215 protein-coding genes, 2 tRNA genes and 1 pseudogene (2 of these 218 cut by a window edge) are annotated in these 224,418 nt (G+C 69.5%); 121 read left to right on the forward strand and 97 right to left on the reverse strand.

Annotated elements, in window-relative coordinates; genetic code table 11:
- The 7 genes from lnt to Q0599_RS24285 form a co-directional block, all read left to right on the forward strand.
- Positions 1-1,349, forward strand: partial view of an apolipoprotein N-acyltransferase gene (gene lnt, locus Q0599_RS24255; RefSeq protein ID WP_298835271.1) — the 3' portion only. 160 nt of this gene lie to the left of the window's left edge; only the last 1,349 of its 1,509 coding nucleotides appear in the window; its start codon lies beyond the left edge, outside the window; it ends in the stop codon at positions 1,347-1,349.
- A 28-nt stretch (positions 1,350-1,377) separates the two neighbouring features.
- Entirely contained in the window at positions 1,378-2,298 is a 921-nt protein-coding gene (gene glyQ, locus Q0599_RS24260) for a glycine--tRNA ligase subunit alpha (protein WP_298835272.1), read from the forward strand.
- Positions 2,299-2,303: 5 nt separating this feature from the next.
- Positions 2,304-4,409: a glycine--tRNA ligase subunit beta gene (gene glyS / locus Q0599_RS24265; RefSeq protein WP_298835273.1), complete on the forward strand. Its 2,106-nt coding sequence runs from the start codon at positions 2,304-2,306 to the stop codon at positions 4,407-4,409.
- 25 nt (positions 4,410-4,434) lie between these two features.
- Positions 4,435-5,031 carry a D-glycero-beta-D-manno-heptose 1,7-bisphosphate 7-phosphatase gene (gmhB, locus tag Q0599_RS24270; RefSeq protein ID WP_298835274.1) on the forward strand — a complete coding sequence of 199 codons (597 nt, stop codon included), beginning with the start codon at positions 4,435-4,437 and terminating at the stop codon, positions 5,029-5,031.
- On the forward strand, positions 5,028-5,780 hold the full coding sequence (locus Q0599_RS24275) for a 1-acyl-sn-glycerol-3-phosphate acyltransferase (protein WP_298835275.1): 753 nt from the start codon (positions 5,028-5,030) through the stop codon (positions 5,778-5,780). The genes gmhB and Q0599_RS24275 overlap by 4 nt, the downstream gene beginning before the upstream one ends.
- Positions 5,781-5,791: 11 nt before the next feature.
- Positions 5,792-6,703, forward strand: a complete 912-nt coding sequence (locus Q0599_RS24280) for a M48 family metallopeptidase (protein ID WP_298835276.1) — start codon at positions 5,792-5,794, stop codon at positions 6,701-6,703.
- Between the two features lie 84 nt (positions 6,704-6,787).
- Positions 6,788-7,336, forward strand: coding sequence for a DUF456 domain-containing protein (locus Q0599_RS24285; protein WP_298835277.1), 549 nt, complete (start codon positions 6,788-6,790; stop codon positions 7,334-7,336).
- Positions 7,337-7,340: 4 nt separating this feature from the next.
- Here Q0599_RS24285 and Q0599_RS24290 read toward each other — a convergent pair whose 3' ends face one another.
- Positions 7,341-8,399, reverse strand: coding sequence for an MBL fold metallo-hydrolase (locus Q0599_RS24290; protein ID WP_298835278.1), 1,059 nt, complete (start codon positions 8,397-8,399; stop codon positions 7,341-7,343).
- Between the two features lie 57 nt (positions 8,400-8,456).
- Here Q0599_RS24290 and Q0599_RS24295 point away from each other — a divergent pair, with 57 nt between their 5' ends.
- On the forward strand, positions 8,457-8,885 hold the full coding sequence (locus Q0599_RS24295) for a MerR family DNA-binding transcriptional regulator (protein WP_298835279.1): 429 nt from the start codon (positions 8,457-8,459) through the stop codon (positions 8,883-8,885).
- An 18-nt stretch (positions 8,886-8,903) separates the two neighbouring features.
- On the opposite strand, the gene Q0599_RS24300 is transcribed toward Q0599_RS24295, so the two are convergent.
- Positions 8,904-10,184 (reverse strand): solute carrier family 23 protein, encoded by a 1,281-nt coding sequence (locus tag Q0599_RS24300; protein ID WP_298835280.1) that lies wholly within the window; start codon positions 10,182-10,184, stop codon positions 8,904-8,906.
- 157 nt (positions 10,185-10,341) lie between these two features.
- Between Q0599_RS24300 and Q0599_RS24305 the strand changes: the two genes are divergently transcribed.
- From Q0599_RS24305 to Q0599_RS24350, 10 genes are all read left to right on the forward strand, one after another.
- A complete protein-coding gene (locus Q0599_RS24305; protein WP_298835281.1) occupies positions 10,342-10,794 on the forward strand; it encodes a PaaI family thioesterase in 453 nt (150 codons plus the stop codon).
- A 13-nt stretch (positions 10,795-10,807) separates the two neighbouring features.
- Positions 10,808-11,986 (forward strand): isovaleryl-CoA dehydrogenase, encoded by a 1,179-nt coding sequence (locus tag Q0599_RS24310; RefSeq protein WP_298835282.1) that lies wholly within the window; start codon positions 10,808-10,810, stop codon positions 11,984-11,986.
- Between the two features lie 26 nt (positions 11,987-12,012).
- Complete coding sequence (can, locus tag Q0599_RS24315; protein ID WP_298835283.1) at positions 12,013-12,696, forward strand: carbonate dehydratase; 684 nt, start codon at positions 12,013-12,015, stop codon at positions 12,694-12,696.
- A gap of 12 nt (positions 12,697-12,708) precedes the next feature.
- Positions 12,709-14,493, forward strand: coding sequence for a bifunctional isocitrate dehydrogenase kinase/phosphatase (gene aceK / locus Q0599_RS24320; RefSeq protein ID WP_298835284.1), 1,785 nt, complete (start codon positions 12,709-12,711; stop codon positions 14,491-14,493).
- 83 nt (positions 14,494-14,576) lie between these two features.
- The gene (locus tag Q0599_RS24325) at positions 14,577-15,065 is read left to right on the forward strand and encodes a hypothetical protein (protein WP_298835285.1); all 489 of its coding nucleotides are present in this window, start codon (positions 14,577-14,579) and stop codon (positions 15,063-15,065) included.
- 17 nt (positions 15,066-15,082) lie between these two features.
- Positions 15,083-16,261: an acetyl-CoA C-acyltransferase gene (locus tag Q0599_RS24330; RefSeq protein ID WP_298835286.1), complete on the forward strand. Its 1,179-nt coding sequence runs from the start codon at positions 15,083-15,085 to the stop codon at positions 16,259-16,261.
- 18 nt (positions 16,262-16,279) lie between these two features.
- A complete protein-coding gene (locus Q0599_RS24335; RefSeq protein ID WP_298835287.1) occupies positions 16,280-16,948 on the forward strand; it encodes an SDR family oxidoreductase in 669 nt (222 codons plus the stop codon).
- Between the two features lie 10 nt (positions 16,949-16,958).
- Complete coding sequence (locus tag Q0599_RS24340; protein ID WP_298835288.1) at positions 16,959-18,089, forward strand: acyl-CoA dehydrogenase family protein; 1,131 nt, start codon at positions 16,959-16,961, stop codon at positions 18,087-18,089.
- Positions 18,090-18,116: 27 nt separating this feature from the next.
- Positions 18,117-19,532, forward strand: coding sequence for a Trk system potassium transporter TrkA (gene trkA / locus Q0599_RS24345; protein ID WP_298835289.1), 1,416 nt, complete (start codon positions 18,117-18,119; stop codon positions 19,530-19,532).
- The gene (locus tag Q0599_RS24350) at positions 19,532-20,989 is read left to right on the forward strand and encodes a TrkH family potassium uptake protein (protein WP_298835290.1); all 1,458 of its coding nucleotides are present in this window, start codon (positions 19,532-19,534) and stop codon (positions 20,987-20,989) included. Before trkA ends, Q0599_RS24350 begins: the two co-directional genes overlap by 1 nt.
- Before the next feature lie 3 nt (positions 20,990-20,992).
- On the opposite strand, the gene Q0599_RS24355 is transcribed toward Q0599_RS24350, so the two are convergent.
- Entirely contained in the window at positions 20,993-21,610 is a 618-nt protein-coding gene (locus Q0599_RS24355; protein WP_298835291.1) for a hypothetical protein, read from the reverse strand.
- A gap of 130 nt (positions 21,611-21,740) precedes the next feature.
- Between Q0599_RS24355 and Q0599_RS24360 the strand changes: the two genes are divergently transcribed.
- The 7 genes from Q0599_RS24360 to Q0599_RS24390 all read left to right on the forward strand — a co-directional run bounded on the left by Q0599_RS24360 (position 21,741) and on the right by Q0599_RS24390 (position 29,213).
- The gene (locus Q0599_RS24360; RefSeq protein WP_298835292.1) at positions 21,741-22,343 is read left to right on the forward strand and encodes a 2-hydroxychromene-2-carboxylate isomerase; all 603 of its coding nucleotides are present in this window, start codon (positions 21,741-21,743) and stop codon (positions 22,341-22,343) included.
- Positions 22,343-22,900: a DinB family protein gene (locus tag Q0599_RS24365; protein ID WP_298835293.1), complete on the forward strand. Its 558-nt coding sequence runs from the start codon at positions 22,343-22,345 to the stop codon at positions 22,898-22,900. Before Q0599_RS24360 ends, Q0599_RS24365 begins: the two co-directional genes overlap by 1 nt.
- Before the next feature lie 108 nt (positions 22,901-23,008).
- Positions 23,009-24,631: a carboxyl transferase domain-containing protein gene (locus Q0599_RS24370; protein WP_298835294.1), complete on the forward strand. Its 1,623-nt coding sequence runs from the start codon at positions 23,009-23,011 to the stop codon at positions 24,629-24,631.
- 11 nt (positions 24,632-24,642) lie between these two features.
- Positions 24,643-25,776, forward strand: coding sequence for an acyl-CoA dehydrogenase family protein (locus tag Q0599_RS24375; protein WP_298835295.1), 1,134 nt, complete (start codon positions 24,643-24,645; stop codon positions 25,774-25,776).
- Positions 25,777-25,785: 9 nt separating this feature from the next.
- On the forward strand, positions 25,786-26,568 hold the full coding sequence (locus Q0599_RS24380) for an enoyl-CoA hydratase/isomerase family protein (protein WP_298835296.1): 783 nt from the start codon (positions 25,786-25,788) through the stop codon (positions 26,566-26,568).
- A gap of 5 nt (positions 26,569-26,573) precedes the next feature.
- Positions 26,574-27,194 (forward strand): DUF4126 domain-containing protein, encoded by a 621-nt coding sequence (locus Q0599_RS24385; protein WP_298835297.1) that lies wholly within the window; start codon positions 26,574-26,576, stop codon positions 27,192-27,194.
- A gap of 18 nt (positions 27,195-27,212) precedes the next feature.
- Positions 27,213-29,213 carry an acetyl/propionyl/methylcrotonyl-CoA carboxylase subunit alpha gene (locus Q0599_RS24390; protein ID WP_298835298.1) on the forward strand — a complete coding sequence of 667 codons (2,001 nt, stop codon included), beginning with the start codon at positions 27,213-27,215 and terminating at the stop codon, positions 29,211-29,213.
- A 4-nt stretch (positions 29,214-29,217) separates the two neighbouring features.
- Here the strand turns inward: Q0599_RS24390 and Q0599_RS24395 are convergent, their stop codons facing one another.
- The gene (locus Q0599_RS24395; RefSeq protein ID WP_298835299.1) at positions 29,218-29,571 is read right to left on the reverse strand and encodes a hypothetical protein; all 354 of its coding nucleotides are present in this window, start codon (positions 29,569-29,571) and stop codon (positions 29,218-29,220) included.
- Between the two features lie 107 nt (positions 29,572-29,678).
- Here Q0599_RS24395 and Q0599_RS24400 point away from each other — a divergent pair, with 107 nt between their 5' ends.
- From Q0599_RS24400 to Q0599_RS24435, 8 genes are all read left to right on the forward strand, one after another.
- Positions 29,679-30,593, forward strand: coding sequence for a hydroxymethylglutaryl-CoA lyase (locus tag Q0599_RS24400; protein ID WP_298835300.1), 915 nt, complete (start codon positions 29,679-29,681; stop codon positions 30,591-30,593).
- Positions 30,590-31,081: a YbaK/EbsC family protein gene (locus Q0599_RS24405; RefSeq protein ID WP_298835301.1), complete on the forward strand. Its 492-nt coding sequence runs from the start codon at positions 30,590-30,592 to the stop codon at positions 31,079-31,081. The genes Q0599_RS24400 and Q0599_RS24405 overlap by 4 nt, the downstream gene beginning before the upstream one ends.
- Entirely contained in the window at positions 31,078-31,284 is a 207-nt protein-coding gene (locus tag Q0599_RS24410; RefSeq protein ID WP_298835302.1) for a DUF1289 domain-containing protein, read from the forward strand. The genes Q0599_RS24405 and Q0599_RS24410 overlap by 4 nt, the downstream gene beginning before the upstream one ends.
- On the forward strand, positions 31,281-31,922 hold the full coding sequence (locus Q0599_RS24415) for a 2-hydroxychromene-2-carboxylate isomerase (protein ID WP_298835303.1): 642 nt from the start codon (positions 31,281-31,283) through the stop codon (positions 31,920-31,922). The genes Q0599_RS24410 and Q0599_RS24415 overlap by 4 nt, the downstream gene beginning before the upstream one ends.
- 127 nt (positions 31,923-32,049) lie before the next feature.
- On the forward strand, positions 32,050-32,358 hold the full coding sequence (locus tag Q0599_RS24420) for a DUF485 domain-containing protein (protein WP_298835304.1): 309 nt from the start codon (positions 32,050-32,052) through the stop codon (positions 32,356-32,358).
- On the forward strand, positions 32,355-34,082 hold the full coding sequence (locus tag Q0599_RS24425) for a cation acetate symporter (protein ID WP_298835305.1): 1,728 nt from the start codon (positions 32,355-32,357) through the stop codon (positions 34,080-34,082). The genes Q0599_RS24420 and Q0599_RS24425 overlap by 4 nt, the downstream gene beginning before the upstream one ends.
- 87 nt (positions 34,083-34,169) lie before the next feature.
- Positions 34,170-35,600, forward strand: a complete 1,431-nt coding sequence (locus tag Q0599_RS24430; RefSeq protein WP_298835306.1) for a putative nucleotidyltransferase substrate binding domain-containing protein — start codon at positions 34,170-34,172, stop codon at positions 35,598-35,600.
- Between the two features lie 136 nt (positions 35,601-35,736).
- On the forward strand, positions 35,737-37,584 hold the full coding sequence (locus Q0599_RS24435) for a DUF294 nucleotidyltransferase-like domain-containing protein (RefSeq protein WP_298835307.1): 1,848 nt from the start codon (positions 35,737-35,739) through the stop codon (positions 37,582-37,584).
- Positions 37,585-37,596: 12 nt separating this feature from the next.
- Here Q0599_RS24435 and Q0599_RS24440 read toward each other — a convergent pair whose 3' ends face one another.
- The 8 genes from Q0599_RS24440 to Q0599_RS24475 all read right to left on the reverse strand — a co-directional run bounded on the left by Q0599_RS24440 (position 37,597) and on the right by Q0599_RS24475 (position 46,791).
- Entirely contained in the window at positions 37,597-39,786 is a 2,190-nt protein-coding gene (locus tag Q0599_RS24440) for an exonuclease domain-containing protein (protein ID WP_298835308.1), read from the reverse strand.
- On the reverse strand, positions 39,783-40,166 hold the full coding sequence (locus Q0599_RS24445) for a response regulator (protein WP_298835309.1): 384 nt from the start codon (positions 40,164-40,166) through the stop codon (positions 39,783-39,785). Before Q0599_RS24445 ends, Q0599_RS24440 begins: the two co-directional genes overlap by 4 nt.
- Complete coding sequence (locus Q0599_RS24450) at positions 40,163-42,913, reverse strand: sensor histidine kinase (RefSeq protein ID WP_298835310.1); 2,751 nt, start codon at positions 42,911-42,913, stop codon at positions 40,163-40,165. Before Q0599_RS24450 ends, Q0599_RS24445 begins: the two co-directional genes overlap by 4 nt.
- A gap of 83 nt (positions 42,914-42,996) precedes the next feature.
- Positions 42,997-43,194 (reverse strand): hypothetical protein, encoded by a 198-nt coding sequence (locus Q0599_RS24455; protein ID WP_298835311.1) that lies wholly within the window; start codon positions 43,192-43,194, stop codon positions 42,997-42,999.
- A 10-nt stretch (positions 43,195-43,204) separates the two neighbouring features.
- The gene (locus Q0599_RS24460; RefSeq protein ID WP_298835312.1) at positions 43,205-43,558 is read right to left on the reverse strand and encodes a hypothetical protein; all 354 of its coding nucleotides are present in this window, start codon (positions 43,556-43,558) and stop codon (positions 43,205-43,207) included.
- Positions 43,559-43,676: 118 nt separating this feature from the next.
- Positions 43,677-45,485, reverse strand: a complete 1,809-nt coding sequence (locus Q0599_RS24465; RefSeq protein WP_298835313.1) for a sodium:solute symporter family protein — start codon at positions 45,483-45,485, stop codon at positions 43,677-43,679.
- Positions 45,486-45,492: 7 nt separating this feature from the next.
- Entirely contained in the window at positions 45,493-45,747 is a 255-nt protein-coding gene (locus Q0599_RS24470) for a DUF4212 domain-containing protein (protein ID WP_298835314.1), read from the reverse strand.
- A 189-nt stretch (positions 45,748-45,936) separates the two neighbouring features.
- Complete coding sequence (locus tag Q0599_RS24475; RefSeq protein ID WP_298835315.1) at positions 45,937-46,791, reverse strand: MipA/OmpV family protein; 855 nt, start codon at positions 46,789-46,791, stop codon at positions 45,937-45,939.
- Positions 46,792-46,875: 84 nt separating this feature from the next.
- Between Q0599_RS24475 and Q0599_RS24480 the strand changes: the two genes are divergently transcribed.
- Positions 46,876-47,763: a hypothetical protein gene (locus Q0599_RS24480; protein ID WP_298835316.1), complete on the forward strand. Its 888-nt coding sequence runs from the start codon at positions 46,876-46,878 to the stop codon at positions 47,761-47,763.
- Between the two features lie 112 nt (positions 47,764-47,875).
- Positions 47,876-49,558 (forward strand): MFS transporter, encoded by a 1,683-nt coding sequence (locus Q0599_RS24485; RefSeq protein ID WP_298835317.1) that lies wholly within the window; start codon positions 47,876-47,878, stop codon positions 49,556-49,558.
- A gap of 18 nt (positions 49,559-49,576) precedes the next feature.
- On the opposite strand, the gene Q0599_RS24490 is transcribed toward Q0599_RS24485, so the two are convergent.
- The 8 genes from Q0599_RS24490 to Q0599_RS24525 all read right to left on the reverse strand — a co-directional run bounded on the left by Q0599_RS24490 (position 49,577) and on the right by Q0599_RS24525 (position 57,508).
- Entirely contained in the window at positions 49,577-50,230 is a 654-nt protein-coding gene (locus Q0599_RS24490) for a general secretion pathway protein GspB (protein WP_298835318.1), read from the reverse strand.
- Positions 50,231-50,233: 3 nt separating this feature from the next.
- The gene (locus Q0599_RS24495; protein WP_298835319.1) at positions 50,234-51,877 is read right to left on the reverse strand and encodes an ExeA family protein; all 1,644 of its coding nucleotides are present in this window, start codon (positions 51,875-51,877) and stop codon (positions 50,234-50,236) included.
- Positions 51,853-52,086, reverse strand: a complete 234-nt coding sequence (locus Q0599_RS24500; RefSeq protein WP_298835320.1) for a cysteine-rich CWC family protein — start codon at positions 52,084-52,086, stop codon at positions 51,853-51,855. The genes Q0599_RS24495 and Q0599_RS24500 overlap by 25 nt, the downstream gene beginning before the upstream one ends.
- Positions 52,079-53,623, reverse strand: coding sequence for a malonyl-CoA synthase (locus Q0599_RS24505; protein ID WP_298835321.1), 1,545 nt, complete (start codon positions 53,621-53,623; stop codon positions 52,079-52,081). Before Q0599_RS24505 ends, Q0599_RS24500 begins: the two co-directional genes overlap by 8 nt.
- A 17-nt stretch (positions 53,624-53,640) precedes the next feature.
- Positions 53,641-54,432, reverse strand: coding sequence for an enoyl-CoA hydratase/isomerase family protein (locus Q0599_RS24510; RefSeq protein ID WP_298835322.1), 792 nt, complete (start codon positions 54,430-54,432; stop codon positions 53,641-53,643).
- 82 nt (positions 54,433-54,514) lie between these two features.
- Positions 54,515-55,501: a tripartite tricarboxylate transporter substrate binding protein gene (locus tag Q0599_RS24515; RefSeq protein ID WP_298835323.1), complete on the reverse strand. Its 987-nt coding sequence runs from the start codon at positions 55,499-55,501 to the stop codon at positions 54,515-54,517.
- A 29-nt stretch (positions 55,502-55,530) separates the two neighbouring features.
- The gene (locus Q0599_RS24520; RefSeq protein WP_298835324.1) at positions 55,531-56,829 is read right to left on the reverse strand and encodes a malonyl-CoA decarboxylase; all 1,299 of its coding nucleotides are present in this window, start codon (positions 56,827-56,829) and stop codon (positions 55,531-55,533) included.
- Entirely contained in the window at positions 56,819-57,508 is a 690-nt protein-coding gene (locus Q0599_RS24525; protein ID WP_298835325.1) for a GntR family transcriptional regulator, read from the reverse strand. Before Q0599_RS24525 ends, Q0599_RS24520 begins: the two co-directional genes overlap by 11 nt.
- 152 nt (positions 57,509-57,660) lie before the next feature.
- On the opposite strand from Q0599_RS24525, the gene Q0599_RS24530 reads away from it, so the two are divergent.
- The 10 genes from Q0599_RS24530 (at position 57,661) to Q0599_RS24575 (ending at position 68,454) form a co-directional block, all read left to right on the forward strand.
- Positions 57,661-59,130: a sigma 54-interacting transcriptional regulator gene (locus Q0599_RS24530; RefSeq protein WP_298835326.1), complete on the forward strand. Its 1,470-nt coding sequence runs from the start codon at positions 57,661-57,663 to the stop codon at positions 59,128-59,130.
- Positions 59,131-59,201: 71 nt separating this feature from the next.
- Entirely contained in the window at positions 59,202-60,116 is a 915-nt protein-coding gene (locus Q0599_RS24535; protein WP_298835327.1) for a transglycosylase SLT domain-containing protein, read from the forward strand.
- A 102-nt stretch (positions 60,117-60,218) separates the two neighbouring features.
- On the forward strand, positions 60,219-61,418 hold the full coding sequence (locus Q0599_RS24540; RefSeq protein WP_298835328.1) for a substrate-binding domain-containing protein: 1,200 nt from the start codon (positions 60,219-60,221) through the stop codon (positions 61,416-61,418).
- An 87-nt stretch (positions 61,419-61,505) separates the two neighbouring features.
- Positions 61,506-62,264 carry an ABC transporter ATP-binding protein gene (locus tag Q0599_RS24545; RefSeq protein ID WP_298835329.1) on the forward strand — a complete coding sequence of 253 codons (759 nt, stop codon included), beginning with the start codon at positions 61,506-61,508 and terminating at the stop codon, positions 62,262-62,264.
- Positions 62,261-62,998: an ABC transporter ATP-binding protein gene (locus Q0599_RS24550; protein WP_298835330.1), complete on the forward strand. Its 738-nt coding sequence runs from the start codon at positions 62,261-62,263 to the stop codon at positions 62,996-62,998. Before Q0599_RS24545 ends, Q0599_RS24550 begins: the two co-directional genes overlap by 4 nt.
- On the forward strand, positions 62,995-64,017 hold the full coding sequence (locus Q0599_RS24555; RefSeq protein WP_298835331.1) for a branched-chain amino acid ABC transporter permease: 1,023 nt from the start codon (positions 62,995-62,997) through the stop codon (positions 64,015-64,017). The genes Q0599_RS24550 and Q0599_RS24555 overlap by 4 nt, the downstream gene beginning before the upstream one ends.
- 5 nt (positions 64,018-64,022) lie before the next feature.
- Complete coding sequence (locus tag Q0599_RS24560; protein ID WP_298835332.1) at positions 64,023-65,108, forward strand: branched-chain amino acid ABC transporter permease; 1,086 nt, start codon at positions 64,023-64,025, stop codon at positions 65,106-65,108.
- On the forward strand, positions 65,105-67,300 hold the full coding sequence (locus tag Q0599_RS24565) for a 3-hydroxybutyrate oligomer hydrolase family protein (RefSeq protein WP_298835333.1): 2,196 nt from the start codon (positions 65,105-65,107) through the stop codon (positions 67,298-67,300). The genes Q0599_RS24560 and Q0599_RS24565 overlap by 4 nt, the downstream gene beginning before the upstream one ends.
- 13 nt (positions 67,301-67,313) lie before the next feature.
- Positions 67,314-68,150: an alpha/beta hydrolase gene (locus Q0599_RS24570; protein ID WP_298835334.1), complete on the forward strand. Its 837-nt coding sequence runs from the start codon at positions 67,314-67,316 to the stop codon at positions 68,148-68,150.
- 109 nt (positions 68,151-68,259) lie between these two features.
- Positions 68,260-68,454 (forward strand): hypothetical protein, encoded by a 195-nt coding sequence (locus Q0599_RS24575; RefSeq protein WP_298835335.1) that lies wholly within the window; start codon positions 68,260-68,262, stop codon positions 68,452-68,454.
- Between the two features lie 34 nt (positions 68,455-68,488).
- Here the strand turns inward: Q0599_RS24575 and Q0599_RS24580 are convergent, their stop codons facing one another.
- Both Q0599_RS24580 and Q0599_RS24585 read right to left on the reverse strand, forming a co-directional pair.
- Complete coding sequence (locus Q0599_RS24580) at positions 68,489-70,105, reverse strand: PQQ-binding-like beta-propeller repeat protein (RefSeq protein WP_298835336.1); 1,617 nt, start codon at positions 70,103-70,105, stop codon at positions 68,489-68,491.
- 522 nt (positions 70,106-70,627) lie between these two features.
- Positions 70,628-71,854: a YncE family protein gene (locus tag Q0599_RS24585; RefSeq protein ID WP_298835337.1), complete on the reverse strand. Its 1,227-nt coding sequence runs from the start codon at positions 71,852-71,854 to the stop codon at positions 70,628-70,630.
- 314 nt (positions 71,855-72,168) lie between these two features.
- Here Q0599_RS24585 and uvrA point away from each other — a divergent pair, with 314 nt between their 5' ends.
- Positions 72,169-77,904 (forward strand): excinuclease ABC subunit UvrA, encoded by a 5,736-nt coding sequence (gene uvrA / locus Q0599_RS24590; RefSeq protein WP_298835338.1) that lies wholly within the window; start codon positions 72,169-72,171, stop codon positions 77,902-77,904.
- Here uvrA and Q0599_RS24595 read toward each other — a convergent pair.
- Together Q0599_RS24595 and zwf are read right to left on the reverse strand one after the other, a co-directional pair.
- Positions 77,861-78,730, reverse strand: a complete 870-nt coding sequence (locus tag Q0599_RS24595) for a MurR/RpiR family transcriptional regulator (RefSeq protein WP_298835339.1) — start codon at positions 78,728-78,730, stop codon at positions 77,861-77,863. The two genes, uvrA and Q0599_RS24595, sit on opposite strands and share 44 nt — an antisense overlap.
- 5 nt (positions 78,731-78,735) lie before the next feature.
- Positions 78,736-80,181, reverse strand: coding sequence for a glucose-6-phosphate dehydrogenase (zwf, locus tag Q0599_RS24600; protein ID WP_298835340.1), 1,446 nt, complete (start codon positions 80,179-80,181; stop codon positions 78,736-78,738).
- Positions 80,182-80,445: 264 nt separating this feature from the next.
- On the opposite strand from zwf, the gene Q0599_RS24605 reads away from it, so the two are divergent.
- From Q0599_RS24605 to Q0599_RS24655, 11 genes are all read left to right on the forward strand, one after another.
- A complete protein-coding gene (locus Q0599_RS24605) occupies positions 80,446-81,744 on the forward strand; it encodes a sugar ABC transporter substrate-binding protein (RefSeq protein ID WP_298835502.1) in 1,299 nt (432 codons plus the stop codon).
- Positions 81,745-81,843: 99 nt separating this feature from the next.
- Complete coding sequence (locus tag Q0599_RS24610) at positions 81,844-82,701, forward strand: carbohydrate ABC transporter permease (RefSeq protein ID WP_298835341.1); 858 nt, start codon at positions 81,844-81,846, stop codon at positions 82,699-82,701.
- Positions 82,702-82,711: 10 nt separating this feature from the next.
- Positions 82,712-83,527, forward strand: a complete 816-nt coding sequence (locus tag Q0599_RS24615; RefSeq protein ID WP_298835342.1) for a carbohydrate ABC transporter permease — start codon at positions 82,712-82,714, stop codon at positions 83,525-83,527.
- Positions 83,528-83,538: 11 nt separating this feature from the next.
- Positions 83,539-84,600 carry an ABC transporter ATP-binding protein gene (locus Q0599_RS24620; protein ID WP_298835343.1) on the forward strand — a complete coding sequence of 354 codons (1,062 nt, stop codon included), beginning with the start codon at positions 83,539-83,541 and terminating at the stop codon, positions 84,598-84,600.
- Positions 84,601-84,602: 2 nt separating this feature from the next.
- A complete protein-coding gene (locus tag Q0599_RS24625; RefSeq protein WP_298835344.1) occupies positions 84,603-85,331 on the forward strand; it encodes an SDR family oxidoreductase in 729 nt (242 codons plus the stop codon).
- Positions 85,332-85,340: 9 nt separating this feature from the next.
- The gene (dalD, locus tag Q0599_RS24630) at positions 85,341-86,738 is read left to right on the forward strand and encodes a D-arabinitol 4-dehydrogenase (RefSeq protein ID WP_298835345.1); all 1,398 of its coding nucleotides are present in this window, start codon (positions 85,341-85,343) and stop codon (positions 86,736-86,738) included.
- A gap of 24 nt (positions 86,739-86,762) precedes the next feature.
- Positions 86,763-87,683 (forward strand): AraC family transcriptional regulator, encoded by a 921-nt coding sequence (locus Q0599_RS24635; protein WP_298835346.1) that lies wholly within the window; start codon positions 86,763-86,765, stop codon positions 87,681-87,683.
- 5 nt (positions 87,684-87,688) lie between these two features.
- Positions 87,689-89,188: a xylulokinase gene (gene xylB, locus Q0599_RS24640; RefSeq protein ID WP_298835347.1), complete on the forward strand. Its 1,500-nt coding sequence runs from the start codon at positions 87,689-87,691 to the stop codon at positions 89,186-89,188.
- A 38-nt stretch (positions 89,189-89,226) separates the two neighbouring features.
- Positions 89,227-90,174 (forward strand): transaldolase, encoded by a 948-nt coding sequence (gene tal, locus Q0599_RS24645; protein WP_298835348.1) that lies wholly within the window; start codon positions 89,227-89,229, stop codon positions 90,172-90,174.
- A complete protein-coding gene (pgi, locus tag Q0599_RS24650; protein WP_298835349.1) occupies positions 90,174-91,769 on the forward strand; it encodes a glucose-6-phosphate isomerase in 1,596 nt (531 codons plus the stop codon). The genes tal and pgi overlap by 1 nt, the downstream gene beginning before the upstream one ends.
- The gene (locus Q0599_RS24655; protein WP_298835350.1) at positions 91,766-92,380 is read left to right on the forward strand and encodes an HAD family phosphatase; all 615 of its coding nucleotides are present in this window, start codon (positions 91,766-91,768) and stop codon (positions 92,378-92,380) included. Before pgi ends, Q0599_RS24655 begins: the two co-directional genes overlap by 4 nt.
- Here the strand turns inward: Q0599_RS24655 and Q0599_RS24660 are convergent.
- The 4 genes from Q0599_RS24660 to Q0599_RS24675 all read right to left on the reverse strand — a co-directional run bounded on the left by Q0599_RS24660 (position 92,377) and on the right by Q0599_RS24675 (position 97,038).
- A complete protein-coding gene (locus tag Q0599_RS24660) occupies positions 92,377-93,459 on the reverse strand; it encodes a M14 family metallopeptidase (protein ID WP_298835351.1) in 1,083 nt (360 codons plus the stop codon). The genes Q0599_RS24655 and Q0599_RS24660 overlap by 4 nt on opposite strands.
- The gene (locus Q0599_RS24665) at positions 93,456-94,652 is read right to left on the reverse strand and encodes a M20 aminoacylase family protein (protein ID WP_298835352.1); all 1,197 of its coding nucleotides are present in this window, start codon (positions 94,650-94,652) and stop codon (positions 93,456-93,458) included. The genes Q0599_RS24660 and Q0599_RS24665 overlap by 4 nt, the downstream gene beginning before the upstream one ends.
- A 93-nt stretch (positions 94,653-94,745) precedes the next feature.
- Positions 94,746-95,879: an ABC transporter substrate-binding protein gene (locus Q0599_RS24670; RefSeq protein ID WP_298835353.1), complete on the reverse strand. Its 1,134-nt coding sequence runs from the start codon at positions 95,877-95,879 to the stop codon at positions 94,746-94,748.
- A 34-nt stretch (positions 95,880-95,913) separates the two neighbouring features.
- Positions 95,914-97,038: an ABC transporter substrate-binding protein gene (locus Q0599_RS24675; RefSeq protein ID WP_298835354.1), complete on the reverse strand. Its 1,125-nt coding sequence runs from the start codon at positions 97,036-97,038 to the stop codon at positions 95,914-95,916.
- A 181-nt stretch (positions 97,039-97,219) separates the two neighbouring features.
- Here Q0599_RS24675 and Q0599_RS24680 point away from each other — a divergent pair, with 181 nt between their 5' ends.
- Genes Q0599_RS24680 through Q0599_RS24690 form a run of 3 tightly spaced genes read left to right on the forward strand, consistent with a single transcriptional unit; the run spans position 97,220 to position 100,707 of the window.
- Positions 97,220-99,268, forward strand: a complete 2,049-nt coding sequence (locus Q0599_RS24680; RefSeq protein WP_298835355.1) for a molybdopterin oxidoreductase family protein — start codon at positions 97,220-97,222, stop codon at positions 99,266-99,268.
- Between the two features lie 14 nt (positions 99,269-99,282).
- Entirely contained in the window at positions 99,283-100,356 is a 1,074-nt protein-coding gene (locus Q0599_RS24685) for an aminopeptidase (protein ID WP_298835356.1), read from the forward strand.
- A gap of 3 nt (positions 100,357-100,359) precedes the next feature.
- Positions 100,360-100,707, forward strand: a complete 348-nt coding sequence (locus tag Q0599_RS24690; protein ID WP_298835357.1) for a polyhydroxyalkanoic acid system family protein — start codon at positions 100,360-100,362, stop codon at positions 100,705-100,707.
- Between the two features lie 81 nt (positions 100,708-100,788).
- Here the strand turns inward: Q0599_RS24690 and Q0599_RS24695 are convergent, their stop codons facing one another.
- Entirely contained in the window at positions 100,789-101,046 is a 258-nt protein-coding gene (locus Q0599_RS24695; RefSeq protein ID WP_298835358.1) for an acyl-CoA-binding protein, read from the reverse strand.
- Between the two features lie 93 nt (positions 101,047-101,139).
- On the opposite strand from Q0599_RS24695, the gene Q0599_RS24700 reads away from it, so the two are divergent.
- Complete coding sequence (locus Q0599_RS24700; RefSeq protein WP_298835359.1) at positions 101,140-102,573, forward strand: wax ester/triacylglycerol synthase family O-acyltransferase; 1,434 nt, start codon at positions 101,140-101,142, stop codon at positions 102,571-102,573.
- Positions 102,574-102,636: 63 nt separating this feature from the next.
- On the opposite strand, the gene Q0599_RS24705 is transcribed toward Q0599_RS24700, so the two are convergent.
- Together Q0599_RS24705 and Q0599_RS24710 are read right to left on the reverse strand one after the other, a co-directional pair.
- The gene (locus tag Q0599_RS24705) at positions 102,637-103,344 is read right to left on the reverse strand and encodes a response regulator transcription factor (RefSeq protein WP_298835360.1); all 708 of its coding nucleotides are present in this window, start codon (positions 103,342-103,344) and stop codon (positions 102,637-102,639) included.
- Between the two features lie 288 nt (positions 103,345-103,632).
- On the reverse strand, positions 103,633-104,412 hold the full coding sequence (locus tag Q0599_RS24710; RefSeq protein ID WP_298835361.1) for a DeoR/GlpR family DNA-binding transcription regulator: 780 nt from the start codon (positions 104,410-104,412) through the stop codon (positions 103,633-103,635).
- 53 nt (positions 104,413-104,465) lie between these two features.
- Here Q0599_RS24710 and Q0599_RS24715 point away from each other — a divergent pair, with 53 nt between their 5' ends.
- Positions 104,466-105,644: an MFS transporter gene (locus Q0599_RS24715; protein WP_298835362.1), complete on the forward strand. Its 1,179-nt coding sequence runs from the start codon at positions 104,466-104,468 to the stop codon at positions 105,642-105,644.
- Positions 105,645-105,659: 15 nt separating this feature from the next.
- Here the strand turns inward: Q0599_RS24715 and Q0599_RS24720 are convergent, their stop codons facing one another.
- Positions 105,660-106,433 (reverse strand): hypothetical protein, encoded by a 774-nt coding sequence (locus Q0599_RS24720; protein ID WP_298835363.1) that lies wholly within the window; start codon positions 106,431-106,433, stop codon positions 105,660-105,662.
- Between the two features lie 33 nt (positions 106,434-106,466).
- Entirely contained in the window at positions 106,467-107,129 is a 663-nt protein-coding gene (locus tag Q0599_RS24725) for a TetR/AcrR family transcriptional regulator (protein WP_298835364.1), read from the reverse strand.
- Between the two features lie 117 nt (positions 107,130-107,246).
- On the opposite strand from Q0599_RS24725, the gene Q0599_RS24730 reads away from it, so the two are divergent.
- Both Q0599_RS24730 and Q0599_RS24735 read left to right on the forward strand, forming a co-directional pair.
- Positions 107,247-108,167: an ABC transporter ATP-binding protein gene (locus tag Q0599_RS24730; RefSeq protein WP_298835365.1), complete on the forward strand. Its 921-nt coding sequence runs from the start codon at positions 107,247-107,249 to the stop codon at positions 108,165-108,167.
- Entirely contained in the window at positions 108,164-108,931 is a 768-nt protein-coding gene (locus Q0599_RS24735; protein ID WP_298835366.1) for an ABC transporter permease, read from the forward strand. The genes Q0599_RS24730 and Q0599_RS24735 overlap by 4 nt, the downstream gene beginning before the upstream one ends.
- Before the next feature lie 12 nt (positions 108,932-108,943).
- Here Q0599_RS24735 and Q0599_RS24740 read toward each other — a convergent pair whose 3' ends face one another.
- Entirely contained in the window at positions 108,944-109,435 is a 492-nt protein-coding gene (locus Q0599_RS24740; protein WP_298835367.1) for a LapA family protein, read from the reverse strand.
- Positions 109,432-110,664, reverse strand: coding sequence for a cation:proton antiporter (locus Q0599_RS24745; protein WP_298835368.1), 1,233 nt, complete (start codon positions 110,662-110,664; stop codon positions 109,432-109,434). Before Q0599_RS24745 ends, Q0599_RS24740 begins: the two co-directional genes overlap by 4 nt.
- A 67-nt stretch (positions 110,665-110,731) precedes the next feature.
- Between Q0599_RS24745 and Q0599_RS24750 the strand changes: the two genes are divergently transcribed.
- The 12 genes from Q0599_RS24750 to Q0599_RS24805 all read left to right on the forward strand — a co-directional run bounded on the left by Q0599_RS24750 (position 110,732) and on the right by Q0599_RS24805 (position 119,675).
- Positions 110,732-111,004, forward strand: coding sequence for a BolA family protein (locus Q0599_RS24750; protein ID WP_298835369.1), 273 nt, complete (start codon positions 110,732-110,734; stop codon positions 111,002-111,004).
- Positions 111,005-111,094: 90 nt separating this feature from the next.
- Positions 111,095-112,354: a UDP-N-acetylglucosamine 1-carboxyvinyltransferase gene (gene murA / locus Q0599_RS24755; protein WP_298835370.1), complete on the forward strand. Its 1,260-nt coding sequence runs from the start codon at positions 111,095-111,097 to the stop codon at positions 112,352-112,354.
- On the forward strand, positions 112,351-112,995 hold the full coding sequence (gene hisG / locus Q0599_RS24760; RefSeq protein WP_298835371.1) for an ATP phosphoribosyltransferase: 645 nt from the start codon (positions 112,351-112,353) through the stop codon (positions 112,993-112,995). The genes murA and hisG overlap by 4 nt, the downstream gene beginning before the upstream one ends.
- Complete coding sequence (gene hisD / locus Q0599_RS24765) at positions 112,992-114,314, forward strand: histidinol dehydrogenase (protein WP_298835372.1); 1,323 nt, start codon at positions 112,992-112,994, stop codon at positions 114,312-114,314. Before hisG ends, hisD begins: the two co-directional genes overlap by 4 nt.
- Positions 114,311-115,393: a histidinol-phosphate transaminase gene (gene hisC / locus Q0599_RS24770; protein WP_298835373.1), complete on the forward strand. Its 1,083-nt coding sequence runs from the start codon at positions 114,311-114,313 to the stop codon at positions 115,391-115,393. The genes hisD and hisC overlap by 4 nt, the downstream gene beginning before the upstream one ends.
- A gap of 1 nt (position 115,394) precedes the next feature.
- Positions 115,395-115,991, forward strand: a complete 597-nt coding sequence (gene hisB / locus Q0599_RS24775) for an imidazoleglycerol-phosphate dehydratase HisB (protein ID WP_298835374.1) — start codon at positions 115,395-115,397, stop codon at positions 115,989-115,991.
- A 1-nt stretch (position 115,992) separates the two neighbouring features.
- Positions 115,993-116,640 (forward strand): imidazole glycerol phosphate synthase subunit HisH, encoded by a 648-nt coding sequence (gene hisH / locus Q0599_RS24780; RefSeq protein ID WP_298835375.1) that lies wholly within the window; start codon positions 115,993-115,995, stop codon positions 116,638-116,640.
- 68 nt (positions 116,641-116,708) lie between these two features.
- A complete protein-coding gene (hisA, locus tag Q0599_RS24785; RefSeq protein ID WP_298835376.1) occupies positions 116,709-117,455 on the forward strand; it encodes a 1-(5-phosphoribosyl)-5-[(5-phosphoribosylamino)methylideneamino]imidazole-4-carboxamide isomerase in 747 nt (248 codons plus the stop codon).
- A 2-nt stretch (positions 117,456-117,457) separates the two neighbouring features.
- Positions 117,458-118,237 carry an imidazole glycerol phosphate synthase subunit HisF gene (gene hisF / locus Q0599_RS24790; RefSeq protein WP_298835377.1) on the forward strand — a complete coding sequence of 260 codons (780 nt, stop codon included), beginning with the start codon at positions 117,458-117,460 and terminating at the stop codon, positions 118,235-118,237.
- Complete coding sequence (gene rsmD / locus Q0599_RS24795) at positions 118,234-118,827, forward strand: 16S rRNA (guanine(966)-N(2))-methyltransferase RsmD (protein WP_298835378.1); 594 nt, start codon at positions 118,234-118,236, stop codon at positions 118,825-118,827. Before hisF ends, rsmD begins: the two co-directional genes overlap by 4 nt.
- Before the next feature lie 46 nt (positions 118,828-118,873).
- The gene (gene coaD / locus Q0599_RS24800) at positions 118,874-119,377 is read left to right on the forward strand and encodes a pantetheine-phosphate adenylyltransferase (protein WP_298835379.1); all 504 of its coding nucleotides are present in this window, start codon (positions 118,874-118,876) and stop codon (positions 119,375-119,377) included.
- 22 nt (positions 119,378-119,399) lie between these two features.
- Positions 119,400-119,675, forward strand: a complete 276-nt coding sequence (locus Q0599_RS24805; protein WP_298835380.1) for a YfhL family 4Fe-4S dicluster ferredoxin — start codon at positions 119,400-119,402, stop codon at positions 119,673-119,675.
- Between the two features lie 4 nt (positions 119,676-119,679).
- Here the strand turns inward: Q0599_RS24805 and Q0599_RS24810 are convergent, their stop codons facing one another.
- The 8 genes from Q0599_RS24810 to Q0599_RS24845 all read right to left on the reverse strand — a co-directional run bounded on the left by Q0599_RS24810 (position 119,680) and on the right by Q0599_RS24845 (position 125,868).
- Complete coding sequence (locus tag Q0599_RS24810) at positions 119,680-120,090, reverse strand: hypothetical protein (RefSeq protein WP_298835381.1); 411 nt, start codon at positions 120,088-120,090, stop codon at positions 119,680-119,682.
- Positions 120,087-120,722 carry an aminoacyl-tRNA hydrolase gene (gene pth, locus Q0599_RS24815; protein WP_298835382.1) on the reverse strand — a complete coding sequence of 212 codons (636 nt, stop codon included), beginning with the start codon at positions 120,720-120,722 and terminating at the stop codon, positions 120,087-120,089. Before pth ends, Q0599_RS24810 begins: the two co-directional genes overlap by 4 nt.
- A gap of 96 nt (positions 120,723-120,818) precedes the next feature.
- Entirely contained in the window at positions 120,819-121,463 is a 645-nt protein-coding gene (locus Q0599_RS24820) for a 50S ribosomal protein L25/general stress protein Ctc (protein WP_298835383.1), read from the reverse strand.
- 42 nt (positions 121,464-121,505) lie between these two features.
- Positions 121,506-122,468, reverse strand: a complete 963-nt coding sequence (locus Q0599_RS24825) for a ribose-phosphate pyrophosphokinase (RefSeq protein WP_298835384.1) — start codon at positions 122,466-122,468, stop codon at positions 121,506-121,508.
- 70 nt (positions 122,469-122,538) lie between these two features.
- Positions 122,539-122,615 (reverse strand) — tRNA-Gln (locus Q0599_RS24830).
- A 40-nt stretch (positions 122,616-122,655) separates the two neighbouring features.
- On the reverse strand, positions 122,656-123,540 hold the full coding sequence (gene ispE, locus Q0599_RS24835; RefSeq protein ID WP_298835385.1) for a 4-(cytidine 5'-diphospho)-2-C-methyl-D-erythritol kinase: 885 nt from the start codon (positions 123,538-123,540) through the stop codon (positions 122,656-122,658).
- A 7-nt stretch (positions 123,541-123,547) separates the two neighbouring features.
- The gene (locus Q0599_RS24840; protein ID WP_298835386.1) at positions 123,548-124,078 is read right to left on the reverse strand and encodes an outer membrane lipoprotein LolB; all 531 of its coding nucleotides are present in this window, start codon (positions 124,076-124,078) and stop codon (positions 123,548-123,550) included.
- Positions 124,075-125,868 carry a tetratricopeptide repeat protein gene (locus Q0599_RS24845; RefSeq protein ID WP_298835387.1) on the reverse strand — a complete coding sequence of 598 codons (1,794 nt, stop codon included), beginning with the start codon at positions 125,866-125,868 and terminating at the stop codon, positions 124,075-124,077. The genes Q0599_RS24840 and Q0599_RS24845 overlap by 4 nt, the downstream gene beginning before the upstream one ends.
- A gap of 81 nt (positions 125,869-125,949) precedes the next feature.
- Between Q0599_RS24845 and mutM the strand changes: the two genes are divergently transcribed.
- The 7 genes from mutM to Q0599_RS24880 all read left to right on the forward strand — a co-directional run bounded on the left by mutM (position 125,950) and on the right by Q0599_RS24880 (position 130,815).
- Positions 125,950-126,765, forward strand: a complete 816-nt coding sequence (gene mutM, locus Q0599_RS24850) for a bifunctional DNA-formamidopyrimidine glycosylase/DNA-(apurinic or apyrimidinic site) lyase (protein ID WP_298835388.1) — start codon at positions 125,950-125,952, stop codon at positions 126,763-126,765.
- 129 nt (positions 126,766-126,894) lie between these two features.
- Entirely contained in the window at positions 126,895-127,737 is an 843-nt protein-coding gene (locus tag Q0599_RS24855) for an ABC transporter ATP-binding protein (RefSeq protein WP_298835389.1), read from the forward strand.
- A complete protein-coding gene (gene mlaE, locus Q0599_RS24860; protein WP_298835390.1) occupies positions 127,734-128,513 on the forward strand; it encodes a lipid asymmetry maintenance ABC transporter permease subunit MlaE in 780 nt (259 codons plus the stop codon). Before Q0599_RS24855 ends, mlaE begins: the two co-directional genes overlap by 4 nt.
- A gap of 20 nt (positions 128,514-128,533) precedes the next feature.
- A complete protein-coding gene (mlaD, locus tag Q0599_RS24865; protein ID WP_298835391.1) occupies positions 128,534-129,019 on the forward strand; it encodes an outer membrane lipid asymmetry maintenance protein MlaD in 486 nt (161 codons plus the stop codon).
- Positions 129,016-129,774 (forward strand): VacJ family lipoprotein, encoded by a 759-nt coding sequence (locus Q0599_RS24870; RefSeq protein WP_298835392.1) that lies wholly within the window; start codon positions 129,016-129,018, stop codon positions 129,772-129,774. The genes mlaD and Q0599_RS24870 overlap by 4 nt, the downstream gene beginning before the upstream one ends.
- 109 nt (positions 129,775-129,883) lie before the next feature.
- Entirely contained in the window at positions 129,884-130,519 is a 636-nt protein-coding gene (locus tag Q0599_RS24875; protein ID WP_298835393.1) for a phospholipid-binding protein MlaC, read from the forward strand.
- An 11-nt stretch (positions 130,520-130,530) separates the two neighbouring features.
- Entirely contained in the window at positions 130,531-130,815 is a 285-nt protein-coding gene (locus Q0599_RS24880; protein WP_298835394.1) for an STAS domain-containing protein, read from the forward strand.
- On the opposite strand, the gene Q0599_RS24885 is transcribed toward Q0599_RS24880, so the two are convergent.
- The 4 genes from Q0599_RS24885 to Q0599_RS24900 form a co-directional block, all read right to left on the reverse strand.
- On the reverse strand, positions 130,790-131,446 hold the full coding sequence (locus Q0599_RS24885; RefSeq protein WP_298835395.1) for a sulfite oxidase heme-binding subunit YedZ: 657 nt from the start codon (positions 131,444-131,446) through the stop codon (positions 130,790-130,792). The two genes, Q0599_RS24880 and Q0599_RS24885, sit on opposite strands and share 26 nt — an antisense overlap.
- A gap of 4 nt (positions 131,447-131,450) precedes the next feature.
- The gene (gene msrP / locus Q0599_RS24890) at positions 131,451-132,443 is read right to left on the reverse strand and encodes a protein-methionine-sulfoxide reductase catalytic subunit MsrP (protein ID WP_298835396.1); all 993 of its coding nucleotides are present in this window, start codon (positions 132,441-132,443) and stop codon (positions 131,451-131,453) included.
- An 81-nt stretch (positions 132,444-132,524) separates the two neighbouring features.
- Positions 132,525-132,860 carry a hypothetical protein gene (locus Q0599_RS24895; RefSeq protein ID WP_298835397.1) on the reverse strand — a complete coding sequence of 112 codons (336 nt, stop codon included), beginning with the start codon at positions 132,858-132,860 and terminating at the stop codon, positions 132,525-132,527.
- A 110-nt stretch (positions 132,861-132,970) separates the two neighbouring features.
- Positions 132,971-133,609: a c-type cytochrome gene (locus Q0599_RS24900; protein WP_298835398.1), complete on the reverse strand. Its 639-nt coding sequence runs from the start codon at positions 133,607-133,609 to the stop codon at positions 132,971-132,973.
- 126 nt (positions 133,610-133,735) lie between these two features.
- On the opposite strand from Q0599_RS24900, the gene yihA reads away from it, so the two are divergent.
- A complete protein-coding gene (yihA, locus tag Q0599_RS24905; protein WP_298835399.1) occupies positions 133,736-134,362 on the forward strand; it encodes a ribosome biogenesis GTP-binding protein YihA/YsxC in 627 nt (208 codons plus the stop codon).
- A complete protein-coding gene (locus tag Q0599_RS24910) occupies positions 134,359-135,261 on the forward strand; it encodes an alpha/beta fold hydrolase (protein WP_298835400.1) in 903 nt (300 codons plus the stop codon). Before yihA ends, Q0599_RS24910 begins: the two co-directional genes overlap by 4 nt.
- 5 nt (positions 135,262-135,266) lie before the next feature.
- On the opposite strand, the gene Q0599_RS24915 is transcribed toward Q0599_RS24910, so the two are convergent.
- The 12 genes and pseudogenes from Q0599_RS24915 to Q0599_RS24965 form a co-directional block, all read right to left on the reverse strand.
- Positions 135,267-137,426, reverse strand: a complete 2,160-nt coding sequence (locus tag Q0599_RS24915) for a patatin-like phospholipase family protein (protein WP_298835401.1) — start codon at positions 137,424-137,426, stop codon at positions 135,267-135,269.
- 432 nt (positions 137,427-137,858) lie between these two features.
- Complete coding sequence (gene groL / locus Q0599_RS24920) at positions 137,859-139,505, reverse strand: chaperonin GroEL (protein WP_298835402.1); 1,647 nt, start codon at positions 139,503-139,505, stop codon at positions 137,859-137,861.
- Between the two features lie 33 nt (positions 139,506-139,538).
- Complete coding sequence (gene groES, locus Q0599_RS24925; protein WP_054018942.1) at positions 139,539-139,829, reverse strand: co-chaperone GroES; 291 nt, start codon at positions 139,827-139,829, stop codon at positions 139,539-139,541.
- A gap of 529 nt (positions 139,830-140,358) precedes the next feature.
- The gene (locus Q0599_RS24930; protein WP_298835412.1) at positions 140,359-141,492 is read right to left on the reverse strand and encodes a hypothetical protein; all 1,134 of its coding nucleotides are present in this window, start codon (positions 141,490-141,492) and stop codon (positions 140,359-140,361) included.
- The gene (locus tag Q0599_RS24935) at positions 141,485-143,986 is read right to left on the reverse strand and encodes an ABC transporter permease (RefSeq protein WP_298835414.1); all 2,502 of its coding nucleotides are present in this window, start codon (positions 143,984-143,986) and stop codon (positions 141,485-141,487) included. The genes Q0599_RS24930 and Q0599_RS24935 overlap by 8 nt, the downstream gene beginning before the upstream one ends.
- Positions 143,986-144,687 (reverse strand): ABC transporter ATP-binding protein, encoded by a 702-nt coding sequence (locus tag Q0599_RS24940; RefSeq protein WP_298835416.1) that lies wholly within the window; start codon positions 144,685-144,687, stop codon positions 143,986-143,988. Before Q0599_RS24940 ends, Q0599_RS24935 begins: the two co-directional genes overlap by 1 nt.
- Positions 144,684-145,439, reverse strand: coding sequence for an outer membrane lipoprotein-sorting protein (locus tag Q0599_RS24945; RefSeq protein ID WP_298835418.1), 756 nt, complete (start codon positions 145,437-145,439; stop codon positions 144,684-144,686). Before Q0599_RS24945 ends, Q0599_RS24940 begins: the two co-directional genes overlap by 4 nt.
- Positions 145,436-145,687, reverse strand: a complete 252-nt coding sequence (locus Q0599_RS24950; protein ID WP_298835420.1) for a hypothetical protein — start codon at positions 145,685-145,687, stop codon at positions 145,436-145,438. Before Q0599_RS24950 ends, Q0599_RS24945 begins: the two co-directional genes overlap by 4 nt.
- A gap of 461 nt (positions 145,688-146,148) precedes the next feature.
- A complete protein-coding gene (locus tag Q0599_RS24955) occupies positions 146,149-146,721 on the reverse strand; it encodes a hypothetical protein (RefSeq protein ID WP_298835422.1) in 573 nt (190 codons plus the stop codon).
- A 15-nt stretch (positions 146,722-146,736) separates the two neighbouring features.
- On the reverse strand, positions 146,737-148,632 hold the full coding sequence (locus Q0599_RS24960; protein ID WP_367180991.1) for a copper-translocating P-type ATPase: 1,896 nt from the start codon (positions 148,630-148,632) through the stop codon (positions 146,737-146,739).
- Positions 148,630-148,686, reverse strand: a pseudogene (locus tag Q0599_RS26240) (heavy metal-binding domain-containing protein); the annotation flags it as partial. The pseudogene Q0599_RS26240 and the gene Q0599_RS24960, both read right to left, overlap by 3 nt.
- 93 nt (positions 148,687-148,779) lie before the next feature.
- Entirely contained in the window at positions 148,780-149,007 is a 228-nt protein-coding gene (locus tag Q0599_RS24965) for a DUF2933 domain-containing protein (protein ID WP_298835504.1), read from the reverse strand.
- Between the two features lie 554 nt (positions 149,008-149,561).
- Here Q0599_RS24965 and Q0599_RS24970 point away from each other — a divergent pair.
- The 3 genes from Q0599_RS24970 to Q0599_RS24980 all read left to right on the forward strand — a co-directional run bounded on the left by Q0599_RS24970 (position 149,562) and on the right by Q0599_RS24980 (position 151,889).
- On the forward strand, positions 149,562-149,807 hold the full coding sequence (locus Q0599_RS24970) for a hypothetical protein (RefSeq protein ID WP_298835427.1): 246 nt from the start codon (positions 149,562-149,564) through the stop codon (positions 149,805-149,807).
- Between the two features lie 45 nt (positions 149,808-149,852).
- Entirely contained in the window at positions 149,853-150,329 is a 477-nt protein-coding gene (locus Q0599_RS24975; RefSeq protein ID WP_298835428.1) for a cytochrome c, read from the forward strand.
- Between the two features lie 1,119 nt (positions 150,330-151,448).
- A complete protein-coding gene (locus Q0599_RS24980; protein ID WP_298835431.1) occupies positions 151,449-151,889 on the forward strand; it encodes a CBS domain-containing protein in 441 nt (146 codons plus the stop codon).
- A 393-nt stretch (positions 151,890-152,282) separates the two neighbouring features.
- On the opposite strand, the gene Q0599_RS24985 is transcribed toward Q0599_RS24980, so the two are convergent.
- The 9 genes from Q0599_RS24985 to ispB all read right to left on the reverse strand — a co-directional run bounded on the left by Q0599_RS24985 (position 152,283) and on the right by ispB (position 159,809).
- Entirely contained in the window at positions 152,283-152,672 is a 390-nt protein-coding gene (locus tag Q0599_RS24985) for a thioredoxin family protein (protein WP_298835433.1), read from the reverse strand.
- A gap of 413 nt (positions 152,673-153,085) precedes the next feature.
- Positions 153,086-153,295: a DNA gyrase inhibitor YacG gene (locus tag Q0599_RS24990; protein WP_298835435.1), complete on the reverse strand. Its 210-nt coding sequence runs from the start codon at positions 153,293-153,295 to the stop codon at positions 153,086-153,088.
- A complete protein-coding gene (gene zapD, locus Q0599_RS24995) occupies positions 153,292-154,047 on the reverse strand; it encodes a cell division protein ZapD (RefSeq protein WP_298835437.1) in 756 nt (251 codons plus the stop codon). Before zapD ends, Q0599_RS24990 begins: the two co-directional genes overlap by 4 nt.
- Before the next feature lie 50 nt (positions 154,048-154,097).
- Positions 154,098-154,709, reverse strand: coding sequence for a dephospho-CoA kinase (coaE, locus tag Q0599_RS25000; protein ID WP_298835438.1), 612 nt, complete (start codon positions 154,707-154,709; stop codon positions 154,098-154,100).
- A gap of 13 nt (positions 154,710-154,722) precedes the next feature.
- Positions 154,723-155,574 (reverse strand): A24 family peptidase, encoded by an 852-nt coding sequence (locus Q0599_RS25005; protein ID WP_298835440.1) that lies wholly within the window; start codon positions 155,572-155,574, stop codon positions 154,723-154,725.
- Positions 155,575-155,584: 10 nt separating this feature from the next.
- Entirely contained in the window at positions 155,585-156,805 is a 1,221-nt protein-coding gene (locus tag Q0599_RS25010; RefSeq protein WP_298835442.1) for a type II secretion system F family protein, read from the reverse strand.
- A gap of 42 nt (positions 156,806-156,847) precedes the next feature.
- On the reverse strand, positions 156,848-158,563 hold the full coding sequence (pilB, locus tag Q0599_RS25015) for a type IV-A pilus assembly ATPase PilB (RefSeq protein WP_298835444.1): 1,716 nt from the start codon (positions 158,561-158,563) through the stop codon (positions 156,848-156,850).
- A 158-nt stretch (positions 158,564-158,721) separates the two neighbouring features.
- Positions 158,722-158,798, reverse strand: a tRNA-Pro gene (locus Q0599_RS25020).
- Between the two features lie 42 nt (positions 158,799-158,840).
- Entirely contained in the window at positions 158,841-159,809 is a 969-nt protein-coding gene (gene ispB, locus Q0599_RS25025; protein ID WP_298835506.1) for an octaprenyl diphosphate synthase, read from the reverse strand.
- Positions 159,810-159,995: 186 nt separating this feature from the next.
- Between ispB and rplU the strand changes: the two genes are divergently transcribed.
- From rplU to proB, 4 genes are all read left to right on the forward strand, one after another.
- Complete coding sequence (gene rplU / locus Q0599_RS25030) at positions 159,996-160,307, forward strand: 50S ribosomal protein L21 (RefSeq protein WP_298835446.1); 312 nt, start codon at positions 159,996-159,998, stop codon at positions 160,305-160,307.
- A 32-nt stretch (positions 160,308-160,339) separates the two neighbouring features.
- Complete coding sequence (rpmA, locus tag Q0599_RS25035) at positions 160,340-160,597, forward strand: 50S ribosomal protein L27 (protein ID WP_298835448.1); 258 nt, start codon at positions 160,340-160,342, stop codon at positions 160,595-160,597.
- 102 nt (positions 160,598-160,699) lie between these two features.
- Complete coding sequence (gene cgtA, locus Q0599_RS25040) at positions 160,700-161,773, forward strand: Obg family GTPase CgtA (RefSeq protein WP_298835450.1); 1,074 nt, start codon at positions 160,700-160,702, stop codon at positions 161,771-161,773.
- On the forward strand, positions 161,770-162,888 hold the full coding sequence (gene proB, locus Q0599_RS25045) for a glutamate 5-kinase (protein ID WP_298835452.1): 1,119 nt from the start codon (positions 161,770-161,772) through the stop codon (positions 162,886-162,888). The genes cgtA and proB overlap by 4 nt, the downstream gene beginning before the upstream one ends.
- Positions 162,889-162,903: 15 nt before the next feature.
- On the opposite strand, the gene Q0599_RS25050 is transcribed toward proB, so the two are convergent.
- A complete protein-coding gene (locus tag Q0599_RS25050) occupies positions 162,904-163,488 on the reverse strand; it encodes an RNA pyrophosphohydrolase (RefSeq protein WP_298835508.1) in 585 nt (194 codons plus the stop codon).
- A 97-nt stretch (positions 163,489-163,585) separates the two neighbouring features.
- Between Q0599_RS25050 and Q0599_RS25055 the strand changes: the two genes are divergently transcribed.
- Positions 163,586-165,331, forward strand: coding sequence for a proline--tRNA ligase (locus Q0599_RS25055; protein ID WP_298835454.1), 1,746 nt, complete (start codon positions 163,586-163,588; stop codon positions 165,329-165,331).
- 53 nt (positions 165,332-165,384) lie between these two features.
- Positions 165,385-165,972, forward strand: a complete 588-nt coding sequence (locus Q0599_RS25060; RefSeq protein ID WP_298835510.1) for a lytic transglycosylase domain-containing protein — start codon at positions 165,385-165,387, stop codon at positions 165,970-165,972.
- Between the two features lies 1 nt (position 165,973).
- On the opposite strand, the gene Q0599_RS25065 is transcribed toward Q0599_RS25060, so the two are convergent.
- The 6 genes from Q0599_RS25065 to hemA form a co-directional block, all read right to left on the reverse strand.
- A complete protein-coding gene (locus Q0599_RS25065; RefSeq protein ID WP_298835455.1) occupies positions 165,974-166,552 on the reverse strand; it encodes a UbiX family flavin prenyltransferase in 579 nt (192 codons plus the stop codon).
- Complete coding sequence (grxD, locus tag Q0599_RS25070) at positions 166,549-166,860, reverse strand: Grx4 family monothiol glutaredoxin (protein ID WP_298835457.1); 312 nt, start codon at positions 166,858-166,860, stop codon at positions 166,549-166,551. Before grxD ends, Q0599_RS25065 begins: the two co-directional genes overlap by 4 nt.
- Positions 166,861-166,960: 100 nt before the next feature.
- On the reverse strand, positions 166,961-167,353 hold the full coding sequence (locus Q0599_RS25075; RefSeq protein WP_298835459.1) for a hypothetical protein: 393 nt from the start codon (positions 167,351-167,353) through the stop codon (positions 166,961-166,963).
- A 316-nt stretch (positions 167,354-167,669) separates the two neighbouring features.
- Positions 167,670-168,533 (reverse strand): peptide chain release factor N(5)-glutamine methyltransferase, encoded by an 864-nt coding sequence (gene prmC, locus Q0599_RS25080; RefSeq protein ID WP_298835461.1) that lies wholly within the window; start codon positions 168,531-168,533, stop codon positions 167,670-167,672.
- Positions 168,530-169,612 carry a peptide chain release factor 1 gene (gene prfA, locus Q0599_RS25085; protein ID WP_298835463.1) on the reverse strand — a complete coding sequence of 361 codons (1,083 nt, stop codon included), beginning with the start codon at positions 169,610-169,612 and terminating at the stop codon, positions 168,530-168,532. Before prfA ends, prmC begins: the two co-directional genes overlap by 4 nt.
- Before the next feature lie 84 nt (positions 169,613-169,696).
- Positions 169,697-170,980, reverse strand: a complete 1,284-nt coding sequence (gene hemA / locus Q0599_RS25090) for a glutamyl-tRNA reductase (protein ID WP_298835465.1) — start codon at positions 170,978-170,980, stop codon at positions 169,697-169,699.
- 103 nt (positions 170,981-171,083) lie between these two features.
- Here hemA and Q0599_RS25095 point away from each other — a divergent pair, with 103 nt between their 5' ends.
- Positions 171,084-171,377, forward strand: coding sequence for a hypothetical protein (locus Q0599_RS25095; RefSeq protein ID WP_298835467.1), 294 nt, complete (start codon positions 171,084-171,086; stop codon positions 171,375-171,377).
- Between the two features lie 7 nt (positions 171,378-171,384).
- On the opposite strand, the gene miaB is transcribed toward Q0599_RS25095, so the two are convergent.
- The 4 genes from miaB to Q0599_RS25115 form a co-directional block, all read right to left on the reverse strand.
- A complete protein-coding gene (miaB, locus tag Q0599_RS25100) occupies positions 171,385-172,737 on the reverse strand; it encodes a tRNA (N6-isopentenyl adenosine(37)-C2)-methylthiotransferase MiaB (RefSeq protein ID WP_298835469.1) in 1,353 nt (450 codons plus the stop codon).
- 11 nt (positions 172,738-172,748) lie between these two features.
- Positions 172,749-173,129: a hypothetical protein gene (locus tag Q0599_RS25105; RefSeq protein ID WP_298835471.1), complete on the reverse strand. Its 381-nt coding sequence runs from the start codon at positions 173,127-173,129 to the stop codon at positions 172,749-172,751.
- Between the two features lie 183 nt (positions 173,130-173,312).
- Positions 173,313-173,543 carry a hypothetical protein gene (locus Q0599_RS25110; protein WP_298835473.1) on the reverse strand — a complete coding sequence of 77 codons (231 nt, stop codon included), beginning with the start codon at positions 173,541-173,543 and terminating at the stop codon, positions 173,313-173,315.
- Between the two features lie 135 nt (positions 173,544-173,678).
- Positions 173,679-178,913 carry an AAA family ATPase gene (locus tag Q0599_RS25115; RefSeq protein ID WP_298835475.1) on the reverse strand — a complete coding sequence of 1,745 codons (5,235 nt, stop codon included), beginning with the start codon at positions 178,911-178,913 and terminating at the stop codon, positions 173,679-173,681.
- Between the two features lie 214 nt (positions 178,914-179,127).
- On the opposite strand from Q0599_RS25115, the gene Q0599_RS25120 reads away from it, so the two are divergent.
- The 14 genes from Q0599_RS25120 (at position 179,128) to Q0599_RS25185 (ending at position 191,697) form a co-directional block, all read left to right on the forward strand.
- Positions 179,128-179,637, forward strand: coding sequence for a cupin domain-containing protein (locus Q0599_RS25120; RefSeq protein WP_298835477.1), 510 nt, complete (start codon positions 179,128-179,130; stop codon positions 179,635-179,637).
- A 23-nt stretch (positions 179,638-179,660) separates the two neighbouring features.
- Positions 179,661-180,146 (forward strand): DUF302 domain-containing protein, encoded by a 486-nt coding sequence (locus tag Q0599_RS25125; RefSeq protein WP_298835479.1) that lies wholly within the window; start codon positions 179,661-179,663, stop codon positions 180,144-180,146.
- 64 nt (positions 180,147-180,210) lie between these two features.
- On the forward strand, positions 180,211-181,599 hold the full coding sequence (locus Q0599_RS25130; protein WP_298835481.1) for an FAD-containing oxidoreductase: 1,389 nt from the start codon (positions 180,211-180,213) through the stop codon (positions 181,597-181,599).
- The gene (locus Q0599_RS25135) at positions 181,596-182,714 is read left to right on the forward strand and encodes an SUMF1/EgtB/PvdO family nonheme iron enzyme (protein ID WP_298835483.1); all 1,119 of its coding nucleotides are present in this window, start codon (positions 181,596-181,598) and stop codon (positions 182,712-182,714) included. Before Q0599_RS25130 ends, Q0599_RS25135 begins: the two co-directional genes overlap by 4 nt.
- Positions 182,711-183,748, forward strand: a complete 1,038-nt coding sequence (gene egtD, locus Q0599_RS25140; protein ID WP_298835486.1) for an L-histidine N(alpha)-methyltransferase — start codon at positions 182,711-182,713, stop codon at positions 183,746-183,748. The genes Q0599_RS25135 and egtD overlap by 4 nt, the downstream gene beginning before the upstream one ends.
- Positions 183,749-183,783: 35 nt before the next feature.
- The gene (locus Q0599_RS25145) at positions 183,784-185,139 is read left to right on the forward strand and encodes an FAD-dependent oxidoreductase (protein WP_298835488.1); all 1,356 of its coding nucleotides are present in this window, start codon (positions 183,784-183,786) and stop codon (positions 185,137-185,139) included.
- A gap of 10 nt (positions 185,140-185,149) precedes the next feature.
- Positions 185,150-185,932: a 3-hydroxybutyrate dehydrogenase gene (locus Q0599_RS25150; protein ID WP_298835490.1), complete on the forward strand. Its 783-nt coding sequence runs from the start codon at positions 185,150-185,152 to the stop codon at positions 185,930-185,932.
- Between the two features lie 23 nt (positions 185,933-185,955).
- The gene (locus Q0599_RS25155; protein WP_298835492.1) at positions 185,956-186,534 is read left to right on the forward strand and encodes a sigma-70 family RNA polymerase sigma factor; all 579 of its coding nucleotides are present in this window, start codon (positions 185,956-185,958) and stop codon (positions 186,532-186,534) included.
- 19 nt (positions 186,535-186,553) lie between these two features.
- Positions 186,554-187,708 (forward strand): patatin-like phospholipase family protein, encoded by a 1,155-nt coding sequence (locus Q0599_RS25160; protein WP_298835494.1) that lies wholly within the window; start codon positions 186,554-186,556, stop codon positions 187,706-187,708.
- Positions 187,709-187,715: 7 nt separating this feature from the next.
- Positions 187,716-187,988 carry a carbonic anhydrase gene (locus Q0599_RS25165; protein WP_298826675.1) on the forward strand — a complete coding sequence of 91 codons (273 nt, stop codon included), beginning with the start codon at positions 187,716-187,718 and terminating at the stop codon, positions 187,986-187,988.
- A gap of 13 nt (positions 187,989-188,001) precedes the next feature.
- Positions 188,002-188,976 (forward strand): YeeE/YedE thiosulfate transporter family protein, encoded by a 975-nt coding sequence (locus Q0599_RS25170; RefSeq protein WP_298826672.1) that lies wholly within the window; start codon positions 188,002-188,004, stop codon positions 188,974-188,976.
- A 9-nt stretch (positions 188,977-188,985) separates the two neighbouring features.
- The gene (locus tag Q0599_RS25175) at positions 188,986-189,738 is read left to right on the forward strand and encodes a response regulator transcription factor (RefSeq protein WP_298826670.1); all 753 of its coding nucleotides are present in this window, start codon (positions 188,986-188,988) and stop codon (positions 189,736-189,738) included.
- Between the two features lie 10 nt (positions 189,739-189,748).
- Positions 189,749-190,618 (forward strand): HAMP domain-containing sensor histidine kinase, encoded by an 870-nt coding sequence (locus Q0599_RS25180; protein WP_298826667.1) that lies wholly within the window; start codon positions 189,749-189,751, stop codon positions 190,616-190,618.
- Between the two features lie 41 nt (positions 190,619-190,659).
- The gene (locus Q0599_RS25185) at positions 190,660-191,697 is read left to right on the forward strand and encodes a PAS domain-containing protein (RefSeq protein ID WP_298826665.1); all 1,038 of its coding nucleotides are present in this window, start codon (positions 190,660-190,662) and stop codon (positions 191,695-191,697) included.
- A gap of 10 nt (positions 191,698-191,707) precedes the next feature.
- On the opposite strand, the gene Q0599_RS25190 is transcribed toward Q0599_RS25185, so the two are convergent.
- The 8 genes from Q0599_RS25190 to Q0599_RS25225 form a co-directional block, all read right to left on the reverse strand.
- A complete protein-coding gene (locus tag Q0599_RS25190) occupies positions 191,708-192,178 on the reverse strand; it encodes a hypothetical protein (protein WP_298826663.1) in 471 nt (156 codons plus the stop codon).
- A 233-nt stretch (positions 192,179-192,411) separates the two neighbouring features.
- Complete coding sequence (locus tag Q0599_RS25195) at positions 192,412-192,699, reverse strand: hypothetical protein (protein ID WP_298826660.1); 288 nt, start codon at positions 192,697-192,699, stop codon at positions 192,412-192,414.
- An 87-nt stretch (positions 192,700-192,786) separates the two neighbouring features.
- Complete coding sequence (locus Q0599_RS25200; RefSeq protein WP_298826657.1) at positions 192,787-193,962, reverse strand: ATP-grasp domain-containing protein; 1,176 nt, start codon at positions 193,960-193,962, stop codon at positions 192,787-192,789.
- The gene (locus Q0599_RS25205) at positions 193,959-194,564 is read right to left on the reverse strand and encodes a VTT domain-containing protein (RefSeq protein WP_298826654.1); all 606 of its coding nucleotides are present in this window, start codon (positions 194,562-194,564) and stop codon (positions 193,959-193,961) included. Before Q0599_RS25205 ends, Q0599_RS25200 begins: the two co-directional genes overlap by 4 nt.
- Positions 194,558-195,379 (reverse strand): alpha/beta hydrolase, encoded by an 822-nt coding sequence (locus Q0599_RS25210; RefSeq protein ID WP_298826651.1) that lies wholly within the window; start codon positions 195,377-195,379, stop codon positions 194,558-194,560. The genes Q0599_RS25205 and Q0599_RS25210 overlap by 7 nt, the downstream gene beginning before the upstream one ends.
- A complete protein-coding gene (locus Q0599_RS25215) occupies positions 195,376-196,569 on the reverse strand; it encodes a tetratricopeptide repeat protein (protein ID WP_298826648.1) in 1,194 nt (397 codons plus the stop codon). The genes Q0599_RS25210 and Q0599_RS25215 overlap by 4 nt, the downstream gene beginning before the upstream one ends.
- A gap of 9 nt (positions 196,570-196,578) precedes the next feature.
- The gene (locus Q0599_RS25220; RefSeq protein ID WP_298826643.1) at positions 196,579-197,070 is read right to left on the reverse strand and encodes a hypothetical protein; all 492 of its coding nucleotides are present in this window, start codon (positions 197,068-197,070) and stop codon (positions 196,579-196,581) included.
- Between the two features lie 10 nt (positions 197,071-197,080).
- Positions 197,081-197,542 (reverse strand): YHS domain-containing (seleno)protein, encoded by a 462-nt coding sequence (locus Q0599_RS25225; RefSeq protein ID WP_298826640.1) that lies wholly within the window; start codon positions 197,540-197,542, stop codon positions 197,081-197,083.
- 133 nt (positions 197,543-197,675) lie between these two features.
- Here Q0599_RS25225 and Q0599_RS25230 point away from each other — a divergent pair, with 133 nt between their 5' ends.
- Positions 197,676-198,461, forward strand: a complete 786-nt coding sequence (locus Q0599_RS25230; RefSeq protein WP_298826637.1) for a GNAT family N-acetyltransferase — start codon at positions 197,676-197,678, stop codon at positions 198,459-198,461.
- A 77-nt stretch (positions 198,462-198,538) separates the two neighbouring features.
- Here Q0599_RS25230 and Q0599_RS25235 read toward each other — a convergent pair whose 3' ends face one another.
- The 4 genes from Q0599_RS25235 to Q0599_RS25250 all read right to left on the reverse strand — a co-directional run bounded on the left by Q0599_RS25235 (position 198,539) and on the right by Q0599_RS25250 (position 201,642).
- A complete protein-coding gene (locus Q0599_RS25235; RefSeq protein ID WP_298826635.1) occupies positions 198,539-198,817 on the reverse strand; it encodes a DUF4148 domain-containing protein in 279 nt (92 codons plus the stop codon).
- A gap of 150 nt (positions 198,818-198,967) precedes the next feature.
- Complete coding sequence (locus Q0599_RS25240) at positions 198,968-199,255, reverse strand: hypothetical protein (RefSeq protein WP_298826633.1); 288 nt, start codon at positions 199,253-199,255, stop codon at positions 198,968-198,970.
- Between the two features lie 161 nt (positions 199,256-199,416).
- Positions 199,417-201,267 (reverse strand): bifunctional acetyl-CoA hydrolase/transferase family protein/GNAT family N-acetyltransferase, encoded by a 1,851-nt coding sequence (locus Q0599_RS25245; RefSeq protein WP_298826631.1) that lies wholly within the window; start codon positions 201,265-201,267, stop codon positions 199,417-199,419.
- A 60-nt stretch (positions 201,268-201,327) separates the two neighbouring features.
- Positions 201,328-201,642, reverse strand: a complete 315-nt coding sequence (locus Q0599_RS25250; protein WP_298826628.1) for a hypothetical protein — start codon at positions 201,640-201,642, stop codon at positions 201,328-201,330.
- A 215-nt stretch (positions 201,643-201,857) separates the two neighbouring features.
- Between Q0599_RS25250 and Q0599_RS25255 the strand changes: the two genes are divergently transcribed.
- Positions 201,858-205,961 carry an AAA family ATPase gene (locus Q0599_RS25255; protein WP_298826625.1) on the forward strand — a complete coding sequence of 1,368 codons (4,104 nt, stop codon included), beginning with the start codon at positions 201,858-201,860 and terminating at the stop codon, positions 205,959-205,961.
- A gap of 102 nt (positions 205,962-206,063) precedes the next feature.
- Here Q0599_RS25255 and Q0599_RS25260 read toward each other — a convergent pair whose 3' ends face one another.
- Positions 206,064-206,561 (reverse strand): Crp/Fnr family transcriptional regulator, encoded by a 498-nt coding sequence (locus tag Q0599_RS25260; protein ID WP_298826623.1) that lies wholly within the window; start codon positions 206,559-206,561, stop codon positions 206,064-206,066.
- A gap of 128 nt (positions 206,562-206,689) precedes the next feature.
- On the opposite strand from Q0599_RS25260, the gene Q0599_RS25265 reads away from it, so the two are divergent.
- Both Q0599_RS25265 and Q0599_RS25270 read left to right on the forward strand, forming a co-directional pair.
- The gene (locus tag Q0599_RS25265) at positions 206,690-207,610 is read left to right on the forward strand and encodes an AEC family transporter (protein ID WP_298826620.1); all 921 of its coding nucleotides are present in this window, start codon (positions 206,690-206,692) and stop codon (positions 207,608-207,610) included.
- Positions 207,611-207,777: 167 nt separating this feature from the next.
- Positions 207,778-209,034, forward strand: a complete 1,257-nt coding sequence (locus Q0599_RS25270) for a Zn-dependent hydrolase (RefSeq protein WP_298826618.1) — start codon at positions 207,778-207,780, stop codon at positions 209,032-209,034.
- A gap of 13 nt (positions 209,035-209,047) precedes the next feature.
- Here the strand turns inward: Q0599_RS25270 and Q0599_RS25275 are convergent, their stop codons facing one another.
- From Q0599_RS25275 to Q0599_RS25290, 4 genes are read right to left on the reverse strand one after another with little or no spacing between them, the layout of a single operon-like run.
- Positions 209,048-210,334, reverse strand: coding sequence for an amidase (locus tag Q0599_RS25275; protein ID WP_298826615.1), 1,287 nt, complete (start codon positions 210,332-210,334; stop codon positions 209,048-209,050).
- Positions 210,331-211,473 carry a M20 family metallopeptidase gene (locus Q0599_RS25280; RefSeq protein ID WP_298826613.1) on the reverse strand — a complete coding sequence of 381 codons (1,143 nt, stop codon included), beginning with the start codon at positions 211,471-211,473 and terminating at the stop codon, positions 210,331-210,333. The genes Q0599_RS25275 and Q0599_RS25280 overlap by 4 nt, the downstream gene beginning before the upstream one ends.
- A complete protein-coding gene (locus tag Q0599_RS25285) occupies positions 211,470-212,969 on the reverse strand; it encodes a M81 family metallopeptidase (protein ID WP_298826611.1) in 1,500 nt (499 codons plus the stop codon). The genes Q0599_RS25280 and Q0599_RS25285 overlap by 4 nt, the downstream gene beginning before the upstream one ends.
- On the reverse strand, positions 212,966-214,417 hold the full coding sequence (locus tag Q0599_RS25290) for an amidohydrolase family protein (protein WP_298826609.1): 1,452 nt from the start codon (positions 214,415-214,417) through the stop codon (positions 212,966-212,968). Before Q0599_RS25290 ends, Q0599_RS25285 begins: the two co-directional genes overlap by 4 nt.
- A 314-nt stretch (positions 214,418-214,731) precedes the next feature.
- Between Q0599_RS25290 and Q0599_RS25295 the strand changes: the two genes are divergently transcribed.
- The 8 genes from Q0599_RS25295 to Q0599_RS25330 are packed head-to-tail and all read left to right on the forward strand — an operon-like array spanning position 214,732 to position 223,636.
- On the forward strand, positions 214,732-216,264 hold the full coding sequence (locus tag Q0599_RS25295) for an ABC transporter substrate-binding protein (RefSeq protein ID WP_298826607.1): 1,533 nt from the start codon (positions 214,732-214,734) through the stop codon (positions 216,262-216,264).
- 55 nt (positions 216,265-216,319) lie between these two features.
- Positions 216,320-217,261 carry an ABC transporter permease gene (locus Q0599_RS25300; protein ID WP_298826606.1) on the forward strand — a complete coding sequence of 314 codons (942 nt, stop codon included), beginning with the start codon at positions 216,320-216,322 and terminating at the stop codon, positions 217,259-217,261.
- Between the two features lie 10 nt (positions 217,262-217,271).
- The gene (locus tag Q0599_RS25305; protein ID WP_298826604.1) at positions 217,272-218,159 is read left to right on the forward strand and encodes an ABC transporter permease; all 888 of its coding nucleotides are present in this window, start codon (positions 217,272-217,274) and stop codon (positions 218,157-218,159) included.
- 2 nt (positions 218,160-218,161) lie between these two features.
- Positions 218,162-219,199: an ABC transporter ATP-binding protein gene (locus tag Q0599_RS25310; protein WP_298826602.1), complete on the forward strand. Its 1,038-nt coding sequence runs from the start codon at positions 218,162-218,164 to the stop codon at positions 219,197-219,199.
- Positions 219,200-219,201: 2 nt separating this feature from the next.
- Positions 219,202-220,218 carry an ABC transporter ATP-binding protein gene (locus Q0599_RS25315; RefSeq protein ID WP_298826599.1) on the forward strand — a complete coding sequence of 339 codons (1,017 nt, stop codon included), beginning with the start codon at positions 219,202-219,204 and terminating at the stop codon, positions 220,216-220,218.
- Positions 220,215-221,441: a diaminopropionate ammonia-lyase gene (locus Q0599_RS25320; protein ID WP_298826597.1), complete on the forward strand. Its 1,227-nt coding sequence runs from the start codon at positions 220,215-220,217 to the stop codon at positions 221,439-221,441. The genes Q0599_RS25315 and Q0599_RS25320 overlap by 4 nt, the downstream gene beginning before the upstream one ends.
- Entirely contained in the window at positions 221,438-222,670 is a 1,233-nt protein-coding gene (locus Q0599_RS25325; RefSeq protein ID WP_298826593.1) for a Zn-dependent hydrolase, read from the forward strand. The genes Q0599_RS25320 and Q0599_RS25325 overlap by 4 nt, the downstream gene beginning before the upstream one ends.
- Positions 222,671-222,679: 9 nt before the next feature.
- The gene (locus Q0599_RS25330) at positions 222,680-223,636 is read left to right on the forward strand and encodes an N-carbamoyl-D-amino-acid hydrolase (protein WP_298826590.1); all 957 of its coding nucleotides are present in this window, start codon (positions 222,680-222,682) and stop codon (positions 223,634-223,636) included.
- 57 nt (positions 223,637-223,693) lie between these two features.
- Here the strand turns inward: Q0599_RS25330 and Q0599_RS25335 are convergent, their stop codons facing one another.
- Positions 223,694-224,418, reverse strand: the 3' portion of a protein-coding gene (locus tag Q0599_RS25335; protein WP_298826587.1) for a class II aldolase/adducin family protein. It continues 145 nt past the right edge of the window; only the last 725 of its 870 coding nucleotides appear in the window; the start codon falls outside the window, past its right edge; it ends in the stop codon at positions 223,694-223,696.

Below are 224,418 nucleotides of genomic sequence, written 5' to 3' on the forward strand. Positions count from 1 at the left end.
CCGCGCTGCTCGGTGCGGCCTACGGCACGGCCTGGGTGGCGGCTGGCACCTGGTGGTTGTTCATCAGCATGCACCGCTACGGCGGGCTGCCGGCCTGGATGGCGGCGGCGGCGGTGCTCGCCTTGGCGGCCTTCCTGTCGCTCTACCTGGCCGCCGCGCTGGCCGCGTTCGCACGCTGGCGGCGCGGCCGCCCGATCGGCGACGCCTCGATCTTCGCCGCCGTCTGGCTGCTCGCCGAGCTGGCGCGCGGCGTGCTCTTCACCGGCTTCCCCTGGGTGGCCGCAGGCTATGCCCATGTCGACGGGCCCCTGGCGGCCTGGGCGCCGTGGATCGGCGTGTACGGCATGGGGGCGGTGGCGGCGTTCGTCGCCGCGCTCGCGGCGCTGCAGCCGGACCGCTCGGCCGCCTCCTGGTTGCGCGGCGTCGGCCTGCCACTCGTTCTGCTGGCCGGCCCGGCGCTGCTGGGCGTGCCCGAGTTCACGCGGCCCAGCGGCACGCTCTCGGTCACGTTGCTGCAGGGCAACATCCCGCAGGACCAGAAGTTCGAGAGCACCCACCAGGCTGCTGCCCTGGAATGGCACCTCGGCGCGCTTGCCGCGGCACGCGGCGACCTGGTGATGGCGCCCGAGACGGCCATCCCCTTCCTGCCGCAGCAGATGCCCGAGGGCCTTTGGGAAGGCCTGCAGGCCCGCTTTGCCCAAGGCGGGACAGCGGCGCTGGTGGGCGTGCCGCTGGGCGACGAGCGCACGGGCTACACCAACTCCGCCGCCGGCTTTGCGCCGGGTCAGCCGCTCTACCGCTACGACAAGCAGCACCTCGTGCCCTTCGGCGAGTTCATCCCGCGCCTGTTCCGCTGGTTCACCGAGATGATGAACATCCCGCTGGGCGACTTCAACCGCGGGCCGCTGGTGGCGGCGTCCTTTGCCGTGAAGGGCGAGCGCGTGGCGCCCAACATCTGCTACGAGGACCTGTTCGGCGAGGAGCTCGCGGCGCGCTTCCGTGACCCCGACGCCGCGCCGACGATCCTCGCCAACCTGAGCAACATCGGCTGGTTCGGCCGGACCATCGCCGTCGATCAGCACCTGCACATCTCTCGGTTGCGCAGCCTGGAGCTGCAGCGGCCGATGCTGCGCGCCACGAACACCGGCGCGACGGTGGTGATCGACCACCACGGCGCGGTACGCCACGGGCTCGAACCCCACACCCGCGGCGTGCTGGAAGGGCGGGTGCAGGGGCGCGAGGGCAGCACGCCGTTCGCGCTCTGGGCATCGCGCTTCGGCCTGTGGCCGGCCCTCCTGCTAGCGCTCGCGGTGCTGGGCGGGGCCGCGCGCCGCAGGGCCGCCCCGTAAAATCGCGGGTCGACCTCCGCGGCCCGCCATGCTCACCTTCCAGCAACTCATCCTCCGTCTGCAAGACTACTGGGCAGCCCAGGGCTGCGCCTTGCTGCAGCCCTACGACATGGAAGTCGGCGCCGGCACCAGCCACACGGCGACCTTTCTGCGCGCCATCGGCCCCGAGCCGTGGAAGGCCGCCTACGTGCAGCCCAGCCGCCGCCCCAAGGACGGCCGCTACGGCCAGAACCCGAACCGGCTGCAGCACTACTACCAGTACCAGGTGGTGCTCAAGCCGGCACCGGCGAACATCCTCGAGCTCTACCTCGGTTCGCTGGAGGCGCTGGGATTCGACCTCAAGGTCAACGACATCCGCTTCGTCGAGGACGACTGGGAGAATCCCACGCTGGGCTGCTGGGGCCTGGGCTGGGAGGTCTGGCTCAACGGCATGGAGGTGACGCAGTTCACCTATTTCCAGCAGGTCGGCGGCATCGACTGCAAGCCGATCACCGGCGAGATCACCTATGGCCTGGAGCGGCTGGCGATGTACCTGCAGGGGGTGGACAACGTCTACGACCTGCAGTGGACGGCAGACCTGAAGTACGGCGACGTGTACCACCAGAACGAGGTCGAGCAGAGCACCTACAACTTCGAACACAGCGACGTCGACTTCCTGCTCACCGCCTTCGGCGCGCACGAAGGACAGTCGAAGTACCTGATGGAGCGCCAGCTCGCGCTGCCCGCCTACGAGCAGCTGCTCAAGGCGGCGCACACCTTCAACCTGCTCGACGCGCGCGGCGCGATCAGCGTCACCGAGCGCGCCGCCTACATCGGCCGCATCCGCAACCTCGCCCGCGCGGTGGCGCAAAGCTACCTCGACAGCCGCGCGCGCCTGGGCTTTCCGATGGCGCCGAAGGCCTGGGCCGACGAAGTCGCCGCCCAGCTCGAACAGAAGAAGGCGGCCTGAGCACCATGTCGAACACGAAGAACCTGCTCGTCGAACTGTTCGTCGAGGAACTGCCGCCGAAGTCGCTGAAAAAGCTGGGCGAGTCCTTCGCGGCCGATCTGGCCAAGAGCTTGCGTGCGCAGGGCCTGGCGGGCGAGCACTCCGCAGTGACCCCGTTTGCCTCGCCGCGCCGGCTGGCGGTGCATGTCTCGTCCGTGCTGGCCCATGCGGCCGACCGCAGCGTGTCGCAGAAGCTGATGCCGGTGGCCGTGGCCCTCTCGGCGGATGGCCAGGCCACGCCGGCACTGCTGAAGAAGCTCGCCGCATTGGGAGCCGACGCCGCGGTGGTGCCGAAGCTCAAGCGCCAGCTCGACGGCAAGTCCGAGGCGCTGTTCCTCGACAGCACCGTCAAGGGCGCGACGCTCGCCGAAGGCCTGCAGAAGGCGCTCGACGACGCGCTCGCCGCGCTGCCCATCCCCAAGGTGATGCAATACCAGCTCGCCGACGGCTGGACCAGCGTGAACTTCGTGCGCCCGGCCCATGGGCTGGTCGCGCTGCATGGCGCCGACGTCGTGCCGGTGAAGGCGCTGGGCCTGGAAGCCGGCCGGCAGACGCGCGGCCACCGTTTCGAGGCACAGATGGACCCCGTCGCGCTGCTGGACGCGGACCACTACGCGCGCCAGCTGGAAGAGCAGGGCGGCGTGATCCCCGGCTTCGCCGATCGCCATGGCGAGCTGCTGCGCCAGCTCAACGTCGCGGCGGCGAAGGAGGGCCTCAGGCCGATCGAGGATGAGGCGCTGCTCGACGAAGTCACCGCGCTGGTCGAGCGGCCCAATGTGTTGCTGTGTCAGTTCGAGCCGGACTTCCTCGCGGTGCCGCAGGAATGCCTGATCCTGACGATGAAGGCGAACCAGAAATACTTCCCGCTGCTCGGTGCCGACGGCCGCCTGACCAGCAAGTTCCTCGTCGTCAGCAACATCCGGCCCGCGGACGCCAGCCGCGTGATCGGCGGCAACGAGCGCGTGGTGCGACCGCGCCTGGCCGATGCAAAGTTCTTCTTCGACCAGGACCGGCGGCGCACGCTCGCCTCGCGTGTCGACGGCCTCGCCAAGGTGGTCTACCACGCGAAGCTGGGCAGCATGGGCGAGCGTGTCGAGCGGGTGCGCCGCGTCGCCGCCGAGATCGGCCGGGCGCTGGGCGGCGAAGTGATGGCGCGGCAGGCCGATCAGGCCGCGCAACTCGCCAAGGCCGACCTGCTCACCGACATGGTGGGCGAGTTTCCCGAGCTGCAGGGCATCATGGGCGGCTACTACGCACGCCACGACGGCCTGGCCGAGGACATCGCGTTCGCCATCGAGGACCACTACAAGCCGCGCTTCGCCGGCGATGACCTGCCGCGCAATGCCGTCGGCCTGGCCGTCGCGCTGGCCGACAAGCTGGAGACGCTGGCCGGCCTGTTCGGCATCGGTCAGGTGCCCACCGGCGACAAGGACCCGTTCGCGCTGCGTCGCCACGCGCTCGGCCTGATCCGCATGCTGATCGAACGCGAGCTGCCGCTGGAGCTGGCGCATCTGGTCTCGATCGCCTTCGCCGCCTTCCCTGCCGGGCACGGCCAGGCCCATGCCGAGCTGAACTACTTCCTGCGCGAGCGGCTGGTCGGCTACCTTCGCGAGGCGGGCTACCAGGTGCAGGACGTCGAGGCGGTGGTCGAGGCGCGCCCGCCGCGCTGGGCCGAGTTCCCCAGGCGGCTCGATGCGGTGCGCGCCTTCAAGGCACTGCCGGAATCGCAGCCGCTTGCCGCCGCAAACAAGCGCGTCGGCAACATCCTCAAGAAGAGCGAGGAGAAGGTCGCGCCGGTGACCGACGCCACGCTGTTCGCCGAGCCCGCCGAGCGGACCCTCGCCGATGCGCTGGAGGCGGTGGCGCCGCGCTCCGAGCGTGCCTTCGAGGCCGGCGACTACACCGCCTCGCTGCAGGCACTGGCCGCGCTGAAGGCGCCGGTCGATGCCTTCTTCGACACGGTGATGGTCAACGTCGACGACCCGCGGCTGCGTGCCAACCGGCTCGGCCTGCTGGCCCGGCTGCACGCCGCGATGAACCGCGTCGCCGACCTCTCCAAGCTGGCGGCCTGACATGGCGGCACACCACGCCCACGCGATGAAGCTCGTCATCCTCGACCGAGACGGCACCATCAACGAGGACCGCGACGACTACGTCAAGTCGCCCGAGGAATGGGTGCCCATCCCCGGCGCGCTGGAGGCGATCGCGCGGCTGAATCACAACGGCTGGCACACCGTGGTGGCGACCAACCAGTCCGGCATCGGCCGTGGGCTGTTCGACATGGCAACGCTCAACGCGATGCATCTGAAGATGCACCAGATGCTCGCCAAGCATGGCGGCCGCATCGATGCGGTGTTCTTCTGTCCGCACACGCCCGAAGACCACTGCGACTGCCGCAAGCCGCAGCCCGGCCTGTTCCGCCAGATCGGCGAGCGCTTCGCGGTCGACCTGACCGAGGTGCAGGTGGTCGGCGACGTGCTGCGCGACCTGCAGGCCGGCGTCGAGGTGGGCTGCGAACCGCACCTGGTGCGCACCGGCAAGGCCGCTCCCGAGCGCATGGGAGATGCCCAACTGGCAGCGCTGTGCGCGCAGATCCCGGGCACGCGTGTGCATGCCAGCCTGGACGCCTTCGCCGAGTGGCTGATCGCGCGCGATCGCGCGTCGCGCCCGGTCACCGGCACGCTCGACTCATGAGCGTGCTGCGTTCGGCCCTCTACGTGGTCTGGCTCGCGCTGACGGTGGTGCCGTGGGCCCTCCTGGTGCTGGTCTACTCGATCTTCGTGCGCGGCGATCGCCTCTACTGGTTCACCATGATCTGGCTGCGCATGGCGATCTGGGGCGCGCGCGTGATCTGCGGTGTGCGCCATCGCATCCTGGGCTGGGAGAACCTGCCCGACGGAGCGGTGGTCCTCTGCCCGAAGCACCAGTCGACCTGGGAGACCTTCGCTTTCCCGACGCTGATGCCCAGGCCGCTGTGCTACGTGTTCAAGCGCGAGCTGCTGATGATCCCCTTCTTCGGCTGGGCGATGGGCCGGCTGGACATGATCCACATCGACCGCAGTCGCCGCACCGAGGCGTGGAACAAGGTGGCCGAGCAGGGCCGGCGCTTCATGGCCGACGGCCACTGGGTGATCATGTTCCCCGAAGGCACGCGCACGCCGCGCGGCAGCCAGGGCCCCTACAAGAGCGGTGCCACGCGGCTGGCGGTGACGACCGGCGTGCCCGTGGTGCCGATCGCCGTGACCTCGGCGCGTTGCTGGCCGCGCAAGAGCTTCGTGCTGCGTCCAGGCGTCATCGACGTCTCGATCGGCAGGCCGATTCCCGCCGAGGGCCGCGAGCCCGACGAGCTGATGCGCGAAGTGGAGCGCTGGATCGAGGCCGAGATGCGCCGCCTCGACCCCGAGGCGTACGTGCACGAGGCGAAGCCGGCGCCGGCACCGTAAACTTCGCGCTCATGCCGCGCCGCGCCGCACCCGCCTCAGCCCAGCAGCTCTCGCTGTTCGACGTGGCGGTGCCGGAGCTCTCCGCCCCCGCGACGCCGCCGTCGCCGTCGCCGTCGCCGGCGCCTGCCGCGCCGGCGGCCGCGCCCGTCACGGCGCCGGCCGCGGCGATCTTCCGCCACCCGCAGGCCGAGCGCGAGATCCGCTTGCGCGAGCACCTCGTGGCCTACGCGCTGCGGCGGGCGCGGCGCCGCACCATCGGCTTCGTCGTCGGCGCCGAGGGGCTGGCGGTGAACGCACCGCGCTGGGTCGGCATCGGCGACATCGAGGCGGCGCTCCGGGAGAAGGCCGACTGGATCCTGCGCAAGCTGCGCGAGCAGCAGGATCGCGCACAGCGCCAGTTGCAGGCGCGCATCGACTGGCGCGACGGCGCCGCCGTGCCCTTCCTCGGCGAGACGGTGATCGTGGTGCTCGACCCGCGCGCCACCGGTGCGCTGCTCAATGCCGATGCGCAGTCGCTGCCGGGCGTGCCGCGACTGACGCTGCATGTCGGTCTGCCGCACACCGCACTGCCCGAGCAGATCCGCGACGCGGTGCAGAGCTGGCTGCAGCGCCAGGCCCGCCGAGTCTTCGAGGAGCGCGTGCGCCACTTCGCCGACAGGCTCGGCGTGCGCTGCACGCGGCTCGCGCTGTCGTCGGCGCAGACGCGCTGGGGCAGCGCCAGCGCCGACGGCTCGATCCGCCTCAACTGGCGGCTGGTGCACTTCGCGCTGCCGACGATCGACTACGTCGTCACCCACGAGCTCGCCCACCTGCGCGAGATGAACCACAGCCCGCGCTTCTGGGACGTGGTGCGCTCGGTGATGCCCGACTACGAGCAGGCGCGCGGCCAGCTCAAGGACGACGTGCTGCCGGCGTTCGACTGAGCGCATGGCGCGCGGCGCTTGAGATGCGCCTCGCGGCCTCCATCTGCAGGCCTCCCGGGTCGGTGCCCGGCAGGAGTCGATGCGATGGTGGAAACGGTCACGCTGGTCTCGGCCAATCCCTGGTGGTGGGTCCTGGCGATCGCACTGATGGTGGTGGGCGTGGCGGGGGTGATCCTGCCGGTGCTGCCCGGTGCGATCCTCGTGCTCGCCGGCGTGGTGCTGGGCGCCTGGATCGACGGCTTCGCCAAGGTGTCGGGATGGACGGTGGGCTTCGTCGCGCTGCTCGCCGTGCTCGCCTGGGCGACCGACTTCGTCGCCGCGCTGCTCGGCGCGAAGAAGGCTGGCGCCAGCCCCGCGGCGGTGGCGGGCGCGGCGATCGGCACGGTGCTGGGCATCCTGATGGGCTTCGTCGGCCTGCTGTTCATGCCGCTGGCCGGCGCGATGGCCGGCGAATACTGGCACCAGCACCGCCGCAACGGCGGCTTCGCCAGCCCGGCCGAGCACGCGACGGCGGGCCGCCAGGCGGCGCGTGTCGGCGTAGCCACCTGGATCGGCCAGCTGCTCGGCACCGTGGTGAAGGTGGTGCTGGTCTTCCTGATGATCGGCGTGTTCGCCGTGGCCTGGCTGGTGTGAGGCTTCAGGCCGGCGAGAAGCGGTAGACGCCGTCCGCCCCGAGTTCGCGCCGCAGCTGCCCGCGCAGCCACAGCGCGTGCAGGTGGGCAATCGATTCACCCATCGCGAAGGTCGTCTGGTGCAGGTCGAGCGGGCGCCTGAAGAGCACCGGCAGCAGGCTCGCTGCCGTCTGTGGCGCCTGGACGCAGGCGGCGCGCAGGTCGGCGAAGCGCTCGTCGTGGTGCGCCACCAGCTGGCCGATGCGCGCGTGCAGGCCGCGGAAGGGCCTGCCGTGCGACGGCAGCACCAGCGTGCCGGCCGGCAGGGCGCGCATGCGCTCGATCGACGCGAGGTACAGCGGCAGCGGATTCGCCTCCGGCTCGAGGTCGATCACGCTGACGTTGGTGGAGATGCGCGGCAGCACCATGTCGCCGCTGATCAGCACCCCCAGCGCCTCGCAGTGCAGCGAGATGTGCTCCGGCGCATGGCCATAGCCGGCGTGGCAGCGCCACGCATGATCGCCGATGCGCAGCACGTCGCCGTCCATCAGCCGGCGAAAGCGCGACGGCACCTGCGGCACCATGCTGGCGTAGTAGTTGCTGCGCCTGCGCACCTTCTCCACCGCATCGGGGTCGGTCAGTCCGTGGCTGGCCATGAAGGCCGCCGCGCTCTCTCCGCCGAAGCCGGTGGTCGACTGGCTGGCCAGGCGTGCGGCGTTGAAGTCGGTGGCGCTGATCCACAGACGCACGCCCCAGCGCTCGGTGAGCCAGTGGGCGAGGCCGATGTGGTCGGGGTGCATGTGGGTGACGATCACGCGCAGCACCGGCAGGCCCTGCAGCTCGTTCGCGAACACCTGCTCCCAGGCGGCGCGCGTGCTGTCGCTGCTGATGCCGCAGTCGACGATCGACCAGCCCTCGTGGCCGGCCTCGTCGCGGTCGCGCAGCAGCCACAGGTTGATGTGGTCCAGTGCGAACGGCAGCGGCATGCGCAGCCAGCGCACGCCGGGCGCCACTTCCCGCGCCGTGCCGGGCTGAGGCAGGGCGTCGCCGAAGGGGTAGTCGAGTTGTCGTTCGTCAGGGTTCATGGGCGGCCGGCTTCGCTACACTTGACGTAAACGTCAATCGAGCCAGTGTAAGTCGCCATGCCGCCCCCCGCTGTCGCCCAAGCGTCGTCGAACGCCGGCGTGACCTACACCATCGGCGAGCTGGCGCGCGAGTTCGACCTGACCACGCGCGCGATCCGCTTCTACGAGGACTGCGGGCTGATCACGCCGCAGCGCAGCGGGCGCAACCGCGTCTACACGGCGCGCGACCGCACCCGGCTCAAGCTCACGCTGCGCGGCAAGCGCCTCGGCTTGACGCTGGCCGAGGTGAAGGAACTCGTCGACATGTACGAGTCGCCGCGCGACACCCAGCCGCAGCTGAAGAAATTCCTTGTCGTGCTGACGGCGCATCGCGCGCAGCTCGAGCAGCAGATGGCCGACCTCAACGCCACGCTCGACGAAGTGCGCGCGCACGAGAAGGAAGCGCGACGGCTGCTCGCCGAGGGCGAGCGCCGCCGATCCGGCTGAACCGCGCCGCAACCCGCTTCAGCCGCGCCGTCGCAGGATGGCGTGCAGCAGGATCGCGCCGAAGGTGGCGGTGCCGATGCCGCCGAGGGCGAAGCCGCCGAACTTCAGCGTGAAGTCGCCCGTGCCCAGCACCAGCGTGACGGCGGCGACGATCAGGTTGGTGTTGTTCGAGAAGTCGACCTTGTTGTCGACCCAGATCTTCGCGCCGGCCACGGCGATCAGGCCGAACACGACGATCGACACGCCGCCCATCACCGCCAGCGGGATGGCCTGGATCAGCGCGCCGAACTTCGGGCTGAAGCCGAGCAGAACGGCGATCAGCGCGGCGACGACGAACATCGCCGTCGAGTAGATCTTGGTGGCCGCCATCACGCCGATGTTCTCGGCATAGGTGGTGACGCCGGTGCCGCCCGAGGCGCCCGAGACCATCGTCGCCACGCCGTCGCCGACGAAGGCGCGGCCCATGTACCGGTCGAGGTCGCGGCCGGTCATCGCGCTGACCGCCTTGATGTGGCCGAGGTTTTCCGCGACGAGGATGATCGCCACCGGTGCGATCAGCAGCATCGCCTTGCCGTCGAACACCGGTGCGGCGAAGTCCGGCGCGCCGAACCAGGCCGCGCTGGCCACGCCGCTCAGGTCGATCGGCTTGCCCAGCCCCAGGCCGTTGGTGAGGATCGCGTAGACGACGCTCGCCGCGATCAGGCCGACGAGGATCAGCAGGCGTTGCGTCATGCCGCTGGTGTAGACCGCCACGAGGCCGACGCTGAGGAAGGTGACCGCCTGCATCCAGGCATCGAAGCCCGTCGGCGCCATGTTCTTCACCGGGATGCCGGCGAGGTTCAGGCCGATCACCGCGACCACCGCACCGGTGACCACAGGCGGCATCAGAGATTCGATCCACTTCGTGCCGATGCCCATCACCAGCAGCCCGATGAGCGTGTACAGCATGCCGCAGGCGACGATGCCGCCGAGCGCCACGCCGAGGTTGGCGTTCGCCCCCGGGCCGGCATAGCCGGTGGCAGCGATGACCACGCCGATGAAGGCGAAGCTCGAACCCAGGTAGCTGGGCACCTGGCCGCCGACGAGCACGAAGAAGATCAGCGTGCCGATGCCGCTCATCAGGATGGCGACGTTGGGGTCGAAGCCCATCAGGATGGGTGCCAGCACGGTGGCGCCGAACATCGCGATGACGTGCTGCACGCCCAGCGCCGCGGTCTGCGGCCAGGGAAGGCGTTCGTCGGGCGCGACCACGGCGCCGGGGGTGGCGGCGACTTCTCGCCATTGCGGAAACAGGCTCATGGGTTCTCCTCGAGACGATTGGACTTCTTGTGCACCGCCGGTGGGCGGCGGCGGAAGTGTAGGCATGCACAGCAAGAAGCGTGCATCCGCTATGATTGACGTTTACGTAAACGTAAATCGCGCAGCGGCGGTACCCGTCCGTGCGCGGGAGAGTCCGATGAAGCCCCACGACGACGGCTACGCGCAGCGCACGCGCGACTCCTTCGCCCGCCAGGCCGCGATGGCCACGCTGGGCGCGACGCTCGAGTCGGTGCAGCCCGGCCGCGTGGTGCTGGCGATGGCGCACCAGGAGGCGCTGACGCAGCAGCACGGCTTCATCCACGCTGGCATGGTGTCGGCCGTGCTCGATTCGGCCTGTGGCTATGCGGCGTTTTCACTGATGCCCGACGACGCCGCGGTGCTCACCATCGAGTTCAAGATCAACCTGCTGGCGCCAGCGCGCGGGCCGCGCTTCCGCTTCGAGGGCGCCGTCATCAAGCCGGGCCGCACGATCAGCGTGGTCGATGGCCGCGCGACGCAGCATGACGAGGACGGCGGCAACGAGAAGCTGATCGCCACCATGACCGCGACCGTGATGACGGTGCGCGGCCGCGAAGCGCTGAAACACTGAGGAGACACGCCCCATGAACCTGCCCGGACTCAACTTCCAGCTCGGCGAGGACATCGACGCGCTGCGCGATGCGGTGCGCGCCTTCGCCGACGCCGAGATCGCGCCGCGCGCTGCCGAGATCGACGCCACCGACCAGTTCCCCATGGACCTGTGGCGCAAGATGGGCGAGCTCGGCGTACTCGGCATCACCGTGCCCGAGGAATACGGCGGCGCCGGCATGGGTTACCTCGCGCACATGATCGCCATGGAGGAGATCAGCCGCGCCAGCGCCTCGGTCGGCCTGTCCTACGGCGCGCACAGCAACCTGTGCGTCAACCAGATCAAGCGCAACGGCAACGAAGTGCAGAAGCGCAAGTACCTGCCCCGGCTGATCAGCGGCGAGCATGTCGGCGCGCTGGCGATGAGCGAACCGGGCGCCGGCTCCGACGTCATCAGCATGAAGCTGAAGGCGCAGGACAAGGGCGGCTACTACCTGCTCAACGGCACGAAGATGTGGATCACCAACGGTCCGGACGCCGACACCATGGTCGTCTACGCGAAGACCGAGCCGGAGATGGGCGCGCGCGGCGTGACCGCCTTCATCGTCGAGAAGGGCATGAAGGGGTTCTCGACGGCGCAGAAGCTCGACAAGCTCGGCATGCGCGGCAGCCACACCGGCGAGATGGTGTTCGACAACGTCGAAGTGCCGGCGGGCAACGTGCTGGGCGCGGTCAACGGCGGCGCCAAGGTGCTGATGTCGGGGCTGGACTACGAGCGCGCGGTGCTCGCCGCCGGGCCGATCGGCCTGATGCAGTCGGTGATGGACAACGTGGTGCCCTATATCCACGACCGCAAGCAGTTCGGCCAGAGCATCGGCGAGTTCCAGCTCATTCAGGGCAAGGTGGCCGACATGTACACCGTGCTGCAGGCGGCACGGGCCTTCTGCTACACGGTGGGCAAGAATCTCGACCTGCTCGGTGCCGAGCACGTGCGCCAGGTCCGCAAGGACTGCGCCAGCGTCATCCTCTGGTGCGCCGAGAAGGCCACCTGGATGGCTGGCGAAGGCATCCAGATCTTCGGCGGCAACGGCTACATCAACGAGTACCCGCTCGGCCGCCTGTGGCGCGACGCCAAGCTGTACGAAATCGGGGCCGGGACCTCGGAGATCCGCCGCATGCTGATCGGACGAGAATTGTTCGCCGAGACGATGTGAAGCGGCCGGCTGCGTAAACTGCCCGCATGAGCACCCATCTCGACGAACTCTTCGAAAGCAACCGCCGCTGGGCGGCCGAGACCGAACGCCGCAGCCCCGGCTTCTTCACGAGGCTGCTCGCCCAGCAGGCGCCGCAGTACCTGTGGATCGGCTGCGCCGACAGCCGCGTGCCGGCCAACGAGATCCTCGGCCTGCTGCCGGGCGACGTGTTCGTGCACCGCAACGTCGCCAACGTCGTCGTGCACTCCGACCTCAACGCGCTGTCGGTGATCCAGTTCGCCATCGACATGCTGAAGGTGCAGCACATCATGGTCGTCGGCCATTACGGCTGCGGCGGCGTGCTGGCGGCACTGCGCAACCAGCGCATCGGCCTGGCCGACAACTGGATCCGCCACGTGCAGGACGTGCGCCACAAGCACCGCACCTGGCTGGACGGCATCGGCGACGAGGCGCTGGCGCACAAGGCGCTGTGCGAGCTGAACGTGCTCGAGCAGTCGCTCAACGTGTGCGAGACGACGGTGATGCAGGACGCCTGGGCGCGCGGCCAGTCGGTGGTGGTGCACGGCTGGGTCTACGGCCTGCACAACGGTCTGATCGACGACCTGAAGATGACGGTGGCCGATGCCGCCGATGTCGCCGCCGCCTACGGCCTCGCGCTCGGCGCGATCAAGACGCGCTACGACGCGATCCGCAAGAACGGCCGACCCTGACGAGGCGCCGCGATGTTTCCCACACGCCTGACCGATTCGCGCGGCTTCGACATCGCCCAGGCGCTGCTCGAGGGCTTTAACCGCCACTACCGGCTGTTCCGCGAGACCAGCGCGGCGGCCAAGAAGCGCTTCGAACAGGCCGACTGGCATGGCCAGCAGCGCGCGCAGCGCGAGCGCATCGAGTTCTACGACAAGCGCGTGGAGGAGGCGGCGGAGCGGCTGCAGACCGAGTTCCAGGTGAGCAGCCTCTCGATGGACGTGTGGCACCAGGTCAAGCTCCACTACATCGGCCTGCTCACCAATCACCACCAGCCCGAGCTCGCCGAGACCTTCTTCAACTCGGTGACGACGAAGATCCTGCACCGCAGCTACTTCAACAACGACTTCATCTTCGTGCGGCCGGCGGTCAGCACCGAGTACATCGAGAACGACGAGCCGGCCTCGCTGCCGACCTACCGTGCCTACTACCCGAGCAAGGACACGCTGCGCGACACGCTGCTGCGCGTGATCGACAACTTCCAGCTCGAGCGCGAGTTCGAGGACCTCGGACGCGACGTCGACCACGTGCTTGCCGCGGTGATCTCGCGCCTGGGCGAGTTCCGCATGCGCGCGAACTTCCAGCTGCAGGTGCTGTCCTCGCTGTTCTATCGCAACAAGGGCGCGTACGCGGTCGGCAAGATCATCAACGGCTTCAACGAGATGCCGTTCGCGCTGCCCATCCTGCACACGCCGCACGGGCAGCTCGCCATCGACGCGGCGCTGTTCGGCGAGGACGACCTGCTGATGCTGTTCAGCTTCGCGCGCGCCTACTTCATGGTCGACATGGAGGTGCCCTCGGCCTGCGTGCAGTTCCTGCGCTCGATGATGCCGCGCAAGCCGAAGAGCGAGCTGTACAACGCCATCGGCCTGCAGAAGCAGGGCAAGAACATCTTCTATCGCGACTTCCTCTACCACCTGCGCCACAGCAGCGACCACTTCCGCATCGCGCCGGGCATCAAGGGCATGGTGATGCTGGTGTTCGACTTGCCGAGCTATCCCTACGTCTTCAAGGTCATCAAGGACTTCTTCCCGCCGCCGAAGGAGACCTCGCGCGAGATCATCCAGAGCAAGTACCTGCTGGTGAAGACGCACGACCGCGGCGGCCGCATGGCCGACACGCTCGAGTACAGCAACGTCGCCTTCCCCATGGCACGCTTCGAGCCCGAGCTGATCGCCGAGCTGAAGCACTATTGCCCAAGCCTGATCGAGGAGGACGGCGACACGCTGGTGATCCGCCACCTCTACATCGAGCGGCGCATGATCCCGCTGAACATCTACCTGCAGGAGGCCAACGCCCATCAGCTCGAACATGCGGTGGTCGAGTACGGCAACGCCATCAAGGACCTGGTGCGCGCCAACATCTTCCCCGGCGACATGCTGTGGAAAAACTTCGGCGTCACGCGCCACGGCAAAGTGGTGTTCTACGACTACGACGAGATCGAGTACCTCACCGACTGCAGCTTCCGCCGCGTGCCCGAGCCGCGCAACGAGGAGGAGGAGATGTCCGGCGAGGTGTGGTACCACGTCGGCCCACGCGACGTCTTTCCCGAGACCTTCGGCCCCTTCCTGCTCGGCAACGCGGCGGTGCGCGAGGTGTTCATGAAGCACCATGCCGACCTGCTCGACGTGGCGTTCTGGCAGGGCCACAAGGATCGCATCCTCGCCGGGCACGTGCACGACGTGTTCCCCTACGAGCAGGGCAAGCGCTTCCGCCGCCACCGCCACAGCGAGGCCGAGGCGGTGGAGGCCGGAATCTGAAGAAATGAAGCCCCCAAGCTCACTTCGTTCGCTCCCCCCCGAAGAGGAGTTCGGTGGCTTCGGAGCGGCCGGGCGCCACTGAGATGGACTGGCGCGAAACCTTCGAGATCGCCAGCTACGCGGTGACCGTGGTGGCGCTGCCGTTCGCGGTCTGGGTGTTCCTCGTCGAACAGCGCAAGGAGCGCGAGAACGAGGAGGAGGAGGCGTACCAGCACCTTTCCGACGCCTACAACGAGTTCCTGCGCATCGTGCTCGACAACGCCGACTTGCAGCTGCGCACCAACACCGCGCTGCCCGACCCGACGCCCGAGCAGAATGAGCGCATGCTGGTGATCTTCGATATGCTGATCTCGCTGTTCGAGCGCGCCCACCTCGTGGCGCACAAGGAGCAGATGTCGCCCACCGAGCAGCGACGCTGGAACTCGTGGGACGATTACATGCGCGAGTGGTGCCGCCGCGACGACTTCTTCAATGCCTTGCCGCTGCTGTTGCGCGGCGAGGATCCGGAGTTCCAGACTTACATCAAGCGTGTCGCGCAGGAGGAGCGCGGCATATCCCTCTTCACGACCTGACCCGCAAGGAGCCTGCCATGTCCGACCCCATCGTCATCGTTTCCGCTGCCCGCACGCCGATCGGCGGCCTGCTGGGCGATTTCTCCAATCTCGCCGCCTGGGAACTGGGCGCCGTCGCGATCAAGGCGGCCGTCGAGCGCGCCGGCGTGCCCGGCGATGCCGTCGACGAGGTGTTGTTCGGCAACTGCCTGATGGCCGGCCAGGGCCAGGCGCCGGCGCGACAGGCGATGCGCAAGGCCGGCCTGCCCGATTCGAGCGGCGCCGTGACGCTCAGCAAGATGTGCGGCTCCGGCATGCGCGCGATGATGTTCGCGCACGACATGCTCGCCGCGGGCAGCGCCAACGTGATGGTCGCCGGCGGCATGGAGAGCATGACCAACGCGCCGCACCTGATGTTCGCGCGCAAGGGCATCAAGTACGGCGCCAGCGCGGTCTACGACCACATGGCGCTGGACGGCCTGGAGGACGCCTACGAGCGCGGCAAGGCGATGGGCGTGTTCGCCGAGCAGTGCGTGGGCAAGTACAGCTTCACGCGCGAGGCGATGGACCAGTTCGCGATCTCTTCCACCCAGCGCAGCAAGAAGGCCAACGAGGATGGCAGCTTCGACTGGGAGATGGCGCCGGTCACGCTGCCCGGCAAGGCCGGCGACACGGTGGTCAAGTTCGACGAGCAGCCCTTCAAGGCCAAGCTCGACAAGATCCCCGGGCTGAAGCCTGCCTTCAAGAAGGACGGCGCGATCACCGCCGCCACCTCGTCGAGCATCTCCGACGGTGCGGCCGCGCTGGTGATGATGCGCGAGTCGACGGCGAAGCAGCTGGGCGTCAAGCCGGTCGCGCGCATCGTCTCGCACGCCGTGCATGCGCAGGCGCCGGAGTGGTTCACCACCGCGCCGGTGGGCGCGATCCAGAAGGTCCTCGCCAAGGCCGGCTGGGCGGCCAAGGACGTCGATCTGTGGGAAGTCAACGAGGCGTTCGCCGCGGTGACCATGGCGGCGATGGCCGAGTTCAAGCTGCCGCACGAGATCGTCAACGTGCACGGCGGCGCCTGTGCGCTCGGCCACCCGATCGGTGCCTCGGGCGCACGCATCGTCGTCACGCTGCTCGGTGCCTTGCGCAAGCAGGGCAAGAAGAGGGGCGTGGCGGCGCTGTGCATCGGCGGAGGCGAGGCGACGGCGCTGGCCGTCGAACTGCTGTGACGAGCCCGAACGGCTGACATGAGCCATGCGCTGATCGTCGGCGCCTCGCGCGGCATCGGCGCCGAGTTCGTGCGCCAGTGCCTTGCCGACGGCTGGCAGGTCACCGCCACCGCGCGCAGCGAGGAGGCGCTGGCGCACCTGCGCAGGCAGGGCGCCAGGGCCATCGCGCTGGACGTCGCCAGCGCCGCAAGCGCATCGCACCTGGCCTGCCAGATCGACGGCACGGCCTTCGACCTGGTGCTGCTCAACGCCGGCGTCTACGGCCCGCGCACGCAGGGGATGCAGCCGCCGAGCGTCGCCGACTTCGATGCGGTGATGCACACCAACGTGTTCGGCGCGATGTGCGTGCTGCCGCAGATCGCCGAGGCACTGGCCCCGGGCGCGACGCTGGCGGTGGTCTCCTCGCGCATGGGCTCGATCGGCCAACGTGCCGGCGGCAGCGGCTGGCTCTACCGTGCCTCGAAGGCGGCGCTGAACTCGGTGCTGAAGGACGCCTCGCTGGCACTGGCCGGCAAGGCGGTGTGCGTCAGCTTCCACCCGGGATGGGTGCGCACCGACATGGGCGGTGCCGGCGCCGACCTCGACGTGGCCGACAGCGTGCGCAACATGCGCCGTACGCTTGCCGGCCTGACCGCGGCCGACAAAGGCCGCTTCCTGAATCACGATGGCACGCCCATCGACTGGTGAGCAGACGACCATGCTGTTGAGCGACGACCACCGTGCCGTGCAGGAGGCCGTGCGCGCCTTCGTGCAGGAGCAGATCGCCCCGAACGCGGCGCGCTGGGACAAGCAGCACCACTTCCCCGCCGAAGAACTGCGCGGCCTGGCGGCACTCGGCTGCTACGGCGTGGCCGTGCCCGAAGCCTGGGGCGGCGCGGGGCTGGACTACCTGGCGCTGGCGATCATCCTCGAGGAGGTCGCCGCCGGGGACGGCGGAACCTCCACCGTGGTGAGCGTCAACAACTGCCCGGTCTGCTCGATCCTGATGGCCTGGGCCGACGACGTTCAGAAGGAGCGCTGGCTGAAGCCCCTGGCGCGCGGCGAGATGCTCGGCGCGTTCTGCCTGACCGAGCCGCATGTGGGCTCGCAGGCCGACGGACTGAAGACCACCGCCGTGCGCGACGGCGGCGACTACGTGCTCAGCGGCGTCAAGCAGTTCATCACCAGCGGCAAGCATGGCGACGTGGCCATCGTCATGGCCGTGACCGACAAGGCCGCCGGCAAGAAGGGTATCAGCGCCTTCATCGTGCCGACCGCCACGCCGGGCTACACAGTGGCGCGGCTGGAGGAGAAGATGGGCCAGCACAGCAGCGACACCGCGCAGATCCTGTTCGAGAATTGCCGCGTGCCGGCCGCGAACCTGATCGGCGAGGAAGGCCAGGGCCTGAAGATCGCGCTGTCGGGACTGGAAGGCGGGCGCATCGGCATCGCCGCCCAGAGCCTGGGCATGGCCCGTGCGGCTTTCGAGGCGGCGCTGGCCTATTCGAAGGAGCGCGTCGCTTTCGGCCAGCCGATCTTCGAGCACCAGGCCGTGCAGTTCCGCCTCGCCGACATGGCCACGCAGATCGAGGCGGCGCGGCAGCTCATCCACCACGCCGCCAGCCTGAAGGACGCCGGCCGGCCCTGCCTGAAGGAGGCCGCGATGGCCAAGCTGTTCGCCAGCGAGATGGCCGAACGGGTGTGCAGCGCGGCCATCCAGACGCTGGGCGGCTACGGCTACGTGAGCGATTTCCCCGTCGAACGCATCTACCGCGACGTGCGCGTCTGCCAGATCTACGAAGGCACCTCGGACGTGCAGAAGATCCTCATCGGCCGAGCCCTGGCATAGTTCGCGCTGGCAGTACGGCGCGCACGCATGAACATCATCATCCTCGGGGCCGGCCGCGTGGGGGAGAGCGTGGCCGAGAGCCTGGTGTCGGAGAAGAACGACATCACGGTGATCGACACCAACCCGCAGCGGCTGCGCGAGCTGGAAGACCGTCTCGACCTGCGCGGCGTGCCCGGCAATGGCATCCAGCCCTCGGTACTGGAGGCCGCCGGCGCGAAGGATTGCGACATGCTGATTGCCTGCGCGCCGCTGGACGAGACCAACCTCGTCTGCTGCAAGGTCGCGCACGACATCTTCAACATCCCGACCACCATCGCGCGCATCCGCTCGCCGGAGTTCCCCAACGACAGCCCGCTGATGTCCAAGGAAGGCTTCGCGGTCGACCAGGTGATCTGCCCCGAGCAGTCTCTGACCACCTATATCCGCAAGCTGATCGAGTATCCCGAGGCGCTGCAGGTGCTGGAGTTCGCCGGCGGCGCGGTGAGCCTGATCGCGGTGCGCGCGGTCACCGGCGGGCCGATGGTGCGCCACGTCATCAGCGAGCTGCCGCAACTGGTGCCGAACGTCGAGATGCGCTTCGTGGCCATCTATCGCAGCGACGAGCTCGGCGTGGACCGGCAGGTGGTGTGCGACGGCACCACGCGCATCGAGCCGGGCGACGAAGTCTTCGTGCTGGCCGCCACGCGCGACATCCGCCGCGTGCTCGACGCCCTGCGCCGCCGCGACGAGCCGGTGCGCCGCGTGATGATCGCCGGCGGCGGCCGCGTCGGGCTGCGCCTGGCGCGCGAGATCCAGGACACCTGCCACGTCAAGGTGATCGAGTCCAGCCTGTCGCGCTGCGAGTACCTGACCACGCAGCTCCGCAGCGAGGCACTGGTGCTGCAGGGCGACAGCACCGACGAGGACCTGCTCGAGACCGAGAACGTGCAGGACTCCGACCTCTTCCTCGCGCTGACCAGCGACGACGAGGACAACATCATGGCCTGCCTCCTGGCCAAGCGCATGGGCGCCCGGCGCGTGCTGGGGCTGATCAACCGGCGAGCCTATGCCGACCTCGTGCAGGGCACGCAGATCGACATCGCGCTGTCGCCGGCGCAGACGGTGATCGGCGAGCTGCTCGCCTACGTGCGGCGCGGCGACGTGGAGGCCGTCTACAGCCTGCGCCGCGGCGCCGCCGAGGCGCTGGAGGCGGTGGCGCACGGCGACCGCAAGTCGTCCAAGGTGGTGGGGCGGCGCATCGACGAGCTGCCGCTGCCGGCGGGTGCGCAGATCGGCGCCATCGTGCGCACCATCCACGACGCCGAGGTCTACGAGAAGGTCATCATTCCCCATCACGATACGGTGATCGAGAGCGATGACCACGTCATCGTGTTCGTGCCTCGAAAGCGCATGGTGCGCGAGGTCGAGAAGCTGTTCCAAGTCAGCGCGACTTACCTGTTCTGATGACCTCGCCGCTCGCCGTCGTCGCATTGGTCGGCCGCATGGTCGTGCTGTTCTCGCTGCTGATGCTGGTGCCGATGACTTTCGCACTGGCCGAGCACGATCCTGCCGAAGGCGCGTTCCTGACCGGCACCGCGGTCACCTTCGGATGCGGTGCGCTGATGAGCCTGGCGACGCGGCGCTTCCGCCGCGAACTGCAGCCGCGCGACGGCTTCGTGCTGGTCGGGCTGACCTGGCTGGTGCTGCCGGCCTTCGGCGCCGTGCCGCTGCTGCTGGCGGTGCCGGAGCTGAGCGTGACCGATGCCTACTTCGAGGCCATGTCGGGCTTCACCGCCACCGGCGCGACGGTGATCACCGGGCTGGATGCGCTGCCGCTGTCGGTCAACGTCTGGCGCTGCTTCATGATGCTGATCGGCGGCCTGGGCATCATCGTGCTGGCGGTGGCCATCCTGCCGATGCTGGGCGTGGGCGGCGCGCAGCTCTTGAAGGCCGAGACCGCCGGCCCGATGAAGGACACCAAGCTCACGCCGCGCATCGCCGAGACGGCGCGCGGCCTGTGGGCGGTGTACTTCATCGTCTCGGCGGCCTGCTTCCTTGCCTACCGCTGGGCCGGCATGAGCTGGGCCGACGCCTTCATGCACATGTGCACGACCATGGGGCTGGGCGGTTTCTCGTCGCACGACCTGAGCTTCGGATACTGGAACTCGCCGCTCATCGAGGCGGTGGCGGTGCTGTTCATGATGCTGTCGGGCGTCAGCTTCGCGCTGTACTTCCTCGCCTGGCGACAGCGCTCGCTGCGAGTGCTGTGGGGCAATGTCGAGGTGCGCGCGTTCTACCTCGTCGTGCTGGCGACCGTCGTGCTCATCTCCGTCTACCTCACGGCGTACGGTGTCTACCCGGACTTCCAGCAGTCGATGCGCCACACCGTCTTCCACGTCGTCTCGATCGCCACCACGACGGGCTACGCCTCGCACGACTATGCCCAGTGGCCGCTGTTCGCGCCCCTGCTGATGATCCTGCTCGGCTGCTTCGCCACCTGCGCCGGCTCCACCGGCGGCGGCATCAAGATGGTCCGCATGCTGCTGCTGCTCAAGCAGTCGTATCGCGAGCTGGTGCGCATCGTGCACCCCAACGTGGTCAATCCGGTGGTCATCGGCGGTGCGGCGGTGAGCCCGCGCGTGCTTCAGAGCGTGATCGCCTACATGATGGTCTACGGCGCCTCGCTGGTGGCGCTGACCATGCTGCTGCTGTTCAGCGGCCTCGACGTGGTGACCGCCTTCACCGCCGTGATCGCCTGTGTGAACAACATCGGCCCGGGCCTCGGCGAAGTGGGTCCGGCGGTGAACTACGGCGGACTCACCGATTTCCAGACCTGGGTGTGCACCTTCGGCATGCTGCTGGGCCGGCTGGAACTGCTGGCGGTGCTGGTGCTGTTCACGCCGCAGTTCTGGCGCGGCTGAGGGTCAGTCCTTCGGCAGGTAGCGGGCATCCGACCAGGTGGCCAGCCACTGCGGCTTGAAGGCGACGAAGATGGCCACCAGCATGCCGGTGGAGAAGGCCTCGCCCCAGGCCATCAGCCAGTGGCTCACCAGCAAGGTGGCCAGGTCGGTGCCCTCCGGCGGCGGCTGCACCAGGGCCGACAGCGTGCCCGCGCCCATCATCGCCAGCGCCGTCGTGATGAAGCCGCGACCCAGGATGAACACGAAGGGGTGATGGGGCAGCCATCGTCGCGTGGCCAAGCCGATGGCCAGTGCCAGCGTGGCGGCGACCATGCCGCTCCAGGCGAGGTGGTGCAGCGCCTGAGGCCAGGCGATCCCGCCCAGCCAGGCACCGGCCAGTCCGATCGGCAGCAGGCTCAGCACGGCCAACGGCCAGCCGAGCATCAGCACCATCAGACAGGCCCCGGAAAGCTGCACCGCCATGCCGCCAGGCATCACCCGCTGCGCCGCCCACAGCCATGGCACCAGCACCAGACTGGCCAGCCAGGGGTGCCAGAGTGGCGTGCCGCGCAGCTGCCGCCAAGGCCGCAGCGCGAGCGCGACGGCCACCGCCATGAACACCAATGCGAGCGACAAGCCCATGAGTTCATGCTATCGACCCGCGCCGGCTCGCGCGTGACCTGAGTCAAGCAGCGCCGGCGGTTCGGCACGTGAGGGAAAGCGACCAAGCGCACGCCTGCCTGCAGGCGCTACGCTGTGGTGCATGAGTTCCATGCCTCGCCCCATCGATTTCTACTTCGACTTCTCGTCGCCCTACTCCTACATCGCGTCCGAGTGGATCGACGCGCTGGCGGCGCGTCATGGCCGCACGGTGAACTGGAAGGCCATCCTGCTCGGGGCCACCTTCCAGGCCGCCGAGCTGAAGAGCCCGGTGTCCTACCCGATCAAGCGCGAGTACTCGCTGCACGACTTCGAGCGCTCGGCGCGCTTCGCCGGCGTGCCGCTGAAGAATCCGCCCAAATTCCCCATCGCGACGCAGAACGCGGCGCGCGTGTTCTGGTGGCTGGCCGACCAGGACCGCACGCGCGCGGCGGCATGGGCGCGGCATTGCCTTCGCGCCTTCTTCGCGCGCGGCGTCGATCTCAGCGACGTGGCGCAGCTGCGCGAGCTCGCCGAGGATTTCGGCCTCGGCGCCGATACCGCCGAGGCGGTGTGGAACGACCCGCGGTGGAAGCAGAGGCTGAAGAGCGAGAACGAAGCGGCCATCGCCGCCGGTGTGTTCGGCGCGCCCTTCTTCATCGTCGACGGCGAGCCCTTCTGGGGCAACGACCGCCGCCCGCAGATCGAGCGCTGGCTGGAGAAGGGGCCCTTCTGATGCCGACGCTGGCTGGCCAGCTGCGCATCCAGGCGCACGCCAACCGACTCGCCAACCACCGGTTGCACCGCGTGATGAGCGCATTGTCGGAGGCCGAGTTCCGTGCGCCACGGACGAGCTTCTTCCCCAGTCTGGCGGCCACGCTGAACCACGTCCTCGCGGTCGACGAGTACTACATCGGCGCGCTGCACGGCGAGGCCGGCCTGCCGCAGCGCTACGCCGCCTTCGTGCACGCGCAGACGCTGGCCGCACTCGCCGCCAGGCAGCGGGCCAGCGACGAGCGGCTGATCGTCTGGTGCGCGACGCTCACCGACGCCGGCTGTGACGCGCTGGTCGACATGGACCGCGGCGAGCACGTGCAACGCGACCGCGTCGCGCATGTGCTCGCCCATCTGTTCATGCACCAGACGCACCACCGTGGCCAGGTGCACGCGATGCTGTCGTCGACGCAGACCGCTCCGCCCCAGCTCGACGAATTCCTCATGCCCAGCGACGCGCCGCTGCGCGTCGCCGACATGGCCGAGCTGGGCTGGCACGAAGGCGATGTCTACGGGTAAGCCGCAGGGGCCGGGCGGGTCCGGAGCGCCGATAGAATCCCGACTTGACGTTTACGTAAACGTCAACCGCCGAAGCGGTGCCACAGTCGGCTGCCCCGTGGAGTTCCCATGCCAGTTCTCGCCTCCAACCTCAGCCCCCGCTCCGAGGACTTCAAGGCCAACGCCGCGGCGATGCGCGCGCTGGTCGACGACCTGAACGCGAAGCTCGCGCAGATCGCCCAGGGCGGCGGCGAGGCGGCGCGCGCCAAGCATGTCGCGCGCGGCAAGCTGCTGCCGCGCGAGCGCGTCGAGATGCTGCTCGACCCGGACACACCCTTCCTCGAGGTGGCGCCGCTGGCCGCGCTGCACATGTACAAGGAGAAGGGCGGCAGCGACGCCGCACCTGGCGCGGGGCTGATCGCCGGCATCGGCCGGGTCAGCGGTGTCGAATGCATGATCGTGTGCAACGACGCCACGGTGAAAGGCGGCACCTACTTCCCGATGACGGTGAAGAAGCACCTGCGCGCGCAGGAGATCGCGATGCAGAACCGCCTGCCGTGCATCTACCTCGTCGACAGCGGCGGCGCCAACCTGCCCAACCAGGACGACGTCTTCCCCGACCGCGACCACTTCGGCCGCATCTTCTTCAACCAAGCCAACATGAGCGCCCTGGGCATCCCGCAGATCGCGGTGGTGATGGGCTCGTGCACGGCCGGTGGCGCCTACATGCCGGCGATGAGCGACGAGTCGATCATCGTGAAGAACCAGGGCACCATCTTCCTCGGCGGCCCGCCGCTGGTGAAGGCGGCGATCGGCGAGGTGGTCAGTGCCGAAGACCTGGGCGGCGGCGACGTGCACACCCGGCTGTCCGGCGTGGCCGACCACCTGGCACAGAACGACACCCATGCCCTGGCGATTGCACGCGCCTCGGTGGCCAACCTGAACTGGCGCAAGTCGCACGAGCAGCGCCTGCTGCCGCCCAAGTCGCCCCTGTTCGATCCGAGCGAACTGCACGGCATCATCCCGGTCGACCCGCGCAAGCCCTACGACGTGCACGAAATCATCGCGCGCATCGTCGACGGCTCCGAGTTCGACGAGTTCAAGGCGCGCTACGGCACCACGCTGGTCTGCGGCTTCGCGCACATCGAGGGCATGCCGGTGGGCATCGTCGCCAACAACGGCGTGCTGTTCAGCGAGAGCGCCCTCAAGGGCGCGCACTTCATCGAGCTGTGCGGCCAGCGCAAGATCCCGCTCGTCTTCCTGCAGAACATCACCGGCTTCATGGTCGGCCGCAAGTACGAGAGCGAGGGCATCGCCAAGCACGGCGCGAAGATGGTCACCGCGGTCTCGACCGTGAACGTGCCCAAGTTCACCGTCATCATCGGCGGCAGCTTCGGCGCCGGCAACTACGGCATGTGCGGCCGCGCCTACTCGCCCCGCTTCCTCTGGATGTGGCCGAACGCGCGCATCTCCGTGATGGGCGGCGAGCAGGCCGCCAGCGTGCTCGCGACCGTCAAGCGCGACGGCATCGAGGCCAAGGGCGGCCGCTGGAGCGCCGACGAGGAGAAGGCATTCAAGCAGCCCATCCTCGACCAGTTCGAGCATCAGGCCCATCCGTACTACGCCAGCGCACGGCTGTGGGACGACGGCGTGATCGACCCGGCCGACACGCGCCGCGTTCTCGCGCTGGCGATCAGCGCCAGCCTGAACGCGCCCATCCCGGACGCGAGGTTCGGCGTCTTCCGCATGTGAGGCCGAGGTCGATGGAGAACATCTACCTCACCCCCGAGCACCAGACGCTGCGCGACCAGGTGGCGCGCTTCCTCGCGCGCGAGGTCGAGCCGTTCGCCGAGCAGTGGGAGCGCGACGGCTGCGTGCCGCGCGAGGTGCTGCGCAAGATGGGCGACGCCGGCTTTCTCGGGTTGATGTACGCGTCGCGGCACGGTGGCGCCGAGGCCGACGCGCTGACCAACCTGGTGTTCGCCGAGGCCTTGTCGCAGTCGACCTACGGCGGCTTCATCATCACGGTGCTCGTGCACACCGACATGGCCAGCCCGCACCTGCACCATGCCGGCAACGCCGCGCAGCAGGCGGCCTACATGCCCGGCGTGATCGCCGGCCGCACCATCACCGCGGTGGGCATCACCGAGCCGGGCGCGGGCTCGGACGTGGCCGGCCTGAAGACCACCGCACGGCGCGAGGGCGACGAGTGGGTGCTGAACGGAAGCAAGCTCTTCATCACCAACGGCGTGCACGCCGACCTGTACTTCATCGCCGCGCGCACTGGCACGGCCCGGCACGCGCTCTCGATGTTCATCGTCGAGAAGGGAACGCCTGGCTTCAGCGTCGGCCGCTCTCTGGAGAAGACCGGCTGGCTGTCGTCGGACACGGCGGAACTGGTCTTCGAGGACTGCCGCATTCCGGCCGAGAACCTGCTCGGCGAGCAGGACAAGGGCTTTTACTCGGTGATGAAGAACTTCCAGACCGAGCGCATCGCCCTGGCCGCGATGGCGATCGGGCACTGCACGCGGGCGCTGGAACTGACGCTCGAGTACGTGCGCGACCGCCGCGCCTTCGGTGCCACGCTGTTCGACAAGCAGGTGGTGCGCCAGCGTCTGGCGATGCTCGACGCCAAGGTGCGTGCCGCACGACAGTACCTCTACCACTGCGGCTGGCTGGTCACGCAGGGCCGCGATGTGGTGCAGGACGTGTCGCTGCTCAAGTCGCTCACCGGCGAGCTGGTCAACGAGGTGGTGCAGGCCTGCCAGCAGTTCCACGGCGGCATGGGCTACATGCGCGGCACGGCGATCGAACGGCTGTGGCGCGACGCTCGCATCCTGGCCATTGGCGGCGGCGCCACGGAAGTGATGCTCGACGAAGCCGCCAAGCGCTACTGAGGAACGACGATGACCACCACGCTCGACGTCCAGCGCAGCGGCCCCGTGGCCCGCGTGTACCTGAACCGCCCCGAGGTGCGCAACGCCTTCAACGACGGCGTGATCGCCGAACTGACGCAGGCCTTCGCGGCGCTCGGCGCCGACGCCACGCTGCGCTGCATCGTGCTCGGTGGCCACGGCAAGGCCTTCTGCGCCGGGGCCGACCTGAACTGGATGCGCACCATGGCCGGCTACAGCTGGGAGCAGAACCGCGCCGACGCGCAGGCGCTGGCCGACATGCTGTGGACGATCTACAGCTGTCCGGTGCCGGTGGTTGGCCGCGTGCACGGCGACTGCTACGCGGGCGGGCTGGGCCTCGCGTCGGTGTGCGACGTGCTGGTGGCGGCCGAGGGCGTGCAGTTCTGCCTCAGCGAGGCGAAGCTGGGTCTGCTGCCGGCCACCATCGGGCCCTATGTCGTGAAGGCGATGGGCGAGCAGGCGGCGCGCCGCTGGTTCGTCACCGCCGAGCGCTTCTCGGCGGCGCAAGCGCAGGCCATGGGCTTCGTGCACGAATGCGTGGCGTCCGAAGCGCTGGACGCGAAGGTCGACGAGCTCGTCGCCGCGCTGGTGGCCAACGGCCCGATGGCGGTGCGCGCCTGCAAGAAGCTCGTGCAGGACGTGGCCGGCCGGCCGATCGATGCCGAACTGCGCGCCGATACCGCACGCCGCATCGCCGACATCCGCGCCAGCGACGAGGGCCGTGAAGGCATCCAGTCCTTCCTCGGCAAGCGCGCGCCCGACTGGCTGGGCTGATCGACATGACGGACACGCTGGACACCGCGCAGCTGCTCGCCATTGCCGCTGCCCTCGGCTGGGCGAGCGGCATGCGGCTGTACCTGGTCGTCTTCCTGACCGGCGCGGCCGGCTGGTTCGGCTGGGTCGAGCTGCCGGCCGGCCTGAGGGTGCTGCAACACCCGGCCCTGCTGGGCGCCAGCGGATTCATGCTGCTCGCCGAGTTCTTCGCCGACAAGATCCCAGGCATCGACACGCTGTGGGACCTCGTCCACACGCTGGTGCGCATCCCGGCCGGTGCCGCGCTGGCCGCGTCGGTGTTCGGCGCCGATCAGGGCACCTGGGCGATGGCCGCCGCATTGATGGGGGGCACGCTGGCCGCCACCAGCCATGTGGCCAAGGCCACCACGCGGGCGGCCGTCAACACCTCGCCGGAGCCCTTCTCCAACGTCGGGTTATCGCTGCTCGGCGATGCCTTCGTGCCCGCCGCGCTGTGGCTGTCCTGGACGCACCCGTTGGCGCTGGCCGTCGTGCTGGCGATCGCCATCGTCCTGGCCATCGCGCTCATCGTCGTGTTCTCGAAGTTCCTGCGAGCGCTCGCGCGCCGCGCCACCGTCTGGCTGCGTGGCGGCCAGCCGACCGTCTGAGGTCTGACCGAGGTCCGCATGTTCACCAAGATCCTGATTGCCAACCGCGGCGAGATCGCCTGCCGTGTGGCGGCTACGGCGCGCCGCATGGGCATCCGCACCGTGGCCGTCTATTCCGACGCCGATGCCAGCGCCAGGCATGTCGCCGCCTGCGACGAGGCAGTGCGCATCGGCGGCAACGCTCCGCGCGACAGCTACCTGCGCAGCGAGCGCATCCTCGAGGCGGCGCGAGCCACCGGCGCGCAGGCCGTCCACCCGGGTTACGGCTTCCTCAGCGAGAACGAGGACTTCGCGCAGGCCTGCGTCGACGCCGGGCTGGTCTTCATCGGCCCGCCGCCCGCGGCGATCAAGGCGATGGGCCTGAAGGCCGAGTCCAAGCAGTTGATGGAGCGGGCCGGCGTGCCGCTGGTGCCGGGCTACCACGGCGCCGACCAGGCCCCCGAACTGCTGCGCCGCGAGGCAGACCGCATCGGCTACCCCGTGCTGATCAAGGCCAGCGCGGGCGGCGGCGGCAAGGGCATGCGCATCGTCGCCGCGGCGGAAGAGTTCGACGCGGCGCTGGCCTCGTGCCAGCGCGAGGCGCGCAACAGCTTCGGTGACGATGCGGTGCTGATCGAGCGCTACGTCACGCGGCCGCGCCACATCGAAATCCAGATCTTCGGTGACACGCACGGCCACTGCATCTATCTCTTCGAGCGCGACTGCTCGGTGCAGCGCCGCCACCAGAAGGTGCTGGAGGAGGCGCCCGCACCCAGCCTGAGCGAGGCACGCCGGCGCGAGATGGGGGCGGCGGCGGTGGCTGCCGCCAAGGCGGTGGGCTATGTCGGTGCCGGCACGGTGGAGTTCATCGCCGAGCCCACGGCCGACGGCGACCTGCGCTTCTTCTTCATGGAGATGAACACGCGGCTGCAGGTCGAGCACCCGGTCACCGAGGCGGTCACAGGGCTCGACCTGGTCGAGTGGCAGCTGCGCGTGGCGGCTGGTGAGCCGCTGCCGCTGCGGCAGGAGGAACTGCGCCTGAACGGCCATGCGATCGAGGCGCGCATCTGCGCCGAGAACCCGGACGCCAACTTCCTGCCCGCCACCGGCGCGCTCGACGTCTACCGCACGCCCGCGTGCAGCCACTTCGAGCGCGGCGACGTGCGGGTGGATGCCGGCGTGCGCGAGGGCGATGCCATCTCGCCGCACTACGACTCGATGATCGCCAAGCTGATCGTCTGGGGCGCCGACCGCGCGCAGGCGCTGGCGCGGCTGGACGCGGCGCTGGCGCGCACGCACATCGTCGGCGTGCAGACCAACGTCGCCTTCCTGCGCCGCGTGGTGACAAGCCGATCGTTCGTGCAGGCCGACCTCGACACCGCGTTGATCGAGCGCGAGCGTGCCGCGCTGTTCGACGCCGCCCCGCTGGCGCTGGAGGTCGCGGCGGCCGGCGTGATCGCCCATGCGCTGGCGCACGAGCGCGCGGCCGAGGATGCCGATCCCTGGTCGGCGCGCGACGGCTGGCGCCTGCACGGCGCGGCGGCGCGCCGCTTCGACCTCGAGGCCGACGGCACGCACCATGTCGCCACGCTGACGCGCAGCCACCGTGGCGAGGCCGTGATGGCGATCGGTGGGCAGCAGTGGCCGTTCGCCGCCTCGGCGCGCGGTGGCACGCAACACGACGTCACGCTCGCCGGGCGGCGCTGGCCGCTGGCGGTCTATGCGGTCGGCGAGCGCGTCGCGGTGTTCGCGCCCGAAGCCATGGCGACATTGCACGAGATCGACCCGATCGCCCACGCCGGGGACGCGGCCGGCGAAGGCGGCCGACTCACCGCGCCGATGCCGGGCAAGGTGGTGGCGCTGCTGGCGAAGACCGGCGAGGCGGTGAAGAAGGGCCAGCCGCTTGCGGTGATGGAGGCGATGAAGATGGAGCACACCATCACGGCGCCGCGCGACGGCACGGTGGCCGAACTGCTCTACGCGGTCGGCGACCAGGTGCTGGAGGGCGAGGAACTGCTGCGGCTGGAGGCCGCGGCGTGAGCGCTCAGCCGTGGCGCGGCGCGTTGCCGCGGCGCACCCAGGTGGACGGCTTGAGCCAGCTCGTCGTGGGCTCTGCCTTGACGTCCAGTTCGACGGGGCGCGACACGCCGAAGCCGGAGGTGTCGCCGGCCCAGGCCGTTTCCTGCGGCGCGGCGCCGGTGGACTGTTCCGTGCCCAGGCGCAGCTGCCGGGCCATGGTGGCCAGCTCGGGGTCGCCCGAGGCCTCGCAGACCCAGATCGCTTCGCGGACGTCGCCCGCGCCCTTCATCAGGTCTCCGATCTCCACCTTCTCGCCGTAGTGGCGAAGCAGCGCAAAATGAATGCGGGTGGCGAGGCGGAGGCGGGTGCTGGTGTCCACTGCATGTCCTGATTCGGTGTTTGTATCTTGCTGTATCAATCGCCGGACCGCCATCCCTAGCCAAGGGGTAACGTGGCGTAACGGCGGGTTTGAGTGAGACTTTTTTCATGATTCCATCGACTGTCAGCATCGTCGACGTCGGGCCGCGGGACGGATTGCAGAACGAGAAGCAGCCCGTCGAGACCGCGCACAAGGTCGAGCTGGTGCACCGGCTGCAGGCGGCTGGCCTGCGCGAGATCGAGGTCACCAGCTTCGTCAGCCCGAAGTGGGTGCCGCAGATGGCGGACAACGCGGCGGTGATGGCCGGCATCGCGCGGCGCGCGGACGTTCGCTACTCGGTGCTGACGCCGAACCTGAAGGGCCTGGAAGCGGCCCTGCCGACGAAGCCTGACGAGGTGGTGGTGTTCGGCGCGGCCAGCGAGGCCTTCAGCCAGCGCAACATCAACTGCTCGATCGCCGAGTCGGTGGAGCGCTTCGCGCCGGTGGTGGCGTTGGCTCACGGGCGGGGTCTGAAGGTGCGCGCCGCGGTGTCCTGTGCGCTCGGCTGCCCTTACCAGGGCGAGGTGAGCGCCGACGAGGTCGAGCACGTGGTGAAGCTGATGAAGGCGATCGGCGTGGACCACTGTGGCATCGCAGACACCATCGGCGTGGGCACGCCCAAGCGTGTGCAGGCGGCGATGGAGCGCGCGCTGAAGCATTTCCCGCTCGCCGAGGTCAGTGGCCACTTCCACGACACCTACGGCCAGGCGCTGGCCAACATCTACGCCTGCCTGGAGATGGGCGTCCACGTCTTCGATGCCAGCGTGGCCGGCCTCGGCGGCTGCCCCTACGCCAAGGGAGCCACCGGCAACGTGGCCACCGAGGACGTGGTGTTCATGCTCGACGGGCTGGGCATCGCCACCGGCATCGACCTCGACGCGCTGGTCGATGCCGGTGCCTACATCTCCGGCGTGCTCGGCCGTGCGCCGGCGTCGCGCGCCGCCAAGGCGCTGCTGGCCAAGCGCGACAAGGCTGCCGCGTGAGTGCCGTGCTGAACGACAGGCCGGAGGGCTTCAGGCGCGTCACGCAGGCGCTCGCCGAGCGCGGCCATCCGCATGCGCCGTTGTGGCTGGAGGTGGCGGCACGCACCTCGCAGGAGGCCGCCGATGCGCTCGGTGTGCAGGTCGGCCAGATCGCCAAGAGCGTGGTCTTCCGGCGCAAGTCCGACGAGGCCGCGGTGCTGGTGGTGACCTCGGGCGACAGGCGCGTCGACGAGAAGAAGGTCGCCGCGCAGGTCGGCGCGCTCGGCCGCGCCGATGCGGAGTTCGTCAAGGCGCGCACCGGCTTCACCATCGGTGGGGTTTCGCCGCTGGCGCATGCCACACCGCCGGTGACGCTGATCGACCGCGAGCTGTTCCGCTTCGAGGAGATCTGGGCCGCGGCCGGCCATCCGAACGGCGTGTTCAGGCTCAGCCCGGCGCAGCTGGAGGCGCTGACCGGCGCGCCGGTGGCCGACGTGGTGCAGGCATGACGCCCGCGAGCTCCGGCGTGCCTTCGCCGTGCATCAGCGTGTGCAGGATGGATGCGGACACGGGCTGGTGCGAAGGCTGCCTGCGCACCCTCGACGAGATCGCGAACTGGTCGGTGATGGCCGACGAGGACAAGCGCGCGGTGTGGAAGCTGCTGCCGGCGCGGCGCGAGGCATTCGCGGCGCTGAAGGACGCGGCCCCATGAAGCAGCTGCAGTTCTGGTTCGATCCCGTTTCGCCCTACGCCCATCTCGCCTTCGAGCAATTGCCGCAGGCGCTGGAAGGCCTGTCCTATAGCGTCGACTACCGTCCCATCCTGTTCGCCGGGCTGCTCAAGCAATGGGGCCAGAAGGGCCCGGCCGAGATCGAACCGAAGCGCGCCTGGACCTTCCGCCAGGTCGCATGGCAGGCGCACCGCCTCGGCATCGAGATCGCCACGCCGGCGCAGCACCCGTTCAACCCGCTCGCGCTGCTGCGCCTGCTGCACGCCTGCGCACCCGCGGGCGGCTCGCCCAACCGCTGGCAGTGCGAGCAGGTCTTCCACCATGTCTGGCATGGTGGCGGAGATGCCAACGACGCACGGCGCCTGGCCGATCTGCGCACGACTCTCGCACCGGCGACCGACCCGGACGCCGACGCGATCAAGCAGTCGCTGAAGGACCTCACCGCGCAGGCCATCGCGCGAGGTGTCTTCGGCGTGCCCACCGTCGAGGTCGACGGCCGCTTGTTCTGGGGCCTCGACGGGCTCGACATGCTTGCCGCCTGCCTGCGCGGCGACGCCTGGTTCGACGCGCCCGACTGGAGCGCTGCCGCGCAAACGCGCCCCGGCGTCACGCGCGGTTGACACCGCTGTCAGCCTTGCCTCAGTTCCGCGTCAGCGGGTGTTGGTTCAGCGTCAGAGGTGGGTCAGACGGGCTGCGGATGATGCACGCAGGGCTCCGCCGGAGCCAGGAAAGCGTGAGGAGACCCGCATGGACGACGATCTCGTTCGAAAGATTTCGACCCATCCCAAGTACCTGGAGCTGAAGGCCAAGCGCACCGGCTTCGGGTGGTGGCTGACGCTGGCGATGATGCTCGTGTACTACGGCTTCATCCTGCTGGTGGCCTTCAACAAACCCTTCCTGTCGCAGCGCATGGGCGACGGCGTGATGACGGTGGGCATTCCCATCGGCTTCGGCGTGATCGTCTTCACCGTGGTGATCACGGCCTTCTACGTGCTGCGTGCCAACAAGCAGTACGACGACCTGACCGAGGCCGTGCGCCAGGGAGTGCTGAAATGATCCGCTTGAACGACACCCTGCGCCGCGGGCTCACGCTGGCCGCGTTGATGGGCGCGGCCGGCGCCGCGCTGGCCGCCGGTGCCGACCTCGGCCAGGCGCAGAAGCAGGCGACCAACTGGACCGCCATCGGCATGTTCGGCGTGTTCGTGATCTTCACGCTGTTCATCACCAAGTGGGCGGCCGCGCGCACCAAGAGCGCGGCCGACTTCTACACCGCCGGCGGCGGCATCACCGGCTTCCAGAACGGCCTGGCGATCGCCGGCGACTACATGTCGGCGGCCTCCTTCCTCGGCATCTCGGCGGCGGTGATGGCCTCCGGCTTCGACGGCCTGATCTACTCGATCGGCTTCCTCGTCGGCTGGCCGGTGATCACCTTCCTGATGGCCGAGCGGCTGCGCAACCTCGGCAAGTTCACCTTCGCCGACGTGGCCGCATTCCGCTTCGAGCAGACGCCGGTGCGCATGTTCGCGGCCTCGGGCACGCTGGTCGTGGTGGCCTTCTACCTGATCGCGCAGATGGTCGGCGCGGGCCAGCTCATCAAGCTGCTGTTCGGCCTGGAGTACTGGATCGCGGTGGTCATCGTCGGCGCGCTGATGATGGTCTACGTGCTGTTCGGCGGCATGACGGCCACCACCTGGGTGCAGATCATCAAGGCCTGCCTGCTGCTCGGCGGCGCGACCTTCATGGCCTTCATGGTGATGTGGAACTTCGGCTTCAGCCCCGAGGCGATGTTCGCCAAGGCGGTGCAGATCAAGGCCGACCTCGCCACGGCCGGGGGCAAGACGCCTGACGAGGCGGCCAAGCTCGGCCAGTCGATCATGGGCCCGGGCAACTTCGTGAAGGACCCGATCTCGGCGATCAGCTTCGGCATGGCGCTGATGTTCGGCACCGCCGGCCTGCCGCACATCCTGATGCGCTTCTTCACCGTGCCCTCGGCCAAGGAAGCGCGCAAGAGCGTGATGTGGGCCACCGGCTGGATCGGCTACTTCTACTTGCTGACCTTCATCATCGGCTTCGGCGCGATCACCTTCGTGCTGACCAACCCGCAGTTCCTCGACGCCAAGGGCGGCCTGGTCGGCGGCGGCAACATGGCGGCCATCCACCTGGCCAACGCGGTGGGCGGCAACGTGTTCCTCGGCTTCATCTCGGCGGTGGCGTTCGCGACCATCCTCGCGGTGGTGGCCGGCCTGACGCTGTCGGGCGCATCGGCGGTGTCGCACGACATCTACGCCACGATCGTCAAGAAGGGCCAGGCCGACAGTGCGGCCGAGCTGCGCGTCTCGAAGATCACCACCATCGCCCTGGGCATCGTCGCGGTGGTGCTGGGCATCGCCTTCGAGAAGCAGAACATCGCCTTCATGGTGTCGCTGGCCTTCGCGATCGCCGCCTCGGCCAACTTCCCGGTGCTCTTCATGAGCGTGCTGTGGAAGGACTGCACGACCAAGGGCGCGGTGATCGGCGGCTTCCTCGGGCTGATCTCGTCGGTGGTGCTGACCGTGGTCTCGCCGTCGGTGTGGGAAGCCACGCTGGGCAACCCCAAGGGCTCGGCGCTGTTCCCCTACACCTCGCCGGCGCTGTTCTCCATGACCATCGGCTTCGTCGGCATCTGGCTGTTCTCGGTGCTCGACCGCGGCGCCCGCGCCCGGGAGGACCGCGCGGGCTTCCTCGCCCAGCAGGTGCGTTCGGAGACGGGCATCGGCGCGGCCGGCGCGTCGGGGCATTGAACGGCTGAACCGCCAGACGCACGTCAAGCGACCGGACGGGACTGCAGGCACACTGCCTGCAGTCCCGTTCTCACGTTCGCACGTCCCATGCCGGAGCACCGTGGTCCCGAGTCGCAGCGCGAGATGCTCTCGCTGGTCACCGCACGCGTGCGCGACGCCTATGTACGCAAGCCGTTCTACGTGGACGGCGCGCTCGACCTGGTGTCGGTGTGTCGCCTGCTTTCGGCGCAGGGGCTGACCAGCGCGCTGGTGAGGGACGGCGGCCGGCTCGGCATCTTCACCACCACCGACCTGCGCGACGCGCTGCTGCGCGCGGAGTCGCCCGCGGTGCTGGCCGTGCGCGAGGTGGCGCGCTTCGAACTGGTCGAGATCGAGGCGGACGCTGAGCTGTTCGAGGCTCTGTGGCTGATGGTGCGCCAGCGCGTGCACAGGCTCCTGGTGCGCGACGGCAGCGGGGTGCTGGGCGTGCTCGGGCAGCTCGACCTGGTCAGCTTCGTCGCCAACCACTCGCACATCGTCGCGGTGCAGATCGACGAGGCGACCTCGGTGGCCGAGCTGAAGGCGGCAGCACAGCGCGTCGATGCCATGGCGGTCTGGCTGCACGACGACGGCATCCGCGTCGAACGCATCGCCCGGCTGGTCGGCGAGCTGAACCGCCGCCTGTTCGCGCGGCTGTGGCAGCTGCTCGCGCCACCGGCCCTGGTGGCCGACAGTTGCCTGCTGGTGATGGGCAGCGAAGGGCGTGGCGAGCAGATCCTCAAGACCGATCAGGACAACGCGCTGCTGCTGCGCGACGGCGTGTCGCATCCCGAGCTCGCAGACGTTGCGGCGCGCTTCAACGCCGCGCTGATCGAGTTCGGCTATCCGCCGTGCCCGGGCGGCATCATGTTGACGCGGCCGCCGTGGCAGGCCAGCGAGACGCAGTTCAAGGCGACGCTGCAGGCGTGGCTGTACGGCGCCGACCCGCTGGGCGTGGTCCATCTGGCGATCTTCTTCGACGCCGTGGCGGTGGCCGGCGACGAATCGCTGCTGCGCGGCCTGCGCGAGTACCTCGACGGCATGCTCGCCGGTGGTGACGCCTTCCTCGCGCGCTTCGCGGCTGCGGCCGACCAGTTCGAGGAGCATCAGAGCTGGCTGGCGCGACTGACCTCGCGGGCCGACGATCAGCTGCTCGACCTGAAGAAGCTCGGCACCTTCCCGATCGTGCATGGCGTGCGTGCGCTGTGCCTCAAGCACGGCGTGCGCGAGGCCGGCACCGCCGCGCGGCTCGAGGTTCTGGTGGCGCGCAGACTGCTCGACGCACCGCTCGGGCGCGACCTCGCCGAAGCGCTGCACTTCCTCATGGGTCTGAGGCTGCGCCACCAGTTGCGTGCGCGGGCGGCCGGCGCCGTGCCCGACAACACCGTGCGCCCCTCCGCGCTGTCGACCATGGAGCGCGACCAGCTGCGCGACGCGCTGGCGATCGGCAAACGCTTCCGCACGCTGCTGCGCCAGGTCTTCCGCCTCGACGCGCTCTGAGGCCCCTCGACGCCCGCCCGCGGGGCGGGCTTGCTCGAAATCAAGAAACCGCCCCCTTTGTCGCGGCGACGGCGTTGCGCGGTCGGGTCTTCGGCGAGACTCGGGCTTGTTGCACCCTCCTGTTGCTCGCCGTGCCATGAAAGACGACCCCGCCGCTCCTGCCGCCGACGTTGCCGCGCTGCTCGCCGGGCACGCCGCGTTCGCGGCGCTCGACGATACGGATCGCGCCGGCATCGCCGACGCCATGGCGCGGGCGCGATTCGAGGCCGGTGCCGTCGTTGCAGAGGGCACCGGCCTGCGCGAGCATCTGCATCTCGTGCTGCGTGGCCAGGTCATGCTGATGCTCGGCGACAACGCGACGACCGCCCTTCGGGCGGGCGGATGGTTCGGCGCCGGCGTCGGTCCGCATGGCGCGGTCGGGCCGTGGCGCGCGGTGGCGGGCGATGCCACGGAAGTGGCCCTGTTGCCCGCCGCGGCCGTGCAGCAGCTGCTCGAGCGGCATCCGGCCCTGGCGCTTCACCTCGCCCCTCCGATCGGCGAGGCGGCTTCCGGCGCAGCCGGCGGCGATCCGCACCTGAGCCTGATGACCACGCCGGTGCGCGCGCTGCTCAAGCGCCCGCCCGTGACGCTGCCGCCGACGGCGAGCATCCTCGAGACAGCGCGGACGATGCGCGAGCAGCGTGTCTCCTCCGTGCTGCTGCTCGAACGCGAGCACCTGTTCGGCCTGGTGACCGACCGCGACCTGCGCAACCGCGCGCTGGCCGCCGGGCTCGACACGGCGCTGCCGGTGCTGGAGATCGCCACCGTGGCACCGCTGGCGGTGGACATCGCGCAGCCGGCCTTCGAGGCCCTGCTGCTGATGGCCAGGCACAACATCCACCACGTGCCCGTGCTCGACGGCCAGCGCGTGGCTGGCATGATCACCGCGACCGACCTCACCGAGCAGCACAGCACCTCGGCGGTGTACCTGGCCGGCGAGGTCCACAAGCAGACCACCGTCGAGGGGCTGGCCGAGGCAGCAGGCCGAGTCAAGCAGCTTCAGCGCAGCCTCGCCGCCGCCCAGGCCAGCGCCTACAGCACCGGCCACATCGTCACCGCGATCACCGACGCGATCACCGTGCGGCTGCTCCAGCTGGCCGAGGCCCGTCTCGGCCCGCCGCCGGTCGACTACGCCTGGGTGGCCGCCGGCTCGCAGGCGCGCAGCGAGCAGACGGCGAAGAGTGATCAGGACAACTGCATGATCCTCGACGACCGCTACGACGAGGCGGTGCACGGCGACTACTTCAAGGCACTGGCGAACTTCGTCAACGACGGGCTGGACGCCTGCGGCTATGTCTACTGCCCGGGCGAGATGATGGCGCGCACCGACGAATGGCGCCAGCCGCAGCGTCGCTGGGCGGACTACTTCCACCGCTGGACGAACGAACCCGAGCCGAAGGCGCTGATGCTGACCTGCGTGTTCTTCGACCTGCGCCTGATCTACGGCCGCGCCTCGCTGCTCGACGAACTGCGTGCCGACGTGCTGGCGCGCACGCGCGACAACCGCATCTTCCTTGCCTACATGGTCGGCAACGCACTCGACCACCGCCCGCCGCTGTCACTCTTCGGCGGCATCTCGACGGTCAAGCACGGAGAGCTGCGCGACACCGTGGACCTGAAGCACAGCGGCATCGTGCCGATCGTCGACCTCGCGCGCATCTATGCGCTGGCCGGCGGACACGACGCCGTCAACACGCACGATCGCCTGATGGTGGCGGCGCAGAGCAAGGAGATCAGCGAGCGCAGCGCGCACGATCTGCGCGACGCGCTGGAGTTCATGGCCACGCTGCGCATCCGCCACCAGGCGGGCCAGATCGCGCGCGGCGAGGCGGCGGACAACTTCCTCTCCCTCTCGGAGCTGAGCAACTTCGAGCGCGGCCAGCTCAAGGATGCCTTCGGCGTCGTGCAGACGCTGCAGAGCGTGCTGGCGCAGCGCTACCGCTAGCCGCGGCGCGGCTCAATAGCGCACGCGCGCGAAGTAGCTCTTCTGCGCCGCCTCGCGCGCCTGGCCGAGGGTGTGGATGCCCCGCTCGGCGAGCAAGGGGATCAGCTTCTGGAACACCTCGGCCGTGACCATCGCATCGCCCAGCGCGGTGTGCCGACCGATCACGGTGATGTCGAAGCGCTCGGCGATCGCCTCGAGGCGGTGAGAGTCCTGGTTCGGGTGCACCACCGCCGAGAGCAGCAGCGTGTCCAGCACCGGCTGGTCGAAGCGCACGCCGGTGCGTTCCTCCTTGAGCTGCAGGAAGCGCATGTCGAAGGCGGCGTTGTGCGCCACCAGCACGGTGTCCTGCGCGTAGGCGTGGAAGGCGGGCAGCACCTCGTCGATGGTCGGCTGACCGTCGACCATGTCCTGCGTGATGCCGTGGATCGGGATCGACGCCTCGGGGATGCTGCGGCGGGGATCGACGAGCTGCTCGAAGCACTCGCCGCGCAGCAGCTTGCCGTTGACCACGCGCGCCGCGCCGATCTGGATGATCTCGTCGCCGGCCGAAGGCTGCAGGCCGGTGGTCTCGGTGTCGAACACGGTGTAGGCCAGCTCGACGAGGCGGCGGTCGTCGAGCGCATGGCTGCTCTCGCTGCCGGCGAAGAGGTCGAAGTCGTAGTACTCGGGCCGGCTCTCGCTGCGCAGGAAGGCAGCCTCGCTGGCCTCCTGCGCCGCCGCGCTGGGCGCCAGCGGCAGGAGGAAGCGGAAGAAGGCCTGGTGGCGCACGCGGTCGCGCTCGAACCAGAACTCCCCGCCGTGCCGCTGCACCACGTCGCGCACCGTCAGCGAGCTGCTCTCGCTGCCCGTGACGATCGGGTCCATCTCCCAGCTCATCACCGTCTCGGTGCTCATCGCCTGACCCGACCAGACCAGGTCCAGCCGTGCGCGCTGCGCATCCCCGGCGGCCAGGCGCAGGTGCAGGGCCTTGACCTCGAACTCGTCGCGCAGGCGCTGCGCCAGGTAGCCCAGCGCCTGCAGCAGCGAGAAGCTGTCGAGCTTGAGCCACAGCGCCGCGTCCACCTCGCCCGTGCCGGCCGCCAGGCCGGTCTGGTGCTCGATGCGCCGCCGCGCCGCCTGCACGAAGTCGGCGCCGAGCATCTCCTCCAGCGGCCAGCGAGTGGCCAGCCCCTGAGCGCTGCGCGCGGCGAGCTCGTTGATGCGCCGGCTCATCGTGCGGGCCTCTTCGCGCACGACGCCGAGGAAGCGCTCGCGCATCGCCGGCTCGAGCGCCTCGTCGTCGAGCATCTCGGCCGCCGCCTGCAGGTTGGCCAGCGCGCCGCGGCTGCCCTCGGTGAGGCCATGCAGCAGCCGCTCGCGCTCGCTCTCCTGCTCGTAGTCGCGCGTGATGTTGTCGAGCATGAGCACGAAGCCGGTGATCGCGCCCGCCGATGCATCGCCCTCGGCGGCGCGCACCGGCGCCATCTGGGCCCGCAGCAGCTGCCCCGAGCGCGTGACGGTGACGAACTGCGCGCTCGGGTGCGCGGCGCCGCGCTGGATGCGCTGCGTCACGCTCTCCAGGGCGTGGGCCACCAGCTTGCGCTCGAACACCGTGTAGATGGATCGGCCCAGTCCGATCAGCTCGGCGCCGTCGGCCAGCGTCGGCGCGTCGGACAGGGCGCGGAACTGCATGCGCGCGCGGTTGTTGTAGAGCAGGATGCGACCGTCGAGGTTGCACACGACCACGCTCTGCGTCAGCTCGCTCATCAGCGCGGCCAGGCGGTTGCGTTCCTGCTCGATGCCGCGGCTGGCGCGCGCCACCTCGTCGGCAATGTCGCGGCGCAGCTGGTCGCGCTGGCGGGCCAGCTCGTTGAGGGCCTGCGCCAGCCCCTGCAGGTCGGCGCTGCCGGCCGGCGCTCCGATGTCGCGCCGGACGTCGGTGCTCAGCAGGACGAGCGCCTCCTCGCGCAGCTTCGCCGGCGCGGCAATCCAGCGCCGGAACAGCGGCTGGGCCGCTGCGGCAGCCCCGGCGACCAGGGCCAGCGCCACCATCGCGAGCAGCGCGATGCGGTCGCCGAGCATCGTCTGCAGGGCATCGCGCTGAGCCACGTCCAGCGTCGACCAGACCAGCAGGCCACCACCGAGCGCGAATGCGGCCAGCAGTGCTGCCGCCACGCCGGCGGCGGCCGCCATCGCCAGCAAGAGCGGCCGGTCGCGACTCATGCGCCGGCTGCCCCGCCGGCCAGCATGTCGCGCACCTTCTGCACCAGCTCCTTGGTGGAAAACGGCTTCGTCATGTAGGCGTCCGCGCCCATGGCCAGACCCTTGGCCACATCGGTGTCGCGGCCCTTGGCGGTGAGCATCAGCACCAGCGTGCCCTGCAGGGCTTCGTCGGCGCGCAGCTCCTGGCAGACCTCGAAGCCCGACTTGCCCGGCATCATCACGTCCAGCAGCACCAGCCGAGGGCGCTCGCGGCGCAGCACGTCCAGCGCCTCGACGCCGTCGCGCGCCACGTGAACCTCGTAGCCCTCGCGCTTCATCAGGTACTCGAGCGAGATCAGGATGTTCGGCTCGTCGTCGGCGATGAGAACCTTGCTCGTCATGGCTTGTCTCCTGGCGTGGCCGCTGTCGCGCGCGCGGGCGCCGGCTCTGGGTTCATGGTCCAAGGTAGCGTGAAGGCGAAGCAGGCCCCTTGACCGACATCAGGGCGCAACTCCATGCGCCCGCCGAAGTGCTCGACGATCTGGCGGCTGATCGGCAGGCCCAGCCCGGTGCCCTGCGGCCGCCGCGAGGCGTCGCCGCCCTGACGGAAGCGCTCGAAGATCAGCGCGCGCTGTGCCTGCGGCACGCCGGGGCCGTTGTCCTGCACTTCCACGGTGGCGCCGTGCTCGTCGGCGACGAGGCGCAGTTCGATCCGGCCGCCCGGGGAGGGCACGAACTTCGCCGCGTTGGACAGCAGGTTCATCAGCACCTGCATCAGCCGGTCGGGGTCGGCGCGCAGCGACGGCACACGTTCGGGCAGCGTCAGCACGAGCTCGGCGCCGCGCTCGCGCAGCATCTCGCGCACCGTCTGCGCCGCCTGGCGGATCAGGGCGACGAGGTCGACCTCGGCGTTGTGCCATTCGGCATGACCCGACTCGATCTTCGCCATGTCGAGCACCTGGTTGACCAGCCGCGTCAGGCGCTCCGTCTCGGCGACGACGATGCCGAGGAACTGCTGGCGCTGCGCCTGCGGCATCTGCGCATCGTCGAGCATCATCTCGGCGAGCGCGCGGATCGAGGTCAGCGGCGTGCGCAGCTCGTGGGTGACCGAGGACATGAAGTCGTCCTTCAGCCGGTCCAGGCTCTCCAGTCGTTCGTTGGCGGCGCGCAGTTCGGCCGTCGCCTTCTCCAGCGCCTGCGAGTAGCTGCGCAGCTGGGAGGCCTCGTCGAGGATGCGCAGCACGTCGTCCATGTCCAGCGCTTCCTCCTCCACCACCGAGGCGACCATCACGCGCGCCGAAGCACTGCCGATCGCGCCGGCCAGCTGCGTCTCGACGAAGTGCACCAGGCTGGCGTCCGGCACGATGGACTCGATGCCGGCCGCGCCGCGCGAGCGCGCATAGTCCTCGAACAACCGCGTGGTGCGCCCGACGCCGAGGAAGCGCACCGCCAGCGCCAGCAGGTCCGCGACTTCGGCGCGGCCGCGCCAGAACACGGGCCGCACCGCCGCCTGCTTGCGGTCGAACACGTCGACGAAGAGCAGGGCCTGGCTGGTCTCGTGGGCCGACGGCGTGCGCACCAGCGGCACGGCCACGTACAGACCCAGGTTGGCCAGCAGGCTCCAGAACAGCGAGTGGGTGAGGTTGTCCAGCCCCGCCAGGCCGAACAGCTGCTCGGGCCGCAGCAGTGCGATGCCGAACGCGCCATGGGCGATGAAGTCGGTCTGCCACCAGCCCGACTTGGCGATCGAGGGCAGCATCAACGTGTAGGCCCACACCCCGAAGCCGGCCAGCAGGCCGGCCAGCGCGCCTTCGCGCGTGCCGCCCTTCCAGTACATGCCGCCGAGCAGTGCCGGGGCGAACTGGGCCACGGCGGCGAAGCTGATGAGGCCGATGCTGACCAGCGCATACGCTTCGCCGGCAAGGTGGAAGTAGAGGTAGCCCAGCAGCAGCACGCCGACGATGGCGGCGCGCCGGATGCGCAGCAGCAGTTGCGTCAGGTCGCCGCGCTGCGCGACGCGGGGCAGCTTGAGCAGCAGCGGCATGACGAGGTCGTTGCAGACCATCGTCGAGACCGCGATGGCCTCGACGATCACCATGCCGGTTGCCGCCGACAGGCCCCCCACGAAGGCGGCCAGCGCGAGTCCCTGCTGGCCGGCGTCCAGCGGCAGCGAGAGCACGAAGGTGTCGGCGTTTGCCGCGCTGCCGAAATGCAGCAGGCCACCGAAGGCGATGGGCAGCACGAACACGTTGATCGCCAGCAGGTAGGCCGGGAACACCCAGCTCGCGCGCCGGAGGTGGCGCTCGTCGACGTTCTCCACCACCATCACCTGGAACTGCCGCGGCAGCATCAGCACCGACAGCATCGACAGCAGCGTGAGCGCGAACCACTGCTCGTAGGCGAACGGCCGCCCCTGCGGCGAGAGCGTCATCAGGCTGCGCAGCTCCGGGTCGGCCTGCACGCGCGCGAACAGATCGCCGGCGCCGCCGAACAGCCCCCAGGTGACGAACACGCCGACCGCGATGAACGCCAGCAGCTTGACGACGGACTCGAAGGCGATGGCCGCGACCATGCCCTCGTGCCGCTCGGTGCTGTCGAGGTGGCGCGTGCCGAACACCATCGTGAAGCCAGCCAGCGCCAGCGCCACATACAGCGTGCCGTCGCGCCACCATGCGCCGTCCGCCGCCACCGGGACGCCTGCGGGCGTGGTCAGCAGCGAGTAGCCGCTGGCAATCGCCTTCAGTTGCAGCGCGATGTAGGGAACGATGCCGACGACCGTGATCAGCGTCACCAGGCCCGCGAGCGCGCGGCTCTTGCCGTAGCGGCTGGCGACGAAGTCCGCGATCGACGTGATGCGGTAGGTGTGCGCGATGCGGATCATCTTGCGCACCACCATCCAGGCCAGCAGCATCGCCAGCATCGGGCCGAGGTAGATCGGCAGGAACCACACGCCGCCGGTGGCCGCGCGGCCGACGCTGCCGAAGTAGGTCCAGGCCGTGCAGTACACCGCCATCGACAGCGCGTAGACCCAGGCGTTGCCGATCACCGAGCGGTTGCGCTGTGCCCGCAGGTCTGCCCACCAGGCGACGACGAACAGCAGCAGCAGGTAGAGGAACGACGCGCCGAGGACGAGCGAAGGCGCCAGCATGTCAGTGGCGCCCGGCCGCCCCGAGCGGCCGGCGCGCTTCCTCGTCGGACGGCAGCGGACGAAGCGTGTGCAGGCCTTGCATGCTAATCGGGGGCGCGTTCCATCAGCCAGGCCAGCGCGGCGATGAGCAGGGCCCAGATGAGGAACAGCGCGGCAGGAAAGAGCGGTACGCCCAGCAGCGTGGTGCCGCGGTCCCACAGCGCGAGCAGCGGGAAGTTGAACAGCAGCAGGGCCAGCGCGAACAGCCCGGCCAGGCGCTGGTGCAGCAGGCGGGTCTTCACGATCGTCGCCTCAGGCCTTCGTCTTCGGGCCGAAGCCGTGGGCGTGCCGGCCGAGCGCAAAGCTGGCGAAGAACTTGCACCAGATGGTGCTGCCGGCGATCGCCGTCCAGGTCTCGTAGGGCGTGCCGAAGGCGATCACCGAAACGATCACGAACACCGCCACGATGCCGGCCAGGCCGTTGATCGCCATCTCGTAGGGCGCCCAGCGCTCGGCATCCGGCGGCGGCATGCCGCGCTTGAGCGCCACCTCGGAGAAGTCGCGCCTGACGAGGATGCGCCAGGCGCGGCGCAGCCAGAAGAAGGCCATCGGGAACAAGGCCAGAAAGAGGATCCAGGTCAGCGCGACGCCGACGTCGAAGGCCATGATCGGCTCCTGCAGGTTCGCAAAACACAAAGGGCCTCGCCAGCTCGGCCGGCGAGGCCCCCGTCGGCAGCTGCGACCCTCGCGGGCCGCGCTGCCTCAGGTCACGCGCGGGCGGACCTCAGTGTGCACCATCCACTGCCTTGGATCCGCGCGGGATGCGCACCGCCTCGACCATGTGCTGGATGTGCTCGGGCGGCTCCTTGGTGACCTTGTCGACCGCGAAGGCGACGATGAAGTTCACCAGCGCACCGACCGCACCGAAGGCTTCCGGCGTGATGCCGAAGAAGCTGTTCGCGCCGCCGATCACGCCGAGGAACTCGGTGCCCTTGATGAAGAAGATGCCCTTGTGCGCGAACACGTAGAACAGCGTCACCGCCAGGCCGGCGAGCATGCCCGCCATCGCGCCTTCCTTGTTCATCTTCTTGCTGAAGATGCCCATCATGATGGCGGGGAACAGCGAACTGGCCGCGATACCGAAGGCCAGCGCCACGGTACCGGCCGCGAAGCCAGGCGGGTTCAGTCCCAGCCAGCCGGAGATGACGATGGCGATCGCCATCGAGATCTTGCCGGCGAGCAGCTCGCCCTTTTCGCTGATGTCCGGCTTGAACACGCCCTTGATCAGGTCGTGCGACACCGCGGAGGAGATCGCCATCAACAGGCCCGCCGCCGTCGACAGCGCCGCGGCCAGACCACCGGCCGCGACCAGCGCGATCACCCAGTTGGGCAGCAGCGCGATCTCGGGATTGGCCAGCACGATGATGTCGGCGTTGACGTTCAGCTCGTTGCCCTTCCAGCCGGCCTCCTCGGCCTTCTTCAGGACCTCGGCGTTCTTCGTCTTATCGTTGTAGTACTGGATGCGGCCGTCGCCGTTCTTGTCCTCGAACTTCAGCAGGCCGGTCTTCTCCCAGCGCTTCATCCAGTCCGGACGCTCTTCGTACTTGATCGCGCCTTCCTTGTCGAAGACGCTGGCGTCCTGCAGGACCACGCCCGGGGTCACGGTGCGGATCAGGTTGGTCTTGGCCATCGCGGCCACGGCCGGGGCGGTCGTGTACAGGATGGCGATGAAGACCAGCGCCCAGCCGGCCGAAGAACGCGCGTCGGCGACCTTCGGCACGGTAAAGAATCGCATGATCACGTGCGGCAGGCCCGCCGTGCCGATCATCAGCGACAGCGTGTAGACGAACATGTTCAGCGTGCTGCCCGGCAGCGAGGTCGTGTACTTGCCGAAGCCGAGGTCGGTGACGACCTGGTCGAGCTTCTGCAGCAGCGAGACGTCGTGGCCGGCGAGGTTCGAGCCCAGGCCCAGCTGCGGGATCGGGTTGCCGGTCAGCTGCAGCGAGATGAAGATCGCCGGGATCGTGTACGCCAGGATCAGCACGATGTACTGCGCCACCTGGGTGTAGGTGATGCCCTTCATGCCGCCGAACACCGCGTACAGGAACACGATGCCCATGCCGACGTAGATGCCGACTTCGCTGGAGACGCCGAGGAAGCGCGAGAACGCCACGCCCACGCCGGTCATCTGGCCGATGATGTACGTGATCGAGGCGGTCAGCAGGCAGATCACCGCCACCGTCGAGGCCGACTTCGAGTAGAAGCGGTCGCCGATGAATTGCGGCACGGTGAACTTGCCGAACTTGCGCAGGTACGGAGCCAGCAGCATGGCCAGCAGCACGTAGCCGCCGGTCCAGCCCATCAGGAACAGGCCGCCGCCGTAGCCCATGTTGGAGATCAGGCCGGCCATCGAGATGAACGATGCTGCCGACATCCAGTCGGCGGCGGTGGCCATGCCGTTCATCACGGGGTTGACCTGGCCGCCCGCGGCGTAGAACTCGCTCGTCGAGCCGGCGCGTGCCCAGATCGCGATGCCGATGTACAGCGCGAAGCTCAGGCCGACGACGATATAGATGGTGGTTTGGAGTTCCATGGTGGCCTCAGTCCTCGTGCACGTCGAACTGACGGTCGATGTCGCCCATCTTCTTGGCGTACCAGAAGATCAGCGCGATGAAGATGTAGATCGAGCCTTGGTGCGCGAACCAGAAGCCGAGCGGGTAGCCGCCGAGCTTGATGCCGTTGAGCAGGTCCGCGAACAGGATGCCGGCGCCGAAAGAGCACAGGAACCAGATGACCAGGATCTTGGTCAACAGTCCCAGCGTGGCCTTCCAGTAGCCTTGGGAGTCGTGTTTCATGCGACTGTCTCCTCGCTGATGGGAACAAAGGGATGCGCGACGCACGCTTGTCGCGCCACGACCGGCCGCACTATCGAAGCGGGCTCTGACCTCGTTCTTACATAGCCCCAACAGAGGCTTACGTTCTAGTCACAAACCCGTAGATTTCGTTTCGTCATGTGGGCTGGGCGCCCGACCGAGGGTATGTCCTCAGTCCGCGGCAGGTGCCGAGCTTCGCCAGGGTGTCCACACCAGCCAGGCGCCCACGGCCAGATTGGTGCGCGAGGCGAGCAGCGGGCTGGCCGTGTTCGCCGCGCCGTGCAGCGACATCAGGTTGGCAGCGACGAACCACGACAGCTCGCGGCTCACCCGCTGCCGCAGCGTGGCGCCGAACTCGGTGCCGAAGTAGCCGGCGCGCGCCGTGTAGGCGGGCCGTGTGGGCGTGGCCTGCGACGCGTCGACCTCGTAGAAGTAGCGGTGCAGCGGCCGGCTCGCCCAGGTCGGTTCGATCGACAGCGTCAGGGCGGAGGCCGCTCCGGCGACACCCTGCCAGCGCCAGCGCAGCTCGGGCACGAAGCTCGCGCCGCGCGAGTCGATGCGCTCGAAGTCGGTGGAGCCGAGGGCGCGCAGCTTCAGGTGCAGCGAGGGGCCGCCGGCGGGCGCCAGCCAGCCCTTGTAGACCAGCTGAGGGCCGATGCCGAACATGTAGTCGAGTTCCGGCATGCCGTCGCGCAGGTCGTTGCTGCGCGAATTGAAGGCGGCGGTGCCCGTGAGGTCGAACTCCCAGTCGGCGGTGTCGAGGAAGCGGCTGCGGATGCCGCGTTCGTCGACGCGCAGCACCGGGCCGCGGTAGACGAGGTAGGGCAGCACGAGGCCACGCAGCTGCGACGTGTCGGCACCGGGATAGTCGGGCACGCGGCCGGCGCCCGCCGCGATCCCGGCCTCCCAGCGAGGCAGCTGGCCGCCTCCGGGCGGCGTCGAGGTCTGCGCCGCGGCGCCCGCCGCGAGGCCGAGGAGAAGCGCCAACGGCAACATCGCCAGCAGCGGACGAACGACACGAGCCATGGGGCGGAGTATCGCCGCCGGCCGGCCGATTCGATCTTGCGCATCGACATGCCCGAGCGCGGCGAACGGGTGCATATTCCTGCCATGGCCTGCCCGTCGTCCGCGCTGTTCCGCTTCCTGTGCGCACTGCTGCTCGGCCTCGCGCTGCCGGCGCAGGCGCTGGAGCTGCCGTCCGCCTCCGCGGCCGTGTTGCAGGCGAAGCGCATCGAGTTGCAGCCGCTCCTGCGCAACAGCCCCTTCGGCGAGCCGCTGGCCCTGAGTTCGCGCGAGTTGCCCGACCGCATCGAGGGCGACGTTCACGCCGAGCTGGCGCATGCCTTCGAGACCGTCAGCGGCGCCTTCCGCACGCCCGCCGCGGTCTGCGAGTTGCTGTTCCTGCACCTCAACGTCCATGCCTGCGCGCCGACGGGCGCGAGTGGCGTCGTGCTGGTGGCCGGGCCGAAGAAGGCTGGCGGTGCGGGCATGACGGCGCAGATGCGCTACACGATGCGCACCGAGGCGGATGAACCCGGCTACCTGCGCGTGGTGCTGACGGCGCCGAGCGGGCCGCTGTCGACCTCCGACTACCGCATGGTCTTCGAGGCGGTGCGCATCGACGCGGAACGCAGCTTCGTGCACTTCGGCTATGCGCACAACGTCGGGCTGGTGGCGCGCATGGCGATGCAGGCCTACCTGGCGACGGCCGGGCGCGAGAAGATCGGCTTCACCGTGGTCGGGCAGGAGGCCGACGGCGGGCCGAAGTACGTGCGCGGCGAGCGCGGCTCGCTGGAGCGAAACGTGATGCGCTACTACCTCGCCCTGCTGGCGCACTGCCGGGAGCGCGGCGGCTCGCCGGACGAGCGCATGCAGGCGCGGCTGCGCACCTGGTTCGCGCTCACCGAGCGTCACGCGGCGCAGTTGCACGAGTACGCGCTGGACGACTACCTGCGCGAGAAGCAGCGCGACCTGGCAAGGCAGGACGCGGCGCGATAGGTCTGCGGCGCCTGCATGGCCCGGGCCGGACGGGCGTCAGTCAGCGGTCAGAGCAGGCGAGGACAGTGCGCTTCCGGCCGTCGCAGCGACGGCGTTTCCATCGCCCACGTTCATGCACACGATCACCCGCACGCTCGGCCACGCCGCTGCGGCGCCGGCGCCGATGACGGCGCAGCACAAGAGGGTCATCCTCGCCTCGTCGCTCGGCACGGTGTTCGAGTGGTACGACTTCTATCTCTACGGCGCGCTGGCGGCGATCATCGCCAGGCAGTTCTTCGCCGGCCTCGATGCCGGCTCGGCCTTCGTCTTCGCGCTGCTCGCCTTCGCCGCCGGATTCGTCGTGCGCCCGCTCGGCGCGCTGGTGTTCGGCCGGTTGGGCGACATGATCGGCCGCAAGTACACCTTCCTCGTCACCCTGCTGATCATGGGCCTGTCGACGTTCATGGTCGGCATCCTGCCCGGCTACGCACAGATCGGCGTCGCCGCCCCGGTGCTCCTGATCATGCTGCGACTGCTGCAGGGCCTCGCGCTGGGCGGCGAGTACGGCGGCGCAGCGCTCTACGTGGCCGAGCACGCCCCGCGAGGCCAGCGAGGCGCCTACACCTCCTGGATCCAGACCACGGCCTCGCTGGGCCTGCTGCTGTCGCTGACGGTCATCATCTGCACGCGCGGCCTGCTCGGCGAGCAGGCCTTCGGCGAGTGGGGGTGGCGCGTTCCCTTCCTCGCGTCGATCGTGCTGCTGGGCATCAGCACGTGGGTCCGCCTGGCGATGGGCGAGTCGCCCGCCTTCACGAAGATGAAGGAGGCGGGCCGGACCTCCAGGGCGCCGCTGGCCGAGTCGTTCGGCCGCTGGAAGAACCTGAAGGTGGTCGTCCTGGCGCTGGTCGGGCTGACCGCCGGCCAGGCGGTGGTCTGGTACACGGGCCAGTTCTATGCGCTGTTCTTCCTCACCGAAGCACTGAAGGTCGATGCCGCGACAGCCAGCGTCCTGGTCGCCGTCGCGCTGCTGATCGGCACGCCGTTCTTCGTCGTGTTCGGCACCCTGTCGGACAAGGTCGGTCGCAAGCCGATCATCATGGCCGGTTGCCTGATCGCCGCGCTGGCCTATTTCCCGCTGTTCAAAGCGCTCACCGCGGCGGCCAACCCCGACCTCGCCGCGGCCCAGGCACGCAACCAGGTCGTCGTGACGGCCGATCCGGCGGAGTGCGCCTTCCAGTTCAGCCCGACCGGCACGGCGAAGTTCACCAGCGCCTGCGACGTCGCCAGGCAGGCCTTGGCCGCCGGCGCGGTGAGCTACCGCAGCGCGGATGCAGCGCCGGGAACCCCGGTGACGGTCTCGGTCGGCGAGACGGTGATCCCGGTGCTCGGCGCGAAGGGCCTGCCCGCCGCCGAGGCGAAGTGGCGGGAAATGGAGTTCAGGCGCTCGCTGGCGGACGTGCTCAGGTCTGCCGGCTACCCGGCGCGGGCCGATCCGGCCAAGGTGAACGAGCCGCTGGTCGTGACCATCCTGGTCGCGCTCGTCGTCCTCGTGGCCATGGTCTACGGCCCGATCGCCGCGATGCTGGTGGAGATGTTTCCGACGCGCATCCGCTACACCTCGGTGAGCCTGCCCTACCACCTCGGCAACGGCTGGTTCGGCGGTCTGCTGCCGGCCACTGCCTTTGCCATCGTCGCGCACACCGGCAACATGTACGCGGGCCTGTGGTACCCGGTCGCCGTCGCCGCGGTCACCTTCGTCGTCGGCATGCTGTTCCTGCGCGAGACGAAGGATGTGGACCTCGACACCCGCGGCTGAGCGCCGCGCGTGCGACGCTCAGAACGCCACCTCGAAGCGCTGGCCGCGGATGTTCAGCACCGCGGCCTTCGGCTTGATCTGCTCCAGCGTCGCGCCGGGGCCGAGCGCATCGCCTTCGTGCAGCAGCTGGCCGTTGACGATGAGCAGCCGGTTGGCCGGCGTCGCCGAATAGATCGAGCCGCCGAAGGCCAGCGCCGGCAGGCCCGCGCGCACGTCGGCGGGCAACTCCGCGAGCGAGCCGACGCGCTGCGGCGTGGGTGCCGCGGCGGAGGCCGCAGGAGACGGGCGCACGGTGCCCTGCGCCTCGACCGGATCCTTGGGCGCGACCGGCGGCGGTGAGGCACGCATCGGCGCGATGGCCACCGGGGCGGTGGCTGGCGCCGGCGCGGCCGTGACGGGCGCCGGTGCCGGCATCGCCACCGGGGGCGATGACGGCGGAGGCGGCGACACGGGCGGGGGCGTCGGTTCGGCGGCTGGCCACTGCCAAGCCACCGCCACGGCCAAGCCGCCCAGCAGGCCGATCGCCAGCCAGTGCCAGGGCTTCAGACCGCGCGGGCGCGAACGGCCGTCGTCGTCGCCGAGCTCGGGCATGGCCTGCGTGTGCAGTCCCGGCACGCCGCCTCGCTCGCGCTCGGCATCGGCACGGCGCAGGGCATCGAGGATGTAGGACATCGCTTACCTCTCCGACTGCAGGCGTGGCTCGGCGACGCCGGTGGCACGGTTGATCTGCATGAGCGTCAGCGGACCGGCCAGGCCGTCCGGCTTGAGGCCCTGCGCGACCTGGAAGGCGTTGAGCCGGTTGCGCAGCGCCGCATCGAAGCGTGTCGGCGCCGGAGGAGGGGGGTCGCCCTGGGCAGCGGCGAGCTGTGCCGACAGCCAGTCGACCGGCGCGCCATCGTCGTAGCCCGGCGGGGTTCGCCACAGCGTCGCGAACTCGCCGTGCCACAGCTCGGCCAGTGCGGTCAGCGGCAGGTTCATGGCGCCTTCGCCGGTGGCCAGGGTCGCGCTGCGCATCGTCAGCGCGGTGAGCAGCGCATAGACCGGCTTGCCGCCGGCCGGCTGCAGCGTCAGCAACACGGGCCGATCGAGCTGGCGGATCAGCGCCAGCGTGCTGTTGCTGCTGCGGAAGCATTGCAGCGCCTGGCGCGCCGCCGACGCGCAGGGCTCGCCGTCGCCGAGCGTGACCTGCCACGATTGCGCCAGCGCACGCAGCGCGTCGCCTTCGCTGCGCCAGGCCGCGGCGGCCACTGCCTTCGGATCGGCCGGCGCGGGCGCCGATCCCGCCACAGCCGCCGCGGTCGGCGCCGACGCGGCTTCCGACGCGGCCGGCGCCTGCGCCACCGCCGAGGCCGCCGGCGCGGAGGCGGCGGCGGCCTGCGGGCCCGCGCCGCTGCGGCGCTCGACGACCACACCGGCCCAGATCGCCAGGCCCAGGCTCGCCACGCCTGCCGCGACCAGCATGGCGCGCCGCCAGATCGCGCGTTCGGGCAGCGCGTCCTCGGGCAGGCGTCCGTCGAACACCTCGCGCGCCGCCTTCTCGACGATCTCGGCATCGACCGATGCCTTGTTGCCCGCATAGGCGCCGAGCAGCGCGCGGTCGCACAGCAGGTTGATGCGCCGCGGCACGCCACGCGACAGCTCGTAGACGCGCTTGAGCGCCTCGCGCTCGAAGGGCAATGGCCGGCTCATGCCAGCCACTGCGAGCCGGTGGCGGATGTAGTGCACCGTCTCCTTGGGGGTCAGCGCCGGCAGGTGGAAGCGCGCGATGACGCGCTGCGCCAGCTGTTCCAGCTCGGGCCGCGCGAGCATGGTGCGCAGCTCGGGCTGGCCGATGAGCACGATCTGCAGCAATTTGCGCTCGTGGGTCTCCAGGTTGGTCAGCAGACGCAGCTGCTCGAGCACGTCGGCCGACAGGTTCTGCGCTTCATCGATGATGAGCACGTTGGTCTGGCCGACGGCATGCGTCTGCAGCAGGAACTCGTTGAGTGCGTCGACGTAGTCCTTCACGGTCGCGCCCTCGGGCCGGCGCGGGATGCGGAATTCGTCGCACACCGAGCGCAGCAGCTCGGTGACGGTCTGCTTGGGGTTGAAGATGTAGGCGACGTTGCAGCGCTTCGGGATCTGCTCGAGGAAGCAGCGGCACACCGTGGTCTTGCCCGCGCCGATCTCTCCGGTCAGCAGCACGAAGCCGCCGCCGCCCTTCACGCCGTACAACAAGTGCGCGAGCGCCTCTCGGTGGCGCTCGCTCATGAAGAGGTAGCGCGGATCCGGTGCGATCGAGAAGGGCTGCTGCCTCAGGCCGAAGAAGCGGGCGTACATGGGACGCAGGATACCCGGGACGCTCCGGCCGCCAGTTCACGCAGGCAGTTCAGGCACAGGCAACCGTGGAATCGTTCGCTCAGCTCGGCGCGCAGCGCCGGCGTGAGGCTGAGCGTGGTGCAGGCGCAGGGCCCGGCATCGCTCGCGCCGCAGTGGAACGCGCTGCCGCAGCGCGGGCAGCGCGATTCCGGCGGTGGCAGCTCAGGCACCGAACAGTCCCTTGTGCTGCTCGCGCAGCAGGTTCTTCTGCACCTTGCCCATGGTGTTGCGCGGCAGCGCGTCGACCACGAAGCAGTGTTTGGGCACCTTGAAGTTGGCGATCTTGCCCTTGAGCTCGGCGACCAGCGCGGCCGCGTCTGGCTTCGCGCCGGGCTTGGCGACCACCACCGCCACCACGCCCTCGCCGAAGTCGGGATGCGGCACGCCGATCACCGCGCTCTCGGCCACGCCGTCCATCTCGTTGAGGTAGCCCTCGATCTCGGCCGGGTAGACGTTGTAGCCGCCGGTGATGATCAGGTCCTTGCTGCGGCCGACGATGGTGACGTAGCCGCGTTCGTCGACCTTGCCCACGTCGCCGGTCTTGAACCAGCCGTCGGCGGTGAACTCCTCCTTGGTCTTCTCCGGCATGCGCCAGTAGCCCTTGAAGACGTTCGGGCCCTTCACCTCGATGCCGCCGATCTCGCCGGTCGGGCAGGGCTGGCCCTGCTCGTCGCTGACGCGCAAGGCCACGCCGGGCAGCGGAAAGCCCACCGTGCCGCCGCGGCGCTCGCCGTCCTCCGGATGGTACGGATTCGAGGTGAGCATCGCCGTCTCGCTCATGCCATAGCGCTCGAGGATGGTGTGGCCGCTGCGCTCGCGGAACTCGTTGAAGGTCTCGATGAGCAGTGGCGCCGAGCCGGCGACGAACAGGCGCATGTTCCGGCAGGCCTCGCGACCGAAGCCGGGTTCGGCGAGCAGGCGCACGTACAGCGTCGGCACACCCATGAACACGGTGGCCTCGGGCAGTCGCCGGACCACCGCGGCGGGGTCGAACTTCGCGAACCAGATCATCTTGCTGCCGTTGAGCAGCGCGCCGTGCGAGGCGACGAACAGGCCGTGCACGTGGAAGATCGGCAGCACGTGGATGAGCACGTCGCCGGGCACCCAGCCCCAGTAGTCCTTCAGCACCCGGGCGTTGGACAGCAGGTTGCCGTGCGTGAGCATCGCGCCCTTGCTGCGCCCGGTGGTGCCGCTGGTGTAGAGGATGGCCGCGAGGTCGTCCGCCCACTTGGTCGCCGGCGTGTGGGTGTCGGCATGGTGCGCGGCGCGGTCGAGCAGGGTGCCGGTGCGGTCCTCGTTGAGCGTGAAGACATGCTGGGTGCCCGCCTTGAAGGCGATCTTCGACACCCAGCCGAAGTTCCTGCCCGAGCAGACCACCACGCTGGGCTCGGCATTGCCGATGAAGTACTCGATCTCGGCGGCCTGGTAGGCAGTGTTCAGCGGCAGGTAGACGTAGCCGGCGCGCAGCACGGCGAGGTAGAGCAGCAGCGCCTCGACCGACTTCTCGGTCTGCACCGCCACGCGCGCGCCGGAGGGCAACTGCAGCGACGCCAGCAGGTTGGCCATCATCGCCGTGGCGCGTTCGATGTCGCGCCAGGTGTAGAAGAGCGGCGCGCCGGGTCCGTCGGCCGTCTCGATGGCGGTGGCGTCGAGGTCGTCGGGGAAGGCCTCGCGCAGGGCGACGAACAGGTTCTGGTGGCTGGTCATGGGGGCTCCGGGCCGCGTCATCCCCTCTGGAAGCGCGGCGTTCTCTTTTCGATGAAGGCCATCACGCCTTCGCGGTGCTCGTCGCTGTCCGCATAGGCGTAATGGGCCAGGCGCTCGATCTCGCCCGGGCCGCCGGCCGCGATCTGGCGCAAGGTGCGCTTGTTGATGCGTGCCGCCTGCGGCGACAGCAGCGCCAGCGCCCGGGCGCGCGCGAGCGTGTGTGTGGCGACCTCGGCGTCCGGCACGACGGCGTGCACCAGACCGTGCTGCAGCGCCGCGACCGCGCTCAGCAACCGCGCCTCGAGCAGCATCTCGCGCAGCAGCGCAGCACCGGCCAGGCGCGCGACCACCTGCAGCTCAAGCGGTGCCATCGGGAAGCCCAGCTTCGCGATCGGCGCGCCGAAGCGGCTGCCCTCGCCGCAGACGCGGATGTCGCAGCAGGCGGCGATCTCCAGGCCGCCGCCGATGCAGTGACCCTCGATCTGCGCGAAAAGCGGGATGTCGCAGGCCAGCATGGCGTGCAGCGCCGGCGCGACGACGTTCTCGTGGAAGTCGCGCAGCGACGACTCCTCGAAGCGGAAGCTGGCGAACTCGACGATGTCGCCGCCGGCGGCGAAGTGGCGGTCGGCGCCGCGCACGATGACCGCGTGCGGCGCCTCGTGCGCCGGCAGCTGCTGCAGGTGCAGCATCAACGCGTGGAGTTCGCGCCACATCGCGATGTCAATCGCGTTGAGCTTGTCCGGGTTGGCCAGCGTCAGGTGGGCGACGCCCTCGACGTCGCCGCGCTCCAGCGTGATCGAGCCGGGCATCTCAGTGGCGCCCGGCCGTTCCGAAGCCACTGAGCGCCCCCGCGGGGGGCCGCGAACGAAGTGAGCTTGGGGGCCTCATGGTTCAGTCCAGCTTGGCGCCCGAGGCCTTGACCACCTCGGCCCAGCGCTTCACCTCGCTGGAGACGAACTTGCCGAAGGCCTCGCCGTAGAGATTGGGGGCGTCCGCGCCGAGGTTGGTCCAGGTGGCCTTCAACTCTTCCGAGTTCAGCGCCTTTCGCATCTCCGCCTGCATCGTGTCGACGATCTCCTTGGGCGTGCCCTTCGGCGCCCACAGGCCGTACCAGGTGGCGACCTGGTAGCTGCCCAAGCCGCTCTCCTTGGCGGTGGGCACGTTCGGGAAGCCGGGGTTGCGCGCCTCGCTGGCCACCGCGATGGCCTTGATGCGGCCACCCTTGATGTGCGCGGCCGACGAACCCAGGCCGTCGAACATCATGTCCACCTGCCCCGCGATCAAGTCCTGCAGCGCCGGGCCGGCGCCCCGGTAGGGGATGTGGGTGACGAAGGTCTTCGACTGCAGCTTGAACAGCTCGCCGGCGAGATGGTGCGAGGTGCCGTTGCCCGCCGAGCCGTAGTTCAGCTTGCCCGGGTTCTTGCGGATCTGCTCGAGCAGGCCGGCGAGGTCGTTCGCCGGCACGCGCTGCGGATTGACGACGATCACCTGCGGCACGCTGGAGATGATGCCCACCGGCACGAAGTCGGTCTCGATGTTGTAGTCGAGCTTGGGGTACATCGACGGCGCGATGGTGTGATGCACCGCGCCCATGAAGAAGGTGTAGCCGTCCGCCGCGGCCTTGGCGGCCACGCCCGCACCGACGGTGCCGCCGGCGCCGCCCTTGTTGTCGATGACGAACTGCTTGCCCATGTTCTTCGTCATCTGCGCGAACAGCGGCCGCGCGAACGCATCGGTGCCGCCGCCGGCCGGGAAGGGCACGACGATGGTCACCGGCTTGGTCGGCCAGGCCTGGGCAGCGGCCCAGGGGGAGGCGGCAGCGAGTGCGGCGAGGACGAGGGTGGCGCGTCGCAGGCGGGATGGCAGCGGGCGGTTCATGGGGTGTCTCCTTGCTTGTGGTGTGTGGATCAGAGCAGTGCGGTCAGCAGCCGTGACTGTGCCACTTCTCCGTGGACGAACTTCTCATGGTGCGACTCGACCTTGTCCAGGTCGTACAGGTAGTTGACCATCATGCCGAAGGACTGGCGCAGGCCCTTGGCGGAGAGGTCGCCGAGCGGGTCGAGCCGCTCCAGGCGTGCACCGTTGTCGAGGTGGAAGCGGGCCACTGGATCGCCGCCGGCGCTGGTGGCGTGCCAGCCCAGGTAGTAGGCGGCCAGACGCAGCAGCGCCTGCGTGGCGTCGGGCGGCAGGGCGCGCAGCGTGGTCGCCTGGGTCAGGCGGTCGAACTCGCCGGCGCAGGCCGCGGAGAGGCTGGCCAGGGCCTCGGCCAGGCGTTGCGCGCGCGTCTTGCTCAGCCCCTCGCAAGGCGCGCCGGCACGAACCCAGCGCGCGAAGCCGGGGATCGGCGACAGCGTGCAGAAGGTCTTGAGCTGCGGCAGCTCGCGCTTGAGCGCCTCGGCGACCCGCTTGATGAGGAAGTTGCCCATCGACACGCCCTTGAGGCCCGGCTGGCAATTGCTGATCGAATAGAACGCCGCGACCTTGAACTGATTCTCCGGCAGCGGCGTCGAGGCCTTGTCGATCAGCGGCGCGATCGCCTCGGGCATGGCCGGCAGCAGCGCCACCTCGACGAAGATCAGCGGCTCGTCGGGCAGCTGCGGGTGGAAGAAGGCGAAGCAGCGCCGGTCGGGCTGCAGGCGGCGGCGCAGGTCGTCCCAGCCGTCGATCTGGTGCACCGCCTCGTGGCGGATGATCTGCTCGAGCAGTTGCGCCGGCGAGTTCCAGTCGACCCGCTTCAGCTCCAGGAAGCCGGGGTTGAACCAGCTCGACAGCAGGTGCAGGAAGTCGGCCTCGACGGCTTGCAGCTCGGGCTGCCTGTTCAGTCGCGGCAGCAGCGCGCGGCGCATCGCGACGATGCTCGAGGTGCCGCCGGGCGAACGGTTGATGCGCCGCAGCAGCTCCTGGCGCGGCGGCTCGGCGCTGCGCGTGAGTTGCGCGAGGTTGGCCGCGTTGGGCGCTTCGGCGTAGGCCTGGGCGCGCTTGAGCACCAGCTTCGGATCGGGGCTGAAGTCGCGCGCGAGCCGCTCGAAGAAGCTGCCCTGCTCGTCCTCGGGCAATTCGCGAAAGCGCGCCACCAGCTCGCGCGCAATGGCCACGCTGTTCGCCTCGCCGCGTTCCGAGAGCAATCGGCGGCAGTCGATCAGCAGGCCGCGCAGGTGGTGGGCGCCCTTGACCTTGCGCGCGGCGCTCTTCAGCTCATCCAGCATGGGGCGTCCCTTCGGATTTCTCGTGCTGGCGCAGCGCCTTCAGCGCGGCGAGCTGCGCCAGCAGGTGGTCGTGCATGACCCGCTCGGCGCGCGCGGCGTCGTGCTGCACGATGGCGTCGAGCAGCACGCGGTGCTCGTTGATGGAGGCTTCGATGCGTCCGGGCCAGCTCAGCTGCCGGCCGCGCAGCAGGCGCACGAAGCGGCGCAGGTCGCCGGTGGCACGGTCGAGCCAGCGGTTGCCGGCGAGCGCCTGCACGGCGGTGTGGAACTCGTGGTTGGCGCGGTAGTAGGCCTCGATGTCCTGCGCTGCGGCGTGCTTCTCGAGCTGCTCGTGCAGTCCCTGCAGTCGGCGGACGTCGGCGTCGCTCGCCTTGCGCACCGCCTCGTAGGCGCAGCGCCCTTCCAGCAGCGCCATCACCGGCAGCAGTTCGTCGGCCTCCTCTTCCGCGATCTCGGCCACCCTGCAGCCCTGGCGCGGCACCGGCACCACCAGCCCTTCGGCCGCCAGCACCTTCAGCGCCTCGCGCAGCGGCGTGCGGCTGATCTGCCACTCGCGCGCCAGCGCCAGCTCGTCGACCCACTGGCCGGGGGCGAGCTGGCGCTCGAAGATCATGCTGCGCAGCCGGGTGGCCACTTCTTCGTGCAACGAGGACGGGCGCAGCGGGATCGGATCGACCATGGGTTCTCTGCCGTCGGCGGATGCCTCACTCTACAATTACTAATTCATAATTACAAGCGCATCGATGGCGCCGTGGTGACATCCCCGGCGATCGGGGGTGGTGCCGCTGCGCTGGAGGGCTAAAGTGTCCGCCTTTCCGACACGCCGCCGCGATGCCCGTCAACCCGCACGCCCTGCCGCTCGATGCCGACAGCCTGATCCGCCTGGCCGCGCAGTCGATGTTCGACACCTTCGCGCAGACCGCGATGGGCATGATGGTGGTCGACCGCCAACACCGCATCGTCTGGATCAGCGAGGGCTACAAGCGCTTCCTGCCGGCGCTGGGCCACGCCGAGGAGGACTTCGTCGGCCGCCGCGTCGAGGAGGTCGTGCCCAACACGCTGATGGCGCAGGTCATCGAGAGCGGCCAGCCCATCCTCGTGGACCTGCTCACCAACCAGGCGGGCACCTTCCTCGTCAGCCGGTTGCCGCTGCGCGACGCGGCCGGCCAGGTGATCGGCGCGATGGGCATGGTGCTGCTCGACCACCCCGAGACGACGATGCAGCCGCTGATCGGCAAGTTCAGCCGCCTTCAGCGCGACCTCGACAACGCCCGCCAGCAGCTCGCCGAGCACCTGACGCGCGAGCGCCGGCCCAAGCACACCATCACCAGCTTCATCGGCGCGAGCGCGCCGGCGATGGAGGTCAAGCGCCAAGCGCGGCGGGTGGCGCAGACCGACAGCACGGTGCTGTTGCTCGGCGAGACCGGCACGGGCAAGGAACTGCTCGCCCATGCCATCCATGCGGCCAGTGCACGCGCCGCCAGGCCCTTCGTCGGAGTGAACATCGCCGCGGTGCCCGACACGCTGCTCGAGGCCGAATTCTTCGGCGTGGCCGGCGGCGCCTTCACCGGCGCCGACCGCAAGGGCCGCGACGGCAAGTTCAAGCTGGCCCACGGTGGCACGCTGTTCCTCGACGAGATCGGTGACATGCCGCTGCCGCTGCAGGCCAAGCTGCTGCGTGTGCTGCAGGAGCAGGAGGTCGAGCCGCTGGGCAGCAACCAGGTGCAGCACGTCGACGTGCGCGTCATCGCCGCCACCAGCCGCGACCTCGCGGCCATGGTGCGTGCAGGCAGCTTCCGCGCCGACCTGTTCTACCGTCTCAACGTGCTGCCGATCCGCGTGCCGCCGCTGCGCGAGCGGCTCGCCGACCTGGAGGCGCTCGCCGACGGGCTGGCCGACGACATCGCGCGGCGCAGCGGCATGGCGCACAAGGGGCTGGCCCCCGACGCGCTGGACCTGCTGGCGCGCCAGCCCTGGCCAGGCAACATCCGCGAGCTGCGCAACGTGCTCGAGCAGGCCAGCCTGATGACGGACGACCCGGTGCTGGAGGCGCGGCACTTCGAGGCGGTGCTCGGGGAGCACGAGCCGGTGATGGCAGCGCCGCGCGCTGCCGCACCCGTCGCGCCGCTCGCAGTGGGCGTACCGAAGATCGCCGGTGTGAAGTCGCTGCCGCAGGCGGTGGCGGAACTCGAGGCGCAGGCGATCCGCGAGGCGCTGGCCGCCACCGGCGGCAACAAGCTGGCGGCGTCGCGCCTGCTCGGCATCTCGCGCGCCACGCTGTACGAAAAGCTCGCGCCATGAACCGCGACCGACTAAAAACCAAACACTGTCCGCCTCTCGGACAGTATGTGCCCGGAATCTGTCCAAATCTCGTGCAAAAAGCGGGCACCGTGCTGGTGCTCGGCCTGGCGCTGAACGGCGTGGCGCACGCCGCCGTCCGCTCGCTCGAGAACGACGAGGAGCGCAGCGTGCGGGTGCTGCTGCGCCAGGAGGCGCTGGGCTACGAGAACGGCGAAGGCGTCGAGCGCAACCCCGCCAAGGCCGCCGCGCTGTACTGCAAGGCGGCGCGGCTGGGTGATGCCGATGCGCAATTCAACCTCGGCTGGATGTACGCGAACGGCCGCGGTGTCGAGCGCAGCGACGCCACCGCCGCCTTCTTCTTCCACGCCGCCGCCGAACAGGGGCTGGAGCAGGCGGTGCGCATGCTCGCCACCGTGGGCGGCCCGCCGAACTACGTGCCCGACTGCATGATCGACCACGCCCCGCCGCAGATGGCCGAGCTGCGGCCGAAGGCCGTGCCGCTGGCGGCGCGGCCCGAGGTGATCCCGCCGGACGCGCCGCGGCACATCGTCGAGATCGTCAAGAAGCATGCGCCGCAGTACAAGCTGTCGCCGCAGCTCGTGCTCGCCTTCATCAAGGTCGAGTCCAACTACGACACCATCGCGCTGTCGCCGAAGAACGCGAAGGGGCTGATGCAGCTGATCCCGGAGACGGCCGAGCGCTTCGGCGTGAGCCGGCCGTACGACGCCGAGCAGAACATCCGCGGGGGCATGGCCTACCTGCGCTGGCTGATGGCCTACTTCGAGGGCAACGTGCCGCTGGTGGCCGCGGCCTACAACGCCGGCGAGGGCGCGGTGAACCGTTACCGCGGCGTGCCGCCGTATGCCGAGACGCGCGCCTACGTGCTGCGCATCCTTGCCGGCTTCAGCCGCATCAGCCATCCGTACGACGCGAGCGTGACGGGCCCGTCGCCGCAACTGCCGCAGATGCGCTCGATGGGGCGCTGAGCCTCGGCCCAGGGTTTCCACGGTGCCTCGTGGCACGTGCCTTGCCTCCTCGGTGGGACGGGCCACGAGCCCCTTCCCCAACACGACACGGAGACACACCGCATGCCGCACGCCCGCCGCCGACTCTGGCAAGTCACCCTCGCCGCCGCCGCACTGAGCCTGCCTGCCTTCGCCTTCGCGCAGGCCAAGAGCGAGATCCGCATCGCCCATGTCTACAGCAAGACCGGTCCGCTCGAAGCCTATGGCAAGCAGACCGCCACCGGCTTCATGATGGGCCTGGACTACGCCACTGGCGGCACGATGACCGTGGCGGGCAAGAAGCTCGTCGTCATCGAAAAGGACGACCAGGGCAAGCCCGACGTGGGCAAGAGCCTGCTTGCCGCCGCCTATGGCGACGACAAGGCCGACATTGCCGTGGGCCCGACCTCCAGTGGCGTGGCACTGGCGCTGCTGCCGGTGGCCGAGGAGTACAAGAAGATCCTGCTCGTCGAGCCGGCGGTGGCCGACTCGATCACCGGCGACAAGTGGAACCGCTACGTCTTCCGCACCGGCCGCAACAGCAGCCAGGACGCGATCAGCAACGCCGTCGCGCTCGACAAGGCCGGCACCAGCATCGCCACGCTGGCACAGGACTACGCCTTCGGCCGCGACGGCGTGAAGGCCTTCAAGGACGCGGTGAAGAGCGCGAAGATCGTCCACGAGGAATACCTGCCGACCAACACCACCGACTTCACCGCTGGCGCGCAGCGCCTGATCGACAAGCTGAAGGACCAGCCGGGCCGCAAGGTGATCTTCATCATCTGGGCCGGCGCGGGCAACCCGTTCAAGATCGCCGACCTCGACCTCAAGCGCTACGGCATCGAGATCGCCACCGGCGGCAACATCCTGCCGGCGATGGCCGCGTACAAGAACTTCCCCGGCATGGAAGGCGCCACCTACTACTACTTCGGCATCCCGAAGAACCCGGTCAACGAGTGGCTGGTCGCCAACCACTACAGCCAGTTCAAGAACCCGCCGGACTTCTTCACCGCTGGCGGCATGAGCGCGGCGATCGCGGTGGTCGAGGCGCTGAAGAAGACCGCCGGCGACGCGGGCACCGAGAAGCTCATCAAGACCATGGAGGGTATGAGCTTCGAGACACCCAAGGGCAGGATGACCTTCCGCAAGGAAGACCACCAGGCCATGCAGTCGATGTACCACTTCAAGATCAAGGTGGACCCGGCCTTCGCCTGGGGCGTGCCCGAGCTGGTGCGCGAGATCAAGGCCGAAGAGATGCAGGTGCCCATCCGCAACAAGCGCTGACGCGCTTGCTGCGGCGAACCGCGGGAACACCGCTCTCGCGAGCCGCCTCCGCGAGGGGGCTCCAGTCAGATCGTTGATGGCCGCACCGTGCTGGAAACCAAGGACCTCTCCATCCGCTTCGGCGGCCACGTGGCCGTCGACCGCGTGTCGTGCCGCTTCGAGCCGGGCACGCTGACGGCCATCGTCGGCCCGAACGGCGCGGGCAAGACGACCTACTTCAACCTCATCTCCGGGCAGCTGCGCGCCAGCGCCGGCACGGTGCACCTGGATGGCCGCGACATCACCGCCGACAGCGCCCCGCAGCGCACGCATCGTGGCCTCGGGCGCGCCTTCCAGCTGACGCAACTGTTTCCCAACCTGTCGGTGCTGGAGAACGTGCGGCTGGCCGTGCAGTCGCGCCGGCACGAGGGCCTGAACCTGTGGTCGGTGTGGAGCGACCACCGCGACACGCTGGAGCGCGCCCATCAGCTGGTCGACCGCGTCAAGCTGTCCGACCGGGCCCACGTGCACGCCGCCAGCCTGCCGCACGGCGATCAGCGCAAGCTCGAGGTGGCGATGCTGATGGCGCTGGAGCCGACCGTCTACATGTTCGACGAGCCCACCGCCGGCATGAGCGTCGACGACGTGCCGGTGGTGCTGGACCTGATCCGCGCGCTGAAGGCGCAACGCGACAAGACCATCCTGCTCGTCGAGCACAAGATGGACGTGGTGCGCGAGCTGGCCGACCGCATCATCGTGCTGCACAACGGCCAGCTCGTCGCCGACGGCGAGCCCGAGGCGGTGATCGCCTCGCCCGTCGTTCAAGAAGCCTACCTCGGCACCAGCACGGTGGAGGAGGCTGCATGAGCACCGAGCTGCTGAATCTCACCGGCGTGCACACGCACATCGGCAGCTACCACATCCTGCACGGCGTGGACCTCACCGTGCCAACCGGGCAGGTGACCATGCTGCTCGGCCGCAACGGCGCGGGCAAGACGACCACGCTGCGCACGATCATGGGCCTGTGGCAGGCCTCCGCCGGCACGGTGACGTTCGACGGCCAGCCCATCCACCGCCGCGCCACGCCGGACATCGCGCAGCTCGGCATGGCCTACGTTCCCGAGAGCATGGGCATCTTCGGCGACCTTGCGGTGCGCGAGAACCTGCTGCTGGCCGCGCGCGGCGCCAAGCGGCTGGCGGACATCGACACGCAGCGGCTGGAGTGGATCTTCGGCCTGTTCCCGGCGCTGAAGAAGTTCTGGCTCTATCCGGCCGGCAAGCTCTCCGGCGGGCAGAAGCAGATGCTGGCGATCGCGCGCGCCATCGTCGAGCCGCGCCGGCTGCTGCTCATCGACGAGCCGAGCAAGGGCCTCGCGCCGGCGATCGTCGCCAATCTGATCGCCGCGTTCCGCGAGCTGAAGGCGACGCAGACGACGGTGCTGCTGGTCGAGCAGAACTTCGCCATGGCGCGCGCGCTGGGCGACACGGTGGCGGTGATGGACGACGGCCGCGTGGTACACGCCGGCGCCATGAAGGAACTCGTCGAGGACGACGGCCTGCAGCAGCGTCTGCTCGGACTCTCGCTGGGAGCGCACCAATGAACACCGCCGTCGCCTCCGCACCGGCGAATGCCGCGGTGCCGAAGGCCGCCTTCGACTGGCTGCCTCTGGCCCTCGTGCCGGCACTGGCGCTGCTGGCACTGCCGCTGGTCGGCTCGCCCTCGACCTGGCTGACGCTGACCGTCGCCGGCCTGGCGATGGGCATGATCGTCTTCGTCACCGCTTCCGGCCTGACCCTGGTGTTCGGCCTGATGGACGTGCTGAACTTCGGCCATGGCGTGTTCATCGCGTTCGGCGCCTACGTCGCCACCACGGTATTCGCCGGGATGGCGGACTGGACCTCGGTGGACAGCCTGCTGCGCAACCTGGGTGCCGTGTTCGCGGCGATGCTCGCCGCGATGGCGCTGGCCGGCGCGATCGGCTGGGGCTTCGAGCGTGTGATGGTGCGGCCGGTGTACGGCCAGCACCTCAAGCAGATCCTCATCACCATGGGCGGCATGATCATCGGCGAGGAGCTGATCAAGGTGATCTGGGGCCCGGAGCAGCGCCCGCTGTCGCTGCCCGAGGCGCTGCGCGGCTCGATCCTGATCGGCGACGCGGCGATCGGCAAGTACCGCGTGCTCGCGGTGGTGATCGGCGCCGTGGTGCTCGCGCTGATGCTGTGGGCGCTGAACCGCACCAAGATCGGCCTGCTGGTGCGCGCCGGCGTGCAGGACCGCGAGATGGTCGAGGCGCTGGGCTACCGCATCCGCCGCCTGTTCGTCGGCGTGTTCGTGGTCGGCTCGGCGCTGGCCGGCCTGGGCGGCGTGATGTGGGGGCTGTTCCAGCAGAACGTCATCCCGCAGCTCGGCGCGCAGGTCAACGTGATGATCTTCATCGTCATCATCATCGGCGGCCTGGGCTCGACGCTGGGCTGCTTCGTCGGCGCGCTGCTGGTCGGCCTGCTCGTCAACTACACCGGCTTCGTCGCGCCGGTGTTCACCGCCTTCGCCAGCATCGCGCTGATGGTGGCGGTGCTGCTGTGGCGGCCGCAGGGTCTGTATCCCGTGGCCAACCGGTGAACGCCATGCTGAGCAGACTCCTGTCGCACGACACGCCGCGCAGCCGCTGGCTGGCGCTGATCCTCCTCGCCATCCTGATCGGCCTGGCCGTCACGCCCTTTGTCTTTCCCGGCACCAAGGCGCTCAACGTGGCGGCGAAGATCATCGTCTTCATCGTGCTGGTGGCCAGCTTCGACCTGCTGCTCGGCTACACCGGCATCGTCAGCTTCGCGCACACCATGTTCTTCGGCATCGGCGCCTACGGCATCGCCATCGCCAGCACGCGCATGGGCGAGGGCTGGGCGGCGGTGGCGGCGGGTGTCGGCGCCGCGCTTGCGGTGTCGCTGGGGCTGTCGCTGCTCATCGGACTGGCGTCGCTGCGCGTGAAGGCGATCTTCTTCGCGATGATCACGCTGGCGGTGGCCTCGGCCTTCCTCACGCTGGCCTCGCAGCTGTCGGACTTCACCGGCGGCGAGGACGGGCTGAACTTCAAGGTGCCGGCGGCGCTGCAGCCGGGCACGCAATACCTCGAGGAGCCGCTGCTCGGGGCCTCGATCGACGGCCGTCTGCTCACCTACTATCTGCTGTTCTTCAGCGCGCTGCTGCTCGTGCTGGCGATGCTGCGCATCGTCAACTCGCCCTTCGGCCGCGTGCTGCAGGCGATCCGCGAGAACGACTTCCGCGCCGAGGCGATCGGCTACCGCACGGTGGTGTGGCGCACCATCGCGTCCGTCCTGTCGGCGCTGTTCGCCACGCTCGCCGGCTGCCTGCTCGCGCTGTGGCTGCGCTACCAGGGCCCGGACACCTCGCTGTCCTTCGAGATCATGCTCGACATCCTGCTCATCGTCGTGATCGGCGGCATGGGCACGGTCTATGGCGCGGTGATCGGCTCGGTGCTGTTCGTCATCGCGCAGAACTACCTGCAGGACCTGCTGCGCGTTGGCGCGGGCGTGCTCGAGGGCGTGCCGCTGCTGGCCGCGCTCGTCTCGCCCGACCGCTGGCTGCTCTGGCTGGGTCTGCTGTTCGTGCTCTCGGTCTACCACTTCCCCACCGGCGTGGTGGGGCGACTGCGCGCGCTGCGCGCGCGACCACCAGGAGGAGAGAAGCCATGAAGAAGAATCGCATCCTCATCGCGCCGCTCGCCGCGGCGGCGCTGGCCGCCTGCGGCGGCGGCGGGGACGACGCTGCCACCGGCGACGCGCGCGTCGCCGCGCAGCACGCCGCTGCGCCGGCGCCGGGTGGCGCGCAGGGGCGCGGCCCGCGCAGCCTCTTCAACCACCTGCCCGACTTCGTCGTCGCGGGCAGCGTGCGCACGACCGAGTACGACGGTACGAGCGACGACCTGCTCACCGCCGGCCTGGGCGCGGCCGGACTGGCCGGCGCGCTGCCGCCGTTCGCCAACCCGCTCGCGCCCACCGCGGCCGAGTTGCGCCGTGCCGCCATCTACAACAACTACCGTGCCATCGTCGACATGACGGCGGCCGGCGGCTACGGCACGCTCTACGGCCCGAATGTCGCCGTCGACGGAACCGGCGCCAGCGGCGATGGCCGCATCGCCGGCACCGAGGTGCTGGCCTACAGCCGCGGTGCCGATGGCAGCGCCACGGCACAGAACGTCGTGCTGATGGTGCAGGTGCCGGCACATTTCGATGCGCGCAAGCCCTGCATCGTCACCGCCACCTCCTCGGGCTCGCGGGGTGTCTACGGCGGCATCAGCACCGGCGAGTGGGGCCTCAAGCGCGGCTGCGCGGTGGCCTACACCGACAAGGGCACCGGCGCCGCGCCGCACGACCTGATGAACGACACCGTGCCGCTGATCGACGGCACGCGCGCCACGTCCGCGGCGGCCGGCGACGCGGCGCAGTTCCGCGCGCCGCTCGATGCCGCGCAGCTTGCCGCGTTCAACGCGGCCACGCCGCACCGCTTTGCCTTCAAGCACGCGCATTCGCAGCGCAACCCCGAGAAGGACTGGGGACGCTTCACCCTGCAGGCCATCGAGTTCGCGTACTGGGTGCTCAACGAGCGCCACGGCGTCAAGCTGCCGGAGGGCCGGACGCTGTCCACCATCCACCCGGGGAACACCATCGTCATCGCGTCGAGCGTCAGCAACGGGGGCCACGCGGCGCTGGCTGCGGCGGAGCAGGACCGTGACCGCCTCATCGACGGCGTGGCGGTGTCCGAGCCCTCGGTGGAACTGCCTCCCGATGCCGGCGTCGCGGTGGTGCGCGGCGGCGCCACGCAGTTCAGCGGCAAGGTGCTGCTCGACTACACCACCCAGGCCAACCTGCTGCAGAGCTGCGCGGCGCTGTCGCCGCAGGTGGCCGACGCGCCGGGCAAGGCCTTCGTGGTGGCGGCTTTCGCGGCCAACCGCTGCGCCTCGCTGAAGGCCAAGGGCGTGCTGGGCGCAGACACGCTCACGGCACAGGCCGACGAGGCGCTGGCCAGGCTGGCCGACTACGGCTGGGAGCCCGAGTCGGCGGTGCTGCACGCCTCGCTCGCCGCCTTCGAAGTGGCCAGCGCCGTCAGCGTGACCTACGCCAATGCGCTGTCGCGTTCCAGCGTGGCCGACGCCCTGTGCGGCTACAGCTTCGCGGCTGCACCGGCGCCGAGCTTCACGGTCGCGCCGCTGGACGCGCCCTCGCTCGCTGCCATGGCCGCCACCGGCAACGGCGTGCCGCCGTCGTCGAACGTGCAGCTGGTGAACAACGCCGGAGCCTTCGCGGTGCTGCGCGACCTGGTCTCCTTCTCGCCGTCGACGCTCACGCAGGACCTCAACCTCGACGGCGCGCTGTGCCTGCGCGGCCTGCTCACCGGCAGCGATGCGAAGGCGCTGGCGCTGCAGCAGGGCATCGGCGAAACGCTGCGCAGCGGCAACCTGCAGCGCAAGCCGGCGATCATCGTTCACGGCCGCGCCGACGCGCTGATCCCGGTGAACCACAGCTCGCGGCCCTACACCGCGCTGAACAAGCGCGTCGAAGGCCATCACAGCCGCCTGTCGTACATCGAGGTCACCAACGCTCAGCACTTCGACACCTTCATCGGCCTGCCGACGTTGCTGGGTGGCTACGACACCCGCTACATCCCGCTGCACGTCTACCTGAACCGCGCACTCGACGCGATGTGGGCGCACCTTCGCCACGGCCAGCCGCTGCCGGAGAGCCAGGTGCTGCGCACCGTGCCGCGCGGCGGCACGCCGGGAGCTGCGCCGGCGATCACCGAGGCCAACGTGCCGCCGATCCCGCGCCGTCCGGCGGCGGAAAACGCGATCCGCATGGTCGGGCACACGCTGGTGGTGCCCGACTGAAGGCGAGAACGGCATGAGTTTCACGTCGAACTACCTCCAGTGCGAAGGCCGCGAGCTCCACTACACCGAGTGGGGCGCCGAACATGCCGAGACGGTGATCGCCTGGCACGGCCTGGCGCGCACCGGCCGCGACATGGACGACATTGCGGCACACCTGTCGCACCGCTACCGGGTGATCTGCCCCGACACGATCGGACGCGGCCTCAGTCAATGGAGTCCCCTGCCGGAGCAGGAGTACTGCCTGGCCTTCTACGTGAAGCTCGCCACCGCGCTGGTGGACGCGCTCGGCATCGAGCGCTTCCACTGGCTCGGTACCTCGATGGGGGGAGCGATCGGCACGGTGGCGGCCGCCACCTCGCTGCGCGACCGCGTCCGCCGCCTCGTGCTCAACGACAACGGCCCGCAGCTTGCGGACGCGGCGATCGAGCGCATCCGCAGCTACGCCGGCAGCCCGGCGGCCTTCGCCACGGTGAGCGAACTGGAGCAGTACTTCCGCACCGTCTACAAGCCCTACGGCTGGCTGAGCGACGCGCAGTGGCGGCGCCTGACCGAGACCTCGGTGCGGCGCCTGCCCGACGGCCGTGTCACGCCGCACTACGACCCGGCGATGGTGATGCAGTTCACCCACCACCGCAACGACTACCTGCGCTGGGACGAGTGGGACACGCTGGACATCCCGGTGCTTTGCCTGCGCGGCGAGGACTCCGACCTGCTGCTGCGCGACGCCGCCGAAGCGATGCGCAACCGCGGCCCGCGGGCGGTGGTGGTGGAGATCGCCGGCTGCGGCCATGCACCGGCGCTGAACACGCCGGCGCAGTTCGCGCTGGTGGAGCGGTTTCTGGCGGGCTAGCTGCGACCGCCACAGCATCGGCGCAGACTGTCGATCCGACAGCCTTGCCGGCGTCCGCTGCCCCTCCCACGCCGGCGGCGCCGCGAGCAGTGCACCAGTGACGGCCGCCATGCCCTGGACCCCGATGCGCTATCCCGCCGCGATGCGCCACCTCAGCGAGGCGGCGCGCGAGAAGGCCATCGAGATCGCCAACGCGCTGCTCGACGAGGGCATGGACGAGGGCCTGGCGATCCGCATCGCCATCGCCAGGGCCAAGGACTGGGCGCGCGGCCGCGGGCTGCCGGTGCGCGACAGCGAGGAATGAGGGCGGCGCGCCGCCGCCCTCGTGGGCCGCTGGCTCAGAGCCCGAAGGCGTACACCTTCTTCGGCCCGAAGCCGCTGAAGGTGCCGGTGCCCCAGAACACCATGCCGTCGGCGATCGACGGGCCCGCGTTGCACGGCCCGCCACTGTCGAACGACCACAGCACCGCCCCGGTGCGCGCGTTGAGGGCGTACATCGTGCCGGCGGCAGACATGTTGCAGCCGAACACGACGCCGTCGGTGGCGCTCACGGCCCCCTCGGCGCGACTGCCCAGCGGATCCTTGGTCGTCCACAGTACCTCGCCGGTCCGGCGGTCCAGGGCGGCCCAGCCACCGGCGGTGGTGGTCGTGCCGTCCTTGAGCGTCCACGGCAGCGCTCCGGCTCCGCCGCCGTTGGTCGACGGGCCGCTGTTCGACGCGGCCACGAAGATCCGGTGGCCGTCGGTGGCCGAACCCCACTGCAACCCGCCCGTCACGCCGCCCGGCGTGACCTGGGTCGCCCACGCCAGCGCGCCGGTCTTGTGGTCGAAGGCCCAGAACCGGCCGCTCTTCTGACCGGCGCCGACGAGCCCGCCGCCGAGCCACATCGGGCCCTGCGCGAAGTCGTAGTCCGGTCCCGCGGTGGCCGGATTGGCGTTCGGGCAGTTGTCGTAGACGCCGGGGAAGAACGGTCCCGGCGCGACGACGAAGACGCCGGGCACGTTGAGTCCGCAGGCCACGCTCCAGGTGTCGGAGTCGAGCCCGCGGCTCGCCCAGTTGATTGCCCCGGTGCTCAGGTCGAGCGCGACGATGGAATCGAAGTGGTTTGCGGGCGAACTGCACGACAGCTGGGTACCGCCTGCGCTGATGCAGTCGAGCACCGCTTGAGGGACCATGTAGTTGTTGCCGGTGGCGACGAAGAACTGGTTGCTCTTCAGATCGATCGCGCCGGTGCTGCCCCACACCGCGCCGCCGGAGTAGCCTTCGGGCACCATGTAGCTCTTCCACTTGACCTTGCCGGTGGCCACGTCGAGCGCGCTGACGCTGCCCCGGAACTGCCACTGCCAGTAGAGCTTGGGCACGAACGCCGAGACGAGTTCCTCGTTCGACGCCGTGCCGACGAAGACCGTGCCGTTGGCGACCACCGCGGAGTGGGTGACGAACGACAGCGGCGTATCGTCGATCTGCGTCGTCCAGGCCGGCGCGCCGGTATGCTTGTTCACCGCGAACACCCGCGCCGCCTGCGGATTCGGCTGCCCGAGCGCCGGGCCGAGCAACTTGCCGCTCTGGTTGCCGAGGATCAGCAGATCGCCGGCCACCGCCGGGGTCGCGCGCGCAAAGTCGCCGGTGATGCCGGTGTAGTCGCTGATCGGCTTCTTCCAGGCCACGGCACCGGTGGCCTTGTTCACCTTGTAGAGAAAGCCCGCCGAGTCGGGGAAGTAAAGGAAGTCGCCGTCGACTGCAGGATTGGCGGTCACGTCGCCGTCGGTGGCGAGCGCCCACCTCAGCGTCAAGCCGGCAACCGTTCGCGTCGTGATCGCCGACTCGTCGGCCTGGTAGCGCGAATTGTTCAGGTCACGGCCGGCACTGGGCCAGTCGGCCGCGTACACGGCGGGCGCGGCCAGAAGGGCCAGGGTGAGCGCGCCGAAGCACGCCGAGGTATTTCTCATGGACATACAAAGCCCTCCTCGAGGACGAACAAGGATGTGAAGAACCGCGCGGGGCGCTGCCCCGCCGGCCTCATGCCGTGGTGTACGGGACCGCCGTCGCCGTCAGAGGCGCAGGGGCAGCGCGACGGGCGTCGGCGCCGAGGCGGACCGGGAGCAACACGGTTCACTCGAGGACATGCACCGCAGTAAGGTGATCAGCATGGCCAGCGTCTCCTTTGCTCCTCGGTCAGTGTCAGCCGCGCGGTGTCCGGAACGCCGAGGTCGTTCACGGAAGTCAACGGTGGCCGGGGCCACCTCGCGCCGTGGATCGGCGCGCGCATCGACTTATCAAGTGTTAACTTTGCACATCTGTGCCGCAATGAAGATATACCCGCGGCAGTGCCTGCGGCGCGGCACACGGAGCGGTCGGCTTGGCGCCGGCACCTGCGGTCGGACCCGACGATCGACCGGTCGACGACCTCGACGGGCTTCGCCACGGCGGCGACGCCCAATCCCAGCCCGATGGGGGTCTGAGCGGGCGCCGTGCGGTCAGTGCAGGCGCTTCGCCGCATGGACGTCCCCCTGGTCGCGCTGGAGGTGCTGGCCGGCGGCATCGAGCCGGTCCTGGCCGACCGTCGCGAGCGTGGCCACCCGCTCGGCGGCCAGTCGGCCCTGCTGCTGCAGCGGGCGCAGGTCGTAGACGCCGACGCTGTGCGCCATGAGGTGGTGCACGTACAGCGCCAGGCCGTCGGCAGACAGCGCCAGGCCCTGCGGCGCGAGGCCGGTGTCGATGCGGAACAGCTCGCGGCGGCGGCGCGCGTCGATCACCGCGACCTCACGGCCACGCTCCGGTGCCACGTAGCGGAACAGGCCCCTGGGGTCGAAGGCAATGGAACTGGCCAGGCTGGCGTTGACGTGATCAATGCGGCCGGCGAGCTCCTCGCCGATATCGGCCAGCTCGACGCGGCGCACGATCGACAGCGCAGGCAGGGCGACCTGCAGCAGCTCGCTCCTGCCGGCCCGCTGCGCGGCCGCGGACTCACCGGGCTCGGCTTCGCCGATGGCGCGCGTGACGTAGGCCGAGTCGCCGTCGGCGCTGATCGACACGTGACGCGCGTTCGTGCCGATGGCCAGCGTGCCGGTCGGCGCATAGGTGCTGGTGCTGAAGCGCACCAGCATCCCGTCGGCCTCGAGCACGACGAGGGCGTAGCCGCTGTTCAGCGCGGCCACGCCATGGGGTTGTGAACCGCGCGGCAGCGCGAGTGTGCGGCTGACGGTCAGGGTGGCCGTGTCGATGACGCTCACCGTGTCGTCGGCCTGGTTCGTCACCCAGACCGTGCGGTTGCTCGTCAGCGCCAGCGTGCGCGGGGATTCGCCCACCGGGATCTCGGCGAGGCGCTTGCGCGTGACGGTGTCGAACACCGAGACCGAGTCGGTGTCTGCGTTCACCACCCACAGGCGCGGGTTGGCGCCGCTGCGCGACTCGAAGGCGATCGAGCCGGTGGTACGCGGTGTGCCCGAGAGCGGTGGCACGCGGACGGACTGAAGCGAGGCCAGGCGCGCTTCGACGCCGCTGTCGTCGGTGGCCGTGACGGTCACCGTGTAGAGGCCCGGCCGCGTGTAGATGTGGCTCGCGTGCGGTGACGCGCTCCAGCCTGTCTGCGCCGTGCCGTCGCCGAAATCCCATTGGTAGCGCGGGTTGCGGCCGGCGCCGGTGGCGGCTGCGGTGAAGCCGGTGTGGCTGCCGGCGGCTGCGGGAACCGCGGCGAAGCTCACTGCGAACTGCGTTGCGTCCGCAGGGCCGCCGGTCCGCTCGGAGCTAGGGTCCGGCGGCAGCCTGGCTGCTTCAGTCGGATCGTCTGCTCCGCCGCCTCCGCCCAAGGCTGCCAGCACGATGGCGAGCGCCAAGCAGAGGTGACGCAAGCTCAGGGTGAGCGGCATCGCGGATGGGACGCCGCTTCTTCTCGCGGGCCCCGCATCGGTGGACTTGTTTCAAACAGTGTCCGGCCCGGGCTTGATCTGCGGCAACCCCCGAAGCCCGGGGAGATTGCCGGCATCTCTAGAATGCCTGCCCTTGCCCCTGGAGGCCCATGGACAGCAGCAGCTCGACCGGTGATGGCCGCGGCACGATCCGCATCCGCGGCGCCCGCCAGCACAACCTGAAGAACCTCGACCTCGACATCCGCACCGGCGAGATGACGGTGGTCACCGGACCGAGCGGTTCGGGCAAGTCCAGCCTGGTGTTCGACACGCTGTACGCCGAGGGGCAGCGGCGCTACGTCGAGACCTTCAGCGCCTACGCGCGCCAGTTCCTCGACCGCATGGACCGCCCGGCGGTCGACCGCGTCGATGGCGTGCCGCCCGCGATCGCGATCGACCAGACCAATCCGGTGCGCAGCTCGCGTTCGACGGTCGGCACGATGACCGAGCTGAACGACCACCTGAAGCTGCTGTTCGCGCGCGCCGCCGAACTGTTCGACCGGCAGACCGCGCAGCGGGTGCGCCACGACACGCCGGAGACGATCTACGCCGAGCTGCTGGCGCGCACCAGAGAAGCGGATCCGCGCCTCGTGGTCACCTTTCCCGTCGAACTGCCGGCCGGCACCAGCGCGCAGGACATCGAGCAGTGGCTCGCCGCCAGCGGCTTCACGCGCGTGCAGGCGCAGCGCGAGGTCGCCTCGCCCACCGGGCCGCGCATCCTGCTCGACGTGGTGGCCGACCGCTTCCGCCTGCAGGGCGTCGAGAAGGTCCGTGCCATCGAGGCGATCGAGACGGCGCTCAAGCGCGGCAGCGGGCGCGTCAACGTCTACGCGCTGCGGGAGGAGGGTGAGCCCGACCTGTGGCGCTTCAGCACCGGCCTGCACTGCCCCGACAGCGACATCCGCTACGCCGACCCGCAGCCGGCGCTGTTCAGCTTCAACTCGGCCTACGGCGCCTGCGACACCTGCCGCGGCTTCGGCCGCGTCATCGGCGTGGACTACGGTCTGGTGATTCCCGATCACCGCAAGACGCTGCGCGCCGGCGCCATCAAGCCGATGCAGACGCCGGCCTGGAAAGAGTGCCAGGACGACCTGCTGAAGTACGGCGGCGAGGCCGGCATCCCGCGCGACACGCCGTGGTCCGCGCTCACCGAGGCACAGCGCGACTGGGTGATCAACGGCTCGCCGCACTGGAGCGGCAACTGGAACAAGCAGTGGTACGGCGTGCGGCGCTTCTTCGAGTACCTCGAGTCGAAGGCCTACAAGATGCACATCCGCGTGCTCTTGTCCAAGTACCGCAGTTACACGCCCTGCCATGTCTGCGGCGGTGCCCGGCTGAAGACCGAGGCGCTGCAGTGGCGCCTGGGGTCCAAGGAGGATGCGGATGCGGTGCTGGCGCCGGACCAGCGCTTCCTGCCGCTGGGCGTGCAGTGGTCGCGCACGCAGCTCCAGGACCTGCCCGGCCTGACGGTACACGACCTGATGCTGATCCCGATCGAGCGGCTGCACCGCTTCTTCGATCGCATCTCGCTGCCGAGCTCAATGCTCGACGAGGCGCTCAAGCTGCTGCTCGACGAGATCCGCACGCGGCTGAAGTACCTGTGCGACGTCGGCATCGGCTACCTCACGCTCGACCGCCAGAGCCGCACGCTCTCGGGGGGCGAGGTGCAGCGCATCAACCTGACCACCGCCTTGGGCACCTCGCTGGTCAACACCATGTTCGTGCTCGACGAGCCGAGCATCGGGCTGCACCCACGCGACATGAACCGCATCATCGAGGCGATGCAGCGGCTGCGCGATGCCGGCAACACGCTGGTCGTCGTCGAGCACGATCCGGCCGTGATGGTCTCCGCCGACCGCCTCATCGACATGGGCCCGGGGCCGGGCGAGCGCGGCGGCAGCATCGTGTTCGACGGCACGCCGGAAGCGATCCGCTCGGCCGACACGCTCACCGGCGCCTACCTCGGCGGGCGCAAGCACGTCGGCATGGGCATCAAGCGGCTGGTGTCGGCGTCCACACCCAAGCTGATCGTCGAAGGGGCGCGCGAGCACAACCTGAAGAACGTGACGGTCGAGTTCCCGCTGCAGCATCTCGTCTGCGTGACCGGCGTGTCGGGCTCGGGCAAGAGCACGTTGATGCAGGATGTGCTGTTCCCCGCGCTGCAGCGGCACTTCGGCAAGGCGACGGAGAGCCCCGGCGAGCACGACCGCCTGCTCGGCGCCGACTGGCTGGCCGACGCGGTGTTCGTCGACCAGTCGCCGATCGGCAAGACGGCGCGATCCAACCCGGCCAGCTACGTCGGCGCCTTCGACGAGATCCGCAAGCTGTTCGCGCAGGCGCCGCTGGCGCTGCAGCGCGGCTACGGCGCCGGCATGTTCAGCTTCAACGCCGGCGACGGCCGCTGCCCGACCTGCGGCGGCTCGGGCTTCGAGCATGTGGAGATGCAGTTCCTCTCCGACGTCTACCTGCGCTGCCAGGACTGCGACGGCCGCCGCTACCGCGCCGAGATCCTCGACGTGAGGATCGACCGCCGCGCGCCGGGGGAGGTGATGCGTGACCTGTCGATCGCCGACGTGCTGGAGCTCACCGTCAGCGAGGCGGTGCAGCTGTTCCGCGACGACCGCGAGGTGCTGCGCGTGCTCCAGCCCATCGTCGACGTGGGCCTCGAGTACGTGAAGCTCGGCCAGCCGGTGCCCACGCTGTCCGGCGGCGAGGCGCAGCGCCTCAAACTGGCCGGCTTCCTCGCCGAGGTCCAGGGCGGTCCCGCGCAGGCGGTGGCCAGGAAGGGCACGCTGTACCTGTTCGACGAGCCGACCACCGGCCTGCATTTCGACGACATCGCCAAGCTGATGCGCGCCTTCCGCAAGCTGCTCGAGGCGGGCCACTCGATCGTCCTCATCGAGCACAACCTCGACGTCATCCGCGCCAGCGACTGGCTGATCGACCTCGGACCCGAGGGAGGCGACGCCGGCGGCCTGGTCGTCTGCACCGGCACGCCCGAAGAGGTGAAGCGCCATCCCGCCTCGCACACCGGCAAGGCCCTCGCCGACTACGAGCGCGCCGTCGGCATCGGCGTGCCGGTCGCCCAGGAGGGCCTGCCGCTGCAGAGCCTGCTCAAGCGCTCGCGCGACGAGCGCCGCACGGCGGAGGAAGTGATCCGCATCGTCAATGCGCGCGAGCACAACCTGAAGTCGCTCGATGTCGACATCCCGCGCGGCAGGTTCAGCGTCATCACCGGCGTGTCGGGCTCGGGCAAGAGCACGCTGGCCTTCGACATCCTCTTCAACGAGGGCCAGCGGCGCTACCTCGAGTCGCTCAACGCCTACGCGCGCAGCATCGTGCAGCCTGCGGGCCGGCCCGAGGTCGATGCCGTCTACGGCATCCCGCCGACGGTCGCGATCGAGCAGCGCCTGTCGCGCGGCGGGCGCAAGAGCACGGTGGCCACCACCACCGAGGTCTGGCACTTTCTGCGCCTGCTCTACGTGAAGCTGGGCCTGCAGCACTGCACGCTGGACGGTGCGCCGGTGAAGCCGCAGAGCGCCGAGAGCATCGCGGCCCAGCTGCTGCGGGATCACAAGGGCCAGCACGTCGGCCTGATGGCGCCGCTGGTGGTCAACCGCAAGGGCGTCTACACCGACCTCGCCAAGTGGGCCAAGGCGCGCGGTCACACGCACCTACGCGTCGACGGCGAGTTCGTGCCGGTGGATCCCTGGCCGCGGCTGGACCGCTTCAAGGAGCACACGCTGGAGCTGCCGGTGGGGGACCTGATCGTGTTGCCCGAGAACGAGGCCGAGCTGCGTACGCTGCTCGCCAGGGCGCTGGAGATCGGCAAGGGCGTGATGCACCTGCTCGCGCCGCTGGACGGCCTGAAGGGTGCGATGCTCGCCGGCACGCCGACGTCGCAGATCGGCGCGCTGAAGGTGTTCTCGACCAAGCGAGCCTGCCCGGTCTGCGGCACCAGCTACCCCGAGCTGGACCCGCGCATGTTCAGCTACAACAGCAAGCACGGCTGGTGCACCACCTGCGTCGGCACCGGCCTGGCGCTGACGCGCGAGCAGCGCAAGGCCTACGACGACTCGAGGCGCGACAACGACGACAAGGGCCGCGAGCAGAGCTTCCCGTCCGAGGAGCCCGAGGTCGAAGGCTTGGCCGACGCGCCCTGCCCGGACTGCGCCGGCACCCGATTGAACGCGGCCTCGCGCGGCGTGACCTTCGAAGGGCAGGCGATCACGGCGCTGGCACGAATGAGTGTCTCGGACTGCCGCGTGTGGATCGAAGGGCTGAAGCTGGTGGGCCGCGACGCCGACATCGCGCGCGATGTGGTTGCCGAGATCCGCAGCCGGCTCGAGTTCCTCGAAGAGGTCGGCCTGGGCTACCTGACGCTGGACCGCGCGGCGCCGACGCTCTCCGGCGGCGAGGCGCAGCGCATCCGCCTGGCGGCGCAGCTCGGCAGCAACCTGCAGGGCGTGTGCTACGTGCTCGACGAGCCGACGATCGGCCTGCACCCGCGCGACAACCAGATCCTGCTCGACGCGCTGCACAAGCTGGGCGACAAGGGCAACACGCTGGTGGTCGTCGAGCACGACGAGGACACCATCCGCCGCGCCGACCACATCATCGACATCGGCCCCGGCGCCGGCAAACGCGGCGGACGCCTGGTGGCCGAGGGCGGCACCGCGGCGCTGGCGGCGCATGCCGACTCGGTGACCGGGCGCTTCCTCGCGCACCCGATGCTGCACCCGCTGAATCCGCGGCGCGCGGTGCAGACGAATGGCGAGCAGCTGTTCGTGCGCGGCGCCTCGCTACACAACCTGAAGGGCCTCGACGTGCCGGTCCCTCTGAAGCGTCTCGTCGCGGTGACCGGCGTCAGCGGCTCGGGCAAGTCCACGCTGGCGCGCGACGTGCTGCTGGCCAATCTGCAGTTCGTCAACGTGCGCGGGGCGAAGCCGAACTGGCAGGGCTGCGTGTCGATCGAAGGCTGGCAGCAGATCGACCGCGTGCTGGAAGTCGACCAGACGCCGATCGGCAAGACGCCGCGCTCCTGCCCGGCCACCTACATCGGCTTCTGGGATGTCATCCGCAGGTTGTTCGCCGACACGCTGGAGGCGAAGGCGCGCGGCTACGCGCCGGCGCGATTCAGCTTCAACACCGGCGACGGCCGCTGCCCGGCCTGCGAGGGCCAGGGCATGCGCACCATCGAGATGAGCTTCCTGCCCGACGTGAAGGTGCCCTGCGACGTCTGCCACGGCCAGCGCTTCAATGCCGAGACGCTGGCCGTCACCTGGCGCGGCCGCAACATCGGCGAGGTGCTGACCATGGAGGTCGACGAGGCGGTGGACTTCTTCGCCTCGATGCCGGCGATCAGCCACCCGCTGCAATTGCTGAAGGACGTCGGCCTGGGCTACCTGACGCTGGGCCAGCCCTCGCCGACGCTGTCCGGCGGCGAGGCGCAGCGCATCAAGCTGGTCACCGAGCTGACCAAGGTGCGCGACGACGTCACGCGGCGCGGCAACAAGGCGCCGCACACGCTCTACGTGCTCGACGAGCCGACGGTGGGCCTGCACATGGCCGACGTGGAGAAGCTGATCCGCGTGCTGCACCGGCTGGTCGACGGTGGCCACAGCGTGGTGGTGATCGAGCATGACCTCGACGTGATCGCCGAGGCCGACTGGATCGTCGATCTCGGCCCCGAGGGCGGCGCGCGCGGCGGTGGCGTGGTGGCGTCGTGTCCGCCCGAGGGGCTGGCCAGACTGGCCGCCAGTCACACGGGCGTCGCCCTGCGGCCGGTGCTGGCGCGCGGTCCTACTCCGGCCGCGCGTAGCGTTTCGTCCGCAGGTTCTTCTTGATCTCCTGCAGCATCGGCCGAAGTTCGCCGGGCAGGCGCAGCGCCACGGCGGTGGTGAGGATGTCGATCACCATCAGGTGCAGCAGGCGCGACACCATCGGGCTGTAGCGGTCGTAGTCCTCGGGGTGGTCGACGGCGAGCAGGACCTGCGTCGCGCCGCCCTGGCCCATCTGCGCGAGCGGCGAGCCGCTGGCGGTGATCAGGATGGTGGTGGCGCCCTTGCGCCGCGCGATCTCGGCGACGTCCAGCAGGTCGCGGCTGCGACCCGAGTTGCTGATGATGACGGCACAGTCGCCCGGGCCGAGCATCGTCGCGCTCATCACCTGCACGTGGCCGTCGCTGACCGCCGCGGCGTGGACGCCGAGGCGGAAGAACTTGTGCTGCGCGTCCTGCGCCACGATGCCGGAGTTGCCGACGCCGTAGAACTCGATGCGCTTGCCGGAGCGCCCGGCTTCCGCCAGTGCGGCGATGGCCCGCTCGAAGGCGTGGCTGGCGGCATCGTTGCGGTACTTGAGCAGCGCGCTGACCGCGTTGTCGATGACCTTCACGACGATGTCGCCGGTCTTGTCGTCCTCGTCGACCGCGCGGTGCACGAAGGGCACGCCTTCGTTGACGCTGCCCGCGAGCTTGCGCTTGAAGTCGGCCAGGCCGTCGTAGCCGACGCTGCGGCAGAAGCGCACCACGGTCGGCTTGCTGACATGGGCGCGCTCGGAGAGCTCGGCCACCGGCAGGGTGGCGAACGCGCGCGGGTCGGTGAGCAGCAGCTTGGCGACTCGCTGCTCGGCCGGCGGCAGGGCAGGGATCGACGCCTTGATGCGGTCGAGCATGCCAGTCACTGCTCTTCGGCCCAGGCGAAGCCGTCGCGTGCGACCAGGGCGCTGGCCGCTGCCGGGCCCCAGGTGCCAGCGGCGTAGGGCCGCGGGCCGGTGCTGTCGCGCGACCAGGCACCGAGCACGGGTTCGACCCAGCGCCAGGCCTGTTCCTGCTCGTCGCTGCGCACGAACAGGTTGAGCTTGCCGGCGATGGCGTCGAGCAGCAACCGCTCGTAGGCGCCGACGCGGTTCTCCGCAAAGGCCTTGTCGAAGTCGAGGTCGAGGAACACCGGCGCCAGCGCGTCGCTGGTGCCGGCGCCCTTGGCGGCCATCAGGTGCAGCTCCAGGCCATCCTCCGGCTGCAGCTTGATGACCAGCTTGTTCGGCTGGTTCAGGCCCGGGAAGATGCTGTGCGGCGCGGGGCGGAAGTTGACGACGATCTGCGCGTCGCGCGCCGCCAGCCGCTTGCCGGTGCGCAGGTAGAAGGGCACGCCGGCCCAGCGCCAGTTCTGGATCTCGGTGCGCAGGGCGACGAAGGTCTCGGTGCGGCTGCCCGCCGGCACCTTGATCTCGTCGAGATAGGCCGGCGCGGCCTGGCCGTCGCAGTTGCCGGCGCGGTACTGGCCGCGCACCACGTCGCGTGCCACGCTCTCGTCGGTGAAGGGCTTCAGCGAGCGCAGCACCTTGAGCTTCTCGTCGCGGATCGCGTCGGCGTCGTTGCGGCTGGGCGGCTCCATGGCCACCATGGTGAGCAGCTGCAGCGCGTGGTTCTGGATCATGTCGCGCAGGGCACCGGTGCGGTCGTAGAAGTCGCCGCGCGTGCCCACCCCCAGGCTCTCGGCCAGCGTGATCTGGATGTTGGCGATGCTCTCGCGCCGCCACAGCGGCTCGAACAGGGCGTTGCCGAAGCGCAGCGCCATCAGGTTCTGCACCGCCGGCTTGCCGAGGTAGTGGTCGATGCGCAGCGCCTGGTCCTCGCGGAAGGCGCTGCGCACCACGCGGTTGATCTCCTGCGCGCTGGCCAGGTCGTGGCCGAGCGGCTTCTCCAGCACCACGCGCACGTTCGGCCCGTTCAGCCCGACATTGCCGAGCTGCGCGCAGATCTGCGGGAACAGGTGCGGACTGGTGGCGAGGAACAGCACCACCGTGTCGGCATGCCGCGCATCGACCCATTCCTTCAGCCCGGCGTAGTGCTCGGGCAGCGCCAGGTCCATGCGCCGGTAGTGCAGCAGCTCCGCGAAGCGGGCGAACTCTTCGTCGCTGGGCCGCTTGGCGCTCTCGACCTCGACGAAGCGCTCCTTGATGAAGTGGCGGTAGTCCTCGTCGCTGCGCTCGTCGCGCGCCACCGAGAGGATGCGCCCGCCCTCCGGCAACTTGCCGTGGCGCCAAGCCTGGAACAGGGCGGGCATCAGCTTGCGCCAGGTGAGGTCGCCGGTGCCGCCGAAGAAGACGAGGTCGAAGGACATTTCCGTGCACCGACAGGAGTCGGCGTGTAACTAAGTTTCACTTTCCATGATGCATGAGTTTCTTCCGTCGGTCAAATTCCCACGGCGCGGCGCGGCAGCGACATCTCTTGCAGGGGATGGGGGAAAACACTAGCAAGCAATGCAAATAAGTACAGAGGAGTGCCGATGGAGTATCGATGTCTGCATGGAGCGGCGACTAGATTTCGCAGGCCCCGGCGGTGATCGCCGCCGGCACAGATCAACCAAGGAGACAAGACCATGACCATGAAGGCTTGCGTTTCACTGCTGCTCGGCCTGGGCGCCATGGCGTCCGCCGCCGCCGGCGAGATCGTGGTGGCCACCGTCAACAACGGCCACATGATCGAGATGCAGAAGCTCACCCCCGAGTTCGAGAAGGCCAACCCGGGCATCAAGGTGAAGTGGGTGACGCTGGAAGAGGGCGTGCTGCGCCAGCGCGTCACCACCGACATCGCCACCAAGGGCGGCCAGTTCGACGTGATGACCATCGGCATGTACGAGACGCCGATCTGGGGCAAGAAGGGATGGCTCAACGAGCTGAAGATGGACGCTGCCTACGACGTCGACGACCTGCTGCCGGCGATGCGCAACGGCCTGTCGGTGGAGGGCAAGCTCTACGCCGCGCCCTTCTACGGCGAGAGCTCGATGCTGATGTACCGCAAGGACCTGGCCGGCAAGGCCGGCATCAAGTTCGCCGAGCGCCCGACCTGGAAAGAGGTGCGTGACGCCGCCGCCAAGATGCACGACCCGAAGAGCGGCGTGTACGGCATTTGCCTGCGCGGCAAGCCGGGCTGGGGCGACAACATGGCCTTCCTCACCACCATGGCCAACAGCTTCGGCGCGCAGTGGTTCGACATGAGCTGGAAGCCGCAGCTGGACAGCCAGCCCTGGAAGGATGCCGTGACCTTCTACGTCGACCTGCTGAAGAAGTACGGCCCGCCCGGCTCGAGCGCGAACAGCTTCAACGAGATCCTGGCGCTGTACAACGAGGGCAAGTGCGCGATGTGGATCGACGCCACCATCGCCGCTTCGTTCATCACCGACCCGAAGCAGAGCAAGGTAGCCGACAAGGTGGCCTTCGCGCAGGGCCCCTACCAGGCCACGCAGAAGGGCGCCAACTGGTTGTGGGCCTGGGCGTTGGCGATTCCCGCCGGCACGAAGAACGCCGCCGACGCGCAGAAGTTCATCACCTGGGCGACCTCGAAGGAGTACATCCAGCTGGTCGCGAAGACCAACGGCTGGGGGCATGTGCCGACCGGCACGCGCAAGTCGACCTATGCCAACCCCGAGTTCCTGAAGGCCGCGGTGTTCGCCGAGGCCGAGAAGAAGGCGATCGACAGCGCCAACCCGAACGACAGCACGCTGCCCAAGAGCCCGTACGTGGGCGTGCAGTTCGCGGCCATCCCGGAGTTCCAGGCGATCGGCATCGCCGTGGGCCAGCAGATGAGCGCGGCACTGGCCGGCCGGACCAGCGTGGACGCGGCGCTGAAGGCCGCGCAGCAGGCCGCCGACCGCGAGATGCGCAAGTCGGGCTACTACAAGTGACCCCCCCGTAGCGCCTGCGGCGCTCCCCCAGGGGGGGCGCCGCCAGCGGCCCGGCACAGCCGGTTCCGCGACGGCCGCTTGACGCACTGAGAGCCACTCATGAACAGACTGCTCCCCCGCGCGCTGATGGCGCCCGCAGTGGTCACGCTCTTCCTCTGGATGATCGTGCCGCTGGCGATGACGCTGTACTTCTCGGCCGTGCGCTACAACCTCATGCAGCCCGGCCCGAAGGACTTCATCGGGCTGGCCAACTACGAGTTCTTCGTCACCGATCCGGACTTCCTCGCGTCGGTGCTCAACACGCTGCTGCTGCTCGGCTCGGTGATCGCGATCACCGTGGTGCTCGGCGTGGCGCTGGCGCTGCTGGTCAACCAGGCCTTTCCGGGACGCGGCATCGTGCGCGTGCTGCTGATCTCGCCCTTCTTCGTGATGCCCACGGCGAACGCGCTGCTGTGGAAGCACATGATGATGAACCCGGTGTACGGCGTGCTCGCGCAGGTCAGCGGCTTCTTCGGCACCGCGCCAGTGGACTGGCTCACCGACCACCCGCTGTTCTCGGTGATCCTGATGGTGTCGTGGCAATGGCTGCCCTTCGCCTGCCTGATCTTCATCACCTCGCTGCAGTCGCTGGACACCGACCAGATGGAGGCAGCCGGCATGGACGGCGCCAACGCGTTGCAGAAGTTCTGGTTCCTCACGCTGCCGCACCTGGGCCGGCCGATCGCGGTCGTCGTGATGATCGAGATGATCTTCCTGATGAGCGTGTTCGCCGAGATCTTCACCACCACCGGCGGCGGGCCCGGCAACGCGAGCACCAACGTCGCCTTCCTGATCTTCAAGCAGGCGCTGATGAACTTCGACGTCGGCGTGGCCTCGGCCGGCGCGCTGTTCGCGGTGGTGCTGGCCAACATCGCCGCGGTGTTCCTGATCCGCCTGATCGGCAAGAACCTGGACTGAGAGCCCACCCATGAAGAACCTCGCCCTCATTCTGCGCACCGTGGCCGCCTGGGGCCTCACGCTGCTGGTGGTCTTCCCGCTGATCTGGCTGGTGCTCACCGCCTTCAAGACGGAGCAGCAGGCGATCGCCATCCCGCCGCAGCTGTTCTTCTCGCCCTCGCTGGAGAGCTTCGAGGAAGTGAACCTGCGCAGCGACTACCTGCTGTACGCGCGCAACTCGGTCATCACCAGCGTGATCTCCACGCTGCTCGGACTGGCCATCGCCGCGCCGGCGGCGTACTCGATGGCCTTCTTCCGCACCAAGCGCACGCGCGACATCCTGATGTGGATGCTGTCCACCAAGATGATGCCGGCCGTCGGTGCCTTGGTGCCGGTCTATGTGATGGCGCAGACGGTGGGCATGCTGGACTCGCTCACCGCGCTGATCGTCGTCTTCACGCTGTCGAACCTGCCGATCATGGTGTGGATGCTCTACTCGGGCTTCAAGGACATCCCGCCGGACATCCTCGAGGCAGCGCGCATGGACGGCGCCAGCATCTGGGGCGAGTTCAAGCACGTGATCCGGCCGCTGGCGATGGGCCCGCTGGCCTCGACCGGCCTGCTGTGCCTGGTGCTGAGCTGGAACGAGGCGTTCTGGTCGCTCAACCTCAGCTCGGCCAAGGCCGGCACGCTGGCCACTCTGATCGCCTCGTATTCCAGCCCCGAGGGCCTGTTCTGGGCCAAGTTGTCGGCCGCATCGCTGATGGCCATCGCGCCCATCGTGGTGGTCGGCTGGTTCAGCCAGAAGCAGCTGGTGCAGGGCCTGACCTTCGGCGCCGTCAAGTAAGGAGCAGTCACATGGCATACCTCGAACTCAAGGGCGTCGAGAAGTTCTTCGGCAGCCTGCGCGCCATCAAGGGCGTGAATCTGCAGATCCAGAAGGGCGAGTTCGTCGTCTTCGTCGGGCCTTCCGGCTGCGGCAAGTCGACGCTGCTGCGCATGATCGCCGGCCTGACCGAGATCGACGGCGGCAGCCTCGAGCTCGACGGGCGCGACATCACCAGGCTCTCCTCGTCCAAGCGTGACCTGGCGATGGTGTTCCAGAGCTACGCGCTCTACCCGCACATGAGCGTGTTCGACAACATGTCGTTCGCGCTGCGGCTGGCCAACGTCGACAAGGCGGTGATCAAGGAGAAGGTCGGCCGCGCTGCCGAGATCCTCAACCTCACGCAGTACCTCGACCGCACGCCGCGGGAACTGTCCGGCGGCCAGCGCCAGCGCGTCGCCATCGGCCGCGCCATCGTCCGGGCACCCAAGGTGTTCCTGTTCGACGAGCCGCTGTCCAACCTCGACGCCGCGCTGCGCGGCCAGACGCGCGTGGAGATCGCCAAGCTGCACCGCGACCTGGGTGCGACGACGATCTACGTGACGCACGACCAGGTCGAGGCGATGACGCTGGCCGACCGCGTGGTGGTGTTGCGCGACGGCGCGATCGAGCAGGTCGGCTCGCCGCTGGAGCTCTACGACCGCCCGGCCAACCAGTTCGTCGCGCAGTTCATCGGCACGCCGCAGATGAACGTGGTCGACACCGCCAGGCTGCCGTCGCTGCGCGAGGTGGTCGGCGCGGCCAACGCGCCGGACGGCTTCATCGGCGTGCGGCCGGAGAACGTGCTGGTGCGCGCGGCCGGGGCGGGCAAGCTCAGCGGCCGCGTCGAGCTGGTGGAGTCGCTCGGCGCGGACACGCTGATCTATACCCATGTCGGCAATGGCGACGGGCGCGGCGTGCAGATCGTCTCGCGACAGTCGGAACGCACCGCGCTGCGCCCCGGCGACCCGGTCGGGCTGGACATCGCGCCGGCCTCCTTCCACCTTTTCGATCGCCAGGGCCAGACCGTCGCCGCCCAGGTCGGCAGGGCGTGAGCATGGCCGCGACACTGCAAGGCCAGGTCGCCGTGATCACCGGCGCGGCCTCGGGCATCGGCCTGGCCAGCGCCGAGGCGATGCTGGCCGCCGGCGCGCGCGTCGTGCTGGTCGACCGCGACGCCGCACGGCTGGCGGCGCTGCGCGGGCGGCTCGGCGAGGCGGCGATTCCCCTGGTGCTGGACCTGCTCGATCCGGCGGCCTGCAGGACGCTGCTGCCGCAAGTGCTGGAGCGGGCAGGGCGGCTCGACATCCTGCACGCCAACGCCGGCCTGTACATCGGCGGCGACCTGGTCGACGCCGACGTCGACGCGATCGACCGCATGCTGAACCTCAATGTCAACGTCGTGATGAAGAACGTGCACGACGTGCTGCCGCACATGATCGAGCGTGGCGCGGGCGACATCATCGTCACCAGCTCGCTCGCGGCGCACTTCCCGACGCCGTGGGAGCCGGTCTATGCCGCGTCCAAGTGGGCGGTGAACTGCTTCGTGCAGACGGTGCGTCGACAGGTGTTCAAGCATGGCATCCGCGTCGGCGCGGTCTCCCCCGGGCCCGTCGTGACCTCGCTGCTGTCCGACTGGCCAGCCGAGAAGCTGAAGGAGGCGCGCGAGGCCGGCAGCCTGATCGAAGCCAGCGAGGTGGCCGAGGTGGTGATGTTCATGCTGACGCGGCCGCGCGGCATGACGATCCGCGACGTGGTCCTCATGCCCACCCATTTCGACCTCTAGGTGACTGCGATGAACACGATGCTGCACCTCGGCCTGGGCTCGTTCCACCGCGCTCACCAGGCCGTCTACTTGCACGATCTGATCCAGCGCGGCGATGCGTCCTGGACGCTGGCCGGCGGCAACACGCGTCCCGACATGGCCGAGACGATCGCGGCGCTGGCGGCGCAGGACGGTGCCTACATGCTCGAGACCATCTCGCCGGCCGGCGAGCACCGCTACGAGCGCATCTCCTCGATCCGCCGAGTGATCCCCTACACCGCCGATCTGGCCGGCTTGATCGCCGAGGGCGCGAACCCGGCCACGAGGATCGTCTCCTTCACCGTCACCGAGGCGGGCTACTACCTCGATGCGAAGAACCGGCTCGACCTGAACTTCGCGGACCTGGCCGCCGACCTGCAGGCGGCGAGAGCCGGGCGGCCGGGCGGCACGATCTACGCCGCGCTCACCGCCATCCTGCGCGCGCGCCGGACCGCCGGCGCGGGGCCGGTGACGCTGCTGAACTGCGACAACCTGCGCCACAACGGCGACCGCTCGCGCCGCGGCCTGCTGCAGTTCGTCGAACTGCTCGGCGACACCGGCCTGCGCGACTGGATCGAGGCGAACACGACCAGCCCGAACGCCATGGTCGATCGCATCACGCCACGCCCGACCCCGGACGTGCGCGAACGCGTGCTGGCCGCGACCGGCGTCGACGACCCGACGGCGCTGATGGGCGAGAGCTTCATCCAGTGGGTGATCGAGGATCGCTTCGCCGCCGGCCGCCCGGCCTGGGAGAAGGTCGGCGTCGAGATGGTCGAATCCGTCGCGCCTTACGAGGAGGCCAAGATCCGCCTGCTCAACGCCACCCACAGCTGCATCGCCTGGGCCGGCACGCTGGCCGGCTTTCTCTTCATCCACGAGGGCACGCACGATGCCGAGATCCGCCGGCTGGCGTACGACTACGTCACCGACGACACCATCCCCTGCCTTCACGCGCCCGGACGGCCCAGCCCGATCGACCTGCCGCGCTACCGAGACATCGTGCTCGACCGCTTCGGCAACCCGGCCATCCGCGACACCAACCAGCGCGTGGCGATGGACGGCTTCAGCAAGATCCCCGGCTTCATCGTGCCGACCATCCGCGAGCGGCTGGTGACCAATGCGTCGATCGCCAGCGTGGCCATGCTGCCGGCGCTGTTCCTCGCCTATCTGCAGCGCTGGCATCGCGGGCAGATCCCCTACACCTACCAGGACCAGGCGATGGACCCGGCCGCGGCGCACGCGATCTGCGAGGCCGGCGATCCGGTCGCCGCCTTCGCCGCGGACAAGGTATTGTTCGGCACGCTGGCCGGCGACGCGCGACTGGTGGCCGCGCTGCGCGACGCGAGTGCGCGCGTGGCCGACTTCGCGCGCCGGCGCAGTACCTGACCGCGACGAACCAGGAGATCCGCCATGGCCCTCCAGCGCCCCCGCAGCCCGGAGCTCGAGCACGATGTCGGCCGCACGCCGAATCTCGGCTACGAGCCACCGGGGACCTACGGTCTGGTGCGCTTCCTCGAGCATGGCTTCCCGAATCCGCTGGTGCGCTGGCACTATCACGAGGAGTACGAGCTGCACCTCATCGTGTCCACGCGCGGCAAGGTCTTCGTCGGCGACTACATCGGCCACTTCGAGCCCGGCCACCTCGTGCTGACCGGCCCGCGCCTGCCGCACAACTGGATCTCCACCGACGTCCCCGAGGGCGGCGTGCCGTTGCGCGACATGGTGCTGCAGTTCGGCGATGCGCCGCTGCGCCACGCCGCCGCGCAGATTCCCGAGCTGGCGGAGGCCTTGCCGCTGCTCGAGCGGGCACGCCACGGCGTGGAGTTCTTCGGCCTGAGCGCGAAGGCCCGCGAGCACATCGAGCGCGTGCGCGAGGCGCATGGGTTGCAGCGCCTGGCCGAATTCGCCGCGCTGCTCGACCAGCTGGTGCGCTGCAGCGACTACCGGCTGCTGTCGACCGTGCAGCTGCAGAGCTTCGACGACGACGCCGGGCTGGCGCGCATCAGCGGCATCGTCGACTTTCTCACCGAACACTACGCCGAGAACTTCTCGATGGCCGCGCTGTGCGCGCGGCTGGACATGACGGAGAGCAGCTTCTCGCGCTACTTCCGCCGTGCCACCGGCAACAGCTACACCGACTTCGTCAACCGGCTGCGCATCAACAAGGCCTGCCAGCTGCTGATGGAGACCGACCGCTACATCACCAACGTCTGCTACGACGTCGGCTTCAACAACGTGGCCAACTTCAATCGCCGCTTCCTGCAGATCAAGGGCATGACGCCGAAGGAGTTCCGCCGCCAGGCCGAGGCCCGCTTTGGCCCGGGGGGCTGATCGCCATGTACCTCGGCCTCGATCTCGGCACCTCCGAGCTGAAGGCGCTGCTGCTGTGCCCGCGGCGCGGCCCCGTGGCCACGGCGCGTGCGCCGCTTCGCGTGTCGCGCCCGCGGCCGCTGTGGTCCGAGCAGGACCCGCAGTCCTGGTGGGCCGCGCTCGAGTCGGCGATGGCGCAGCTGGCGGCGCAACACCGGCCGCTGCTTGCGCAGGTTCGCGTGATCGGGCTGTCGGGTCAGATGCACGGCGCGGTGCTGCTCGACGGCGCCGACGCCGTGCTGCGCCCGGCCATCCTGTGGAACGACGGCCGCAGCGCGGCGCAGTGCGGGGCGCTGACGCGCGCGCTGCCGGCGCTGCCCCAGATCACCGGAAACCTCGCCATGCCCGGTTTCACCGCGCCCAAGCTGCTGTGGGTGCGCGAGCACGAACCGGCGGTGTTCGAGCGCACCGCGCGCGTGCTGCTGCCCAAGGACTGGCTGCGCCTGCGCCTGACCGGCGAGCACATCGCCGACCTGTCGGACGCCTCCGGCACGCTGTGGCTGGACGTGGCGCGACGCGACTGGTCCGACGATGTGCTCGCCGCCTGCGGCCTGACGCGCGCGCACATGCCGTCGCTGGTGGAAGGCAGCGCGCCGGCCGGGCGGCTGCGGGGCGAGCTGGCGGCACGCTGGGGCCTGCCGGCCGCCGTGGTGGTGGCCGGCGGCGGCGGCGACAACGCGGCCAGCGCGGTGGGCATCGGCGCCACCGAGCCGGGGCAGGGCTTCGTCTCGCTCGGCACCTCGGGGGTGATCTTCGTCGTCAGTGACGCCTTCCGCCCCAACCCCGCGCACGGCGTGCACGCCTTCTGTCATGCGCTGCCGCAGCGCTGGCACCAGATGTCGGTCATGCTGTCGGCGGCGGCCTGCCTGGACTGGGCCGCGCGCCTGGCCGGTCTGCAGGACGTGGGCGTGCTGCTGGCCCGCGCCGAGGCGCTCGCACCGGCACAGCGCGGGCGCGCGCCGCTGTTCCTGCCCTACCTGAGCGGCGAGCGCACGCCGCACAACGACCCGAGCGCGCAGGGTGTGCTGTTCGGCCTGACGGCGGAGCACGACGCCGCTGCGCTCGCCTGGGCGGTGCTGGAAGGCGTGGCCTTCGGCTTGCGCGACGGTCTGAACAGCCTGGCGCTGCCGCCCGGTCCGGCCACGCTCACGCTGGTCGGTGGCGGCTCGCGCAGCACGCTGTGGGCGAACATGCTGGCCTCGATCCTCGGCGTGGCGCTGGAGCGGCGGCCGGGCGCCGAGGCCGGCGCCGCCCTGGGTGCCGCGCGCCTCGGCTGGCTGGCCGATGGGGGCACGCTCGAGCAGGCCTGCCGCGCCGCGGCGGACCAGGCCGAGCGCTTCGTGCCCGATGCCGACGCGGCGGCACGGTTCGAGCGCCGCTACCGGCGCTTCCGTGCGCTCTACCCGGCGCTTTCGCCCCAGTTCCATGCCAGTGACGAGGATCCCACGGCACCGGCCGGGTTCTAATAGCGCCACCGGCCCGTGCCGGGGGCTCCGACTTCGCCATGAACCAGCTCGACCAGCTCAAGCAGTACACCACCGTCGTTGCCGACACCGGCAACTTCAAGCAGCTCGCGCAATTTGCCCCGCGCGATGCCACCACCAACCCGTCGCTGATCCTCAAGGCGGTGCAGCAGCCCGACTACGCGCCGTTGCTGGCCGACACGGTGGCCGCCCACAAGGGCCAGCCGCTGGAGGAGATCGTCGACCACGTGCTGGTGCGCTTCGGCCGCGAGATCCTCAAGGTGGTGCCGGGCCGGGTGTCGACCGAGGTCGACGCGCGTCTCAGCTTCGACACCGCGGCCACGGTGGCGCGCGCGCGTCGCGTCATGGCGATGTACGAGGACGCCGGCATCGAGCGCGGGCGCGTGCTGATCAAGATCGCCTCCACCTGGGAGGGCATCCAGGCCGCGCGCATCCTCGAGCACCAGGGCATCCACTGCAACCTGACGCTGCTGTTCGCCTTCTGCCAGGCCGTCGCCTGCGGCGAGGCCGGCGTGAAGCTGGTCTCGCCCTTCGTCGGCCGCATCCACGACTGGCACAGGAAGACCGCCGGCGCGGCCTGGGACGAGGCGGCGAACGCCGGCGCCAACGACCCCGGCGTGAAGTCGGTGGCGCAGATCTACACCTACTACAAGAAGTTCGGCATCGACACCGAGGTGATGGGCGCGAGCTTCCGCAACACCGGGCAGATCCTCGCGCTGGCCGGCTGCGACCTGCTGACCATCAGCCCCGAACTGCTCGCACAGCTGCAGTCCGGCGAAGGCAAGGTGGAGCGGGCGCTCGACCCTGCGGCAGCCGCCACGGCGCCCGTGCATGCCGTCACCTACAACGAGGCGAGCTTCCGCTGGGCGCTCAACGAGGACGCGATGGCCACCGAGAAGCTTGCCGAGGGCATCCGTGCCTTCGCGGCGGATGCCGCCAGGCTCGACCAGATGATCGAGGGGATGTGATGGACGCTCCGCGTTGCGACAAGACCGAGGCCTGGGCCGCCCTGGCCGGTCACTTCGAGGCCCATGGCCGCGACCTCGACCTGCGCGAGGCGTTCGCGCGCGATCCGGGCCGCTTCGGCGCGCTGTCGTTCGAGGCGCCGGAGGTCTTTGCCGACCTGTCGAAGAACCTCGTCGACACCGCGACGTTGAAGTTCCTCGTCGACCTGGCGCACGAGTGCCGGCTCGAGCAGCGCCGCGATGCGATGCTCGCCGGTGCGGCGGTCAATCCGACCGAGGGCCGTGCCGTGTTGCACACCGCGCTGCGCGCCCCGAAGGGGCAGGGGCCGTTCTCCGATGACGTGCACCGCGTGCTGGAGGCGATGCTGGCCTACGCCGAGACGGTGCGCGACACGGCGGCGAGCGGCATCCGCCACGTCGTCAACATCGGCATCGGCGGCAGCGACCTGGGACCGCAGATGGCCGTGCCGGCGCTCGATGCCTTCGTGCACCCCGGCTTGACGTTCCACTTCGTCGCCAACGTCGACGGCCACGACATCACGCCGGTGCTGCGGCAGCTGAACCCGGCCGAGACGCTGTTCATCGTCGCCAGCAAGACCTTCACGACGCAGGAGACGATGGCCAACGCGCATGCGGCGCGGAACTGGTTCGTCGCCAACGGCGGCACCGACACGGCGAAGCACTTCGTCGCCACGACCACCAACGTGAAGGCGGCGGCCGAGTTCGGCATCACCACCACCTTCGGCTTCTGGGACTGGGTGGGCGGCCGCTACTCCCTGTGGAGCGCCATCGGCCTGCCGGTGGCGCTCGCCATCGGCGCAGAGCACTTCCGCGCGCTGCTCGCCGGCGCCCATGCGATGGACCGGCACTTCGCCGAAGCGCCGCTGGCCAGGAACCTGCCCGCCCTGCTCGGGCTCGTCGACGTCTGGTACCGCAACTTCCACCGCTTCACCAGCCGCAGCGTGGCGCCCTACCACCAGGGCCTGAGGCGTCTGCCGGCCTACCTCCAGCAGCTGGAGATGGAGAGCAACGGCAAGCGCGTCGATCTCGACGGCGAGCCGCTGCCCTACGGCACCAGCCCGGTGGTGTGGGGCGAGCCGGGCACCAACGGCCAGCATGCCTACTTCCAGATGCTGCACCAGGGCACCGACGTCATTCCCGTGGAGTTCGTGCTGGTGAAGCGGCCCACCCACGCGCTGGCCGATCTGCATGCCAAGCTGCTCGCCAACGGCCTGGCCCAGTCGCAGGCGCTGATGCTCGGCAAGACCACCGCGCAGGCGCTCGGGGAGAAGGCGCCGACCGCCTCGAAGGAGCTCGAGGCGACGACCATCGCGAAGCACCGCACCTTCCCCGGCAACCGGCCCAGCACCACGCTGCTGCTGGAGCAGCTCACGCCGCGCTCGCTCGGCGCGCTGATTGCGCTGTACGAGCACCGCGTCTTCACCAGCGGCGCCATTTGGGGCATCAACAGCTTCGACCAGTGGGGCGTGGAGCTCGGCAAGGCGCTGTGCAACGACCTGCTGCCGCGTCTGGCTTCGGGCGACGCGAGCGGGCTCGACGCGTCCAGCGCCGGGCTGCTGGCAAAGCTCCGCGCGTGAACATCGTCTTCGACTTCGGCGGCGTGCTGTTCCACTGGCACCCGCCGGAGTTGCTCGCGCGGCTGCTGCCGCACCGCGTGCCGGACCCCGACGCCGCGCAGCGCCTGGTGGACGACTTCTTCCAGGGCTACAACGGCGACTGGGGCGACTTCGACCGCGGCAGCGTCGAGCCGGGACCGCTGGCCGAGCGCATCGCGCGGCGCACCGGACTGACGGTCGACGAGACGCGCCGCGTCATCGACGGCGTGCCCGCCGAGCTGACGCCGATGGCGCCGACAGTGGCGCTGCTGCGCCATCTGCATGCGACGGGGCGGCCGCTGTACTTCCTCTCCAACATGCCCGAGCCGTACGCGCGTCACCTGGAGGCGGCGCACGACTTCCTCGGCCTGTTCCGCGGCGGCGTGTTCTCGGCGCGGGCGGGGCTGTGCAAGCCGGAGCCGGCGATCTTCGAGCATTGCGCCAGTCGATTCGACCTCGACCCGTCGAGCATCCTCTTCATCGACGACGTGGCGCAGAACGTCGCGGCGGCGCGCGACGCCGGCTGGCAGGCGCTGCAGTTCGTCGACGCGGCGCAGTGCGCGCAGGCGCTGCGCGAGCGCGGCGTTCTCTAGCCGGCGAGGCCGGCCACCGCCTGCCGTGCTGCCGCGAAGGCCTGCGTGAGTACGGCGTCCTTCCACGCGGCCGTGTCGGTGTAGAAGGCCTCCTGCATGCGGCGCTTGATGGCCTGGCGCTGGGCTTCGGGGGCCTCCGGATGGTTCTCCAGCCACTGGTCGGCGCGCAGCGCGTCCAGCACCGCCGTCAGCGGCTCGGTGCCGTACTCCAGCGCGATGCCGGTGTACTCGGCCTGCGGGCACTCCTCGTAGGCCGACATCCACATCATGCCGGTCAGTCTTGCCGAGGCCGAGCTGCCGTCGTAGATCGAGGTGATCCCCGGGCCCCACCAGGCGCGGGCACGGGCGAGCGCGTCGGCATCGTCGCGGCAGGCGAAGATGCGCTCGCCGACGCCGCTCGGCCCCAGGCCGGTGTGCAGGTCGATCCAGCCGAGCCGCTCGCAACGCCGCGCATGCTCCTGCAGCACGTGGCGCAACGTCACGTTGCTCCAGGTGGGGTTGCGGCCGCCGTAGAAGAGGCCCTCGGGATGGTCGTGCTGGCCGCTGGTCACCGCCTGTTGGAAGGCGCGAGGTCCGTGTCTGGCGATCCAGCGCTCGAGCGCTGCCGCCGCTTCCGCCGAGGGGGGCCAAACCGGCGGCACGATCAGTGCGGCGATCTCGTCGTAGGCCGGATTGGCCGGCAGCGGCTGCGAGAAGTCGTGGAAGTTGCGGTTGAGGTCGACGTTCTCCTGCGTGGTGCGACGCCACCAGGAGAAGCCGTGCGGATTCAGCGCATGCAGGTAGAGCACCGCGACGCTCGATTCGTGCACGAGCCGGTGCCAGTCGGCATCCGACAGCAGCGCATGCTGAACACCGGAGCCGCAGAATCCCTCGATGCCGTGGCAGCCGCTGCTGACCACCAGCAGCGACCGCGCGCCCTTCGCCCCTTCCAGCGCAACGTCCATCGCCAGCACTTCGCCGTCGCGACCGAGCAGCGGGTGGGCGTGGCTCTCGGCGTCGAGGCCGGCCGCATCGGCGGCCGCCAGGAACATCTGCCGCGCTTGCGCGTAGCTGCCGGCAAAGTGTGCGGTGGCGTTCACGGCCGCGTCTGGTTCAGCCACGCTTCCGCCAGGCGCACCCACATCGTCGCGCCGAGCGGGATCAGCTCGTCGTTGAAGTCGTAGCTCGGGTTGTGCAGCATGCAGGGCCCCAGACCATGGCCGCCCTCGCGATGGCTGCCGTCGCCGTTGCCGATGAGGAAATAGCAGCCGGGCTTGTCGAGCAGGTAGTAGCTGAAGTCCTCGGCTCCCATCGTGGGCTCGAACTCGAGCACGTTGTCGGCGCCGACGATCTCGCCGAGCACGCGGCGCGCGAACTCGGTCTCGGACGCATGGTTGATGGTCGGCGGGTAGTTGCGCGTGAACTCGAAGTCGCAGCCCGTGCCGAACGCGGCGCAGGTGTGCTCGGCGATCTCCTTCATGCGCTGCTCGATGAGGTCGAGCACCTCCAGCGTGAAGGTGCGCACCGTGCCCTGGATCTCGCAGCTGTCTGGCACGACGTTGGTCGCCTCGCCGGTGTGGATCATCGTCACCGAGATCACCCCGGCGTCGATCGGCCGCTTGTTGCGCGTGATGATGGTCTGGAAGGCCTGCACCATCTGGCAGGCCACCGGCACCGGGTCGACGCCGTTGTGCGGCATCGCGGCATGCGAGCCCTTGCCGCGGATGGTGATCCTGAATTCGTTGCTCGACGCGAAGCAGGGCCCGGTCTTCAGCGCGAACTGGCCCGCCGCCATGCCGGGCCAGTTGTGCGCGCCGAACACGGCCTGCATCGGGAACCTCTCGAACAGGCCGTCCTTGATCATCTCGCGCGCGCCGCCGCCGCCTTCTTCGGCGGGCTGGAAGATCAGGTAGACGGTGCCGTCGTAGTTCCGGTGCTTCGCCAGGTGCTTGGCCGCGCCGAGCAGCATCGCGGTGTGGCCGTCGTGGCCGCAGGCGTGCATCCTGCCCGGGTGGCGGCTGGCGTGGGCGAAGCGGTTGTGCTCGGTCATCGGCAGCGCGTCGATGTCGGCGCGCAGGCCGACGGCGCGGTCGCTGCTGCCGTGCTTCAAGATCGCGACGACGCCGGTCTTGCCCAGGCCGCGGTGCACGGGGATGCCCCAGTCGGTGAGTTGCTGCGCGATGACGTCGGAGGTGCGCACCTCCTCGAAACAGAGCTCCGGGTGGGCGTGGATGTCGCGCCGCACGGCCGCGATGGCCGCGGCGTCGGCGAGGATGGATTCGATCAGCTGCATGGTCACTCCGTCGGCGCAGTCGCCGTGGAAGGGAGTGCCATCTTATCGGTCTGCCTCGACCCGCAGTGCGCCGGGGTCACCCCGGGCCGCCGGTCAGCGGCGCACGCGGCCGTCGGCGGTCAGGATGGTGAGGTCGACGTACCGGGAGCCGGTGTGCTTGTTCGGCGCGAAGTCGACGAAGAAGCCGCCGAGATTGAGCTCGCGCAGCGACTCCAGCCCGGCGATCAGGCTCTCCGCGCTGCCGGCACCCCCGGCGCGCTTCAGGCCCTCGACGAAGGTGCGCGCCGCCACGTAGCCCTCCATGCTGCTGTAGTTGGGCTCGAACTTGTCGCCGTGCGCCGCCTTGCCGGCGGCGAGGTACTCGCCGGACAGCGCCGACGCCGGCGTGTAGGGATAGGGCATCACCTGGCTGACCACGACGCCGCGGGCGTCCTGCTGCAGCTCGTCGGCCAGCGCCTTGGTGCCGACGAAGGAAACGTTGTAGAAGGTGCCGCCGAAACCGGCCTTGCGTGCGGCGCGGATGAAGGCGGCGCAGGACTTGTAGGCGCTGATCTGCACGATCGCGTCGGGCTTGCCGGCCAGGATGGCCTTCACGGCCGCATCGACGTCGACGGTGTTGCGCTCCACCGTGCCCAGGCCGGCAGGCTCCAGGCCGAGAGGCTTGAGTGCACGCGTCACGCCTTCCAGGCCTGCCTTGCCGTAACTGTCGTTCTGGTAGAAGACGCCGATGCGCTTGATGCCGATCGCCGTGGTCTGCTTCACGATCTCGGCGGTCTCGTCGAAGTACGAGGCGCGCACGTGGAAGGCGTAGCGGTTGAGCGGCGCGCGCAGCGCCTCGGCGCCGGTGAAGGGCGCGAAGAAGGGCAGCTTGGCCTGCGTGGCCAATGGCAGGGCCGCGATGCTGGTGGGCGTGCCGATGTAGCCGAACAGCGCGAAGACACCGCCCTCGATGAGCTTCTTCGTGTTCTCGGCGCAGCGGTCGGGCTCGTAGCCGTCGTCCAGGGTCTGCAATTCGATCGTCCGGCCGCCGATGCCGCCCTTGGCATTGATCTTGTCGAAATTCAGCATCGCGCCGAGGCGGAACTGCGTGCCCAGTGCCCCGGCCGGGCCCGATATCGCGGCCGACTGGCCGAGCAGGATGCGGTTGGCCGACTGCGCCCACAGCGGAGCGGAGATGCAGGCGACGCCGAGGCCGGTGGCACGCTTCAGGATCTGGCGACGGTTCATGACGACTCCTTCGGCCGGCAGGCGGCCCGGGTGTTCAGCGGCGGACCTTGCCGTCCTCGGTGATCATCGAGACCTCGACGAAGTGGGAGCCGACGTGGTCCTTGGAACTGAAGTCGACGCGGAAGCCGCCGAAGTTGGCGTTCTGGATCGACTCCAGCGAGGTGACCAGCGAATCTCGCGAGGGGTTGCGGCCGGCGCGGCGCAGTCCCTCGGCGAAGACCTTCGCCGACAGGTAGCCCTCCATGCTCGAATAGTTCGGCTGCGCGTCCGGGCCGGCCTTGGCCACGGCATCGAGATACTCGCGCGAGATCGGCGTGGTGGTCGAGAAGGGGAAGGGCATCACCTGGCTGACCATGATGCCCCGGCCTTCCTTGCCCAGTTCGTCGGCCAGCGCCTGCGTGCCGACGAAGGACACGTTGAAGAAGGTGCCGCCGTAGCCGGCCTTGCGCGCCTCGCGGATGAACGCAGCGCAGGACTTGTAGGCGCTGATCTGCACCACCGCGTCGGGCATCTTGGGCGCGATCGCGGCCACCGCCTTGGCGACGTCCACGGTGTTGCGCTGGACCGTGCCGAGCGCGACCGGCTCCAGGCCGAGCGGCTTGAGCGCGCGCTTCACGCCCTCGAGGCCAGCCTTGCCGTAGGCGTCGTCCTGGTAGAACACGGCGATCTTCTTCAGGCCCAGCGAGGTGAGCTGCTTCACGATCAGGCCGGTCTCGTCGTAGTACGAGGCGCGCAGGTGGAAGACCCACCTGCTGAAGGGGTCGCGCAATGCCTCGGCGCCGGTGAACGGGCCGAAGAAGGGGATCTTGGCATCGTTGATCAGCGGCAGCGCGGCGACGCAGGTCGGCGTGCCGACATAGCCAAGCAGGGCGAACACGTCTTCCCTGATGAGCTTCTCGGTGTTGGCCTTGCAGCGGTCGGGCTCGTAGCCGTCGTCCAGCGTGCGCAGCTCGATGGTGTGGCCGTTGACGCCGCCGCTGGCATTGAGCTGGTCGAAGTAGATCTTCGCGCCCTTGTTCATCTGGATGCCGAGCTGGGCGGCCGGCCCGCTGAAGGCGGCGGACTGGCCGAGCACGAGGCGGGAAGACTGCGCCCAGGCGGGCAAGGCGAGCGCGGCGCCAGCGGTGGCCACGCGGCGGATTGCGTCACGACGATTCATGAGGAGCTCCAACGATGCTTTCGGGCTTCGGCAAGCCTGACCGCTTCGTGCGCGGCGGCTCGCTCGAGCCCCGACGGTTTTCTTGCGCTGGCGCGGAGAATAAGGCGGTGCTCAGCCGGTTGGGGCGGGCATCCTTCACTAAGTCCGAGAGTTCGTCGGTTCGCTGTGCAATAGTTCGCGCATGGATTCCCAGCTCGTCCGCGCCGCCTGCCCGCACGACTGCCCCGACACCTGTGCGATCCGTGTCACGGTTCAGGACGGGCGGGCCGTCAAGGTGCAGGGAGACCCCGACCATCCGCCCACGCACGGCGCGCTGTGCACCAAGGTGTCGCGCTATCCGGAGCGCACCTACCATGCAGAACGCGTGCTGCAGCCGCTCAGGCGGATCGGTCCCAAGGGCAGCGGCAGGTTCGAGCCGGTGAGCTGGGCGGCGGCGCTGACTGACATCGCGGCGCGTCTGAAGGCGATCGCTGCGCGAGGGCCGGACGCCGCCCAGGCCATCGTGCCCTACAGCTACGCCGGCACCATGGGCCTGCTGCAGTCCGAGAGCATGGCGGCGCGCTTCTTCCACAGGCTGGGTGCCTCGCTGCTCGATCGCACCATCTGCGCCAGCGCCGGCGGCGACGCGCTCGTGGCCACCTATGGCGGCAAGGTCGGCATGCACCTCGCGCACTACGCCGACAGCCGGCTGATCCTCGTCTGGGGCAGCAACTCGATCGCCTCCAACCTGCACTTCTGGACTTTCGCGCAGGCGGCCAAGCGCCACGGAGCCAAGCTGGTCTGCATCGACCCGCGCCGCACCGAGACGGCCGACAAGTGCCACCAGCACATTGCCCTGCTGCCAGGTACCGACGGCGCGCTCGCGCTCGGGCTGATGCGCGAGCTGATCGTCAACGACTGGCTGGATCACGACTACATCGACCGGCACACCGATGGCTGGCCGCTGCTGCGCGAGCGTGCCATGGCGTGGACGGCCGAGCGCACCGCCCAGGTCTGTGGCATCGATGCCGACGAGGTGCGCGGACTGGCGCGCGATTACGGCACCACGAAGCCGGCGGCGATCCGCCTGAACTACGGCATGCAGCGTGTGCATGGCGGCGGCAACGCGGTGCGGCTGGTGGCGGTTCTGCCCTGTCTCGTGGGAGCCTGGCGCGACGCGGCCGGCGGCATGCTGCTGTCCGCCTCGGGCTGGTTCAAGCGCTGGCGCAACGACGCGGCGCTGCAGCGGCCCGACCTGCTCGCCGGACGGTCGGTGCGCACCATCAACATGAGCACCATCGGTGACGACCTGCTGCGCGAGGCCTCGCCGGCATTCGGCCCGCGGATCGAGGCGCTGATCGTCTACAACAGCAATCCGGTGGCCGTGGCTCCGGAGTCGCCCAAGGTGGTGCGCGGCTTTGCGCGCGACGACCTGTTCACCGTGGTGCTCGAGCAATTCATGACCGACACGGCCGACCATGCCGATTACGTGCTGCCGGCCACCACACAGCTCGAGCACCTCGACGTGCACACGAGCTACGGCCACACCTATGCGCTGATCAACGAGCCGGCGATCCAGCCGCTCGGCCAGGCCAAGCCGAACACGCAGATCTTCCGCGAGCTTGCCGCGGCGATGGGTTTCGACGATGCCTGCTTCCGCGACGACGACGAGACGCTGGCGCGCAACGCGTTCGTGCCGGAGATCGACTTCGACGTGCTGCGCCGCGACGGCTGGGTGAAGCTGCCGCTGCCGCAGGCGCCGTTCGCCGACGGCGGCTTCCCCACTCCCTCGGGCAAGTGCATGATCGACGCGCCGGGGCTGGGCGTGCCGGACTTCGTGGCCAATCACGAGTCGGCGCAGAGCGCCCCCGAGCTGGCGCGGCGCTATCCGCTGGCGATGATCTCGCCGCCGGCGCGCAACTTCCTGAACAGCAGCTTCGTCAACGTGAAGAGCCTGCGCGATATCGAGGGTGAACCGCTGCTCGAGATTCATGAGGCCGACGCGGCGCCGCGCGGCATCGCCGACGGCGCCACCGTGCGCGTCTTCAACGACCGCGGCAGCTACGTCTGCAAGGCCCGGCTCAGCACGCGGGCGCGCCCCGGCGTGGTCAACGGGCTGGGCATCTGGTGGCGCAAGCTGGGCCTGCGCGGCACCAACGTCAACGAGGTGACGCACCAGAAGCTGACCGACATCGGCCGGGCGCCGTCGTTCTACGACTGCCTGGTCGAGGTGGCGCCCGCCGGATCGTGACGCGACGGCTTCTGATGGCGAGTCTCGCTCTGATCGGCACGTTCGCGCTGGCCACGGCGGCCGTTTGCCTGACGGCCGGCTGCAGTTCGGTGGGCTACTACGCACAGTCGATTGGCGGCCACCTCGCGCTGCTGCGTGCGGCCCGGCCGGTGCCCGAGCTGATCGTCGATGCCGAGGCCGAAGCGGCGCTGAAGGAGCGGCTCGCGCTCAGTCAGCGCATGCGGGACTTCGCGGTGACCGAGCTCAAGCTGCCCGACAACGCCAGCTACCGCCGCTTCGCCGACCTGAAGCGCAGCGCCGCGGTGTGGAATGTGGTGGCCGCGCCGGAACTGAGCCTGCAACTCAAGACCTGGTGCTATCCGATCATGGGCTGTGCCGGCTACCGCGGCTACTTCGATCGCGACGAGGCCGAGAGCTACGCGACCGCGCTGCGCGAGGACAGGCTCGAAGTCAGCGTCTACGGTGTACCGGCCTATTCGACGCTCGGTCGCCTGCCCGGCGACTGGATGGCCGACCCGCTGCTCAACACCTTCATCCACTGGCCCGAGGGTGAACTGGCGCGGCTGATCTTCCATGAGCTGTCGCATCAGATCGCCTACGCGAACGACGACACCGAGTTCAACGAGTCCTTCGCCACCGCGGTCGAACGCATCGGCGGCGCGCGCTGGCTGGCCACGCGGGCCTCGCCGCAGGCGCGCGACGAGTACGCGAAGTTCGATGGCCGCCGCCAGGACTTCCGCGCCCTCACCATGGCGTACCGCGACAAGCTCGACGCGCTGTACCGCTCTTCCGCGAGCGAGTCCGACAAGCGCGAGCGCAAGGCGGCGCTGATGGCGCAACTGCATGCCGACCACGAGACGCTGAAGCGCGAGCGTTGGGGCGGATTTGCCGGCTACGACGGCTGGTTCGCGCGCGCCAACAATGCCTCGTTCGGCGTGCTCGCTGCCTACAACGCGCTGGTACCCGACTTCGAACGGCTGTTCCGGCGCAGCGGGGCTGACTTCGAGCGCTTCTACGCCGAGGTGCGCCGGCTCGCCGCGCTGCCGAAGGCCGAGCGCCGCGCCGCGCTGGCATCACCCGGAGACTGACCCATGCCCGACATCCGCATCCACCGCAACCACTCCCTCGGCCTGGCCAAGGCGCGCGAGGTCGCCTGGAAATGGGCCGAGGAGGTGGAGAAGAAGTTCGACATGGAGTGCACCGTGCTCGAGGGCGAGACGAGCGACACGGTGGAATTCACGCGCACCGGCGTGAGCGGCCGACTGATCGTGGCGGCCGATCACTTCGACCTGGATGCGAAGCTCGGCTTCCTGCTCGGTGCCTTCAGCCGGACGATCGAGGGCGAGATCGAGAAGAACCTCGATGCCCTCCTCGCCGCGAGCGGAAAGGCAGCGGCGAAGAACGCCGCGGCAAAGCGGTCCCCGACGAAGAGGAAGTAGGCAGGGAGCCAGGCCCTTCGCCCGCTGCGCGCCGGCCCCGCAGGGGCGGCGTCCGGCCCGGGCCGCCCCGGCGCCGCGAGCCTACTCCTTCAGGCCCTCGATGAGGTCGATGTACTCCTGCATCGCGTCGTCGCCCGACTTGCCCTTCAGCTCGTTCCAGGCGTCCCACTTGGCGCGGCCGACCATGTCGGTGAAGCCCGGGCGCTTGCCTTCGACGTCGCCGCTGGTCGCCTGCTTGTACAGCGAGTAGATCTTCAGCAGCGTCTGGTTGTCGGGCTTCTCGGGCAGGCTCTTCGAGTCGGCGACAGCCTGCTCGAAGCGCTTCTTGAGGTCGGCCATGAGTGCGTCTCCTGTGGGTGAAAATGGGCATTGACGGTGCGGATGTTACCCAGCATCTTGCCCCACCCCGAGTACGCCGCGAGGAGATCCCCGATGTCGCAATCCGTCGAGCGCATGTCGCGCGTGGACACCGCGTGGCTGCGCATGGACAACGACGTCAACCTGATGATGATCGTCGGCGTCTGGCTGCTCGAGCCCGGCATCACCTACGAGGCGCTGTGCGAGCGCGTGCAGGACAAGCTGCTCAAGTACGAGCGCTTTCGCCAGAAGGTGGTGCAGGACGCGATGGGTGCCAACTGGGTCGAGGACGCGGACTTCGACATCCGCCACCACGTGGTGCGCGAGACGCTCGATGTGCCGCGCAGTGTCGACGCTCGACTCGCACGCGAGGCCCTGAAGGCGCGCGCCGGCGAGCTGGCCACCACGCCGCTCGATCCGCAGCGACCGCTGTGGCAGTTCCACCTCGTCGAGCAATACGACGGTGGCAGCGCGTTGATCGCGCGCGTGCACCACTGCATCGGCGACGGCATCGCGTTGATCTCGGTGATGATGTCCATCACCGACGGCGGCATGGACCCGCCGAAGCGAAAGAAGCGCGAGCAGCCCGACGAGGCGCACGAGGAGGACTGGCTGTCGGAGGCGGTGCTCAAGCCGCTGACCGACATCACCGTGAAGGCGATCGGCATGTACGGCAGCGGCGTGGCCAGGTCGATGGACCTGCTGGCGCACCCGCAGCAGCCGCTGCTCGGCTCGCTGGACATGGCGCGCGTGGGCTACCAGGTGATCAGCGACGTCGCCGCGCTGGGCCTGATGCCCGATGACTCCCCGACCGTGCTCAAGGGCAAGCCGATCGGCAAGAAGCTCGTGGCCTGGAGCGAGCCGATGTCCATGGACACGGTCAAGGCCATCGGCAAGGGCCTGGGCTGCTCGATCAACGACGTGCTGCTCGCCTGCGTGGCCGGCGCGATCGGCAGCTATCTGCGCGAGGCGGGCGATGACCCGGCGGGCAAGGAGATCCGTGCCATGGTGCCGGTCAACCTGCGTCCGCTGGAGGAAGCCTGGAAGCTCGGCAACCGCTTCGGCCTGGCGCCGCTGGTGTTGCCGATCGGCATCGAGAATCCGGTCGAGCGCGTCTACGCGGTGCGGCAGCGCATGAGCGAGCTCAAGGGCAGCTACCAGCCGCTGCTCGCATTCGCCGTGCTGGCGGTGGCCGGCCTGCTGATCAAGCCGGTTCAGGACGCGCTGCTGGGCATCTTCGCGAAGAAGTCGACCGCGGTGATGACCAATGTGCCGGGCCCGGCGAAGCCGCTCAAGCTGTGTGGTTCGACACTGCGCCAGACGATGTTCTGGGTGCCGGCCTCCGGGGACATCGGCATGGGCGTGAGCATCCTCACCTATGGTGGTGGCGTGCAGTTCGGCTTGATCACCGACGCGAAGCTGTGTCCGGCGCCGCAGAAGATCATCGAGCGCTTCGAGCCCGAGTTCGAGAAGCTGCTGCTGCTCACCATGATGCTGCCCTGGAACTGAGCGCTGCGCGCACCGCCCGTCTGGCCGAGGTCGGAAGCCGGATGCCGCAGGGGCAGTCAGGGTTCAGGCGTTTCTGAGCGGACCGCGGAACACGTAGCCCACGCGCGAAAGCGCCTGCAGCGGCACGGGGCTGGCCGTGGCGCGTTCGATGCGCCGTCGCAGCCTGTAGATGATGGCGCTGAGGGTGTTGTCGGGCTCCTCGGTGACCGGGCGGCCGAGGTGATGGCACAGCGACTCGCGCGTCACTGCCTGGCCCTCGGCCTGCACGAAGCGCTCCATCACTGCCAGGTCCAGGTCGCTGAGATCGATGCGCACGCCGTCCGGGGCGATCAGCCGGCCGGACTGGCGGTCGAGCAGCCATTCGCCCGAACTGCCGCTGTAGGACGCCACGCGCCGGTGCACCGCGCGGATGGCGACAACCACCTGGTCGAAGCTCGCCGGCTTGGCCAGGTGCATGTCGGCGCCGGCGTCGACCACCGACGAGAACACGTCCGGCGCCAGCCGGCCCGAGACCACCAGCAGCCCGGCCTGGGTGCGCCGGCGCAGGATGCGGATCAGTTCGACGCCGTCGACGCCCGGCAGCATCAGGTCGAGGATGTAGAAGTTGAAGGCGAAGGGCGAGGTGTGGGCCAGCAGTTCGTTGCTGTCGCTGAAGGTCTGCACCTCGATGTCGAGCCCGCGCAGGTGGGCCGCGAGGTACTCGCGGTACTCCGGATCGTCGTCGACGAGCGCCAGCGTACGCGGCAGCGGTGAGGCGGGGTTGTTTGTCATCTCGCGTGTCGGGCCCAAAGATGCACTCGAAAAATTCTAGCCATCGATCACGCCACCCCAGCGCTTCTGACACGCCGTTTCTTGAGGTTCGTCCCGCAATTTCCCGGAACCGCCGTCAGATGTGAGAAACGCAAAGTGATGTCAGGTCACTTTCCCTGGGAATGATGTGTCCTGTGCCGGCGCCTGCACGTGACCGGTTCGGTCGAACTGCCCCGCTGCCGCTGGCCCGCCCGCATCGAGGCGCAGCCGATCCGCTGCCGTCGCGGCCTGCCGCGACAGACGGCCCGATCAGACGCGCTCGACCTCGACCTGCGCGCGCAGCCAGTCGGGTGCGGCGTCGCTGATCACGCGGTCGATCTCGTCGAGCCGCGAGACGGCGCAGGGCGCCACCACGTCCAGCTTGGTCGCGTCCGTGAGCACGATGCGCTGCGCCGCGCCGTCGACCATCGCACGCTTGATCGCCGCCTCCTGCGGATCGTGCGCCGTGAGGCCCGCTCGCGGGTGCAAGGCGCAGGCACCGAGGAACGCGATGTCGGCACGGTGCGCACGCACCGTGGCCAGCGCGGCGTCGCCGACGAAGATGCGCGGCGCTGCCAGCCAGGCGCCGCCGGCCAGCACGAGGCGGATGCGCGGCTCGTCCGCCACCGCCAGCGCGACGTCGAGCGCGTGCGTGACGACGGTCAGCGGCCGCGGCGCGTCGGCCGACTTCAACGCGTTGACCAGCGCGAGTGTCGTCGTGCCGCCGTCGACGAACAGCGTGTGGTTTGCCTCCACCCGCTTCACCGCCGCACGTGCGATGGCGCGCTTGGCGCCGGTGAGCAGGCCCGCGCGTTGCGTCGTGGGCAGCACGGTGGCATGCAGAGCGACAGCGCCGCCATGCGTCTTCTGCACCAGACCACGCGCCGCGAGCTGGCGCAGGTCGCGCCGCACCGTGTCTTCGGAGACGCCGTACTCGGCGGCAAGGCTCGCCACCTCCACACGACCGTGCTCCCGCAGTGTCTCGGCGATGCGCTGCTGGCGCTCGGCGGCAAAGCGCGGCGGTTCGACGGGGGCGCGGTGGGCGGGCATGAAGATGATGCGCTTATGTGCACGAATGTGCAAATTACAGCACAATACAGCACATGCAAGCAAGTCAATGCCTGGCCCCCGCCGGCGACGCCGAAACATCGCCGCTCGGCTGGCACCGTGCCATCCGCGTGCTCTTCTTCGTGCTCGGCATGGCCATGGGCGTGTGGGGCGCGCAGGTGCCGGCGGTCAAGTTCCACTACGGTCTCGACGAGCAGTCGCTCTCGCTCGCGCTGCTCGCCGCGGCCGCTGGCGCGGTGCTGTGCCTGCTGACCGCCGGCGCGCTGGTGGCGCGTTTCGGCGCGCGGCGTTGCGTGCAGGGGGCGGGGCTGCTGATGTGTGCCGCCCTTGGCGCCGTGCTGCAGACGCAGCAGCTCGGCGTGCTGTTCGCGCTGATGCTGCTGCTCGGCGCCGGCAGCGCGCTGTTCGACGTCGCCATCAACGCGGAAGGCAACGCGCTGGAGATGCGCTCGCCGCGCAAGGTGATGAGCGGATTGCACGCGATGTTCAGCCTGGGCGGCATGGCCGGGGCACTGCTGTGTGCCGGGCTGCATCGCGCCGGCGTGGCGCCGCTGCTGCAGGTGGCCGGCAGTGCGCTGGCGCTGGCAGCGGTCCTGTGGTTCGCCGCGGCCTGGCTGAGCTCGCATCGCTCGGACAGCGACGAATCGCCCGCGCCGATCGCCTGGCCGCGCGGTGTCCTGCTCTGGATGGGCGTGCTCACCGCGCTGTGCATGGTGGCCGAGGGCTCGATGTACGACTGGAGTGCGCTGTTCGTGCACCAGGAACTGCAGACCGATGCGGCCACCGGTGCGCTCGGCTTTGCCGCCTTCAGCGCGGCCATGGCGGCAGGCCGGCTGTTCGGCGACCGCGTGCGCGAGAGGCTCTCGCCGGTGGCCTTGATGCACGCCTCGGGCGCACTGGCTGCCGCCGGCATGGCCATGGCGCTGACGGCAGGTGCGCCCTGGGCTGCGATGCTCGGCTTCATGCTCGTCGGCCTCGGCCTGGCCAACGTGGTACCGGTGATGTTCGCTGCCGCGGCGCAGGTGCCGGGCGTGGCGCCAGCCCATGGCGTGGCCGCGGTGTCGTCGGTCGGCTATCTCGGCTTCATGGTCGGGCCGCCGCTGATCGGTGCCCTGGCACGCTGGAGCTCGCTTACCGCCGCGCTGTGGGCAGTGGCGCTGTTCGCGATGCTGATGGGCGCGGCGGCGCGGGCGGTGCTGGGCCGCGCGCGCTAGCCAGACCCGGCGCGATCAGTCTTCGAGTTCGGCCTTCGCCATCTCGACGTCCAACCGCTCCATGGCGTCGGCCGGCACGAAAGCGGCCGCATCGGCGTAGAGCTTCTCGGCCTCCTTCATCTTCTTGTCGCCCTCGAGCATCACCAGGCCGTTGGCATACTCGACCATGGCAATGGCCGAGTTCGGGTTGAGCTTGAGGGCGGTCTTGTACATCAGCAGGCCCTGGTCCTTGCTGGCGCCCTGGGTGCGACCCAGCAGCGAGCCGACCTTGTCGATCACCTCGGCATGGAAGGCGCCGAGCGCGATGTGCGCGTCGGCGTGGCGCGGCTGCAGCTTGATCGCTGTCTCCAGGCAGCCCTTCACCTTGCTGCCCAGACCCTGCGCGAGTGCCTTCGCCACGCTGATGCCCTGGCTGTAGCGGCCCAGCGCATAGGCCTGCCAGTAGTAGGCATTCGCGTTCTGCGGCGCCTCGGCCTGCTGCGCCTCGGCGCGATCGGACACCTCGAGGAACAACGCCAGGCGGTTCTTCTCGCTCTTCTCGAGGTAGTTGGCGTAGATCGACTGCGCCTTGTTGGCCACGGTGATGCCCGCGCCACCCGCCTTCAGGCCGGCCTCGCAGGCCTTCTGGAACTCGCCGGCATGGAACAGCGCCCAGGCGGCCAGCACCTTGTCGTCCTTCGGCAGGGGCTCGGCGTCGCCGGCATGCAGCCGCGCCCACTTCTTCTTCAGCGTCGCCGCGTCGTAGAGGTACTCGGCATTGTCGTGGGGGAAGGCGGTCCACTTGGCCATGGTGAAGTCTCCTGGGATGTTGCGATGGCTTGTTCAGCTCTTGTCGTAGCGGCCCGCCAGCGCGTGAAGGTGTTCGCGCTGATCGGGTTCGAGGTAGGGGATCAGCAGGCTGAGCACGTGATAGGCACCGCGCAAGAGCGCCGCGCCGGCGCTCTCGGGCTCCAGCGCACGGCGCGGATCGCGCACGTACTCGTAGCTGAGCCAGTAGGTCAGCACCACGGCCATGGCGGTGGCCACCGGCTCCATGTCGCGCGGCTCGATGCGCATCGCGCCGCCCCGCGTCAGACCGGCCATCACCGACTGGATGGCCTGGTTCTTGTTGCGCAGCACGAACTGGAAGTGCGTCTCCAGCCGGCGGTTCTTGGAGAGCAGATCGTTGAGGTCGCGGTAGAGGAAGCGATACTGCCAGATCAGCTCGAAGAGCATGTGGAACAGCAGCCAGGCATCCTCGACGTTGCGCACCTGGTCGGCGGCCTGAAGCAAGTCGCCGAGCGACTTCTCGTAGCGGTCGAACAGGCTGTTGATCAGCTCGTCCTTGGCCGGATAGTGGTAGTAGAGGTTGCCCGGGCTGATGTTCAGCTCGGCCGAAATCAGCGTCGTCGAGACGTTCGGTTCGCCGAAGCGATTGAACAGCTCGAGGGTGACCTCCAGGATGCGTTCGGCCGTGCGGCGCGGTTTTTTGGCTTGCGTGGCCATGTGCGGCTGCGGTGGGTGGCGGGAATCTAGCACCCTTCGCGGCGCACACACACGAGCGTCGCCCCTAATGAGCCGGCTCAGGCGACCCCGCAGGGCGCTCCCTACAATCCGTGCCCCATGCCAGCCATCTCCTTCCAGAACGTCGGCAAGACCTACCACGGCGCGCGAGGCGACGTGCACGCCTTGAGCGACGTCAGCTTCGACATCGAGGCCGGCGAGTTCTTCGGACTGCTCGGCCCCAACGGGGCGGGCAAGACCACGCTGATCAGCATCCTCGCGGGTCTTTCCCGCGCCACTGCCGGCCGCGTCACGGTGATGGGCCACGACGTGGTGAGCGACTACGCGGCGGCACGCCGAAGCCTGGGCATCGTGCCGCAGGAACTGGTGTTCGACCCCTTTTTCAGCGTGCGCGAGGCGCTGCGCATCCAGGGCGGCTACTTCGGCGTGAAGCGCAACGACGCCTGGATCGACGAACTGCTCGCGCACCTGGGTCTTGCCGACAAGGCCGACGCCAACATGCGCCAACTCAGCGGCGGCATGAAGCGCCGCGTGCTGGTGGCACAGGCACTGGTGCACCGCCCGCCGGTGATCGTGCTCGACGAGCCGACTGCCGGCGTCGACGTGGAGCTGCGCCAGACGCTGTGGCAGTTCGTCGCCCGCCTGAACAAGGAAGGCCACACGGTGCTGCTGACCACGCACTACCTCGAGGAGGCCGAGGCACTGGCGGGTCGCATCGCGATGCTCAAGCAGGGGCGCGTGGTGGCGTTGGACCGCACGTCGGCGCTGCTCGCCGGAACGGCCAGCACCATGCTGCGCTTCAAGATGGACCAGGCGCTGCCGGCCTCCCTGACGGCGCAATCGCGCGTCACCGGGCGCATCGTGCAGGTCAAGGCGCACGATGCGGCCGAGGTGGAATCCATCCTGGCCACGCTGCGCAGCGCCGGCTGCAAGCCGGAGGACCTGGAGATCGGCCGCGCCGACCTGGAGGATGTGTTCCTCGAGATCATGCAAGGCGCACCGGCGAGGGAGGCAGCATGAACGGTGCCTTGTCCGGCGCGAGCACCCTGCTCTACAAGGAGGTGCTGCGTTTCTGGAAGGTCAGCTTCCAGACGGTGGCCGCACCCGTCCTCACTGCGGTGCTGTACCTGCTCATCTTCGGCCACGTGCTGGAAGATCACGTCAAGGTCTACGACCAGATCGGCTACACCAGCTTTCTCATTCCCGGCCTGGTGATGATGAGCGTGCTGCAGAACGCTTTCGCGAACAGCAGCTCCTCGCTGATCCAGAGCAAGATCACCGGCAACCTCGTCTTCCTACTCGTCGCGCCCCTGTCGCACTGGGCCTGGTTCGTGGCCTACGTGGGAGCCTCGATGGTGCGCGGGCTGGTGGTCGGTACGGGGGTGCTGGCGGTCACGGTGTGGTTTGCGCCGCTGCACGCGGCCGAACCCTGGTGGATCGTCGTGTTCGCCATGCTCGGCGCGGGCATGCTGGGCTCGCTGGGGCTGATCGCCGGGCTGTGGGCGGAGAAGTTCGACCAGATGGCCGGCTTCCAGAACTTCGTCATCATGCCGATGACGTTCCTGTCGGGTGTGTTCTATTCGGTGCACTCGCTGCCGGTGTTCTGGCAGACGGTCAGCCACCTGAACCCGTTCTTCTACATGATCGACGGCTTCCGGCGGGGGTTCTTCGGCGTCAGCGACGTCTCTCCGTGGCTGAGCCTGGCCATCGTCGGCGCGAGCTTCGTGGCGGTCGGATCGCTGGCCTTGAACCTGCTTCGCACCGGCTACAAGATCCGCCACTGACGGCGCCGTTGGTCACGCGTCGGGCCGCGGCGGGTGAATGCGGTCCAGCTTGTCGTCCACCTCGGCGACGAAGGCGGACAGGCTGCGCTCCGACTCCGCGATGCGCTCGAGCAAGGAAGCGTCGAGCCGGTCCAGCCGCTCCGTCAGCGCTTGCTCGCTGCGTTCGCCACGCCCGGCGAGGTCGGCGAGTTCCTGGGCGATGTGGCCCCTGAGCTCGGTGAAGCGCGAGGCTTCCGCGCTGTCGGCCAGTTCCCGCTGCGCCTTCAGCTCCTTGGACATGCGCCGCGCCTCGCGGATCACCCCGGCCTGCTGGAAGACGATGTAGGCGAGGAAGAGCACGCACAGGAAGGCCGTGACGATCAGCATGACCAGGCCGAGCGGTGCCTGCACCTCGGCAAAGCCCAGCGACAGCGTCGTCGGCGCGGTGAACGCGGTCCAGTTCAGCAGCGTGAAGGCACCGAGCAGGGCGAGCGCGATCACCACGGTGGCGGAGCGAAGGTTCATGGTTTCACCTCTCTGGCGGTGGCGACGAGGGCGGCCTCGGCCGCGTCCTCGTCAGGGTGGCCCGGCGGGCGCTCGCGGCCCGGCCACGTCAGGTCGAAGTCAACCGGCTTGCCCAGCACCAGCGACGGCAGCACGGTCGAGACTGCGGCGTAGAAGAGCAACGCGCCGTACAGCGCATCGGAGATGCCGAAGCGCTCGCGCAGGATCGTCGCCAGCACCAGCGTGAAGATCAGCGTGGGCGTCAGGGCAGTGGCCACGCGCAGGCTGGCCAGCGGACTTTCGCCGCGGTTGATGACGCGGCGCTGCAGCCACAGCGCGCCGACGCGCAGCGGCAGCATCACCAGCGTGATCAGCGCGCCGATCAGCAGCGCCTCCAGCGTCAGCGCTCCCGAGGGCACGCTCATGCCCTTGTAGAAGAAATAGAAGGGCACGAAGAACGACGCGAACAGCTGGATCGCATGCAGGTTCGCGTCCGAAGCCAGCGTGGGCAGCCGCTGCCGGAGCATGCGCGCGACGAAGCCGGCGAGGAAGGCACCGACCAGGTAATACACGCCGAGCTGGTAGGTCAGGTAGGCGGAGATGAGCCCCACCATCACCAGCAGCGAGAACTCGGAGCCGGGTGCGTGCGGTGCGACGAATCGGCCGAGAAAGAGGAAGAGCAGCGGCAGGCCGACGATCATGGCCACCAGTGCACCGCTGGACCAGGCCAGGCGCGCCGGCGACTCGGACTGCAGCACGACGAACAACACCGCCAGCGCCAGCAATTCGCCGCCCACCGCCTTGATGGTCACCCAGTAGCGCTCGGCCGGCTTGAGGCCCAAGCCGGAGAGGGTCTCGAGGATGAATCCTGTCGACGGCGTCAGCAGCGCCAGGGCGAGCAGCGCGGCTGTCTGCCAGGGAAAGCCGAACTGGTACATGGCCAGCCAGCCGGCGCCGGCGAGCGTGACGGATCGCACCAGCAGGTGGCCCAGCAGCGGCCACTTGCCGCGCGACAGGTCGTCGGTGTCGATCTCGAGGCCGGCGAACAGGAACAGGGACGAGATGCCCAGTGTGGCCAGCAGCGACAGCGTGGCATCCTGGCTGAACCCGGCCAGCAGCGCGGCGGCCGCCATGCCCAGGCCGAAGCTGGTCAGCGGCGCCGGGATGCGCAGGCGCTGTAGCGCCCTGGGGACCAGCATCAGACCGACGATCAGCGCGAGGAACGCGATCTCGTTGGTGACGTGGGGCATGGTGAAGGACATCGGGGCCGGACTCGCGCGGGCCCGTTGCCGGGCGGGCCGCTAGAATAGCTTGCTTATGGCAGCCGACCCGACCCCCGCCGACGTGCAGCGCTTCATTGCGCAAGGCATGGCCTGCGAGCATCTCGAGGTCGAGGGCGACGGGCGGCACTTCTTCGCCACCATCGTGTCGGCCGAGTTCGAGGGCGCCAGCCGCGTCAAGCGCCACCAGCGGGTCTACCAGGCCCTGGGCGATAGAATGCGCGAGCAGATCCACGCCCTGTCGATGAAGACGCTGACCCCCGCCGAGTGGGCCTCGCAGGCCGATTCGGCCACCACCCACCACCACTGAACCCCGCCGCAGTGTTCACTGCGGCGCTCGGGCCTGCGCCCAGCGCGGGTCTCGGGAGCCAGGTGGGCCTGGGGCAAGGCACTCATCCTCATGGACAAACTCCTCATCCGCGGCGGCCGCCAGTTGGCAGGCGAAGTGGCCATTTCCGGCGCCAAGAACGCCGCGCTGCCTGAGCTCTGCGCCGCGCTGCTGACCGCCGAGCCGGTCACGCTGCACAACGTCCCGCGCCTGCAGGACGTCAGCACCACGCTGAAACTGTTGCGCAACATGGGCGCGAAGGCCGAGCGCAGCGAGGCGCAACCGGATGTCGTCGCGCTCGACGCCAGCACGGTCAGCTCGCCCGAAGCGCCGTACGACCTGGTGAAGACCATGCGCGCGTCCATCCTGGTGCTGGGCCCGCTGCTGGCGCGCTTCGGCGAGGCCACGGTGTCGTTGCCCGGCGGCTGCGCCATCGGCTCACGCCCGGTCGACCAGCACATCAAGGGCCTGCAGGCCATGGGTGCCGAGGTCACCGTCGCGCACGGCTACATCATCGCCAAGGCGGCGAGGCTCAAGGGCGCCCGCATCACCACCGACATGGTGACCGTCACCGGCACCGAGAACCTGTTGATGGCCGCCACGCTGGCCGAGGGCGAGACGGTGCTGGAGAACGCCGCCCAGGAGCCGGAGATCCCCGACCTGGCCGAACTGCTGATCAGGATGGGCGCGAAGATCGAGGGCCACGGCACGAGCAGGATCCGCATCCAGGGCGTGGACAGGCTGCATGGCGCCACCCACCGCATCGTGCCCGACCGCATCGAGACCGGCACCTTCCTGTGTGCCGTGGCAGCGGCCGGCGGTGACGTGCTGCTGCGCGACGCCCGCGCCGACCACCTCGACGCGGTGATCGACAAGTTGCGCGAGGCCGGCGTCACGATCGAGTCCGGCGAGGGCTGGATCCGCGTGAAGGGCCAGGGGCGGCCAAGGGCGGTGAGCTTCCGCACCAGCGAATACCCGGCCTTTCCGACCGACATGCAGGCGCAGTTCATGGCGCTGAACTGCATCGCCGAAGGCACGTCGCGGGTCACCGAGACGATCTTCGAGAACCGCTTCATGCACGTCAACGAACTGGTGCGCCTGGGCGCCCACATCGTCGTCGACGGGCACACCGCGGTGGTGCAGGGGGTGAACGGGCTGTCGGGTGCCATCGTCATGGCCACCGACCTGCGCGCCTCGGCCAGCCTGGTGATTGCCGGCCTGGTGGCCGAGGGCGAGACGGTGGTCGACCGCATCTACCACCTCGACCGCGGCTATGACCGCATGGAAGCGAAGCTGCGCGGCATCGGCGCCGACATCGAGAGAGTCAAATGATCACGCTCGCGCTGTCCAAGGGACGCATCTTCGACGAGACGCTGCCGCTGCTGACGGCGGCCGGCATCGAGGTCTCGGAGGACCCGGAGAAGAGCCGCAAGCTCATCATCGGCACCAGCAAACCCGACGTGCGCATCGTGCTCGTGCGTGCCACCGACGTACCGACCTACGTGCAGCACGGCGGTGCCGACCTCGGCGTGGTCGGCCGGGACACGCTGCTCGAACACGGTGGCCAGGGCCTGTACCAGCCGCTGGACCTGAAGATCGCCAGGTGCCGCATGAGCGTGGCGGTACGCGCCGATTTCGATTACGCCGGCGCGGTCAAGCAGGGCTCGCGCATCCGCGTCGCCACCAAGTACACGCAGATCGCGCGCGACCACTTCGCCAACAAGGGCGTGCACGTCGACCTGATCAAGCTCTACGGCTCGATGGAACTGGCGCCGCTGACCGGCCTGGCCGACGCGATCGTCGATCTCGTCTCCACCGGCAGCACGCTGAAGGCCAATCACCTGGTCGAGGTGGAACAGATCATGCAGATCTCGTCGCGCCTGGTGGTCAACCAGGCCGCGCTCAAGCTCAAACGCGAGCCGATCCGCGCCATCATCGACGCGTTCGAAGCCGCCGTCGGGACGAAGCCATGACCGTCGCCATCCGCCATCTCGACACTGCCAGCGCCGACTTCGAGACCGAGTTCGCGCGCGTGCTGCACTGGTCGGCGGAGACCGATGCGGCGATCGAAGGGCGGGTGGCCGACATCCTCGCCGACGTCGAGCAGCGTGGCGACGCTGCGGTGCTGGAGTACACGCAACGCTTCGACGGCCTGGCCGCCTCCTCGATGGCGCAGCTGGAGATCACGCAGGCCGAGTTGAAGGTGGCGCTGGCGCAGATCACGCCCGCGCAGCGCAGTGCGCTCGAAGCCGCCGCGGCGCGGGTGCGCGACTACCACCAGCGTCAGCTCGAGGCCTGCGGCCGCAGCTGGACCTACCGCGACGCGGACGGCACGCTGCTCGGCCAGAAGGTGACGCCGCTGGACCGCGTGGGCATCTACGTGCCCGGCGGGAAGGCGGCCTACCCGTCCAGCGTGCTGATGAACGCGATTCCGGCGCACGTGGCCGGTGTCGGCGAGATCGTCATGGTGGTGCCGACGCCGAAGGGTGAGCGCAATTCGCTGGTGCTGGCCGCGGCAGCGGTGGCCGGCGTCAGCCGCGCCTTCACCATCGGGGGGGCGCAGGCCGTGGGTGCGCTGGCGCATGGCACGGCCAGCGTGCCGGCAGTCGACAAGATCACCGGGCCGGGCAATGCCTACGTGGCCAGCGCCAAACGGCGCGTGTTCGGCAAGGTCGGCATCGACATGATCGCCGGGCCAAGCGAGATCCTCGTGCTCGCCGACGGCACGACGCCGGCCGACTGGGTGGCGATGGACCTGTTCAGCCAGGCCGAACACGACGAACTGGCGCAGAGCATCCTGCTCTGCCCGGACGCCGCCTACATCGCGCAGGTGAGGGCCGAGATCGACCGCCTGCTGCCCGGCATGCCACGGCGCGACGTGATCCGCGCCTCGCTGGAAGGCCGCGGGGCGCTGATCCACACCCGCTCGATGGAGGAGGCCTGCACGATCAGCAACCGCATCGCGCCGGAGCACCTGGAGGTGTCCAGCCGCGACCCGCACCGCTGGGAGCCGCTGCTCAGGCACGCCGGTGCGATCTTCCTCGGCGCCTACACCAGCGAGAGCCTGGGCGACTACTGCGCCGGGCCCAACCACGTGCTGCCGACCTCGGGCACGGCGCGCTTCAGCTCGCCGCTGGGCGTGTACGACTTCCAGAAGCGCAGCAGCCTGATCGAGGTGAGCGAGGCCGGCGCCCAGACGCTGGGCCTGATCGCTGCCGAACTGGCCTACGGCGAAGGGCTGCAGGCGCATGCGCAGGCCGCCGAATTCCGGCTGAAGGGACCGCAGCGATGAGCCTCGACGACCGCATGAAGCGCGTGATCCGCCAGGACGTGCAGTCGATGCACGCCTACGCGATCCAGCCCAGTGCCGGCTTGGTCAAGCTCGACGCGATGGAGAACCCCTTCCGCCTGCCGCCCGAACTGCAGCGCCAACTGGGCGAACGACTCGGCCGCGTGGCGATCAACCGCTACCCGACGCAGTGCGTGGCCGACGTGATCGCCGCGCTCACGGGCCACGCGAAGCCGCCGCCCGGCTGCAAGCTGATGCTGGGCAACGGCTCCGACGAACTGATCAGCCTGCTCGCGCTGGCCTGCGACGTGCCCGGCGCCACCATCCTCGCGCCGCTGCCCGGCTTCGTGATGTACGAGATGTCGGCCAGGCTGCAGGGGCTGAAGTTCGTCGGCGTGCCGCTGACGGCGAACTTCGAGCTCGACGAGGCCGGGATGCTCGCCGCGATCGAGCAGCACCGCCCGGCCATCACCTACATCGCCTACCCGAACAACCCGACGGCCAACCTGTTCGACGACCGTGTCATCGACCGCATCGTCGCAGCGGTTGGCGCGCAGGATGGTCTGGTGGTGTTCGACGAGGCCTACCAGCCGTTTTCCTCGAGAACCTGGATGCAGCGCATGGGCGAGCACGAGCACGTTCTGGTGATGCGAACGCTGTCCAAGTTCGGTCTGGCCGGCGTGCGCCTGGGCTACATGGCCGGTGCGGCGGCGCTGATCGACGAGGTGGACAAGGTGCGCCCGCCCTACAACATCAGCGTGCTCAACGCCGAGGCGACGCTGTTCGCCCTGGAGCATGCCGACGAGTTCGCGCGCCAGGCCGCCATCCTTCGCGAGGAGCGCGCGCGGCTGCAGAAGGCGCTGGCGGCGATGCCCGGCGTGAAGCCCTTCCCCAGCGAGGCCAACATGATCCTCGTGCGCGTGCCCGACTCGAAGCGCAGCTTCGAAGGCATGAAGCAGCGCGGCGTGCTGGTCAAACACATCGCCGGGTTGCACCCGCTGCTGGCCAACTGCCTGCGTCTGACGGTGGGCACGCCGGAAGAGAACACCCTGATGATCGATGCGCTGAAAGCGAGCCTGTGAGATGAGTAACCAGCGAACCGCGGACGTCACCCGCAACACGAAGGAGACGCAGATCCGCGTCGCCCTCAACCTCGACGGCAGCGGCGAGGCGAAGCTGGCCACCGGCATCGGATTCTTCGACCACATGCTCGACCAGATCGCCCGCCACGGGCTGATCGACCTCGACATCGCCGCCCAGGGCGACCTGCACATCGACGGCCACCACACGGTGGAGGACGTCGGCATCACGCTGGGCATGGCGGTGGCGCAGGCGGTGGGCGACAAGAAGGGCCTGACGCGCTACGGCCACGCCTACGTTCCGCTGGACGAGGCGCTGTCGCGCGTGGTGGTCGACTTCTCCGGCCGCCCCGGGCTGCACATGAACGTGCCGTTCAAGAGCGGCATGGTCGGCGGCTTCGACACCCAGTTGACCTACGAGTTCTTCCAGGGCTTCGCCAACCATGCGCTGGTGACGCTGCACATCGACAATCTGAAGGGCGAGAACGCCCACCACCAGGCCGAGACGGTGTTCAAGGCCTTCGGCCGCGCGCTGCGCATGGCGCTGACGATCGACCCGCGCTCGGCCGGCGTGATTCCGTCCACCAAGGGCAGCCTCTGACATGAGCCGAACCGTCGCCGTCGTCGATTACGGCATGGGCAACCTGCGCTCCGTGTCGCAGGCGGTGATGCACGTCACCCAGGGTACCGACTTCGAGGTGATCGTCACCTCGCGGCCGGAGGTGGTGTTCGCCGCCGAGCGCATCGTGCTGCCGGGGCAGGGCGCCATGCCCGACTGCATGCGGGAACTGCGCGACTCCGGCCTGCAGGAGGCGGTGCTCGACGCCGCCGCACGCAAGCCGATGATGGGCGTTTGCGTCGGCATGCAGATGCTGCTGGCGCGCAGCGAGGAAGGGCCCACTGACGGGCTGGGCCTGATCCCGGGCGAAGTGGTGCGCTTCCGTCTCGAAGGGCAACTGCAGCCCGACGGCAGCCGCTTCAAGGTGCCGCAGATGGGCTGGAACCAGGTGATGCAGGCGAGGCCACACCCGATCTGGGCCGGTGTGCCGGACAACGCGTACTTCTATTTCGTGCACAGCTTCTACGCCCGACCGTCGGACCCTCGCCATAGCGTTGGCGAAACCGACTACGGCGGCCGCTTTACCTGCGCGGTGGGGCGCGATAACATTTTTGCCACCCAGTTCCACCCCGAGAAGAGCGCCGAGCACGGCCTCGCGCTGTACCGCAACTTCCTGCACTGGAATCCCTGACGGCTTTCCCCTGCTGATGCGACACCTGCTCGGGTGCCCCCCCTCCTTCCCCACCAGCCCCTTCGGCCATGCTGCTGATCCCCGCGATTGACCTGAAAGACGGTCGATGTGTCCGCCTCAAGCAAGGCGACATGAGCGAGTCCACCACCTTCGGCGAGGACCCGGCCGCCATGGCGCGCCGCTGGCTCGACGCCGGGGCGCGGCGGCTGCACCTCGTCGACCTGAACGGTGCCTTCGCCGGCAAGCCGGTCAACGAGGGCGCGATCAAGGCCATCCTCGCCGAGGTGGGCGACGAGATTCCGGTGCAGCTCGGCGGAGGCATCCGCGACCTCGACACCATCGAGCGCTACCTCGACGACGGCCTGTCCTACATCATTATCGGCACCGCGGCGGTGAAGAATCCCGGCTTCCTGCACGACGCCTGCTCGGCTTTCGGCGGCCACATCATCGTCGGCCTCGACGCCAAGGACGGCAAGGTCGCCACCGACGGCTGGAGCAAGCTCACTGGCCACGAGGTGGTGGACCTGGCGCAGAAGTTCCAGGACTACGGCGTCGAGGGCGTGATCTACACCGACATCGGCCGCGACGGCATGCTCAGCGGCATCAACATCGAAGCCACCGTCAGGCTCGCGCAGGCGCTGACCATCCCGGTGATCGCCTCCGGGGGCCTGTCGAACCTGGCCGACATCGAAAGGCTCTGCGCGGTCGAATCCGAGGGCATCGAAGGCGTGATCTGCGGCCGCGCGATCTACACCGGCGACCTCGACTTCGCTGCCGCTCAGGCGCGCGCCGACGAACTCAACGGCGAAAGCTGACCTTGCTGGCGAAACGCATCATTCCATGCCTCGATGTCACCGGTGGCCGGGTCGTCAAGGGCGTCAACTTCGTCGAGTTGCGCGATGCCGGCGACCCCGTCGAGATCGCCGCGCGCTACAACGAGCAGGGTGCCGACGAGCTGACCTTCCTCGACATCACCGCCACCAGCGATGGCCGCGACCTGATCCTGCACATCATCGAGGCGGTGGCCTCGCAGGTGTTCATCCCGCTGACCGTCGGCGGCGGCGTGCGCACGGTGGACGACGTGCGCCGCCTGCTCAACGCCGGCGCCGACAAGGTCAGCTTCAACTCGGCGGCGGTGGCCAACCCGCAGGTGATCCGCGATGCCTCGGCCAAGTACGGCGCGCAATGCATCGTGGTGGCCATCGACGCCAAGCGGCGCCACGGTGACGACCTCGCTGCGCGTGGCACCGGCTGGGATGTCTACACCCATGGCGGACGACGGAACGTCGGGCTGGATGCCGTGGCCTGGGCGAAGCAGATGACCGCGCACGGGGCCGGCGAGATCCTGCTCACCAGCATGGACCGCGATGGCACCAAGATCGGATTTGACCTCGAGCTCACCCGCGCGGTCAGCGATGCGGTGGACGTGCCGGTGATCGCCTCGGGCGGTGTCGGTGCGCTGGAGCATCTCTCCGAGGGCATCCGCATCGGTGGCGCCGATGCGGTGCTGGCTGCCAGCATCTTCCACTACGGCGAGTTCACCGTCGGCCAGGCGAAGGCGCTGCTGGCGCGCGACGGCATCCCGGTGCGGCTATGAGGCCCGCCGCGCGGGGCGGCCGGGGCCAGCTCCCACGCGAGGTGCGCATCGTCGGCGGGCAGTGGAAGCGCAGCAAGCTGCCGGTGGCCGACCGCCCGGGCCTGCGCCCCACGCCCGACCGCGTGCGCGAGACGCTGTTCAACTGGCTGGGCGCGGACCTGCGGGGCTGGCGCTGCCTCGATGCCTTCGCCGGCTCGGGAGCGCTGGGCTTCGAGGCCGCATCGCGCGGCGCCGACGAGGTGGTGCTGCTCGAGCGCGACCGGGCGCTGGCAGCGAGCCTGAACCAGTCGCGCGAGCGGTTGAAGGCACAGGCGCTGCGCATCGAGTGCGCCGATGCCTTGAGCTGGATGGCCGCCAGCGCGCCGCAGCGCTTCGAACTCGTCTTCATCGACCCCCCCTTCGACGCGGCGCTGTTCGAGCCGGCGCTGGCCGCGGCCGTCCGGCTGGTCGTGCCGGAGGGCTTCGTCTACCTCGAGGCGGACCGCGAGTACGGCGCGGATCGGCTGGTGCCTCTGGGCCTCGTCGTTCACCGCCACCTGCGCGCCGGCAACGTGCACGCGCACCTGTTACAAATTGCAAGCTCCGGCTGACGCGCGGCTACACTGCGGCGAATTCGCCGTGCAAAGGGAAAGCGCCTTGACCTCCGTCACCCGACTCACCGCCGTCTACCCGGGTACCTTCGACCCGATGACGTTGGGTCATGAAGACCTGATGCGCCGCGCCAGTCGCCTGTTCGAACGCCTCATCCTTGCCGTGGCGGTGGGCCACCACAAGCGCACGATGTTCACCATCGCCGAGCGGCTGGAGATCGCCACCGAGTTGGCCGCCAAGCACCCCAATGTCGAGGTGATGCCCTTTCGCGGGCTGCTGCGCGACTTCGTCGTCGGCCACGGCGGCAAAGTGGTGGTGCGCGGACTGCGCGCGGTGAGCGATTTCGAGTACGAGTTCCAGATGGCCGGCATGAACCGCCAGCTCATGCCAGAGGTCGAGACGCTGTTCCTCACGCCCAGCGACCAGTACCAGTTCGTCTCCGGCACCTTCGTACGCGAGATTGCCACCTTGGGTGGTGATGTTTCCAAGTTCGTGTCACCCTCCGTGCTCGACCGGCTGCGCGACCGCGTGAAGTCGAGCGACAGCTGAACGAACCCTGCACTGACGCGCCATGGCTCTGCTCATCACCGACGAGTGCATCAACTGCGACGTGTGCGAGCCTGAGTGTCCCAATCAGGCGATCTCGCTGGGCCCCGAGATCTACCAGATCGATCCCGAGCGCTGCACCGAGTGCGTCGGGCACTTCGACGAGCCGCAGTGCGTGCAGGTCTGCCCGGTGAGCTGCATTCCGGTCGATCCCGCGCACATCGAGTCGAAGGAGACGCTGTGGGCTCGCTACCGTCGCCTGCAGCTACAGGCGACGGCGTCAGCGTCGGCGTCGGGTTAGCGGCTCAAGGGCTGGCAGCCGCCTTGCCGCCGGGCACGACGGCCGTGAAATTCTTGCCGCCCGCGCTGTCGGGCTTGGGCTCGCCCCGCTTCGCACGCTGGCCCTCGCCGTCACGCGTTGCCGCCGAATCGGCCGTCACCGGGCCCAGGGAAGCGACCGCCGGTGCCTGTTTCCGCTTCTTCTCGAGGGCCAGTCGATCGCGCTCCATCTTCTGCGCTGCCTTGCGCTCGGCAGCCTGCACGCGGCGGGCCTCCGCACGCTGCGCCGCGGTGCGCGGGTCGGTGCTCTCGACCACGCGACCGCCGGGGCAGGGCGTCTGGGAGTAGGTGCCGGCTCCACATCGGTAGACCGGGGCTGCCGCAGCACTGGCCGTGACCAGAAACATGGCGAGTGCGAGGACGGTGCGTCTGCTCATGAGTTCTCCTTCGGTACGACGACCACCTCCGGCGACTCTCGTCGTGGCGGCTTCGGCCGCGGTGGCTTGGCGTGGATCTTCATCATCGCGCGCTCCATCTCGCCGGAGAGCAGCAGATCGAGCACGCCGAGCGACTGCTCGATCGCCTTGTCGATCGCTTCGCGGTGCTCGGGCGAAGGCTTGCGCAGCACGTAATTCACCACCTCGGTCTTCACGCCCGGATGGCCGATGCCCAGGCGCAGCCGCCAGAAGTCTGTGCTGCCGAGTTGCGCGTGGATGTCCTTCAGCCCGTTGTGACCGGCATGGCTGCCGCCGAGCTTGAGCTTGGCCTGGCCGGGCAGCAGGTCGAGCTCGTCGTGCGCGACGAGAATCTCGTTCGGCGCGATCTTGAAGAAGCGCGCCAGCGCGGCCACCGACTTGCCGGACAGGTTCATGTACGTCATCGGCTCGAGCAACCAGAGCGGCCCGTCGGCGGTGTTCGCGCGCGCGGCCAAGCCGAAGTAACTGCGCTCGTGTGCGAGCGAGACCTTCAGCTTGCGCGCCGCCTCGTCGATGAACCAGAAGCCGGCGTTGTGCCGGGTGGCTTCGTATTCGGCGCCCGGGTTGCCCAGGCCGACCAGCAGACGGATCATGCGGCGGATTATCCGCGGCGTTTGGGCATGAAAAAGCCCCGCCGGGGCGGGGCTGGAGGGGCAACGGGCCGCGCGGGGCAGGGCCCGTGCAATCCATCACTTCTTGTTCTGCTTCTCGCTCTTCTTCGCCTTGGCGGGGGCCGGGGCAGCGGCGACGACCGGGGCCGCCGCGGCTTCCTCTTCGGCGGTCTGCGTGGACACCGACACGATCACCGGGTCCTTCTTGCCGTGCGTGACCACCTTGATGCCCTCGGCCAGATTCAGATCGCTGACGTGCAGCGACTGGCCCTTGGCAAGGTTGCCCAGGTCGACGGTCAGGAATTCGGGAAGCTGCGAGGCCAGGCACTGGATCTGCAACTCGGTGACCACGTGGTTGACGAGGCACTTGTCGGTCTTCACGGCCGGCGAGTTCTCCTCGTTGACGAAGTGCAGAGGCACCTTCTTCGTCACCTTGGTCGTGGCGTCGACGCGCTGGAAGTCCACGTGCAGCACTTGCGGCTTGAAGGCGTGCATCTGGTAGTCGCGCAGCAGCACCTGCTGGCTCTTGCCGTTCAGTTCCATCTCGAGGATGGACGAGTGGAAGGCTTCCTTCTTGAGGGCGAAGAACAGCGCGTTGTGATCGAGCTCGATCATGGATGGCGTGCCCGCACCGTAGACGATGCCGGGAACCTTTTGCGCATTGCGCAGGCGGCGGCTCGCTCCGGTCCCCTGCAACGTGCGCTCGTAGGCGACGAATTTCATAATGACTCCAATGGAAAGAGGGCCCGCGACCAGGCTCCTCGGTTAGAAGTTCGCGTTTTGTTCCGCGAACAGGGACGTGACGGACTCGCCGTCGGAAATGCGGCGGATCGTCTCCGCGAACAGGAAAGCGACCGACAGTTGCCGCACCTTGGGGCAGCCCTTGCCGGCGTCATTGAGCGGGATCGTGTTGGTGATGACCACTTCATCCAGCGCCGAGGCCTTGATGCGCTCGATCGCCGGGCCGGAGAACACCGCGTGCGTGCAGTAGGCGTACACGCTCTTCGCGCCGCGCTCCTTCAGCACTTCGGCAGCCTTCACCAGCGTGCCGGCGGTGTCGATCATGTCGTCCATGATCACGCAGTTGCGGCCCTCGATGTCGCCGATGACGTGCATCACTTCGGAAACGTTGGCCTTCGGGCGGCGCTTGTCGATGATGGCGAGGTCGCAGCCGAGTTGCTTGGCCAGCGCGCGGGCGCGGACCACGCCACCGACGTCCGGCGACACGACCACCAGATTCTCGTAACGCTTGGAATGCAGGTCGGCCAGCAACACCGGAGACGCGTAGATGTTGTCGACCGGGATGTTGAAGAAGCCCTGGATCTGGTCGGCGTGCAGGTCCATCGTCAGCAACCGCTCGACGCCGACCGCTTCGAGCATGTTCGCCACCACCTTGGCGCTGATCGGCACGCGCGTCGAGCGCGGACGGCGATCCTGCCGCGCGTAGCCGAAGTAAGGGATGACCGCCGTGACACGCCGGGCCGAGGCGCGCTTGAGCGCGTCGACCATGATGCACAGCTCCATGAGGTTCTCGTTGGTCGGCGCGCAGGTCGGCTGCACGACGAAGATGTCGCGTGCGCGGACGTTCTGCTCGATCTCGATGTCGACTTCGCCGTCGGAGAAGCGGCCGACCTTGGCCTTGCCGAGATCGATGCCGAGATGAGCAGCGATTTCCTGCGCCAACGCCGGATTGGCGTTGCCGGTGAACAGCACGGTGTTGAACAGCACGATCGCTCCGTCAGGTCTTGCCGGGCTCGTTGCGCACCGGGTTCGCGTCAACTCGATCCGTCAGATGATTTGGCAGGGGAGGAAGGACTCGAACCCTCGCATGTCGGAATCAAAATCCGATGCCTTAACCAACTTGGCGACTCCCCTACACCGGTCCGCCGCTTGCGCGCCGAACCTTCAACCGGCTTCAGTCAAGAGCCCAACCGACAAGCGGATGCTGCTCCAGGCTGCGGCACACGCGCCCCACCCACCCCGGCGGCAGATCCGCCGGCATCGCCGCCGTGGGTTCGGCGCCTGTGCCTGCTCTCGCGAACACGGCACTGCCCGAGCCGGTCATGCGCGCGTTGCCGAAGCAACGCTGCAGCATGTCGAGGGCGGTGACCACGTCCGCACAGTGCGCTTCGGCGGGCGGCTGCAGGTCGTTGCGGCCGAACCCTTCGAGCACACGGCGCACGCTGCCGGCCGTGTCTGCAAGAAAGCCCGAAAGTATAACAGCTTCGGTGTCGCGCACCAGCAGCGGGCTGCCGAAGATCGCACGTGTCTCGATCGGCGCGGCCGGTTTGAGCACGGCCAGCCAAAGCGGCGGCACGGGCAGCGGCGTGAGCTGCTCGCCGATGCCCTCAACGAAGGCGTGGCGGCCGCCGACGAAGAACGGCACGTCGGCGCCAAGGCGCAGGCCCAGCGCCATCAATCGTTGGCGAGGCCAGTTCAGGCCCCACAGTCGGTTCAGCGCAAGCAGCGTGCTCGCCGCATCGGAACTGCCGCCCCCCATGCCAGCGCCCCAGGGCACCCTCTTCTCGATCGAGATGTCTGCGCCCAGCGAGGTGCCGCTTTCGGTTTGCAGCAGCTGCGCAGCGCGCAAGCAGAGGTCGTCCTCGGGAAGGGGTGTGCCAAGATCGTGCCGGGCGACCCGGCCGTCGTCGCGACGCTCGAAATGCAGGTTGTCGCACCAGTCGATCAGCACGAACACCGACTGCAGCAGGTGGTAGCCATCGTCGCGGCGCCCGACCACGTGCAGGAACAGGTTGAGCTTGGCCGGAGCGGCCACTTCGTACAAGGCGCGCACGCTCATCGTCGCTTCAGCTCCGGTCCAGCTTGACGCGCACGGTCACGATCGGCGTCCGCTCGCGCACGGCGACGATGGTGTCCTGCGCGAAGCTCGCCAGGTCGACCGTCCAGCCGAGCTGGCGGAAGCCCGGCGCGGCGGCCGAATGCGCGGCGCCGGGCCAGGGCCGGCCACGCAACCAGTCGAACATCGCCGCCACTGGCAGGCTCTCGCCGAGCACGTCGCGGGTCAGCGCCTCGAGGCTGGGGTAGGGGGTCTCGCCCTGCGGGGTGACGAGCACGACGCGACCGGGTTCCCAACGTGCCTGCGCCAACACCGTGCCCATGGGCGTGGACAGGTTGAGCCGTCCGGCCTCGGGTGCGCCCTGCAACTCGAAGGCGGCGATCACCGAACGCGGCTGCTCCTCGCCCATCGCGTCGACGCGCAGCGCCAGCCGGCCGGCGAGAGTCTCTCCGGCTGCGGGGCGCGTCCCGGAGGGCAGCGAGGCACATGCCGCCAGCAGCGCGGCCAGCGGCAGCGCCAGCGCGGCGGCCCGCCGCCTCACAGGTCCACCCGCAGCCGTGCGAGCGTTTCGCGCAGCACGTCGTTGGCGCTGTCGCGGGACTTCGCTTCGCGCCAGACGCGGCGCGCCTCCTCGTGCTCGCCCATCACCCACAGCACCTCGCCGAGGTGTGCGGCGATCTCCGGGTCGGGGCGCGACTGATAGGCCTGGCGCAGCAAGCGCAGCGCCTCGGCACGGTTGCCGAGCCGGAACTCGACCCAACCCAGGCTGTCGGTGATGAACGGCTCTCCGGGGCTCAACTCGAGCGCCTTGCTGATCAGCTGCCGTGCCTCGCCCAGGCGGAGGTTGCGTTCGGCCAGCGAGTAGCCCAGCGCGTTGTAGGCGTGTTGGTGGTCAGGCTTGAGTTCGATGACCTTGCGCAGCAGCCGCTCCATCTCGTCCATTCGGTTGAGCTTCTCGGCCATCATCGACTGTTCGTAGAGCAGGTCGACATCGTCCGGGAACTGCTTGTTGGCCTGTTCGAGCACCGCGTTGGCGTCTTTCCACAGCTTCACGTCGCGCAGCACCTGAGCCTCGGCAAGCAGCTTGGCGCGTGCGTCCGACGGTGCCTTCTCCGGCACCAGGCGCACCACCTCGCGGGCCTCCTTCACCTTGCCCTGGCGGGCGAGCAGCGAGGCGCGGCGAGTCTGCACCTCGAGGGCACGCTGCGGATTGTCGACCTTGGCCAGCCAGCCCTCGGCGGCCTTGAAGTCGCGCTGTTGCTCGGCGGCTTGTGCAAGCAGCAGCCAGGCCTGCGTGCGGCCCTGCTCGCGCAGGGTGGCGGGATTGCCGTCGTCGTCTTCGCCGTGGACGGCCGCGCTGCTCGCCGAAGTGGCGCCGTCGAGCCGCTCGAGGTAGGTCTTCAGGGCCACACTGGCCTCTTGCGGGTGCCGCAGTTCCACCTGCAGTGCACCGAGCGTCAGCCATGGCGGCGCCAATTCCGGTGCGAGGCGGGTGATGATCTCCAGCTGCGCTGTCGCGTCGCCGTAACGCTGCGAGGTTGTTAGCACCCGCACGTAGGACAGGCGCACGGCGTGACTGTCCGGCTTCGCCTTCAGGTGCGAGACGACGATCGCCTCGGCGTCGGTCGAACTCGCCACCAGACCGGTGGCCAGCAGGGCCACCGATTCGTTGGTCGCGTCGTCGGCATGGGTGCGCTGCAGCAGGGTCAGGGCCCTTGCGTTGTCCGGCACGCCCAACCACGCCCGCGCGAGCGCGACGCGCGAGGCGTTGCGGGTGGCGGGCTGGTCCTGCCAGCCCTGCACGACGCGTTCGACGAGGCTGGGCGTCTGCGACTTGTCGCCGGTGCGTGCGAAGAAGCTGGGCAACGACTGGATCAGCGCCGGACGGTCGGCCTCCGCGGTGAGCTCGATGAGCGAGCGCAGCGGCTCGACCGACTCTTCTGCGCGGTTCAGCGCGATGAGCAACTGGATCAGGTAGCGGTGCGCCTCGATCGAGCGCGGCAAGGCCGTGCGCCATGCCATCACCGCGGCCAGCGCCTGGTCGCCGGCGCGGGCCTGCAGCGCGATCTCGGTGCTGCGCCTGAACAGCTGCTCGTCCTTCGTGCGCCGCGCCGCGTCCAGCATGACCTGGTAGGCCGTGCCAGCCTCGCCGCTGCGCAGTTCGATCTCGCCGATGAGCAGTTGATAGAACAGTTGCGCGTCCAGCGCCGAGTTCTCGACCGGAGGCTTGCCGGCCGGACTTGTCGCGGTCGCCGGTGCCGCGAGGCACAGCAGCGTGGCCAGCAGGGCGCCGAACAGCGGCTTGCCCGGACGGGACGTGGGGGACGGCATCGACGACTCCTGGAGGCTCGAAATCATTCTAGTGGGGGGACCAGACCCCTGCGATCCGCGCCGCTCGCGATAATTCCGCACATGCCCGAACTTCCGGAAGTCGAGACGACGCGGCGCAGCTTCGCGCAGCGGATCGAGGGTGCGACGGTCCGGCAGGTGCGCGTCGGCAAACCGCTGCGCTGGCCCCTGGGTTGCGAGCTTGCGGCGTTGGTGGGGCGGTCCGTCGGGCCGGCCATCCGACGCGGCAAGTACCTCTGGTTACCGATGGACGACGGCGGCCTCCTGCTGCATCTGGGCATGTCGGGCTCGTTGGCGTTCAGCGAAGCGCTGACTCCACCGGGCGCGCACGATCATTTCGACCTCGTCACCGACCGCGGCACGCTGCGCCTGACCGACCCGCGACGCTTCGGCGCGGTGGTCTGGTCCCCATCGATCGACGCCGGGCCGGCGGCCAAGCTGCTCGCCGGTCTCGGACTCGAGCCTTTCGATCCGGCATTCACCGGCGAGCACCTGCACCGCGCGCTGCGCGGGCGGCGGATCGCCATCAAGCAGGCGCTGCTGGCCGGCGATGTCGTCGTCGGCGCCGGCAACATCTATGCTTGCGAGGCGCTCTTCGAGGCGCGCATCGACCCGCGCACGCCCGCCGGACGGGTGAGCCGGGCGCGCTGCGAGCGGCTGGCGGCGGCGATCCGGCGCATCCTGGCGCAGGCGCTCGAATTCGGCGGCAGCACGCTGCGCGACTTCCGCGATGCCCACGGCGTGTCGGGCAGTTTCCAGCAGCACGCGGCGGTGTACGGCCGCGAGGGCGAACCCTGCCTCGCCTGTGGCATGCCCCTTCGACGCATCGTGCAGGCACAGCGATCGACCTATTTCTGCCCCCGTTGCCAGAGGCGCTGAGCGCACGTCACGAGACGTATCCGGGTTTCCCCTGCAGGGGCCGTTTTGCCATGCGACAATCCGCCCGCTTGGCTGATCACGTCCGACCGCGTGCCTGCGGCCCAGGCAGAAGAAAACAGCACCCGCGCAATGCCGAGTGACAAATCCAGCGCGAGCGCCGATACCCTGATCGAGATCGACCACGTCACGTTCGGGTACGACGCGAGCCGCATCATCCTCAACGACATTTCGCTGCGCTTCCAGCGCGGCAAGGTCACGTCCATCCTCGGCAGTTCGGGTTGCGGCAAGACGACGCTGCTGCGCCTGATCGGCGGCGTGCATGCCGCCAATTCCGGCACCGTGCGCTTCGACGGAGAGACCGTCGACGCGCAGGACCGGGAACTGCTCTTCCGCCTGCGTCGCCGCATGGGGGTGCTGTTCCAGTTCGGCGCGCTGTTCACCGATCTCTCGGTGTTCGACAACGTCGCCTTTCCGCTGCGCGAGCAGACCGACCTCACCGAACCGATGATCCGCGACATCGTGCTCATGAAGCTCAATGCGGTGGGTCTGCGCGGCGCGGCAGGGCTGCGCATTTCCGAGGTCTCGGGCGGCATGGCGCGGCGCATCGCACTGGCGCGAGCGATCGCGCTCGACCCCGAACTGATCATGTACGACGAGCCTTTCGCCGGACTGGACCTGATCTCGATGGGCGTGGCCGCACGCCTGATCCGCACGCTCAATGACGTGACCGGCTCGACCTCTCTGGTGATCTCGCACGACGTGCCGGAGTGCATGGCAATCAGCGACCATGTCGTCTTGCTCGCCAACGGCGGGCGCATCGTCGCACAGGGCACCCCATCGGAGCTGATGGAGTCCGTCGAGCCGGAAGTTCGGCAGTTCGTGCGTGGCGAGCCCGATGGCCCGGTCAAGTTCCACTACCCGGCGCCACCGATCGCGCAGGACTTCGGCGTGTCGCTCGGAGGTTCGGCATGAACCCGCTCGCATTGCTCGGCGCGCGCTCGCTGCGGGTGCTGCGGTCGTTCGGCCACGCTGCATTCTTCTTCCTCGACCTGCTGCGCGCCATACCGGTCTCGCTGCGTCGCTTCAACCTGGTGGTGGTGCAGGTGCACGCGCTGGGCAATCTGTCGCTGGTGATCATCCTGGCCTCCGGGCTGTCGGTGGGTTTCGTGCTGGCGCTGCAGATGTACTATGCGCTGGTCACCTATGGCGCGACCGAGTCGCTCGGCCTGATCGTCAACCTGGCGCTGGTGCGTGAACTCGGCCCGGTGGTCACCGCGCTGCTCTTCGCCGGCCGCGCCGGCACTTCGCTGACGGCCGAAATCGGCCTGATGAAAGCCGGCGAGCAACTCGCCGCCATGGAGATGATGGCGATCGATCCGAAGGAGCGCGTGCTCGCGCCGCGCTTCCTTGCCGGCATGTTCTCGATGCCTGTGCTCGCGATCCTCTTCTCGGCAATCGGCATTCTCGGCGCCTACGTCGTTGCGGTGCTGTTGATCGGGGTGGACGAGGGCAACTTCTGGTCGATCATGCAAGACAAGGTCGACGTCTGGCGCGACGTCGGCAACGGCATCGTGAAGAGCGCAGTGTTCGGCGTGATCTGCACCTTCGTCGCGCTCTACCAGGGCCACGAGACCGACGCCACGCCCGAAGGTGTGGCTTACGCCACCACGCGCACCGTGGTGATCTCGTCGCTGGCAGTGCTGGGCATGGACTTCATCCTCACGGCGCTGATGTTCTCGACGCCGTAGACTGAAAAGGAAAGCGCAAGATGGGCAAGAAGGGCATCGAAACCCTGGTGGGGCTTTTCGTGTTGCTGGGCATGCTGGGGCTGCTGTTCCTCGCGTTGAAGGCCGCCAACCTCACCAGCTTCGGCGGCGGCGACACCTATGCGGTGACTGCCAAGTTCGACAACATCGGTGGCCTGAAGGCACGGGCGGCGGTGCGCAGCGCGGGCGTCACTGTCGGGCGCGTCGCCTCGATCACGCTGGACGCGAAGACCTACCAGGGCGTGGTGCGGCTGGAGATCGACCGCGGTGTGCAGTTTCCCAAGGACTCTCAGGCGCGCATCCTCACCGCCGGCCTGCTCGGCGACCAATACATCGGCCTCGAGCCCGGCGCCGACGAGAAGAACCTGGTCGCCGGCGACACCATCACGCAGACGCAGTCGGCCGTGGTGCTGGAAAGCCTGATCAGCCAGTTCCTGTTCAACAAGGCGGCCGATGCGGGATCGTCGGACGCGGGATCCAAGAAGTGAGACGTGCCCTGGCCCTTGCCACGCTGGTTTGCGCCGGCGCGCTGCTCGGCGGCTGCGCGACGCTGAACGACATTCGCGGTGGCCCCGGCGCGAAGCTCGACCCGTGGGAGAGCTGGAATCGCAAGGTCTTCGCCTTCAACGAAGGCCTCGACGAGCATGTGCTCAAGCCCGTGGCCACGGTCTACTCGAACGTGGTGCCGGAACTGGTGCGGCGTGGCGTGGACAACTTCTTCGGCAACGTCGCCGATGCCTGGTCGGCGGTCAACAACCTCCTGCAGGGCAAGGCTACGGCCGGCGTCTACGACATCGTGCGCGTGGGCACGAACACCGTCTTCGGCCTGGGTGGCTTGCTCGACATCGCCACCGAGATGGGCGTGGAGAAGACGCGCGAGGACTTCGGACAGACCCTGGGCGCCTGGGGCGTGGGCACCGGCGCGTACATCGTCTGGCCGCTGTTCGGGCCGTCCAGCCTGCGCGACTCGGTCGCCCTGCCGCTGGACATGGCGGCCTCGCCGGCCACCTTGTTCAACGATGGCGCCTCGCGCTACAGCCTGTCGGTGCTGCAAGTGGTCAACACGCGCGCCAACCTGCTCGGCGCGACGCGCGTGCTCGATGACATCGCGCTCGACAAGTACAACTTCGTTCGCGATGCGTACCTGCAACGCAGGGGCAGCCTGGTGTTCGACGGCTACGAGCCGCCGCCGGAGGATCCGAGCGCAGCCGAGGAGCCGGCCTCCGCTCCGGCGGCCAAGTGAACCGTGGCCGGCCCGGACACGTTAAGCAACAGTAAGGCACTGAACCAAGCAGCCCGGGAAGGCTCTCAGCACCGAGGATGCCTTGCGGCGCCAACGAAAGGAAGAAGACATGCTCTCGAAACGAATCACGGCCTGGATGACCTCTTTCGCGCTGGTTTTCGGACTGGGCTCGGCGCTGGCTGCCGATGCGAGCAAGGCCCCCGACCAGCTGATCATGGAGGTCTCCACCGACGTGCTCGACGCGGTGAAGGCCGACAAGTCGATCCAGACCGGGGACGTGCAGAAGATCATCCTGCTGGTCGACGCGAAGGTCATGCCCCACGTGAACTTCCAGCGCATGACGGCGTCGGCGGTGGGCCGCTACTGGCGTCAGGCCACGCCGGAGCAAAGGCAGCGCCTGCAGGAGGAGTTCAAGATCCTGCTCGTGCGCACCTATTCCGGCGCGCTGTCGCAGGTGAAGGACCAGACCGTCCAGCTCAAGCCGATGCGCGCCAGCGCCGACGACAAGGACGTGGTGGTGCGCACCGAGGTGCGCGGCAAGGGCGACCCGATCCAACTCGACTACCGCCTCGAGAAGAAGGACGAGGGCTGGAAGATCTACGACGTCAACGTGCTCGGCGTGTGGCTGGTGCAGAACTACACCAGCAGCTTCGCCCAGGAAATCGGCGCCAACGGCATCGACGGCCTGATCGCCAAGCTGGCCGAGCGCAACAAGGCGGCTGCCGGCGGCGGCACCAAGTCCTGAGGCGTCGTGCGATGCTGCTGCTGCCCGCCACCATCACGCTGCACGACTCGCGCGACACGCTGCGCCTGCTCTCCCAGGCGCTGCGCGGCGAGCAAGACGGCGAGGTGATCGTCGATGCGGGGCCGCTGCAGCAGTTCGACACGTCGGCGCTGGCGGTGCTGCTCGAGTGCCGTCGGCTCGCACAAGCCTTCGGCCGTCCGTTCAGCGTGCGCAACGCGCCACAGAAGCTTGCGGCGCTGGCGGACCTCTACGGCGTCGGCGAACTGCTGCTCACGCCCGAGTCGGGCGCGGCCTGAGCCGCAGCACGCGCCAGCCGAGCAGCAGCGCGATCACAGCGGCGTAGACCGCCACCTCGGCGAAGTCGTTCTTGCCGGCGCGCATCCAGAAGAAATGCAGCAGCGCGAGCAGCGCGATGGCGTAGACGGCGCGGTGCAGCACCTGCCAGCGCGGTGCGCCCAACGCCTTGATCGCTCGATTGAACGAGGTGGCCGCCAGCGGCACCAGCAGCAGCAGTGCGAGGAAGCCGACCAGCGCGAACGGCCGCTTGGGAATGTCGCGCGCGATGGCCGCGGCGTCGAAGCCCATGTCCAGCCACGCGTAGGCGAGGAAGTGCAGGACGGCGTAGAAGAACACGAACAGGCCGAGCATGCGGCGAAATCGCGCCAGCGCGGGTTGCTTCGTCCATTGCCGCAGCGGCGTCACCGCGAGCACCGTGCAGAGGAATCGCAGCGTCCAGTCACCGGTGGCACGGATCAAGGCCTCGGCCGGATTGGCGCCCAGGCGGCTCGCCAATGCAGCGTAGAGCAACCACGCGAACGGCAGCAAGCAGGCCGCGAACAGCAGCGGCTTGGCCGCCGGGTGCAGCAGCGTCGGGCGCGCGGCCGGGCGACGGTCGGCGGCCGGCGGCGGGGACATCACGGCAGACATGGCCTCAGTAGTTCTTCTTCAGATCCATGCCGGCGTAAAGCTGGCCGACCTGTGACTCGTAGCCATTGAACATCAGCGTGGGGCGCTTCTTCTGGAACAGGCCGTCCTCGCCGATGCGGCGCTCGGTGGCTTGGCTCCAGCGTGGGTGGTCGACGGTCGGGTTCACGTTCGAGTAGAAGCCGTACTCCTGCGCGGCAGCCTTCACCCAGGCGGTGCGGGGCTCCTTCTCGACGAAGCGGATCTTCACGATCGACTTGCCGCTCTTGAAGCCGTACTTCCAGGGGATCACGGCGCGCACCGGTGCGCCGTTCTGGTTGGGCAGCACCTCGCCGTAAAGGCCGAAGCACAGCAAGGTCAACGGGTGCATCGCCTCGTCCATGCGAAGGCCCTCGACGTAAGGCCAGTCGAGCACCGTCGAGCGCAGGCCCGGCATCTGCGCGCGTTCGGCCAGGGTTACGAACTCGACGTACTTCGCGTTGCCCGTGGGCTCGACGCGCCGGATCAGTTCGGACAGCGAGTAACCGACCCAGGGGATCACCATCGACCAGCCCTCGACGCAACGCAGGCGGTAGATGCGCTCTTCCATCGTCGTCAGCTTGAGCAGTTCATCGATGTCGTAGACCTTGGGCTTCTTCACCTCGCCTTCGACGCTGACCGTCCAGGGGCGTGTCTTCAGCGTCCCGGCGGCACGCGCCGGGTCGGACTTGTCGGTGCCGAACTCGTAGAAGTTGTTGTAGCTCGTGACGTCGCCATAGGCGGTCGGCTTCTCCATCGTCAGCGCACCGGCCACCGCGCTGCGCGCGCCGGTCAGCGCGGCGAGCCTGCCAGGACGCGCCGCCTGCGCGAGCGCGTCGCGGTTCGCCCAGCCGGCCAGCGCGAGGCCGGCAGCGCCGGCGGCGAAGCCCCGCAGCAAGGCGCGGCGCCCTTCGTAGACGGAGCGCGGGGTGATCTCGCTGGCGTGTGGATGCGTGAAGCCTCGGTCCTGAAGGTAATGCATGGTCGGTTCCTGCTCGTGGATTGGCGATGCCCGAAACTCGGTCGCCTGGGCCGGACGTGTCTTACAGCCCGAGCGCAGTGATCAAATCACGTCGCCGAAGTCGGTGGGCTCGAACAGCCGCAGTGAACTCTTGGACACACGCTCGCGGAAGCTCTTGCGCGCGAACAGCTTCGCCTGCGCCTGCTCCGGCAGGTCCGTGATATTGAGGACGTTCTTGACGATCAGGGTGTCGATCACGTCCTCGAGCACGCGCACGAAGTCCGCGTCGAGCCGCGAAAAGTCCTCGCGCGCGTCCGAGTCGTTGCCCACGAAGGCCTGCACCTCGGGGTGCGCGTCGGGCAGGAACTCGCCGCCGTCGCTGCCGCTGCGGTGCAGGCTCTCGATGCGGCCTTCGGCGTTGCGTCTGACAAATGGCATGGGCGGTGCGGCGTCGGGCGTCGGCGCACTATACGACGCCCCGTCAGCCCCTGCGGCTGTCCATGAAAAAGGCCGGCACGAGGCCGGCCTTCATGGACGCGCGTCGAGTCTCAGCGCAGCCCGGCGATGTAGTCGGCGACGGCCTTGATGTCGGCGTCGGTCATGCCTGCGGCCACACCGGTCATCTGCGCATTGTTCATGCGCGCGCCGCCGCGGAAGGCGAGCAGCTGGGCTTCGGTGTAGGCGGCGTGCTGGCCGGACAGGCGCGGGTACTGCGAAGGGATGCCCGCACCTGCGGGGCCGTGGCAGCCCGAGCAGGCCGGCACCTTGCGGTCGGCGATGCCGCCGCGATAGATCTTCTCGCCCAGCGCCACGGTCGACTTGTTCGTCGCGACGCCCGGCTTGGCCTTCTTGCTGGCATAGAAGGCCGCAACGTTCTTCATGTCCACCTCGCCGAGCGTCCCGGCGAAACCCTGCATGATGGCGCTCGCACGCTTGCCGGACTTGAACTCGCCGAGCTGCTTGACGAGATACTCCGGGTGCTGGCCAGCGAGAATCGGATTGGCCGGGCTGCCGCGCGAACCGTCGAAGCTGTGGCACGCGGCGCACACGCCCGTGGCCGTTGCTTCTCCCTTGGCGAGATCGGGCTTGGCAGGCGCCGTCGCCGGCGCCGCCGCAGCCGGAATGGCCAAAGTGGCGGCCAGCAGGCCGGACATCAGACTGGACAGCAGGGCGGCGGCAGCGTTCATGTCGGGGTGGTTCTCTCGTGCAAAACCCGTAGATTTTACAATGAGCCTCCAGGACGACCCATGGCCGATCAAAAAACAACCCACCCGCCGGCCCCCGCCGCGTCCGACCACGCCGCACGCCACGCGATGGCCTGGGCCCACACGGCGCGTTTCCTCACCACGGCCAGCCGGCTCGACCAGTTGCCCGCCAGCGAGCTGCCCGAGATCGCCTTCGTCGGCCGCTCCAATGCCGGCAAGTCCACCGCGATCAACACGCTGACGCAGCAGAAGCGCCTGGCCTTCGCCTCCAAGACACCTGGCCGCACGCAGCACATCAATCTGTTCGAACTCGGGCCGCGCGATGCAGCCGACGCGCTGTTCGCCGACCTGCCGGGCTACGGCTACGCCGCGGTCTCGCGCGGCGACAAGGAGCGCTGGCAGAGGGTGATGGCCGACTACCTCGAAGTGCGGCGCAGCCTGACGGGCGTGGTGTTGATGGTCGACTCGCGTCTGGGATTCACAGAACTCGACCTGCAACTGCTCGAGTTCGTCGCACCACGTGTGGCCAATGGCTCGGTCAAGCTGCTGGTGTTGCTGACCAAGGCCGACAAGCTCAATCGCCGCGACGCCGACCGCGCACTGAAGGCCTGCAGCGACACGTTGGCGGCGATCGGCACCGAGGAGTCGGACATCGGCATTGCGCTCTTTTCGGCGCTGGACAAGCGCGGCGTCGACGACACCGCGGTGCTGCTGAGAAGCTGGGTCGCGGCATGACGATCGAGACCTTCGACCTCGTGCTGCCGCACGGCATCACGCTGAGTTGCCGCGGCGCCGGCACGACCGGCGCGCCGCTGCTGCTGTTCCTGCACGGATTCCCGGAGGCGGCCTTCGTCTGGGACGAGCTGCTTGCGCACTTCGCGCCGCGCTACCGCTGCGTCGCGCCGAACCTGCGCGGCTACGGACGCTCGTCGGCGCCGGCCGGCGTCGAGGCCTATCGGGCGAAGCACCTGGTGGCCGACATTCGCGCGCTGATCGAGCAGCAGGGGGGGCGAGCGGCCGCAGTGATCGCGCACGACTGGGGTGGCGCGGTGGCCTGGAGCCTGGCGGCGGCCCATCCGTCGCTGGTCGAGCGGCTGGTGATCGTCAACTCGCCGCACCCGGCGACCTTCCTGCGGGAGCTGCGCGACAACCCGGCGCAGCAGGCGGCGAGCGCCTACATGAACTTCCTCTGCCGGCCCGATGCGGAGGCCCTGCTCGCCGAGCACGGTTTCGCGCGACTGTGGACCTTCTTCGAGCGCATGGGGGCCACCGATGCGGCGCAGCCAGGCGGCGGGTGGCTGACGCAAGCCGTGCGCGATCGGTACCGCGAGGTCTGGCAACAGGGGCTGAGCGGCGGCTGCAACTACTACCGTGCTTCGCCGCTGCGCCCCCCGCTCAAGCCCGACGATCCGATCATGACGCTGCAGCTGCCGGTCGAGATGATGACGGTGCGCGTGCCCACCCATGTTGTCTGGGCCGAGGCCGACACGGCCTTGCCGCCGGCGCTGCTCGACGGGCTCGAGACTTTCGTGCCGGACTTGAGCCTGACGCGCGTGCCCGGCGCGACGCATTGGATCGTGCACGAACGTCCGGCGCTCGTCGCGGCCGAGATCGAGCGCGCGCTGGCCGCGTGAGCGGCTCAGGGCCGGCCGACGAACAGGTACAGGCCCGTCGAGCCGCGCGGTGCATAGGTGAGCCCGAAATAAAGCGGGCCCAGCCCGGTGTCCGCGCCCAGGAAGAGGCTCATGCCGCTGCGCAGGGCGCTCGCCCGCACGTCGCTCCAGCGCAGCCAGGCGTTGCCCGCCTCCAGCGTGGCGCCGACGAAGAAGCCGCGGGTGAAGACCGGCACGGTGTGTGAGCGGCGGTACCAGGTCAGGCGGGTGAAGACGACACTGTTGCCGTCGAGCTGCTCGCTGCGATAGCCGGAGAGCTGATGGAAGCCGCCGAGGGTGTAGCGGCCCAGCGCGCCGAGGTCATCGCGCAGTGTGCGCTGCAGGCGTGCGTAAAGGTTGAGCGAATGCTGTCCCCAGCTGCGCACCAGCGTGCCGTCGGCCTCGAAGCGCGTGAAGTCGGCGCGCAGCCCACCGTTGCTGCGGCTGCGCCGTCCGCCCACCAGATCGGCATCGAGTCGATAGCCGTGCTGCGGGAAGTTCGCGAAGTCCAGTTGGTCGATCACCACGCCGAGGCGCAGGCCGGACTCGCGCACCGTGCTCGGCCCTTCTCCGCCACTTTCCGCGGACACCAGCACGTCGGGCGTGGTGCGCTCGATCAGCTGCACCAGTCCCAGGCGCAACTCGCCGAGCGCTGCCCAGGGCTGGCCGAGGTCGAGCCCGAAGATCGCTCGCTTGCGGTTGAAGAGACTGAGAACCGCACCGCTGTCGTTGTCGTAGCGCGTGATGTCGCGGCGACTGGCCTCGGCGTGGGCGGAGACGAACCAGTCGTTGCTGAGGCCCAGCGTCCAGTTCAGCGGATGGTAGAGCTCGGTGTACCAGCGTGGCTCCTTGCCGATCTGCACCTGGTTGCGCCACTCGCTGCCGTTGGCGTCGAGCCAGTGGCGGTTGTGGCTGATCTTGACGTTGAAGCCGCTGCCGCCGCGGAAATCGGTCTCCAGGTCCAGGCCGATGCGGAAGTAGTGAGGTCCCCAGGGCTTGTCCTCAAGATCGAACACCAGCCCCTCTCCGTCAGGCGTGGTGACGAGCAGGTAGTCGGCGCGCATGTAGTCGCCGCTGGCCGCCAGTCGCCGTGAGTCGCGTTCGGCCTTGTTCGCGTCGAAGGGTTGGCCGGTCTTGGATTCGAGCTGCGCGGCGAAGCGTTGCGGATTGGTCAGATCGGTGCCCTCGAAGCGAATGAACGACAACCGAGCCTCCGCGAGTCCCGGCCGCGCATGCGACTGGCGCCACTGGGCGTAGGCGGCTTCGTCCAGCGCAAGCGCGGCGAGCCGCGGCGCCAGGGACTCGGCGCCGCGATGGCCAAGGTCGATCAGCTCGCGGGTGCGGGCGAAGTCCGCGGAGCCGAACTTGCCGAGGTCCGGCGCGATGAGCACGTCGCTGGCCGACAGCGAGGCGAGGCTGCGCTGCACGTTCTGCTCGGTGAGGATGTTGATCATCTGCGCCGTCAGGCCGGCGACCGAGCCCAGCGTCTCGCGACCCGCGATCGGCGTGCCGATGTTCACCACGATGAGGATGTCCGCGCCCATCGCTCGCGCCACGCCGACCGGCACGTTGTCGACCAGGCCGCCGTCGCCGAGGATGCGCCGGTCGACCTCGGTCGGCGCGAACACGCCGGGCACGCTCATGCTCGAACGCAGCGCGAGCGCGAGGTCGCCCTGCGACAGCACCACGGGCTGGCCGGTCTCCATGTCCGTGGCCAGCGCGCGGAACGGGATCGGCAGCGCGTCGAAATTTCGCACCTCGCGAACCGGCAGCGTGTAGCGGCGCAGCAGTGTTTCCAGCCCGCGGCCCGAAAGGGCGCCCAGCGGTGCGCGCAGTTCGCCGTCGCGCATGCCGAATTCGAGCACCGGCGAGATTTCGAAGTCCTCTTCCTTGCGTCGCTGGGAGAGCAGTTGGCGATCGACGCGACTGGCGAACACGGTGTCCCAATCGACCTTGACCAGTTCGGATTCGATCTGCGCGGCGTCCATGCCGCTGGCGTAGAGCCCGCCGACGATGGCGCCCATCGAGGTGCCCGCAATCAGGTCGATCGGCACGCGCTCGCGCTCCAGCAACTTGAGCACGCCGACATGCGCCAAGCCGCGTGCGCCGCCCCCGGAAAGAACGAGTCCGATGCGCGCTCGCTTCACGGGCTCGGCGGCGCCTGCTGGAGGCAGCGGTGCGGTTTGGGCGAGGGCTGGCTGCAGGGTCGCCGCAGCCAGCGCCCAGGCGGCAACCAGAGCGTGCAAGCTCGGCCGCCATGGAGCCGCTCCGGTGTCCGCCGGGTGACGGGATACGTGCTGCCTGGCCGTCCTCCTGCGTCGCGGGGAAGATTCATTCCCCTCTCGCGGAACCACAGCAACTGCGAGCGTGCAGCGACCTCGCAGCCATGCACGAAGACGATCCCCTGGTCGCCGTGCGGCGCCGCGCGCGAACTCTTCCTCGTGGGACCTCAGCAGCGTGAGCGCAGTCGCCATGCTCGGTGTCGCTGGGTCATGGCGGGGATTATCTCGCTGCCCCCCAAAGAAAAAGGGCTGCCCGCGGGCAGCCCTTTCGTGAGCAGAGGTTCGCTCAGGCGGACATCACATGTCCATGCCCATGCCGCCCATGCCGCCCATGCCGCCGGGCATGCCGCCGGCCGGGGCCTCTTCCTTCGGCGCCTCGGCGACCATGCATTCGGTGGTCAGCATCAGCGACGCCACGGAGGCGGCGTTCTGCAGCGCGGTGCGGGTCACCTTGGTCGGGTCGAGGATGCCCATTTCGAGCATGTCGCCGTAGGTGTCGTTGGCGGCGTTGTAGCCGAAGTTGCCCTTGCCCTCGAGCACCTTGTTGATCACCACGCTCGGCTCGCCGCCGGCGTTGGCGACGATCTCGCGCAGCGGCTGCTCGATGGCGCGCATGACGATCTTGATGCCGGCATCCTGATCGTGGTTGTCGCCCTTCAGATTGCCCACCGCGGTGCGGGCGCGCAGCAGCGCGACGCCACCGCCGGCGACGATGCCTTCCTCGACGGCGGCACGGGTGGCGTGCAGCGCGTCTTCCACGCGGGCCTTCTTCTCCTTCATCTCGACTTCGGTCGCGGCGCCGACCTTGATCACCGCCACGCCGCCGGCCAGCTTGGCCACGCGCTCCTGCAGCTTCTCGCGGTCGTAGTCGCTGGTGGCTTCCTCGATCTGGATGCGCACCTGCTTGACGCGGGCCTCGATGTCGGCTGCCGAGCCGGCGCCGTCGATGATGGTGGTGTTCTCCTTGCCCACTTCGACGCGCTTGGCCTGGCCCAGGTCGGCCAGCGTGACCTTCTCCAGCGTCAGGCCGACTTCCTCGGCGATGACCTTGCCGCCGGTCAGGATGGCGATGTCTTCCAGCATGGCCTTGCGACGGTCACCGAAGCCCGGCGCCTTCACGGCCACGACCTTCAGGATGCCGCGGATGGTGTTGACCACCAGGGTGGCCAGGGCTTCGCCCTCGACTTCCTCAGCGATGATCAGCAGCGGGCGGCCGGCCTTGGCCACCTGCTCCAGCGTCGGCAGCAGGTCGCGGATGTTGCTGATCTTCTTGTCGAACAGCAGGACGAACGGGTTCTCGAGGATCGCGCTCTGCTTGTCCGGGTTGTTGATGAAGTACGGCGACAGGTAGCCGCGGTCGAACTGCATGCCCTCGACGACGTCCAGCTCGTTGTTCAGGCTCTTGCCGTCCTCGACGGTGATGACGCCTTCCTTGCCGACCTTGTCCATCGCGTCGGCGATGATCTTGCCGATCGATTCGTCGCTGTTGGCCGAGATCGAGCCGACCTGCGAAATTTCCTTGCTCGTGGTCGTCGGCTTGGAGGCCTTCCTCAGTTCCTCGGTCAGGGACAGCACGGCCTTGTCGATGCCGCGCTTCAGGTCCATCGGGTTCATGCCCGCGGCGACGAACTTCATGCCCTCGCGCACGATCGACTGGGCCAGCACGGTCGCGGTGGTGGTGCCGTCACCGGCGTTGTCGCTGGTCTTGGAAGCAACTTCCTTGACCATCTGCGCGCCCATGTTCTGCAGCTTGTCCTTGAGTTCGATTTCCTTGGCGACCGAGACACCGTCCTTGGTGACGGTCGGAGCGCCGAACGAACGCTCGAGCACCACGTTGCGGCCCTTCGGGCCCAGCGTGACCTTGACCGCGTTGGCCAGGATGTTCACGCCTTCCACCATGCGATGACGCGCATCCGCGCCAAACACCACGTCTTTTGCTGCCATGTGTATCTCTCCGGATTCGAGTTCTGGGGTGGATTACTTCTCGACGACGGCGAAGAGGTCTTCTTCGCGCATCACCAGCAGTTCGTCGCCGTCGACTTTGACGGTCTGGCCGCTGTACTTGCCGAACAGGACGCGGTCGCCGACCTTGATGTTCAGGGCCACGAAGTCGCCCTTGTCGTTGCGCTTGCCCGGACCGACGGCCAGCACCTCGCCCTGGTCGGGCTTCTCGGCGGCGTTGTCGGGGATGACGATGCCCGAGGCGGTCTTGGTTTCCTGTTCCAGGCGCTTGACGATCACGCGATCGTGCAACGGACGAAGTTTCATAGCATCTCCTTGATGACTCGGAACTGATTCGTGATGGGGAATGAACGCTAAGTTAGCACTCATTTACGTCGCCCCTGCGGCTGCATGCAGACCCTTTCGGTGGCGGCGTTAGCACTCATGGCTGATGAGTGCTAGCAGACTCATTATAGGGTTCGGACCTCACCTTTCAAGCGTTGCTGTCCGCCAGGGACCGATGCGGGGGGGAGACCAGGTCGGCCGGCGCAGGGACCCCCTCGAACCTGCGACCCGCCAGGCCGATTTCGATCCGTGGCACGGGCGGGAAAGCGGCTCGGCAACGCGACAGCGCCTTCGCGCCCGTACGGGGCCCCGATCCACGGCCGGATCGGCGCCCGGGACGCACCGGGGTCGCCAACACAGCGCCGCCTGATCCTGCGTCATGTCGCGTTCCGCTCCGCTCCGCTGCAATCCGGCGCCGGCGGTGCCGGCATCGAACGTTCGCCCAGGAGACGCCTGATGCCCCATGCCCCATGGGGCGGGCGATGTCGGCGATGTCTGCCGCGCATGGCCATCAGAAGTACCACTGCAGTTGCACGAAGCCGAGGTCGTTGAACGTGCCGTACTCGCTGGCCGCCCGGCCAGCGAACCACTGCGCACCGATCGCCGCGTCGACGTCGGGCCGCAGGGACCAGGTGAGCGATGGCGAGAGGTAGTGGCTGCCATCGCGCAGATTGACGACGAGGTCGGTGTTCAGCTTCAGCAGCGGCGTGATCTCGCAGCCGGCGTACGCGCCCACGTAGTCGCGCCCGACGGTCTGCCGTTGGCCGCTGAACAGCGCGGCGAAGTCGTAGTCGCGGCTGCGGTCGGCGCCCGTTCCATCGCGATAGATCTCCGCGCTCAGGGAGAGGCTGTTTGCGAACGCATGGGCAACGCCGACCAGCGCGCGTGCATGCACCCGGCCGGCGGCGCGAACGAGCGCCAGTTCGGCACGCACGCCGGCACCACCGACCTGGGTCGCGAGGTCCGCCCCGACGACTTCTTCGCCCGCGAAACGACCCACGATGAGCGAGTAGTCGGCCGCGCCGGCGTTGGCGTGCCAGCGCAGTGCATGGCTCGAGCCTCCGGCCCCACGCCGCGGCGCGAGCACCGCGCTCGCCCGCGACAGCGCGCCAGGTCGGAACTCGGCCAGCAGGGCATCGACGCCAGGACGCTCGCTGCGCTCGAGCGACGTCGGACTGAACGGGTTGAGCCGATCCAGCGCGCTGAAGAAGCGCCCCGTGCCCCATGCGATGCGCTGCCGGCCGACGTGCAGGTCGAAGCGATCGCGCGACCAGGTCACCGAAGCCCGGTGCAGACGGTGCTCGCCGTGCAGGTCGCGTCCGTCGGCATACGTGGCCTGGGCGTCCCAGTAGGTTGCCGGCGGGACCGCCTGCTGCAGCTGGAACTGCCGTGTGTCCAGATAGCTGCCCAGCAGGATCTCGTTGTCATACTGCACGTCGATCGCGAAGCGGGGCGAGGGCCGGCCGCGCAATTCCAGGCGCAGACGGTTCAGATCCTCCGTGTAGCGCTCGCCCGCCGGATGCACGGTGCGCGAACGTGCCAGCAGGTTCTTGTAGTAGCCGCCGAATTCCCACGCCTCGCCCGCGAGGGCGCCCGAGCTCGGCAGCGCGAAACCCAGCGCGATCGCGGCAGCGAGCCTACGCATGGCGAATCGCCTGCGCCGGGTCGAGCCGGGCGGCGCGCGATGCGGGCAGCAGCGACACCAGCACGCTCGCTGCGAACAGCGCCACGCCCGGCAAGACGATGCTCGAGAGGACGAGACGAGGGTAGGTGATGCCGGTCAGTCCGGGGATGGTGTCGTAGCCGGCGAACAGCCCCGACAGGTCGAGCCCGAAGCGGCCGAAGTATCCGACCAGCGCGGCGCCGAGCGCGTAGCCGAGCACCGAGGCCAGAACCATCAGCGCGGCGGTCTCGTACAACACCATGCGCACGACCGCCGCCGGCGTCGTGCCGAGCGCCATCAGCACGCCGAACTCGCGCGTGCGTTCGGTCACCGACATCACGACGGTGTTCATCACCGCCAGCGCCACCACGGTCAGGAACAGACCCACCACGACGGCCCGGATGGCCTTGTCCAGGCCGATCATCTGCTCGACGGCCGGCAGGAGTTCGGGCCACGGCACCACGGCCAGGTCGCCGCTGCGCGCGCGAAGGGTGGCCAAGAACGCCGGCAGCCGGTCGCGCGACTTCAGCCGCACGTTGATGGTCGATACCTTGCCCGCCAGGCCGAGCAGCGCCTGCGCGTCGGGCAGCGTCATGAAGGCGATGCTGTCGTCGAACTCGACGCTCTCGGTGGCGAAGATGCCCTCGAGCCGGTACGCCGCCGATCCCAGTTCGCCATCGACCGAGCTCGCGGTCACGACCAGCTTCTCGCCCAGCACCACCCCGAGCCGCTCGGCCAGCTTGCGTCCGAGCACGATGGCGTGATCGTCGCCGGCATTCAGCATGCGTCCGCGCAGGATCGCCTGCCCGATGAGCGTGAGCCCGGCCTCGGCCGCCGGATCGACCCCGACGAGCAGGACCCCGGCCGACTTGCGCGCCGTGCTGACCAGCGCCTGCGCCTGCACGCGCGGCGCGGCGGCCGCAACCTCCGGCAGCCCGCGCAGCGTGTCCAGCTGCGGCTGCACCGGGCCGAAAGCGAGCTGCGGTGACTGGTCGCGTCGGAAGCCTGGGCGCTCGAGCTGAACGTGACCGGTGATGTAGCGAGTGGCGGTGTCGATCAACTGCTCGTCGAAGCCGTCGAAGTAGGCGTTGATGAAGACGTACGACACGATCGCGAACGCGGTGCCCCCGACGGTGAGCGCGCTACGACGCGGATTGCGCAGCAGATTGCGCTGTGCGATGCGCACGAACAGCGGCAGGAAAGCGACCCTGCGAAGCCGGCCGGGAACCCGCCGCTGCGCGCGCGCGGTGGAACTGCCCGCCATGCCGCGCAGTGCTGCCACCGGTTCCAGGCGGGCGGCCTTGGTGGCGGGATACACAGCCGCCAGCAGCGCCAGCGTGAACACGAGCACGGAGATCAGCGCGCTGCGTTGGGGCTGCAGCACGGGGTAGACGATGTCGGCGAGGCCAGGCATCGTTCTCATGCCGGCCTCGAACGCCCCCAGGTCGATGCCCAGTCGGCCGAACAAGGCCGTGGCGGCCAGTCCCAGTGCATTGCCCAGCAGCAGGCCGAACCCGCCCAGCAGCACCGATTCGGCAAGCACCAGGCCCAGCACGCGCGCCCGCCCGGCACCCAGGGCGAGCATTACGCCGAACTCGCGCGTGCGCTCGAGCACGGCCATCAGCACCGGGTTGGCGATGCCGGCGCCCACCATCACGAAGAAGATGGTCAGCACCACGTAGCCCATCACGTCGTGAAAGCGGATCATGCCCGGCAGCGACGGCAGCAGCCGCGGCCAACCGATCACTTCGTAATCCGGGCCGAGGCGCTGTGCCAATCGCGCCTGCACCGCGGCCAGCGCGGTGCGGTCACGCAGTCGCAGCGCCACGGCGGTCGCTGCCCTCGGGGCGACGAAGAACTCGCGCACGACTTCCATCGACGCCACCGCGAGCGTGCCGTCAATCGCGTCGATCTGGGTGCGGAAGACGCCGCGCACCGGCAAGCGCGCGCTCGCCACCGAGCCATCGAAGCCCTGGCCGAGCAACACGATTTCCTGTCCCGGACCGACGGCGAGCGCGCGGGCGAGCGTGCTGCCGATCAGCACGCCGGGGTCGCCCGCCGCGAGCCCCTGCCCCTCGACCACCGCGCGCGCAAGGTCGGTCACCCGATCCTCGCTCGCGATGTCGACGCCGACCAGCCTCACGCCGCGCGACTTCTCGCCGCGGCTCGCGAGCGCGGCAGCCTCCAAGCGCGGCGTGGTCGCCAGGACGCCGGGGTCGAGCCGCGCGGCGTCGATCGCCGGGCCGGCGTCGGCCATCGCACGCTCCGGCCCCGGGTCATCCTGGTAGCCTCGCGCGTGCACCTGGGCGTCACCAGCGAAGTAGCGCGTGCTGTTCTCGACCATCTGCGCGTTGATGCCGTCGATGAAGGCCCACAGGAAGGTCAGCGCGGCCACGCCGACGGCGATCGCCAGCGCCGTGATCAGCGAGCGCCGCCAGTGCCGCAGCACGTTGCGCCAGGCCAGTCGCAGGACCATCAGCCGCTCCGGCGTTCGTCGGCCGCGATGCGGCCGTCATGCAGGCGGATCACGCGCCTCGCCCGCTCGACCACCATCGGGTCGTGAGTCGAGAAGACGAAGGTCACCCCCTGGCGTTCGTTGAGGCGCCGCATCAGGTCCATGAGCGATGCACCAGCGCTCGAGTCGAGGTTCGCGGTGGGCTCGTCGGGCAGCACGATCGTCGGTCCTGCCGCGACCGCCCGTGCGACCGCGACCCGCTGCTGCTGTCCGCCGGACAACTCGCCCGGTCGCCGCTGTTCGAGCCCGGCGAGACCGAGCTCGTCGAACAGCGCCAGGGCGCGCTGCCGGCGCTCGCGCGCGCCGACCCCTTGCAGCAGCATCACGAACTCGACGTTCTCGATCGCCGACAGCACCGGAATCAGGTTGAAGTCCTGGAACACGAATCCAATCCTGCGCAAACGCAGTGCCGCCAGTTCCGCGCGGCTCATGCGGCCGATCTCGGTGCCGGCGACGACGATGCGCCCGCTGCTGGGCGTGTCCAATCCGCCGATCAGGTTCAGCAGCGTTGTCTTGCCCGATCCCGAAGGCCCGACGAGGACCGCGAAGTCGCCAGCGGGGATGTCGAGGTCGATGCCGTCGAGTGCCCGTACCTCGGTGCCGCCCTGGCGATAGACGCGGCAGACGGCGCGCAACTCGACGGCGTTGGCGGGTTCGTTCATCGCCGTTGCAGGTGGCGCTGGCTGAACACGTCCTCGGCAATCGGCTGGTCGTAGACGGCGTCCTTCAGGATCACCGTCGTGCGCTGGCCGGGCGTGTCTGCCGGCTGCATCGCCCAGCGCGTGGGCACGCTGCGGCCGCCGACCACGCGCACGTCCGAGAAGTTCAACGTGCGCACGAGCTTGCCACGCTCGTCGTAGTACTGCTGAGCAAGCGGCACGAAGTCGTTGCGGCGCGCCCAGAACACGATGCTGCCCCACACGACGGCGGCGTCCGGCTTCGGCGTCGCCCGGACCTGGTAGGCCGGCTGTCCCTCGAACGTCGTGGCCTCCAGCCGCTCGTGCACGTAGTCGTCAAGCACGCTGCTTTCCTTGACCAGGTCGTCGTTCGTGAAGTCGGACCCCATCCACGGCTGCAGCATCATCGACGGCGGGATCTTGATGGTGCGTTCCACCGCTGGCAGGTAGTTCCACATCTGTGCGCCGATGCGCAGCGACCCGATGCCGGCTTCCTTGGCCGGCGACTCGATGCGCACGAAGCTGCGATGCGGGCGCTCGATCCATACACGCAGCACGAGCGTGCGCTCCCAGCGCGGCGTGGTGATCGTCATCTCGTAGCGGCCTTGCAGCGTCTGGCCCCAGAGAAGTGCCTCGCCGCGTTCGACGATCGCACGCCCGCTCGGTTCGTCCGCCCACGACGGTGCGGGCAGCAGCGTCGCGGCGGCCAACGCCATGAAGCTGCGGCGCCCGGTCATTGGCTTCGGCCCGTCATGTCGTGCTGCCCGCGCGGCGACGGCAGGGGGTGGGCTGCGCGTGCACCGGGAGCATCCGGGCCCGCAACGTCGAGGGCGGCAAGGTGCGCCAGCGCCAATGTCCTGACCTGGCGGCTCGGGCGCGCGTGGTCGCGCCAGCCCTCGAGCAGCCGGCCGTTGTCACCGTGGCGGATCATCTCGGGCGACACGCCGGAGGCGAATGCCCCCCGGCTCCTGTTCAGCGTGTCCATGCAAGCTCCTTGTCGGAACGGTGCATGAGTCACCTATGCGCCGCAACGATGGGAAGGTCAAGTCCGGCCCGGCGTCCGATGTGATCACCCTCAACCATCCGGGAGGTTCGACTTGACGCCCCCGCGGCGCCGACGCCGATGCCGCCGAAGTCGACCGGCAGGCCGAATGCAGCTCGCGACGCGAAGCGACGCGCCGCACAGTGGCGGGCGCTGGAGCCAGCCCCATGCGGTCACCTCACGATGGCATCTGAGGACCGGTAACGCCCGGCGATCGTGTTCATCGTCGGCCGGCGATGGCCTGGGGCCAGAACGCGGGCATCGTGATGCCGAACGCCGACGGCGGGAGGTCCTTGATGCGTTGACCCCTAGCGGCCGACGCCGAAAGGATCGCCAGAATGATCAGCGCGAGCCTGGCGGCGGCGACGGGGCGGCGTGCCTGCGGGCGGGAGGGAGGGAGGGAGTCATCGGATCGCCTCGTCGGATCGGGTCGGGGCCGTGTGGGTGCCGCGCCGCCGGTGCATGAGGAGCGCGACGCCGGCGGCGGCAAGCGCCAAGTAGTTCAGCGCCATGAACCAGGGTGTGATCCAGGCGATGCCGTCGAAGCCGCGCTCGGTGAAGGGGTACAGCACCGGCGAGGCGTAGTAGTCCGCCGAGTGCGTGAACACGTCGATCACGATGTGCGACCACCAGCCCAGCAGCGGCACCCACAGCGTGCGCCGCCAGGCCCACAGCAGCAGCGTGGCGCCGGCCGCGATCACGGCACTGTGGGCGATGCAGTGGATCGTGTGCGACCACCAGGTCACCAACTCGGGCATCGCCGGTTCCTGGCCCGGCATCGCGATGGCGAAGGCCCGCACCGCTTCGAGGCTGCCGCCGCCAAACCACCACCAGCCCAGCACCGGCAGCATCTGGATCACGTCGGGAAGCGCCGCCAGCGTCATCGTGGCCGCGACGGTGCCCCGCGCCACCGGACGGCGCCGCGCCAGCGCGGCGGCGCCGAGACCGGCCCAGAGCGTGTGCGCGACGATGTCCATGCGGCGCTCGCCCGCTCAGACCCGCACCGAGCGCAGCTGCAGGGCGTTGAGCGCCACCGACAGCGGCGAGGCGCTCATTGCGAAGGCCGCGAAGATCGGCCCGATCGGCACGCCGGCCGCGTTGTAGCTCAGCGCGAAGAACAGGTTCTGCCGGATGTTGTGCATCGTCGCGCGGGCCAGGCGGCGCGCGCGCACGATGCCGGTCAGGTCACCCTTCACCAGCGTGAAGCCGGCGCTTTCGATCGCCACGTCGGCACCGGTGCCCAACGCAATGCCGACATCGGCCTGTGACAGTGCCGGCGCGTCGTTGACGCCGTCGCCGGCCATCGCCACCCTGCGGCCCTGGGCCTGCAGCTCCTTGATGATGCGCGCCTTGTCCTGCGGCATCACGTCGGCGCGGATCTCGTCGATGCCCAGCTGCTGCGCCACGGCCCTGGCCGTGCGCTCGTTGTCGCCGGTGGCCATGACGACATGGAAGCCCAGCTTGTGCAGCGACTCGATCGCCGCGGGCGTGGTGGCCTTGACCGGGTCGGCCACGCCGACCAGCCCCGCGATGCGGGCGTCGAGCCGGAGGTCCTGGACCAGCTTGAGGTTGCCCAGCGCCACGGCCTTGCCGTCGACCCGGCCCGTCACGCCCTTGCCGGTGACGGCCTCGAAATCCTTGGCTTGGCCGAGCTTCACGCCGCGCTTGTCGGCGCCCCGGACGATGGCCTCGGCCAGCGGGTGCTCCGAGCCCTTCTCCAGCGTCGCGGCCAGGCGCAGCACCTCGGCCTCGTCGTGCCCGGGCTCGGGCAGCACCGCCACCAGCTGGGGCTGGCCTTCGGTGAGGGTGCCGGTCTTGTCGGCGATGAGCGTGTCGACCTTCTCGAAGCGCCCGAGCGCCTCGTCGTTCTTGATCAGAACGCCCATCTGCGCGCCACGGCCGGTGGCGGTCATGATCGACATTGGCGTGGCCAGGCCGAGCGCGCAAGGGCAGGCAATGATGAGCACTGCCACCGCCGCGACCAGCGCGTAGGCCAGGGCGGGGGGCGGTCCCCAGATGGGCCAGGCGATGAAGGCCAGGGCCGCGATGCCGATCACCGCCGGCACGAACCGGCCGGCCACCATGTCGGCCCATTTCTGGATTGGCGCGCGACTCTTCTGCGCGCTGGCGACCATGTCGACGATCTGCGCCAGCAGGGTGTCGGCACCCACGCGCGTGGCCTCCATCACCAGGCTGCCGGTGCCGTCGATCGTGGCGCCGGTGAGCTTGTCGCCGGCCACTTTCTCCACGGGCACCGGCGAGCCGTCCACCGGCACCTTCTCCCCGGGACGCACGCGCAGCCGGTCGCCGCCCTGAACCTGTTCGAGCGGGATCTCTTCTTCCGTGCCGCCCGGCCGGATCACGCGCGCGGTCTTGGCCGCGAGGTCGAGGAGCGCGCAGACCGCCTTGCCGGTGCCCTCGCGTGCACGCAGTTCCATCACCTGGCCCAGCAGCACCAGCGTCACGATCACCGCCGCGGCTTCGAAGTACCCCCCCACGATGCCGGTCGAGGGATCACGGAAACCCGCCGGCAAGACGTCCGGCTCGACCAGCGCCACCACCGAGTAGAGGAATGCCGCGGCCACGCCCATGCTGATCAGGCTGAACATGTTGAGGTTCCGGCTGCGGAACGACACCCAGCCGCGCTCGAAGAACGGCCAGCCGGACCACAGGATCACCGGCGCGGACAGCGCGAGTTCGATCCACATGGCGGTGTGCTCGCCGAACAGCTCGCGCACGGCGGCGACGCCGAGGTACGGCGTCATCGTGAGCACCAAGAGCGGAACCGTCAGGGCGACGGCGATCCACAGCCGGCGGGTGAAGTCGACGAGCGCCGGGTTCGGGCCTCCGTCGGGAGCAGTCCAGCCGGCTTCGAGCTGCAGCCCCATGCCGCACTTCGGGCACCTGCCGGGCGCGTTCAGGCTCACCTCCGGGTGCATGGGGCAGGTCTACCGTTTCGCGGTGGCGCGCCTGCAGACGGCCCCGTGGTTTGCCCCTTCTGGTCGTGATGGTGGCGCTTTGGCATGTCCATGTCTTCACCCCTTGTCAGAGTCGATGTCGTCGCGGCGCGTGCTGCCATGCCCGCCATGGCCCCCATGTCCACCGTGACCATGCAACAGATGCATCAGCGGGCACGCGAGCAGCAGCAGATAGACCCAGTTGCCGGCCACATGATTCCAATGCTCGCGCAAGAGGTAGAAGCCGCCCACCAGCGCCACCATGAGCAGCGCGGTCTTCACCGGCCTGCCGAGAGGCGTTGGCATCCTTTCCCTCGGTGCAGGAACGGGAATCGCATCGTGCGGGTGCTCATGTGCGCTCATCGCTGGATCCTTTCTCGCAGGCGCGTGATGGTCGACACCAGCTTCGTGCTGCCGACGGTTCGGAGTCAAGGCATTCACCCCTGCCGCATCGTGTTGATCGCATGCCGATCAACCGCCGGAAGGACGGTCACGGTCCAGCAGCGCCTTTCGCTTCTCGTACTCGTCCGGCGTGCATTCGCCGCTGGCCAGGCGCGGCGACGGGGCGGCTGCACAGCCGTCTGGGCTACGGACGGGAAAGGGCTGGTCGCCCGAGCGCAGCGCTCGGGCGAAGCAGGCCGCCGCGCAGGCGCTACAACGCGAGTCGCGACAACAGCGTCCGCGGCGGGACGGTTGCGCGCGGCGACGCCGCCGTGCCGCCCTGCGGCCCAGGCAATGGGGCCGGTCCGTCGGCTGCCCACGCGAGAGCCATCGAGGGCCCCAGGGCAACGGGAGTCACACCCATCACCCTGTCCGGCTGCACTGACGTTTGCGAGGTGGCGTCGCAGACCTCGAGGCAGATGGACTTCCCCGCCGAGGCTTCGCCACCGTGCGCGGCGACGGCACCGGCATGCCCTGCCATCACCGTCAGCGCGTTGGATTCAAGCACGCTGGACGAGGCATGCGGGTGCGTCTGCCGGTTCTACAGAACGCAGGCGTTGGCCCATGACGATGTCAGCGCGAACAGCCAGAACAGCAACATCGCCGTGGCGGTCTTGTGCCTGGGCACCATCCAGGCGAAGACGAAGGCGCCGGGCACGCCGTGACGTCGCCGGGCCGGCATGGGAGACTGTGTGCAGGAGAGAACGAGCATGCGTACCAAGACGGCAATCGCCATCGGCCTTCTTCCAATCATCGCCGCAGCTGCATGGTGGTGGCTCGCCGATGTCGCGACACAGCACGGGGACGAAGTCGGGGCCCTGCGCCCCGACGATGGGAAGGTCACCGCCCGAGGCGCCGTGATCTACCGGCAGCAGTGTGCTTCATGCCATGGTGAAGCGCTCGAAGGTCAACCGAACTGGCGTACACGCGGTGCCGACGGCCTGCTGCCAGCACCACCCCATGACGCCAGCGGCCACACTTGGCATCACCCGGACGAGTTGCTCATTCGCATCACGCGGGACGGCGTGGCTGCCGTCGTGGGTGACCCCGGCTACAAGACCTCCATGCCCGTCTACCGCGACGTGTTGAGTGACCAGGAGATCGTCGCCGTGCTCTCCTGGATCAAGTCGCAATGGCCGCCGGAGGTGCGTAAACGACATGATCAAGTGAACGCCTCGAAACGCTGACCGCTCGCCAGCGCGAACCCCGAATGACCACTGTCCGCGCCGCGAGACATCCGTTCCTGCTGCGACAGGACCGTTCCCTTGGCGCCGGACGCGGAGCGTCACGCGCGATCCTTGGCGGAGGCCGCCGCTCGCGCGCAGACGCGACGGCTCCATGTCGTCGGCCATGAACTGCGGGCGCCGCAGGCACGGCGCATGCCGGTCCGCGGCGTCTTCAAAAGGTGCCGTGGAGACTCTCATCCCGTGCCGTCAAGTACAAGCGTGTTCGAGGGACCGTATCCATCGGCGGCCACGTGATGTCTTCCATCCGAGGGCGAAGCGTCTTGCCGCGGCCAGGGGCCCGGAGTGCCGAAGCGAGGCCGCGTCGCTCCGGGTGACGGTGGCTCGTCGGCACCATCCACCCGAAGGTTGCACACCGAAGGCGACGTTCGTCGCCCCGAACCGATGGCCGCCAAGCCGCTGCTCGAGCAGATGGTTCGCCATCCGTGGCAGGTCGACCCGATGGTGCTCCGCCAGCGTCTGCGCGCCGCGTCGGATCCGCTACCCGAAAACAATGCTCGGCCGTTCCGAAGACTGCACGGCGCGCGCCCCAGGGCGGCGAGGAGCTTCAGCCCCAGGCGCTGTCGCCACGACAGACCCACGGCCCATCCGCGCCGCGCTCGATCTGCAGCGACTCTTGAGGCCCGTGGAGCCGTCACGCCTCCGCGCAGAGGCGCCAGCGCGCGTGCCGGTCGATCCTTCGACGAAGTTCTCCGCGACGCGACGCATTCCCGACAGGGGACGCAACCTCTTGCGCACGACGATGTGCCCGCGCGAGCACCACCCAGTCTCTCGCGGTCGGCATCGCAATCGCGGCCGATGAGTCCATGCAAGGTTCACTCACTTGTCGGCGATGTCGATGTGCATTCGGAGTCGGCCTGCAGGTCGAACGGTGCCTGCCGGGAAGGGGAAGACGAGCGCGAGGAACCCACGACACGATTGATGCGCCTCAACTCCGCAGCTCGACGCCGGTAGGAGTCTTCGCATGCAGGCGCCGCGCTTTCTGGCCCTTGCGCCACGAGGGTGCGTCGCGGCTGCGGGCAGTCTGCAGTCGTCCGGTCATGGTCACCAAGGAGGTCCATCGTGAAGACAGCCGCCTACATCCTCAAGTCAAAGGCGAATCAGACCGTCCATACGATCACGCCCGAGGTCTCGGTCCTCGATGCGGTCAAGCTCATGGCGGACAAGAACATCGGCGCGCTCGTGGTGATGGCAGGCGCGAAGGTCGTCGGCCTCATCACCGAGCGCGACTACGCGCGCAAGATCGCACTCATGGCCCGGTCGTCCAGGGACACGCCGGTGCGCGACATCATGACTTCCGACGTGTTGTGCGTGGGCCCCGAACATACGACCGAGCAGTGCATGGCCTTGATGACCGAAAAGCAGGTCCGACATCTGCCGGTCATGAACGACGACAGGCTGCTGGGCCTCATTTCGATGGGCGACCTGGTCAAGGACATCATCTCGGAACAGCGATTCATCATCGAGCAGCTCGAGCGCTACATCACCGGCGATCGAGGCTGAACCGGTCGTCTCAGCCCGGTGTGCAGCCCCTGCATCGCGTGATGCCGGATGGCGGATGCCGGTGTGGTGTGATCGTGCCCGGCATTCGTCGACGTCAGCGGGTCCGTCGACGAAGAGACGTCTGCCCAGACCCGGACCTTACCGGCCGAGCCCCACGTGGATGGAGACCAGGCACGAATGCCGAAGCGGCTGCAGGTGGCGCCGGCGACAGCTCCGTATCGGGTCACGTCGGCGTGACAGTCGGGTGCTGGTGGGCCGCCGTCGGGCGCCGGATCACGCGAACCCTCAGACCGGTCGGGGCGGGATGGCTGCTTCGGGCCATCCGCTTCAGACGGATTCGGGCGGCTCGACACCTGGAAGCTCTCGCGCCGGCGGCGTCCGACCGGGGCGCGGTCAGCGGGTCGCGATCGGCGGCCGATGGCCGGTGCCTTGGCCGAGCCTGTCCGCGAAGGCCAGTACCTCCGCGGGAAAGGCCGACGCTGGCGCATCGGCATGGTTGTCGAGAACGGTGGCGCGCAACAGCCGGAGCAGCGTGTCGGCCTGCGGCCGGACTGGACCGGCGAAGCGCACCTGGCCGTCCGCCACGATGACGATGGTCGGGAAAGTCTCGACGTCGAAGCTGCCCACCAGCTCGGCGTCGTCCTCGATGTCGATCCAGTGCACCTGCAGCGGCACATCGTGGGTGCGGAATGCCTCCGTCGAAGCAGTCAACACGGCGGCGTACTCGTCGCACAGACGGCACCAGGCGGCGCAAAGACAGGCCACATGAATGTTTCGAGCCATGACGCGCTGCGGGGGCTGCCCGATTCCGGTTGGTGAAGGAAATCGCTCTGGAGCGAGTCGACGACTCGAGAGTTCCACCGGGCAAGATCCGGGTGGAAGAGCTCCACTGCCGCGGCGGCTTCCCAGTGGTCGAGCGCGGGGCCGCATGCCCAAGGCGCCGCCGATCACGGTGGGCATGGTGACGAGGGTCCAGCCGACCCGCGCCTTCACTCGGTGGAGATGCGGCGGCCACCCGGGCTTTTCAGAGAGCCGGGGGTCGTCGGCAACGGGGAAGCTCCACTCGTGGTCTTCCCCGGGGCAGGCATGGAACGACATTCGCGCACCAACGGCAGCGCGGCTTGCTGTCATGACTGCGAAGCACATCATCGTTCATGCGGTGACACAGAGGAGGAGCTTCAGGCGCGAGGCCCGCATCAGTGCCGCTGCGTCGACTCGGCGCCGGGATCGACGTCGACGGAGCGGGCAGGTTCGCTCACGCGGTAGCTTTCGCTGGCCCAGGCTCCGAAGTCGTGGTTCTTGCAGCGCTCGCTGCAGAAAGGCCGCCAGGCGTTGGCGGCGCCGTACTCGCTCGGCCCGCCACATGCAGGGCAGCGCACCGTGCGGGGCGTCGTCGGTGTGGTCATGCGCAGAGGGTCAACTCGAAGCTGGTGTCCTCGCTGCTCGGCTTGAGCCGGCCCTCGGCATCCTGGCGCATCAGGCGGATCGACACCAGCAGCCGATGCCCACTGATCTCGGGCACAAGTTCCAGCGATTCGGGCAGACGCATGCGCAGCAAGTGGTAGCTGCGGCCCTGCGGCAGACTCTGCTGGAACTGTCCGCCCGCGGCCATCACCTTGTGAGGCACGCCCGAGTCGCGCAGCAGTCCGAGCAGCACCGACAGAGCCTCCGCCAAGGGCATCAGCGAACTCGCCCAGTGCAACAGGTCGTTGCGCCGACGCTGTGCTTCCTGTTTCTGCCACGCGTAGTAGGCCGGCAGGTCGAACTCGCAGGTGCCGCCGGGAATGCTGATGCGGCTGCGGATGCTCATCAGCCACTCGTTGCCGGTCAGCACGGCACCGGCCTTGCCCGGAAGCTGGTTCAGGCCGTGGAAGGCGTGATCGACTCGGGCGAGCACCTGCTCGAGTGCAGACTCCGAGATCGACGGATTCCCGCGATAGCCGTTGAGCTGAACCTTCTGGCGCTCCAGGTCCTTGAGCAGATCGGACTTGAGGTCGGCGCGCGAGGCGACATCCATGATCTCGAAGATCGTTGCCAGCGCGAAGTGATGATCGACAGGAGCTTGGCGCTCGATCAACTGCCCGAGCCGGTCGAACAGGTGCTCGAGCCGCAGCATCGTGCGGATGCTCTCGTTGAAGGGGTATTCGTAGAGGATCAAGGTCGCTGATTCCGAGCCGCGGGGCGAGACCCTGCCGCCGGTTCATTGTTTCACAGGCCTGCGCACCACAGATCCCACAGAGCCCGAATCTCGCACGTCAGTTCCGCGCGCGCGATCCCGTCGTTGAAGATCACCGCATCGGCGCAGGCCCGCCGTGCGCGGCGAGGAGCCTGCTGGGCTATCACGGCTTCCACGGCCTCGCGCGTCCAGCCCGAACGGCTCATCACCCGTTCCGCCTGGACGGCCTCGCGGCAGTCGATCACGAGCACCTTGTCGACCTCTTCGCGCCAGCGGCCGGACTCGACGAGAAGCGGCACGTCGAACACGATCACTGGGGTACCTGCCGCATCGGCCCGGCGCGCGGTCTCCACACGAATCAACGGATGAAGAATGGCCTCCAGGCGCCGCCGCGCCGAGGGATCGGCAAAGGCGTGACTGCGCATGCGCGCACGATCCAGTGCGCCCGACGCATCGATGTACTCGGCGCCGAACTGCGCTGCGATGCTTGAGAGCGCCGCGCCGCCCGGCTGCGTCAAGCCGCGAGCGATCGCGTCGGTGTCGACGATCGCGGCACCGAGGGCAGCCAGTTCCTGTGCGACCGTGCTCTTGCCGCTGCCGATGCCGCCCGTCAGGCCGATGCGCAGTGGGTGGCGATGCATCATGGCCGTGGAGGGCTCAGGCCCAGCCGATCCAGCCCAGCACGCGCGTTGGCCCCGCCAGCATCACCGTCAGGCCGGCGCCGGCGAGGAAGGGTCCGAAGGGCACGTACTGCCCTTCGCGCAAAGCGCCTCCCAGCTTCATGGCGATACCCACCAGGGCGCCGATCAGCGAAGCAAGCAACACGATCGGCAGGATCATCTTCAATCCGAGCCAGGCGCCCAGCGCGCCCAGCAGCTTGAAGTCGCCGAAGCCCATGCCTTCCTTGCCGGTGGCCAGCTTGAAAAGCCAGTAGACGGACCAGAGCGACAGGTAGCCGGCGACCGTTCCCCACACGGCGTCGGACAAGGGCAGGGTCCAGCCGGCGGCACTGGCGACGAGTCCGGCCCACAACAGCGGCAGGGTCAGGTTGTCCGGCAGGAAGGTCGTGTCCCAGTCGATGCCGGCCAGAGCGATCAGCGCGGCCGCGAAGCCACACCACAACAATGCTACCGGCGACGCACCAACGTGCCATCCGATCAGCGCGAACACCACGGCGGTGAAGACCTCGACCAGCGGGTAGCGCGGCGAAATCGGGGTCTTGCAGGATGAGCACTTGCCACGCAGCCGCAGGTAGCCGAGCACGGGGATGTTCTCATGCCACCTGATCGCGTGCCCACACGACGGGCAACGCGAGCGCGGCTTCGACAGCGTGAGCGGTTCCTGTGCGTCGATGGTCACGCCGAGCAGATCCGCACTCTCGGCGCGCCACTCGCGCTCGAGCATGAGTGGCACACGGTGGATGACGACATTGAGGAAGCTGCCGATGCACAGGCCAAGCAGTGCCAGGGCAGGGGGCGAGAGAAGCCCCTGCAGAACTTGCGCGTCCATCGGGCGCGCGTCAGACCACCTGGCCCAGCTTGAAGATTGGCAGGTACATCGAGACCACGATGCCGCCGATGATCGTGCCAAGGATCACGATGATGAACGGCTCCATCAGGCTGGACAGGCCCTTGACCGCCTCATCGACCTCGTCCTCGTAGAACTCGGCCGCCTTGCCCAACATCTGGTCGAGTGCACCCGACTCCTCGCCGATCGCGCACATCTGGATCACCATGGTCGGGAACACGCCGGTGGTCTGCATCGAGGTGGTCAAGGCGGAGCCCGTGGAGACGTCCTTCTGGATCTGCTCCGTCGCTTCCAGGAACACCGCATTCCCGGACGCGCCACCGACGGAGTCCAAGGCCTCGACCAGCGGTACGCCAGCCGCGAACATCGTCGACAAGGTGCGCGTCCAGCGCGCCACGCAGGACTTGTTGACCAGATCACCGAATACCGGCACGCGCAGCAGCAGCCGGTCCATCGCCTTCTGCATGCGCGGAGAACGCTTCCACGACTCCATGAAGAAGTAGATGCCGCCGCCAATGACGCCGAAGATGAGATACCAGTACTTGACGAAGTACTCGGAGACGGCCATCACGAACAGCGTCGGGGCCGGCAGGTCAGCACCGAAGGAGGTGAACACATCCTTGAAGGCGGGAATCACGAAGATCATGATGATCGCCACGACGATGAATGCCACCACCAGCACCGCCACCGGATAGATCAGCGCCGACTTGATCTTGTTCTTCAGCGCCATCGTCTTTTCCTGGTAGATCGCCAGGCGATCCAGCAGCGCTTCGAGGATGCCGCCTGCCTCGCCCGCCTCGACGAGGTTGCAGTACAGCGCATCGAAATGCAGCGGATGCTTGCGGAAAGCGGACGAAAGGCTGGTGCCGGTCTCGACGTCGGAGCGGATTTCGGTGAGCAGTCGGGTGAGCTTCGGATTGGAGCTGCCGCGCGCAACGATGTCGAAGGACTGGATCAGGGGTACGCCGGCCTTCATCATCGTCGCCAGCTGGCGCGTGAAGACGGCGATGTCCTTCTGCTTGATCGCGCGGCCGCCGCTGAGGCGGCGCTTCTTGACCTTCGTGGTGAGGATGCCCTGGCGGCGCAGGCTCGCACTCACCATGGCTTCGCCGCCGGCGCGCATCTCGCCGCGCACGATCTTTCCGTTCTTGTCCTTGCCTTCCCACTCGAAGACGAGGTCCTTGATGTTCTTTGCCGCTACCGCAGTGGCCATAGTCGTTCCGAGAGGTCCCCCCCCCGCCCTTCGATTGACACCTTACTCGTTGGTCACCGAGATCACTTCTTCGAGCGTCGTCACGCCTGCCCGGACCTTGATGAGGCCTGACTGGCGAAGATCGCGCACACCCTCGCGCTGCGCTTGCGCCGCCAGATCCATGGCCGTGCCCTCCGCCAGGATCAGCCGCTGAATCTCTTCGGAGATCGGCATCACCTGATAGATGCCGACACGGCCCTTGTAGCCATTCGTGCAAGCCGAGCAGCCGACCGCGCGATACGGCCTCCAGCTGCCGTCGAGGTCGATCTCCTGGAAGCCCGCCTTGAGCATCGCCTCGCGCGGATAGTCGGCAGGTGACTTGCAGTTCTCGCAGAGTTTTCTGGCCAGACGCTGTGCGGTGATGAGCAGCACCGCCGAGGCGATGTTGAAGGGCGCCACACCCATGTTGAGCAAACGCGTCAGCGTTGTCGGCGCATCGTTCGTGTGCAGTGTCGACATCACCATGTGGCCCGTTTGCGCCGCCTTGATGGCAATGTCTGCGGTCTCCAGGTCGCGGATCTCGCCGACCATGATGATGTCCGGATCCTGTCGCAAGAATGACTTCAGCGCGACGGCGAAATTCAGCCCGGCCTTGTCGTTGACGTTGACCTGATTGATTCCGGGCAGGTTGATTTCCGCCGGATCCTCGACCGTCGCGATGTTGACGCCCGGCTGGTTGAGGATGTTCAGGCAGGTGTACAGGGATACCGTCTTGCCCGAACCGGTCGGGCCGGTGACGAGCACCATGCCATAGGGGCGAGCGATGGCCTTGAGCAGGCGATCTTTTTCGATCTTCTCGTAGCCCAGAGCCTCGATGCCAAGCTTCGCGCTCGACGGGTCGAGGATGCGGATCACGATCTTCTCGCCGAACAGCGTGGGCAGCGTGCTGACGCGGAAGTCGATCGCCTTGTTGCCGAACTTCAGCTTCATGCGTCCATCCTGCGGGACGCGCTTCTCGGCGATGTCCAGTCGAGAGATGACCTTGATGCGCGACGCCAGCTTGTCCTTGATCGCGATCGGCGGCTGGGTGATCTCGCGCAGTTCGCCGTCAATGCGGAAGCGGACGCGGTAGTGATATTCGTACGGTTCGAAGTGCAGGTCGGAAGCGCGCGCGTTGATCGCGTCGATCAGCATCTTCTGCAGGAAACGTACGACGGGCGCATCCTCGACGTCGGTCGAGGCCTCAGCCTCCTGCGGTGCCGTGACGTCGTCGGTGACATCAAACTCGAAATCGCCGGAAGACAGAGATTCCAGCGCCTCGTTGGCCGACGCGCCGGTGGCCTCGAGGAGCTTGGCCAGTTTGTCGTGCTCGACGATGACCCATTCCGGCGAGAGTTGCGTCGCGAACTTGATGCGCTCGACCGCCTCCTGGTCGGTCGGATCTGCACCGCCAATGAACAGGCGATTGCCGCGCTTGCCGAGCACCACCACCTGATACTGGAGTGCGAGCTTGGCGTCGACGACGTTCTTCGGCAGCTTTTGCAGGTCGATGGCGGCCAGGTCGAGCAGCGGAAGCGCCAGCGCCGAGGAGAGCGTGTGCGCCAGATCGGAGGGTGCCACGGCGCCGGACGCAATCACCGAGGAGATGAAACTGGACTTCTTCTCCCTGGCGCTCTTGACGAGCTCTTCCGCGGTCTTGGCATTCAGCCGGCCGGCATGCACCAGCACCCGGGCCACGCCGGAGAGGGCCGACTGGGGGGCTTCTGCCAATGTGTCCACGTTGGAGGGGTCGCCGCGAAAGTGAGTGGTAGCGGATCATGATCGCTGATCCGCTGGGCACTGTAAACGAGAGAAGCGGGCGCCGTAGCCAACAATTCCCGCCAGCGAGACGCGGAAGGTGCAACAAATTGAAGCACGCAGAAGCGGCGCGATGTCGATGGTCGGGGTGAGAGGATTCGAACCTCCGGCCTCTACGTCCCGAACGTAGCGCTCTACCAGGCTAAGCTACACCCCGATTCCGGTCGCAGTGGTCGAGAACACCGCCGTGGTCAACGCTCTACGACGAACGCTCCACCGACCGAGCACAGAATTCTAGCAGAGCTTCACGGTACTCCGACGCGGGCAACCGCGACAGTTGTGCGGCGGCCTGGGTCGCCTCCGCGCGCGCGGCAGCCCGGGTCGCGTCGATGGCGCCGGTGCGACTCACGATGTCCACGATGTCGGCCAGCCGCGCCACTTCGCCGTGCTCGATGGCATGGCGAATCAGCTGGCGCTCTTCCTCCGTGCCTCGCTCCATGGCCAGCAGCAGAGGCAGTGTCGGCTTGCCCTCGCGCAGGTCGTCACCGACGTTCTTGCCCAGTTGAGCCGTGCTGCCCTCGTAGTCGAGCAGGTCATCGACCAGCTGGAATGCTGTACCCAGGGAGCGGCCGAACGATGCGCAGGCCTCTTCGACCTCGCGCGGCGCTTCGGCGAGCACGGCGCCAAGCCGCGCGCTGGCCTCGAACAGCTTGGCTGTCTTGAAACGGATGACTCGCAGGTACTCGGAGACCGCGATGTCCGGGTCATGCATGTTCATCAGTTGGAGCACCTCGCCCTCCGCGATGACGTTGGTTGCATCGGCCAGGACCTCCAGCACACGCATGCGATTGACCGACACCATCATCTGGAAGGCGCGCGAGTAGACGAAGTCGCCCACCAGCACGCTGGCTGCGTTGCCGAACAGGGCATTTGCAGTCTGACGCCCCCGCCGCAGGGCCGATTCGTCCACGACGTCGTCGTGCAGCAGTGTGGCGGTGTGGATGAATTCGACGGTCGCCGCCAGCTCGTGCTGCTCCGACCCGTTGAATCCCAACGCCCTCGAAAACAGGATCACCAGCATCGGCCGTACGCGCTTGCCGCCAGCACCGATGATGTACTCGGAAATCTGATTGACCAGCGCCACGTCCGAAGCGAGCCGGCGCCGGATCACGGCGTCGACCTCCCGCATGTCGGTTGCAACCAGACTGGCGGCGCCCGTCGGCGTGATCGTGGAGGTCGTGGTGGAAGTCTGCACGTCGCGCTCGGATTGGTCGGCGAATTATAGAAAGCCGGGCCGGCGTGCCAACGCATGGCCGGAGACTGAAGGGAGCGTTGATGCTATACTGAAAGGCTCTTCGCGCTGCGGAGGGGCTCTGGCAGCTCAACGCCGGAGCGAACACGAGAAAGGGCTGATATGTACGCGGTCATAAAAACCGGCGGCAAGCAATACCGAGTTGCTGCTGGCGAAAAGATCAAGGTAGAACAGATTGCTGCGGACGTTGGCCAAGAGATCACGATCGACCAGGTGTTGGCAGTTGGAAACGGCGCCGATCTGAAGGTCGGGACTCCCTTGGTGGCGGGTGCCAGCGTGAGGGCCACGGTCGTGGCGCACGGCAAGCACGACAAGGTGCGCATTTTCAAGATGCGTCGCCGCAAGCACTATCAGAAGCATGGCGGGCACCGCCAGGCGTTCACGGAGTTGCAGATCGGCGCCGTCAACGCCTGATCGGGTAGCGACACACACCAAGGAGTCAGAACATGGCACAGAAAAAGGGCGGCGGCTCGACCCGAAACGGCCGTGACTCGAAGCCGAAGATGCTCGGCGTCAAGGTCTTCGGCGGGCAGAAGGTTCCGGCCGGCTCGATCATCGTGCGCCAGCGCGGCACCAAGTTCCATGCCGGCACGAACGTCGGCGTCGGCAAGGACCATACGTTGTTCGCGCTGGTTGACGGCGAAGTCAAGTTTGCTGTCAAGGGCCCGCTGAACCGCCACACGGTCAGCGTTGAAGGGGCCTGACCAGCCGGTCGTACCCGCGGCCTGCAACACGAAGCCCCGGCCATCCGGGGCTTCGTTGTTTGCGGGACTGCACTACCATCCCTTCAACGTGCAGACGCCAGCATGAAGTTCGTCGACGAAGCCACCATTGAGGTCGTTGCCGGCAATGGCGGCAATGGCTGCGCCAGCTTCCGCCGCGAGAAGTTCATTCCCTTCGGCGGACCGGACGGCGGGGACGGCGGTCGCGGTGGCAGCGTGTTCGCCGTGGGCGACCGCAACCTCAACACGCTGATCGACTTCCGCTACGCGAGGCGCCACGAGGCACGCAACGGCGAGAGCGGCCGCGGCTCCGACCAATACGGTGCGGCTGCCGACGACATCGTGTTGCGCATGCCGATGGGTACCATCATCACCGACCTGGACACGGGCGATGTGATCGCGGAACTCCTGGTGCCGGGCGAGAAGGTGTTGCTTGCCAAGGGCGGCGACGGGGGCTTCGGCAACTTACACTTCAAGAGCAGCACCAACCGGGCGCCGCGACAGAAGACCCCCGGCTGGCCTGGCGAGCACCGCAAGCTGCGGCTCGAACTGCGCGTGCTCGCAGACGTCGGACTGCTGGGCATGCCGAACGCCGGTAAGTCGACCTTGATCGCTGCCATCTCGAACGCCAAGCCGAAGATCGCCGACTACCCTTTCACGACGTTGCACCCGAATCTCGGTGTGGTCCGTGTCGGACCGGAGCAGAGCTTCGTGGTCGCGGACGTGCCGGGCCTGATCGAGGGCGCCGCCGAGGGCGCCGGGCTGGGGCACCTCTTCCTGCGTCACCTGCAGCGCACGCATCTGCTGTTGCATGTGGTGGACCTCGCGCCGTTCGACGACACGGTCGATCCGGTGGTGCAGGCCCGCGCGATCGTGGCCGAACTCAAGAAGTACGATCCCGCACTGCACGCCAAGCCGCGCTGGCTGGTGCTCAACAAACTCGACATGATCCCCGAAGAGGAGCGCGAGCGCCGCGTAGGCGAGTTCGTGCGCCGCTTCCGCTGGAAAGGGCCGGTGTTCCAGATCTCTGCCCTCACGCGCGGCGGTTGCGAGCCGCTGGTGCGCGCGGTGTACGAGCATGTGGCCAAGTTGCGCAATGTGACCCCCGAGGATCCGGATCCCCGCTTCGACGCCGTCGATGACGGCCGCGCACCGTGAGCCAGGCACTGACACTCGCGCGACGCATCGTCGTCAAGGTCGGCTCCAGCCTTGTCACCGACGAGGGCCGTGGTGTCGACGCGCGGGCGATCGGCCACTGGTGCCGACAGATGGCTGCACTGGCGCGCGAGGGCCGTGAGCTGGTGATGGTGTCCAGCGGCGCCATCGCCGAGGGCATGAAGCGTCTCGGTTGGGTCACGCGGCCGAAGGAGGTGCACGAACTCCAGGCCGCCGCCGCCGTCGGGCAGATGGGGTTGGCGCAGATCTACGAGTCGAAACTGCGGGAACAAGGCATGGGCAGTGCCCAGGTGCTGCTCACGCATGCCGATCTCGCCGACCGCGAGCGCTATCTCAACGCGCGCTCGACCTTGCTCACATTGCTCGGCCTGGGCGTGCTGCCGGTCATCAACGAGAACGACACCGTCGTCAACGACGAGATCAAATTCGGCGACAACGACACGCTCGGCGCCCTGGTGGCCAACCTGATCGACGCCGACGCGCTCGTCATCCTTACCGATCAGAAGGGTCTGTACACCGCCGATCCGCGCAAGGATCTGGCGGCAACTCTCGTGCACGAGGCGAGGGCCGGTGATCCCGAGCTCGAGCGCATGGCGGGTGGGGCGGGCTCCAGCCTCGGCCGCGGCGGCATGCTCACCAAGATTCTCGCGGCCAAGCGCGCCGCTGGCAGCGGCGCGAGCACGGTGATCGCCTGGGGGCGTGAACCCGATGTGCTGATCCGACTGGCGCATGGTGAATCGATCGGCACGGCACTGATCGCGGCGACGCCGAAGCAGGCGGCACGCAAGCAATGGATGGCCGACCATCTGCAACTGCGTGGCGCCGTGGTGGTCGATGCGGGTGCAGCAAAGAAGGTCTGCGAAGAAGGCAAGAGCCTGCTGCCGATCGGCGTGGTCGACGTGCACGGAGAGTTCCATCGCGGCGACGTCATCGCGGTGCGCGGGCCCGAAGGCGCGGAGATTGCCCGCGGCCTGGCCAACTACAGCAGCGCCGAAGCGCGCCTCATCTCTCGGCGGCCGTCGACCGACTTCGAGCGTCTGCTCGGCTACAGCGCCGAGCCGGAGATGATCCACCGCGACAACCTCGTGCTCGTCTGAACGCAGGTGCCGTGTTCAACCGCCCTCGGTCGCGGGCGGTAGGGCGTCGCCTTCGTCCGCGTGACCGTGCTCCTCGGCGCGGTGATGCGGGCGCAGTCCCGAGCGCAGGTAGCGGTTGTGGTGATGGGCGCGCGGCAGGAAGCGCGCGAGTTCGGTCAAGGCCATCTGATAGACATCGCGCTTGAAGTCGATGACCACCTCGAGCGGCACCCAGTATTCGTTCCAGCGCCAGGCATCGAACTCCGGGTGGTCGCTGGCGCGCAGATTCATGTCGCTGTCGCGGCCGGTGAGCTGGAGCAGGAACCAGATCTGCTTCTGGCCGCGATAGTGACCCCGCGCATCCCGGCGGATGTAGTGCTCGGGGACTTCATAGCGCAACCAGTCGCGCGTGCGCGCCACGATGCGTACATGCTCCGGCCTCAGCCCCACTTCCTCGTGGAGCTCGCGGTACATCGCCTGCTCAGGCGTCTCGCCGTGCTTGATGCCCCCTTGCGGGAACTGCCAGGAGTGGGTCCGTATGCGCTTGCCCCAGAAAACCTGGTTCTTGTGGTTGAGCAGGATGATGCCGACGTTGGGTCTGAACCCCTCACGGTCGAGCATAATCAACCCCGAATTCTGCTAGTTCAAATCATTATTGCATCGGCATGACGGGATTCAACCCCTTGGGTTTCCCGCATCCCCGCCCGATGTCTCCTCCATGAAAGCCACCCAGTTCTTCGTCTCCACCCTGAAGGAAGCGCCGGCGGATGCCGAGGTCATGAGCCACAAGCTGATGATGCGTGCCGGCATGATCAAACGCCTCGGTGCGGGCATCTACAGCTACATGCCCATGGGGCTGCGCGTGATCCGCAAGGTCGAGCAGATCATTCGCGAGGAGATGAATCGCGCCGGGGCCGTCGAGCTGCTGATGCCGGTGGTGCAGCCGGCCGAACTGTGGCAAGAGACGGGCCGCTTCGAGAAGATGGGCCCGGAGTTGCTGCGCGTGAAGGACCGTCACGAGCGCGACTTCATCATCCAGCCGACCTCGGAAGAGGTGATCACCGACATCGCGCGCCAGGAGCTGCGCAGTTACCGCTCGCTGCCGAAGAACTTCTATCACATCCAGACGAAGTTCCGCGATGAGCGGCGCCCTCGATTCGGCGTGATGCGAGGGCGCGAGTTCACGATGAAGGATGCGTACTCGTTCGACCGCGACGTCGAATCGGCAGGGCGCAGCTACGAGCAGATGTATGCCGCCTACGTGCGCATCTTCGAGCGGCTCGGCCTGACCTTCCGCGCCGTCGCCGCCGACACGGGTGCGATCGGCGGCGATCGCTCGCACGAGTTCCAGGTCATCGCCGAGACCGGCGAGGACGCGATCGTCTACTGCCCCGACTCCGACTACGCCGCCAACATCGAACTGGCCGAGGCCCTTGCGCCCAAGTCGCCGCGTGGCGCTGCGTCACAGCCGCTGCGCAAGACGCCGACGCCGGGCAAAGCCACCTGCGAAGATGTCGCGACGCTGCTCGGACTGCCGCTGCAACACACGGTGAAGTCGCTGGTGCTTGCCACCGACGAGCACAGCGCTGCCGGCGACGTGGTGCGAACGACCGTCTGGCTGCTGCTCGTGCGCGGCGACCACCAGCTCAACGAGGTGAAGGTCGGCAAGCTGCACGGCCTGAACCATGGCTTTCGCTTCGCCACTGCGGCAGAAATCGAGAGCCACTTCGGCTGCAAACCGGGCTACCTGGGGCCGATCGGCACGGTGTTACCGGTGAAGGTGGTGGCCGATCGCACCGTCGCGGCGATGAGCGACTTCGTCTGCGGCGCCAATGCTGCCGACTACCATTACACGGGCGTGAACTGGGGCCGCGACCTGCCCGAACCCGATGTCGTGGCCGACATTCGCAACGTCGTCGAGGGTGAGCCTTCGCCCGATGGCAAGGGCACGCTGGCCATCCAGCGCGGCATCGAGGTCGGCCACGTATTCTTCCTCGGCACGAAGTACAGCCTGGCGATGAACGCGACTTACCTGGACGAGAACGGCAAGCCGCAGCTGATGCAGATGGGCTGCTACGGCATCGGCGTGACGCGCATCCTCGGCGCGGCGATCGAGCAGGGCCACGACGAGCGTGGCATCGTCTGGCCGGACGCCATGGCGCCGTTCACCGTGGTGATCTGCCCGATCGGCTACGACCGCAGCGCCGACGTGCGGGCGGCGGCCGATCGACTGCATGCCGAACTCGATGATCTCGGTGTCGACGCGATGCTCGACGATCGCGGCGAGCGGCCCGGCGCGATGTTCGCCGACTGGGAACTGGTCGGCATCCCGCATCGCGTCGTCATCTCGGATCGCGGCCTGAAGGATGGCAAGGTCGAGTACCAGGGGCGCCGCGACACGCAGGCCGAAGCCCTGGCGGTGAGCGACGTGCTCGCCCACCTGAAGGGGGTGCTGAACCGATGACTGGCATGCGCTCCCCCGCCGGGAGCGCGCGGCGCCGGCTGTTGCTCGCCGCGATGTTGGCGCCGGCGTCCGCCCTCGTGTCTCGGCATGCCCAAGCCGGAGCGCAGGTCGAGGAGCCGCTGGCCGACTCGGTGCGCGGAGCGCTCTCCGCCGCGATCGGCAACAGTGCGCCGCCGAAGCCGTCGTTCGACAGCACGGAGGCGCGCCTCGCCTACCTGCGCTGGCTGGGGGCGATGAGCACGCGGCTGCAGCGGCGCAAGGCAGAGCACATCACGCGTGTCGAGTTTCTCGAGGCCACTTGGTACGAGAGCAAGCGTGCTGGCCTCGAGCCGGCGCTGGTGCTCGGCCTCGTGCAGGTGGAGAGCGGCTTTCGCAAGTACGCCATCAGCTCGGCCGGTGCCCGCGGCTACATGCAGGTGATGCCGTTCTGGGCGCGCTTGATCGGTGACGGCGATCCTTCCCGCCTCTTCCACATGCAGACCAACCTTCGCTTCGGCTGCGTGATCCTGCGGCACTACCTCGATGTCGAGCGGGGCGACCTGTTCATGGCCCTGGGCCGCTACAACGGCAGTCGCGGCCGGGCCGAGTATCCCAGGGCGGTGCTCGGCGCGCGCAAGGCCTGGCTGCACCCCGACGGTTAAGTCAGTCCGGGGAGAGGCCGGCCCAGGACTTCGGCGCCGCCTGGCCCACGCCGATCAGCGTCAGTACGCGCTCCACCGTTTCATCGATCAGCTCGTCGATCGTCTGCGGTCGGTGGTAGAAGGCCGGCAGCGGCGGGAAGACCACCGCGCCCATCTCGGTGGCAGCGCTCATGTTGCGCAGATGCGCCAGATTGAGCGGCGTCTCGCGCACCATCAGCACGAGGCGGCGGCGTTCCTTCAGCGTGACGTCGGCTGCACGTGTCAGCAGGTTGTCCGACAGTCCGTGGGCGATGGCCGCGAGAGACTTCATCGAGCAAGGGGCGACGACCATGGCGTCGGTCGCGAAGGAGCCGCTCGCAATGGCCGCGCCGACATCGCCCGGTGCATAGGCCACGTCGGCCAGCGACTCGAGCGAGCGGCGATCGATGCCCAGTTCGTGGTGGACGTTGAGCACGCCCGCCGGACTGGCGACGAGATGGGTCTCCCGCTGCGTCTCACGCAGCCGCCGCAGCAAGCGCACGGCGTACACGGCTCCCGTCGCACCGGTGATGCCGACGACGACGCGCCGGGCAGTGGTCATGCGTTGAGCAGCGGCTGCAGCTCACCCGACTCGTACATTTCCATCATGATGTCCGAGCCGCCGACGAATTCGCCGTTGACGTAGAGCTGCGGAATGGTCGGCCAATTGGCGTATTCCTTGATGCCCTGACGAACCTCGTCGTCCTCGAGGACGTTGACGGTCTTCAGGTCCTGCACGCCGCAGGCTTTCAGGATCTGCACTGCGCGGCCGGAGAAGCCGCACATCGGAAACTGGGCGGTGCCCTTCATGAAGAGCACCACATGGTGGTTCTTGACGATCTGGTCGATGCGGGTCTGGACGTCGCTCATGGTCTTGGTCAGGCTGTGTTCGGACAGAGCCCGAGGTTATACGGCATGCGCCCTCCCCGCGGCCACGGCCGGCCCGAGAGTCCCCGCGGCGCAGCGAGGTTCAGAAGGCGTAGGAGGCGCCGACCTGCAGCACAGGCGTCAGACGCAGCTCGCGAACGAGGTCGTCGAGGCCTTGGCTGCCACCCGCTCGGCCGAGCCGCACGGAGTTGCCTGCACCGATCGCCATCAGTCCGAAGTCGGCGCTGAAGCTCCAGCCGCCGCGCCCCGCCAGCCCGCTGTAGCCGATGCCCAGGTAGGGCAGCGCCGATTGTTCATCGCGCGTGTCGCCGAGCAGACTCGACGCGAGACTCGGCGCCCCCAGGGCGCCGCCCGGCTGTCCGGCCCACAGAGTCGACCGCGGCCCCACCACGAGGCCGCTGGTGGCACGCAGCACGCTGGCACTCCCGTCATCCGCCAGTGAGCGTCGGAACAGATAGTCGCCCATCAGGCTCAAGCTTCGAGGCTTCAGTCCCTGTTGGGTGTTGTCGCCGAAAGCCGCGCGCCACGGCGGCGCGGGTTGACTCACGGCCAGCCTTGCCTGCCAGCGCGACCAGGGCAGGCTGTCTGCGCTCAGGACCAGTCCATCACCTTGGTCGGACCGTGCACTGAGCGGTAGCGCGGCCACAAGAACGGCAGTGAGTACCCACTTGGTAGTCTGCATGGCAAGCTCCCCGTGAACCGAGATTCATGCTACGCCCGACTCGGCGGCTTGTGTGCCCTGCGACCCCCCCGCCCGTGGTGGTGTCGCTATTTCCGCCAAGAAACCACGTTCAGGACGATGTTGCACCCCGACACGCCGCGGCGGGCAGATCGAGGCAGCCACCGCTGCAGCGCGCCCGACCCGCCAGATCGTGCCGGGTGTTGACCCGTGAGAAGCCTCGGACGTGGAGGAGCGATCGCACGGCATCCGCCTGGTCGAAGCCATGCTCCAGCAGCAACCAGGCGCGGGGCTGCAGGTGGGCGGCCGCACCGGCGACGATCTGGCGCAGCGACTCGAGGCCGGTCTCGCCGGGTGTCAGTGCGGCGCGTGGCTCAGCATGGAGCGCGGCGAGATGCGGGTCGCCCGCAGCGATGTAGGGCGGATTGGACAGGGCCAGGTGGACCCGGAGTCCGGGCACCGCGTCCCACCACGAGCCGCACGCCGTGTCGATGGGCAGGCCCAGACTGGCGGCGTTCGCGCGCGCCACCTCGAGCGCCTCGGGACTGGCATCCGTGGCCGTCACATGCGCCGTCGGACAGGCCCGGCTCACCGCCAGCGCGATCGCTCCGCTGCCGGTGCCCAGATCGACGACCTCGGGGCGCTCGGTGTCCGACAGCTCTCCGCGCAGCAGCTCGATCGCCCAGTCCGCCAGCACCTCGGTGTCCGGCCGAGGCACCAGCACACGTTCGTCGACCTGCAGCGACAGCCCGTGGAACTCCTTGCCGCCGACGATGTAGGCGAACGGCTCGCCTGCCGCTCGGCGTGCGACCAACTGCTCGAAGCGGGCTGCCTGTTCGCTAGCGATGTCCCGGTCGTCGTGGGCAAGCAGCCAGGCGCGATTGCAGCCGAGCACATGGGCGAGCAGCAGCTGGGCATCGAGCCGCTCGAGGCCTCGGGCCCGCGCCGCTGCCAGAACGTCGCGCAGTGTGCTCACGGGCTGACTTCCAGGGCGGCAAGCTGCTCTGCCGCGCGAGCGGCCTGGAGCGCATCGATGACCTCGTCGAGGTCGCCGTCAACGATCGCCTGCAGCCGATACAGCGTCAGGTTGATGCGGTGGTCGGTGAGCCGGCCCTGCGGAAAGTTGTAGGTCCGGATGCGGTCGCTGCGGTCGCCGCTGCCGATCAGGCCCTTGCGCGTCGCGGCTTCCCTGGCGGCGCGTTCGCTGCGCTCCTTGTCACGCAGCCTCGCCTGCAGCACCGCCATCGCCTTGGCCTTGTTGCGGTGCTGCGAGCGGTCATCCTGGCACTCGGCCACCAGGCCGGTCGGCAGGTGGGTGATGCGGATCGCGCTGTCGGTCTTGTTGACGTGCTGTCCGCCGGCGCCACTGGCCCGGAAGGTGTCGATGCGCAGGTCCGCCGGATTCAAGGTGATCTCCTCGGCTTCGTCGGGTTCGGGCAGCACGGCCACTGTGCAGGCGCTGGTGTGGATGCGTCCCTGCGCCTCGGTGGCCGGCACGCGCTGCACGCGGTGGCCGCCGGACTCGAACCTGAGCCGTCCATAGACGCCATCCCCCTCGATGCGAATCACGACCTCCTTGTAGCCGCCGAGCTCGCTGGCGTTCTCCGACATCAGCTCGGTGCGCCAGCCGTGGCGCTCCGCATGGCGCAGGTACATGCGGGCGAGGTCGCCGGCGAACAGGGCGGACTCGTCGCCACCGGTGCCGGCGCGGATCTCGACGAAGACATTGCGTGCGTCGTCCGGATCGCGCGGCAGCAGAGCGGTCTGCAGTTCGGCGTGCAGCCGCTCGATGTCGCCGCGCGCCGAAGCCATCTCCTCCGCGGCCAGCGCCGCCATCTCGGGGTCGGCAAGCAGTTCCTGCGCGGTGGCGAGGTCGCGCTCGCGCTGCTCGTAGTGGCGGAAGCGCTCGATCAACGACGAGGCCTCCGCATGCTCCCGGGTCAGTTCGCGGAAGCGCTTCATGTCCGCGGCAACGTGGGGGTCGGCCAGCGTGGTGTCGAGCTCGTGCAGGCGCAGCGCGAGGCGTTCGAACTGCTGGCGGAGGGACTCTTTCATCGACGACGGCTGAGGCGGGGAGGGCGGCGCATGCGGCGCCGGCAGGATGAGCCGGCGTGGCGCCGGCAGTGTCTCAGCGCGCCGCTAACGCGGCTCGTCCGCCGGGTCGCGCGGGTTCTGGCGCAGGAACAGCTTCGAGACGGTGTGCGCGAGCTGGCTGCGATGTGCCGGGTCGGCGGCATGCAATTCGGCCATCGTGCCGTGCAGCATCTTCTGCGTCAGGCCGCGCGTGAGCGCTTCCAGCACCGCATCGACATCCTCGCCGCGGGCGAGCATCTTGCGGGCACGCGCGATCTCCGCGTGCCGCCAGTCGTCTGCCTGCTGGTGCAGCGCCTTGATCAACGGCACCGCCTCGCGCTGCCCCAGCCAGTGCTCGAAGCCCTGCACGCCGGTCTCGATGATCGCCTCGGCCTGCTCGACCGCGGCCTGGCGCTTCTCGCCCGCCGTCTGCACGAGGGCCGACAGGTCGTCGACCGTGTAGAGGTAGACGTCCGACAGCCGAGCCACTTCGGGCTCGATGTCGCGCGGTACGGCCAGGTCCACCATGAACATCGGGCGCCGCCTGCGCGACTTGATGGCGCGTTCCACCGCGCCCAGACCGATGATCGGCAACGTGCTCGCCGTGCAGGACACGACAATGTCGAACTCGGCCAGCCGGGCTGGCAGGTCGGACAGGCGCAACGCCTCGGCGCCGAAGCGGCCAGCAAGCTTCTCGCCGCGCTCCAGCGTGCGGTTGGCCACCGCCAGAGCCTTCGGCATGCGCGCGGCGAAGTGCGTGGCGACGAGCTCGATCATCTCGCCGGCGCCAACGAACAGCACCTTGGTGTCGCGCAGGTCCTCGAACAACTGCGATGCGAGGCGAACGGCGGCGGCGGCCATGCTGATCGAATGCGCGCCGATCTCGGTCGAGGTGCGCACCTCCTTCGCCACGGCGAAACTGCGCTGGAACATCTGGTGCAGTGTCGTGCCCAAAGTGCCGGCGGAGTCGGCTTCGCGCACCGCCTGCTTCATCTGGCCGAGGATCTGCGGTTCGCCGAGCACCATCGAATCCAGCCCGCTGGCCACGCGGAAGGCATGGCGCGCCGCGTCGCTGCCCTCGAAGACATACGAGTGCTGGCGCAGCGTCTGCCTGTCCACGCCACCCAGATTGGCCAGCCAGTCCATCGACGGCGCCAGCAGCGACGGGCTCGCCCCGACGTAGACCTCGGTCCGGTTGCAGGTGGAGACGATTGCCACCTCGCCGGACTTCTGCAGGCGCTCGCGAAACGCACGCAGCGTCGGAGCGATCTGCTCGGGCGAGAACGCGAACCGCCCGCGCAGATCGACCGGCGCGGTGGTGTGGTTCAAGCCAAGGGCGAAGACGCTCATGGTCAGATTATAAAATTCGATCCCCGACGGCCTGCATCATGCCGATCGTCAATCCCCCGGGCTTGACCGGAGTCAAGGCCCACGTCATCTTCCCAATTTCCCCGTGCGCTGGCGAATGGGTCCCCTCGACGCCCTCTGGCATCTGCTGAACTTCTTTGCCCCCGCGCTGGGAGTGGGCCTGATCACCGCCGCGATGGCGCGGATGGTGTGGCCCCGCGAGCTGCGTCCGCTCGGCTTGCGCCGGCTCGCAGCCTGGGCCTGTGGCGGCTGTACGGTGGGGCTGATCGCGGCGCTGGTCGTCTTCGGACGCGACGGCAAGATGGGCGGCTATGCCCTGATGCTGGCGAGCGGCTCGCTGGCCTTGTGGTGGGCCGGCCTGCGCGGCGCCCGCAGCTGAGCGCGCCTCAGGCCGCAACGTCCTCGCGCCGCGGCACCTCGGCGCGCAGCGAGTGTGGATAGGCCTGCGTGATGCGTACGTCCACCATCTGGCCGATCAGTCGGCTGGCACCCTCGAAGTTGACGATGCGATTGCACTCGGTGCGACCCATCAACTCGTCCGGGTCCTTGCGCGATGGGCCCTCGACGAGGATGCGCTGCATCGTGCCGACGCGCGACTGGCCGATGCGGCGGGCGTTCGCCTCGATCGCCGCCTGCAACTGCTGCAGCCGCTGCAGCTTGACCGCCTGCGGCGTGTCGTCCGGCAGGTTCGCGGCCGGCGTGCCGGGGCGCGCGCTGTAGACGAAGCTGAAGCTGCTGTCGAAGCCGATGTCCTCGATCAGCTTCATCGTGCGGGCGTGGTCGTCCTCGGTCTCGCCGGGGAAGCCGACGATGAAGTCGCTCGACAGGCTGATGCCCGGCCGCACCGCACGCAGCTTGCGGATGGTGCTCTTGTATTCCATCGCCGTGTAGCCGCGCTTCATGGCCATCAGGATGCGGTCGCTGCCGTGCTGAACCGGAAGGTGCAGGTGGCTCACCAGCTTGGGCACCGTGCCATACACGTCGATCAGCCGCTGCGTGAACTCGTTCGGGTGGCTGGTCGTGTAACGGATCCGCTCGATGCCGGGAATCTCGGCCACGTATTCGATCAGCAGCGCGAAGTCGGCGATTTCGCCCGTGTCACCCATCGCGCCGCGGTAGGCGTTGACGTTCTGCCCCAGCAGCGTCACCTCCTTCACGCCGAGGTCCGCGAGGCCGGCGACCTCGGTGAGCACGTCGTCGAAGGGGCGCGAGACCTCTTCGCCGCGCGTGTAGGGCACGACGCAGTAGCTGCAGTACTTGGAACAGCCTTCCATGATCGACACGAAGGCGCTCGCGCCTTCCTTGCGCGGCGGCGGCAGGTGGTCGAACTTCTCGATTTCGGGGAAGCTGATGTCGACCTGCGGCCGCCGCTGCCGCGTCCGCTGCGCCAGCAGTTCCGGCAGGCGGTGCAGAGTCTGCGGGCCGAACACCACGTCGACGTAAGGGGCGCGCTCGATGATCGCCGCGCCCTCCTGGCTGGCGACGCAGCCGCCCACGCCGATCAGCACGCCCTTGGCCTTGAGGTGCTTGATCCGTCCGAGGTCGCTGAACACCTTCTCCTGCGCCTTCTCGCGCACCGAACAGGTGTTGAAGAGGATGAGGTCGGCTTCGTCGACGTTGCCAGTCAGCTCGTAGCCTTCGGCCGCCTGGAGCACGTCGACCATCTTGTCGGAGTCGTACTCGTTCATCTGGCAGCCGAAGGTCTTGACGAAGACCTTCCTGCCCGGGGTGCCCGTCATGGCGCGCTCCTTCAGGGCTTGGCCCACGCCTGCGCGACGGGGTCGAAGGCCCAGGTCTGCGCCTCGCGCACCGTGCTCGGCCAGGGCTTCTTGGCGGCCTCCGCCGCGGTCAGGATCCAGACATCGCGAAGGTAGCCTTGCGTGTCGACCGTGTAGTGCACGAGCAGCTTCTGGCCCGCCAGCGACGCCGACATCTTGATCAGGTTGTCGGGCCCAAAAATGCGCGCGCTGGCCGACAGACGTGCCGGCTGGCCATTCAGGGCGACCTCCGGTGCCTGCAGAACCTGGAAGCTGCCGCGCAATGCGCTCGGCGGGAACTTGCGCAACGACTGCGCGGCCGCGGGACTGGCCCACAGCAGGGCCGCCAGCAGGGCGATGAAACAGCGGTACATGGTGTGGATCCAGTGGCTGCCGGGGAGCGGGTGAGCGGCGCCGTTCTCGGACAAGGGGCTCGCGCCGGGCGAGAACCGTCCCAGGGCGACCGTGGTGCGGCGGCGGAAGCGTTCGAGAGCGACAGGAGGCAAAGTGTACCTGCGTGCCAGGCGACGATCACTTCCCGCTGCGTTACGACCCGGCTACCCGTGAGGGCGGCATGGCACCCGCGAGTGCGGAAGCGGCGGGTCGACACGGTGCTCCTCGACCCGCCCCTCGCCGCGGGCGATGACGGTGGCGATGAGGCGCTCGGTGGCGACGATGCGGTCCGCGAGCCTGTCGATTCGCTGTGTCGGCCACGGACGTGCGCCGTAGGCCACAGACAGCTCGTGCCGCAGGCGAAGGTAGCGCTGCATCAGCAGAGTCAATCTCATCGCCAAGTTCTCCCTTGTCGGCGGCGATTGTCGAGAACGGAGGGTGCTGGCGGCGTTCGGCTCCCTCGGACTCGGGGCCCACGATCCAGGGGGCGCCATACGGTGGCCGCGACGACGGTTGCCCTGCAGGCTGGCTCAGATATGTCCCGGTCCGACCCCGCGCAGCGGAACTTGGAACCGGAACGTGGTGCCGCTGGCGCCGTCGCTGTCGACGCCGATGCCGCCGCCATGCAGCTCGACGATGCGCCGCGCGATCGCCAGGCCCAGTCCCGCGCCGCCGGCATCACCGTGGTGGCTCTTCTCGCCACGGTAGAAGCGGTCGAACACGAAGGGCAATTGCGCAGCCGGAATGCCGTGCCCGCTGTCCACCACGCGCACTTCCAGCTGCTCGCCGTCGCTGCACACCTTCAGCACGATCCGGCCACCGGGGGGCGTGTGCCTCAGGGCGTTGCCGATGAGGTTCTCCAGCACGCGCTCCATCAGGCTGAGGTCGGCTTCGACGAAGGGCAGGCGCTGCGGCGCGTCGACCTCCAGCGCCACCTGCTGCCGCTCCGCAGCGAGCTGGAACTTCTGCAGCACGTCGGCAGCGAGCTCGTCGAACGGGAAGGGCTCGCGCTCCAGGGCCACGCCCTTGAAGTCGAGCTTGGCGAGCTCGAACAGCTCGTCGATCAGCGTGGCCAGGTGCTCGCTCTGCCGCACCGCGACGCCGAGATACTGCGTACGCTGCTCGGCACCCAGCGTGTCGCCGCGGCTGGCCAGCACCTCCAGGTAGCCGCGCATGGCGACCAGCGGCGTGCGCAGGTCGTGCGAGACGTTGGCGATCAGGTCGCGGCGCAGGTAGGTGTTCTCCGCCTCGAGGTCGTCCTTTAGGCGCTGCACCTCGGCCAGCGCGTGCGCCAGCCCGTCCTGGGCCTGCTGCCGCTGCACCACCTCGGCCCGCAGCCCCGAGACCAGGCGCGCGTTCTCGATCGAGACCGCGGCCTGCGTGGCGAGCATTTCCAGCGTACGCAGCCGCGGCAGGGTGAACACGTCGTCGGCGCGCCGGTGCTCGAGGTAGAGCACGCCGATGGCACGGCCGCGCTTGCGCAGCGGCAGGCACATCAGCGCCCGCGGGCGATTCTCGTGAAGGTAGGCCTCACCGCCATGCTGCTCCTCGATCTCATCCTGTTCGAGGCGCAACGTTTCGCCGGTACGCCGCACGAAGTGCACCAGGCCCTGCGGAACGCAGTGCGAGGCGTCGAGCGCGACCCCGGACTCCGCCCTCGACGCATCGGTGCTGTCGTCGGCGTGCACCACCGGTCCCGCGTCGGTCTCCAGCACCAGCGCGCCGCGTTCGGCGCCGGCATTCTCGATGGCGATGCGCATCAGCCGCGCGAGCAGCGCGTCGAAGTCCACCTCCTCGGCGATCGCCTGCGAGGCCTTGAGCACGCTCAGCAGGTCGAGACCGTCGACGGCCTCGCCCCGCCAGTCATCGCGGCGGACGGCCTCGATCGCTTCGCTTGCCGCTGCGGCCTCGCCTTGTCCGCCCCCGGAGTCCAGCTGGCCGAACTCGAGCGACAGTGCCTGCAGCTTGGCCGACGCGCCCCAGCGGGCATAGCGCTCTCTCGCTTGGGCCAGGTGCAGTTCGGCCAGGCGCGGCTGGCCGTGGCGCAAGCGCAGCCGCACGGCGATTTCGTGTGCCAGCGCTTCCAGCGCCAGCAGCGGGCGCGACGCGGCGAACTCGATGGCCTGCTCGGCGAGCTCGATCGCGTCCCGCAGCCGGCCCTCGATGCGGGCGATCTCGGCCGCCAGCAGCAGCGCCTGGGTGCCGAAGTTCTCGGCGCAATGCGCGGCGCGCTCCTCGAAGCCGCGCTGCGCCTCGCGCAGCGCCGCCAGCGCCGTGACACCACCCTCGTCGTGCAGGTTCTCGACGGGTGCGCCCAGCGCGAGCGCGTGCCAGAAGTCGTGCAGCACCGGCCACACCGTGCCCGGCACATGCTGGATCAGCGACGCCGAGTGCCGGGCCGCCTGCAGCGCCTGCTGCGACGAGCCCAGCAGCACGCACAGCGGCACGCGCATCGCGGCATGGATGCTGGCGAAGAACGGGTTGTCGCGGTAGCGGCGCAGGTACTCGGCCTCGACGAACTCCCCGTCGTCGAGCGACGTGCCCGCCACGCCGCTGCGCTGCAGGGCGCGGGCCCACGCCAGCATCATGCGCAGCGAGTCGGCGAAGCCGGGGTTTTTCAGCCGCTCGATCAGTGCCACGCTCGGCGCGTAGTCCTGCACGAAGCGCCCCAGGTCCTGCGTGGCCATCAGCGCGGCCCACGGCTCGGTGCCGGCGCCGTAGGCGGCGTAGAGGAAGTCGCCGCTGTCCAGTCCGGCGCGGCAGGCCTCGCGCGCATAGGGCAGACAGGTACGCCACGGCTGGCACCACAGGTTGACGTGGGCATGGAACTGCTGGTGGATCTTGGCGCGCAGGCGCGTGTCGTCGAAGCGCCGGTTCACTTCCAGCGCGAGCAGCCCGTAGGCGTGGGCGCCGGCGTACTCGCCGCGCACCGGGCCGACCGTGATCGCATGCGTCACGTAGCCGTAGGCCGACTCCTCGACATTGCCGTGCTCGAGCGACAGCCGCACCATGGTCGCCGAGATCAGCCGCGCGAGCGTCGGGTCGCCGAGGATGTAGGCGGCCGACCACATGTCGGTGAGCATGCGCATCAGCAGGCGCATCGACTCGTCGGTCATGCGCGGCAGATCGGCCAGCGCGGCGATGTCGCGCGCGCCGCGCAGCGAGTCGATCGCGGCGATCTCCCGCTCGAGCGCGAGCGCCTTGTCGGACGGCACGCTCGGGAACACCAGGCCGAACAGCGCCAGGCCCTCGTGTGCGCTGGCCAGCGCATCGGCGTAACGTCCCATGTTCTCGAACGCCACGCTGCGCAGCCGCACGACCTGGGCGCGCTCGATCGCGGGCCGCGGGCGCTCCAGCAGGGCGCCCAGGTCGGCCAATGCGGCATCGAACTGGCCGCACAAGTAGCGGCTCTCCGCCGCCTCCAGGCGCAGCGCGAAGTCGAGCTCGTCGTCGGCTGCGTTGCCGAGCAGCTCGATGCCGGCCTGGAACAGCTCGAGCGCGCTGTCGTGTGCGGTGGCCGACTTGGCGCGGCGCCCGGCGGCAAGGTTCAGCGCCGCAACGGCACGGCGCTCGTCGGTGTCGCGGATCAGCCGGCGGCCGAGGTTGAGGTGCTGCACGATGTCGAAGGCGCCGGCCTCCAGGGCCTCGGCCGAAGCCCGCGCGCGCAGCAGCCTGCCGACGCTGAGGTGCACCATCTCGCGCCGTTCGGCGGGAATCAGCGCATAGGCCGACTGCTGCACGCGGTCGTGCAGGAAGGCGTAGCTCGTCGGCTCACCCGCCGCTGCGTCGACGGCGACAAGCAGGCCCTCGTCGACGGCGGGCGCCAGGTCCTCGGTGAGTGCCGCCGGCGACCGCTCGCTGGCCAGCGCCAGCGTGCCGGCGTCGAAGCGGCTGCCGATGCAGGCCGCCAGCGTCAGCGCGTACTGCGACTTCGGCGCCAGGCGCTGGATGCGGCTCGTCATCAAGGCCACGACGTTGTCGGCCAGCGGCGCGCCGGCGATCTCCTCGAGTCGGTAGCGCCAGATGCCGGCGTCGGCGTCGAAGCGCAGGTGGCCCTCGCGTTCGAGCAGCTTGAGGAACTGGATGACGAAGAAGGGGTTGCCGCCGGTCTTGCGCTGCACCAGCTGGGCCAGCGGCGCGGCCTGCGGCACGCCGATGCGCAAGGTGTCGGCGACCAGCTCCGCCAGGTCGGCGCCGGCCAGCGGGCCGAGACTGACGCGCTGCAGCGTCACGCCGGCGCGGTCGAGCGCGGCCAGCGTGCGCGCCAGCCGCGGCGTCGCCTCGACTTCGTTGTCGCGGTAGGCGCCCATCAGCATCAGGCAGCCGCAGTCGCCGCCGGTCAGCAGCGGTTCGAGCAGCGCCAGCGTGGCCGCGTCTGCCCATTGCAGGTCGTCGAGAAAGAGCACCAGCGGGTGCTCGGGCCGCGCAACCGCCGCGACGAAGTTCTGCAGCACGCGCTGGAATCGGTTCTGCGCCTCCACGCTGCCCAGCGCCACCGGCGCGGATTGCGGGCCGACGATGTACTCGATCTCGGGAATGACCTCGGCGAGCACGCCGCCGTTGACGCCCAGCGCGCCGGCCAGCGCTTCGCGCCAATGCGCCAGGCGCGGCTCGCTCTCGGTGAGGAGTTGCCGCACCAGCGCCCGGAACGCCTGGATCAGCGCGCCGAAGGGAACGCCGCGCGCCACCTGGTCGAACTTGCCGGACAGGAAGTAACCCTTGCGCCGCACGATCGGACGCACCAGCTCCTGGATCAGCGCGGTCTTGCCGATGCCGGAGTAGCCCTCGACGAGCACCATCGAGCGGCCGGCCCGACCCAGGCAGGCACGCTCGAAGGCCTCGAGCAGCTGGTGCAGTTCGCGCTCGCGACCGTACAGCCGCGACGGAACGGCGATCCGCGCACCGAGGTCGCGCCGCCCGAGCGCGAAGGGCGCGATGTGCTCGTGCGCGGCCCAGTCGAGCGAGCAGCGGGTCAGGTCCTGCACCAGGGCCGCTGCGCTCTGGTAGCGATCGTCCGGTGCCCGCTCGATCAGTTTCATGACGATCGCCGACAGCGTATCGGGGATCGCCGGATCGTGCGCGGCCGGCGCCCGGGCACGCCCCGCGATGTGCCAGTGGATCAGCTCGAACGGGTCGTTGGAGCGGAACGGCGGCGTGCCGGTGAGCATCTCGTAGAGGACGATGCCCAGCGCGTAGAGGTCGCTGCGCACGTCGGGCGCGCGCTCCAGGCGGCCGGTCTGCTCCGGCGACAGGTAGATCAGGCGTCCCGGCGGCAAGGCTACCGGGCGAGGGACAGGCCGCGTGCCCGGCGGGCCCGCGTCGTCGAAGTCGACCAGCCAGGCCTGCGCCTCGTCGGGCCCGCACAAGATGACGCCGGGCCGCAGGCCGTTGTGCAGCAGGCCGCGGCGGTGCATTTCGGCGAGTGCGGTGCCGACCTGCAGCGTGACGGCCAGCGCCATGCCGACCGGCAGCGGCCCGCGCGCCAGCCGCCGGGCGAGCAGCTCTCCGCCCGGATCCTCCATCACCAGCAGCGCCGGCGGCGGCACGTCGATCACACGCGGCAGCAGCGTCGCGGCGCCCGGAGCGGCGCCGGTCAGGCCGCATTCGCGCTGCAGCGCGGCGAGCTCGGCCGACGTGGAGGTGGCCAACCCTTGCCTGAGGCGCCGCAGCAACACCGGCGCGCCGGTGCGCACGCGGCGCGCGCTCAGCAACTCGAAGCGGCCGTCCTCGCTCAGCGGCGCCAGGATCTGGTAGTCGGGGTTCATGCGGTCCTCCCGCCGCAGGCCGGTGACCGGTCCTGCCCATGAACGCACTCTAGCGCGCGTCCCCGCGGCGTGAGAACGCGTGACCAACACGTGAACTTTCGTTGACGCCGGCGTGAAGCGCGGCCACCAGAGTTGTCAGCGGCACGGATGCCCCGGCAGACCCGCCGCGGCACGGCCGGAAACCCACCCCTCGGACCTTCGGGAGAACATCGCCATGAACACCATCAACCTGTACCGCCCCTCCGTCTGGCCGCGCATCGCGATCGGCGTCGCCGCCTTCTCCGCGCTGGCGTTCGCCGCCAGCGTCAGCTTCGCCGGCGAATGCCCGGCCGACAAGCGTGTCCCCGACGGCCAGGGGCAGAAGCCCGGTGCCACCGCGCCGGTCGGCGTGAAGGACGTGGTGCGTGCCAGCACCGACCTGGCCAAGGAGCCGGCGGCCATCAAGGGCCGCCAGTTCCGCCTGCGCCAGCTCGACATCCAGCCCGGCGGGGTCGTGCCCTGGCACAGCCACAACGAGCGCCCGGCGATGATCTACATCGTCTCCGGCGAGGTGGTCGAGTACGCCAGCAGCTGCGCGGTGCCGATCGTGCACCGCGCCGGCGACGTCGCGCCGGAGAAGAACGGCACCTCGCACTGGTGGAAGAACACCGGCGGCACGCCGGCCGTGCTGATCTCGGTCGACCTGTTCCCCGGTGCGGCGCAGATGGACGAGCACGTGATGTGACGCCGCTGCGAAGGACCCCCGCCATGAACAAGCTCCTTCAACGTGGCGCCGCGGCCTTCGCGCTCGGTGCGGCGCTCGTCGCCGCGCCGGCCGCGATGGCCCAGGCCACGCCCGGCCCCGACGGCCTGATCAAGGTGCGCAGCGCCTACCCGATGGACGAGACCGTGGCGCGACTGCGCCGCGACATCGAGGCCAAGGGCATCCTGTTCTTCCAGGCCGTCGACCAGGCGCAGCTGGCGAAGAACGCCGGCATCAGGCTGCGGCCGTCGACGCTGCTGACCTTCGGCAACCCGCCGCTGGGTGCCCAGTTCCTCACCGCCAATCCCTACGCCGGGCTCGACTGGCCGGTGCGCCTGCTGGTGCTGCAGGACGAAGCGGGCGTGGTCTGGGCGGCGTACACCGACTTCGCCTGGATCGCGAAGCGCCACGGCATTGCCGACCGCGGCGAGCAGTTCGCCAAGGCGAGCAGCGTGGTCGATTCGATCACCTCGACGATCCGCGCGCGCTGAGCGCGTTCGCGCGGCCGCTGCGCAGGCTTGCGCCGGCCGCGCTCCCCCGAATCAGGAGACAACCATGCCCACGCCCTGCGACGCGATCGTCATCGGCAGCGGTCAGGCCGGCCCCTTCCTCGCGGCCCGGCTGGCCGCAGCCGGCCTGCGCACCGTGCTGATCGAGCGTGAACACCTCGGCGGCACCTGCGTCAACGACGGCTGCATCCCGACCAAGACGCTGGTGGCCAGCGCACGTGCCGCCCACGTGGCGCGCCATGCGGCCGACTGGGGCGTGCAGGCAGGACCGGTCCGCGTCGACATGAAGGCGGTGAAGGCCCGCAAGGACCGCATCGTTGCGCAATCCGTCGACGGGCTGACGCAGTGGCTCACCGGCATGGAAAACCTGACGCTGGTGCGTGCCCACGGACGATTCGTCGGCCCGCACGAGGTCGAGGCCGGCGGCAGCGTCTACAGCGCGCCGCGCATCTTCATCAACGTCGGCGGCCGCGCCGCCTTGCCGGACTGGCCCGGCATCGAGCGCGTGCCGGTGCTGACCAACACCTCGATGATGGCGCTGGACACGCTGCCCGAGCACCTGATCGTCGCCGGCGGCAGCTACATCGGGCTGGAGTTCGCGCAGATGTTCCGCCGCTTCGGCAGCAAGGTCACCGTGCTCGAGGTGGCCGAGCGCCTGATCGCGCGCGAGGACCCCGAGGTCTCTCGCGAGGTGCAGGCCATCCTCGAGCGCGAAGGCGTGGCTTTTCACCTCGGCGTGCGCAACGCGCGTGTCGACGGCTCGCCCGAGGGCGGCCAGGTGCGCGTGACGCTGAGTGCCGGCGGCGTCGAGCGCGACGTCGAAGGCAGCCACCTGCTCGCCGCGGTCGGCCGCCGCCCCAACACTGGGGACCTGGGGCTCGGGCACGCCGGCATCGCGACCGATGCGCGCGGCTTCATCCCGGTCGACGACGAACTGCGCACGCGCGTGCCCGGCATCTGGGCGCTGGGCGATGTCAATGCGCGCGGCGCCTTCACCCACACCTCGTACAACGACCACGAGATCGTGGCCGCGAACCTGCTCGACGGCGGCGCACGCCGCGTCAGCCAGCGCATCCCGGCCTACGCGCTGTTCACCGACCCGCCGCTGGCGCGCATCGGCATGACGGAGGCGGAGGCGCCTGCCTCGGGCCGGCCGGTGCTCGTCGGCGTGCTGCCGATGACGCGCGTCGGGCGTGCGCGCGAGCGTGGCGAAACGCAGGGCTTCATGAAGGTGCTGGTCGATGCCGACAGCGAGCGCATCCTCGGCGCGGCACTGCTGTGCATCGAGGGCGACGAGGTGATTCATGCACTGCTCGACGCGATGTACGGCGATCTGCCGTACTCGGTGATCCGCCGCGCGGTGCACATCCACCCCACCGTCAGCGAGCTGATTCCCACGCTGCTGGGCCAGCTGCGGCCGCTGGAAGCGTCATGAGCGCCGCGGCCGCGCGATCCTGCCCGCCGCTGATGGCGCGCTTCCGCGACTGCCGCCAGGCCACGCTCGCGCTGCTCGAGGGCCTGCGCGAGGACGATCTGGTCGCGCCCGCCGGCCCGGATGCGCACTCTCCGCTGTGGCACCTCGAGCATGTCACACGCTGCTTCGAGACCGAGGTGCTGCCTCGTGCGCCGCGGCTCGTCCCGCCTGCGGCGCGCTCGCTGCTCGGCCAGCTGCTGGCGCGGCGCCGCCGCGTCGACATGGCAGTGGCCGCCTGGCTCGACGACAGCGTCGATGCCGAGGGACGGGCCAGGCTCACGCACGGCATGCAGCACGAGGAACTGCACCAGGAGCAGATGCTGGTCGACCTGCTGCAGCGCGCCGCACGCCATCCGCAGCGCGCGGCCCCGCACGGGCGCGGGCCGCTGCGTCCGAGCGCACGCCGCTTCGGCGGCCCTGCGTGGATCGACCATGCCGGCGGCCGCGTCGCGATCGGCCGCGACGAGGACGGTGTCTGCCTGCCGGCCGAGCAGCCGCGGCACGAGCTGCTGCTGCGGCCGTTCGCGCTCGCCGCGCAACCGGTGAGCAACCGCGAGTGGTGTGACTTCATCGCCGACGGCGGCTACCGGCGTGCGAACCTGTGGCAGCGAGAGGGCTGGCAGCTGCTCCGTTCGCAGTCGTGGCAGGCGCCGGCCTACTGGCGCGGCGGCTGCATGGAACCGGTGCAGGCGACGCTGGCCGGCGAGTGGCCGCTGGACCCCGACGCCCCGGTGTGCCACATCGGCTGGTACGAGGCCGACGCCTATGCCCGCTGGGCCGGCAAGCGCCTGCCCACCGAAGCCGAGTGGGAGGTCGCGACGCAGTGCTCGCCGGCGCTGCGCCACGGCGAGGTGTGGGAATGGACCGCCAGCGCCTGGGGACCCTATCCCGGCTACCAGGCGCCGGCGCATCCCGTCGGCGAGCACGACGGCAAGTTCGAGCCCGGCCGCCTGGTGCTGCGCGGCGGTTCCTGCGCCACCCCGGTGACGCCGTTGCGCGCGACCTATCGCCACTGTCTTCAACCCCATCGGCGTGGCCATTACACCGGCCTGCGCCTCGCGGAGGACCGATCATGAGTGCCGTTCTCGACCGCCTGCCATCCACCTCTGCCGCCGTCGCGCCCGCGCCGCCGGAGCTCGGCGCCGCGTTTGCGCGCGACGTGCTCGCCGGCCTGTCGCGCGAGCGCAAGAGCATCCCCTGCACCTGGCTCTACGACCACCGCGGCTCCGAGCTGTTCGAGCAGATCACGCGGCTGCCCGAGTACTACCCGACGCGCACCGAGACCTGGCTGCTCGAACGCTGTGCCGGCGAGATCGCGGCGCTCGCCGGGCCGCAGGCCAGCGTGGTCGAGCTCGGCAGCGGATCGAGTCGCAAGACGCCGCTGCTGCTGGCCGCGCTGGACGCGCCGGCCTGCTACATGCCGGTGGACATCTCGGCGCAGTTCCTCGCCGAGTCCGTGGCGGTGCTGCGCGAACGATTCCCCGCCTTGCCGATCGTGCCGCGTGTCGCCGACTTCACGCGCCTCGGTCCGCTCGACGGCCTGAGGTCCGGCGGCCGGCGGCTGGTGTTCTTTCCCGGTTCGACGATCGGCAACTTCGTGCCCGAGGCGGCCGTCGCGCTGCTCGAGCAGATCGGTGCCGCGGTCGGGCCGGGCGCGCTGATGGTCGTCGGCGCCGACGCCACGCAGGACCCGGCCGTGCTCCTGCCGGCCTACGACGATGCGCAGGGCGTCACCGCGGCGTTCAACAAGAACCTGCTGCTGCGCATCAACCGCGAGCTGGGCGGCGACTTCAGCCTCAGCGCGTTCCGCCACGAGGCGCGCTACGAGCGTTCGCAGCAGCGCGTCGAGATGCACCTGGTGAGCGAATACACCCAGCGCGTGTCCGTGCTCGGCCGCAGCTTCCGCTTCGCGGCGGGCGAATCGGTCCATACCGAGAACTCGTACAAGTTCGGCATCGTCAAGTTCCAGGCGCTGGCGCAGCGCGCCGGCTGGGCACACCGGCAGCTGTGGATGGACGGGCAGTCCCGCTTCGCGCTGCACGTGATCGAGCGGCTGCCCCAGGGGGCGTGCGCGGCCGCCGAACGTGATCGAAACGTGATCGGTGGTTGACGGGCGCGTGAATCCTGCCGACCAGACTGCACCTCATGGACACCCCACGCCACATCGTCATCGTCGGCGGCGGCTTCGCCGGCACCACGCTGGCCCGCGCGCTGGAGTCACGCCTGCCCGCCGGCTGGCAGGTGGTGCTGGTCAGCGAGGAGAGCTACACCACCTTCAACCCGATGCTGGCCGAAGTGGTCGGCGCCTCGGTGTTCCCCGAGCACGTCGTCGCGCCGATCCGCCAGATGCTGACGCGCAGCCGCTTCGTGATGGGGCGCGTGGTCGCGGTCGACACCGCGCGGCGCACGCTGCAGGCGAGCACGCTGGCCGGACTGCAGGCCATCGACTACGAGCATCTGGTGCTCGCCTTCGGCACGCGCGCCAACCTCGCGCTGGTGCGGGGCCTGGCCGAGCACGCGCTGCCGCTCAAGCTGGTCGGCGACGCGCTGCACATCCGCAACCGCGTGCTGCAGCGCATCGCGCGCATCGAGCTGGAGAGCGATCCGACGATCCGCCGGCGCCTCGGCCACATGGTGGTCGTCGGCGGCGGCTTCTCGGGGGTCGAGGTGGCCGGCGAACTGGCCGACTTCCTGGCCGGCGCGCGGCGCTACTACCCGCGCGTGCGCGCCGACGAACTGCGCGTCACGCTGCTGCAGGACGCCGAGCGGCTGCTGCTCGAGCTGCCGGCGCCGCTGGGCCTGTCGGCGGCCGCGTCGCTGCGCGCGCGCGGCGTCGACGTGCGGCTGGGTGCGCGCGCCACGCAGCTCGACGCCGACGGCGTGACGCTGGAGCGCGGCGACCGCCTCGAGTCGGCCACTGTCATCTGCACCATCGGCACGCGCGCCAATCCGCTCGCCGAGCGCCTCGGCCTGCCGTTGCAGCGCGGCCGCGTGGAGACCGCCGCCGACCTGTCGGTGCCGGGTGCCGTCGGCGTGTGGGCGATCGGCGACTGCGCGCTGGTGCGCAACCACGCCGGCGACCGCCATCGCCCGGCCGAGACGGGGCCGGCCGCGCCGGCGAGATTCGCACCGCCAACCGCGCAGTTTGCCGTCGCACAGGCCCAGGCGCTGGCGCGCAACCTGCTGGCCTCGATCGCCGGCCAACCGACGCAGCCCTTCGCGCACGTCACGCGCGGAATGATGGCCACCACCGGCCACCTGAAGGGCGTCGCGCAGGTCGCCGGCGTGCAGCTCACCGGCCTGCCGGCCTGGCTGCTGTGGCGCGCGGTCTACCTGCTGCGCATGCCGACCCTCGGCCGGAAGCTGCGCATCTGGGTCGAGTGGACCTGGGGCATGTTCTTCGCCGCCGACATCACGCATCTGCGCTTCACGCGCACCCACGAGGCCGACGCCGATCCGGCGCCGGCCCCGCTCGCCTCCCTCTCCCGTCCCCACCCCTAGGAACGACACCATGCTTCAGCAGAAATCCGCCATCGTCACCGGCTCCACCAGCGGCATCGGCTTGGGGCTGGCCCGCGCCCTCGCCCAGCAGGGTGCCGACATCCTGCTCAACGGTTTCGGCAATGCCGAGGAGATCGAGTTCACGCGCGCCGAGCTGCAGCGCCAGTTCGGCGTCAAGGTGCGCTACTCGGGCGCCGACATGAGCCAGCCGGAGCAGATCCGCGCGATGGCCGCGCTGGCGCAGGCCGAGTTCGGCAAGGTCGACATCGTCGTCAACAACGCCGGCATCCAGCATGTCGCGCCGGTCGAGGACTTCGACGACGCCAAGTGGGACGCGGTGCTGGCCATCAACCTGTCCTCGGCCTTCCATCTGATCAAGGCCGTCGTGCCCGGCATGAAGGCGCGCCGCTTCGGCCGCATCATCAATGTCGCCTCGGCCCACGGGCTGACCGCGTCGCCGTTCAAGTCGGCCTATGTCGCGGCCAAGCACGGCATGGTCGGGCTGTCGAAGACGGTGGCCGTCGAACTCGCCGAGTTCGGCATCACCGCCAACACCATCTGCCCCGGCTACGTGAAGACGCCGCTGGTCGACAAGCAGATCGCCGACCAGGCCCGCGCGCACGGCATATCGCCCGAGCAGGTGGTGCGCGACGTGATGCTGTCGCACCAGGCCCGCAAGGAGTTCGTCCGCGTCGAGGAGCTGGCCGCGCTGGCGGTGTTCCTCGCCTCCGACGCCGCCGCCTCGATGACCGGCACCGCGCTGGCCATGGACGGTGGCTGGACGCTGCACTGACCGCCCCCCGACGGAGAACTGCCATGCAAGACTACGCCGAACAGCTCGTCGCACTGCGTCCCATGCTCGTGCGTATGGCGCGTCAGCGCCTGCGCAACGACGCCTGGGTGGAGGACGCGGTGTCCGAGACGCTGGTGGCCGCCCTCGAGAACGCCGGCGGCTTCGCCGGCCGGGCCCAGCTGCGCACCTGGGTGGTCGGCATCCTGAAGCACAAGCTGGTCGACCAGATTCGCCGCCACACGCGCGAGTGCCAGATGCACGAGAGCGCCGATGCCGACGAAGCCGATGTCGGCCTGCTGGCCGAGGCAGCGGGCGAAGGCGTGGTCGAAGCCCCGGCCGACTGGGGCGATCCGCAGGAACGGCTCAGCCAGCGGCAGTTCATGGCGCAGCTCGAGCAGGTGCTTCGCCAGCTGCCGCCGCAGCAGGGCCGCGCCTTCCTGATGCGCAACTGGATGGAGGCCGAGACCGAGGACATCTGCAGCGAGCTCGGCGTGACCGCCAACCACCTGGCGGTGATCCTGCATCGCGCCCGCCAGCGCCTGCAAGGCGCGCTGCGCACCCACTGGCGTCCGGCCGGCACGGCGCTTGCGCGTGCCGCCTGACCCACCACCAGAAACCGACATGGCCAAGACCCGCCCGCCTGCCATCGAGCCGATCGACGGACCCCTGCCGCTGCCTGCGCGGCGCCGCCCCGAGCTGCCCGGGCAGGTCGTGCTGGTGCTGCAAGGCGGCGGCGCGCTGGGCGCCTACCAGCTCGGCGTCTACGAGGCGCTGCACGAGGCAGGCATCGAGCCCGACTGGGTGATCGGCACCTCGATCGGCGCCATCAATGCCTCGCTGATCGCCGGCAACCCGCCGGAGCGCCGCATCGCGCAGCTGCATGGCTTCTGGGACCAGATGCAGTCGGCGCTTGGCAGCGTCTCGGCGTTCGACTGGCTGGGCCTGGGCAACACGGCGAGCAACCTGGCCACGGTGTGGCGCGGCATCCCGAATTTCTTCACGCCCAACCTGCACGCGCTGCGCGGCTCGGCGGCGCCGCTGGGCGTCGAGTCGGCGTCCTACTACAGCACGGCGCCGCTGCGCGAGACGCTGCTCGAGCTGGTCGACTTCGACTACCTGTGCGAGTGCCGCACGCGCATGACGGTGGGCGCGGTGAACGTGGTCAGCGGCGCGATGCGCTACTTCGACACGCGCAACGAGAGGCTGTCGGTCGAGCACGTGATGGCCTCGGGCGCGCTGCCGCCGGCCTTCGGCGCGATCCGCATCGACGGCCAACCCTACTGGGACGGCGGCATCTACTCGAACACGCCGATCGAGGCGGTGCTCGACGACAAGCCGCGGCGCGACTCGCTGATCTTTGCCGTCAACGTGTGGCACCAGCAGGGCCCCGAGCCTGAATCGATCTGGCAGGTGATGGGCCGCCAGAAGGACATCCAGTACGCCAGCCGCGCCGACAGCCACATCGCCCGTCAGAAGCAGATCCACAAGCTGCGCCACGTGATCCGCGAGCTGCACCGGCAGGTCCCGCCGTCGCGGCGCAACGATGCGCAGGTGAAGGAGCTGGCCGCCTGGGGTTGCGGCACCACCATGCACGTGGCCCATCTGGTGGCACCGCGCCTCGAAGGCGAGGACCACACCAAGGACATCGACTTCACGCCGGCCGGCGTGCGCGCACGCCGCCAGGCCGGCTACGCCGACACGCTGCGCATGGTCGAGCGCAGCCCGTGGTCCACGGCGAGCAGCGACCCGATCGAGGGCGTGATCGAGCACAGCTGAGGCCGATGTGATCCACGACATCGAGACCCTGCCGGCGAACAACCGTGCCTTCGTCGCCGAGCGGTTGCGCGACGACCCCGCCGACTTCGAGCGCCTGGCCGAGGGCCAGCACCCGGAATGCCTGTGGATCGGCTGCTCGGACAGCCGCGTCGGCCCGGACCGGCTCACCGGCACGCACCCCGGCGACATGTTCGTGCATCGCGACATCGCCAACCTGGTCGTCAGCACCGACATCAACCTGCCGTCGGTGCTGCAGTACGCCGGCGTGGTCGGTCACTGAGGGGACTGGCACGATGGACATCATGCTGGCCTCGGTGGCCTTCGCCCTCGCCGTGCTGTGCGCAGCGACGATGGGCTTCGCGATCCAGCGCGGCGCCACCTGCACCGTCGCCGCGGTCGACGAGTTGCTGGGCAAGCGCAGCGCGCGCCGCCTCGCCGCCTTCGGCGAGGCTGCGTTGTGGGTCGCCGGCGGGCTGCTGGCTGCGCGCGCCGCCGACCTCGTGCCGCAGCTGCCGCCCGGTTATGCCACGAGCGTCTGGACGGTGGCCGGAGGCGCGCTGCTCGGCCTGGGCGCCTGGCTCAACCGCGCCTGCGTGTTCGGCGCGATCGCGCGGCTCGGCTCGGGCGAATGGGCCTATGCCGCCACGCCACTGGGCTTCTACCTCGGCTGCCTGGCGGTGCCATGGCTGTTCGCGCCGCCGCAGCAGCCGCTGGCCGGCGGCGCGCCGGTGCTCGCCGCGCCCGGCATCGCGCTCGGCGCCTTCCTCGTCTTCGTCGCCTGGCGGCTGTTGGGCACGCTGCGTCGCGGCGGGTTGGCGCGCTGGCGCGAGCGGGTCTGGGCGCCGCACGCGGCGACCACGGTCATCGGCATCACCTTCCTGGCCATGCTGCTGCTCGTCGGTGCCTGGGCCTACACCGACGCGCTGGCCGCGCTGGCACGCGGCATGACCACCAGCCTCCCGGCGCGGCTGGCGCTGGCCGTCGCGCTGCTCGCCGGCGCGGTGTGGGGGGGCTGGACGGCCGGCCGCTTCCGCGCGACGCGCATCGGCGCATGGGACCTGTTGCGCTGCACCGCCGGCGGCGCCCTGATGGGCGCCGGCACGCTGCTCATCCCCGGCAGCAACGACGGCCTGATCCTGGTCGGCATGCCGCTGCTGTGGCCCTACGCCTGGGTCGGCTTCGCCACGATGTGCGCGGCGATCGGGCTGGCCCGCCTGGCTTTCTCACAATTCGATCACGGCGGCGAGCGCGCCACGGCCGCTTCCTAGAATGACTTCATGGTCATGCAGGTCAACCCAGCCAAGGTGGGCCCAGGCGTCACGCGGCGCGTGCTGGTGATCGAGGACGACCCCGACATCGGCCGCCTGGTCACGCTGCAACTCGCCGAGCTGGGCTGCGAATGCCGTCTGGTCGACGACGGCGTGACCGGCCTGGCCGAGGCGCAGGAGGGCCGCTACGACCTCGTCATCCTCGACCTGATGCTGCCACGCCTGGACGGCCTGCAGATCTGCCGGCGACTGCGCGCCGCCGAGCACCACACGCCGATCCTGATGCTCACCGCCAAGTCCTCCGAACTCGATCGCGTGCTGGGCCTCGAGCTCGGCGCCGACGACTACCTGACCAAACCCTTCAGCATGCTCGAGCTGGCGGCGCGCGTGAAGGGCGTCTTCCGCCGCGCCGAGGTGGTGGCGGCCGCGCGCGCGCAGGAGGCGCCGCAGGCGCAGCTCATCGAGCAGGGCGCACTGCGCATCGACCTGCAGCGCCACGAGGCGCGGCTGCAGGGCCAGCCGCTGGAGCTGACGGCGAAGGAATTCGAGCTGCTCGCGCACTTCGCGCGCGCGCCGGGCCGCGTCTTCACCCGCGCCCAGCTGCTTGACCAGGTCTGGGGCTACCACCACAGCGGCTACGAGCACACCGTCAACTCGCACATCAACCGGCTGCGCAGCAAGATCGAGCGCGACCCGGGCAATCCCGAGTTCATCCAGACCGTCTGGGGCGTGGGCTACCGGTTCGCCGAGCGCACGAGCTGAGCACGCGGCGATGGATGCGCTGCTGCTTCTGCTCGTCGCCGGGCTGGCTCTGGTCGGGTGGTTCGTGCATCGGCGCTGCGCCCGCCGCGAGGCCGAGCTGGCCGGTCGGGTGGCGACGCTCGAGCTGCAGCTTGCCGAACGCGACGCGCAGCTGTCACGTGTGGCGCTGCAGCGCCGTGAACTGCTGGCCAACGTCTCCCACGACCTGCGCACGCCGCTGGCGGCCATGCAGGGCTACCTCGAGCTGCTGCTGCTGCGGCACGGCAGCCTCGGGCCGGCCGAGGAACGCAACTACCTGCTCACCGCGGCGCGCCAGGGCGAGAAGCTCGGCCGCCTGCTCAACGATCTGTTCGACCTGACGCGGCTCGAGGCCGGCGAGCTGGCGCCGCAGGCGGAGGACTTCGCGCTCGGCGAACTGGTGCAGGACGTGGTGCAGAAGTTCGGCCACGAAGCGCGGCAGCGCGGCGTGCGCCTGGCGGCCTGCAACGCAGCGGCCGCGCCGCGCGTGCACGCCGACCTCGCGCTCGTCGCACGCGTCCTGGAGAACCTGCTCGACAACGCGCTGCGCCACACGCCGGCGGAAGGCAGCGTGACGATCGGCATGCTCGCCGACGGCACGCGCACCGCGCTGACGGTGAGCGACACCGGCGAAGGCATCGCTGCCGCCGACCTGCCGGGCCTGTTCGACCGCTACGACCGCGCCTCGCGCGTGCAGGGCGTGGGCGCCTCGCCGGGGCTCGGTCTGGCGATCGCACGTCGCATCGTGCGTCTGCACGGCGGCGAGCTCGCGGTCCGCAGCACGCCCGGGGCCGGCACCGTGGTGTCGTTCGATCTGCCGGCGGCACATGCCCCGGCCCGGCCCCAAGGCATGGCCGCCTGAGCACCGGCCGTTCGCCGTTCACGCCTCCGGAAGGAATGCCCATGCTCAGCCAGCCCCTTGTCCTCGCCCCCCTGTTTGCGCTGCTGGTCGCGCTCGGCTGGGTGGCCGGCCGGGCCCGCCGGCAGCGCCGCGAACTGGTTGCCCGCGTCGCTCTGCTCGAACAGACCCTGGCCACGCAGCGCGCCGAAGTCGAGCGCAGCGAGGCCGCGCGTGCCCAGGCCGAAGCGGGGCTGCGCTCGGCCGAGCAGCGCTTTCTGCTGGCCGTGCGCGGCAGCCAGGACGGCCTGTGGGAGTGGGAACTGGCCACCGGCACGGTGCAGCTGTCGCCGCGCTGGAAAGGCATGCTGGGTTACGAGACGGACGCACTGCCCGACAGCCTGCCGGCCTGGCGCGACTGCATGCACCCGGATGACCGTGCCGGCTTCGAGGCCGCGCTACAGCGCCACCTCGAGGGCGCCACGCCGCACGTCGACGAGGCGCTGCGCCTGCGCCACCGCGACGGCAGCGTGCGCCACGTGCTGTCGCGTGCGGTGGCGATCCGGCGCGAATCGGGGGCGCCCTACCGCGTCGTCGGGCTGGACACCGACGTGACGGCCCTGCGTCGCGTGCAGGCGGTGCTCGACGCGGTCGCTGACGGCACCGCCGCCACCAGCGGCGCGGGCTTCTTCGACGCGCTGGTCGAGCACTTCGCGCGCGCGCTGGAGGTCGAGTGCGCGTTCATCACCGAGTGTGCCGATGCACCGCCGACACGGGTGCGCACGCTGGGCTACTGGTCGGCACGCCGCGGCACGCGCGAGAGCTTCGAGTTCGATCTCGCCGGCACGCCGTGCGAGGAGGTCGTGCAGCAGGGCCGCACCTGCTTCCACCGCGAGCGGCTGGCGACGCTGTTCCCGCGCGAGGCCGGCTACGAGTCCTACCTGGGCATGCCGATCACCGGCAGCGACGGCCGCGTGCTCGGCCACCTGGCGATCTTCGACACGCGGCCGCGTGGCGACGACCTGCTGATGGAGCGCATCTACCGCATCTTCCTGGCGCGCGCTGCGGCGGAGATCGAGCGCTGCCAGGCCCTGCAGCGCTGAGGCACGGCGCTCAGCCGCCGAAGGCCAGCGCCAGCCCGACGGGCAGGAACAGCAGCGCCAGCAGGGGGTCGACCAGCACCATCGAGGCCACGTCGTCGGGGGCGCGCTGGTATCGGTCGGCGAGCAGGAAGTTGAACACCGCAGGCGGCAGGGCGGCGAACACGAACAGCGTGCCGCGCTGCAGCGGCTCGAGCGGCAGCATGGCCAGCACGGCGGCGGCCACGCCGCCGAGGCTGCCGATGCGCCAGGCGTGCCAGGGCGTGGCCACCAGACGCGCGCCGAGCGTGAAGAGCAGCAGGTCGGAGAGCACCGGCAGCAAGGCCGGCGCCAAGCCCTCCGTGCCGAAGGCGAGCATCGATACCGGCAGCCCCACCGGTCCGACGTTGCCGGACACGACCGTCGGCGCGAGCGCGCGCGGGTCGGTGCCGAGCCGCCGCGCCAGCGGCCAGGCGAGCGCTGCGCTGCCGAGGATGATCACCACCGCGGCAGCGAGGAAGGGAAGCTGGCGGCGTGACGCTGAACTGGCGCGTCGACGGCGAGACGAGCACCAGCGCCGGCCGGCAGACGTCGACGGCGAGGCGGTTCGCCCCGCCGAGCTCGGGCCTCGCGCGACGCGCATAGAGGCAGCCGAGCGGCACCACCGCCAGCAGCGGCGCCATCGTGGCGGCGATGCGCGAGAGCATCGGCCGTCTCCTCGCTCGCCGCCGCAGCGGCTCAGCCGCCGGCGTAGTGCAGCAGGCGGATGAACTCCTGCATCTGCGCTTCGGTCAGCATGCCGCCGCGCGCGGCCATGGCCTTGGACTTCATGTCGTAGGCCTTCTCCATGGCGGCCATGAACTCCTTCTTCGAGACCATGCCGTCCTTGTCCTTGTCCATGCTCTTCATCTTGAAGATCAGCATGAAATCGTCCTGCGTGCCTTCCTGCGCGTGCGCGGGGAAGGCGGTGCCGCCGAGACCGGCGGCGGCGACCACGAGGGCCGCGGTGAGCTTCTTCGGGAACATGTGCATCTCCTGTGGGTGGTGGGTGAGGCGCGACATCGGCCGTGCCTGCCCATGCGTCGATGCCGCATGCCCGGCATTACGGCCGCATCAGTCGGTCGGCGGATACAGCGGCGTGAGCGCCTTCTCGCGCCGCCAAGCGCGCAGGAACTCGGTGATCGACATCGGCCGGTGGCCGCGCGCCCGGTTGGCGGCGCCGATCTCGAACAGCCAGCGGTACTGGCGCATCAGGTCGCGCCAGGCGACGAGCAGCGGCGTGCGCCGGTCCCAGATGTGCGTGCTCTCCGCGCCGGCCCCGTTGACCTCGACGATGGTGAAGTCGCCGCCGGCGCGCACCTGCGCGAAGTCGGCGAAGCGCACGTCGAAGCGGCCGAACCAGAACTCGGGCAAGGCGCGCGCGATGGCGTCGAAGCGCGCCTCCATCGCCGGCGTGACCAGGTGACTGCCGTCGCGGAAGATCGCGCCGCGGCTGTGGCTGCCGGCGAAGGCCAGGCGTACCGCCTCGCCGGCGCGCGGCACGCTGTCCAGCCGTTCGGCATGACGATGCAGGTAGAGGTGCGGCAGGCGGCCGGCGCGCGGGTCGGCCAGGATCAACTCGCGCAGGCTGCGTTGCCCGTCGCCGACCACGTGCGGAAAGTACTTCAGCGTGATCGAGACGATGCGGCCATGCGCCTGCGCGGGCTCGCGGACGTAGAACACGCCGGCCTCGCCCTCGAAGTCGACGAAGCGCTGCAGGACCAGGCGTGCGCCGCGCGGGAAGGCGGCGAGGTAGCTGCGCAGCTGCGCTGCCGTGCGGATCAACTTGACGCCGACGCCACGGCAGCCGAGGTCGGGCTTGGCCACCACCGGCAGCGACAGTCCGCCGCGCTGCAGGTGCTGCAGCGCGGCGCGCACCTCGTCGTCCAGCGTGTGTCCATGCACGGCCTGCTCGACCCGGTCCGGCCGGTCGATGGCGACGAAGCCGGCCACCGCGTCGGGCGCGTGACGCAGCGCCAGCCCGAGAATCTGCGACTTCGACTCGCCGACGAAGCCGCCGGCCGGAAACGAGGGGTTCGCCACGGTGGGCAACAGCACGCCGCGGTGGCGGATCATCAGCCAGGCGGCGTACAGCGCGACCGGCGGATAGAAGGCCCACATCGGCCAGAACTCGAAGAAGCTCAGCGGCGCGCCGTCCTGCTCCAGCGGCGGCATGCCCTGATGGGGTCGCACCGGCACGGCGACGTCTGCATCCCTCGCGCGGCCGGGCGGCACGGTCAGTGTGTTCATGTCGGTCTCCTGGTGGAACGGGATCGGATCGCGCGCCACAGCGGCACGGCCACGGCCAGCACGACGATGGGCAGGGCCACGGCCAGCGGCGCGCTCAGGCCCCAGGCCTGCGTCAGCCATCGGCCGATCGAGACGCTCGCCGCATAGAGGCCGGCCGTCCACAGCACGACGGCCAGCAGCACCCAGGCGCCAAAGGCCACCGGCGGCACGCGCAGGTAGCCGCAGGCGGTGTAGGTGACCAGGCGCAGGCCGGGGATGACGCGTGCCAGCAGCACGGCGCCGGCCAGCCGCCGCACCAGCTCGCCGCGCACCCAGTCATGGCGCGACGGCGCGATGCGCCGCTGCAGCCAGCGCCAGCGGCGCGCGCCGAGGCCGAGGGCATAGAGACCGAGGTCGCCCGCGGCGATGCCGCCTGCCACCGCCGCGAACGACAACGGCCAGGCGAGCAGTCCCTGCGCCGCGACGGCGACGCCGGCCGCGATGGCCAGGTCCTCCAGCAGCAGCGTGGTCAGCGCCAGTGCGAGGCAGACCGCCCACGGTTCGGCCATGCCGGCCAGGGCCGCCTCGAAGGCGGCGGACAGCGCGCTGCCGTCGCTCAGCATGGCCCGCCTCCGGCCCAGGCGATGGCCGCACGTACCTCGGGCTCGGCGTTCCACGGCAGAAAGTGGTTGCGCCCGGGCAGCAGCCGCGTCTGCAGGCAGCGCACACCGCTCAGGCGGGCCTGCAGGTAGGGCACGTTGGCCACTGGCACCAGGTCGTCGTCGCTGCCGTGCACGATCAGCACCGGCGCGCGCACGCGCGGCAGCAGTGCCTCGAGATCGACCAGTTGCTGCCGCAGCGCCATCAGCTCGGCATTCGAGTTGCGGATCGCGCGTGGCAGCAGGGCCTGCACCGGCGGCCACGCGCCGATCCGCTGCAGCCGATGGATGCGCTCGAGTGCCGGGTCGAGCGACGCCGCCAGCAGCACGACGGCGGCCACATGATCGGCATGTTCGGCAGCCACGCGCGCGACGATCGGCCCGCCGAGCGAGTGGCCGACCAGCACGGCACGACGGCCGTCGTCGGGCAGCAAGGCGGCGACCGCGGCGGCCTGATCGGCCAGGCGCACCAGCGGGCCGTCGGGCCCGCTGCGCCCGAAGCCGGGCCGGTCGAGCGCGACCAGCTCGATGCCCGGCGGCGGCTCGAGCAGGTAGTCGGTCCAACCCTCGGCCGATCCGGGCGTGCCGTGGACCAGCAGCGCGCGCGGGCCGCGCGGATCGCCAGCCACCAGCGTGCCGAGCGTCGCCCCGAGCGACGCCGGCACCGCCACGCTGCGGCGCAGCGGCGCGGTGTCGGCCACCGGGCGGCGCGGCCCGTACGCCGCACAGCCCAGCGTCGTCAGCACCACGGCCAGCGCGCTCCAAGTGCGGTCGCTCATCCCGCGCCGCGCATCTGCGCGAACCAGCCTTGCTGCGCGGTGCTGCCGCCGAGCAAGTGCATGCGCGCGGCCAGCGGCTGCAGTTCCTGCGCCGCCTCGCGCAGTCGGCGTCGTGCATGCGCGACCACGCCCCGGGCCGCCGGAAGCGCCAGCTCGCGCCAGGCCGGCGCATTCGAGCGACACGCTTTGGCCGCGATGCCGCCGAGCAGTTCGGCCACTGCCTCGTCGTCGCCGGCGCGCGCCAGCGCATAGGCGAAGTGCAGGTCGAGGAAGGCGCTCTGGCGGTCGTGGATGCGCGGTCGCACGTGCGCGGCCAGGTCGTTCCAGCGCGAGCCGGCATCGACGCCGCGCTGCTCGATGCGCGCCAGCAGCGACACGGCATTGACCTGGTCCTGGACATAGGACTTGCGCACGCCCCAGACGCGCCGGTCGTAGAGCAGCAGGGCCGCATCGGCGTCGCCTCGCGCGAGGTGAAGCAGCGCGACGTGCCACCAGTTGTGCGTGAGCATGAAGCTCGAGCAGCGTTCCCAGCGCGGCGCATGGGCGCACATCCAGGTCAGGCCGTCTTCGAACTGCCGGCGGGCATCGAACACATGGGCCACCGCGTGCTGCGCCCACGGGTCGTCGGCGTTCATCGCGACGGCGCGTTCGCCCGCGCGCAGCGCAGCGTCCAGCTCGCCGACCTGCTCGAGCGCGAAGGCGTGCAGGCCCCAGGCGTAGCTGACGTGCGCGTTGTGCTGCAGCATCTGCGCGGTGAGCGCATGCATGCCGGCGCGGTCGCCGAGCCCGAGCTGGTGGATCTGCGCCAGCTTGGCGTTGAGCAGGTCGCGCGGCCAGCGGCGTGCGATCTCGACATGATGCGCCAGGGCGTCCTGGGGCCGGCCATCGGCCCAGGCTTCCAGCGCCGCGAGCAGGAGGTGCTCGCGCGCGCTCGCCCCGCGTGCAGCGGCCGTCCTGGCGCGCACGAGCCACGGCCGCGCGCGTTGCACCCCCTCGCTCGTCTGCAGGAACAGGTGGAGCGCCGCGGCACAGGCCTGGGCGAGCGTGGCATCGGGGTCGCGTTCGGCGGCGTCGAGGATCATCGCGGCCTGCTGGCCATGGCTGAGCAGCTCGTCGACGAAGCGATCGATCGCCTCGACGACCTCGCGCTGGCCGGTCGAGACCTGCAGTCCGGCGCGATCGTGCAGCATGCGCTGGCCTCAGGCGGCTGCGGTGCGGCGCCGCTGCCGCAGCGCGCGGAAGGTGCCGCGGTGCATCGCCAGCAGCACGGCCGACGCGATCCACACGCCGCAGGCCAGGGCGAACAGCTCGCCGCCGTCCAGGCTGCCATCGGTGTTGCGCACCTGCACACCCAGCGGCGTGAAGAGGTGGAAGAAGATCGCACCGCTGATCACGCCGATGGCCAGCAGCGCCCCCCCCGCGTGCAAGAGCGGGCGCCGCAGCAGCAGCCCGGACAGCAGCAGCACAGACGCGATCAGCTCGGCGCTGCCGACCGCGTACTGGCTGAACGGGCCGCTCGGCGCGAACAGCCCTGGAACACCGAGGCTGGCACCCCAGGCATCGAGCGTGCCGAAGATGTACTGCGTCTCCGGCGAATCGCTGAACTTGAAGAACAGCGACTGCAGGAAGACGAACGCGATGTACAGCGTGAGGCCGCCGGCGAGCCAGCGGACGAATCGGGAGTCGGTCATGTTGCGCTCCTCACTGGCCCAGCACCTTCGGCCAGTTCAGCCGGCCCTTGGCGATGAAGCCGGGGATGTCCTGTTCCCACTTCTTCTGCACCTCGGCGTCGTAGTTCAGGTAGAGCTTGTCGTCGACGATCTTCCAGAACAGCGGGTCGCCCGAGGCGGTGTAGCCCTGCGACACCGCCCAGGCGCAGTAGCCGCCGAACTGCGGCGCATAACGCTCCGGCATGGCCACGAACCGATCGCGGTTCTCGGCGCTGGCGAAGCGCCACTCGGCGCCCTGCCAGCTGTGCACGAAGCGCTTGTCGCCCTTCACCGGCCTGTGCTCGGTGAAGTAGGCGACGGTGTCGTAGCCGCCGACGGCGGCATTGCTGAAGGTGCCGGTGTAGACCGGGTCGTCCTTCGCCGCCGCGGGCTGGGCCTGCAGGCCCAGCGTCGCCACGACGGCCACGAGCAGGTGGTGGACAGCACGGAGCATGGCAGGCCTCTTGCGTTGGGGTGTTGTCGCTCTGTCGTGACGGCGCGGGCGGGATTACAGCGGGGCTGGCTGTAAGCCGGCCGATCGACGGCCGACCACCGGGTGACGGCCGCCGTGGCCGCAGGAGGAACCGATGCATGCCACCGCCTCGATCGCCAGCCCGGGCCTCGCGAGGGCCGGGAACGCCGAACGCAGCTACCGCCTCCGGCTGGCCGCCGATGCCGCAGACCTGCGCGCTGCGCAGTCGCTGCGATTCCGCGTCTTCAACCTCGAGCTGCGCGAAGGCCTGAGCGAGTCCTGGGCCACCGGGCTCGACGCCGATGACTTCGACACCTGCTGCGACCACCTGCTCGTCGAGCATCTGCCCAGCGGGGCGGTGATCGGCACCTACCGGCTGCAGACCGGCGCGCGCGCCGCGGCCGGCAGGGGCTATTACAGCGAGCGCGAATTCGACTTCACGCCCTACGAGCCGCTGCGCGCCGAACTGGTCGAACTCGGCCGCGCCTGCATCCATGCCGAGCACCGCAGCTTCGCGGTGCTCAACCTGCTGTGGAATGGCATCGCTGCCTACGCACGCGAGCGCCAGGCGCGCTGGCTGATCGGGTGCAGCTCGCTGACCTCGCAGGACGGCGCCGCCGGCGCGGCCGCCTACGAGCGCCTGTCGCCGCATCTCAGCGCGCCGGCGCTGCGCACCTGGCCGCATCCCCGCTTCGCCTGCCCGCTCGATGCACCCGCAGCGCAGGCGCCGAAGATTCCCAAGCTGCTCGCTGCCTACCTGGCGCTCGGCGCCGAAATCTGCGGCCCGCCGGCGATCGACCGCGAGTTCAGGACGATCGACTTCCTGACGCTGGTCGATCTGCACGCGCCGATGCTGCGCGCCTTGCAGCGTCGCGGCCGATTCGTCGGAGCGCTGCGCTGAGCAGCCGGCGGCCCCGACAAGCGCAAGGGCCGGGCCCGCGAACGACGCGGACCCGGCCCAGGCGCGACGGTGGCGCTTCAGCTGCCGCTGCGGGACGGCGTGCCGGCGGCGCGGGCTTCGTTCGCGATGCGAGCCTGGCGCTCGCGAGCCTCGCGCTCGGCCAGGCGAGCCCGGGCCAGGCCGCGCGGCGTGCCGTCGCCCCCGGCGTAGAAGCTTCCGTCGGCGCGCGCCGGGGCGATCTCTGCGATCACCTGCGCTCGCGTCTTCGCGCCGTCGGCATCGGCCGCCAGGGCGTGGAAGCTGCTGCCGGCGGTCAGCGTGAGGGCGATCGCGACGATGAGTTGCTTGCGGGTCATGGTGAGTCCTCGGTGAGTGTGGGTGGGTGGGGTGAGCCCCGGCGCGGCGACCTGTGCCGCATCGCGTCGGTACCCGTGCGTCGCCGTCGCATGGCGGCCATGACTCACAATCTCGTCCACCACACTCACGAATCCATCACGCCGCGCGGCTCAGGTGCCCGAAGGCGCGCCGACGGAGCGACCGAGGATCTTCTCGAGTTCGTGCAGTTGCTCCAGGGTCATGCGTCCCTTGACCTTCATCTCGGCGGCCTTCATGTCCCAGGCCTTCGCGACCATGGCGAGGTATTCCGCCTTCGACACCATGCCGTCCTTGTTGCGGTCCATCTGCTGCATCTCGAACAGCCGCGAGTAGGTGTCGCCTTGGGCGAACGCGGCGCCGCCGCAGGTCGCCAGCGCGAGCGCGACGGTCGCGCCGCGAACGAGGGAAGTCAGGTTCATGTCGATCTCCTGGTGGTGCATGCGCATGCCATGGGGGTGGGGTTGCCGTTCGCGGGACCGGCCGTGGCCGGATCCGCGTGACCTTGGGTCGACGGATGCTCGGCGGCATTACAGGTCGCCGCGCGCCGTCCCGGCGGCGCGGAAGGGATCCGGGGCAGCGTCTAGAAGAGCGCGGTGATGATCACCGAGTCCTCGTCGCGCTCGACCGTGATGTCACCGTCGCCGCCGCGGGCCAGGGCGAGCATCTTGGCGTTCTGCGGCAGGATCTCGGCGGTGAAGCCGCGCAGGCCGCGCGCCTGCGCGTGTTCGGCGAGTCGGCGCTGCATGGCGCTGCCCAGGCCGCACCCCTGCCACTCGGGGTCGACCAGGAAGGCGGTCTCCGCCGTGTTCGACGATGGGTTCACGAAGTAGCAGCACTGGCCGACGATGGTTTCGTTGTCGCGCGTGCCGACGGTGGCGACGAAGCCCACCTCGCTCTCCTGGTTGTAGTTGCACAGGCGCCGGATGTCGTCGGAAGACAGCGCGCGGACGCGGCGGAAGAAGCGCGTGTAGATGTCGCCGTCGGGCAGCTTGAAGAACAGGTCGCGGATGCTGTTGGCGTCCGACGCACGCGCCGGGCGCAGCATGACGACGCGGCCGTTCTTCAGCGTCACGCTGCGTTCGTCCTCCACCGGGTAGGCGCGCATGTTCTGCAACGTCTGCTCCGGCGGCAGGAGGCCGAGCGCCTTGGCCTGCTCGAGCAGCCAGGGCCGGAAACCGGGGTGGGCCAGTTCGATCATCGCGATGGCCCGTTCACGCACCGACTTGCCGAACAGGTAGGCGATGCCGTACTCGGTGATCACGTAGTGCACGTCGCTGCGGGCGATGGAGACGCCTTCGCCCTCCAGCAGTTGCGGCCGGATGCGCGACACGCTTGCGTCATCGGTGGTCGAGGCCAGGCACAGGATCGCCTTGCCGCCCGCCGAACGCGAGGCGCCGCGCAGGAAGTCGCCCTGTGCCGCGATGCCGCCGTAGAACTCGCCGGCGAACTGGTCGGAGCAGGCCTGGCCGGTCAGGTCGATCGCAAAGACCTGCGTCACCGACACCATTCTGTGCTGGGCCGAGATCGTGTAGGGATGGCACACGGCCTCGATCGGCTGGAACGAGAACAGCGCGTTGCGATCGACAGTCTCGTACAGCCGGCGCGAGCCGAACGCGAAGCTGCAGACGATCTTGCCGCGGTGCTGCGTCTTGTGCTCGCCGGTGAGAATGCCCTTGTCCAGCAGGGGCAGGATCGCGTCGGTGATGACGTCGGAATGGATGCCCAGGTCGCGGCGATCGTCGAGGTAGCGCAACGCTTCCTGCGGGATGCGGCCCATGCCGATCTGCAGCGTCGAGCCGTCGTCGATCGTGCCGGCGATGTAGCGGGCGATGCGGTGCACCACCTGGTCGTCCGTCGGCGGGTGATGGTACTCGGGCACTTCGGGCGCCACGTCGACGAGGCAGTCGATCTTGCCGATGTGCAGCGTCGAGTCGCCCATCGTCCACGGCAGCGCCGGGTTGACCTCGGCGATCACGAGCTTGGCGCACTCGATCGCCGCGGCCGCCACGTCCACCGAAACCCCCAGGCTCACGTAGCCGAAGGCGTCCGGCGGCGTCACCTGGACGATGGCCACGTCGACGCGGATGCGGCCCTTGCGCATCAGTTCCGGCACGCGCGCGATCGGCACCGGCACGTATTCGGCGACGCCCTGGAGCACCGCCGCGCGCATCTCCGCGCCGACGAAGAAGGCTCGGTGCCGGAACGCCGTCGAGACGCGCCCCTGGTCATCGACACGCAGTGCGCCGTCGGAGAGGAAGTGGATCATCTCCACGTCCGCGGGCGGCGACTTCAGCGCCTCGAGCGCGCGCACCATGGTTCGAGGCGTGGCGCTGGCCGTACCGATGAAGACATGGTCCCCCGGCTTGACGAGCCGGGCCGCCTCTTCGGCGCAGAGATGTCGCGCCGTGCCGGCGCTGCGGGGCGGAGGCATCGGCAGGGGCTCCATGCAGGGACGGGCCGCGGGCTCGATGGTGTGGGCGCGCCGGCCGGCTCAGAACGTGGGTGTCTCGGGCTCGACGATGTACGCGCCCAGCTGGCCGGGGCCGAACACCGTGGCGGCGTCGGGCACCGTCGTGCCGTTCGGCGTGTCGGTCCGGGTGGCCGGAGGATCCGGCACCATGGCGCCCGCGACCTCGGCATGTGTCGGCCCGAAGTCCAGGAGAATCCCCGCCAGCATGATGCCCATCGCGACGGCGACGGCCGTCGCGATGAAGGCGTTGCCTGCGCGATCGGATCCGGAACCGCCGCGCCAGGCGGGGCCGGCGAGGTCGACCGGGGGATTAGCTGCGTGTCCGTGCTTCGCCACTTTGTCGTCTCCTGCGGGTCCCGACGGGATGAATGCCGCACCTGTGCACGTCAAGGGATCCGGCGCCATGGTGGTCGGAGGGCATCAATCGACAGCAAAGATTGCGCAAAACTTCCGTAAACTGCGCCGGCACAAGCCACGAAGGTCGGCCGCGTTGGGGAAAGGTGGCACACGCGGCATGCCACGTGTGAACTCTCGGTCGGAAGGAGTCTGGGGTGGTACGACTGAAGATCCGCGTCCTGGGGGGCTTCGAGGTCCTGCGAGAGGCGGATGGCGAGCCGATTCGACTCCATTCCCGCAAGCTCGACGGCCTCCTCGCCTACGTGGCGATGGGTCCGGGGCAGGGCCGCTCGCGCGAGACGCTGGCGACCCTGCTGTGGGATCGCAGCGGCGAGGACCAGGCGCGGGCCAGCCTGCGCCAGGCGCTGGCGGTGTTGCGCAAGTCGATCGACGCCCCGCAGGGGCATCTTCTCGTCGCCGATCGTGACCGCATCGCGTTGTCGCCCGATGCCGTCTGGGTCGACGCCGACGCCTTCCAGCGGCTGATCGCCGAGGGCACGATCGAGGCGCTGCAGCAGGCGGTGTCGCTCTACCGGGGCCGCTTTCTCGATGGCTCGAGCCTGCCCTCTTCGGCGTTCGAGGAGTGGGTGCGCGGCGAGTGTCAGCGGCTCGAGGATCTCGCCCTGAGGGCACTGGAGAAGCTGCTCGAGCACCACGGCGCGCGTGCGGATGTCGATGCGACGCTCGAGGTGGCCCACCGCATGCTCGCGATCGATCCTCTGCACGAGAAGGCTCATCGCGCCCTGATCGCCCTCGGGGCCGAACAGGGCGCGCGCGGCGCGGCCCTGGAACACTTCGAACGCTACCGCAACGCGCTGCAGCGGGAACTGGGGCTGGAGCCGGACGCGCAGATGCGAGCGCTCGCGCACACGCTGCGCCCCGACGAGTGGAAGGCGGTGACGACGCGACCACCCACGGCAGAGTCCGCGGGGCCACGCGGCGCGCTCGGCGTGGACGGGCTTTCCGTGCAGGCGACGACGCCGGGCGAAGCTGGCACCGACGACGCGCCTGAGGCGGCGTACGGGGGCGGCAGCCGCTGGGTGACCCTTCTGTCGTGCAGCCTGGCCGACGCCGCCGCGATGTCGGTCCGCCTCGACTCGGAGGACCTGGGCAAGGTCATCGCGGCGTTCCGCACCTGCTGCGAGCGCGTGATCGCCCGATGCGGGGGGCACGTCCTGCACCACCACCTGGGTCCGTCCGTGTCCGCCTGCTTCGGTTATCCGCGGGCGGACGAGCACGGCGCGGAGCGGGCGGTGCGCGCGGCTCTCGAGATCGTGGCGCAGGTCGGCCAGCTGACGTCGCTGCCGGAGCCCGCGCTGCGCACCTGCGTCGGGGTGGCCAGCGGTCACGTCGTCGTGACCGAGCGGGCCCTGGCAACCGGAACGCGCGAGATCACCGTTGCGGGCGCGGGATCGCACATCGTGGCCGCACTCCGGACCGCGGCAGCGCCGGGCGACGTGCTCGTCGCCTCGAGCACGAAGACCACGCTCGGCGCGTTGTTCGAGTGCGAGGACCTCGGAACCCGGCCGATCGAGGGGGCGGCCGCGCCGGTGCGTGTCTGGCGGGTGCTTGCCGAGCGCCACGGGCCGAACCGGTTCGCCGCGACGCGTGCGTCGGCGACGCTCGCGCCGCTGGTCGGACGCGAGGAGGACCTGGACCTGCTCGCGCGCCGGTGGCGGCAGGCGCGTGCCGGTGCCGGTCAGGTGGTGGTGCTCGTCGGTGAACCTGGCATCGGCAAGTCGCGCCTCGTCGAGGCGCTTCGACAGTCGCTGCGTGTCGAGCCCGTCCTGCAGATTGCGTACTACGGCTCGCCGCATCACCAGCAAAGCGCCCTGTACCCGGTGATCCGGCAGCTCGAGAGTGCGGCGGGCATCTCGAGGAGCGATGCCCCGGCGCTGAAGCTGGACAAGCTCGAGGCCTTGCTCGCGCAGGCCGGCGGCAACCGGCCCGGCGAGATTCCACTCGTCGCGGACCTGCTGTCGATCCCGGCGGACGATCGTTACCCTGCGCTGGATCTCACGCCGCAGCGCCGGATGGAGAAGACGCTGGAGACCCTGGCCGCGCAGCTCGTCGGCCTGACGAGACGACAGCCGGTGCTGATGATCTTCGAGGACCTCCACTGGAGCGACCCGACGACGCGCGAGTTCCTCGACCGGCTCGTCGAGTCCGTGCCGAGTCTCCCGGTGCTCGTGCTGGTCACGCATCGTCCGGGAGAGACGATGCCCTGGTCGGGCGAGCCGCACGTCACGTCGCTCGTCATCCGGCGGCTGCGCCGCAGTGACAGCGAGGCACTGGTCGCCGGGCTCGCCGGCGAAGCGGGGCTGCCTGCCGATGTGCTGGCGCAGATCGTCGACAAGGCCGACGGCGTGCCGCTCTTTCTCGAGGAGCTCACCAAGCACACGCTGGACACCGGCCATGCGGAGGACCCGCCGACGCGCCGCGCGCCGGATGCCGTGCCGGACACGCTGCAGGACCTGCTGCTGGCGCGCCTGGACCGGCTGGGGCCCGCCAGGACGGTGGCCCAGGAGGCAGCCGTCATCGGCCGGCGGTTCACCTACGGTCTGCTCGAGGCGGTGTCGAAGCTGAAGGCGCCACGGCTGCAGGCCGCGCTGGCCAGGCTCTGCGAGGCCGAGCTCGTCCATGCGCAAGGCACGCCGCCGGAGGCCAGCTACAGCTTCAAGCACGCGCTGATCCAGGAGGCTGCCAGCGCGAGCCTGCTGCGGTCCGACCGTGCACCGCTGCATGGACGGATCGCCGTCGCCCTCGAGGAGCGCTTCCCCGAGATGAAGGACGCGCAGCCGGAGGTGATCGCGTTTCACTTCGCGTCGGCGGGCGCCATGGACAAGGCCGTCGCGTATTGGCACAAGGCCGGCGAGCTGGCGATGCGGCGATCGGCGCAGCGCGAGGCGATCACCTATTTCGAGCGGGCCGTGGCGGCGCTGGACGGTCTGCCGCCAGGCGCGGCGCGCAGCGGCCAGGAACTCGCGCTGCGGGTGCTGCTCGGCCAGGCGTGGGTGCTGGCCGCGGGTTATGCGGCCCCCGAGGTCGAGGCGGCCTACCGTCGGGCGCGCGATCTCTGCGAAGAGCTCGGCGATGCCGGCCATCTCTTCTTCGTCCTGCTCGGCTTGTGGCAGCTCTACCTGGCGAAGGCCGACGTGGCGCGTGCGACCGATGTGGTCGACCGCCTGCTGCCGCTGGCGACGCGCATGGACAGCACGGACTTCGCGATCGAGGGCCACGTGGCACAGCTCGTGACGCTGCACACCCGCGGCGCATTCGAGGCGGAGCTGGCGCACGCAAACGAAGCCATCGCCCGCTACGACCCCGATGCCGCAGCGGGGCGCATCCAGCGCTTTGGCTACGACGGCTACGTGATCGCGCTGACCGGCGCAGCATGGGCGCACTGGATGCTCGGTCGTCCGGATCAAGGCCTGGCATGGGGCGCGAGGGCGCTCGAGACGGCGCGTGCCATCGGTCACCCCTACAGCCTGGCCATGGCCACCTACACCGTCGCGTGGCTTCACCTGTACCGACGCGAGGCCGACGATGCCCTCAGGCTCGTGGAGGAGTCCATCGCGCTGTCGATCGAGCATGGCTTCGCATGGCCCGAGGCGTACGCGGCGCCGGTCCATGGCTGGGCGCAGGCCGAGCTGGGCCGCGCGAGCCAGGGACTCGAGACCATTCGCAAGGGCCTGGCCGCGCTGGACGGGATGGCGCACCGGCTGTGGCGCCCACAGCAGGAGGGCCTGCTCGCAGCGGTCTTGGCGCGCGCGGGACGCACCGGCGAAGCGCTCGACGTGCTCGAACGGGCGATCGAGGCGGCGGACCGCACCGGCGACCAGGAAAATGCCGCCGAGTTGCATCGGCTGAAGGGCGAGTTGACGCTGCGGCAGGGGGCACCAGGCGCGGCGATGCAGGCCGAGCGGAGCTTCCGGCATGCGATCGAGATCGCGCGCCGCCAGCATGCGAGGTCCTGGGAACTGCGTGCCGCCACGAGTCTGGCGAGGCTCTGGCGCGAGCAGGACAAGGGCGATCAGGCGCGCCAGCTGCTCGGGCCGCTGCACGCCACCTTCAGCGAGGGCTTCGACACGCCCGACCTGCAGGACGCGAAGGCGTTGCTCGACAGTCTGCCCGCGGGACCGATCCCGCGGGCGGATCAGCGCTCGGTCGGCAGGTCCGGCGCCGCCGAGTCCGCGGCCGGCATCGCGGCGTCCCGGCGTCGTCGCATGTCGAGCGCTCCGCGACGGCGAACGCGCTGACGGCAGGCCGGGAAGGTCCAGTCCGAGGCGCTCTCGGAAGTGGCCGACGCGCTGGAGAAGACGATCGCCGCCCTGGCTTGGCGCAAGAAGGCGCCCGGTCCTTCAGTACGGCCAGTGATCGCGCCGCGCTTCGCCGCGCCGCAGGCGCCACGCGATGACGCGGCCCAGCGCGAACAGCAACTCCCGGGCGCGCGCCGGTCGCTCGTCGGCGAACGCCAGGAAACCGTGGAAGTCCAGTCGCAGCAGCTGTGTGCGTTGGCTCGCCCACACGGTGGCCGAGCGGCCGCGGCCGTCGAAGAACGAGATTTCGCCGATCACCGAGCCGGGTGTCTCACGGAACAGGCCTCCCAGTGCCCCGCCGCGCGCGGCCGCGGCGCTGACCTCGAGCGCGCCGCCGACCACGAAGTACAGTGCGCGGTCACTCTCGCCGCGGCGAAGCAGTGCCTCGCCGCTTTCCAGGATCTGGGTTGTGGTGTGCACGAACAGCGCGCGCCAGTCTTCCAGGCCCCAGTCCGGCAGGAAGAGGCCGTCGTCGTCGCGGTCCTCGGCACAGCGTCGGTAGAAGTCGGCCGCGGCGTCGAGGGCAAGGTCGGTCGGCATGGTCATGCCGGAGCGTAGCGCCGTCGCGCGCCATCGAACAGATGCGGCACGCACGGTTGACGATTTGCCACAGGCCCCTCAACCTTGCGGCGTCGGACAGCGCGGTCCGGGGAGGCTCGTCGAAGGCGATGAACAACGTGATCCTGCTGCTGGCCTGTTTTGCGCTCGGCATCGCATTGCGGGCCAGTGGCCGACTGCCGGCCAATGCACCGTCGGCGCTGAACGGCTTCGTCATCAACGTCTCGCTGCCGGCGCTGACCCTGGTCACGGTGCGCGGTCTGACGCTGGAACTGCAGCTCGCGCTCGCCGCGCTGACCCCGTGGCTGCTGCTCGGCGTCGGCGCGGGCTTCTTCTGGGCGGTAGGGCGCCTGTTGTCGCTGCCGAAGCCGACCATCGGGGCGCTGATCCTCACAGGTGCCCTGGCCAACACCTCGTTCATCGGCATCCCGATGATCGAGACCTGGTACGGCGCCGAACACGTCGGGATCGGCATCGTCGTCGACCAGCTCGGCTCGTACATGGCGCTGTCGACGCTCGGCATCGTGCTCGCCGGCCTGTGCGCGAGCCGCGATGCACGCTTCGATCCGAAGGCGTTCGCACGCAAGCTGCTGGGCTTTGCGCCATTCATCTCGCTGCTGGTGGCGCTGGCGATGACGGCGTTGTCGTTCAGCTATCCGGACTGGCTGGACACCTTGCTGCGCCGGCTTGCGACGACGCTCGTGCCGCTGGCGCTCGTGTCGGTGGGCATGCAGTTGCGGCTCAGCCAGATCCGCGGGCGCATGAGGCTGCTGGTGCTGGGCCTGGGCTTCAAGCTCGTGATCGGGCCGGCGCTGGTGCTGGCGGTGCTGGCGGGCCTGCTGGGGCAGCGTGGGCTGGTGATCCAGGTCTCGGTGTTCGAAGCTGCGATGGGCCCGATGATCGGCGCGGCGATCGTCGCGATGGACCATGACCTCGACCCCTCGCTGGTGACCCTGATGGTGGGCCTGGGGGTGCCGCTGTCGTTCCTGACGCTGCCGGCGTGGTGGTGGATGCTCCAGGGCTTCGGTTGAAGCCTCCGGCCGCCGCTGGACTGTTCGATGGCCACGGGCTGCGCATGCCCACGGTCGTTGACGGCGACACCGACGCGGCGCCCGGTCCGTGAACATGCAGGTGGGTCCGATCGACGCCTCACGTCACTGTCTGGTCGTAGACTGATAGCGGGAGCGTCCGACCGATCATGAGCACCGACTCTGGCATGGCTGATCTGTGTGTGAACGGAGATCGTCTTTGGGCTTCCCTGATGGAATTGGCCGACATCGGCGCCACCCCGAAGGGAGGCGTGTGCCGCCTGGCCCTGACCGATCTCGACAGGCAGGGCCGCGATCTCGTCTCGCGCTGGGCGCGCGACGCCGGCATGACGGTGACGATCGACCGGATCGGCAACGTGTTCATGCGCCGTCGGGGACGCAACGCCAGCCTCGCTCCGGTGATGACGGGCAGCCACATCGACACCCAGCCCACGGGCGGCAAGTTCGACGGCAACTACGGCGTGCTCGCGGGTCTCGAGGTGGTGCGCACGCTGAACGACCAGGGCATCGAGACCGAGGCGCCGATCGAGGTCGCCTTCTGGACCAACGAGGAGGGTTCGCGCTTCGTGCCGGTGATGATGGGATCGGGCGTGTTCGCGAAGGCGTTCACGCTGGAGCATGCCTATGCGGCCACCGATGCGCAGGGGCGCACCGTGAAGGACGAGCTCGAGCGCATCGGCTACGTCGGCAGCGAGGAGCCCGGGGCGCACCCGGTCGGCGCCTACCTGGAGACGCACATCGAGCAGGGGCCGGTGCTGGAAGACCACGCGAAGACGATCGGCGTGGTCACCGGCGTGCTGGGCATCCGCTGGTACGACTGCACCGTGCTGGGCATGGAGGCCCATGCCGGCCCGACGCCGATGGCGTTGCGCCGGGACGCGCTGCAGGTCGCGACGGCGCTGATGCAGGAGGTGGTGGCCTGCGCGCGCCGGCACCCGCCGCACGGCCGCGGCACGGTGGGCATGGTGGAGGTGCACCCGAACAGCCGCAACGTCATCCCGGGCCGCGTGAAGTTCTCGATCGACCTGCGCAATGCCAGTGACGCGCTGTGCGACGCGATGGACGCCGACATCCGCGGCGCGGCCGCGCGGCTGAGCGAGCGCAGCGGGCTGGGCATCACCATCGACCAGGTGTCGGCCTACCCGGCCCAGCCCTTCGACGCCAGCTGCGTGAACGCCATTGCGGCGGCGGCCGCGAGACTCGGCCACAGCCAGATGCCGGTGGTGTCCGGCGCGGGGCACGATGCGGTCTACATGGCGCGGCTGGCACCGACCGGCATGATCTTCATTCCCTGCAAGGGCGGCATCAGCCACAACGAGATCGAGGCTGCGGCGCCGGAGCATGTCACCGCCGGCGCGGACGTGCTGCTGCACACCCTGCTCGAGCTCGCGGGCGTGGCGCGCTGAGGCCGGCGGCGCGTCAGCGCGTCAGGCACGCCAGGGCCCAGTCGGCCCACGCGAGCAGGCGGTGGTCGTCGCCGTGGCGGCCGACGAGCTGCAGTCCGAGCGGCAAGCCGTTCGCACCGTGCGTGAACGGCAGGTGCACGCAGGGCAGGCCGAGCAGCGTCCAGGCGCGGCAGAACACCGGGTCGCCAGTGGCCTGCAGCCCGGCCGGTGCGGTGCCGGTGGCGCTCGGCGCGAGCAGCACGTCGTGCTGCCCGAACAGCGCGTCGACGTCCCGGCGCAGGCGGTCGGCGGCCGCTTGATGGCGGGCCTGGGTCTCGCCGTCGATCGCCAGACCCTGGTCGAGCAGGGCGCACAGTGCCTCGCTCAGCTGCCCGCGATGCCGCAGCCGCTCGTGGGCCAGCGCGCGTGCCGCCTCGTGGGCCATGGTCGCCTTCTGCAGCGTCACCAGGGTGTCGAAGCCGGCCGGCAGGACCGCGTCGACGCAGGCGGCGGCGCGTGGCGCGAGCGCGGCCGCGGCCTGCTCCCAGGCGCCCCGCGTGTCGGCGTCGGCCAGCGGCCACTCGGGGGTTCGGCACAGTCCGATGCGCGGCGCGTCCGGCGTCGCGCCGGGCAGCAGGCGTCGGTCGCCCGTCAGCACCGCGCCGAGCAGCGCCGCATCGCGCACGCCGTGCCCGAAACCGCCCACGGTGTCGAGCGACTCCGACAGGCTCTTCACGCCGGCGCGCGGCACGCGGCCGAAGCTGGGCTTGTAGCCGACCACGCCGCAGTAGGCCGCCGGCCGGACGATCGAGCCAGCCGTCTGCGTGCCCAGGGCAAGCGGCACCATGCCGTCGGCCACGGCGGCGGCCGAGCCGCTGGACGAGCCGCCGGGCGTGTGCGTCGGGTTGCAGGGGTTGCGTGTCGGCCCGGGGTGGAAGGTCGCGAACTCGGTGGTGACCGTCTTGCCCAGCACCAGCGCGCCGGCTTCGCGGCACAGCGCCACCACGGCAGCGTCGGCGGCGGGCCGCTGGCCGGTGTAGATCGGCGACCCGTAGGCCGTGGGCAGACCGGCCGTGTCGAACAGGTCCTTCACGCCGAGCGGAATGCCGTGCAGCGGGCCGAGCACCGGCCCGGCATCGAGGGCGCGCGCCTGCGCCAGCGCCGCGTCGGCGTCGATGGCGACGAAGGCCTGCACGGTGCCGTCGCGTTCGTCGATGCGCTCCAGGCAGGCCCGCAGCAGGTCTTCCGCGCGCAGCTCCCGGCGCGCCAGTTGCCGCGCCAGTACCCAGGCGCCCTGTCGCACCAGCGCGGCGGGGGTCAAGCCGCCACCCCACACCAGTCGCGGATCAGGTCGGCGTAGAGGGCCGTGGCCTCGTGGATGGCCTCGACGCGGCAGTACTCGTCGGTCTGGTGCGCCATCGCCGCCTCGCCGGGACCGAGGATGACCGTGGGCGGCATGCCCAGCGGGCCGCGCAGCGCCGCGGCGTCGGTGAAATAGGACACGGTGGCGGGTCGCGGGCGCACGCCGCGACGCGCTTCGCAGAGCGCGAAGATCCGCTGCATCCAGGGATCGTCGGGTTCGGTATAGACGCTGCCGACGTCGAGCAGCGTGCGCAGCCGCACCTGCGGGCCGAGCGCGTGGCACAGGCACTGCAGCACCTGGCGGTGGTCCTGACCGGCGACGCTGCGGATGTCGATGCCGAGTTCCGCCGCGTCGGGCACCGAGTTGATGTTGAGGCCGCCGCGCGCGGTGCCGACGTTCAGTGTCGGTGCGCCCATCAGCGGGTGCGCGTCGGACTCGAAGCGGAATGCCTCGAGCGCCAGCGCCGCACGTGCCATCTTGTAGATCGCGTTGTCGCCGCGTTCGGGCATCGAGCCGTGCGCGGTGACGCCGGACAGGCTGGCCGAGAGCCAGAAGGCGCCCTTGTGGCCGACCAGGGGTGCGTTGCCGGTGGGCTCGCCCACCACCAGCGCGCCGGCCGCGCCGAGCAGGGCGCGCGTCTCGTGCGAACCGACCATGTGGAACGCGCCCTCGCAGCCGGTCTCTTCACCGGCGGTGATGACCAGGGTCAGACCGGCGCCGTCGCGCGCGCAGTCGGCCAGCTCGATGGCCGCCACGGTGAATGCCGCCACGCCACTCTTCATGTCGCTCGAGCCGCGGCCGTACAGCCGCCCGTCGACGATGTCGGCGCCGAACGGGTCGTGCTGCCACGCCGCCGCACCCAGCGGCACCACGTCGACATGGCCGGTGAAGCACAGCGGCGCGCGGTCGCTGCGGCCGCCGATGCGGGCGATCAGGCTGCTGCGGCGCGGCGCGAAGGCGACGCTGCGGCAGTCGAAGCCGGCGCCGGAGAGCAGGTCGGCGAGCTGCGTGGTGCACAGGTCTTCGTGGCCGGGCGGGTTGACGGTGTCGGCGCGCACCAGCGCCTGCGTCAGCGCGACGGGATCGATTCGGGTCATGGATAGTGCAACGCGGCGGCCGCGTCGAGGGGGTGGATGGGCCGCCGCACGCGGCGGAAGTCGAACAGCGCGTAGTCGGAGCTGGTGACGCCACGGCTGTCGCATTCGACCAGCCCGCAGCCGATCGGCCCGAACGCCGGCCGACAGTACATGCGCGACTTCAGGATCAGGTGCTCGAAGCCGCGTGGATCCACGCCGAGACTGGTGAACACGCCGAGGTCGAGCGGCTCCATCGGGCGCTCGCTGACCACCAGCGTGCCGGCGGCGTGGTCGAGCACCACGCTGCGGCCCATGGCCCAGGTCTCGCCGGTGTAGATCGGCCCGGTGATGCGGAAGCGCCCGTCGCCTACGGCGCGCACACGCACCTGCAGCGACAACGGGGCAGGCTGTCCACCCGGCAGGCCGAGCGGTGTCTTGTTGCCCAGCGCCACCTGCAGCTCGCTGCCGACGCCTGCGGCCACGCACTGGGCGACCGTGGCCGGGTCGGCCAACGGGCCCATGCCGATGTGGCGCAGGCCCTGGCGCAGGCATTCCTCGAGCAGGGTGGTGGTGTCGCAGCTGCCGCCGGACATGACGTTGTCACCATGGTCGAGCAGCAGCACCGGGCCGGCCTCGCGTGGCGCCGATGCGCGCAGCCCGCGCGCCCGTGCAACGCTCGCCTCGAGCGGCTCGCTCGCGTAGACGAAGCCGTCGCGCTCGCGCCAGATCTGGCGCGCCAGCTCGTCGGCGGCCGACTGTGCCTGCGCGGCGTCGTCGCCGACCACCACCACGCTCATGCCGGCGTCGCGGATGTCGGCCAGCGAGAAGCCGGCGAACACGCTCGCCGCCTGCAGTCCGTCGGCCTCGAGCTGCTGCGCTCGCTGCACCGCGCGCTGCATCGCGCCCTCGCCGGTGGCGCTGCGCAGCGTGTGCGACAGCAGCGGCGGCTGCGCCCAGGCCAGCGCGGGTCGCCGCCCCGTGTCCAGCATGCGAAAGGCGAGCCGTGCGACATGGGCGCCGGTCTCGAACATGTCGACGTGCGGGTAGGTCTTGAAGCCGACGATCAGGTCCGCGTGGTCGACCATCGTCTGGCTGATGTTGCCGTGCAGATCGAGGGCGACGGCCATCGGCGTATGCGGTGCGAGCGCGCGCACGCGCCGCAGCAGCTCGCCTTCGCCGTCATCGAAGGACTGTGTGGCCATCGCGCCGTGCAGGTCGAGCAGGATCAGGTCGCAGCCGCCGCGCAAGGCCTCGACGATGCGGCCGGCCATGTGCTCGAAGGCGTCGTCATGGACCCGCCCGCTCGGGTTCGCGGTGGCATTGACGGCCACCGAGATCTGCGCGCCGCGCGCCTGCGCCGCCGCGATGAAGGCGCCCAGGCCGGTGCGCGTGCCCTGCGCCCGATCCAGCGCTGCGTCGCCGAAGCTCGGCCCGTCCGGGCCGAAGGCCTGCAAGGGCGTGGGCACCGGCGAGAAGGTGTTGGTCTCGTGATTCAGGCGTGCGCTGACGATCTTCATGACGAGGCTCCGGGGGCCGCGCGACGCAGCACGCGGCCTGCGCGTGCGCCGGTGCCGGCGCCGGCATGCCAGGCCAGTCGGCCGTTGACGTAGACGCGCGCGATGCCGCTCGCCGGGCGCTGCGGCTCGGCGTAGGTGGCGGCATCGATCACGTGCTCCGGGTCGAACACCACCAGGTCGGCGGCGAATCCGGGCCGCACCAGGCCGCGCCCCTGCAGGCCGAAGCGCGAGGCCGGCAATCCGGTCATCTTGTGCACCGCGGTCTCGAGGCTGAACAGGTGCCGATCGCGGGCGTAGTGGCCGAGCACGCGCGGGAAGGCGCCCCACAGCCGCGGGTGCGGAAAGGTGTCGTGCGGCAGGCCGTCGGAGCCGATCATCGTCTGCGGATGGACGAGGATGCGTTCCACGTCGGCCTCGTCCATCGAGAAGTAGATCGCGCCGGCGGGCTGCAGCGCGTCGATCATGGCGTCGGTGTCGAGCCCCTGCTCGCGGGCCAGGTCGTCGAGGTCGCGCCCGGCGGCGGCGGGCCGCGCCTTCGACCAGGCGACCAGCGTGCGCGAAGCCTGTCGCGCGGTGTCCTTGCGCAGCACGGTGGACGAGGCGGTGTAGGGGTAGCAGTCCAGGCACACGTCGCCCTCCAGGCGGGCCTGGTCCAGCAGCGCCAGCGTTTCGCGCGAGCGGCCGAAGTTCGCGCGGCCGACCACCTTGTGGTGCGAGATCACCTGCCGCACGCCCAGAGCGTTGGCGATCTTCATCGCCTCGGTCATGGACTCGAGCACGCGCTCGCCCTCGTCGCGGATGTGCGAAGCGATCAGCGCGCCGCTGCCGCGCAACGGCTCGCACACGGCGAGGATCTCCTCGGCGCTGGCCGCGCTCGCCGGCGCGTAGTAGGTACCGGTGGACAGACCCAGCACCCCGGCCTGCAGCGCCTCGCGAACCAGCCCCTGCATGTGCGCGATCTCGCCGCGGTCGGCCGGGCGGTCGAGGGCCTGCATGGTCACGACGCGCAAGGTGGTGTGGCCGACCAGCGCGGCCATGTTGACGGCGGGCGGCTCGTGTTCGAGCGCGGCGAAGTACGCCGCGAACGAGTCGAAGCGCTGAGCCGGCCCGTCGGCGACCAGGTTCAACGGTGGCACCGCCTCCCGTCGGCCCAGAGGCGCCAGGCTGATGCCGCAGTTGCCGGCGATCACGCTGGTCACCCCCTGGCTGAGCTTGGGCGCCATCGTCGGGTCGGCGAGCAGCAGCCGGTCGTCGTGCGTGTGCACGTCGATGAATCCCGGCGCGAGGGCCAGGCCACTCAGGTCGACCACCTCGCGCGCCGGCGCGTGGCCGAGGTCACCGACCGCGACGATGCGGCCCGCCTCGATGGCCACGTCGGCACGCCGGCGCCCGGCGCCCGACCCGTCGAACAAGAGTGCATCGCGCAGCAAACAATCGTGCTCAGGCATCCCGGCATTACTCCCAATAGACCCCACCTATAGTCTGGATCATTGTCTGTGGACCGACAAATGACCGATTTGGTGCGCGTGCACCGCCGCGGCACAACGATGCCGCCGCGACGGCAGGCGATGCCTGCGCCGATCGATGCCGGGTGGCGGGAACGGGTCTTGCTGATCCGTGTGTGGGCTGGCGGTGCCGTGTGCGGCGCCAATCAGGCCCTGTGCAGTTCACCGAAGAGGAAAAGGACATCATGACGGTTGGGTTCCCGAGATTCAAAGCGCGTCTGCATCAGTTGGCGACTGGCCTCGTGCTGGCGACGGGTGTGGCATTCGCTGCCCCGGTGCTGGCACAGGACAAGGTGCTGAAGTTCGTGCCCGAGGCCGATCTGCGCAGCCTCGATCCGATCTGGACCACGGCATACATCACGCGCAACCATGGCTACATGGTGTACGACGTGCTGTTCGCCACCGATGCGAGCTTCAAGGTCCAGCCGCAGATGGTGGACAAGTGGGAGGTCAGCAAGGACAACCTCACCTACACCTTCACGCTGCGCGACGGTCTCAAGTTCCACGACGGTGCGCCGGTGCGATCGGCCGACTGCATCGCATCCATCGAGCGCTGGGCCAAGCGCGACGTGTTCGGCCAGCGCCTGGGTGAGATGACCGAGGCCTGGACGGCGGTCAACGACAAGACCTTCCGCCTCAAGCTGAAGAAGCCGTTCCCGTACGTGCTGGAAGCGCTCGCCAAGCCCTCGTCGAACGTGCCCTTCATCATGCCCGAGCGGATCGCCAAGACCGATGCGTTCACGGCCATCACCGATGCCACCGGCTCGGGCCCCTTCAAGTTCGTCAAGGAACAGTGGGTGCCCGGCAACAAGGTCGTGTATGTCAAGAACACCGACTATGTGCCGCGCAAGGAGGCGCCGTCCTGGGGCGCCGGCGGCAAGGTGGTGAAGGTCGACCGGGTCGAGTGGATCTACATCCCTGACTCCGCCACCGCGGCGGCCGCGCTGAACACCGGCGAGGTGGACTGGTGGCAGCAGGTGCCGGTGGACCTGGTGCCGGTCGTGGCCAAGAACAAGGACATCAAGGTCGAGAGCGTCGATCCGCTCGGCTCGATCGGCCTGCTGCGCTTCAACCATCTGAATCCGCCGTTCAACAACGTGAAGATGCGCCAGGCCGTGCTCGCGGTGCTGGACCAGAACGACTACGCGATCGCGATCGCCGGCGACCCGAAGAACGGCAAGCCCTGCCCGTCGTACTTCACCTGCGGCACGCCGATGGCCAGCACGGCCGGCTCCGAGGCGCTGACCGGCAAGCGCGACGTCGAGCGCGCCAAGGCGCTCGTCAAGGAGGCCGGGTACAAGGGCGAGAAGATCATCTTGATGACGGCCACCGACCAGCCCATCGTCAACTCGCAGGCGCTGGTCACGCAGGAACTGCTGCGCAAGATCGGCCTGAACGTCGAACTCGCGGCGAGCGACTGGGGCACGCTGATCACGCGCCGCTCCTCCAAGGAGCCGGTCGAGAAGGGCGGCTGGAGCGTCTTCCACACCTGGTTCGTCGGGCCGGACATCACCACGCCGGCGTTGAACTCGCCGCTGCGCGGCGCGGGAGACAAGTCGTGGTTCGGCTGGCCGACCGATGCCAAGCTCGAGGAGCTGCGCGATGCGTGGTTCAACGCGCCGACACTGGCCGACCAGAAGAAGGTCGCCGAAGACATGCAGCGGCGCGCCTTCGAGACCGTGCCCTACATCCCGACGGCACAGTTCATCATCCCGACCGCGTACCGGAGCAACCTGTCCGGCGTGATCAACTCGCCGGTGACCTTCATCTGGAACGTCGAGAAGAAGTAGCGGCCCCGCCGCCGGGCGGGCCCGCTCAGCGGGCCCGCGATCGATCCCCTCACCGATGCTCCGATACCTGCTGAAGCGCCTGCTCGCCACCATTCCGGTGATGGGCGTCGTGGCGCTGTTCGTGTTCTCGCTGCTCTACCTGAGCCCGGGCGACCCGGCTGCGGTGATTGCCGGCGACATCGCCACCGAGGCCGACATCGCGCGCATCCGCGCCCAGCTGGGGCTGGACCAGCCCTACCTCGTGCGCTTCGGCAGCTGGCTGTGGGCGCTGGCGCACGGCGACCTGGGCACCTCGATCTTCACCACCTTGCCGGTGACCACGCTGATCGGGCAGCGCGTCGAGCCGACGCTCGCTCTCACGGTGTGCACGCTGATCGTCGCCGTCGGACTGGCGGTGCCCCTGGGCGTGCTGGCGGCCGCGCGCGCCGGCGGCTGGATCGATCGCGTCGTGATGGCCGTCTCGGTACTCGGCTTCTCGGTGCCGGTGTTCGTGATCGCCTACGGGCTGATCCTGCTGTTCGCGGTGCAGCTCGAATGGCTGCCGGTGCAGGGCTACCGCAGCCTGAAGGAAGGGTTCGGCCCCTTCATCCGCCACATGATCCTGCCCAGCCTGGCGCTGGGCATCGTCTACATGGCGCTGATCGCGCGCATCACGCGGGCCACCATGCTCGACGTGCTGGCGCAGGACTACGTGCGCACCGCGACCGCCAAGGGGCTGGCGCCGCGCACCGTGCTGGTCCGTCATGCGCTGAAGAACGCCGCGGTGCCCATCGTCACCGTCATCGGCATTGGCGTGGCCTTGCTGATCGGCGGGGTGGTGGTGACCGAGACCGTCTTCGCGATCCCGGGCCTCGGCCGACTCACCGTGGATGCGATCCTGCGCCGCGACTACCCGATCATCCAGGGCGTCACGCTGCTGTTCTCCGCGGTGTACGTGCTGGTCAACCTGCTGGTCGACCTCAGCTACTCGCTGTTCGATCCTCGCATCCGCTACTGAGCCGATGAGCATGTCGACGAGCGCCTCAGCCGTGATCATCGCGCCCCGCTCGGTGTCGCCGACCTGGCTGCGCTTCAAGGACGCGCTGCGCCGCCATCCCACCGCCATTGCCGGCGCAGTGGTGCTGGTACTGATGGTCTGCGTGGCGCTGTTCGCGCCCTGGCTCGGCACGACCGACCCGCTGGCGCTTTCGCCTGTCCGGCGCCTCAAGCCGCCGTCGGCCGAACACTGGTTCGGCACCGACATGATCGGCCGCGATGTCTACAGCCGGGTGGTCTACGGCACGCGGGTGTCGCTGTCGGTGGGCCTGGCGGTGGCGCTGCTGGCCAGCGTGATCGGCCTGGCCGTCGGACTGGTGACGGGCTACCTGCGCTGGCTGGACGCGGTGGTGATGCGTGTCATGGATGGGCTGATGTCGATCCCGTCGGTGCTGCTGGCGATCGCGCTGATCTCGCTGACCAAGGCCAGCCTGCAGAACGTGATCGTCGCCATTGCCATCACCGAGGTGCCGCGCGTGGTGCGCCTGGTGCGCTCGCTGGTGCTGACACTGCGCGAGCAACCCTACGTGGAAGCGGCCACGGCCTCGGGCACCCGTCTGCCCGCCATCCTGCTGCGCCACATCCTGCCCAACACGGTGGCGCCGCTGCTGGTGCAGGCCACCTACATCTGCGCCTCCGCCATGATCACCGAGGCCATCCTGTCCTTCATCGGTGCAGGCACGCCGCCCAACATCCCGAGCTGGGGCAACATCATGGCCGAGGCGCGCAGCCTCATCCAGGTGGCGGGCACCATCCTGCTGTTCCCGGGAATCTTCCTGTCGATCACGGTGCTGTCGGTCAACCTGCTCGGTGACGGCATGCGCGATGCGCTCGACCCCCGACTGGCGCGCCGGATGTGAGCATGGCGCAGCCTCGACCTCTCTTGCGCGTCGACGACCTGAAGACGCACTTCCACACCCGCGACGGCGTGGTGCGCGCCGTCGACGGCGTGAGCTTCGACGTGATGCCCGGCGAGACGCTGGCCATCGTCGGCGAATCGGGCTGCGGCAAGAGCGTCACCGCGATGTCCATCCTGCGCCTGCTGCCGATGCCGCCGGCGCGCATCGCCGGCGGGCGCATCGAATTCGACGGCCGCAATCTGCTCGAGTTGAGCGAAGCGCAGATGCGCGCCGTGCGCGGCAATCTGGTCTCGATGATCTTCCAGGAGCCGATGACCTCGCTCAATCCGGTGCTGACCATCGGGCAGCAGGTGGCCGAAGTGCTGGTGCTGCACCGCGGCCTGTCCGAGCGCGAGGCGTTGGCGCAGGCCGTGGAGGGTCTGCGCAAGGTGCAGATCTCCGAGCCCGAGCGGCGCGCACGGCAGTATCCGCACGAGCTCTCGGGCGGCATGCGCCAGCGCGTGATGATCGCGATGGCGCTGGCCTGCGGTCCGAGGCTGCTGATCGCCGACGAGCCGACGACGGCGCTCGACGTCACGATCCAGGCGCAGATCCTCGAGCTGATGCGCAAGCTCGGCGCCGAGACGGGGGCGTCGATCATCCTCATCACGCACGACCTCGGCGTGGTGGCCGAAATGGCGCAGCGCGTGGTGGTCATGTATGCCGGGCGCAAGGTGGAGGAGGCCGGCGTCGAATCGCTCTTCGCGCACCCGCGCCACCCCTACACGCGCGGGCTGCTCGGATCGATGCCGCACCTGAGCCGCACCTCGGTCGGCGATGAAGAGGCCGCCCCCAGGCGCCTGGTCGAAATCCCCGGCATGGTGCCGTCGCTGAAGCACGCCACGCCCGGCTGCCTGTTCGCGCCACGCTGCCCGAACGCCAGCGAGCGCTGCCGCAGCGAGGTGCCGCCGCTGCAGGCCTTCGGTCCCGACCACCAGGCCGCCTGCTGGCATCCGATCGCGGAACCGGCGTCGGCGCGCGAGGCGGTTCGCAGCGCATGAACATGGCAGACACCCCCAAGGACCTGCTGCTCGACGTTCAGGGGCTGCGCAAGCACTACGCCACCGAGCAGGGCTGGCTGGGCCGCAGCGGCGGCAAGGTGCGCGCGGTCGACGGCGTCAGCTTCTCCATCGCCGCCGGCGAGACGCTCGGCCTGGTGGGCGAGTCGGGTTGCGGCAAGTCCACCACCGGCAAGCTCATCCTGCGCCTGCAGGATCCCACCGAAGGCCGCATCCTGTGGCGCGGCCAGCCCATCGAGGCCCTGAGCCAGGCGCAGATGCGTCCGGTGCGGCGCGAATTGCAGGCGGTGTTCCAGGATCCGTACTCGTCGCTTAATCCGCGCATCCGCGCCGCCGACATCGTGGCCGAGCCGCTGCGCAACTACGAAAGCCTTTCTGACTCGGCGACCCGCGAGCGCGTGGCACAACTGTTCGAGCGCGTGGGCCTGCGCCCGGACCAGATGGTGAAGTACCCGTTCGAGTTCTCCGGGGGTCAGCGCCAGCGTCTGGGCATCGCGCGAGCACTGTCGGTGCAGCCCAGGCTCATCGTCTGCGACGAACCGGTGTCGGCGCTCGACGTCTCGGTGCAGGCGCAGGTCATCAACCTCATGATGGACCTGCAGCAGGAGTTCCACCTGTCCTACCTGTTCATCGCGCACGACCTGGCGGTGGTGGAGCACATCAGTCACCGGGTGGCGGTGATGTACCTGGGCAAGATCGTCGAGATCGCGCCGCGCAAGGCGATCTTCACGCAGCCGCTGCATCCCTACACCGAAGCCTTGCTCGACGCCGTGCCGGTGCCCGACCCCACGGTGCGCAGGCAGCGCCGGGTCCTGAGCGGCGACGTGCCCAGCCCCATGAAGCCTCCCCCCGGGTGCCATTTCCACACCCGCTGCCCGCACGCCGAAGAACGCTGCCGGCGCGAGGAACCGCCGCTGCAGCAGGTGCAGGCGGGCCAATGGGTGGCGTGCCATCTGCGCCAGCCCGCCTCCATGCCCAAGAAGGAGCAGACTGCGGCATGAGCATGACCAGCACCCCTGAAGCACGCGCCTACGCCAATCCGGCGGCCGCTGCGCCCGCGCTGCCCTATGACGGCGGGCCGCCGCGCAGCCTGACGCGCGCCGGCTTCGATGCCGCGCTGGCCGAGATCTCGAGCTGGCCCGGTTATGCAGCGACGCCGCTGCGGGAACTGCCGGGGCTGGCGCGGCAGCTCGAAGTGGGCGAACTGCTCTACAAGGACGAGCGCGACCGCTTCCGCCTCGGCAGCTTCAAGGCGCTCGGCGGCGCGTACGCGGTGGCCAATGTGCTGCGCCACAAGGCCATGTCCGCGCGCGGTCTCGCGCACGTCAGCTCGCGCGATCTGCTGTCGGGCGCCTTCGACGACGTCGTTCGCGGCGCGACCGTCACCTGCGCCACCGACGGCAACCATGGCCGCTCGGTGGCCTGGGGTGCACGGCTGTTCGGCTGCCGCTGCGTGATCTATGTGCACGAACATGTCAGCCAGGGCCGGCGCGACGCGATTGCCCGCTATGGCGCCGAGGTGCGCGAGGTGAAGGGCAACTACGACGACGCCGTGCGCCATGCGGCTGCGACTGCGGCGGCCGAAGGCTGGACCGTGGTGTCCGACACCTCGTACCCCGGCTACCGCGACATCCCCCTGGATGTGATGTGCGGCTACGGCGTGATGGGCGCCGAGATCGTGCAGCAGCTGGCCGGCCGCCCGGTGCCGACGCATGTGTTCGCGCAGGCCGGAGTCGGCGCGCTGGCGGCGGCGGTGTGTGCCACCTTCTGGCTACGCTGGGGCGAACGACGCCCGCGCTTCGTGGTGGTGGAGCCGACCCGGGCCGACTGCGTCTATCGCAGCCTGCAGGCGGGACGCCCGGTCGTCGTCGGGGGTGCCCTCGACACCGTGATGGCTGGGCTGGCCTGCGGCGAAGTGTCGGACCTGGCCTGGGAGGTGCTGCACAGCGGCGCCAACGTGGCGGTGGCGGTGGACGACGACTATGCGCTGCAGGCGATGCGCGTGCTCGCCGATCCGGCACCTGGCGACCCGCCGGTGGTGGCCGGCGAGACCGGGGGCGTCGGTCTGGCCGCGCTGCTCGCCGCCCGCGATCACCCGGCGCTGCGGCAGACGCTGGCACTGGACGATTCATCGCGCGTGCTGCTGCTGGGCAGCGAAGGAGACACCGACGCGGTGATCTACCGCGAGGTCGTGGGTCGCAGCGCCGAGGACGTGCTCAGGTGAGCACGGCCGCCGTGCACATCGACCCGGCGCGCCTGCTGGAACGCCTGGACAGTCTGGCGGCCATCGGCGCGACCGCCGAAGGCGCGTGCTGCCGTCTCGCGCTGACCGACGACGATCGCGCCGGGCGCGACAGGGTGGTGGCATGGATGCGCGAACTCGGCCTGCAGATCGCCGTCGATGGCATCGGCAACATCTTCGGCCGCCGTCCCGGCCGGGAAGACCTGGCGCCGGTGATGACCGGCTCGCACATCGACACCGTGCGCACCGGCGGTCGCTACGACGGCAACTACGGCGTGCTGGCGGGCCTGGAAGTGGTGCAGGCCCTGAACGACGCGGGCCTGACGACACGGCGCCCGCTGGTGGTCGGTGTGTTCACCAACGAGGAAGGCGCGCGCTTCCAGCCCGACATGCTGGGCTCGCTGGTGTACGCGGGCGGCCTGCCGCTGGAGCAGGCCTACGCCACGCGCGCCATCGATGGCGCGGGGCTGCGCGCGGAGCTCGAGCGCATCGGCTACCTGGGCGAGGCGCCACTGCCCCTGTGCACGCCTCATGCCTTCGTCGAACTGCACATCGAGCAGGGGCCGGTGCTCGACGCGGAGGGCGTGACCATCGGCGCCGTGCGCGACCTGCAGGGCATCTCGTGGCAGGAAGTCGACATCCGCGGACAGTCCAACCATGCCGGCACGACGCCGATGCGGCTGCGTCACGATGCCGGCTATTGCGCCGCCGCGATCGGCAGCTTCCTGCGCCGCTTGGCCGACGAAATGGGCGGCAGCCAGGTGGCGACCATGGGCGCGCTGACGCTGCAGCCGAACCTGATCAACGTCATCGCCGCCCGTGCCAGGCTCACCGTGGACCTGCGCAACACCGACGAGGGCCTGCTGCAGCAGGCCGAGCGTCGGCTGGCGCAGTTCCTCGCGGAGCTGGCGTCGAACGAAGGGGTGAAGATCGAAACCCGGCCGTTGGCTCGCTTCGAGCCGGTGCGCTTCGACTCGGGCGTGGCCGATCTCATCGCGCGCACCGCGCAGCGGCTCGGCCATTCGCACCGCCCCATGAGCTCAGGAGCCGGGCACGATGCGCAGATGATGGCGCGCATCTGTCCCACCGCGATGATCTTCGTGCCCTCGGTCCAGGGCATCAGCCACAACCCGGCCGAACACACGGCGCCCGCGCACCTGCATGCCGGCGCCGAGGTGCTGCTGCACACCCTGCTCGAACTGTCGGCCTGAGGAGCCACCATGCCGAGAATCATCACCGTGGGCGCCGCCCAGCTCGGGCCCATTGCCCGCAGCGACTCCCGTGCCCAGGTGGTCGAGCGCATGCTCGCGCTGATGCGCGACGCCCGGTCCAACGGCTGCGACCTGGTGGTGTTCCCGGAACTGGCGCTCACCACCTTCTTCCCGCGCTGGTACTTCGAGCATCAGCAGGACATCGACGCTTTCTTCGAGCGCGCCATGCCCAGCCCGGACACGCAGCCGCTGTTCGATGCGGCGCGCACGCTCGGTGTGGGTTTCTGCCTCGGCTACGCCGAACTGGTGGAGGAGGGCGGGAGGCTGCGCCGCTTCAACACCGCCATCACGGTCGACAAGCAAGGCGCCATCGTCGCGCGCTACCGCAAGATCCACCTGCCCGGCCATGCGGAGCACGAGCCGTGGCGGCGCTTCCAGCACCTGGAGAAGCGCTACTTCGAGGTCGGCAACCTGGGCTTCCCGGCCTTCCGGGCGAACTTCGGCGAAGGCAAGGCCGGCATCTTCGGCATGGCCATCTGCAACGACAGGCGATGGTCCGAGACCTATCGCGTGCTCGGCCTGCAGGGAGTCGAGATGATCCTCATCGGCTACAACACGCCGGTGCACAACCCGCCCGCGCCCGAGCACGATGCGCTCTCGCACTTCCACAACGAGCTGGTGATGCAGGCGGGCGCGTATCAGAACGGCACCTGGGTGGTGGGCGTGGCCAAGGCCGGCAACGAAGAGGGCGTCGAGCAGATCGGCAACTCGATCATCGTGGCGCCTTCGGGAGAGATCGTCGGCGCCTGCACCACCACCGGCGACGAACTCGCCGTCGCACGCTGCGACCTGGATCTCACAGCGTCCTACAAGAACACCACCTTCAATTTCGCCCGCCATCGCGAGCCCGCGCAGTACCGCATGATCGTGGAGCGAAAGGGCGCGGTGCCGCCGGCCCAGGATTGAGCCCCAGCAGACGGCTGCCTGGACGCCATGCGGCCATCCAGGGACACGGGCGCCAGTTCAGTCCCTGAGATCCGGATCGCTGGCGACGATGTCGTCCCACAGCGTCTGGAACGAAAGCCAGCCAAAGCGAGGCGAGCCGAGCGTCGACGCCAGCCAGCCTGCGTCCTCGGCGGGGTACTGCGTCGGCGTGCCGGCTGCTTCCGCACGCAGCTGGTCATCGCAGCAGCGATTCATCAGCACGAACCACCAGGCGGCCTCGTCCACCGAAGAGCCGGTCGTGAAGATGCCGTGGCCCGCGTGGATCGCCACTCGCTCGTCGCCAAAGGCGCGCGCAAAGCGCTCGGCGGACGCGGTGTCGCGTACCAGTCTCGGCTCGCGGATCAGGGCCTGCTGCCCATAGAAGACGCTGGCATCTTGAGTGATCGGATCGAGCAGGCGTTCGAGCGCCGCCCAGGTCGACGCGGCGGATGCATGGGCGTGGCACACCGCCGCCACGTCGGGTCTTGCGCGGTGCAACGCCGTGTGCAACAGCAGGCCGACTGGGTTGACCGCACCGTCGCCCTGGACGACGCGGCCCTGGTGGTCGACCTGCACCAACTGCGAGGCCTTGACGCGGTGCATCGGAACGCCAATGGGGTTGACCCAGAAGCAGTCGGCCCGCTGCGGATCGCGAACCGTGATATGGCCCAGCAGCCCCTCGGACAGTCCGCGGCGGCCCAGAATCCGACAGGCGGCCGCGAGCCGTTCCTGCACGTGCCGACGTTCGGCCTCCTTCGTCTCGA

It is taken from the genome of uncultured Piscinibacter sp. (assembly GCF_937952055.1).
In the GTDB taxonomy this organism is placed as follows: Bacteria; Pseudomonadota; Gammaproteobacteria; order Burkholderiales; family Burkholderiaceae_C; genus Piscinibacter.

Bases quoted from the DNA above. Each gene is read 5' to 3' on its own strand.
- glyQ (WP_298835272.1), top strand. From the start codon at position 1,378: ATGCTCACCTTCCAGCAACTCATCCTCCGTCTGCAAGACTACTGGGCA.
- glyS (WP_298835273.1), top strand. From the start codon at position 2,304: ATGTCGAACACGAAGAACCTGCTCGTCGAACTGTTCGTCGAGGAACTG.
- gmhB (WP_298835274.1), top strand. From the start codon at position 4,435: ATGAAGCTCGTCATCCTCGACCGAGACGGCACCATCAACGAGGACCGC.
- Q0599_RS24275 (WP_298835275.1), top strand. From the start codon at position 5,028: ATGAGCGTGCTGCGTTCGGCCCTCTACGTGGTCTGGCTCGCGCTGACG.
- Q0599_RS24280 (WP_298835276.1), top strand. From the start codon at position 5,792: ATGCCGCGCCGCGCCGCACCCGCCTCAGCCCAGCAGCTCTCGCTGTTC.
- Q0599_RS24285 (WP_298835277.1), top strand. From the start codon at position 6,788: ATGGTGGAAACGGTCACGCTGGTCTCGGCCAATCCCTGGTGGTGGGTC.
- Q0599_RS24290 (WP_298835278.1), bottom strand. From the start codon at position 8,399: ATGAACCCTGACGAACGACAACTCGACTACCCCTTCGGCGACGCCCTG.
- Q0599_RS24295 (WP_298835279.1), top strand. From the start codon at position 8,457: ATGCCGCCCCCCGCTGTCGCCCAAGCGTCGTCGAACGCCGGCGTGACC.
- Q0599_RS24300 (WP_298835280.1), bottom strand. From the start codon at position 10,184: ATGAGCCTGTTTCCGCAATGGCGAGAAGTCGCCGCCACCCCCGGCGCC.
- Q0599_RS24305 (WP_298835281.1), top strand. From the start codon at position 10,342: ATGAAGCCCCACGACGACGGCTACGCGCAGCGCACGCGCGACTCCTTC.
- Q0599_RS24310 (WP_298835282.1), top strand. From the start codon at position 10,808: ATGAACCTGCCCGGACTCAACTTCCAGCTCGGCGAGGACATCGACGCG.
- can (WP_298835283.1), top strand. From the start codon at position 12,013: ATGAGCACCCATCTCGACGAACTCTTCGAAAGCAACCGCCGCTGGGCG.
- aceK (WP_298835284.1), top strand. From the start codon at position 12,709: ATGTTTCCCACACGCCTGACCGATTCGCGCGGCTTCGACATCGCCCAG.
- Q0599_RS24325 (WP_298835285.1), top strand. From the start codon at position 14,577: ATGGACTGGCGCGAAACCTTCGAGATCGCCAGCTACGCGGTGACCGTG.
- Q0599_RS24330 (WP_298835286.1), top strand. From the start codon at position 15,083: ATGTCCGACCCCATCGTCATCGTTTCCGCTGCCCGCACGCCGATCGGC.
- Q0599_RS24335 (WP_298835287.1), top strand. From the start codon at position 16,280: ATGAGCCATGCGCTGATCGTCGGCGCCTCGCGCGGCATCGGCGCCGAG.
- Q0599_RS24340 (WP_298835288.1), top strand. From the start codon at position 16,959: ATGCTGTTGAGCGACGACCACCGTGCCGTGCAGGAGGCCGTGCGCGCC.
- trkA (WP_298835289.1), top strand. From the start codon at position 18,117: ATGAACATCATCATCCTCGGGGCCGGCCGCGTGGGGGAGAGCGTGGCC.
- Q0599_RS24350 (WP_298835290.1), top strand. From the start codon at position 19,532: ATGACCTCGCCGCTCGCCGTCGTCGCATTGGTCGGCCGCATGGTCGTG.
- Q0599_RS24355 (WP_298835291.1), bottom strand. From the start codon at position 21,610: ATGGGCTTGTCGCTCGCATTGGTGTTCATGGCGGTGGCCGTCGCGCTC.
- Q0599_RS24360 (WP_298835292.1), top strand. From the start codon at position 21,741: ATGCCTCGCCCCATCGATTTCTACTTCGACTTCTCGTCGCCCTACTCC.
- Q0599_RS24365 (WP_298835293.1), top strand. From the start codon at position 22,343: ATGCCGACGCTGGCTGGCCAGCTGCGCATCCAGGCGCACGCCAACCGA.
- Q0599_RS24370 (WP_298835294.1), top strand. From the start codon at position 23,009: ATGCCAGTTCTCGCCTCCAACCTCAGCCCCCGCTCCGAGGACTTCAAG.
- Q0599_RS24375 (WP_298835295.1), top strand. From the start codon at position 24,643: ATGGAGAACATCTACCTCACCCCCGAGCACCAGACGCTGCGCGACCAG.
- Q0599_RS24380 (WP_298835296.1), top strand. From the start codon at position 25,786: ATGACCACCACGCTCGACGTCCAGCGCAGCGGCCCCGTGGCCCGCGTG.
- Q0599_RS24385 (WP_298835297.1), top strand. From the start codon at position 26,574: ATGACGGACACGCTGGACACCGCGCAGCTGCTCGCCATTGCCGCTGCC.
- Q0599_RS24390 (WP_298835298.1), top strand. From the start codon at position 27,213: ATGTTCACCAAGATCCTGATTGCCAACCGCGGCGAGATCGCCTGCCGT.
- Q0599_RS24400 (WP_298835300.1), top strand. From the start codon at position 29,679: ATGATTCCATCGACTGTCAGCATCGTCGACGTCGGGCCGCGGGACGGA.
- Q0599_RS24410 (WP_298835302.1), top strand. From the start codon at position 31,078: ATGACGCCCGCGAGCTCCGGCGTGCCTTCGCCGTGCATCAGCGTGTGC.
- Q0599_RS24415 (WP_298835303.1), top strand. From the start codon at position 31,281: ATGAAGCAGCTGCAGTTCTGGTTCGATCCCGTTTCGCCCTACGCCCAT.
- Q0599_RS24420 (WP_298835304.1), top strand. From the start codon at position 32,050: ATGGACGACGATCTCGTTCGAAAGATTTCGACCCATCCCAAGTACCTG.
- Q0599_RS24425 (WP_298835305.1), top strand. From the start codon at position 32,355: ATGATCCGCTTGAACGACACCCTGCGCCGCGGGCTCACGCTGGCCGCG.
- Q0599_RS24430 (WP_298835306.1), top strand. From the start codon at position 34,170: ATGCCGGAGCACCGTGGTCCCGAGTCGCAGCGCGAGATGCTCTCGCTG.
- Q0599_RS24435 (WP_298835307.1), top strand. From the start codon at position 35,737: ATGAAAGACGACCCCGCCGCTCCTGCCGCCGACGTTGCCGCGCTGCTC.
- Q0599_RS24440 (WP_298835308.1), bottom strand. From the start codon at position 39,786: ATGAGTCGCGACCGGCCGCTCTTGCTGGCGATGGCGGCCGCCGCCGGC.
- Q0599_RS24445 (WP_298835309.1), bottom strand. From the start codon at position 40,166: ATGACGAGCAAGGTTCTCATCGCCGACGACGAGCCGAACATCCTGATC.
- Q0599_RS24450 (WP_298835310.1), bottom strand. From the start codon at position 42,913: ATGCTGGCGCCTTCGCTCGTCCTCGGCGCGTCGTTCCTCTACCTGCTG.
- Q0599_RS24460 (WP_298835312.1), bottom strand. From the start codon at position 43,558: ATGGCCTTCGACGTCGGCGTCGCGCTGACCTGGATCCTCTTTCTGGCC.
- Q0599_RS24465 (WP_298835313.1), bottom strand. From the start codon at position 45,485: ATGGAACTCCAAACCACCATCTATATCGTCGTCGGCCTGAGCTTCGCG.
- Q0599_RS24470 (WP_298835314.1), bottom strand. From the start codon at position 45,747: ATGAAACACGACTCCCAAGGCTACTGGAAGGCCACGCTGGGACTGTTG.
- Q0599_RS24475 (WP_298835315.1), bottom strand. From the start codon at position 46,791: ATGGCTCGTGTCGTTCGTCCGCTGCTGGCGATGTTGCCGTTGGCGCTT.
- Q0599_RS24480 (WP_298835316.1), top strand. From the start codon at position 46,876: ATGGCCTGCCCGTCGTCCGCGCTGTTCCGCTTCCTGTGCGCACTGCTG.
- Q0599_RS24485 (WP_298835317.1), top strand. From the start codon at position 47,876: ATGCACACGATCACCCGCACGCTCGGCCACGCCGCTGCGGCGCCGGCG.
- Q0599_RS24490 (WP_298835318.1), bottom strand. From the start codon at position 50,230: ATGTCCTACATCCTCGATGCCCTGCGCCGTGCCGATGCCGAGCGCGAG.
- Q0599_RS24495 (WP_298835319.1), bottom strand. From the start codon at position 51,877: ATGTACGCCCGCTTCTTCGGCCTGAGGCAGCAGCCCTTCTCGATCGCA.
- Q0599_RS24505 (WP_298835321.1), bottom strand. From the start codon at position 53,623: ATGACCAGCCACCAGAACCTGTTCGTCGCCCTGCGCGAGGCCTTCCCC.
- Q0599_RS24510 (WP_298835322.1), bottom strand. From the start codon at position 54,432: ATGCCCGGCTCGATCACGCTGGAGCGCGGCGACGTCGAGGGCGTCGCC.
- Q0599_RS24515 (WP_298835323.1), bottom strand. From the start codon at position 55,501: ATGAACCGCCCGCTGCCATCCCGCCTGCGACGCGCCACCCTCGTCCTC.
- Q0599_RS24520 (WP_298835324.1), bottom strand. From the start codon at position 56,829: ATGCTGGATGAGCTGAAGAGCGCCGCGCGCAAGGTCAAGGGCGCCCAC.
- Q0599_RS24525 (WP_298835325.1), bottom strand. From the start codon at position 57,508: ATGGTCGATCCGATCCCGCTGCGCCCGTCCTCGTTGCACGAAGAAGTG.
- Q0599_RS24530 (WP_298835326.1), top strand. From the start codon at position 57,661: ATGCCCGTCAACCCGCACGCCCTGCCGCTCGATGCCGACAGCCTGATC.
- Q0599_RS24540 (WP_298835328.1), top strand. From the start codon at position 60,219: ATGCCGCACGCCCGCCGCCGACTCTGGCAAGTCACCCTCGCCGCCGCC.
- Q0599_RS24550 (WP_298835330.1), top strand. From the start codon at position 62,261: ATGAGCACCGAGCTGCTGAATCTCACCGGCGTGCACACGCACATCGGC.
- Q0599_RS24555 (WP_298835331.1), top strand. From the start codon at position 62,995: ATGAACACCGCCGTCGCCTCCGCACCGGCGAATGCCGCGGTGCCGAAG.
- Q0599_RS24560 (WP_298835332.1), top strand. From the start codon at position 64,023: ATGCTGAGCAGACTCCTGTCGCACGACACGCCGCGCAGCCGCTGGCTG.
- Q0599_RS24565 (WP_298835333.1), top strand. From the start codon at position 65,105: ATGAAGAAGAATCGCATCCTCATCGCGCCGCTCGCCGCGGCGGCGCTG.
- Q0599_RS24570 (WP_298835334.1), top strand. From the start codon at position 67,314: ATGAGTTTCACGTCGAACTACCTCCAGTGCGAAGGCCGCGAGCTCCAC.
- Q0599_RS24575 (WP_298835335.1), top strand. From the start codon at position 68,260: ATGCCCTGGACCCCGATGCGCTATCCCGCCGCGATGCGCCACCTCAGC.
- Q0599_RS24580 (WP_298835336.1), bottom strand. From the start codon at position 70,105: ATGTCCATGAGAAATACCTCGGCGTGCTTCGGCGCGCTCACCCTGGCC.
- uvrA (WP_298835338.1), top strand. From the start codon at position 72,169: ATGGACAGCAGCAGCTCGACCGGTGATGGCCGCGGCACGATCCGCATC.
- Q0599_RS24595 (WP_298835339.1), bottom strand. From the start codon at position 78,730: ATGCTCGACCGCATCAAGGCGTCGATCCCTGCCCTGCCGCCGGCCGAG.
- zwf (WP_298835340.1), bottom strand. From the start codon at position 80,181: ATGTCCTTCGACCTCGTCTTCTTCGGCGGCACCGGCGACCTCACCTGG.
- Q0599_RS24605 (WP_298835502.1), top strand. From the start codon at position 80,446: ATGAAGGCTTGCGTTTCACTGCTGCTCGGCCTGGGCGCCATGGCGTCC.
- Q0599_RS24610 (WP_298835341.1), top strand. From the start codon at position 81,844: ATGAACAGACTGCTCCCCCGCGCGCTGATGGCGCCCGCAGTGGTCACG.
- Q0599_RS24615 (WP_298835342.1), top strand. From the start codon at position 82,712: ATGAAGAACCTCGCCCTCATTCTGCGCACCGTGGCCGCCTGGGGCCTC.
- Q0599_RS24620 (WP_298835343.1), top strand. From the start codon at position 83,539: ATGGCATACCTCGAACTCAAGGGCGTCGAGAAGTTCTTCGGCAGCCTG.
- Q0599_RS24625 (WP_298835344.1), top strand. From the start codon at position 84,603: ATGGCCGCGACACTGCAAGGCCAGGTCGCCGTGATCACCGGCGCGGCC.
- dalD (WP_298835345.1), top strand. From the start codon at position 85,341: ATGAACACGATGCTGCACCTCGGCCTGGGCTCGTTCCACCGCGCTCAC.
- Q0599_RS24635 (WP_298835346.1), top strand. From the start codon at position 86,763: ATGGCCCTCCAGCGCCCCCGCAGCCCGGAGCTCGAGCACGATGTCGGC.
- xylB (WP_298835347.1), top strand. From the start codon at position 87,689: ATGTACCTCGGCCTCGATCTCGGCACCTCCGAGCTGAAGGCGCTGCTG.
- tal (WP_298835348.1), top strand. From the start codon at position 89,227: ATGAACCAGCTCGACCAGCTCAAGCAGTACACCACCGTCGTTGCCGAC.
- pgi (WP_298835349.1), top strand. From the start codon at position 90,174: ATGGACGCTCCGCGTTGCGACAAGACCGAGGCCTGGGCCGCCCTGGCC.
- Q0599_RS24665 (WP_298835352.1), bottom strand. From the start codon at position 94,652: ATGCAGCTGATCGAATCCATCCTCGCCGACGCCGCGGCCATCGCGGCC.
- Q0599_RS24670 (WP_298835353.1), bottom strand. From the start codon at position 95,879: ATGAACCGTCGCCAGATCCTGAAGCGTGCCACCGGCCTCGGCGTCGCC.
- Q0599_RS24675 (WP_298835354.1), bottom strand. From the start codon at position 97,038: ATGAATCGTCGTGACGCAATCCGCCGCGTGGCCACCGCTGGCGCCGCG.
- Q0599_RS24680 (WP_298835355.1), top strand. From the start codon at position 97,220: ATGGATTCCCAGCTCGTCCGCGCCGCCTGCCCGCACGACTGCCCCGAC.
- Q0599_RS24685 (WP_298835356.1), top strand. From the start codon at position 99,283: ATGGCGAGTCTCGCTCTGATCGGCACGTTCGCGCTGGCCACGGCGGCC.
- Q0599_RS24690 (WP_298835357.1), top strand. From the start codon at position 100,360: ATGCCCGACATCCGCATCCACCGCAACCACTCCCTCGGCCTGGCCAAG.
- Q0599_RS24695 (WP_298835358.1), bottom strand. From the start codon at position 101,046: ATGGCCGACCTCAAGAAGCGCTTCGAGCAGGCTGTCGCCGACTCGAAG.
- Q0599_RS24700 (WP_298835359.1), top strand. From the start codon at position 101,140: ATGTCGCAATCCGTCGAGCGCATGTCGCGCGTGGACACCGCGTGGCTG.
- Q0599_RS24705 (WP_298835360.1), bottom strand. From the start codon at position 103,344: ATGACAAACAACCCCGCCTCACCGCTGCCGCGTACGCTGGCGCTCGTC.
- Q0599_RS24710 (WP_298835361.1), bottom strand. From the start codon at position 104,412: ATGCCCGCCCACCGCGCCCCCGTCGAACCGCCGCGCTTTGCCGCCGAG.
- Q0599_RS24715 (WP_298835362.1), top strand. From the start codon at position 104,466: ATGCAAGCAAGTCAATGCCTGGCCCCCGCCGGCGACGCCGAAACATCG.
- Q0599_RS24720 (WP_298835363.1), bottom strand. From the start codon at position 106,433: ATGGCCAAGTGGACCGCCTTCCCCCACGACAATGCCGAGTACCTCTAC.
- Q0599_RS24725 (WP_298835364.1), bottom strand. From the start codon at position 107,129: ATGGCCACGCAAGCCAAAAAACCGCGCCGCACGGCCGAACGCATCCTG.
- Q0599_RS24730 (WP_298835365.1), top strand. From the start codon at position 107,247: ATGCCAGCCATCTCCTTCCAGAACGTCGGCAAGACCTACCACGGCGCG.
- Q0599_RS24735 (WP_298835366.1), top strand. From the start codon at position 108,164: ATGAACGGTGCCTTGTCCGGCGCGAGCACCCTGCTCTACAAGGAGGTG.
- Q0599_RS24740 (WP_298835367.1), bottom strand. From the start codon at position 109,435: ATGAACCTTCGCTCCGCCACCGTGGTGATCGCGCTCGCCCTGCTCGGT.
- Q0599_RS24745 (WP_298835368.1), bottom strand. From the start codon at position 110,664: ATGCCCCACGTCACCAACGAGATCGCGTTCCTCGCGCTGATCGTCGGT.
- Q0599_RS24750 (WP_298835369.1), top strand. From the start codon at position 110,732: ATGGCAGCCGACCCGACCCCCGCCGACGTGCAGCGCTTCATTGCGCAA.
- murA (WP_298835370.1), top strand. From the start codon at position 111,095: ATGGACAAACTCCTCATCCGCGGCGGCCGCCAGTTGGCAGGCGAAGTG.
- hisG (WP_298835371.1), top strand. From the start codon at position 112,351: ATGATCACGCTCGCGCTGTCCAAGGGACGCATCTTCGACGAGACGCTG.
- hisD (WP_298835372.1), top strand. From the start codon at position 112,992: ATGACCGTCGCCATCCGCCATCTCGACACTGCCAGCGCCGACTTCGAG.
- hisC (WP_298835373.1), top strand. From the start codon at position 114,311: ATGAGCCTCGACGACCGCATGAAGCGCGTGATCCGCCAGGACGTGCAG.
- hisB (WP_298835374.1), top strand. From the start codon at position 115,395: ATGAGTAACCAGCGAACCGCGGACGTCACCCGCAACACGAAGGAGACG.
- hisH (WP_298835375.1), top strand. From the start codon at position 115,993: ATGAGCCGAACCGTCGCCGTCGTCGATTACGGCATGGGCAACCTGCGC.
- hisA (WP_298835376.1), top strand. From the start codon at position 116,709: ATGCTGCTGATCCCCGCGATTGACCTGAAAGACGGTCGATGTGTCCGC.
- rsmD (WP_298835378.1), top strand. From the start codon at position 118,234: ATGAGGCCCGCCGCGCGGGGCGGCCGGGGCCAGCTCCCACGCGAGGTG.
- Q0599_RS24805 (WP_298835380.1), top strand. From the start codon at position 119,400: ATGGCTCTGCTCATCACCGACGAGTGCATCAACTGCGACGTGTGCGAG.
- Q0599_RS24810 (WP_298835381.1), bottom strand. From the start codon at position 120,090: ATGAGCAGACGCACCGTCCTCGCACTCGCCATGTTTCTGGTCACGGCC.
- pth (WP_298835382.1), bottom strand. From the start codon at position 120,722: ATGATCCGTCTGCTGGTCGGCCTGGGCAACCCGGGCGCCGAATACGAA.
- Q0599_RS24820 (WP_298835383.1), bottom strand. From the start codon at position 121,463: ATGAAATTCGTCGCCTACGAGCGCACGTTGCAGGGGACCGGAGCGAGC.
- ispE (WP_298835385.1), bottom strand. From the start codon at position 123,540: ATGAGCGTGCGCGCCTTGTACGAAGTGGCCGCTCCGGCCAAGCTCAAC.
- Q0599_RS24845 (WP_298835387.1), bottom strand. From the start codon at position 125,868: ATGCCGTCCCCCACGTCCCGTCCGGGCAAGCCGCTGTTCGGCGCCCTG.
- mutM (WP_298835388.1), top strand. From the start codon at position 125,950: ATGCCCGAACTTCCGGAAGTCGAGACGACGCGGCGCAGCTTCGCGCAG.
- Q0599_RS24855 (WP_298835389.1), top strand. From the start codon at position 126,895: ATGCCGAGTGACAAATCCAGCGCGAGCGCCGATACCCTGATCGAGATC.
- mlaE (WP_298835390.1), top strand. From the start codon at position 127,734: ATGAACCCGCTCGCATTGCTCGGCGCGCGCTCGCTGCGGGTGCTGCGG.
- mlaD (WP_298835391.1), top strand. From the start codon at position 128,534: ATGGGCAAGAAGGGCATCGAAACCCTGGTGGGGCTTTTCGTGTTGCTG.
- Q0599_RS24875 (WP_298835393.1), top strand. From the start codon at position 129,884: ATGCTCTCGAAACGAATCACGGCCTGGATGACCTCTTTCGCGCTGGTT.
- Q0599_RS24880 (WP_298835394.1), top strand. From the start codon at position 130,531: ATGCTGCTGCTGCCCGCCACCATCACGCTGCACGACTCGCGCGACACG.
- Q0599_RS24885 (WP_298835395.1), bottom strand. From the start codon at position 131,446: ATGTCTGCCGTGATGTCCCCGCCGCCGGCCGCCGACCGTCGCCCGGCC.
- msrP (WP_298835396.1), bottom strand. From the start codon at position 132,443: ATGCATTACCTTCAGGACCGAGGCTTCACGCATCCACACGCCAGCGAG.
- Q0599_RS24895 (WP_298835397.1), bottom strand. From the start codon at position 132,860: ATGCCATTTGTCAGACGCAACGCCGAAGGCCGCATCGAGAGCCTGCAC.
- Q0599_RS24900 (WP_298835398.1), bottom strand. From the start codon at position 133,609: ATGAACGCTGCCGCCGCCCTGCTGTCCAGTCTGATGTCCGGCCTGCTG.
- yihA (WP_298835399.1), top strand. From the start codon at position 133,736: ATGGCCTGGGCCCACACGGCGCGTTTCCTCACCACGGCCAGCCGGCTC.
- Q0599_RS24910 (WP_298835400.1), top strand. From the start codon at position 134,359: ATGACGATCGAGACCTTCGACCTCGTGCTGCCGCACGGCATCACGCTG.
- groL (WP_298835402.1), bottom strand. From the start codon at position 139,505: ATGGCAGCAAAAGACGTGGTGTTTGGCGCGGATGCGCGTCATCGCATG.
- groES (WP_054018942.1), bottom strand. From the start codon at position 139,829: ATGAAACTTCGTCCGTTGCACGATCGCGTGATCGTCAAGCGCCTGGAA.
- Q0599_RS24930 (WP_298835412.1), bottom strand. From the start codon at position 141,492: ATGCGTAGGCTCGCTGCCGCGATCGCGCTGGGTTTCGCGCTGCCGAGC.
- Q0599_RS24935 (WP_298835414.1), bottom strand. From the start codon at position 143,986: ATGGTCCTGCGACTGGCCTGGCGCAACGTGCTGCGGCACTGGCGGCGC.
- Q0599_RS24940 (WP_298835416.1), bottom strand. From the start codon at position 144,687: ATGAACGAACCCGCCAACGCCGTCGAGTTGCGCGCCGTCTGCCGCGTC.
- Q0599_RS24945 (WP_298835418.1), bottom strand. From the start codon at position 145,439: ATGACCGGGCGCCGCAGCTTCATGGCGTTGGCCGCCGCGACGCTGCTG.
- Q0599_RS24950 (WP_298835420.1), bottom strand. From the start codon at position 145,687: ATGGACACGCTGAACAGGAGCCGGGGGGCATTCGCCTCCGGCGTGTCG.
- Q0599_RS24955 (WP_298835422.1), bottom strand. From the start codon at position 146,721: ATGGACATCGTCGCGCACACGCTCTGGGCCGGTCTCGGCGCCGCCGCG.
- Q0599_RS24960 (WP_367180991.1), bottom strand. From the start codon at position 148,632: ATGGGGCTGCAGCTCGAAGCCGGCTGGACTGCTCCCGACGGAGGCCCG.
- Q0599_RS24965 (WP_298835504.1), bottom strand. From the start codon at position 149,007: ATGCCAACGCCTCTCGGCAGGCCGGTGAAGACCGCGCTGCTCATGGTG.
- Q0599_RS24970 (WP_298835427.1), top strand. From the start codon at position 149,562: ATGGACTTCCCCGCCGAGGCTTCGCCACCGTGCGCGGCGACGGCACCG.
- Q0599_RS24975 (WP_298835428.1), top strand. From the start codon at position 149,853: ATGCGTACCAAGACGGCAATCGCCATCGGCCTTCTTCCAATCATCGCC.
- Q0599_RS24985 (WP_298835433.1), bottom strand. From the start codon at position 152,672: ATGGCTCGAAACATTCATGTGGCCTGTCTTTGCGCCGCCTGGTGCCGT.
- Q0599_RS24990 (WP_298835435.1), bottom strand. From the start codon at position 153,295: ATGACCACACCGACGACGCCCCGCACGGTGCGCTGCCCTGCATGTGGC.
- coaE (WP_298835438.1), bottom strand. From the start codon at position 154,709: ATGATGCATCGCCACCCACTGCGCATCGGCCTGACGGGCGGCATCGGC.
- Q0599_RS25005 (WP_298835440.1), bottom strand. From the start codon at position 155,574: ATGGACGCGCAAGTTCTGCAGGGGCTTCTCTCGCCCCCTGCCCTGGCA.
- Q0599_RS25010 (WP_298835442.1), bottom strand. From the start codon at position 156,805: ATGGCCACTGCGGTAGCGGCAAAGAACATCAAGGACCTCGTCTTCGAG.
- rplU (WP_298835446.1), top strand. From the start codon at position 159,996: ATGTACGCGGTCATAAAAACCGGCGGCAAGCAATACCGAGTTGCTGCT.
- rpmA (WP_298835448.1), top strand. From the start codon at position 160,340: ATGGCACAGAAAAAGGGCGGCGGCTCGACCCGAAACGGCCGTGACTCG.
- cgtA (WP_298835450.1), top strand. From the start codon at position 160,700: ATGAAGTTCGTCGACGAAGCCACCATTGAGGTCGTTGCCGGCAATGGC.
- Q0599_RS25050 (WP_298835508.1), bottom strand. From the start codon at position 163,488: ATGCTCGACCGTGAGGGGTTCAGACCCAACGTCGGCATCATCCTGCTC.
- Q0599_RS25055 (WP_298835454.1), top strand. From the start codon at position 163,586: ATGAAAGCCACCCAGTTCTTCGTCTCCACCCTGAAGGAAGCGCCGGCG.
- Q0599_RS25060 (WP_298835510.1), top strand. From the start codon at position 165,385: ATGTTGGCGCCGGCGTCCGCCCTCGTGTCTCGGCATGCCCAAGCCGGA.
- Q0599_RS25065 (WP_298835455.1), bottom strand. From the start codon at position 166,552: ATGACCACTGCCCGGCGCGTCGTCGTCGGCATCACCGGTGCGACGGGA.
- grxD (WP_298835457.1), bottom strand. From the start codon at position 166,860: ATGAGCGACGTCCAGACCCGCATCGACCAGATCGTCAAGAACCACCAT.
- prfA (WP_298835463.1), bottom strand. From the start codon at position 169,612: ATGAAAGAGTCCCTCCGCCAGCAGTTCGAACGCCTCGCGCTGCGCCTG.
- hemA (WP_298835465.1), bottom strand. From the start codon at position 170,980: ATGAGCGTCTTCGCCCTTGGCTTGAACCACACCACCGCGCCGGTCGAT.
- miaB (WP_298835469.1), bottom strand. From the start codon at position 172,737: ATGACGGGCACCCCGGGCAGGAAGGTCTTCGTCAAGACCTTCGGCTGC.
- Q0599_RS25105 (WP_298835471.1), bottom strand. From the start codon at position 173,129: ATGTACCGCTGTTTCATCGCCCTGCTGGCGGCCCTGCTGTGGGCCAGT.
- Q0599_RS25110 (WP_298835473.1), bottom strand. From the start codon at position 173,543: ATGAGATTGACTCTGCTGATGCAGCGCTACCTTCGCCTGCGGCACGAG.
- Q0599_RS25115 (WP_298835475.1), bottom strand. From the start codon at position 178,913: ATGAACCCCGACTACCAGATCCTGGCGCCGCTGAGCGAGGACGGCCGC.
- Q0599_RS25120 (WP_298835477.1), top strand. From the start codon at position 179,128: ATGAACACCATCAACCTGTACCGCCCCTCCGTCTGGCCGCGCATCGCG.
- Q0599_RS25125 (WP_298835479.1), top strand. From the start codon at position 179,661: ATGAACAAGCTCCTTCAACGTGGCGCCGCGGCCTTCGCGCTCGGTGCG.
- Q0599_RS25130 (WP_298835481.1), top strand. From the start codon at position 180,211: ATGCCCACGCCCTGCGACGCGATCGTCATCGGCAGCGGTCAGGCCGGC.
- Q0599_RS25135 (WP_298835483.1), top strand. From the start codon at position 181,596: ATGAGCGCCGCGGCCGCGCGATCCTGCCCGCCGCTGATGGCGCGCTTC.
- egtD (WP_298835486.1), top strand. From the start codon at position 182,711: ATGAGTGCCGTTCTCGACCGCCTGCCATCCACCTCTGCCGCCGTCGCG.
- Q0599_RS25145 (WP_298835488.1), top strand. From the start codon at position 183,784: ATGGACACCCCACGCCACATCGTCATCGTCGGCGGCGGCTTCGCCGGC.
- Q0599_RS25150 (WP_298835490.1), top strand. From the start codon at position 185,150: ATGCTTCAGCAGAAATCCGCCATCGTCACCGGCTCCACCAGCGGCATC.
- Q0599_RS25155 (WP_298835492.1), top strand. From the start codon at position 185,956: ATGCAAGACTACGCCGAACAGCTCGTCGCACTGCGTCCCATGCTCGTG.
- Q0599_RS25160 (WP_298835494.1), top strand. From the start codon at position 186,554: ATGGCCAAGACCCGCCCGCCTGCCATCGAGCCGATCGACGGACCCCTG.
- Q0599_RS25170 (WP_298826672.1), top strand. From the start codon at position 188,002: ATGGACATCATGCTGGCCTCGGTGGCCTTCGCCCTCGCCGTGCTGTGC.
- Q0599_RS25175 (WP_298826670.1), top strand. From the start codon at position 188,986: ATGGTCATGCAGGTCAACCCAGCCAAGGTGGGCCCAGGCGTCACGCGG.
- Q0599_RS25180 (WP_298826667.1), top strand. From the start codon at position 189,749: ATGGATGCGCTGCTGCTTCTGCTCGTCGCCGGGCTGGCTCTGGTCGGG.
- Q0599_RS25185 (WP_298826665.1), top strand. From the start codon at position 190,660: ATGCTCAGCCAGCCCCTTGTCCTCGCCCCCCTGTTTGCGCTGCTGGTC.
- Q0599_RS25195 (WP_298826660.1), bottom strand. From the start codon at position 192,699: ATGTTCCCGAAGAAGCTCACCGCGGCCCTCGTGGTCGCCGCCGCCGGT.
- Q0599_RS25200 (WP_298826657.1), bottom strand. From the start codon at position 193,962: ATGAACACACTGACCGTGCCGCCCGGCCGCGCGAGGGATGCAGACGTC.
- Q0599_RS25205 (WP_298826654.1), bottom strand. From the start codon at position 194,564: ATGCTGAGCGACGGCAGCGCGCTGTCCGCCGCCTTCGAGGCGGCCCTG.
- Q0599_RS25210 (WP_298826651.1), bottom strand. From the start codon at position 195,379: ATGAGCGACCGCACTTGGAGCGCGCTGGCCGTGGTGCTGACGACGCTG.
- Q0599_RS25215 (WP_298826648.1), bottom strand. From the start codon at position 196,569: ATGCTGCACGATCGCGCCGGACTGCAGGTCTCGACCGGCCAGCGCGAG.
- Q0599_RS25220 (WP_298826643.1), bottom strand. From the start codon at position 197,070: ATGACCGACTCCCGATTCGTCCGCTGGCTCGCCGGCGGCCTCACGCTG.
- Q0599_RS25225 (WP_298826640.1), bottom strand. From the start codon at position 197,542: ATGCTCCGTGCTGTCCACCACCTGCTCGTGGCCGTCGTGGCGACGCTG.
- Q0599_RS25230 (WP_298826637.1), top strand. From the start codon at position 197,676: ATGCATGCCACCGCCTCGATCGCCAGCCCGGGCCTCGCGAGGGCCGGG.
- Q0599_RS25235 (WP_298826635.1), bottom strand. From the start codon at position 198,817: ATGACCCGCAAGCAACTCATCGTCGCGATCGCCCTCACGCTGACCGCC.
- Q0599_RS25240 (WP_298826633.1), bottom strand. From the start codon at position 199,255: ATGAACCTGACTTCCCTCGTTCGCGGCGCGACCGTCGCGCTCGCGCTG.
- Q0599_RS25245 (WP_298826631.1), bottom strand. From the start codon at position 201,267: ATGCCTCCGCCCCGCAGCGCCGGCACGGCGCGACATCTCTGCGCCGAA.
- Q0599_RS25260 (WP_298826623.1), bottom strand. From the start codon at position 206,561: ATGCCGACCGACCTTGCCCTCGACGCCGCGGCCGACTTCTACCGACGC.
- Q0599_RS25265 (WP_298826620.1), top strand. From the start codon at position 206,690: ATGAACAACGTGATCCTGCTGCTGGCCTGTTTTGCGCTCGGCATCGCA.
- Q0599_RS25270 (WP_298826618.1), top strand. From the start codon at position 207,778: ATGAGCACCGACTCTGGCATGGCTGATCTGTGTGTGAACGGAGATCGT.
- Q0599_RS25280 (WP_298826613.1), bottom strand. From the start codon at position 211,473: ATGACCCGAATCGATCCCGTCGCGCTGACGCAGGCGCTGGTGCGCGCC.
- Q0599_RS25285 (WP_298826611.1), bottom strand. From the start codon at position 212,969: ATGAAGATCGTCAGCGCACGCCTGAATCACGAGACCAACACCTTCTCG.
- Q0599_RS25290 (WP_298826609.1), bottom strand. From the start codon at position 214,417: ATGCCTGAGCACGATTGTTTGCTGCGCGATGCACTCTTGTTCGACGGG.
- Q0599_RS25300 (WP_298826606.1), top strand. From the start codon at position 216,320: ATGCTCCGATACCTGCTGAAGCGCCTGCTCGCCACCATTCCGGTGATG.
- Q0599_RS25305 (WP_298826604.1), top strand. From the start codon at position 217,272: ATGTCGACGAGCGCCTCAGCCGTGATCATCGCGCCCCGCTCGGTGTCG.
- Q0599_RS25310 (WP_298826602.1), top strand. From the start codon at position 218,162: ATGGCGCAGCCTCGACCTCTCTTGCGCGTCGACGACCTGAAGACGCAC.
- Q0599_RS25315 (WP_298826599.1), top strand. From the start codon at position 219,202: ATGGCAGACACCCCCAAGGACCTGCTGCTCGACGTTCAGGGGCTGCGC.
- Q0599_RS25320 (WP_298826597.1), top strand. From the start codon at position 220,215: ATGAGCATGACCAGCACCCCTGAAGCACGCGCCTACGCCAATCCGGCG.
- Q0599_RS25330 (WP_298826590.1), top strand. From the start codon at position 222,680: ATGCCGAGAATCATCACCGTGGGCGCCGCCCAGCTCGGGCCCATTGCC.